Annotated in this window: 196 protein-coding genes, 3 tRNA genes, 1 other RNA gene and 1 pseudogene (2 of these 201 cut by a window edge); 83 read left to right on the top strand and 118 right to left on the bottom strand. The window is 68.6% G+C overall.

Features of this window, described 5'->3' with window-relative positions:
- Positions 1 to 889: the 5' portion of a glycerate kinase gene (locus FV560_RS06765; RefSeq protein ID WP_159620744.1), read on the bottom strand. Its footprint begins 242 nt before the window's first position; only the first 889 of its 1,131 coding nucleotides appear in the window; its start codon is at positions 887 to 889; its stop codon lies beyond the left edge, outside the window.
- 110 nt (positions 890 to 999) lie between these two features.
- On the opposite strand from FV560_RS06765, the gene FV560_RS06760 reads away from it, so the two are divergent.
- Both FV560_RS06760 and FV560_RS06755 read left to right on the top strand, forming a co-directional pair.
- Positions 1,000 to 1,587 (top strand): DUF3043 domain-containing protein, encoded by a 588-nt coding sequence (locus FV560_RS06760; protein ID WP_159620743.1) that lies wholly within the window; start codon positions 1,000 to 1,002, stop codon positions 1,585 to 1,587.
- Positions 1,588 to 1,632: 45 nt separating this feature from the next.
- Entirely contained in the window at positions 1,633 to 2,646 is a 1,014-nt protein-coding gene (locus tag FV560_RS06755; RefSeq protein WP_159620742.1) for an aldo/keto reductase family protein, read from the top strand.
- Positions 2,647 to 2,763: 117 nt separating this feature from the next.
- Here the strand turns inward: FV560_RS06755 and FV560_RS06750 are convergent, their stop codons facing one another.
- Genes FV560_RS06750 through FV560_RS06740 form a run of 3 tightly spaced genes read right to left on the bottom strand, consistent with a single transcriptional unit; the run spans position 2,764 to position 4,602 of the window.
- Positions 2,764 to 3,786 carry a quinone-dependent dihydroorotate dehydrogenase gene (locus tag FV560_RS06750; RefSeq protein WP_159620741.1) on the bottom strand — a complete coding sequence of 341 codons (1,023 nt, stop codon included), beginning with the start codon at positions 3,784 to 3,786 and terminating at the stop codon, positions 2,764 to 2,766.
- Positions 3,787 to 3,802: 16 nt separating this feature from the next.
- Entirely contained in the window at positions 3,803 to 4,243 is a 441-nt protein-coding gene (locus tag FV560_RS06745) for a hypothetical protein (RefSeq protein ID WP_159620740.1), read from the bottom strand.
- A complete protein-coding gene (locus FV560_RS06740) occupies positions 4,240 to 4,602 on the bottom strand; it encodes a hypothetical protein (protein ID WP_159620739.1) in 363 nt (120 codons plus the stop codon). The genes FV560_RS06745 and FV560_RS06740 overlap by 4 nt, the downstream gene beginning before the upstream one ends.
- A 92-nt stretch (positions 4,603 to 4,694) precedes the next feature.
- Here FV560_RS06740 and FV560_RS06735 point away from each other — a divergent pair, with 92 nt between their 5' ends.
- The 4 genes from FV560_RS06735 to FV560_RS06720 all read left to right on the top strand — a co-directional run bounded on the left by FV560_RS06735 (position 4,695) and on the right by FV560_RS06720 (position 10,538).
- Positions 4,695 to 6,176: a leucyl aminopeptidase gene (locus tag FV560_RS06735; protein WP_159620738.1), complete on the top strand. Its 1,482-nt coding sequence runs from the start codon at positions 4,695 to 4,697 to the stop codon at positions 6,174 to 6,176.
- A gap of 115 nt (positions 6,177 to 6,291) precedes the next feature.
- Positions 6,292 to 7,689 (top strand): dihydrolipoyl dehydrogenase, encoded by a 1,398-nt coding sequence (lpdA, locus tag FV560_RS06730; protein WP_235019967.1) that lies wholly within the window; start codon positions 6,292 to 6,294, stop codon positions 7,687 to 7,689.
- Positions 7,690 to 7,721: 32 nt separating this feature from the next.
- Positions 7,722 to 9,530, top strand: coding sequence for a 2-oxoglutarate dehydrogenase, E2 component, dihydrolipoamide succinyltransferase (sucB, locus tag FV560_RS06725; protein WP_159620736.1), 1,809 nt, complete (start codon positions 7,722 to 7,724; stop codon positions 9,528 to 9,530).
- A 93-nt stretch (positions 9,531 to 9,623) separates the two neighbouring features.
- Positions 9,624 to 10,538 carry a TIGR01777 family oxidoreductase gene (locus tag FV560_RS06720; protein WP_235019966.1) on the top strand — a complete coding sequence of 305 codons (915 nt, stop codon included), beginning with the start codon at positions 9,624 to 9,626 and terminating at the stop codon, positions 10,536 to 10,538.
- Between the two features lie 74 nt (positions 10,539 to 10,612).
- Here the strand turns inward: FV560_RS06720 and FV560_RS06715 are convergent, their stop codons facing one another.
- The gene (locus FV560_RS06715; RefSeq protein ID WP_159620735.1) at positions 10,613 to 11,989 is read right to left on the bottom strand and encodes a protein kinase domain-containing protein; all 1,377 of its coding nucleotides are present in this window, start codon (positions 11,987 to 11,989) and stop codon (positions 10,613 to 10,615) included.
- Positions 11,990 to 12,104: 115 nt separating this feature from the next.
- Here FV560_RS06715 and lipB point away from each other — a divergent pair, with 115 nt between their 5' ends.
- The 3 genes from lipB to FV560_RS06700 all read left to right on the top strand — a co-directional run bounded on the left by lipB (position 12,105) and on the right by FV560_RS06700 (position 14,693).
- A complete protein-coding gene (lipB, locus tag FV560_RS06710) occupies positions 12,105 to 12,809 on the top strand; it encodes a lipoyl(octanoyl) transferase LipB (protein WP_159620734.1) in 705 nt (234 codons plus the stop codon).
- Positions 12,810 to 12,843: 34 nt separating this feature from the next.
- Positions 12,844 to 13,845: a lipoyl synthase gene (gene lipA / locus FV560_RS06705; protein ID WP_200837558.1), complete on the top strand. Its 1,002-nt coding sequence runs from the start codon at positions 12,844 to 12,846 to the stop codon at positions 13,843 to 13,845.
- A 131-nt stretch (positions 13,846 to 13,976) separates the two neighbouring features.
- Positions 13,977 to 14,693: a DUF4191 domain-containing protein gene (locus FV560_RS06700; protein WP_159620732.1), complete on the top strand. Its 717-nt coding sequence runs from the start codon at positions 13,977 to 13,979 to the stop codon at positions 14,691 to 14,693.
- A gap of 65 nt (positions 14,694 to 14,758) precedes the next feature.
- Here FV560_RS06700 and FV560_RS06695 read toward each other — a convergent pair whose 3' ends face one another.
- Positions 14,759 to 15,112 carry an RDD family protein gene (locus FV560_RS06695; protein WP_159620731.1) on the bottom strand — a complete coding sequence of 118 codons (354 nt, stop codon included), beginning with the start codon at positions 15,110 to 15,112 and terminating at the stop codon, positions 14,759 to 14,761.
- Positions 15,113 to 15,289: 177 nt separating this feature from the next.
- Between FV560_RS06695 and glnA (FV560_RS06690) the strand changes: the two genes are divergently transcribed.
- Positions 15,290 to 16,714 (top strand): type I glutamate--ammonia ligase, encoded by a 1,425-nt coding sequence (gene glnA, locus FV560_RS06690; protein ID WP_159620730.1) that lies wholly within the window; start codon positions 15,290 to 15,292, stop codon positions 16,712 to 16,714.
- Between the two features lie 187 nt (positions 16,715 to 16,901).
- Here the strand turns inward: glnA (FV560_RS06690) and FV560_RS06685 are convergent, their stop codons facing one another.
- The 4 genes from FV560_RS06685 to FV560_RS06670 form a co-directional block, all read right to left on the bottom strand.
- Positions 16,902 to 17,714, bottom strand: coding sequence for an SDR family NAD(P)-dependent oxidoreductase (locus FV560_RS06685; RefSeq protein WP_159620729.1), 813 nt, complete (start codon positions 17,712 to 17,714; stop codon positions 16,902 to 16,904).
- Between the two features lie 130 nt (positions 17,715 to 17,844).
- Positions 17,845 to 18,183: an ArsR/SmtB family transcription factor gene (locus tag FV560_RS06680; RefSeq protein ID WP_159620728.1), complete on the bottom strand. Its 339-nt coding sequence runs from the start codon at positions 18,181 to 18,183 to the stop codon at positions 17,845 to 17,847.
- Positions 18,180 to 18,629, bottom strand: a complete 450-nt coding sequence (locus FV560_RS06675; RefSeq protein ID WP_159620727.1) for an SRPBCC domain-containing protein — start codon at positions 18,627 to 18,629, stop codon at positions 18,180 to 18,182. Before FV560_RS06675 ends, FV560_RS06680 begins: the two co-directional genes overlap by 4 nt.
- Positions 18,630 to 18,787: 158 nt before the next feature.
- The gene (locus FV560_RS06670) at positions 18,788 to 19,861 is read right to left on the bottom strand and encodes a DMT family transporter (protein ID WP_159620726.1); all 1,074 of its coding nucleotides are present in this window, start codon (positions 19,859 to 19,861) and stop codon (positions 18,788 to 18,790) included.
- Positions 19,862 to 19,939: 78 nt separating this feature from the next.
- On the opposite strand from FV560_RS06670, the gene FV560_RS06665 reads away from it, so the two are divergent.
- Complete coding sequence (locus tag FV560_RS06665; RefSeq protein WP_159620725.1) at positions 19,940 to 20,830, top strand: LysR family transcriptional regulator; 891 nt, start codon at positions 19,940 to 19,942, stop codon at positions 20,828 to 20,830.
- Positions 20,831 to 20,895: 65 nt separating this feature from the next.
- Here FV560_RS06665 and FV560_RS06660 read toward each other — a convergent pair whose 3' ends face one another.
- The 4 genes from FV560_RS06660 to FV560_RS06645 all read right to left on the bottom strand — a co-directional run bounded on the left by FV560_RS06660 (position 20,896) and on the right by FV560_RS06645 (position 30,162).
- A complete protein-coding gene (locus tag FV560_RS06660) occupies positions 20,896 to 23,418 on the bottom strand; it encodes a polysaccharide lyase family 8 super-sandwich domain-containing protein (RefSeq protein WP_159620724.1) in 2,523 nt (840 codons plus the stop codon).
- 86 nt (positions 23,419 to 23,504) lie between these two features.
- Entirely contained in the window at positions 23,505 to 26,549 is a 3,045-nt protein-coding gene (locus FV560_RS06655) for a bifunctional [glutamine synthetase] adenylyltransferase/[glutamine synthetase]-adenylyl-L-tyrosine phosphorylase (protein WP_159620723.1), read from the bottom strand.
- A gap of 52 nt (positions 26,550 to 26,601) precedes the next feature.
- Positions 26,602 to 27,936, bottom strand: a complete 1,335-nt coding sequence (glnA, locus tag FV560_RS06650; protein ID WP_159620722.1) for a type I glutamate--ammonia ligase — start codon at positions 27,934 to 27,936, stop codon at positions 26,602 to 26,604.
- 144 nt (positions 27,937 to 28,080) lie between these two features.
- Positions 28,081 to 30,162 carry an NAD(+) synthase gene (locus FV560_RS06645; RefSeq protein ID WP_159620721.1) on the bottom strand — a complete coding sequence of 694 codons (2,082 nt, stop codon included), beginning with the start codon at positions 30,160 to 30,162 and terminating at the stop codon, positions 28,081 to 28,083.
- 52 nt (positions 30,163 to 30,214) lie between these two features.
- Here FV560_RS06645 and panB point away from each other — a divergent pair, with 52 nt between their 5' ends.
- The gene (gene panB, locus FV560_RS06640; protein ID WP_159620720.1) at positions 30,215 to 31,069 is read left to right on the top strand and encodes a 3-methyl-2-oxobutanoate hydroxymethyltransferase; all 855 of its coding nucleotides are present in this window, start codon (positions 30,215 to 30,217) and stop codon (positions 31,067 to 31,069) included.
- A 5-nt stretch (positions 31,070 to 31,074) separates the two neighbouring features.
- Here panB and FV560_RS06635 read toward each other — a convergent pair whose 3' ends face one another.
- Both FV560_RS06635 and FV560_RS06630 read right to left on the bottom strand, forming a co-directional pair.
- A complete protein-coding gene (locus FV560_RS06635) occupies positions 31,075 to 31,827 on the bottom strand; it encodes an N-acetylmuramoyl-L-alanine amidase family protein (RefSeq protein ID WP_159620719.1) in 753 nt (250 codons plus the stop codon).
- Positions 31,828 to 31,935: 108 nt separating this feature from the next.
- Positions 31,936 to 32,151, bottom strand: a complete 216-nt coding sequence (locus FV560_RS06630; protein WP_159620718.1) for a hypothetical protein — start codon at positions 32,149 to 32,151, stop codon at positions 31,936 to 31,938.
- A gap of 123 nt (positions 32,152 to 32,274) precedes the next feature.
- Between FV560_RS06630 and ppgK the strand changes: the two genes are divergently transcribed.
- The 3 genes from ppgK to FV560_RS06615 all read left to right on the top strand — a co-directional run bounded on the left by ppgK (position 32,275) and on the right by FV560_RS06615 (position 34,416).
- A complete protein-coding gene (ppgK, locus tag FV560_RS06625; RefSeq protein ID WP_159620717.1) occupies positions 32,275 to 33,063 on the top strand; it encodes a polyphosphate--glucose phosphotransferase in 789 nt (262 codons plus the stop codon).
- Positions 33,064 to 33,097: 34 nt separating this feature from the next.
- An RNA gene (gene rnpB, locus FV560_RS06620) (RNase P RNA component class A) lies at positions 33,098 to 33,465 on the top strand.
- Between the two features lie 168 nt (positions 33,466 to 33,633).
- A complete protein-coding gene (locus tag FV560_RS06615; protein WP_159620716.1) occupies positions 33,634 to 34,416 on the top strand; it encodes a YaaA family protein in 783 nt (260 codons plus the stop codon).
- A 16-nt stretch (positions 34,417 to 34,432) separates the two neighbouring features.
- Here FV560_RS06615 and FV560_RS06610 read toward each other — a convergent pair whose 3' ends face one another.
- The 4 genes from FV560_RS06610 to FV560_RS06595 are packed head-to-tail and all read right to left on the bottom strand — an operon-like array spanning position 34,433 to position 37,726.
- Complete coding sequence (locus FV560_RS06610) at positions 34,433 to 35,176, bottom strand: DUF1353 domain-containing protein (protein ID WP_159620715.1); 744 nt, start codon at positions 35,174 to 35,176, stop codon at positions 34,433 to 34,435.
- Between the two features lie 2 nt (positions 35,177 to 35,178).
- Positions 35,179 to 35,844 carry a histidine phosphatase family protein gene (locus FV560_RS06605; RefSeq protein ID WP_159620714.1) on the bottom strand — a complete coding sequence of 222 codons (666 nt, stop codon included), beginning with the start codon at positions 35,842 to 35,844 and terminating at the stop codon, positions 35,179 to 35,181.
- Complete coding sequence (locus tag FV560_RS06600; protein ID WP_159620713.1) at positions 35,841 to 36,572, bottom strand: zinc ribbon domain-containing protein; 732 nt, start codon at positions 36,570 to 36,572, stop codon at positions 35,841 to 35,843. Before FV560_RS06600 ends, FV560_RS06605 begins: the two co-directional genes overlap by 4 nt.
- A complete protein-coding gene (locus FV560_RS06595) occupies positions 36,569 to 37,726 on the bottom strand; it encodes a Nif3-like dinuclear metal center hexameric protein (RefSeq protein ID WP_159620712.1) in 1,158 nt (385 codons plus the stop codon). Before FV560_RS06595 ends, FV560_RS06600 begins: the two co-directional genes overlap by 4 nt.
- Before the next feature lie 254 nt (positions 37,727 to 37,980).
- Here FV560_RS06595 and FV560_RS06590 point away from each other — a divergent pair, with 254 nt between their 5' ends.
- The 3 genes from FV560_RS06590 to FV560_RS06580 are packed head-to-tail and all read left to right on the top strand — an operon-like array spanning position 37,981 to position 42,616.
- Positions 37,981 to 38,964 carry a 3-oxoacyl-ACP synthase III gene (locus tag FV560_RS06590; protein WP_235019965.1) on the top strand — a complete coding sequence of 328 codons (984 nt, stop codon included), beginning with the start codon at positions 37,981 to 37,983 and terminating at the stop codon, positions 38,962 to 38,964.
- Complete coding sequence (locus FV560_RS06585) at positions 38,961 to 41,645, top strand: alpha/beta fold hydrolase (RefSeq protein WP_235019964.1); 2,685 nt, start codon at positions 38,961 to 38,963, stop codon at positions 41,643 to 41,645. Before FV560_RS06590 ends, FV560_RS06585 begins: the two co-directional genes overlap by 4 nt.
- The gene (locus FV560_RS06580) at positions 41,642 to 42,616 is read left to right on the top strand and encodes an NAD-dependent epimerase/dehydratase family protein (RefSeq protein ID WP_159620701.1); all 975 of its coding nucleotides are present in this window, start codon (positions 41,642 to 41,644) and stop codon (positions 42,614 to 42,616) included. The genes FV560_RS06585 and FV560_RS06580 overlap by 4 nt, the downstream gene beginning before the upstream one ends.
- 83 nt (positions 42,617 to 42,699) lie before the next feature.
- On the opposite strand, the gene FV560_RS06575 is transcribed toward FV560_RS06580, so the two are convergent.
- The gene (locus tag FV560_RS06575; RefSeq protein WP_159620699.1) at positions 42,700 to 42,993 is read right to left on the bottom strand and encodes a hypothetical protein; all 294 of its coding nucleotides are present in this window, start codon (positions 42,991 to 42,993) and stop codon (positions 42,700 to 42,702) included.
- On the opposite strand from FV560_RS06575, the gene FV560_RS06570 reads away from it, so the two are divergent.
- Positions 42,986 to 43,261 carry a hypothetical protein gene (locus FV560_RS06570; RefSeq protein WP_159620697.1) on the top strand — a complete coding sequence of 92 codons (276 nt, stop codon included), beginning with the start codon at positions 42,986 to 42,988 and terminating at the stop codon, positions 43,259 to 43,261. The genes FV560_RS06575 and FV560_RS06570 overlap by 8 nt on opposite strands.
- A 34-nt stretch (positions 43,262 to 43,295) precedes the next feature.
- On the opposite strand, the gene FV560_RS06565 is transcribed toward FV560_RS06570, so the two are convergent.
- From FV560_RS06565 to FV560_RS06550, 4 genes are all read right to left on the bottom strand, one after another.
- A tRNA-Val gene (locus FV560_RS06565) sits at positions 43,296 to 43,369 on the bottom strand.
- 48 nt (positions 43,370 to 43,417) lie between these two features.
- Positions 43,418 to 44,203: a glycerophosphodiester phosphodiesterase family protein gene (locus FV560_RS06560; protein WP_159620695.1), complete on the bottom strand. Its 786-nt coding sequence runs from the start codon at positions 44,201 to 44,203 to the stop codon at positions 43,418 to 43,420.
- Positions 44,200 to 44,685 (bottom strand): redoxin domain-containing protein, encoded by a 486-nt coding sequence (locus FV560_RS06555; RefSeq protein ID WP_200837557.1) that lies wholly within the window; start codon positions 44,683 to 44,685, stop codon positions 44,200 to 44,202. The genes FV560_RS06560 and FV560_RS06555 overlap by 4 nt, the downstream gene beginning before the upstream one ends.
- Complete coding sequence (locus FV560_RS06550; protein WP_235019963.1) at positions 44,682 to 45,110, bottom strand: DUF3052 domain-containing protein; 429 nt, start codon at positions 45,108 to 45,110, stop codon at positions 44,682 to 44,684. Before FV560_RS06550 ends, FV560_RS06555 begins: the two co-directional genes overlap by 4 nt.
- A gap of 281 nt (positions 45,111 to 45,391) precedes the next feature.
- On the opposite strand from FV560_RS06550, the gene aceE reads away from it, so the two are divergent.
- On the top strand, positions 45,392 to 48,151 hold the full coding sequence (gene aceE, locus FV560_RS06545) for a pyruvate dehydrogenase (acetyl-transferring), homodimeric type (protein WP_159620691.1): 2,760 nt from the start codon (positions 45,392 to 45,394) through the stop codon (positions 48,149 to 48,151).
- Between the two features lie 100 nt (positions 48,152 to 48,251).
- On the opposite strand, the gene FV560_RS06540 is transcribed toward aceE, so the two are convergent.
- The gene (locus FV560_RS06540; protein ID WP_159620689.1) at positions 48,252 to 48,935 is read right to left on the bottom strand and encodes a hypothetical protein; all 684 of its coding nucleotides are present in this window, start codon (positions 48,933 to 48,935) and stop codon (positions 48,252 to 48,254) included.
- Between the two features lie 119 nt (positions 48,936 to 49,054).
- On the opposite strand from FV560_RS06540, the gene FV560_RS06535 reads away from it, so the two are divergent.
- From FV560_RS06535 to FV560_RS06515, 5 genes are all read left to right on the top strand, one after another.
- Positions 49,055 to 50,230 (top strand): PucR family transcriptional regulator, encoded by a 1,176-nt coding sequence (locus tag FV560_RS06535; protein ID WP_159620687.1) that lies wholly within the window; start codon positions 49,055 to 49,057, stop codon positions 50,228 to 50,230.
- An 88-nt stretch (positions 50,231 to 50,318) separates the two neighbouring features.
- A complete protein-coding gene (locus tag FV560_RS06530; RefSeq protein ID WP_338049695.1) occupies positions 50,319 to 51,290 on the top strand; it encodes an ACP S-malonyltransferase in 972 nt (323 codons plus the stop codon).
- Complete coding sequence (locus FV560_RS06525) at positions 51,290 to 52,348, top strand: beta-ketoacyl-ACP synthase III (RefSeq protein ID WP_159620683.1); 1,059 nt, start codon at positions 51,290 to 51,292, stop codon at positions 52,346 to 52,348. Before FV560_RS06530 ends, FV560_RS06525 begins: the two co-directional genes overlap by 1 nt.
- A gap of 116 nt (positions 52,349 to 52,464) precedes the next feature.
- Complete coding sequence (locus FV560_RS06520) at positions 52,465 to 52,713, top strand: acyl carrier protein (RefSeq protein WP_159620681.1); 249 nt, start codon at positions 52,465 to 52,467, stop codon at positions 52,711 to 52,713.
- Positions 52,714 to 52,811: 98 nt separating this feature from the next.
- A complete protein-coding gene (locus FV560_RS06515; protein ID WP_159620679.1) occupies positions 52,812 to 54,056 on the top strand; it encodes a beta-ketoacyl-[acyl-carrier-protein] synthase family protein in 1,245 nt (414 codons plus the stop codon).
- A gap of 114 nt (positions 54,057 to 54,170) precedes the next feature.
- Here the strand turns inward: FV560_RS06515 and FV560_RS06510 are convergent, their stop codons facing one another.
- From FV560_RS06510 to FV560_RS06490, 5 genes are all read right to left on the bottom strand, one after another.
- Complete coding sequence (locus FV560_RS06510; RefSeq protein WP_159620677.1) at positions 54,171 to 54,671, bottom strand: DUF3145 domain-containing protein; 501 nt, start codon at positions 54,669 to 54,671, stop codon at positions 54,171 to 54,173.
- Positions 54,672 to 54,811: 140 nt separating this feature from the next.
- On the bottom strand, positions 54,812 to 55,297 hold the full coding sequence (gene def / locus FV560_RS06505; RefSeq protein ID WP_159620674.1) for a peptide deformylase: 486 nt from the start codon (positions 55,295 to 55,297) through the stop codon (positions 54,812 to 54,814).
- Between the two features lie 102 nt (positions 55,298 to 55,399).
- A complete protein-coding gene (locus tag FV560_RS06500) occupies positions 55,400 to 56,983 on the bottom strand; it encodes a hypothetical protein (protein ID WP_159620672.1) in 1,584 nt (527 codons plus the stop codon).
- A 138-nt stretch (positions 56,984 to 57,121) separates the two neighbouring features.
- Positions 57,122 to 58,660, bottom strand: a complete 1,539-nt coding sequence (locus FV560_RS06495) for an alpha-N-arabinofuranosidase (RefSeq protein WP_159620670.1) — start codon at positions 58,658 to 58,660, stop codon at positions 57,122 to 57,124.
- Positions 58,661 to 58,798: 138 nt separating this feature from the next.
- The gene (locus FV560_RS06490; RefSeq protein WP_200837556.1) at positions 58,799 to 62,311 is read right to left on the bottom strand and encodes a methylmalonyl-CoA mutase family protein; all 3,513 of its coding nucleotides are present in this window, start codon (positions 62,309 to 62,311) and stop codon (positions 58,799 to 58,801) included.
- A gap of 143 nt (positions 62,312 to 62,454) precedes the next feature.
- Between FV560_RS06490 and FV560_RS06485 the strand changes: the two genes are divergently transcribed.
- Positions 62,455 to 63,486 carry a 6-phosphofructokinase gene (locus tag FV560_RS06485; RefSeq protein ID WP_159620668.1) on the top strand — a complete coding sequence of 344 codons (1,032 nt, stop codon included), beginning with the start codon at positions 62,455 to 62,457 and terminating at the stop codon, positions 63,484 to 63,486.
- 287 nt (positions 63,487 to 63,773) lie between these two features.
- Here the strand turns inward: FV560_RS06485 and FV560_RS06480 are convergent.
- Both FV560_RS06480 and FV560_RS06475 read right to left on the bottom strand, forming a co-directional pair.
- A tRNA-Asn gene (locus tag FV560_RS06480) sits at positions 63,774 to 63,846 on the bottom strand.
- Between the two features lie 123 nt (positions 63,847 to 63,969).
- Positions 63,970 to 64,467 carry a hypothetical protein gene (locus FV560_RS06475; protein ID WP_159620666.1) on the bottom strand — a complete coding sequence of 166 codons (498 nt, stop codon included), beginning with the start codon at positions 64,465 to 64,467 and terminating at the stop codon, positions 63,970 to 63,972.
- Positions 64,468 to 64,512: 45 nt separating this feature from the next.
- Here FV560_RS06475 and FV560_RS06470 point away from each other — a divergent pair.
- Positions 64,513 to 64,586, top strand: a tRNA-Ile gene (locus FV560_RS06470).
- Here the strand turns inward: FV560_RS06470 and FV560_RS06465 are convergent.
- The 7 genes from FV560_RS06465 to FV560_RS06435 form a co-directional block, all read right to left on the bottom strand.
- Complete coding sequence (locus tag FV560_RS06465) at positions 64,568 to 65,788, bottom strand: glycosyltransferase (protein WP_235019962.1); 1,221 nt, start codon at positions 65,786 to 65,788, stop codon at positions 64,568 to 64,570. The genes FV560_RS06470 and FV560_RS06465 overlap by 19 nt on opposite strands.
- A gap of 86 nt (positions 65,789 to 65,874) precedes the next feature.
- A complete protein-coding gene (locus FV560_RS06460) occupies positions 65,875 to 66,930 on the bottom strand; it encodes a DUF4352 domain-containing protein (protein WP_159620664.1) in 1,056 nt (351 codons plus the stop codon).
- Between the two features lie 104 nt (positions 66,931 to 67,034).
- A complete protein-coding gene (dnaG, locus tag FV560_RS06455; RefSeq protein WP_159620662.1) occupies positions 67,035 to 69,008 on the bottom strand; it encodes a DNA primase in 1,974 nt (657 codons plus the stop codon).
- 163 nt (positions 69,009 to 69,171) lie between these two features.
- On the bottom strand, positions 69,172 to 70,461 hold the full coding sequence (locus tag FV560_RS06450) for a deoxyguanosinetriphosphate triphosphohydrolase (protein WP_200837555.1): 1,290 nt from the start codon (positions 70,459 to 70,461) through the stop codon (positions 69,172 to 69,174).
- Positions 70,462 to 70,498: 37 nt separating this feature from the next.
- Positions 70,499 to 71,692 carry a tRNA dihydrouridine synthase DusB gene (gene dusB, locus FV560_RS06445; protein WP_275401891.1) on the bottom strand — a complete coding sequence of 398 codons (1,194 nt, stop codon included), beginning with the start codon at positions 71,690 to 71,692 and terminating at the stop codon, positions 70,499 to 70,501.
- 58 nt (positions 71,693 to 71,750) lie between these two features.
- On the bottom strand, positions 71,751 to 72,974 hold the full coding sequence (locus tag FV560_RS06440) for a YibE/F family protein (RefSeq protein ID WP_159620660.1): 1,224 nt from the start codon (positions 72,972 to 72,974) through the stop codon (positions 71,751 to 71,753).
- A gap of 6 nt (positions 72,975 to 72,980) precedes the next feature.
- Complete coding sequence (locus FV560_RS06435; protein ID WP_159620658.1) at positions 72,981 to 74,369, bottom strand: glycine--tRNA ligase; 1,389 nt, start codon at positions 74,367 to 74,369, stop codon at positions 72,981 to 72,983.
- 179 nt (positions 74,370 to 74,548) lie between these two features.
- Between FV560_RS06435 and FV560_RS06430 the strand changes: the two genes are divergently transcribed.
- From FV560_RS06430 to FV560_RS06405, 6 genes are read left to right on the top strand one after another with little or no spacing between them, the layout of a single operon-like run.
- Positions 74,549 to 75,502 (top strand): metal ABC transporter substrate-binding protein, encoded by a 954-nt coding sequence (locus tag FV560_RS06430; protein WP_159620656.1) that lies wholly within the window; start codon positions 74,549 to 74,551, stop codon positions 75,500 to 75,502.
- Positions 75,499 to 76,296, top strand: coding sequence for a metal ABC transporter ATP-binding protein (locus FV560_RS06425; RefSeq protein WP_235019961.1), 798 nt, complete (start codon positions 75,499 to 75,501; stop codon positions 76,294 to 76,296). The genes FV560_RS06430 and FV560_RS06425 overlap by 4 nt, the downstream gene beginning before the upstream one ends.
- Positions 76,293 to 77,201, top strand: coding sequence for a metal ABC transporter permease (locus FV560_RS06420; protein ID WP_159620654.1), 909 nt, complete (start codon positions 76,293 to 76,295; stop codon positions 77,199 to 77,201). Before FV560_RS06425 ends, FV560_RS06420 begins: the two co-directional genes overlap by 4 nt.
- A 15-nt stretch (positions 77,202 to 77,216) precedes the next feature.
- Entirely contained in the window at positions 77,217 to 77,621 is a 405-nt protein-coding gene (locus tag FV560_RS06415; protein WP_159620652.1) for a Fur family transcriptional regulator, read from the top strand.
- Positions 77,622 to 77,660: 39 nt separating this feature from the next.
- Positions 77,661 to 78,233, top strand: a complete 573-nt coding sequence (locus tag FV560_RS06410; protein WP_159620650.1) for a DedA family protein — start codon at positions 77,661 to 77,663, stop codon at positions 78,231 to 78,233.
- A 9-nt stretch (positions 78,234 to 78,242) separates the two neighbouring features.
- Positions 78,243 to 78,674, top strand: coding sequence for a hypothetical protein (locus FV560_RS06405; RefSeq protein ID WP_159620648.1), 432 nt, complete (start codon positions 78,243 to 78,245; stop codon positions 78,672 to 78,674).
- Between the two features lie 85 nt (positions 78,675 to 78,759).
- Here FV560_RS06405 and FV560_RS06400 read toward each other — a convergent pair whose 3' ends face one another.
- Together FV560_RS06400 and recO are read right to left on the bottom strand one after the other, a co-directional pair.
- Entirely contained in the window at positions 78,760 to 79,557 is a 798-nt protein-coding gene (locus FV560_RS06400; protein ID WP_159620646.1) for an isoprenyl transferase, read from the bottom strand.
- The gene (recO, locus tag FV560_RS06395) at positions 79,557 to 80,288 is read right to left on the bottom strand and encodes a DNA repair protein RecO (protein ID WP_159620644.1); all 732 of its coding nucleotides are present in this window, start codon (positions 80,286 to 80,288) and stop codon (positions 79,557 to 79,559) included. Before recO ends, FV560_RS06400 begins: the two co-directional genes overlap by 1 nt.
- A 207-nt stretch (positions 80,289 to 80,495) precedes the next feature.
- On the opposite strand from recO, the gene FV560_RS06390 reads away from it, so the two are divergent.
- Complete coding sequence (locus FV560_RS06390; protein WP_159620642.1) at positions 80,496 to 81,884, top strand: HNH endonuclease signature motif containing protein; 1,389 nt, start codon at positions 80,496 to 80,498, stop codon at positions 81,882 to 81,884.
- Between the two features lie 159 nt (positions 81,885 to 82,043).
- On the opposite strand, the gene leuA is transcribed toward FV560_RS06390, so the two are convergent.
- The 18 genes from leuA to hrcA form a co-directional block, all read right to left on the bottom strand.
- On the bottom strand, positions 82,044 to 83,771 hold the full coding sequence (gene leuA / locus FV560_RS06385; RefSeq protein WP_235019960.1) for a 2-isopropylmalate synthase: 1,728 nt from the start codon (positions 83,769 to 83,771) through the stop codon (positions 82,044 to 82,046).
- Between the two features lie 175 nt (positions 83,772 to 83,946).
- Positions 83,947 to 85,641, bottom strand: coding sequence for an FHA domain-containing protein (locus FV560_RS06380; protein ID WP_159620640.1), 1,695 nt, complete (start codon positions 85,639 to 85,641; stop codon positions 83,947 to 83,949).
- A gap of 15 nt (positions 85,642 to 85,656) precedes the next feature.
- The gene (locus tag FV560_RS06375; RefSeq protein ID WP_159620638.1) at positions 85,657 to 86,973 is read right to left on the bottom strand and encodes a nickel-dependent putative hexonate epimerase; all 1,317 of its coding nucleotides are present in this window, start codon (positions 86,971 to 86,973) and stop codon (positions 85,657 to 85,659) included.
- A 67-nt stretch (positions 86,974 to 87,040) separates the two neighbouring features.
- Positions 87,041 to 89,362, bottom strand: coding sequence for a transglutaminase-like domain-containing protein (locus tag FV560_RS06370; protein ID WP_159620636.1), 2,322 nt, complete (start codon positions 89,360 to 89,362; stop codon positions 87,041 to 87,043).
- On the bottom strand, positions 89,359 to 90,630 hold the full coding sequence (locus tag FV560_RS06365; RefSeq protein ID WP_235019959.1) for a DUF58 domain-containing protein: 1,272 nt from the start codon (positions 90,628 to 90,630) through the stop codon (positions 89,359 to 89,361). Before FV560_RS06365 ends, FV560_RS06370 begins: the two co-directional genes overlap by 4 nt.
- Positions 90,627 to 91,628, bottom strand: coding sequence for an AAA family ATPase (locus tag FV560_RS06360; protein WP_159620634.1), 1,002 nt, complete (start codon positions 91,626 to 91,628; stop codon positions 90,627 to 90,629). The genes FV560_RS06365 and FV560_RS06360 overlap by 4 nt, the downstream gene beginning before the upstream one ends.
- A gap of 14 nt (positions 91,629 to 91,642) precedes the next feature.
- Positions 91,643 to 97,645, bottom strand: a complete 6,003-nt coding sequence (locus FV560_RS06355; RefSeq protein ID WP_159620632.1) for an Ig-like domain-containing protein — start codon at positions 97,643 to 97,645, stop codon at positions 91,643 to 91,645.
- A 196-nt stretch (positions 97,646 to 97,841) separates the two neighbouring features.
- Complete coding sequence (locus tag FV560_RS06350; protein ID WP_159620630.1) at positions 97,842 to 98,564, bottom strand: FHA domain-containing protein; 723 nt, start codon at positions 98,562 to 98,564, stop codon at positions 97,842 to 97,844.
- 18 nt (positions 98,565 to 98,582) lie between these two features.
- Positions 98,583 to 100,085, bottom strand: a complete 1,503-nt coding sequence (locus FV560_RS06345; protein ID WP_159620628.1) for a serine/threonine-protein kinase — start codon at positions 100,083 to 100,085, stop codon at positions 98,583 to 98,585.
- Positions 100,082 to 101,539, bottom strand: a complete 1,458-nt coding sequence (locus FV560_RS06340; RefSeq protein WP_159620626.1) for an FHA domain-containing protein — start codon at positions 101,537 to 101,539, stop codon at positions 100,082 to 100,084. The genes FV560_RS06345 and FV560_RS06340 overlap by 4 nt, the downstream gene beginning before the upstream one ends.
- On the bottom strand, positions 101,530 to 102,384 hold the full coding sequence (locus tag FV560_RS06335) for a PP2C family protein-serine/threonine phosphatase (RefSeq protein ID WP_159620624.1): 855 nt from the start codon (positions 102,382 to 102,384) through the stop codon (positions 101,530 to 101,532). Before FV560_RS06335 ends, FV560_RS06340 begins: the two co-directional genes overlap by 10 nt.
- 117 nt (positions 102,385 to 102,501) lie before the next feature.
- Positions 102,502 to 104,001: an alpha/beta hydrolase family protein gene (locus FV560_RS06330; protein WP_235019958.1), complete on the bottom strand. Its 1,500-nt coding sequence runs from the start codon at positions 103,999 to 104,001 to the stop codon at positions 102,502 to 102,504.
- A 23-nt stretch (positions 104,002 to 104,024) separates the two neighbouring features.
- Complete coding sequence (gene era / locus FV560_RS06325) at positions 104,025 to 104,969, bottom strand: GTPase Era (protein WP_235019957.1); 945 nt, start codon at positions 104,967 to 104,969, stop codon at positions 104,025 to 104,027.
- Positions 104,962 to 105,432, bottom strand: coding sequence for an rRNA maturation RNase YbeY (ybeY, locus tag FV560_RS06320; RefSeq protein WP_159620622.1), 471 nt, complete (start codon positions 105,430 to 105,432; stop codon positions 104,962 to 104,964). The genes era and ybeY overlap by 8 nt, the downstream gene beginning before the upstream one ends.
- Positions 105,429 to 106,484 carry a PhoH family protein gene (locus FV560_RS06315; RefSeq protein WP_159620620.1) on the bottom strand — a complete coding sequence of 352 codons (1,056 nt, stop codon included), beginning with the start codon at positions 106,482 to 106,484 and terminating at the stop codon, positions 105,429 to 105,431. The genes ybeY and FV560_RS06315 overlap by 4 nt, the downstream gene beginning before the upstream one ends.
- Before the next feature lie 90 nt (positions 106,485 to 106,574).
- Positions 106,575 to 107,345 carry a 16S rRNA (uracil(1498)-N(3))-methyltransferase gene (locus FV560_RS06310; protein ID WP_159620618.1) on the bottom strand — a complete coding sequence of 257 codons (771 nt, stop codon included), beginning with the start codon at positions 107,343 to 107,345 and terminating at the stop codon, positions 106,575 to 106,577.
- A complete protein-coding gene (dnaJ, locus tag FV560_RS06305; RefSeq protein WP_159620616.1) occupies positions 107,342 to 108,472 on the bottom strand; it encodes a molecular chaperone DnaJ in 1,131 nt (376 codons plus the stop codon). Before dnaJ ends, FV560_RS06310 begins: the two co-directional genes overlap by 4 nt.
- Before the next feature lie 31 nt (positions 108,473 to 108,503).
- Positions 108,504 to 109,553 carry a heat-inducible transcriptional repressor HrcA gene (gene hrcA, locus FV560_RS06300; RefSeq protein WP_159620614.1) on the bottom strand — a complete coding sequence of 350 codons (1,050 nt, stop codon included), beginning with the start codon at positions 109,551 to 109,553 and terminating at the stop codon, positions 108,504 to 108,506.
- A gap of 116 nt (positions 109,554 to 109,669) precedes the next feature.
- Here hrcA and FV560_RS06295 point away from each other — a divergent pair, with 116 nt between their 5' ends.
- Both FV560_RS06295 and FV560_RS20080 read left to right on the top strand, forming a co-directional pair.
- Positions 109,670 to 110,518 (top strand): DUF3097 domain-containing protein, encoded by an 849-nt coding sequence (locus FV560_RS06295; RefSeq protein WP_159620869.1) that lies wholly within the window; start codon positions 109,670 to 109,672, stop codon positions 110,516 to 110,518.
- A 270-nt stretch (positions 110,519 to 110,788) separates the two neighbouring features.
- Complete coding sequence (locus FV560_RS20080) at positions 110,789 to 111,121, top strand: hypothetical protein (RefSeq protein ID WP_200837554.1); 333 nt, start codon at positions 110,789 to 110,791, stop codon at positions 111,119 to 111,121.
- Positions 111,122 to 111,212: 91 nt separating this feature from the next.
- Here FV560_RS20080 and FV560_RS06285 read toward each other — a convergent pair whose 3' ends face one another.
- From FV560_RS06285 to lepA, 4 genes are all read right to left on the bottom strand, one after another.
- Positions 111,213 to 112,166 (bottom strand): hypothetical protein, encoded by a 954-nt coding sequence (locus FV560_RS06285; protein WP_159620612.1) that lies wholly within the window; start codon positions 112,164 to 112,166, stop codon positions 111,213 to 111,215.
- 89 nt (positions 112,167 to 112,255) lie between these two features.
- Entirely contained in the window at positions 112,256 to 113,239 is a 984-nt protein-coding gene (locus FV560_RS06280) for a DUF2189 domain-containing protein (protein ID WP_159620610.1), read from the bottom strand.
- Positions 113,240 to 113,445: 206 nt separating this feature from the next.
- Positions 113,446 to 114,780, bottom strand: coding sequence for a radical SAM family heme chaperone HemW (hemW, locus tag FV560_RS06275; protein WP_159620608.1), 1,335 nt, complete (start codon positions 114,778 to 114,780; stop codon positions 113,446 to 113,448).
- Between the two features lie 4 nt (positions 114,781 to 114,784).
- Positions 114,785 to 116,650 (bottom strand): translation elongation factor 4, encoded by a 1,866-nt coding sequence (gene lepA / locus FV560_RS06270; RefSeq protein ID WP_159620606.1) that lies wholly within the window; start codon positions 116,648 to 116,650, stop codon positions 114,785 to 114,787.
- An 82-nt stretch (positions 116,651 to 116,732) separates the two neighbouring features.
- Between lepA and FV560_RS06265 the strand changes: the two genes are divergently transcribed.
- Positions 116,733 to 117,389, top strand: a complete 657-nt coding sequence (locus FV560_RS06265; RefSeq protein ID WP_159620604.1) for a hypothetical protein — start codon at positions 116,733 to 116,735, stop codon at positions 117,387 to 117,389.
- Between the two features lie 37 nt (positions 117,390 to 117,426).
- Here the strand turns inward: FV560_RS06265 and FV560_RS06260 are convergent, their stop codons facing one another.
- Genes FV560_RS06260 through FV560_RS06250 form a run of 3 tightly spaced genes read right to left on the bottom strand, consistent with a single transcriptional unit; the run spans position 117,427 to position 120,835 of the window.
- Complete coding sequence (locus tag FV560_RS06260; protein WP_159620602.1) at positions 117,427 to 118,269, bottom strand: transglutaminase family protein; 843 nt, start codon at positions 118,267 to 118,269, stop codon at positions 117,427 to 117,429.
- Complete coding sequence (locus tag FV560_RS06255) at positions 118,266 to 119,198, bottom strand: alpha-E domain-containing protein (RefSeq protein WP_159620600.1); 933 nt, start codon at positions 119,196 to 119,198, stop codon at positions 118,266 to 118,268. Before FV560_RS06255 ends, FV560_RS06260 begins: the two co-directional genes overlap by 4 nt.
- Positions 119,192 to 120,835, bottom strand: a complete 1,644-nt coding sequence (locus tag FV560_RS06250; protein WP_159620598.1) for a circularly permuted type 2 ATP-grasp protein — start codon at positions 120,833 to 120,835, stop codon at positions 119,192 to 119,194. Before FV560_RS06250 ends, FV560_RS06255 begins: the two co-directional genes overlap by 7 nt.
- Positions 120,836 to 120,923: 88 nt before the next feature.
- On the opposite strand from FV560_RS06250, the gene FV560_RS06245 reads away from it, so the two are divergent.
- Positions 120,924 to 121,493 (top strand): type II toxin-antitoxin system PemK/MazF family toxin, encoded by a 570-nt coding sequence (locus tag FV560_RS06245; protein WP_200837553.1) that lies wholly within the window; start codon positions 120,924 to 120,926, stop codon positions 121,491 to 121,493.
- A gap of 179 nt (positions 121,494 to 121,672) precedes the next feature.
- Positions 121,673 to 121,933 (top strand): 30S ribosomal protein S20, encoded by a 261-nt coding sequence (gene rpsT, locus FV560_RS06240; protein ID WP_159620594.1) that lies wholly within the window; start codon positions 121,673 to 121,675, stop codon positions 121,931 to 121,933.
- 186 nt (positions 121,934 to 122,119) lie between these two features.
- Here rpsT and FV560_RS06235 read toward each other — a convergent pair whose 3' ends face one another.
- The 4 genes from FV560_RS06235 to FV560_RS06220 all read right to left on the bottom strand — a co-directional run bounded on the left by FV560_RS06235 (position 122,120) and on the right by FV560_RS06220 (position 126,755).
- Positions 122,120 to 123,238: a glycosyltransferase family 4 protein gene (locus tag FV560_RS06235; RefSeq protein WP_159620592.1), complete on the bottom strand. Its 1,119-nt coding sequence runs from the start codon at positions 123,236 to 123,238 to the stop codon at positions 122,120 to 122,122.
- Positions 123,239 to 123,478: 240 nt separating this feature from the next.
- A complete protein-coding gene (gene holA / locus FV560_RS06230) occupies positions 123,479 to 124,483 on the bottom strand; it encodes a DNA polymerase III subunit delta (protein ID WP_159620590.1) in 1,005 nt (334 codons plus the stop codon).
- A gap of 44 nt (positions 124,484 to 124,527) precedes the next feature.
- Entirely contained in the window at positions 124,528 to 125,967 is a 1,440-nt protein-coding gene (locus tag FV560_RS06225; RefSeq protein WP_159620588.1) for a ComEC/Rec2 family competence protein, read from the bottom strand.
- Entirely contained in the window at positions 125,964 to 126,755 is a 792-nt protein-coding gene (locus FV560_RS06220; protein ID WP_159620586.1) for a helix-hairpin-helix domain-containing protein, read from the bottom strand. Before FV560_RS06220 ends, FV560_RS06225 begins: the two co-directional genes overlap by 4 nt.
- A gap of 146 nt (positions 126,756 to 126,901) precedes the next feature.
- On the opposite strand from FV560_RS06220, the gene FV560_RS06215 reads away from it, so the two are divergent.
- The gene (locus tag FV560_RS06215) at positions 126,902 to 128,668 is read left to right on the top strand and encodes a helicase HerA-like domain-containing protein (protein WP_159620584.1); all 1,767 of its coding nucleotides are present in this window, start codon (positions 126,902 to 126,904) and stop codon (positions 128,666 to 128,668) included.
- Positions 128,669 to 128,778: 110 nt separating this feature from the next.
- Here FV560_RS06215 and leuS read toward each other — a convergent pair whose 3' ends face one another.
- A complete protein-coding gene (gene leuS / locus FV560_RS06210) occupies positions 128,779 to 131,271 on the bottom strand; it encodes a leucine--tRNA ligase (protein WP_159620582.1) in 2,493 nt (830 codons plus the stop codon).
- Between the two features lie 330 nt (positions 131,272 to 131,601).
- On the opposite strand from leuS, the gene FV560_RS06205 reads away from it, so the two are divergent.
- Positions 131,602 to 132,063, top strand: coding sequence for a Dps family protein (locus tag FV560_RS06205; RefSeq protein WP_159620580.1), 462 nt, complete (start codon positions 131,602 to 131,604; stop codon positions 132,061 to 132,063).
- A gap of 79 nt (positions 132,064 to 132,142) precedes the next feature.
- Here the strand turns inward: FV560_RS06205 and FV560_RS06200 are convergent, their stop codons facing one another.
- From FV560_RS06200 to uxaC, 5 genes are all read right to left on the bottom strand, one after another.
- Complete coding sequence (locus FV560_RS06200; RefSeq protein ID WP_159620578.1) at positions 132,143 to 132,706, bottom strand: CE1759 family FMN reductase; 564 nt, start codon at positions 132,704 to 132,706, stop codon at positions 132,143 to 132,145.
- Positions 132,703 to 133,200, bottom strand: a complete 498-nt coding sequence (locus FV560_RS06195) for a MarR family winged helix-turn-helix transcriptional regulator (protein WP_159620576.1) — start codon at positions 133,198 to 133,200, stop codon at positions 132,703 to 132,705. The genes FV560_RS06200 and FV560_RS06195 overlap by 4 nt, the downstream gene beginning before the upstream one ends.
- Positions 133,197 to 134,333 carry an LLM class flavin-dependent oxidoreductase gene (locus tag FV560_RS06190; protein ID WP_159620868.1) on the bottom strand — a complete coding sequence of 379 codons (1,137 nt, stop codon included), beginning with the start codon at positions 134,331 to 134,333 and terminating at the stop codon, positions 133,197 to 133,199. The genes FV560_RS06195 and FV560_RS06190 overlap by 4 nt, the downstream gene beginning before the upstream one ends.
- Before the next feature lie 186 nt (positions 134,334 to 134,519).
- Positions 134,520 to 135,911, bottom strand: coding sequence for a mannitol dehydrogenase family protein (locus FV560_RS06185; RefSeq protein ID WP_159620574.1), 1,392 nt, complete (start codon positions 135,909 to 135,911; stop codon positions 134,520 to 134,522).
- Entirely contained in the window at positions 135,911 to 137,353 is a 1,443-nt protein-coding gene (uxaC, locus tag FV560_RS06180) for a glucuronate isomerase (RefSeq protein ID WP_159620572.1), read from the bottom strand. Before uxaC ends, FV560_RS06185 begins: the two co-directional genes overlap by 1 nt.
- An 80-nt stretch (positions 137,354 to 137,433) precedes the next feature.
- On the opposite strand from uxaC, the gene FV560_RS06175 reads away from it, so the two are divergent.
- Both FV560_RS06175 and FV560_RS06170 read left to right on the top strand, forming a co-directional pair.
- Positions 137,434 to 138,261, top strand: a complete 828-nt coding sequence (locus FV560_RS06175; RefSeq protein WP_159620569.1) for a helix-turn-helix domain-containing protein — start codon at positions 137,434 to 137,436, stop codon at positions 138,259 to 138,261.
- A 5-nt stretch (positions 138,262 to 138,266) separates the two neighbouring features.
- Positions 138,267 to 138,662 carry a VOC family protein gene (locus FV560_RS06170; RefSeq protein WP_159620567.1) on the top strand — a complete coding sequence of 132 codons (396 nt, stop codon included), beginning with the start codon at positions 138,267 to 138,269 and terminating at the stop codon, positions 138,660 to 138,662.
- 52 nt (positions 138,663 to 138,714) lie between these two features.
- On the opposite strand, the gene FV560_RS06165 is transcribed toward FV560_RS06170, so the two are convergent.
- Together FV560_RS06165 and FV560_RS06160 are read right to left on the bottom strand one after the other, a co-directional pair.
- Positions 138,715 to 139,230, bottom strand: coding sequence for a GNAT family N-acetyltransferase (locus FV560_RS06165; protein WP_159620565.1), 516 nt, complete (start codon positions 139,228 to 139,230; stop codon positions 138,715 to 138,717).
- Between the two features lie 184 nt (positions 139,231 to 139,414).
- Positions 139,415 to 140,422 carry a LacI family DNA-binding transcriptional regulator gene (locus tag FV560_RS06160; protein WP_159620563.1) on the bottom strand — a complete coding sequence of 336 codons (1,008 nt, stop codon included), beginning with the start codon at positions 140,420 to 140,422 and terminating at the stop codon, positions 139,415 to 139,417.
- A 77-nt stretch (positions 140,423 to 140,499) separates the two neighbouring features.
- Here FV560_RS06160 and FV560_RS06155 point away from each other — a divergent pair, with 77 nt between their 5' ends.
- The 7 genes from FV560_RS06155 to FV560_RS06125 all read left to right on the top strand — a co-directional run bounded on the left by FV560_RS06155 (position 140,500) and on the right by FV560_RS06125 (position 148,383).
- Positions 140,500 to 141,324, top strand: a complete 825-nt coding sequence (locus FV560_RS06155) for a sugar phosphate isomerase/epimerase family protein (protein WP_159620561.1) — start codon at positions 140,500 to 140,502, stop codon at positions 141,322 to 141,324.
- 29 nt (positions 141,325 to 141,353) lie between these two features.
- The gene (locus FV560_RS06150) at positions 141,354 to 142,391 is read left to right on the top strand and encodes a Gfo/Idh/MocA family protein (protein WP_200837552.1); all 1,038 of its coding nucleotides are present in this window, start codon (positions 141,354 to 141,356) and stop codon (positions 142,389 to 142,391) included.
- Between the two features lie 76 nt (positions 142,392 to 142,467).
- On the top strand, positions 142,468 to 143,901 hold the full coding sequence (gndA, locus tag FV560_RS06145; protein ID WP_159620559.1) for an NADP-dependent phosphogluconate dehydrogenase: 1,434 nt from the start codon (positions 142,468 to 142,470) through the stop codon (positions 143,899 to 143,901).
- Between the two features lie 3 nt (positions 143,902 to 143,904).
- Positions 143,905 to 144,840, top strand: coding sequence for an ATP-dependent sacrificial sulfur transferase LarE (gene larE, locus FV560_RS06140; RefSeq protein ID WP_159620557.1), 936 nt, complete (start codon positions 143,905 to 143,907; stop codon positions 144,838 to 144,840).
- Positions 144,841 to 144,887: 47 nt separating this feature from the next.
- Positions 144,888 to 145,604 carry a nickel pincer cofactor biosynthesis protein LarB gene (gene larB, locus FV560_RS06135; RefSeq protein ID WP_275401890.1) on the top strand — a complete coding sequence of 239 codons (717 nt, stop codon included), beginning with the start codon at positions 144,888 to 144,890 and terminating at the stop codon, positions 145,602 to 145,604.
- A 242-nt stretch (positions 145,605 to 145,846) separates the two neighbouring features.
- On the top strand, positions 145,847 to 147,298 hold the full coding sequence (locus FV560_RS06130) for a hemolysin family protein (protein ID WP_159620555.1): 1,452 nt from the start codon (positions 145,847 to 145,849) through the stop codon (positions 147,296 to 147,298).
- Positions 147,295 to 148,383 (top strand): hemolysin family protein, encoded by a 1,089-nt coding sequence (locus FV560_RS06125; RefSeq protein WP_159620545.1) that lies wholly within the window; start codon positions 147,295 to 147,297, stop codon positions 148,381 to 148,383. The genes FV560_RS06130 and FV560_RS06125 overlap by 4 nt, the downstream gene beginning before the upstream one ends.
- 2 nt (positions 148,384 to 148,385) lie before the next feature.
- Here the strand turns inward: FV560_RS06125 and FV560_RS06120 are convergent, their stop codons facing one another.
- The 7 genes from FV560_RS06120 to ku all read right to left on the bottom strand — a co-directional run bounded on the left by FV560_RS06120 (position 148,386) and on the right by ku (position 158,480).
- Entirely contained in the window at positions 148,386 to 149,075 is a 690-nt protein-coding gene (locus tag FV560_RS06120) for a vitamin K epoxide reductase family protein (RefSeq protein ID WP_159620534.1), read from the bottom strand.
- A gap of 23 nt (positions 149,076 to 149,098) precedes the next feature.
- Positions 149,099 to 150,817, bottom strand: coding sequence for a metallophosphoesterase family protein (locus FV560_RS06115; protein WP_159620532.1), 1,719 nt, complete (start codon positions 150,815 to 150,817; stop codon positions 149,099 to 149,101).
- Positions 150,818 to 150,861: 44 nt separating this feature from the next.
- Positions 150,862 to 152,469: a hypothetical protein gene (locus FV560_RS06110; RefSeq protein WP_159620530.1), complete on the bottom strand. Its 1,608-nt coding sequence runs from the start codon at positions 152,467 to 152,469 to the stop codon at positions 150,862 to 150,864.
- Between the two features lie 145 nt (positions 152,470 to 152,614).
- A complete protein-coding gene (locus FV560_RS06105; RefSeq protein ID WP_159620528.1) occupies positions 152,615 to 153,361 on the bottom strand; it encodes a hypothetical protein in 747 nt (248 codons plus the stop codon).
- A gap of 127 nt (positions 153,362 to 153,488) precedes the next feature.
- Positions 153,489 to 155,309, bottom strand: a complete 1,821-nt coding sequence (locus tag FV560_RS06100) for an ABC transporter ATP-binding protein (RefSeq protein ID WP_159620526.1) — start codon at positions 155,307 to 155,309, stop codon at positions 153,489 to 153,491.
- Entirely contained in the window at positions 155,309 to 157,198 is a 1,890-nt protein-coding gene (locus tag FV560_RS06095) for an ABC transporter ATP-binding protein (protein WP_159620524.1), read from the bottom strand. Before FV560_RS06095 ends, FV560_RS06100 begins: the two co-directional genes overlap by 1 nt.
- A 370-nt stretch (positions 157,199 to 157,568) precedes the next feature.
- Positions 157,569 to 158,480, bottom strand: a complete 912-nt coding sequence (gene ku / locus FV560_RS06090; RefSeq protein WP_159620521.1) for a non-homologous end joining protein Ku — start codon at positions 158,478 to 158,480, stop codon at positions 157,569 to 157,571.
- 107 nt (positions 158,481 to 158,587) lie between these two features.
- On the opposite strand from ku, the gene FV560_RS06085 reads away from it, so the two are divergent.
- Positions 158,588 to 161,218: an ATP-dependent DNA ligase gene (locus FV560_RS06085; protein WP_159620519.1), complete on the top strand. Its 2,631-nt coding sequence runs from the start codon at positions 158,588 to 158,590 to the stop codon at positions 161,216 to 161,218.
- A 61-nt stretch (positions 161,219 to 161,279) separates the two neighbouring features.
- On the opposite strand, the gene FV560_RS06080 is transcribed toward FV560_RS06085, so the two are convergent.
- The gene (locus FV560_RS06080) at positions 161,280 to 162,851 is read right to left on the bottom strand and encodes an MFS transporter (RefSeq protein ID WP_159620517.1); all 1,572 of its coding nucleotides are present in this window, start codon (positions 162,849 to 162,851) and stop codon (positions 161,280 to 161,282) included.
- Positions 162,852 to 162,942: 91 nt separating this feature from the next.
- Between FV560_RS06080 and FV560_RS06075 the strand changes: the two genes are divergently transcribed.
- Entirely contained in the window at positions 162,943 to 163,782 is an 840-nt protein-coding gene (locus tag FV560_RS06075; RefSeq protein ID WP_159620515.1) for a LysR substrate-binding domain-containing protein, read from the top strand.
- Between the two features lie 21 nt (positions 163,783 to 163,803).
- Here the strand turns inward: FV560_RS06075 and FV560_RS06070 are convergent, their stop codons facing one another.
- Positions 163,804 to 164,358, bottom strand: coding sequence for a hypothetical protein (locus tag FV560_RS06070; protein WP_159620513.1), 555 nt, complete (start codon positions 164,356 to 164,358; stop codon positions 163,804 to 163,806).
- Positions 164,359 to 164,496: 138 nt separating this feature from the next.
- Here FV560_RS06070 and FV560_RS06065 point away from each other — a divergent pair, with 138 nt between their 5' ends.
- A complete protein-coding gene (locus FV560_RS06065; RefSeq protein ID WP_159620511.1) occupies positions 164,497 to 164,985 on the top strand; it encodes an SRPBCC domain-containing protein in 489 nt (162 codons plus the stop codon).
- Here FV560_RS06065 and FV560_RS06060 read toward each other — a convergent pair.
- A complete protein-coding gene (locus tag FV560_RS06060; protein WP_159620865.1) occupies positions 164,967 to 166,796 on the bottom strand; it encodes a phosphoenolpyruvate carboxykinase (GTP) in 1,830 nt (609 codons plus the stop codon). The two genes, FV560_RS06065 and FV560_RS06060, sit on opposite strands and share 19 nt — an antisense overlap.
- Positions 166,797 to 167,053: 257 nt before the next feature.
- Here FV560_RS06060 and FV560_RS06055 point away from each other — a divergent pair, with 257 nt between their 5' ends.
- Entirely contained in the window at positions 167,054 to 168,544 is a 1,491-nt protein-coding gene (locus FV560_RS06055; RefSeq protein ID WP_159620864.1) for a helix-turn-helix domain-containing protein, read from the top strand.
- Between the two features lie 240 nt (positions 168,545 to 168,784).
- Positions 168,785 to 169,663 (top strand): DUF559 domain-containing protein, encoded by an 879-nt coding sequence (locus FV560_RS06050; protein ID WP_159620509.1) that lies wholly within the window; start codon positions 168,785 to 168,787, stop codon positions 169,661 to 169,663.
- 71 nt (positions 169,664 to 169,734) lie between these two features.
- On the opposite strand, the gene FV560_RS06045 is transcribed toward FV560_RS06050, so the two are convergent.
- On the bottom strand, positions 169,735 to 170,130 hold the full coding sequence (locus tag FV560_RS06045; protein WP_235019955.1) for a QcrA and Rieske domain-containing protein: 396 nt from the start codon (positions 170,128 to 170,130) through the stop codon (positions 169,735 to 169,737).
- Positions 170,131 to 170,184: 54 nt separating this feature from the next.
- A complete protein-coding gene (locus tag FV560_RS06040; RefSeq protein WP_159620505.1) occupies positions 170,185 to 170,787 on the bottom strand; it encodes a TetR/AcrR family transcriptional regulator in 603 nt (200 codons plus the stop codon).
- 82 nt (positions 170,788 to 170,869) lie between these two features.
- On the opposite strand from FV560_RS06040, the gene FV560_RS06035 reads away from it, so the two are divergent.
- Positions 170,870 to 171,556: a DUF899 domain-containing protein gene (locus tag FV560_RS06035; RefSeq protein WP_159620503.1), complete on the top strand. Its 687-nt coding sequence runs from the start codon at positions 170,870 to 170,872 to the stop codon at positions 171,554 to 171,556.
- Positions 171,557 to 171,751: 195 nt separating this feature from the next.
- Here the strand turns inward: FV560_RS06035 and FV560_RS06030 are convergent, their stop codons facing one another.
- Positions 171,752 to 172,150: an FtsX-like permease family protein gene (locus FV560_RS06030; RefSeq protein WP_159620501.1), complete on the bottom strand. Its 399-nt coding sequence runs from the start codon at positions 172,148 to 172,150 to the stop codon at positions 171,752 to 171,754.
- Positions 172,151 to 172,283: 133 nt separating this feature from the next.
- Entirely contained in the window at positions 172,284 to 173,450 is a 1,167-nt protein-coding gene (locus tag FV560_RS06025) for a Gfo/Idh/MocA family protein (RefSeq protein ID WP_159620499.1), read from the bottom strand.
- A gap of 138 nt (positions 173,451 to 173,588) precedes the next feature.
- Between FV560_RS06025 and FV560_RS20315 the strand changes: the two genes are divergently transcribed.
- The gene (locus FV560_RS20315) at positions 173,589 to 174,149 is read left to right on the top strand and encodes a YbjQ family protein (RefSeq protein ID WP_159620497.1); all 561 of its coding nucleotides are present in this window, start codon (positions 173,589 to 173,591) and stop codon (positions 174,147 to 174,149) included.
- A 53-nt stretch (positions 174,150 to 174,202) separates the two neighbouring features.
- On the opposite strand, the gene FV560_RS06015 is transcribed toward FV560_RS20315, so the two are convergent.
- The 3 genes from FV560_RS06015 to FV560_RS06005 are packed head-to-tail and all read right to left on the bottom strand — an operon-like array spanning position 174,203 to position 177,047.
- Entirely contained in the window at positions 174,203 to 175,591 is a 1,389-nt protein-coding gene (locus FV560_RS06015) for a mycothione reductase (RefSeq protein WP_159620495.1), read from the bottom strand.
- A gap of 59 nt (positions 175,592 to 175,650) precedes the next feature.
- Complete coding sequence (locus FV560_RS06010) at positions 175,651 to 176,637, bottom strand: pirin family protein (protein WP_159620493.1); 987 nt, start codon at positions 176,635 to 176,637, stop codon at positions 175,651 to 175,653.
- Positions 176,634 to 177,047, bottom strand: coding sequence for a DUF488 domain-containing protein (locus FV560_RS06005; protein WP_159620491.1), 414 nt, complete (start codon positions 177,045 to 177,047; stop codon positions 176,634 to 176,636). Before FV560_RS06005 ends, FV560_RS06010 begins: the two co-directional genes overlap by 4 nt.
- A gap of 185 nt (positions 177,048 to 177,232) precedes the next feature.
- Between FV560_RS06005 and FV560_RS06000 the strand changes: the two genes are divergently transcribed.
- Positions 177,233 to 177,532, top strand: a complete 300-nt coding sequence (locus FV560_RS06000; RefSeq protein WP_159620489.1) for a DUF1540 domain-containing protein — start codon at positions 177,233 to 177,235, stop codon at positions 177,530 to 177,532.
- A gap of 157 nt (positions 177,533 to 177,689) precedes the next feature.
- Here FV560_RS06000 and FV560_RS05995 read toward each other — a convergent pair whose 3' ends face one another.
- The gene (locus tag FV560_RS05995; RefSeq protein WP_159620487.1) at positions 177,690 to 177,827 is read right to left on the bottom strand and encodes a hypothetical protein; all 138 of its coding nucleotides are present in this window, start codon (positions 177,825 to 177,827) and stop codon (positions 177,690 to 177,692) included.
- A gap of 231 nt (positions 177,828 to 178,058) precedes the next feature.
- On the opposite strand from FV560_RS05995, the gene FV560_RS05990 reads away from it, so the two are divergent.
- Positions 178,059 to 182,525 (top strand): lamin tail domain-containing protein, encoded by a 4,467-nt coding sequence (locus FV560_RS05990; RefSeq protein ID WP_159620485.1) that lies wholly within the window; start codon positions 178,059 to 178,061, stop codon positions 182,523 to 182,525.
- Between the two features lie 152 nt (positions 182,526 to 182,677).
- Here FV560_RS05990 and FV560_RS05985 read toward each other — a convergent pair whose 3' ends face one another.
- From FV560_RS05985 to FV560_RS05970, 4 genes are all read right to left on the bottom strand, one after another.
- Positions 182,678 to 183,598 (bottom strand): exodeoxyribonuclease III, encoded by a 921-nt coding sequence (locus FV560_RS05985; protein WP_159620483.1) that lies wholly within the window; start codon positions 183,596 to 183,598, stop codon positions 182,678 to 182,680.
- Positions 183,599 to 183,748: 150 nt separating this feature from the next.
- Entirely contained in the window at positions 183,749 to 185,182 is a 1,434-nt protein-coding gene (locus FV560_RS05980) for a glucose-6-phosphate dehydrogenase (protein ID WP_159620481.1), read from the bottom strand.
- Complete coding sequence (locus FV560_RS05975; RefSeq protein ID WP_275401889.1) at positions 185,179 to 187,005, bottom strand: glycoside hydrolase family 15 protein; 1,827 nt, start codon at positions 187,003 to 187,005, stop codon at positions 185,179 to 185,181. Before FV560_RS05975 ends, FV560_RS05980 begins: the two co-directional genes overlap by 4 nt.
- Positions 187,006 to 187,034: 29 nt before the next feature.
- Positions 187,035 to 187,451 (bottom strand): nitroreductase/quinone reductase family protein, encoded by a 417-nt coding sequence (locus tag FV560_RS05970; protein ID WP_159620477.1) that lies wholly within the window; start codon positions 187,449 to 187,451, stop codon positions 187,035 to 187,037.
- 58 nt (positions 187,452 to 187,509) lie between these two features.
- On the opposite strand from FV560_RS05970, the gene FV560_RS05965 reads away from it, so the two are divergent.
- Positions 187,510 to 188,262, top strand: a complete 753-nt coding sequence (locus FV560_RS05965; protein WP_159620475.1) for a M23 family metallopeptidase — start codon at positions 187,510 to 187,512, stop codon at positions 188,260 to 188,262.
- Between the two features lie 85 nt (positions 188,263 to 188,347).
- On the opposite strand, the gene FV560_RS05960 is transcribed toward FV560_RS05965, so the two are convergent.
- The 6 genes from FV560_RS05960 to FV560_RS05935 all read right to left on the bottom strand — a co-directional run bounded on the left by FV560_RS05960 (position 188,348) and on the right by FV560_RS05935 (position 194,649).
- Complete coding sequence (locus tag FV560_RS05960) at positions 188,348 to 189,199, bottom strand: ABC transporter ATP-binding protein (protein ID WP_159620473.1); 852 nt, start codon at positions 189,197 to 189,199, stop codon at positions 188,348 to 188,350.
- Positions 189,196 to 190,215, bottom strand: coding sequence for a FecCD family ABC transporter permease (locus tag FV560_RS05955; RefSeq protein ID WP_235019986.1), 1,020 nt, complete (start codon positions 190,213 to 190,215; stop codon positions 189,196 to 189,198). Before FV560_RS05955 ends, FV560_RS05960 begins: the two co-directional genes overlap by 4 nt.
- Positions 190,216 to 190,310: 95 nt before the next feature.
- Complete coding sequence (locus FV560_RS05950; RefSeq protein ID WP_235019954.1) at positions 190,311 to 191,288, bottom strand: FecCD family ABC transporter permease; 978 nt, start codon at positions 191,286 to 191,288, stop codon at positions 190,311 to 190,313.
- Between the two features lie 101 nt (positions 191,289 to 191,389).
- A complete protein-coding gene (locus FV560_RS05945; protein ID WP_159620471.1) occupies positions 191,390 to 192,457 on the bottom strand; it encodes an iron-siderophore ABC transporter substrate-binding protein in 1,068 nt (355 codons plus the stop codon).
- A 150-nt stretch (positions 192,458 to 192,607) separates the two neighbouring features.
- The gene (locus FV560_RS05940) at positions 192,608 to 193,558 is read right to left on the bottom strand and encodes an NAD(P)-dependent alcohol dehydrogenase (RefSeq protein WP_159620469.1); all 951 of its coding nucleotides are present in this window, start codon (positions 193,556 to 193,558) and stop codon (positions 192,608 to 192,610) included.
- An 80-nt stretch (positions 193,559 to 193,638) separates the two neighbouring features.
- On the bottom strand, positions 193,639 to 194,649 hold the full coding sequence (locus tag FV560_RS05935; RefSeq protein ID WP_159620467.1) for a LacI family DNA-binding transcriptional regulator: 1,011 nt from the start codon (positions 194,647 to 194,649) through the stop codon (positions 193,639 to 193,641).
- A 134-nt stretch (positions 194,650 to 194,783) separates the two neighbouring features.
- On the opposite strand from FV560_RS05935, the gene FV560_RS05930 reads away from it, so the two are divergent.
- From FV560_RS05930 to FV560_RS05915, 4 genes are all read left to right on the top strand, one after another.
- Positions 194,784 to 196,169 carry an ABC transporter substrate-binding protein gene (locus FV560_RS05930; protein ID WP_159620465.1) on the top strand — a complete coding sequence of 462 codons (1,386 nt, stop codon included), beginning with the start codon at positions 194,784 to 194,786 and terminating at the stop codon, positions 196,167 to 196,169.
- A gap of 78 nt (positions 196,170 to 196,247) precedes the next feature.
- Positions 196,248 to 197,126, top strand: a complete 879-nt coding sequence (locus tag FV560_RS05925; RefSeq protein ID WP_159620463.1) for a carbohydrate ABC transporter permease — start codon at positions 196,248 to 196,250, stop codon at positions 197,124 to 197,126.
- A gap of 4 nt (positions 197,127 to 197,130) precedes the next feature.
- Positions 197,131 to 198,000, top strand: coding sequence for a carbohydrate ABC transporter permease (locus FV560_RS05920; protein WP_159620461.1), 870 nt, complete (start codon positions 197,131 to 197,133; stop codon positions 197,998 to 198,000).
- A 4-nt stretch (positions 198,001 to 198,004) separates the two neighbouring features.
- Positions 198,005 to 200,152 carry a glycoside hydrolase family 2 protein gene (locus FV560_RS05915; protein WP_159620459.1) on the top strand — a complete coding sequence of 716 codons (2,148 nt, stop codon included), beginning with the start codon at positions 198,005 to 198,007 and terminating at the stop codon, positions 200,150 to 200,152.
- A 144-nt stretch (positions 200,153 to 200,296) separates the two neighbouring features.
- Here FV560_RS05915 and FV560_RS05910 read toward each other — a convergent pair whose 3' ends face one another.
- Positions 200,297 to 201,904, bottom strand: coding sequence for an HNH endonuclease signature motif containing protein (locus tag FV560_RS05910; protein WP_159620457.1), 1,608 nt, complete (start codon positions 201,902 to 201,904; stop codon positions 200,297 to 200,299).
- 491 nt (positions 201,905 to 202,395) lie between these two features.
- Here FV560_RS05910 and FV560_RS05905 point away from each other — a divergent pair, with 491 nt between their 5' ends.
- From FV560_RS05905 to FV560_RS05865, 9 genes are all read left to right on the top strand, one after another.
- The gene (locus FV560_RS05905) at positions 202,396 to 203,919 is read left to right on the top strand and encodes a family 43 glycosylhydrolase (RefSeq protein ID WP_159620455.1); all 1,524 of its coding nucleotides are present in this window, start codon (positions 202,396 to 202,398) and stop codon (positions 203,917 to 203,919) included.
- 19 nt (positions 203,920 to 203,938) lie between these two features.
- The gene (locus tag FV560_RS05900; RefSeq protein WP_159620453.1) at positions 203,939 to 205,282 is read left to right on the top strand and encodes an ABC transporter substrate-binding protein; all 1,344 of its coding nucleotides are present in this window, start codon (positions 203,939 to 203,941) and stop codon (positions 205,280 to 205,282) included.
- Between the two features lie 49 nt (positions 205,283 to 205,331).
- Positions 205,332 to 206,213 (top strand): carbohydrate ABC transporter permease, encoded by an 882-nt coding sequence (locus FV560_RS05895; protein WP_159620451.1) that lies wholly within the window; start codon positions 205,332 to 205,334, stop codon positions 206,211 to 206,213.
- Positions 206,210 to 207,055: a carbohydrate ABC transporter permease gene (locus FV560_RS05890; protein WP_159620449.1), complete on the top strand. Its 846-nt coding sequence runs from the start codon at positions 206,210 to 206,212 to the stop codon at positions 207,053 to 207,055. The genes FV560_RS05895 and FV560_RS05890 overlap by 4 nt, the downstream gene beginning before the upstream one ends.
- Positions 207,052 to 208,074, top strand: coding sequence for a LacI family DNA-binding transcriptional regulator (locus tag FV560_RS05885; protein ID WP_159620447.1), 1,023 nt, complete (start codon positions 207,052 to 207,054; stop codon positions 208,072 to 208,074). Before FV560_RS05890 ends, FV560_RS05885 begins: the two co-directional genes overlap by 4 nt.
- A gap of 195 nt (positions 208,075 to 208,269) precedes the next feature.
- Positions 208,270 to 209,370 carry an S-(hydroxymethyl)mycothiol dehydrogenase gene (locus FV560_RS05880; protein WP_159620446.1) on the top strand — a complete coding sequence of 367 codons (1,101 nt, stop codon included), beginning with the start codon at positions 208,270 to 208,272 and terminating at the stop codon, positions 209,368 to 209,370.
- Positions 209,370 to 209,981 carry an MBL fold metallo-hydrolase gene (locus FV560_RS05875; protein WP_159620444.1) on the top strand — a complete coding sequence of 204 codons (612 nt, stop codon included), beginning with the start codon at positions 209,370 to 209,372 and terminating at the stop codon, positions 209,979 to 209,981. Before FV560_RS05880 ends, FV560_RS05875 begins: the two co-directional genes overlap by 1 nt.
- Before the next feature lie 82 nt (positions 209,982 to 210,063).
- Positions 210,064 to 210,507, top strand: coding sequence for a CidA/LrgA family protein (locus FV560_RS05870; RefSeq protein ID WP_159620442.1), 444 nt, complete (start codon positions 210,064 to 210,066; stop codon positions 210,505 to 210,507).
- 20 nt (positions 210,508 to 210,527) lie between these two features.
- Positions 210,528 to 211,193, top strand: a complete 666-nt coding sequence (locus tag FV560_RS05865; protein WP_159620440.1) for an LrgB family protein — start codon at positions 210,528 to 210,530, stop codon at positions 211,191 to 211,193.
- 16 nt (positions 211,194 to 211,209) lie between these two features.
- On the opposite strand, the gene FV560_RS05860 is transcribed toward FV560_RS05865, so the two are convergent.
- Complete coding sequence (locus FV560_RS05860; protein ID WP_159620438.1) at positions 211,210 to 211,827, bottom strand: DUF6318 family protein; 618 nt, start codon at positions 211,825 to 211,827, stop codon at positions 211,210 to 211,212.
- Between the two features lie 157 nt (positions 211,828 to 211,984).
- Here FV560_RS05860 and FV560_RS05855 point away from each other — a divergent pair, with 157 nt between their 5' ends.
- The 6 genes from FV560_RS05855 (at position 211,985) to FV560_RS05830 (ending at position 218,306) form a co-directional block, all read left to right on the top strand.
- Entirely contained in the window at positions 211,985 to 212,965 is a 981-nt protein-coding gene (locus FV560_RS05855) for a LacI family DNA-binding transcriptional regulator (RefSeq protein WP_235019953.1), read from the top strand.
- Between the two features lie 344 nt (positions 212,966 to 213,309).
- Positions 213,310 to 214,614 (top strand): ABC transporter substrate-binding protein, encoded by a 1,305-nt coding sequence (locus tag FV560_RS05850; protein WP_159620434.1) that lies wholly within the window; start codon positions 213,310 to 213,312, stop codon positions 214,612 to 214,614.
- 257 nt (positions 214,615 to 214,871) lie between these two features.
- The gene (locus tag FV560_RS05845) at positions 214,872 to 215,657 is read left to right on the top strand and encodes a carbohydrate ABC transporter permease (protein ID WP_200837551.1); all 786 of its coding nucleotides are present in this window, start codon (positions 214,872 to 214,874) and stop codon (positions 215,655 to 215,657) included.
- The gene (locus FV560_RS05840) at positions 215,657 to 216,529 is read left to right on the top strand and encodes a carbohydrate ABC transporter permease (RefSeq protein WP_200837550.1); all 873 of its coding nucleotides are present in this window, start codon (positions 215,657 to 215,659) and stop codon (positions 216,527 to 216,529) included. The genes FV560_RS05845 and FV560_RS05840 overlap by 1 nt, the downstream gene beginning before the upstream one ends.
- 47 nt (positions 216,530 to 216,576) lie before the next feature.
- Positions 216,577 to 217,401 (top strand): SDR family oxidoreductase, encoded by an 825-nt coding sequence (locus FV560_RS05835; RefSeq protein WP_159620430.1) that lies wholly within the window; start codon positions 216,577 to 216,579, stop codon positions 217,399 to 217,401.
- Positions 217,398 to 218,306, top strand: coding sequence for a dihydrodipicolinate synthase family protein (locus tag FV560_RS05830; RefSeq protein WP_159620428.1), 909 nt, complete (start codon positions 217,398 to 217,400; stop codon positions 218,304 to 218,306). The genes FV560_RS05835 and FV560_RS05830 overlap by 4 nt, the downstream gene beginning before the upstream one ends.
- A 46-nt stretch (positions 218,307 to 218,352) precedes the next feature.
- Here the strand turns inward: FV560_RS05830 and FV560_RS05825 are convergent, their stop codons facing one another.
- Genes FV560_RS05825 through FV560_RS05800 form a run of 6 tightly spaced genes read right to left on the bottom strand, consistent with a single transcriptional unit; the run spans position 218,353 to position 224,670 of the window.
- Positions 218,353 to 219,339 (bottom strand): class I mannose-6-phosphate isomerase, encoded by a 987-nt coding sequence (locus tag FV560_RS05825; RefSeq protein ID WP_159620426.1) that lies wholly within the window; start codon positions 219,337 to 219,339, stop codon positions 218,353 to 218,355.
- A complete protein-coding gene (locus FV560_RS05820) occupies positions 219,336 to 220,541 on the bottom strand; it encodes an ADP-dependent glucokinase/phosphofructokinase (protein ID WP_159620424.1) in 1,206 nt (401 codons plus the stop codon). Before FV560_RS05820 ends, FV560_RS05825 begins: the two co-directional genes overlap by 4 nt.
- Before the next feature lie 3 nt (positions 220,542 to 220,544).
- Complete coding sequence (locus FV560_RS05815) at positions 220,545 to 221,435, bottom strand: ketose-bisphosphate aldolase (RefSeq protein WP_159620422.1); 891 nt, start codon at positions 221,433 to 221,435, stop codon at positions 220,545 to 220,547.
- 34 nt (positions 221,436 to 221,469) lie between these two features.
- Positions 221,470 to 222,366: a carbohydrate ABC transporter permease gene (locus tag FV560_RS05810; protein WP_159620420.1), complete on the bottom strand. Its 897-nt coding sequence runs from the start codon at positions 222,364 to 222,366 to the stop codon at positions 221,470 to 221,472.
- Positions 222,363 to 223,331 (bottom strand): carbohydrate ABC transporter permease, encoded by a 969-nt coding sequence (locus FV560_RS05805; protein WP_159620418.1) that lies wholly within the window; start codon positions 223,329 to 223,331, stop codon positions 222,363 to 222,365. The genes FV560_RS05810 and FV560_RS05805 overlap by 4 nt, the downstream gene beginning before the upstream one ends.
- Before the next feature lie 58 nt (positions 223,332 to 223,389).
- Positions 223,390 to 224,670: an ABC transporter substrate-binding protein gene (locus tag FV560_RS05800; RefSeq protein ID WP_159620416.1), complete on the bottom strand. Its 1,281-nt coding sequence runs from the start codon at positions 224,668 to 224,670 to the stop codon at positions 223,390 to 223,392.
- A gap of 368 nt (positions 224,671 to 225,038) precedes the next feature.
- Here FV560_RS05800 and FV560_RS05795 point away from each other — a divergent pair, with 368 nt between their 5' ends.
- Complete coding sequence (locus tag FV560_RS05795; RefSeq protein WP_159620414.1) at positions 225,039 to 225,854, top strand: DeoR/GlpR family DNA-binding transcription regulator; 816 nt, start codon at positions 225,039 to 225,041, stop codon at positions 225,852 to 225,854.
- Positions 225,855 to 225,981: 127 nt separating this feature from the next.
- Here the strand turns inward: FV560_RS05795 and FV560_RS05790 are convergent, their stop codons facing one another.
- The 3 genes and pseudogenes from FV560_RS05790 to FV560_RS05780 all read right to left on the bottom strand — a co-directional run bounded on the left by FV560_RS05790 (position 225,982) and on the right by FV560_RS05780 (position 228,702).
- On the bottom strand, positions 225,982 to 226,560 hold the full coding sequence (locus tag FV560_RS05790) for a hypothetical protein (RefSeq protein ID WP_159620412.1): 579 nt from the start codon (positions 226,558 to 226,560) through the stop codon (positions 225,982 to 225,984).
- Positions 226,561 to 226,817: 257 nt separating this feature from the next.
- Positions 226,818 to 227,234, bottom strand: a pseudogene (locus FV560_RS05785) (DUF6318 family protein); the annotation flags it as partial.
- A 271-nt stretch (positions 227,235 to 227,505) separates the two neighbouring features.
- Positions 227,506 to 228,702, bottom strand: a complete 1,197-nt coding sequence (locus FV560_RS05780; RefSeq protein WP_159620408.1) for an MFS transporter — start codon at positions 228,700 to 228,702, stop codon at positions 227,506 to 227,508.
- A gap of 83 nt (positions 228,703 to 228,785) precedes the next feature.
- Here FV560_RS05780 and FV560_RS05775 point away from each other — a divergent pair, with 83 nt between their 5' ends.
- The 3 genes in view from FV560_RS05775 to FV560_RS05765 are tightly spaced (at most 26 nt apart) and all read left to right on the top strand, a layout consistent with a single transcriptional unit that may run on beyond the window.
- Entirely contained in the window at positions 228,786 to 230,369 is a 1,584-nt protein-coding gene (locus FV560_RS05775; protein ID WP_159620406.1) for a BCCT family transporter, read from the top strand.
- A gap of 26 nt (positions 230,370 to 230,395) precedes the next feature.
- Positions 230,396 to 230,650 (top strand): FitA-like ribbon-helix-helix domain-containing protein, encoded by a 255-nt coding sequence (locus FV560_RS20655; protein WP_420853349.1) that lies wholly within the window; start codon positions 230,396 to 230,398, stop codon positions 230,648 to 230,650.
- Positions 230,647 to 230,686, top strand: partial view of a type II toxin-antitoxin system VapC family toxin gene (locus FV560_RS05765; RefSeq protein WP_159620402.1) — the 5' end (the start) only. 389 nt of this gene lie beyond the right edge of the window; 40 of the gene's 429 nt are visible here — the first part of the coding sequence; the start codon lies at positions 230,647 to 230,649; its stop codon lies off the right edge, out of view. The genes FV560_RS20655 and FV560_RS05765 overlap by 4 nt, the downstream gene beginning before the upstream one ends.

Genomic DNA, 230,686 nt, shown 5'->3' with positions numbered 1-230,686 from the left:
GCATCGCGGTGCCGTCGAGTGTGGTGCAGCCCGTCACCACCAGGTCGGCCTCGCCCGCGAGCTCGGGCAACGCGGCTTCGGCTGCCACCACTTCCGCGCCGGGCAGGATCCGACCGCCGAGTACGGCAAGGGCGAATGCGGCACCACCCCCGGCCCCGGTACCTGGATCGCGGGTGGGCCGCACCACCGGCCGGGGGCGAGAGGTGAGGGTGGGTGCGGACCCGCCATCAGGCCGTGAGCGGCTGAGCACCTGGTCGACGACTTCGCCGACACGACGTTCGGCTTCCTGTGCGACGGCGGGCCCTACTCCGGGGAACTGCGCCAGCGCCGCGCCCGCCCCGTGCAACCCCAGCAGCGGCCGGTCGGTGGCCGCGGCGACGTCGATCTGCACGTGCCTGAGCCGTTGGCGCAATGTCTCGACAGCGGCGAGGCCCCCGGGCACCCCGAGCAGCACCCCCAGCCGGCGCAGCAGCCCGATGCCTCCGTCGTGCACCGCGGACTCGCCCAGGCCCACGACCACACGCGCCGCCCCCGTCTCCATGGCTGCCACCACCAGGTCCGCCACCGGCTCGGTCGTCCCCTCACGCACGAGCCGCGCCGCCGCTCGGGTTCCTGCCTCGTCCCAGCCCAGCGCAGCGCTCGTCTCCACATACGCCGTGCCTCCCGCGCGGCCGGGGACATGCAGTAGCGCGGCCGGCACCTGCTCGTCCGGGTCCGACACGCCCGCCCGCACGACCACCGGCACGAGCTCACCGCCACGAGCATGGCGCACCGACTCGACGAGCTCGGCCGCACCATCGCTCATCGGGCGTTCCACGACGTCGTGGCCGGCCTCAACCCAGGCGTGCGCCAGCCCTCGCGTCGCGTCGACGGCGGAGACCAGGCCCATGCGGCCAGGGCAGATGAGTACACGCACTCCCCCAGTCTGTCAGGCACCGCACGGAGCCGGGCGCACCTGCGCGGTCCGGAAGACCGGACGACCTCGACTAGGCTGCCGATGTGTTCGGACGCAAGAAGAATGAGGACCTCACGCCCACGGTCGAGGACGAGACCCCTGCCGGAAAGGGGCGTCCCACACCACGCCGACGTGACGCCGAGGCACGCAACAAGCGTCCACTCGTCCCGACCGATCGCAAGGCCGCACGGCGGGAGCAGCGCGCGAAGTACGCCGAGGCACGCGAACGTATGAACCAGGCGATGGTCACCGGCGATGACCAGCACATGCCTGCCCAGCACCGAGGTCCGGTGCGCCGGTTCTTGCGCGACTACGTCGACGCGCGCTGGAACCTGGGCGAGCTCTTTCTCCCGATCGCGGCCCTGATCGTGCTCATCATGCTCGGTGCCAGCTTCATCCCTGCTCTCGGGAACGTCGCCCTGCTCGCGTTCTACTCGCTCTACATCATCGTCTTCATCGCCCTGGCCGACGCGATCATCCTCGCCGTCCGCCTGCGTCGGAAGGTCCGCGCCAAGTACGGTCAGGAGCGAGTGGGCCGCGGCGTGATCCTCTACGTGATCATGCGTGCCTTCCAACTGCGCCGCACGCGCCTTCCGAAGCCGCAGATCAAGCGGGGCGAGTTCCCGTCCTGAGGCCGCACCCGCGGTTGGCACGCTCGGGAAGCATAGGATCGAGCCATGCACTTCCGACACCTCGGCCGTTCCGGCCTGAAGATCAGCGAGATCACCTACGGCAACTGGATCACGCACGGCTCGCAGGTGGAGAACGACACCGCCACTGCCTGCGTGCGAGCGGCACTCGACGCCGGGATCACCTCCTTCGACACCGCCGACGTCTACGCCAACACCAAGGCGGAGGAGGTTCTGGGCGCGGCACTCGCGCACGAACGCCGCGAGAGCCTGGAGATCTTCACCAAGGTCTACTTCCCCACCGGTCCCATGGGCCCGAACGACACCGGCCTGTCCCGCAAGCACATCATGGAGTCGATCAACGGCTCATTGCGGCGCCTGGGTACTGACTACGTCGACCTGTACCAAGCGCACCGGTACGACTACGCCACGCCGCTGGAAGAGACGATGCAGGCATTCGCCGACGTCGTCCGTGCCGGGAAGGCGCTGTATATCGGAGTCAGTGAGTGGACTGCCGACCAACTGCGCGCCGGACACGCGTTGGCGAAGGAGCTCGGGATCAGTCTGATCTCCAGTCAGCCGCAGTACTCCATGGTCTGGCGTGTGATCGAGGACGAGGTGGTCCCCACCTCGTCCGAGCTGGGCATCTCCCAGATCGTGTGGTCGCCGGTGGCACAGGGCGTCCTGACCGGCAAGTATCTGCCCGGCCAGTCAGCGCCCGACGGGTCACGCGCGGCCGACACCAAGGGCGGCGCGAAGATGATCGAGGGACTGCTCGAACGCGAGGACCTCTTGCGCCGGGTCCAGGACTTGCGCCCTGTGGCGCAGGACCTGGACCTGACCATGGCTCAGCTCGCTGTCGCCTGGGTGCTGCAGAACGACAATGTCGCCGCCGCTCTCATCGGTGCCTCCCGGCCCGAGCAGGTGGCTGAGAACGTCGCGGCCGCCGGCGTGCGGATCCCGGCGGAGCTGATGAGGCGGATCGATGAGATCCTCGCCGACAGCGTGGTCCGCGATCCGCGGCAGACGGAGAAGTCCTCGCCGAAGGAGCGCCTCTGCTGAACAGTGATGCGGGTCCACGAGCGGGCTCGCTCCTGGGCAGGTCTGTCCCGTCCATGGGTCGGACCTGCCCCCGCCCCTTCCCAGGCCGCTGCCCCGGGCCGTGCTGTGGGACCCGCCTCAGACCGGGGCCTGCCGGTTGACATGGCCCGGCCAGCCAGGGCCGGAGTAGATGAAGCTGGTGTACGCCTGCACCAGAGTCGCTCCTGCGTGCAGGTAATCAGCCACATCTGCTGGGTTGGAGATGCCCCCCACACCGATCACCACCGGTTCTGGCCCGAGTATGGCCCGCACCCGGCCGACGACTTCCAGTCCGCGGGAACGCAACGGTGGTCCGGACATCCCGCCGGCGCCGTGGTCGTGGTCGATCGTCGTGTTCACGGCGACGACCCCGGCCAGCTGCAACTCGACCGCGAGCCGGGCGACCGCGTCCACGTCCGCGTCGGCCAGGTCCGGCGCGATCTTGACCAGGACCGGAACTTCCCGCGCTGCTGCTGCGACAGCCGCGTCACGCACCGACGCGAGGATGGGACGTAGAGCCTCGGTCTGCTGCAGGTCGCGCAGCCCCGGGGTGTTCGGTGAGGACACGTTCACCACCACGTAGTCGACGTACGGCGCCAGCGCCCGCGCGCTGGTGACGTAGTCAGCGACCGCATCCCGGGCCGGCGTGACCTTCGACTTGCCGATATTGGCACCGATGACCATGCGACGACCGTGGGCGGTCCGTCGCACACGCGCCAGCCGCCGGGCCGCCGCATGGGCACCGGCGTTGTTGAAACCCATCCGGTTCACCAGTGCTCGCTCACTCACCAACCGGAACAGTCGCGGCGGCGGGTTTCCGGGCTGTGCATGCGCAGTGACGGTTCCGACTTCGACGAATGCGAACCCGAGGGCGTCGAGGCCGGCGGCCATGGTGGCGTTCTTGTCGAAGCCGGCCGCTGCCCCGAGCACACCACCGATCTCTCGCCCGAACACCTTCCGCGACGGCGCCCGACCAGGTCTGCCGATCGTGGCACGCAACGTCTCCCGCAGCGGTCCGACGGCGCCGGCGCACCGGATCAGCACACTGGCCACTCGATGAGCTGCCTCGGGCTCGATCCGGGTGAACACCTGCGAGAAGAGCACGCTGTAAGGACTGGCCACAACCTCACCCTAGTGGTCAGCCGTGAGCGATCCGCGCCGGTGAGGACCGCCACATCCAGAACAGTCCGAGAAGCGGCAGCACGGCAGGGACATACCCGTAGCCGGCCCCGAAATGGGACCAGACACTGGCATGCGGAAACAGGTCTGGGCGGATCAGGCTCAACGTCCCGACCGCCAGAACTCCGGCAAGTTCGAACGACACCGTCACCCACGCGACGCGCCGCATCCGGCGCCCATTGTGAGCCATGGCGACGGTCGCCCCGAGATACACCACGGCCGCGACTGCCGAGAGCGTGTAGGCCAGGGGCGCTTCGGCGGCGTCGCGGATCAGCTGCACGGCAGCCCGAGCAGTGGCTGAGATCGCGAAGATCCCATAGGCGAAGATCAGCACCCGCCCCGCACCGTAGGCCGGCCGGCGGGTGTCCTCGGCGCCGGTGGTCTCGGACTGCTGGCTCACCCTGTACCTCCTGTCGCCCAGATCTGATTCACCCGCAGTTGCAGGGCGATCAGAGTCAGACAGGCCGCGATGAGTACCACCGAGCTCCACCGCGACCGCTCCGCGACCGCGACGACGGCGGCCGCCGGAAGCAGCAGCGCCGTCGTGATCAGGTACCCCCACAACAACACTCCATCCACGGTATGGCCGCGCGCGATCAGCACTGCGGCGATCACCATCTGCACCACGATCGCGAACTCGATCCCGGCGCCAACGAGGAGCTGACGCAGGATCACCGCCTCGTCGCGCACGGTTCGCACCGCGGCCCACAGTCCGAGCAGCACAGCTGCACCGACAAGTACGGCGATGACGATGGACACGGGTGCAGGGTAGTCCGTCCGTGCTGGTGAGCGCCGATTCCGACCGATGGACGGACCGGTCAGCGCCCGCACCGGTCCAGGCCTCGCATACGATGCATGGCGTGACGGATCTGACACTCACCAGCAAGAACCCGGAACGACTGAGCACCGACGTCCTCGTCGTGGGCGTTGCCGACGAGGACGGCAAGCCCCGGATCGAGGGGGCGCAGGCCCTGAGCCGAACGACCCGCAGTTCGCTCGAACGGGCGATCACGCTTCTCGGCGTGACGGGCCGTGCGGGTGAGGTGACGAAGATCCCGGCGGGCGGTGAAGTGAGGGCAGATCTTCTCGTCCTCACGGGAACCGGAGCGCCGGCGCCAGACGATCAGGTCGCACGCGAGCGGCTGCGCCGGGCTGCCGGTGCAGCCCTGGCGGAGCTCGGCGGATCGACCCGGGTGAGCATCGCGCTCCCGGTCGCTGATACTGGCGACCTGCAGGCGGTCGCCGAGGGCGCGCTGCTCGGCTGCTATCGGATGGCGAACACCCGGGACGCTCAGCCCGCCGCCCTGGAGATCCAGTTCGTCGCCTCGTCCAGCGGCAAGGCCGCACGCGCCGCCCTCGACCGCGCCCGCACTGTCGCCGAGGCCGTGCACGGCACCCGGGACCTGGTCAACCTCTCCCCCAATGTCCTCTACCCGGAGTCATTCGCCGCCCGGGCGCGCGACCTTGCCAAGGGCACGAAGGTGAAGGTCAGCGTGCTCGACGAGAGGGCGCTCTCCGACGGTGGCTATGGCGGCCTGCTCGGGGTGGGCAAGGGCTCAGCCCGCGGCCCCAGACTGGTACGCCTGGAATATCGTCCGTCTCGTACGCGCCGGCATGTCGCGCTCGTGGGCAAGGGCATCACCTTCGACTCCGGAGGTCTCTCGCTCAAGCCTGCCAAAGGCATGGAGGCGATGAAGAACGACATGGCGGGTGCAGCTGCTGTCCTTCATACGGTGCTCGCCGTAGCTCGCTTGGGGCTACCCATCGCCGTCACCGGATGGTTGGCACTGGCCGAGAACATGCCCTCGGGGTCGGCACAGCGCCCCTCCGACGTGATCACGATCCGTGGCGGGAAGACTGTCGAGGTGCTCAACACCGATGCCGAAGGGCGCTTGGTCATGGCCGATGCGCTCGTCGCGGCGACCGAGGAAGGGCCCGACGCCGTCATCGACATCGCCACCCTCACCGGAGCGCAGATGGTCGCTCTCGGCAACCAGGTCAGTGCCGTGATGGGCAATGACGACGTGCGCGAGCAGGTACTGAGCGCTGCTGACCGGGCCGGCGAGCAGTTCTGGCCCATGCCGTTGCCGGAGGAACTGCGCGCCTCCATGAACACCCCGATGGCCGACATCGCGAACATGGGCGAACGCTACGGCGGCATGCTGGTCGCCGGCCTGTTCCTGCAGGAGTTCGTGGGCGAGACGCCCTGGGCGCATCTCGACATCGCCGGCCCTGCTTTCAACGACTCCTCGCCACGTCACTACGTCCCCAAGGGCGGAACGGGAGTGGGTGTGCGAACGCTCGTGGAGCTCCTCACCGCCGCCAGCGCGTGAGGAGCCCCACATCCGCGTCCGCACGCTCCGGTTGGGGCCAGGGGCCGTCAGTGCCAAGATGGACGTGCCCACCGCCCCCGGTCCCGGTGGGGCTGTCGGCGACGAGGAGGTGGACGTGACCACATCGCAGAAGCCGTGGGACGTCGTCGTCCTGGGCGCCGGCAGCGGCGGCTATGCCGCAGCGCTCCGCTCTGCCCAGCTCGGCCTCACGGTGGCACTGGTGGAGCGAGACGAATTGGGTGGTACCTGCCTGCACCGCGGGTGCATCCCGACCAAGGCGATGTTGCACGCGGCCGAGGTCGCCGATCAGGTGCGGGAGGCGGCCAGGATCGGCCTACGGCTGACGTTCGACGGGGTCGATCCGGTCGCACTGCTCGAGCACTCCGACCGGATCGTGGGCCGTCTGCACCGTGGCCTGCAGGGGCTGATCCGGGCCAGCGGGATCGAGGTGGTCCGTGGCCACGGGCGCCTGAGTGCATCGGATACGGTCCGCGTCACGGCTCCCGACGGCGTCACGAGCGACGTCATCGGCCGCCACCTCGTGCTCGCCACCGGTTCCCGTAGCCGCCTGCCCGCGGCCTTTGAACGCAGTGAGCGGATCCTCACCTCCGACGAGGCACTGCGTCGCACCGAGATCCCCCGCCGGGCCGTGGTGGTCGGTGGTGGCGTGATCGGCGTGGAGTTCGCCAGTCTGTGGCGTTCGCTCGGTGCAGAGGTGACCATCGTGGAGGCGCTGGACCGGCTTCTGCCCGGAGAGGACCCGACGATCTCGGCGGGTCTGATGCGGGCGTTGCGCAACCGGGGCATCCACCTGCGAACCGATGCGCAGGTTCGCTCTGCCGATGACTCCGGCGACGAGGTCACGGTTCGTCTGGCCGACGGTGAGGTTCTTGACGCCGACGTCGTGCTAGTGGCGGTGGGCCGCCGGCCCGTGACCGAGGATCTGGGTCTGGCCGAGGTCGGAGTCGAACTCGACGAGGGCTGGATCCGGACGGACCCGCAGCTGCACACCGGCATCGGATCCATCTACGCCGTCGGCGATCTCGTCCGGGGCCCTCAGCTCGCGCATCGCGGCTTCGGGCACGGGATCGCAGTCGCCGAACGAATCGCGGGCCAGCATCCGCTACCCCTACCGGATGAGCAGATCCCGCGGGTGACCTACAGCGACCCGGAGGTCGCATCGGTCGGCCTGACCGAGCCCGCCGCCAGGGAGCGGTTCGGCGCAGATGGCGTCGAGACTGTCGAGTATCCCCTCACCGGGAACGGGAAGAGCCAGATCCTGGGTACGTCCGGAATGGTGAAGCTGGTACGGCAGACTGGAGGACCGATCGTCGGTGTGCACCTGCTCGGAAGCCGCGTGGGGGAGCAGATCGGCGAGGCACAACTCTGGGTTGGCTGGGAGGCATACCCTCAAGACATCACCCCGTTCATTCACGCACACCCCACACAGAACGAGGCGCTGGGCGAGGCCGCACTGGCCCTGGCCGGTCAGCCGTTGCACGCTCACTCGTGAGAAGACCCTTCGAGAAGGAGACTGAAGAGGCCATGTCCCAATCCGTACAGATGCCCGCCCTCGGTGAGAGTGTCACCGAAGGCACAGTCACCCAGTGGCTGAAGTCCGTGGGTGACACGGTGGAGGTGGACGAGCCCCTGCTCGAGGTCTCCACCGATAAGGTCGACACCGAAGTTCCCTCCCCTGTCGCCGGTGTCCTTGAGAAGATCCTGGTCGATGAGGACGAGACGGTCGAGGTGGGTGCCGACCTCGCCGTGATCGGTTCCGGTGAGGGCGGCGATGGGTCCACCGGCGCCGCCGAGGAGTCATCGGCCGCGGAGGCTGCGCAGGAGCCTGCCGAGGAGCCCGCACAGAGCGCTCCGGACGAGCAGGCACCAGCACCGCAGGAATCCGCTGAGGCGAGCCCGGCCGAGGAGTCCGCACCCGAACCCCAGTCCACGCCGGCTGCAGCGTCCAGCGACGACTCCGGCGACCGGACTGCAGTCACGCTGCCCGCCCTCGGTGAGAGTGTCACCGAAGGCACGGTCACCCAGTGGCTGAAGTCCGTGGGTGACACGGTGGAGGTGGACGAACCTCTGCTCGAGGTCTCCACCGACAAGGTCGACACCGAAGTCCCTTCCCCCGTCGCGGGTACGGTGCTCGAGGTGCTGGTCTCCGAGGACGAGACCGTCGAGGTGGGTGGCACGCTCGCCTACGTGGGTTCGGGTTCCGCGCCTGCCACCTCCGCGGAGAAGGCGGAGTCCACCGAGAAGGAGGAGAAGCCGGAACCGGCAGCTCAGCCTGCATCGGAGGAGAAGCCTGCCCCCGAGAAGCCGGCAGCACCGGAATCAGCGCCGGCGCCCGCCCCGCAGCCCCAGGAGAAGCCGCAGGAGAAGCCCGCCGCCCCGGCAGCCGGCGAGTCCGGTGACTCATCCTCGACGCTTCCCTACGTCACCCCGCTGGTGCGCAAGCTGGCGGCGGACAAGGGCGTGGACCTGAGCAGCGTCTCGGGCACCGGCGTCGGCGGTCGCGTACGTAAGCAGGACGTCCTCGATGCCGCGGAGAAGGCGGCTGCTCCGGCGCCCGCCGACGCGGCGCCCGCTGCACCTTCGACGTCGTCGGCTCCGGCCGTCGAGGTCTCCCCGTTGCGGGGGACGACCGAGAAGATGTCCCGGCTGCGCAAGATCGTCGCCCAGCGCATGGTGGAGTCGCTGCAGACGTCAGCACAGCTCACCACGGTCGTCGAGGTGGACGTCACCAAGGTGGCGCGACTGCGTGCGCGCGCCAAGGAGGAGTTCGCATCCCGCGAGGGTGTGAAGCTGACCTTCCTGCCGTTCTTCACCCTCGCCGCGACCGAAGCGCTCAAGCAGTTCCCGAAGCTCAATGCGAGCATCGACGGTGACGAGGTCGTCTATCACGGCAGCGAGAACGTCGGGATCGCCGTCGACACCGAGCGGGGCCTGGTGGTGCCCGTCATCAAGGACGCCGGGGATCTGAACATCGCCGGTATCGCGCGCAAGATCTCCGACCTGGCGTCCCGCACGCGGGCCAACAAGGCCACACCGGACGAGCTGGGCGGTGGCACATTCACCATCACCAACACCGGATCTGGCGGAGCCCTGTTCGACACCCCGATCCTCCTGCAGCCGCAGGTGGGCATCCTGGGTGTGGGCACCATTGTCAAGCGTCCGGTCGTCGTGGCCGACGCCGACGGCGCCGAGGTGATCGCGATCCGCTCGATGGTGTATCTGGCGCTCTCCTACGATCACCGGCTGGTCGACGGGGCCGACGCCGCACGCTTCCTCACGGCCATGAAGACTCGCCTCGAAGAGGGCAAGTTCGAGGCGGCGCTCGGGTTGTGACCGGTGCACCTGCACCACTGCTGAACCACTGATCAGGGTGCCCGCGGTCACGGCCGCGGGTACCCTGCATCTATCTCCGCACAGGGAGGCAACGTGGCAGTCGTTCTCATGGCCGGATCCTCCGGTTTCCTTGGCTCGTCGCTGACCGAGCGGCTCCGTTCGCAGGGCCACGAGGTGCGCCGCCTGGTTCGCCGGTCGAGCCTCGCACCGGATGAGCTCAGCTGGGACCCTGCGGCCGGCCGGCTCGAGTTGTCCGCCCTTGAGGACGTCACCCACGTCGTCAATCTCGCTGGCGCCGGAGTGGGCGACAAGCGCTGGACACGAGCTCGCAAGCAAGCGATCCTCAGTTCCCGGGTAGCGTCCACGGCACTGCTCGCCTCGCGGATCGGCGCTTTCGAGGAAAGTCGCATCACGCTGGTCAACGCTTCTGCCGTCGGCTATTACGGTGATCGCGGCGACGAGGAACTCACAGAACAGGTACCGGCTGGTGACGGCTTTCTCGCCGGAGTGTGCCGCGCCTGGGAGCACGCCGCCGAACCGGCACGCGCGGCCGGCCACCGGGTGGTGCACCTTCGCACGGGAATCGTGCTCGATCCGACCGGTGGCGCACTGGCGCGGATGCTGCCGCTGATCCGCCTCGGCTTGGCCGGTCCGCTCGGCTCAGGTCGGCAGTGGTGGCCATGGATCACCCAGGAGGATGTGCTCGGCGCGACGGCGCATCTGCTGTTCAGGACGGATGTGGCCGGGCCCGTGAACATCGTCGGTCCGCAACCTCAGCGCAACCGTCACGTCATCGCCGCGCTAGCCACGGCAGCACATCGACCATCGGTACTTCCGGTGCCGACGTTTGCCCTCCGGATCGCGTTGGGCGAGTTCGCCACTGAACTCACCGCCTCGCAGCGCGTGGTTCCGCGCGCGCTGGAGGACTCCGGCTACACCTTCGCATGGCCCGAGCTCGCGCCGGCAGCCGAACACCTGATCTCAGCCGCTGATCGGGACCGCGCCTGAGCTCACCGAGATCGCTGGACGGCGGCGGGCGGGCGCCGGCGGGCGGGCGCCGGCCGGCGGCTGTTCAGGCATCCCTATCTCGCGCACGCCTGCACTGTCGCCACCCGCCAGTCGTGCTCGACCAGTCCCATCTCCACCGCAGTGCAGCGGCCCTCCACCGGCTCGATGATCGAGAGCGTGCCGTCAGGTCCGTGACGTTCGTGGGTGGTCTGCGCCAGCATCATCTGTGCTCGCGCCCCGTCCGGTCCCACGTCGAGGATCTCGATTCCAGACGCTGTGCTCGTCAGGCCGTCGATCTCCACGTCCGCCTCGTGCAGAGCAGCCAGCAGTGCCGCATCCGCCGCGGCGGCGTCGGATCCGGGCACTGTCAGGGTCGCCAACAGGTCATGGTCGCGCGCCTGTAGGGCCTCGTCCCGCAGTGCGGTCAGTTCCACCACCCGAGCTATCAGATCCTGTTCGCGGACCATCGCCGGCCGGGGACCTGTTCGAGGCAGTGGTCCGGGACCGGTGTGCAGTTCGGCCATCACCACAGCGGTCAGGAGCACGATCGCTGCCGCGATCGTCAGAACTGGCCGCCATCGCCGTCGGCGATGACGAGCGACACGCCTGCGATGGGTGGGAGCAAGCGCCGTAGCGGTACGGGCAGCGTGGTTGCGCAACGTCGCGGCCGCGAGGATCCTCGGCTCGGCCGGCTGGATCGGCGTGTCGTAACTCCGCAACCGGTCGGCCGCATCCTGTGCGACGGGTCGCTGTGCCGGATCTTCCACGAGCAGGTCGGCCAGGACGTCCAGCACCTGCGATCGTTCGCCTTCGGCAGCCGCGTGCACAGCCACGGCCGCTGCCCCGTACACATCGGCCGGAGCCCCGGGCGGCGCCCCGCCGCTGACCTCGGGCGCTCGGAACCCAGGAGTGCCGCGCTCCCGTTCCGGAAGCGCACAGACATCGACGAGAACGGGGTGGGCCCCGTCAACGGGAGCTGATCGGTCGCCGTCCGGCAGTGTGGGATGAGGCCGGTGCTGGCTGCCACACGTGGGCGCTAGCAGCACGTTCGACGGCGCGATGTCCCCGTGCACGATGCCGGCTGCGTGCAGCCCGGCCAGGGTACGCAGGAGCCGGGCTGCCAGGCTGAGACACTCCGGCGCCGTCAAGCCATCACGGGCGGTCCGCAGCGTGCCCACGGTGGGCCCGTCGACATACTCCGAGGCGAGGGCGACATCACCGTGCGGCATGTCGACGGACGCCACCGCCCGTGCCACCCCTCCCTCCGGAAGCCGGCGCAATGCCTCCCATCGCCTCCGGAGCCGGCTACGCTCTGCGGCGCAGGAGGGTTGTATCACCCGGAGCACGACCATCCGGCCGGCGGCGTCCTCGGCCTTCCAGAGCCCCTCGTGGCCACCAGCGCCCGCCAGCCCTGTCACGTCGTACCCGGGCACCTTCACGTGCTTGACCATGGGGGGCAGCACATCATGACGACGCCCGATCGTGCAGAAGTTATCCACAGGTCATATTCCGGACGGCAGCCCGCCGTGACGCAACAGCACCGACGACACGCCTACAGTGGTCTGCATGCACACCTACCGGTGGGATCTGGGAACGCGGCTCATCCCCTACCGTGAGGCGTGGCAGTACCAGCGCGATGTTCACGAGAACGTGGTCGGCGGTGGCGAGGATGAGTTGATCCTCCTCGAGCACGAGCCGGTCTACACGGCTGGGCGCCGGACCGCTTCCTGGGACCGCCCTGGCCCCGACGTCGAGGTCGTGGATGTCGATCGTGGCGGCCGGATCACCTGGCATGGACCGGGACAGCTTGTCGTCTATCCGATCGTGCGACTTGCCGCGCCGATCGATGTCGTGGCCTACGTGCGAGCCCTGGAGCAGGCGGTCATCGATTCGCTCACGCAGTGGGGGGTCCGTGGCGATCGCGTCGAGGGCCGGTCGGGTGTGTGGGTGCTGGGCGAGGACGGGGAGCAGGATCGCAAGGTCGCTGCTATCGGGGTGCGGGTCGCCCGGGGCGTGAGCATGCACGGCGTCGCACTCAACGTCTGCCCGGATCTGAGCGCGTACGGCTCGATCGTCCCGTGCGGGATCACCGATGCGGGGGTGACGTCCATCACCGAGCTGACCGGGTCGCCGTTGAGCGTCGCTGCGTGCGGGGACGTGCTCGAACCGAACCTGCGGCGCCGACTGGCGCCACTGCAGGATCGCCCCCGCGTCGGCGCGGGTGAGGGTGACGCACACGTGGCGGAGCCCAGCGAGGCCGTGCACGCATAGGCTGACCAGATCACAGGCGAGGAAGGGAGAACCGGTGGCGATCGCCCCGGAAGGACGACGAATGCTCCGCGTGGAGGCACGCAACGCCGCCGTCCCCATCGAGAAGAAGCCGTCGTGGATCAAGACCCGCGCGATCATGGGTCCCGAGTACACCGAGTTGCAGTCGCTCGTGAAACGCGAGGGCCTGCACACGGTGTGCCAGGAGGCCGGCTGCCCGAACATCTTCGAATGCTGGGAGGACCGTGAGGCGACGTTCCTCATCGGGGGTGACCAGTGCACCCGGCGCTGCGACTTCTGCCAGATCGATACCGGCAAGCCCGCCGCCTTCGACGCCGACGAACCTCGCCGCGTGGCGGCGTCGGTCCAGGCCATGGGTCTGCGCTATTCGACGGTCACCGGTGTGGCGCGCGACGATCTCGCCGACGGCGGAGCCTGGCTCTACGCCGAGACTGTCCGCCAGATCCACCAGGTCAATCCGGGTACGGGCGTCGAGCTGCTCATCCCGGACTTCAATGCCGAACCCGGGCAACTGGCCGAGGTGTTCTCCTCCCGGCCCGAGGTGCTGGCCCACAATCTGGAGACGGTGCCACGCATCTTCAAACGGATCCGCCCCGGATTCCGCTACGAACGCTCGCTGAGCGTGCTCACGGCCGCCCGCGAGGACGGCCTGGTCACCAAGTCCAATCTCATCCTCGGCATGGGTGAGACCTTGGACGAGGCTGCCGACGCCCTGCAGGACCTGCACGACGCAGGTTGCGATCTGGTGACCATCACCCAGTACCTGCGCCCGAGTCCACGGCACCACCCGGTGGACCGGTGGGTTCGCCCGGAAGAGTTCGTCCAGTTGTCCGAGGAGGCCGAACGGATCGGATTCGCCGGCGTCATGGCCGGGCCGCTGGTGCGCTCCTCGTACCGCGCCGGCCGGCTGTGGGCGCAGGCGAAGGCTCGTCGCGGCGAGCAGGTGCCGGAGGCGTTGGCTCACCTGACCGAGCCGGGCAGCGCCCGCCAGGAGGCCGCCTCCTTGCTCGACCGCTGAGGGTCCACTCCCCCGGCGACGGCGACCCTCACCACCCCAGGTCACGGCCCAGGTGGTCAGGGCATCAGGCGATAGACGCCGTCGTGGTCCGGCCGGGAGCGGGCGCTACGGCCGGTAGGCTGTCAGGCATCATGGCCAAGAACACCTCAGCGGACGCGGACGCGACAAAGAAGCCCAAGAAGAAGCGCTGGTATCACCAGATCTGGGAAGTCTTCCAGATGGTCCGGCGTGCTCAGCCCTTGATCGTGCTCTGGCTGCTGCTGGTGTTCGTCGGCGTGGTGGCCGTGGGTGTGGCCGCCGGCCTGCTCTTCGACCAGGTCCTCTACTTCTCCCTGCTGTCGGTACCGTTCGGTGCGCTGGCGGCGATGTTCATACTGGCCCGCCGTGCCGAGACCGTGGCCTACGCGCGCATCGAGGGTGAGCCAGGGGCCGTCTCGGCGGCGCTCGGCACCATCCGGCGAGGCTGGAACATTCAGGAGGAGCCGGTGGCGGTCGACCCGCGCACGCAGGACATGGTGTTCCGCGCCGTCGGACGACCCGGTGTGGTGCTGATCTCCGAGGGCCCGGCCCACCGTGTGCCGAAGTTGCTCGAAGCTGAGCGCAAGCGGGTCTCCCGGGTGATCCCGAATGTCCCGATCATCCTGGTGCAGTGCGGCAGCGGCGAGGGTCAGATCCCGCTGACCAAGATCGCGAACAAGGTGCGGCGCCAGAAGGCGACCCTGACGCGCAACGAGGTCGCTGAGGTCTCCAAGCGCCTCCGGGCGCTGCGTTCCAACGCCCTGCCCATCCCGAAGGGTGTCGACCCGCGCCGGGCGCGGCCCGATCGCAAGGGCATGCGCGGACGCTGACGCCTCGTCAGAGGCGACCCCGGTCCCAGCGGAGAACGCATCAAGATCGCAGGAGCTCCGACTGATCAGTTCCTGCTGATGATCGTTCCAGCCGCCCGGTCGTGCACTGCCCGGCCGTCCGGTCCGGTGACCACGGCCGGGATCACCAGGCACAGCAGCACCGTACGCACCAGCGCCCGCAACGGACCCGCCGGGTCTCCACTGCCTGCCCGCACCCGCAGGCCGAGGAGTCGGTGGCCGATGGAAGATCCCAGCGTTCCCACCAGGAGGAACGTCATGGCGGCGAAGACCCCGACAGTCGCCAACGGGTGGTAGTCGAAGAAGCCTGCACTGATCGCCGAGGCGATCAGCCAGTCGATCGCGAGGGCACCGACTCTCCGGCCCCAGTGGGTCTCGCGTGGTTGGTCCGCAGTGGTCACCGGGTCAGCGTACGTGGGCTGCGTCGTCCACGCGGTCGTCCAGATGCAGGACTGTCCCGCAGCACTGAGGCCGTACCCTTTAACATGGCCGACACATTGCGGTCATGGTGGAGAAACGCCCGCCGCCTACCGTGATGGCGTTGACCGGACGAGTGTCCCACCATCAAGGAGCAATGGATGTTCAGTAGTGCCGAGGAGGCCATCGCCTTCACCAAGGAGCAGGACGTCAAGTTCGTTGACGTCCGCTTTTGCGACCTGCCGGGGGTGATGCAGCACTTCAACATCCCGGTGGAAGCGTTCAACGAGGACGCTTTCAAGGACGGCCTGATGTTCGACGGCTCGTCGATCCGCGGTTTCCAGGCGATCCACGAATCCGACATGAAGCTCGTGCCGGACGTGACCAGCGCATTCATCGACCCGTTCCGCAAGCAGAAGACGTTGGTGGTGAACTTCTCCATCGTCGACCCGTTCACGGATGAGCCGTACTCGCGCGACCCCCGCAACATCGCCGCCAAGGCCGAGGCCTACCTCGCCTCGACCGGTATCGCCGACACCGTGTTCTTCGGCCCGGAGGCTGAGTTCTACGTCTTCGATGACGTGCGATTCCAGACAACGCAGCACTCGTCGTTCTACTACATCGACTCCAACGAGGCTGCCTGGAACACCGGCCGTGAGGAAGAAGGCGGCAACCTGGGGTACAAGACCCGGTACAAGGGCGGCTACTTCCCCGTCTCCCCCAACGACCAGTTCGCTGATCTGCGCGATGCGATGGTGACGCAGCTGCAAGAGGTCGGGCTCGAGGTCGAGCGGGCGCACCACGAGGTGGGCACCGCCGGTCAGCAGGAGATCAACTACAAGTTCAACACCCTGCGCTCGGCCGCCGACGATCTGATGAAGTTCAAGTACATCATCAAGAACGTGGCCTGGGAGGCCGGAAAGTCCGCCACCTTCATGCCGAAGCCGCTCTTCGGCGACAACGGTTCGGGCATGCACTCCCACCAGTCGCTGTGGAAGAACGGCGAGCCGCTGTTCTATGACGAGCGCGGCTACGGCGGACTCTCGGACCTCGCACGCTGGTACATCGGCGGTCTGCTCGCGCACGCTCCGTCGCTGCTGGCGTTCACGAACCCGTCGCTGAACTCCTTCCACCGTCTGGTGCCGGGCTTCGAGGCTCCGGTCAACCTCGTCTACTCGGCCCGGAACCGTTCTGCCTGCATCCGCATTCCGGTCACCGGAACCTCGCCGAAGGCCAAGCGCGTGGAGTTCCGCGTGCCGGATCCCTCGTCGAACCCGTACCTGGCGTTCTCCGCGATGCTGATGGCCGGGATCGACGGCATCAAGAACCGTATCGAGCCGCCGGAGCCGGTCGACAAGGACCTCTACGAGCTCCCGCCGGAGGAGCACGCACAGATCGCACAGGTGCCGGACTCCCTCACGGGCGTGCTCGACGCTCTCGAGGCCGATCACGACTACCTCACCGAGGGTGACGTGTTCACGCCGGACCTCATCGAGACGTGGATCGACTACAAGCGCACCAACGAGGTCGACGCGGTGCGTCTGCGGCCGCACCCGCACGAGTTCGAGTTGTACTACGACCTGTGATCTGAGGGTTCGCACCCTCTGTCAGTAATGGTCGAGAACGGCCCCTGGCCTGGGAGAACGTCTTTCGACGTCCTCCAGCGTCAGGGGCCGTTTCTCGTTGCTCTGCCTCAGTGCTCCCCCGCCCAGGTCGATCGCACCGTCGCCGTTGCGATCCGGCACCAGTTGTGTCCGGGCACAAGGTGCAGGCTCAGTCGACGAGTGCACCCGCCGACAGGTTGGCGACAGTTCCGGTCATCGCACCAGCGCGGTCGGAGGCCAGGAATGCTGCGGTCTCGGCGACCTCGGCGAGGGTGGGCAGCCGTTGCAAGAGCGTGCTCTGCGCCAGCCCGACCTCGAGGAACTCCTGGACCGAGGACAGCCCGGCCGCTGCTGCGGATTGCTTGAACAGGTCCGTGGTGTAGGAGCCCGCTGCCGGCGCATCGACGACGGCGTGGGGACGGATGGTGACGACCCTGATGTTGCTGGATGCCAACTCCGCGGCCAGGAGCCGCGAGAAGGCCTCCTTGCCCGCCGCGCTGACGCCGTGCCCCAGGATGCCGCCCACGGCCAACTTGGCGCCGGGCTCGGACAGGTTCAGGATCACACCGGGACGCTCGTGCCCCATATGGCGGGACACCGCCTTGCTGGTGAGGAACAGCGTCCGCAGGAAGGCATTGACCGGCCGCATGAACTCCTCCAGCGAGAGGTCCGCCAGCATCGTTCCCTGGTCGTGGATCACGCTCACCGCGTTGAGAGCGATGTCGATGCCGCCGGCCGCCCTCGCGACAGCATCGGCGTGCTCGTTGATGGCTTCCTCATCGAATGCATCGAGTTGCGCGGTCTCGACGGTTGCGCCAGTGGCGGCGATGTCACGGGCCACGGCGTCGAGCTTCGGCTGCGTTCGACCGGCGAGGAAGACTCTTGCGCCTTCCCGGGCGAATGTCCGTGCGATGGTGCCGCCGATGGCGCCCCCACCACCGTAGATCACAGCGTTCTTGTTCGCGAGCAGCTTCCCGTTCATGCATGTCCTCCGGTAGGTGAGTGGTGTTTCGAGTGGGTGCGGTCGACCGCACGTCCGCATGTCGACGCATGTCGACCGATGTCGACATGCGGCTGAGGAGACTTGCCGGATCCCCTCCGGCAACTGGTGGTCAGCCCTCCTGCTGCCGCTGGATCTGTTCCGCGAGGCGCTTGATCCGGTTGAGCCGGGAATCCCAGGTCTCGCCGACGGCGTTCAGTTGCCGCACCGCACGGGCGAACTGCCCCGCGTCGAGCTCGTACCGGCGCTCACGCCCCATCGAGGTCGCTTGCACGAGGCCGGCACGATCCAGGACGCCCAGGTGCTTGGCAACCGCTTGGCGCGAGATCGGGAGACGGTCACTGAGGCTGGTCGGCGTACCGACTCCGTCCACGAGCAACAGATCAAGCAGCCGACGACGGGTCGGGTCGCCGATCGCCGACCAGAGCTCGTCGTCCACGATCGCGGTCACCGCGGCACCACCGACGGTGCGTAGTTCCGCAGTCTGGGCAGGAACAAGTCCCAGCCGCGCTCGTGATCGTGGAACGCCTCCTCGAGCACCGCGGCTTCCCAGCCCTTCTCCCGCCAGCCGGTCTCGGTCAGCCGCAGGATCGTGCCGTCACCGGACGGTTCGAGTTCGATCGTGACCAGGAGTGAGTTGTCCGCGTCAGGATCCTGACCATCGGGAGCGACCCATCGGAACGCGAACCTCCGGGGCGGATCGACATCGACCACCTTGATCGGGGCCACCTTGTCGCGGTCACCCCAGACCAGTTCGCCCATCTCACCGGGCACCGGGTCGAACGATGCGTCGTCGGGCCACCACATCTTGATGTGCTCGGGACGACTCACCACATCGAACACGATCTCCGGTGCCGCCTCGATGCGGATCTCACGCTCCAACGTTCCGAATTCCACGACAACCTCCACTAAGCAACCTTTGGTTGCGCATAACTGTAGAAGGCATCGCGACGGTGCGCAACCCTTTGTTGCGCGAAGACGGTTCCCTCGATCGCCTGGCGCCGCACTACCGGGCCCGCAACTCCGGTGGGAGGCGTCCTGCGTTTCAACTGTGGTCAGACTCCCCCGGATCTTTGTGGGTCCGGGGACTCGCACGTCCTGCGGTCTGCGGGGTCCTGTCCTCCTGGGTAGCGGCGTGAAGCTCCGGTGTGTTCAGCGCCGGGACTGACGCCGCCGGGTCGGGTCGGCCGAGAACCGTGGTCTCTGACGTTCCTGAGCCTGCTCAGGAGTCCGTTCGCTAGGGCGACGGCGATGACGACGATGACCGCTCCAAGGAGTTGGAGCGGCGTCGGATGCTCGGCGAGGGTGATGGCGGAGAGGCCGAGCGCGAGCACCGGCTGGATCAGGAGCAGTGCTGCGGTCGTGACAGGTTCGAGTCGAATGCTGCCGTGGTGGATCAGCAGCCATGCGACGACCTGCCCGAGCACCGCGAGGACGACCAGCAGCACCCAGGAGCGAGCACTGATGCCCGCCAGACGGAGTCCGCCGGAGACGAGAGCGATGATCATAGTTGTCCCGGCGGCTGAGGCGGTCGCCCATGCCAGCGGCTGGATCATGCGCCCCGGTTCCCGCTTGGTGGCGCGACGAGTGAGGAACAGGTAGATCCCGTATCCGAGCCCGGCCAGTAGCCCCAGGAGCGTGCCGGTGACGGCTTGTCCGCGTGGAGTGGCGGTGCCCCAAAGGCCACCGACCAAGCTGATCCCGAGCAGCATCAACGGCAGCGCCCAGAGGAATCGCACCGTGACTCGTTCCCGGTCGACGACGAGCGCGAGCAATGGCAGCACGATCACCTGCACGTTGATCAGCACGGTGCTGATGCCCGCGCCGACCTCATAGATCGCCGCGGTCCAGGCCGCGTAATCGACCCCCAGCGCGACCCCGGCCGCGATTGCCCCGCCGACACCACGCCACGACAATCGGCCACGCCGAGCGCGCTCGCCCAGCGCCAGGGGCACGAGCACGACGACGGCGATCGCGCAGCGCAGCATCGCGGTGGTCGCAGCATCCACGCCCGCGAGTTTCACCAGGATCGCCGACACCGACAGGCACAGAGCTCCGGCGAGCACCGACGACGATGCGAGCAGCCGAGAGCGAGCATGATCGGAACAGGCGGGTTCACGGGTCTCCATGACTGGACGGTATGCACCCGATACCAATTAGCACTACTTCTCTTATCTACTTGATAGTGATAAGCCTGGCGTATGAATATGGACTGGAATCGACTACGCGTCCTGGATGCGGTCGCCCGTACCGGTTCGGTGACGCGAGCAGCAGAGCTGTTGCATATGACCGGCCCGGCAGTGTCGCAGCAGCTGCGCCGGATCGACGCCGAAGCGGGCATCCGCGTGGTCGCTCCCGACGGGCGTGGTGTCCGGCTCACGCGTGAGGGGCGGGTCCTGGCCGGCTACGCCGCGCAGGTCGCAGCGCTGATGGTGCGGGCCGAGAACGATCTGCATCAGGGCGATGAACTGGTCGGCCGCATCTGCATTGGCGCGCTCGCCTCCATCCTCCGCACCTCCCTCGCGGAGGAGCTGGCCGAGTTCGAACGCCTCCACCCTCGTGTGGAGCTGCGCGTCGAAGATGGCGAGACGGCGTGGCATCTCGACCGACTGGCCGATGGCCACCTGGATCTGGTGCTCGCCGAATCCTGGAGCCCGTCGCCGGTGAGACTTCCCGCCGGAGTCTCTGCCCGGCCACTGGCCAGAGAGTCCGCGTGGATCGCCCTGCCCGAGCACCATCGGTTGCATGAGAGAACGCAGCTCGACCTCACCGATCTGGCGACAGAGATCTGGTGCACGTGCGCCCGTGGCTCCGACGAACACCGATCACTCACGCAGATCGCCCGGATGAGCGGTATCGAGCTCGACATCCGGCATTTCGTCGCCGACCACCATACTCAGCTAGCGCTCGTCCGAGCGGGCCTCGCCGTCGCCTGCGTTCCCACTGCGACGCCGCAGCCCGAAGCCCCAGGCGTCGTCTACCGCAGACTGGACCCAGAGATGCATCGCGACATCCTGCTGCTGACCAGCGACCGAACCCCGCCGCGCCCCGTCGAAGCGCTCATCGCACAACTCACCGCCACCGTGCCTCGCGAATAGACTGGAACTGCGCGAATAAGGCCTGAGCCACGAGTGCGGCTGCCCTCTCGGCTCAGGCCACGGTGTCAGGTCAGCGTGACAGTGAAGCTCTTGCCGTAGGCGTGATGCGTCTCGGCGGTGACCATGGTCCCGCCTGGTACGCGACTGACCGTGACGCCGTCATCGGCCGACTCCAGAGTCAGCGGACGGCCGCGGACAGTCACGGAGACCGTCTCGCGGTGCATCGTCGGGTCGGAGACGGAGAGCTCGACAACCCCGTCGCGCCGTCGCGCGATGACAGATGCGGGGCCGTCGATCGACAGTCGCTCTGCCTGCTGGGTGCCGTCGGCGAACACGTTCGCGGCCACTACCCCGAGGCCGGTGTGCTTGACGGCTTGCACGCGCGGATTGTTGCGGATCACGGAGAGCTCGCCTGGGTATGCAGCCATCGTGTCGTCGTCGGCGTTCGGTACCAGGGCATAGGCAAGCGATGCGGGTCCGGCACCGGCAGGGTGTTCCACGCTGAGGCCGAATACCTGCTTGGTCACCTGGGTGTTGGGGTTGGAGAGCCGGATGGCCCGCCTACTGCGCGTGACTCGGTCGAGCGTTACGTCCACGTCCTGATCGTCCAGCAGGACGTACCCGACGGCGGCACCGCGGGTCGCGTTGAGATAGCGCACCCAGGCGAGGGGTGCTTCTCCCGTGCCCGACCATGCGGTGCCGTCGCGCTGCGCGCCGGTGATCTGGACATCGTCGCCGCTTCCGGCGATCCGGGAGTCGAGTGTGGTCACAGCGTCGCGCCCGGAGAGGCCGTCGATCCCTGCCGCGAGTGCGATGATCTCGTCGTCGAACATGAACCAGGACTTGGTGGCGCTCGCGTTCTGGTAGACGACGAAGTCCTCCGGGAGGATGCCCTCCTGTTTGTCCCGGTAGCCGACGTCGTCGGAGAGCACCATACCGACCGCGCCGAGCGTGCCCAGCGTGGCGCCGCCGGAATGAACGTTCGTCCCGCGTGGGAAGTAGACGTAGGTGTTCTGGGATTCCGAGGAGGAGTAGAACTCGAGCGGGTGGTCCGGGTTCTCGTACCAGCGCTCCCCGTAGAGATCGGGAATGCTGCGGCGCTCCTCCACCGGGGCGGTCACCCCCGCGAGGCGGTACGGCGAGACGGTCGTGTAGTAGTCGACGCCGTAACACTCCGACTGGTCCAGGCCGGCGAGATAGAGGTAATAGGCACCGTCTCCCTGGAACCAGGGCAGCAGGTTCTCCCCATTCATGTACTCGTACTTGCTGATCCGGTCCGAGTTGCGCGCCAGGGCGAAGGCGTACCCGGGGCGGCGGTGCACCGTCCGGTCCATCGCATCGAAGGCGACGTTGCGTTCGTCCGCGTTCAGGTCGGCAGCCACGATCTCGGCGTCGCCGACGATCTCCGCGAACCGCGCGATACTGACGGGGGAAGCGAATCGGCTCGCGTCGATCTTCTCGGGCGAGGCGCCGTCGAGATGCTTGACGTAGGCCTCCAGTTCGCGGGCATCACCGCTGGGTGCGTAACCGGACAGATCCACGATGGCCTCGGCGATCACCCGAACGTCGGTGTACCCGGTGGTGGTCCGGGACACCGCACGCCCCTTGACCACCTCCATCATCCACCCCTCGTAGATCAGCGGCGCGAACCCGTTCCGGACCCACCCGATGACGACCTCCACCAGGTCGGCGGTGCTGGCCTGGGACGCTCCGTCGAGGATCTTGACGGTCTGCACCACCCGGGTGAGCAGGCCCTTGCCGTAGGAGCCCGTGTACGCGACCGAGTGGTGCTGGATGAAGGATCCGTCCGCGTAGTAGCCGTCGGTCACGCCGTGCTGCAGGTTGTACGGGTCGATCGTGGCGAAGACCGTGGCCTGGTCTGCGATGGCCTTGGTGATACGCGCCTCGTCACCGATCAGCGCACCCTGGAGGATCCGATTGGTGGTGATGTCGGCGAGATTCGCGCCGGTGTGGAAACGGGAGTCGAGGTCCACGTCACCGTCGACGCCGGCGCGCAGGTAGGCATCCATCGTGGTCACGTAGGTGGCCACCAAGTCGGGCCGGTGGGCGGCGACCTCGTCGGCGAGCAGCACGAAGGCACGGGTCACATCTGTCGGGAATCCGATCTCCCAGTTGAACCAGTTGCCGTAGTAGCCGGCGTCATGATCGGCGAGGTAGTGCTCGTGCAACCAGGCGAGCCCGTCGATCACCTGGCGTTGGATGGCGACATCGTCCACCAGGCCAGAACCTGGCGTGCGAGTCGCCAAGGCGATCTCGTAGAGAGAGGTGGTGGTGCGGCGCAGGTTGGTGTCGTTCGAGCCGAGCGGCCGGCCGGCGAACAGCTCGCCGACGCCGGCGTCGGCCATGTCCGCCAGCCGGCTCCGGGCCGTGGATTCGATGGCCGCCACTCTGGGTGACACCTCGGGGCGCGTGTTCGAGGAGGCGGTGCCGGCCAGCATCGCGACTGTGTTGGCAAGCAGGCGGTCGCGGTTGGCGGGCGTCTCGGCGTGTGCGAGCAGCGGGGCGCCGACGGTCAGCAGACCTGCGGCGGGAATCATGGACAGGACGTGACGGCGGGTGAGCTGCATCGGTGCGGATCCCTGAGTAGGTCGAGCGGCGCGGTGGGCCCTTCGCATTCAATCAGGTCCGGTCCGAAAACCCAAGGGCGGATTGCTCACCCGTAGAACACGCGCTCCATCACCGTCCGCGCACGACGTGCGGCGCGCAGCCAGTCCTGCTCCAGGTCGACCGCGTGTCCCGGCTCGTAGCCGAGTAGCCGGGAGACCGACGACAGCGCTTGACGCTCCTCGGGCAGCACATCCACCCGCTGGCCGCGGGTGCGGCCGGTGGCGAGCACGATCGCGTTGCGCAACCGTGTCGCCAACTCCCAGGCCTCGATGAGGCGGTCCGCATCCGCTCCCGCGAGCAGGCCCGCATCCCGTGCGGCGAGCAAGGTCTCGCGCGTGCCGGTCACGCGTAGATCCTGGTGCTGACCAGCGTGCTGCAGCTGCAGCAGCTGAGCGGTCCACTCCACGTCCGAGAGCCCCCCGCGGCCGAGCTTGAGGTGGTGGGTGGCCGGCACGCCACGCGGGAGCCGCTCGGACTCCACTCGTGCCTTGATACGCCGGAGCTCGCGCAGTTCGGCGGCCTCGACACCGCGGTCGGGGTACCGGTGGGGGTCGATGAGCGCGGTGAACCGCTCGGCGAGCCCCTCGTCGCCGCAGGCGGGCCGGGCCCGCAGCAACGCCTGCCGCTCCCAGCCCAGCGCCCAGCGTTGGTAGTACTCGGCGTAGGAGTCGAGGGTGCGCACCATCGGGCCCTGTTTGCCCTCCGGGCGCAGGGCCGCGTCCACCTGCAACTGCGGCTCACTGCTCATGGTGCCCAGCAGCGAGGCGATGGATCCCGCCACCTCGAGGGCCCACTCGTTCGCGAGCTGCGGATCGGCGCCGGGATCAGGATCGTGGACGAACATGACGTCAGCGTCGCTGGCGTAACCGATCTCCTCGCCGCCCAGACGTCCCATCGCCACCACCAGGAACGCCGACGGCGCCGCCTGGAGGCCGCGTGCGGTATTCGCCTCGGACATCGCTACGCGCAGCGCGCCGTGCAGGGCCATGTCGGCAGCAGGGGCGATGACCTCACGGCAGGTGGTCACCGGGACGCTCTCCAGGACGTCCCGGATGGCGCCACGGGTCAGCTCGCGGCGCCGCAGGTACCGGATCGCCGCCGCCGCCGACTTCGGATCGTGCCGGCGGACGAGCATCGCATCCATGTGCGTGGCGAGCACCCCGGGCGATCGAGGCGTCAGGTCCTCGTCCTCGTCGAGCCATGCGATCGCGTCGGTGAGTTGCGCGAGATTATCGGCCACGTAGGTCGACGCCGAGAGCAGATGCGCCAACCGGTCGGCTGCGGCACCGGAGTCACGCAGCAGCTTCAGGTACCAGTAGGTGCTCCCGAGGGTGTCGGAGAGCTTGCGGAACGCGAGCAGGGCACCGTCGGGGTCGCTGCCCTCGGCGAACCAGCCGAGCATCACCGGAAGCAGCTGGCGCTGGATGGCTGCTCGCCGGGACACACCCTCGGTGAGCGCTTTGATGTGCCGGGTGGCGCCGTCGGGGTCGCGGTAGCCGATCGCGCGCAGGCGGGCGCTCGCCGCGTCTGCGGTGAGGGAGACGTCGTCGGCGGACAGTCGCGCGGTGGCCGGAAGGAGGGGCCGATAGAACAGTTCCTCGTGCAGCCGGCGCACGTTCCGCCTGGTTGCCCGCCAGCGACTCTCCAGTCCGTCGTTGCCGTCCACCGGAATCCGGGCCGCACGCGCCAGCCGCCGTAGCTCGTCGCTACTGCTGGGCATCAAATGGGTGCGGCGCAGCCTGCCCAGCTGCACCCGGTGCTCGAGCACCCGCAGGAACCGGTAGCAGCTCGCCAACTCGGCAGCGTGGTCCCGGCCGACGTATCCGGCTGCCGAGAGTGCCGCCAGGGCTTCGAGCGTGTTCGCCGACCGGATCGTCTCGTCAACACGGCCGTGGACGAGCTGCAGGAGCTGAACGGTGAACTCGACGTCCCGCAACCCGCCGCGCCCGAGTTTGATCTGGCGCTCGGCCTCGGCGATAGGGACGTGTGCCTCCACTCGCCGCCGCATCGCCTGCGCGTCCTCAACGAAGTTGTCCCGCGCGACGGCGTCCCACACCAAGGGCCTGGTCGCCGCCAGGTAGGCGGCGCTCAGGCTGGCGTCCCCGGCGACATGCCTGGCTTTGAGGAGTGCTTGGAACTCCCAGGTCTTGGCCCAGCGCTCGTAGTAGGTCAGGTGCGATTCGAGGGTACGCACCAGCGGCCCGTTCTTACCCTCTGGCCGCAACGCGGCGTCGACCTCCCACAGGGCGGGTTCCCGGGAGGGCATCGAGCACATCCGTGCCATCGCGGCAGCGAGCTTCGAACCGCTGCGCAGGGCATCGCTCTCGTCTGCTCCCTCAGCAGGTTCGGCGACGTAGATGACATCCACATCGGAGATGTAGTTGAGTTCCTTCCCGCCGGTCTTGCCCATCCCCAGCACGGCGAGACGCACCTCGCGCGCATGATCGGCCATCTCCGCCCGTCCCAGCGCCAGCGCGGCCTCAAGTGCTGCGGAGGCCAGGTGCGCCAGCGTGGCCGAGACGGCGGGCAGCAGGGTCTCCGGATCGTCGGCGGTGAGATCCTCCGTTGCCACCGCGAGCAGGATCCGGCGATATGTCCGCCGCATCTCGTCGAGGGCGCCCTCGGAAGCGCTGACGCTCGCCACGGGAACATCGGCCGCGGGGTCGGCCGAAACCGCCTCCAGCATCAGGCGCCGCACCTGCTCGCCGGCCGCACCGACACCGATATCGCGGTAGCGGGCGGAGGCGACGATCGCGACGTCCTCGGGGTGGGAGACCAGCCAGTCCCCCAGCGCCTGAGATGCCCCGAGTACGGCGATCACCCGCTCCCGCTCGGGGCCGTCGGCAGCGAAGATCCGTCGCAGGAACGCTCCGTCGACTCCGTCGGCCTCCCCGAGCCGCACCAACGCCAGGAGTCCACGGTCCGGGTCGGCTGCACGGCCGAGCGCACCGGTCAACGCCGCCTGGCCCGCGACATCGCATTCGTCGTACACCTGGGCAAGGAAGGATGAACGAAACAACTCGGCGTCCCGGTCGGCCTCGTCGAAACCGGCGCGCGCGAGCAGCCCGGTCAGCGACACCGCCCGGCTCATCGTGACTGCCCTTCCGATCGTGGTGAAACCTGCTGCGTGGCGATCACGAGCCTCAGATCAGGCCGATGCGGGCCAACTCGTACGGGGTCACCTGCGCACGGTAGTCGGTCCATTCCTGGCGCTTGTTCGCGAGGAAGTGGGTGAAGACCTGCTCCCCGAGCGTCTCGGCCACCAGCTCCGATCGCTCCATCACGGCCACCGCCTCGTTCAGGCTGCCCGGCAAGGGGTCGATCCCCAGGGCACGGCGCTCGGTGTCTGAGAGCTCCCACACGTTGTCCTCGGCCTCCTCGGGCATCTGGTACCCCTCCTGCACACCTTTCAGTCCCGCCCGGAGCATGACGGCGAATGCCAGGTACGGGTTGGCGGCGGCGTCGAGACCGCGGTACTCCACCCGTGCAGACTGTCCCTTGTTCGGCTTGTACATCGGCACCCGCACCAGCGCGGACCGGTTGTTGTGGCCCCAGCAGCGGTAACTCGGTGCTTCCTGGCCGCCCCAGAGGCGCTTGTAGGAGTTGACGAACTGGTTCGTCACCGCGGTGATCTCGGCGGCGTGGTGGAGCAGCCCAGCGATGAAGGCACGGCCCGTGGTGGACAGTTGATACTCGCCCCCCGGTTCGTAGAACGCATTCGTGTCGCCTTCGAACAGCGACAGGTGGGTGTGCATACCCGAACCGGGCTGCCCTGCGAGCGGCTTGGGCATGAAGGAGGCCGTGAAGCCCTGCTCGATGGAGACCTCCTTGACCACGGAGCGGAAGGTCATGATGTTGTCTGCTGTGCTGAGGGCGTCGGCATAGCGCAGGTCGATCTCGTTCTGGCCGGGGCCGGTCTCGTGGTGGGAGAACTCGACCGAGATTCCCATCGACTCCAGCAGCGTGATCGCGGCGCGGCGGAAGTCGTGCCCTTGCCCCCGTGCGACGTGGTCGAAGTAGCCAGCGTTGTCGATGGGGATGAGCGGATCGGTCTCGTTCTCCAGTGCCTTGAAGAGGTAGAACTCGATCTCGGGGTGGGTGTAGAAGGTGAAACCGGCATCCGCGGCCTCGGCCAGCGCACGCTTGAGCACGTTGCGGGGGTCGGCCGGGGAGGATTCGCCGTCGGGGGTGAGGATGTCGCAGAACATCCGTGCCGTCCCGTGCTTGCCGCCACGCCAGGGCAGGATCTGGAACGTGCTCGGGTCTGGCCGAAGGATCAGGTCCGACTCCGAGACCCGGGACAGTCCCTCGATGGAGGATCCATCGAAACCGATCCCTTCGATGAACGCCCCCTCGAGCTCGGCCGGGGCGATCGCCACCGACTTGAGTACACCGAGCACATCAGTGAACCAGAGCCGGATGAACCGGACGTCCCGCTCCTCGATGGCCCGGAGCACGTACTCCTGCTGCTTGTCCATGCGACTGCTCCCGATCGTCTGGCTTTCGGACCGCCCCGACGCCGTCGCGTCCAGGTAGGCCCATCATGTCAGGTTCGTGCGATCGATCCGACCGGTGGCACCGCCCGCCTCATCCGGGCCGGCCGTCTCGACGGCGGTGCCTGGTCATGGCTCACGGCCGTCCTCGGTCTGGGGGACGTGCTCGAGCTCAGCAAGCCAGGCGACGGCATTGCCGTCGGAGGGCGCCCGCCATTCCCCACGCGGCGACAGGGCTCCCCCGGCCATCACCTTCGGGCCGTTCGGCACGGCACTACGTTTGAACTGACTGAAACCGAAGAACCGCCGGACGAACACCGCGAGCCACCGCCGGATTTCGGTGAGCCCGTAGCCGTACCTTTCCTCGGCGGGGAAGCCCGGAGGCCACGACCCTGTGCTGGGGTCGGACCATGCGTGGTGCGCAAGGAACGCGATCTTGCGAGGGCCGAATCCGTGCCTGAGGACGTAGTAGAGGCTGAAATCGTGCAAAGCGTAGGGCCCGATGGTGTCCTCGGTACTCTGCACGTCGCCGTCTTCACCGGTGGGCACCAGTTCGGGGGTGATGCGCGTGTCGAGTACCGACTGCAGCACCTGCGCGGTGGCGGCGGGGAACTCCTCGGAGGCGATCACCCAGCGGATGAGGTGCTGGATCAAAGTCTTCGGCACGCCGATGTTCACTGCGTAGTGGGACATCTGGTCGCCGACCCCGTAGGTGCACCATCCGAGTGCCATCTCCGAGAGATCGCCGGTACCGACGACGATTCCACCCTCGGCATTGGCGATCCGGAACAGGTAGTCGGTGCGCAGGCCGGCCTGGACGTTCTCGAAAGTGACGTCGTAGACCGGCTCTCCGCCGGCGAACGGGTGACCGATCTTCTCCAGCATCTCGCGGGCTGCCGGGCGGATATCGATCTCGGCGAACGTCACGCCGAGCGCCTCCCCCAGCGCCCATGCGTTGGAGCGCGTGTGGTCACTGGTAGCGAAGCCGGGCAATGTGTACCCGAGGATGTCCCTGCGCGGACGTCCGAGCCGGTCCATGGCTTGTGCGGCGACGAGGAGAGCGTGGGTGGAATCCAGCCCTCCGGACACCCCGATCACGAGCTTTGGGCTACCGATCGAGCGCATGCGTTGCTCGAGCGCAGCGACCTGGATGTTGAACGCCTCGTAGCAGTCCTGTGCGAGCCGGTCTGCATCGTCGGGGACGAAGGGGAACCGGTCGACAGATCGCCGTAGCCCGATGTCCCCCTCAGGTGGGTTGAGCCGGAACCGAACCGTACGCAGCGCCCCGGTGCGTTCGGCGTGGGTGCGCCGGTTGTCATCGAAGGACCCCTGGCGCAGTCGTTCCTGCCGGAGCAGGTCCAGATCGATATCCGCGACAGCGCGCTGCGCCGTCTCACTGAACCGAGGAGACTTGGTGAGCAGACGTCCGGCCTCATAGATCATGGTCTGCCCGTCCCAGGCGAGGTCGTTGCTGGACTCTCCGCGCCCTGCCGCGGCGTACAGGTAGGCAGCCAGGTATCGCGCCGAGGCGGACTGGGTCATCAGGTGCCGGTCGGCGGCACGTCCCACGGTGATCGGGCTGCCGGAGAGGTTCGCGAGCACTGTCGCACCGGCCAGCGCGGCCTCGGCACTCGGCGGCACGGGCACCCACACGTCCTCGCAGACCTCCACGTGCAACACCAGCCCCGGCAGATCCTCCGCCTCGAACAGCAGGTCGGGTCCGAACGGCACCCGATGGCCATCCACCAGGCACTCCTGCCCGCGTTGATCGTCCCCTGGGGCGAAGTGCCGTCGTTCGTAGAACTCCCGGTAGTTCGGCAGCAGCGACTTCGGGGCCACCCCGAGCACCCGGCCACGGTGAATCACCACGGCAGCGTTGTACAGCCGGTTACGGTGACGGACCGGAGCACCCACGACGAGGACCGGCAGCAGTCCGGCGCTGGCCGTCACCAACCTGCCCAGCGCCGCGTCGGTCGCATGAAGCACGGGGTCAGCCAGGAAGAGGTCCTCGATGCTGTACCCAGTGAGGCAGAGTTCGGGAAAGACCGCGACCGCCACACCGTCCTCATGGCAGGCCTGCGCCTGCGTCAGGATCGCATCCACATTGCGGTGAGGATCGCCGAGGGTGACCTCGATCGTGCACGTGGCCACGCGAGCGAAGCCGTGACCGTAGGACGAGCCGAACGACGGGGCGAGGGTGCCAGCACTCATGAGGTCAGTCTGTCAGGCCCGGGCGTTCCCATCCGGCCGATACGCTGGGACCATGGATGAGTCCACTGGTGCCCCGCTCCCATCAGCGCTTCCCGCGGTGGGAGAGGACAAACGAGTACGGATCCACCACCTGGCCGCGGCGAAGGCCGCGGGCGAGCGGCTCACCATGCTCACCGCCTACGACGCCCCGACGGCGCGGATCTTCGACGCCGCCGGTATCGACATGCTGCTGGTGGGCGACTCCATCGGCGACAACATGCTCGCCCTGGACAGCACGATCCCGGTGACGGTGGACGAGCTCGTCCCGGCCGTCCGAGCCGTGGCCCGGTCCACCCGTCGTGCCATGGTGGTGGCCGATCTGCCGTTCGGCTCCTACGAGGCCGGCCCCCAGCAGGCCCTCGCCAGTGCGGTGCGCATGCTGAAGGAAGCCGGAGCGCACGCAGTGAAGTTCGAGGGCGGGGTGCGGGTGGCCGAGCATGTCCGCCTGCTCGCCGGCGCCGGGATTCCCGTGGTCGGGCACATCGGCTTCACCCCGCAGTCGGAGAACATGCTGGGTGGCAAGCGCGTGCAGGGGCGCGGCGACGACGGTGCCGAACGGCTCTGCGAGGACGCAGTCGCACTGCAGGATGCCGGGGCCGTGGCAGTGGTGCTGGAGATGGTTCCGGCACCGGTGGCAGCACGCGTCTCCGAGATCCTGCATATCCCGACGATTGGCATCGGCGCGGGCCCTCACTGCGACGGGCAGGTGCTCGTCTGGCTCGATATGGCCGGGATGGGCGACTGGTCCCCACGGTTCGCCAAGCAGTTCGCTCAGCTGGGTGCGGCGTTGCAGCAGGCGGCCTCGGACTACGCCTCAGAGGTGCGTTCCGGATCCTTCCCGGCGCCGCAGCACTCCTACGACGCCTAGGCCGGTCAGTCCCGGGCGTCCAGCCAGGTAGTCACGCCGTCGACGAGAGCCTCGGCGTAGGCCTGCCGGCCCTCCTCGCTCTCCATCCGAGCGGCGTCCTCGGCGTTGCGCATCTCCCCGAGCTCGAGCAGGACCGCAGGTCGCCGGGCGAAGTTCAAGGTGGCGAGATCATCGCGCTCGACCACGCTATCTGCGTCGCCCTCGCTCGGGGTGAATCCGCCATCCACGAGAGCTTGCACCATGGTGTCCGCAAGCGTTCGGCTGGGCTCGGCCTGGGATTCCGACAGCGGCGGGGCGGCCACCACGGCGTAGAAGCCGGCGTCGTCGGGGTCGGTCGAGGAGTTGGCGTGCAGCGAGAGCAGCAGTTCGACGTCGTTGTCCTCTGCGAAGGTCCCGCGCCGGTCCACGCACGGTCCGACGCCCTCGTCATCGCTGCGGGTGAGGAGCACGATTGCACCCTGGCGGCGAAGTTCATCGGCCATCACGGTGGCGACGTCCAACGTGAACTCGTGTTCGCTGTAGCCCGAGGTCGTTGTGTTGCCGACGGTGTCGCACGCGCTGCGTCCGCCGCGCCCGTCCGGCACCCGCTGCGCCAGATCGGAGCGGTCCTCGGGCCGAGCGTCGCTGTGGCCGGGATCGATGGCGATGCGGACGCCAACGAGCGGGCGCTCGCCCAGTCCGCCTCCGACGGGCTTACCAGCCGAGGAGTCTGAGTGATCGGCCACGGCGGCTGGTGCGATGGCGAAAGTGCCGGCCATGGCCAGCACACAAGCTCCGGCGACTCGGCGTATCGAGTGCGGCACTGCTTCTCCGTTCGCTCTCCGGTATCGACCCATCATGTCAGGCTGTGGTGACCGACCGCCAGGTCAGTCGTCGTCGGGGTCGTCCTCCCACTTGCGTTCGGCCTCTTCCCAGGCCTCGTTCCGGGCGCGTACCCGTTCAAGAGCCTGGGCGGCTTCCGCAGCAGTCGCATACGGACCGATCCGACTGGTCCAGTCGCTCACCTTCCCGTGCTCGACCTCACCTGTTTCAACATTGTAGTAGTAGGCCTCGTCCGATTCACCACGTGCTCCACTGGGCATGTCGGGCACCTCCTTCCACGATGCGAGTCTCCCACGCCGAGTGGCGCCTGCGCCTCTACACTTCACGCGTGGACCGGAGCTGATCCGGCCGCCAGCCTGCCCAGCTCCGGACGAAAGCGCACCATGACCAAAGAATCGCACGACGCCCTGACCGAAACACCGGACGAACGGATCGGCTTCGGCATCGATATCGGCGGCTCGGGCATCAAGGGTGCACCGGTGGACCTGCAGACCGGCAAGCTGCTCGCCAAGAAGTACCGCCTCCCCACACCGGAGGAGTCCAGCCCCGAGGCAGTGGCGGAGGTCCTCACCGGGGTGGTGGAGCACTTCGACCTACCGGCGGGTGCCCATATCGGTGTGACATTCCCCGGTGTCATCAAGAACGGCGTGGCGCAGACCGCAGCGAACGTCGACAAGCGCTGGATCGGAACCGACGTGGCAGAGGTCACGCGCACGGCGACCGGTCACTCGGCGTTCGTTGTCAACGACGCCGACGCCGCCGGTTACGCCGAGGCCGTGTACGGCGCTGCAGCGGGGCAGCAGGGCAGCGTGCTCGTGCTGACGCTGGGTACCGGCATCGGCAGTGCGCTGATCCACAACGGTGAGCTCGTGCCCAACTTCGAGCTCGGGCATCTCGAGCTGGACGGCTTCGACGCGGAGAAGCGGGCGGCGTCCTCGGTCAAGGACCGCGAAGGGCTGACGTACCCGCAGTGGGCCGAACGGCTGCAGCGCTACTTCTCCCACGTGGAGTTCCTTTTCTCCCCCGACCTGATCGTCGTCGGCGGTGGCGTGTCGAAGGACCACAAGGAGTTCCTCCCGCTGCTGAGCCTGAACACGCCGATCATCCCGGCGAAGCTGCGCAACAAGGCGGGCATCGTCGGCGCGGCAGCGCTGGCCGCCGAGAACGACTGACCGGGCGAGCCCGGCGGGTAGGCTGGGGTGTGGATGAGTCGGCCAGGCGGTCGCGTCGCGGGGAAACTCGCGCCGAGGAACGTCCGGGCTCCACAGGGCAGGGTGGTGGGTAACACCCACCCGGGGTAACCCGCGGGACAGTGCCACAGAAATCAGACCGCCGTCCGGTTAGCCGGGCGGTAAGGGTGAAACGGTGGTGTAAGAGACCACCAGCGTGCCGGGTGACCGGTGCGGCTCGGTAAACCCCACCCGGAGCAAGACCAGACAGGGAGTGTTCGAGGGCGGCCCGCCCGAGCTCCCGGGTAGGTCGCTGGAGGCGTGCGGCAACGTACGTCGTAGATGGATGGCCGCCACCGAGGCAAGTCCTCGGGACAGAACCCGGCGTACCGGCCGGCTCATCCCTCACTCCGGGCGGCGAGCCTACGCGCTCAAGACCATCGCGAACGCTGAGTTGTTCGGCGAATGCTGTTCAAACGCCGAAGAACTCAGCGTTCGGGCACCGGGAAGGGTCGGTCTCACCACGCAGGCGACGTACCAGCCGACCGCTGCACACGTCATAGGCTGCCGGGCGTGCTGATCCTACTGCCGCCCTCCGAGGGCAAGACGCCCCCTGCTCGTGGACGACCGGTCGACCTCGACACGTTGACCCGACCAGATCTCAGGGATGCGCGCACCCGGGCGCTACGGGAGCTGGCGGCGCTCAGCAGCGCACCGGACGCCGTCGAGAGATTGGGGGTGGGTGCCTCCCTCGCAGCGGAGGTGGCGCGGAACGTGGACCTGACAACGGCGCCCGCCGCGCAGGCGGCCACGGTCTACACCGGTGTGCTCTACGAAGCGGCCGGGCTCGCCCACCTGACCGGCACCGCACGCCGTCGGGCGAACGCCTCGGTGCGGATCATCTCGGCGCTGTGGGGTGTGCTCTCCCCCGCCGACCGGATCCCGGCCTACCGGTTGTCGATGTCCGCGGGGCTGCCCGGGATCGGGTCACTCGCGCCGTACTGGGCGCGCGCATTGGGCGAGCACCTGACACAGACTCATCCGGGCGTGGTGATCGACTGCCGGTCGAGTGCATATGTTCCGGCGTGGCGTCCGCCGTCCGGGACTGCCTGGCTCACTGTCCGGGTGGTGGCCGAGCAGGATGGCGTGCGGACCGTGGTCTCCCATCACGCCAAGCACACCCGCGGGATGCTCACGCGTCACCTGCTCACCCGGTCCGGCACTCCCCCACGGACGGTGGCCGAGGTCCTCCGCGCCAGCGAGGAGCTGGTGGGCACGGTTCTTCAGGAAGTCTCGATTCACTCTGCGACCGGCGCGGGGCCGGACACGCTGGAACTCGTCGTGGCTCAGGTATGACGTCGGCCGTGATCCCCTATGCCGACTGCGGTCCGGTGCCTGCCCCAGGACCGGTGACGACCCGCTCGACGAGGCGGTAGAGGCCGAACAGGGCCGCGATCGCCAGCGTCACGTGTAGCAAGAACGCCAGCGCCACGCCGGTGATGATGCCGGCGCGGGCGAATCTGCCCCAGGTCAGGGCAAGGACTGAGGGCACGACGATCGCGGCGACGCCACCACCGAGCAGCTCGGCACCCAGGCTGCGCTGGCCCATCCACGGCAGAACCGACCAGAGGTCAAGCAGGTCACCGGTGGCGATGAGCCCGATCAGGGTGACGGCACCGATCAGTGCCAGGACCGCGCCACGCCAGCGCCAGCGTCGCTGCGGCATCGTCCACATCGTCGCGATGCTCACCGCCGCCCACATCAGCCAGCTGCGTACCACGGGTGTGCCCAGTTCGCGCAGCGCCACCCGGAAGATCCGGTCCGCTTCGACCCGGTCGATCGGCGGGCCCTCGTAATCTCCCTCGATGACGATCGCGTCGTGCAGGACGGCAGCGGCCGAATAGCGCCCACTGCGCGGAACCAGCCAGGTGAACATCCAGGGCACAGACGCGAAGTCGGTGCGGAACTGTTCCAGGTCGGAAGGTACGACGAACGGCTCGTCGTAGTCGTCGCTGCGGTAGCCGATGCGGCGTAGCAAGGTGAAATCACGCCCGTCGACGCTGCGGACCTCCAGCCGGAGCGGCCCCCCGTCATCAACGTCGAAGAAGTGCCCCATCCTCACTCCTCGCCGGGGAGTCCGACGCCGAGAAGCTGAGTGAAGGTGTCCGCCTGGCGGCGCAGCACGGTTGTCGAAGCCGGCAGCAGCCGGAAGCGCCACCACGCACCGGGCGGAGCGAGCAGAGCCCGGCCCACCATGGCTCGAATGCTGACGGCGTGCGCCACAACCACCACGGTGCTGCCTGCGTACTGCTGGTGCAGGTCAGAGAGCATCTCCTCGGTGCGGACACCGACCGCTGCAGTGGACTCCCCGCCCCCGGGCGCCGGGATGGTGCCGTCGGTATGCCAGAGGGCGCGCTCGCCGGGCCACCTGGCGTCGATCTCTGCGGGGCGCAGACCCTCCCAGTCTCCGAAGTCGCACTCACGGGCGCGGTCCTCGATCGTCGGCGCCAGTCCGAGCATGTCACCGACGACGGCCGCGGTCTCCTGGGTGCGGACCATCGGGGAAGTGAGCACTGCGGACGGCGTGGGCAAGTCATCGAAGAGGCTCCGGCCGATGCGGTACGTCAGACGTGCAGCGGCATGCGCCTGCCGGCGCCCGATGTCGGTGAGCGAAGGCCCTGGCACCCCTGAGCCGGAGTAGGCCCCATGCGGTGTGAGTGGTGTTTCCCCGTGGCGCACGAGAACGACGGTGACGGCGTCACTACCGGCGGCGGCACCGCTCATGAGAGCCGGACGAGGATGTAGCCGTAGTCCTCGCTGCGGATCACTTCATCCGGCCCGGCGGCCGTGATTGCGGCCCGCTCGGTGAGGCTCAGCGTCAGCTGGACGCCCACGGTCGATTCGCCCTGGATGGCAACAACGCCGAGCCCTCCGGTCTGGGACCGCACTCGGTCGTAGAGCGACATCAGTCCGGCATCGATTCCGTCGGCAGCGACCTCACGGCGCCTGGTGACGTCGGCGATCTCACTGTCGAGCCGTTCGAACTCCCGGTCGCGCTCGGCCTCGGCCTCCGCGACCTGTGCGCTGATGGCGGCGAGCTGCTCATCGATCGCGGCCGCGTCCTTCTCAGCCGCTTCGAGCCGCTCCATCACTTCCAGCTCGACCTCTTCCAGTGCACCCTGACGTCTGGCGAGGGACTCGATCTCGCTGCTGAGTGCCTGCAGATCCTTCGGCGAGCCTGCTCCGGATTCGAGCCGCTTCCGGTCGCGTGCCGCGCGGATCTCCACCTGCTCCACATCGGCCTCGGCCTTGCGCAGCTCGCGGCGTACGTCCGAGACCAGCGTGTCGGTAGCGGTCTTGGCCCGCCCGAGGTCCTCGGCGCGTCCCTCCAGTTCGGCGAGCGTGGCCAGGGTGGGGTGGGACTTGCGCTGGTGGGCGAGCTTGGCGAGTTGGGTGTCGAGCGCTTGGACGTCCAGCAGGCGTCGCTGGTCGGCGGCAGGGGCAGTGGTCACAGGGTTCCTCCGGTCTCGGCTCCGCCCAGCCTAGTGGTCCACGGGTCGCTCACGCGGGTGCTGACGATCGTCTCCACCCGGCCACCGGAATCACCGGCGAGGGCCCGGGCGGCCACGGGCAGCCACGGCCACTCGGTGGCCCAGTGCGCTGCGTCGATCAGGGCGGGTGCCCTGTCCTCCTCTCGCGCTTCCCCGGCCCGGTGGTGGCGGAGATCGGCGGTCAGGTACACATCCGCCCTAGCCGCGCGGGCCGCCTCGAGGTAGGAGTCCCCAGCGCCGCCGCACACGCCGACGGTGGTGATGGTGGCGTCGAGGTTGCCGCTGACTCGGATACCGCCCGCGGTTGCCGGCAGGCGTTCGGCCACGACTGCCGCGAGTTCGCGTAGCGTCGTCGGTTCCTCCAGATACCCCACGCGTCCCGCGCCCACGTGCGACGACGGTGCATGCGTGGCGAGAAAGGAGTACGCCGGCTCTTCGTACGGGTGAGCGTCGCGCAGTGCGGCCGTGACGGCGTCCCGCCGGCCGGGTGGCACCACCATCTCCAGACGGCGCTCGGTGACACGTTCGTGGGTGCCGACCGCGCCGATGGCCGGCTCTGCGCCGTCCTGCGGGGTGAACTCGCCGGTTCCGGTGACCGACCAGGCGCAGCCGGTGTAGTCCCCGACCGCGCCGGCACCGGCCTCCGCCAGTGCCACTCGGAGAGGTTCGGCCTCGGGCTCCGGTACGTACACCACGAGTACGTCCAGCGCCCGCCCCGGGGCCGGCACCAGCGGCCGGGTCTCCGCCAGGTCCAGCAGAGCGGCGAGAGCGTCGTTGACGCCCCCGGCGGCGATGTCGGCGTTGGTATGGGCGACATACAGGCCGATGCCCTCGGAGATGAGCCGGTGGATGACCCGCCCCTTCGGGGTGGTGGCGGCCACCGAGTTCACCGGTCGCAGGAGCAGCGGATGATGGGTGACCAGCAGGTCCGCACCGGCTGCGGCGGCCTCGGCGACGACCTCCTCGGTGGGGTCGACGGCGAACAGCACGCGCTCGACGGGCGCCTGTGGTTCCCCTACAACGAGGCCGACGGCGTCCCACGACTCCGCCGTGGCCGGCGGGTAGCGGCGCTCCAGCAGCTCGATCACGTCACTCAGGTGCAGCGGTGCGTCCATTCGTTGAACCTACCCCGAGGTGCGGACAGTCTCGCCCGATCGTGGCGAACACAGGTGGTCGATCTACGCTCGGAACACACGTGCGCTGGTGCACGTTGCCCCACTAGCGCACGATGAACGTACATTCACTCCGATGTCGCCGGTACTCTGGTCGGCTCGGCCCGATCGTGCGCACGTCACGGCAGAAGCCGATACCAGCTGCAGACAGGAAGAATGTGCACGGAAACAACACCGCCCGATTCACGAGAGCGGCTATGCTCTCGGTCACCTCGGGACTGCCGGGCACGGTGACCACCTCGGCGCACATCCAGGAGCGATTGGCCGACGTTCTGGACCGGCTCCGACTGCCCCGCAACCTCCTCGAGCGGGTGGCCGGGGTGCTGGAGCGCCGCACCTGGACCGGCGACGAGGACGTGCACTCCGGGACGATCGGCGCCGCCAACCGCGCGCTCACACAGGCGGAGGTCAAGCCCGAGGAGATCGATCTCCTGATCAACACCTCGGTCTCGCGACCGCACCTCGAGCCCTCGGTGGCGGCTCGGCTGCATCACGGACTCGGACTGCCGTCCTCCGCGCTCAACTTCGACGTGACGAACGCCTGCCTCGGCTTCGTCAATGGCATGAGCCTCGCGGCGAGCATGGTCGAAACCGGGCAGGTCCGTCACGCCCTCGTCGTCGCCGGCGAGAACGTCGACGACGTGCATGCGGCCACCATCGAGCGGCTCCTGAGTGCGAACCCGAGCCGGGACGAACTCATGCAGGAGTTCGCGACCCTCACGTTGGGCTCGGGTGCGGCCGCCACGGTCATCGGCGCGGCGGAGGACCATCCCAGGAGCCATCGGCTACTCGGCGGCGTCACGCGCGCGGCCACACAGTTCCACGACCTGTGCGTGGGAAGCGCTGACGGCATGTTCACCGACGCCGCCGGCCTGCTCAAAGGCGGCCTGGACCTCGTCGTCTCTGCCTGGCACGAGGCCGAACCGGAGTGGCGCTGGTCACAGGCCGACCGCTTCGTGACCCATCAGGTCTCCCGCGCCCACACCGATGCCATCACCGAGGCCATCGATCTGGATCCTGCCAAGGTGCCGACCACCTTCCCCACCCTCGGCAACGTCGGCCCGGCCTCGCTACCGATCACCCTGGCTGCCGAGCAGGACTCCCTCGACCCGGGCGATCGCGTCCTGCTCATGGGCGTCGGTTCCGGCCTGAACACGGCGCTCATGGAGATCGTCTGGTGACCGATGCCGGCATCCCTGCCTCACTGACCACTCTGCCCGGACTGGATCCCGCATGGAGCCGGGTGGTGCAGGTTCCCGGCGCGGCAACCGACACGGGCACCCGCAGCACACCCGCGCTGCGATCCTGGCACGTGCTCGATACCGGGCCCGTACTCGACGACGGCGGCCATGAGATCGCCGGAACCGTGCTGGCCGTGCACGGCAACCCCACCTGGTCCTATCTCTGGCGGCACCTGCTGACGGCGAGCCTCGCCCAGGCTGAAGCCGGCGGCCCGGCCTGGCGCATCATCGCAGTCGACCAGCTCGAGATGGGCTTCTCCGAGCGCACCGACGTGGTCCGCGATCTCCCGCAACGGATCGCCGACCTCGGCGCGCTCACCGACGCTCTCGACCTCGGGCCCGTCGTCACCCTTGGTCACGACTGGGGCGGCGTGATCAGCCTCGGCTGGGCGCTGGCACACCCGGACCAGCTCGCCGGCATCGCACTGCTCAACACGGCCGTCCACCAGGGCCCGGGGCCGATCCCGGCACCGCTGCGGCTGGCCGGCACCACGGGTGTCCTCACTGCGGCAACGCGCAAGACCACCGCGTTCCTGGAGACCACCCTTGCGCTCGCACACCCGCCCCTGACGGCGCCGATCCGGGCCGCCTACCGGGCGCCCTACCGCAGTGCCACTCGGCGCCGCGGGATCGCTGACTTCGTGGCCGACATTCCGGCCGGCGAGGAGCACTCCAGCACGCCGGCCCTGGCCGCGATCGCCGAGGGAGTGCGGGGTGTGCGCGTTCCCGCGCTGCTCGTGTGGGGCCCGCGTGATCCGATCTTCAGCGACCGCTATCTCGACGATCTCGCCGACCGACTGCCGCACGCCCGCGTACACCGGTTCGAGGGTGCCGGTCACCTGGTGGCCGAGGACGCCCCGTACGCCTCCGCGGTTCTCGACTGGCTGCCCACCCCCGGTGCGACGCCGACGGAGAGCGACGCCGCACCCGCTGACCACAGCAGCCACACGCCCAAAGCAGAACCAGCCTTTCGCCCCCTCGGCGCCGCTCTCGAGGAGCGCTCGAATGATCACGACATCGCCGTCGTCGACATGGCGGGAACGTCGCCGGTGCGGGTGAGCTGGCGGCTCCTGGCTCGCAACGTGGAACGCCTCGCGGCGGGCCTGCTCGGCGCCGGGGTGCAACCAGGCGATCGCATCAGCTTGCTCGTCCCTCCCGGACCGGACCTCACGGCGAGCGTGTACGCGTGCCTGCGGATCGGGGCCGTCGTGGTGGTCGCCGACGCCGGCCTGGGGGTGGCCGGGCTGTCCCGCGCCGTGCGCGGAGCGCAGGCCGACGTCGTGATCGGGCAACGTCAGGGACTCACGGCCGCGCGCACACTCGGCTGGCCCGGCCGCCGGATCTCGGTGGACACCCTTCCCGCGGCCGTGGCAGCAGCGCTGGGCGTGACCGCCTCGCTCCCCGCACTGATGCGTGACGGCGAACGCCACCTCGCCGAGGGGATGCAGCTTCCACCGCACCCCGGGCCCGAAGAAGACGCCGCCGTGCTCTTCACCTCCGGGTCCACCGGACCCGCCAAGGGTGTGCGCTACACCCACGCCCAGCTCGCGGCGGTCCGGGACGTGCTGACCGCCGAGCTCGGCCTGACGCCCGAGACCGGCCTCGTGACCGGGTTCGCACCGTTCGCGCTACTCGGCCCAGCCCTCGGGACGCGCTCGGCCACGCCGGACATGGACGTCTCAGCGCCGCGCACGCTCACCGCCCGTGCCGTGGCTGACGCCGTGGCGGCCTCCGGCGCCAGGACCGTGTTCCTCTCCCCGGCCGCAGTACTCAACGTCGCCCGGACCGCCCACGAGCTCTCGGCAGCCGATCGCGAGGCGCTGGGCGGCGTCACCCAGTTCCTCTCCACCGGCGCGCCGGTCAGTGCTGTCGTGCTGGGCTCCGTGGCCGAGCTCATGCCCGCCGCCGTGGCGCACACCCCGTACGGGATGACCGAGTGCCTCCTCGTCACCGACATCACGTTGCCGGACATCCTCCGCGTCGCCGACGCCCACGACGCCGGTGTCTGCGTGGGTAGGCCGGTGCACGCTGCCCGGGTGCGGATCAGCGCTCTCGATTCCGGTGGCACAGCGGTGGGAGCACCGGTGCGGGACCCCGGCGTGCTCGGGGAGGTCCTGGTGAGTGCACCGCACCTCAAGGACGGCTACGACCGTCTCTGGCTCACGGACCTCGCCGCCATCCGCGGCACCCCGGACGACGGCGGCCGGTGGCACCGCACGGGCGATGTCGGCCATCTCGACGACGCAGGCCGGCTGTGGATCGAGGGACGGCTCGCGCATGTCCTCACGACGACGTCCGGCCCGCTCGCCCCGGTCGGACCCGAGCAGCAGGTGGAGCGTGCCGAGGACGTGCGGCGGGCGGCGATCGTCGGCGTCGGGCCGGCAGGGATCCAGCAGGCCGTCGCGGTGGTGGAGACGAACAGTCGGGCGCGGCGCGCCGGCCTGGCCACGGCCGAGGTGACCGAGCAGGTGCGCGCTGCGTGCGCCACTCCCCTGGCCGCCGTGCTGGCGGTCCCGGAGCTGCCGACCGACGTGCGGCACAACTCGAAGATCGACCGCGGCGCCCTGGCCGCCTGGGCGGATCGGCTGCTTGCGGGCGAACGTGTGCGGGCTCCCCGATGAAGGTCCTGGTCACCGGTGCGAGCGGATTCCTGGGCCGCGCGGTCGCGGTGCGGATCGCCGGCGCCGGTCACGCGGTCACCACGCTGCAGCGTCGTCCTAGCGGGGCGCCCGGGGTCAGCGACATCCGCGGAAGCGTCACGGATGCGGCGCTGGTGCGCCGCGCCGTCGACGGTCAGGACGCGGTGGTGCACCTCGCGGCGAAAGTGTCGCTGGCGGGCGATCCAGCCGAGTTCACGCGCGTCAACATCGAGGGCACCCGAGCACTGCTGCGGGCGGCCCGTGCGGCCGGGGTGCGGCGCTTCGTGCAGGTCTCCTCGCCGTCGGTGGCGCACGTGGGCCGTTCCCTGGTGGCGGCCGGCGCCGAACCCGCCGACCCCGAGCACACGCTCGGGCACTACGCCCGGACGAAGGCTGCCGCCGAGTTGCTCGCCCTCTCCTACGACTCACCCGGTCTGGCGGTCCTCGCCGTACGACCGCACCTCGTGTGGGGGCCCGGCGATCCCCAGCTCGTCGCGCGGATCGTCGATCGTGCCCGGCGAGGCCGGCTCCCGCTGCTGGATGAGGGTGCGGCACTGATCGATTCCACCTATATCGACAATGCCGCCGATGCGATGCTCGCAGCAGTGGAGCGCGCCGAGGCTGCCCGCGGCCGCGCCTACGTGGTCACCAACGGTGAACCGCGTCCCGTGGCAGAGTTACTCGGCGGGATGTGTCGCGCGGCGGGGGTGCCTGCTCCCTCGTGGCGGGTACCCGGCAGACTGGCTCGTATCGCAGGCGGCGCCGTGGAGCAGATTTGGGCATTGCGACCCGGACAGGACGAGCCCCCGATGACCCGGTTCCTCGCAGAGCAACTCTCCACTGCGCACTGGTTCGACCAGCGCGGCACGCGCCAGGCGCTGGCGTGGCAGCCCCGGGTGAGCATCGCCGACGGTATGGCCCGGTTGGCGCAGTCCTACCGCGACGAAGGATAGGGCTCGCGTCAGGCTGAGGTCTCGTGGGCCGGTAATCGCCGGAGAGAAGGTCGCGTGGCGAACGAGCCTTTGCACATGCCCGACTACGTAGGACGCTGTCTCGCCGCGGACGCTGCGGAGTCAGCGGCTTCTGCGGCGTCGTGTGTGGTCTTGGTGAGCGCCATGATTGGTGTCGCGACGTTGTTCTCGATCCCCGCCGCGATCTCGTCCACCTTGCTGCCGACGGCACCTACAGCGGAACGTCGTACATCACTGACCTGCCGGAAACGCAGAGCGAAACTACCCGTTTCACGGTCCAGATGAATCCGCAGCAACTCTTCGTCTGTGAGTACGCGCGTGGACCGGGCCCGGCCGACCGTGGCGACGGCCATGGCCATGGCCGTCGCAGTGTGGCGGCATCGTTGGACGGACCTCTACTCGGACAAACGGATTCGCCTCGGCTACGCCCTCCTCCACGATGCCTACTTCAAACTGGGATCGGTCGTGTCTTTGCTCGCCCCGTCTTGGATGCGGGCCACTGACCTCCTGGTGGCGGGAAGGCTCAACCAGTTCCGTCATCATGCTGTTCTAGCAGCAAGCCGGACCAACGGCATCGTGATCAACGAAGCAGAAGGGCAGCAACCCGACTCGCCGGACCGTTCGTAGCCCCATCTTCCATGTATTAGCACGTCTGAAATTGTGGGCCCAGAGGGACTCGAACCCCCGACATCCGCGGTGTAAACGCGACGCTCTAACCAACTGAGCTATAGGCCCTGGCGAGGGGCAAGGATAGCAAGCGACACGGCTGGCACGCACCGCCCATCACTTCGATCCCGCCTCGTCACTGCCCGGTCCGCCCGGCACAGGCCACTGGCCACGTTCGCGGAGCACCTCACGCAGTACGTCGATGCGGTCCGAGACGATGCCGTCCACCCCGCGATCCAGCAGCGTCCGGATCGTCGCGGGGTCATCGATCGTCCACACGTGCACCTGCATGTGCTGGTGGTGCGCGCGGCGTACGAACGCCTCCGTGGCGATCTCTATCCCCCGCCAACGCTTGGGTACCTGCAGCGCGACCGCACCGGCACGCGCGGAGGCCCGCGAGCGTCCGAGCAGCATCGCGACCACCTCGCGCGGCGATGCCGACGTGGCCATCTCCGGTGCCAGCCGCCGCACTCGCCGCATCCGGGGATCATTGAACGACGCGACGACCACCCGGTCCTCCACGCCGTGTCGGCGCACGGCCTCGATCGCCGGCTCCACCACGTCATCGGACTTCACGTCGAGATTGACCCACAGGTGCCCGAACTCCTCCAGCAGCTCAGCCAGGGTCGGGATCGACTCACCACCGCTCAGGGTCGCCGCACGCAGGTCCGCCGCCGACAGCTCCGCCACGGCGATGCTCTCTCCCGTCACCCGGCCCAGGTCCGGGTCATGGACCACGAACGGCACACCGTCGCGGCTGGCACGCACATCGGTCTCGATGTAGGTGTACCCCAGCTCGACGGCATTGCGCACCGCCGTCAGGGTGTTCTCGATACCGGCGTTCGCAGGCAGACCCGCCCCGCCCCGGTGAGCCAGCGCCAGCGGCCCTCCTGGGAGTCTCATGCCGCCGCTCGCAGGGCTCTAACCGCCGTCAGATAGTCCTCGACGCTGCGCGCCTGGCCACGAGGGCTGGTGACGGTCCAGGCCAGGGTGCCCTCGCCGTCGATCAGCACACTCACCCGATCTGCGGCTCCGTCGGCCCCGTTGAACGCGCCATACGCCCGGGCGATCACTCCGTGCGGCCAGAAGTCCGAGACCAAGGTGAAGGGCAGTTGCTCCACTTCAGCCCACGCCCGCAACACCATCATCGAGTCGCAGGTCACGACCACCAGCCGTGTACCGGCGGCCGTGAGTTCCTGGTGCGCGTCCCGCAGCGCAGCCACCTCGCTGCCGCACACACGTGTGAAGGCGAACGGGATGAACACCAGCAGCACCGGTGCGCCGCGCAGCGCCTCCAGTGACACCGGCGTGCCATGGGTGTCCGGGGCCGTGAATCCTGGCGCCGGGCGGCCCACGTGCAGACTGCTCCCGAGGGAGGTGGTCACCGACCCCGCCCGCGGGTGGTGAGCCGGAAACCTGACCAGTTCTCCCCTGCCGAGATCGTGCTCGTCGAGTGCAGACCGGCGGTCCGCGCTGCTTCGTCGACCTCCGGCGGGCGCACGTGCCCTGGCCGTCCGGGCTTGGGGGTGAAGACCCAGATCAACCCGCCATCTTCAAGGGTCGTCATGGAGTCGGTCATCAGATCGGTGAGGTCGTGGACGTCACCGTCGTCTTCCCGCCACCACAGAATGGCGGCGTCGGTGACGTCATCGAAGTCCTCGTCCGCGAGCTCCTGCCCGGTGACCTGCTCGAGCTCCGCGCGCAGTTCCTCGTCGACATCCTCGTCGTACCCGAACTCCTGGATGACCTGTCCTTGCTTCACCCCGAACCGGGAACCCTGCTGGTCCTCGGTGCTCGCGGTCCCTGCCACGTTCGCCTCTCCTTCGCCGACCCCGCCCGGATGGCGGAGATATGAGACAACCGAACCGCACAAGCACACCTGAGCGCAACCGAACGCTCCGCCGCCGGGGATATCCGCCCCTCTGCCGACGCCCCTCGGTGCGGTGTCGGGGATGTCACACCTGCCGACGATGGCGTGCCTATGCCAAGGCATGACAATAGGATCGTCAGCGCAGTCCCTTGTGGTGTCCACACACCACGCAAGGATGATCGCCGAGCGCCGTGACCCGGTGCGGAGAGAAGAGAAGAGTCGTGACCTCACGCAACGAAGCCGGACCTCTGATCAATGGCCTGCTCAGCCAGGTTCCGGACATCGACCCGGACGAGACCGGCGAGTGGCTGGAGTCCCTCGACGGCCTGATCGAGGCCCGGGGTGGCCCGCGGGCCCGGTACATCCTGCTGAACATGCTCAAGCATGCGCGCGAGCGTGACGTCGCCGTCCCCTCGGCGATCACCACGCCCTACGTCAACACCATCGGTGTGCACGACGAGCCGTATTTCCCTGGCGATGAAGCCGTCGAGCGTCGCTACCGCTCCTACCTGCGCTGGAACTCCGCCGTGATGGTGACGCGAGCACAGCGACCCGGGGTCGCCGTCGGTGGCCACATCTCCTCCTACGCCTCGGTCTCCACGCTCTACGAGGTGGGTCTGAATCACTTCTTCCGTGGCAAGGACCACCCCGGTGGCGGCGACCAGATCTACTTCCAGGGCCACGCGGCGCCCGGGATGTACGCCCGCGCCTACCTCGAGGGACGTCTCACCGAGGATCAGCTCGACTCCTTCCGCCAGGAGCTCTCCCGCCCTGGTGGGGGCCTGCCGTCCTATCCGCACCCGCGGAACATGCCCGACTTCTGGGAGTTCCCCACGGTGTCGATGGGTCTGGGGCCGGCGAGCGCCATCTACCAGGCCTGGGTCAACCGCTACATGCACTTCCGCGGCATCAAGGACACCTCCGAGCAGCGGGTGTGGGCCTTCCTCGGCGACGGTGAGATGGACGAGCCGGAGTCACGCGGCATGCTGCAGCTGGCCGCCCAGCAGAACCTGGACAACCTCACCTTCGTGGTCAACTGCAACCTGCAGCGGCTCGACGGTCCGGTACGCGGCAACGGCAAGATCATCCAGGAGCTCGAAGGCTTCTTCCGCGGCGCCGGCTGGAACGTCATCAAGGTCGTCTGGGGTCGCGAGTGGGACGCCCTGCTCGAAGCCGACAAGGACCGTGCCCTGGTCAACCTCATGAACAACACCCCGGACGGTGACTTCCAGACGTACCGGGCCGAGGACGGCGCGTTCATCCGCGAGCACTTCTTCGGGCGCGATCCGCGCACCAAGGCACTCGTGGCGAACATGAGCGATGACGACATCTGGGCGATGAAGCGCGGCGGGCACGACTACCGCAAGCTGTTCGCCGCCTACAACGCCGCCGTCAACCACACCGGCGCTCCCACCGTGATCCTCGCGCACACCGTCAAGGGCTACGGCCTGGGCTCCTCCTTCGCGGGCCGCAACGCCACGCACCAGATGAAGAAGCTCAAGGAGAACGACCTCAAGGGCCTACGGGATTCGCTGCGCCTGCCGATCTCCGACGAGGCCATCGAGGCCGACCCGTACCTGCCGCCCTATTACCACCCCGGCATGGACGCCCCGGAGATCGAGTACATGATGGACCGGCGCAAGAAGCTGGGCGGATTCCTGCCCGAGCGTCGCTCCAAGTACACCGAGGTCACGCTCCCGGCAGACAAGGCCTACCAGCGCCTGGCCAAGGGCTCCGGACAGCAGGAGGCAGCCACGACGATGGCCCTCGTGCAGCTGTTCAAGGAGCTGTTGCGGGACAAGGAGTTCGGTCACCGGATCGTGCCGATCATCCCGGACGAGGCACGCACCTTCGGCCTGGACGCGATCTTCCCGAGCCTGAAGATCTTCAACACCAACGGCCAGAACTACCTCTCGGTCGACCGCGAGTTGCTCCTGAGCTACAAGGAGGACGAGACCGGCGGTCTGCTGCACACCGGCATCAACGAAGCCGGTTCGGCCGCTGCCTTCCAGGCCGTCGGCACCTCCTACGCCACGCACGGCGAGCCGATGGTGCCGTTCTACTTCTACTACTCGATGTTCGGGTTCCAGCGCACCGGCGACCAGTTCTGGGCCGCCGGTGACCAGCTCACCCGCGGCTTCCTGATCGGTGCCACCGCCGGCCGGACCACGCTGACCGGTGAGGGCCTGCAGCACGCTGACGGGCACTCCCCCGTGCTCGCCGCCACGAACACCGCGGTCGTCCAGTACGACCCGGCCTACGGTTACGAGATCCGCCACATCGTCAAGGACGGCCTGGAAAGGATGTATGGAACCGACGCCACGTCTGATTCTGGCCGCGATCCGAACGTCATGTACTACCTCACGGTGTACAACGAGCCGATGATCCAGCCCGCCGAGCCGGAGGACGTCGACGTCGAGGGCATCCTCCAGGGCATCCACCGCCTCGAGGCTCCCACCGACGGCGATGGTCCCGTCGTGCAGCTGCTCGCCTCGGGCGTGGCCGTGCCGTGGGCACTCGAGGCGCGCCAGATCCTCGCCGAGGACTGGGGCGTGCGCGCCGCCGTGTGGTCGGTGACCAGCTGGGGCGAGCTGCGCAAGGACGGCTTGGCGGCCGACCGCGAGGCGTTCGTCAACCCCTCAGGTGAGCAGCGCGAGGCGTACGTGACCGCGAAGCTCAAGGATGCCGGCGGCCCGTTCGTGGGCACCTCCGACTACGACTTCCAGGTACCGGACCTCATCCGCACCTGGGTCCCAGGTGACTACTGGACGCTCGGTGCGGACGGCTTCGGCTTCTCCGACACCCGTCCGGCCGTCCGTCGTCACTTCCTCATCGATACTCAGTCGATCGTCACCCGCGCACTGCAGGCGCTCGCCCAGCGCGGTGAGGTGGACGCCGGCGCCCCGGCGCAGGCAGTGGAGAAGTACCAGCTGCTCGACGTCAACGCCGGCACCACCGGCACCGCAGGCGGAGACGCCTGAGGTCGCATCCCCAACAGCGCACCACCACGACGGCGGAGCCCACCTGCATCACGGTGGGCTCCGCCGTCGTGTATCGAGCTTTGGCAGAGACGGTGCGGTCTCAGTCCGCCGTGCTCGCGTCGGATTCTGCCCGCGCCACGAACGGCTCCAACTCGGCAACGATACGTGGCGTGTCGTGGTGAGTACTCAGCTCGGCCAGGTCCCGCAGGTGTCGGCGCGCATCGGTGACCCGCCCCGCTTCCAGGGCTGCTTCGACGATCTGGCGCCCCGCCTCGGGTGACTGCTCAGCCGGGGACCAGTGCCCGACGCCCAGCCCGAGCGCCTCGGCGGGCAGATGGGCGGCGCGCAGCATCTTGATTCCCTCGATGAGCGCCAGTCCGGATGTCTCGCGCTCGCAGGCGGCACCGAGCCGCCGCATGGCGCCTTCCTTGTCGTCCTCGAGGGACAGGCGGGCCAGCTCGATCAGTGGATACCAGCCGCGGGGGCGCCCGGCCAGTTCCTCCGCCAGGGCCCAGTGCGCCGTGTCCGCCTCCCGGGAACTGGTCACCGGAGCGACATCAGCGGTCAGCGGGTCCGGGTGCTCGACCTCGGCAGCACGTCGTCGCACGATCTCAGCGAGGGTAGAGAATGCCTCGACATCGTTCGGGTCCTCCTCGAGCCGCGCCCGCAGTCCCGCCTCGGCCTCGGCGTCCGGCGGTGGCGGCGCCGATGTGACCCGTGCCTGCGCCTGAGGACGGCTCGGAGCAGGGCGGAAGGCGTCTCGTAGGCGCTTGATCAAGGACATACGTCCAGCGTATCCGAGCACCTCGTGGCCCACCCGCGCTCCGGGGGCAGCCGTACCCATCGCGCCGGCGGCCCATCGTTTTGTGGGATTCCCACAATCGCAGAGGGTACCCTCGGCGCATGACGAGTGCGCGGGGTGACTCCTCGACCCCGGAGATGGTGCGCAGGCTGCGCGGCGGGACGGATCTGCTCACCGCCGCCGCCATGCGGCGCCTGGACGCCGAACTGCCCTGGTACCGAGCGCTGCCTGCCGAGGATCGCTCGTGGATCGGGCTGGTCGCCCAATCCGGGATCGCCAGTTTCATCACCTGGTACGAGAATCCGGGCCGCGGCTCCTACAACGCCGCCGAGATCTTCCGCGCCGCTCCACCCGAGCTGACCCGTTCGATCTCCTTGCAGCACACACTGCAGCTGGTGCGGATCGTCGTCGAGATCGTGGAAGGGCACACCGAGGAGTTGGCGGCCCCCGGTCAGCAGGCCACGTTGCGGGAGGCGGTGCTGCTGTACTCGCGCGAGGTCGCATTCTCCGCTGCCGAGGTCTACGCCCGCGCGGCCGAGAGCCGTGGCGCGTGGGACGCACGCCTGGAAGCACTCGTCGTCGATTCGCTGCTGCGGGGCGATCCCGACGATTCGCTGCACTCGCGCGTGGCCGCGCTCGGATGGGCGGGCCGTGGCAGCACACTGGTGATGGCCGGAACAGCGGAGGAGACGCTGGACGAGGTCGGTGCCGCCGAGCTGCGCCGTGCCGCCCGGCGAACCGCTCAGGACGCGCTGGTGGGGATCCAGGGCAATCGCCTCGTGGTCGTGCTCGGCGGCGAGGGCAACCTGCGTGAGCAGGCGCACGCCCTGCTGGACAGGTTCGGACCGGGACCGGTCGTGATCGGCCCGGAGGTGCCCGAGCTTGCGGATGCGGGGCGTTCCGCGCGCGCGGCCCTCTCGGCGCTGGACGCCGTCCGTGCCTGGCCGAGCGCCCCACGCCCGGTGCTCGCCGACGAGCTGTTGCCCGAGCGTGTCCTCACCGGCGACCGGGATGCCCGCCGCACATTATTGGCCGAGGTGTACACGCCGTTGCAGGCCGTCGGCGGACCGTTGTTGCAGACCTTGAGCGTGTACCTGAACGAGGGGCGTTCCCTGGAGGCGACCGCCCGTCAGCTGTATGTGCACCCGAACACCGTGCGCTACCGACTGCGGCGGATCGCGACGGTCACCGGATGGGACCCCGTCGATGCGCGGGAGGGATTCGTCCTGCAGATCGCGATCGCCGTCGGGAAGCTCGCCGAGGGTGTGGCCTTGTGACGCACGCTCGATTTGTAGGATGTACACAAACGCCCCGAAACAACCTGGTGCAATCCGTCGTGCCCGGATCACCACCGACGACGGAAAGGTGAGAACGGTGATCGCACTACTCAGTCCAGGACAAGGAGCGCAGGCTCCCGGCATGCTCGCCCCATGGCTCGAGGTGCCCGGCACGGACGACCTGCTCAGCGCCTGTGCCGAGGCCGCCGGGCTCGATCTGCGCACACTCGGCACAGGCGCCGATGCGGAGACGATCAAGGACACGGCCGTGGCACAGCCGCTGATCGTGTCCGCCTCGCTGCTGAGCCTGCACGCCCTACAGGCGGCACTGCTCACCCGCGAGGCCTCTCTGGCCGGCACCTCGGACTGGGTGGACATCGCCGCCGGGCATTCCGTCGGCGAGTTCGCCGCTGCCGTCGCGGCCGGGGTCCTGATCCCCACCGAAGCGCTCCACCTCGTCGGCGTGCGCGGAGCAGCCATGGCCGAGGCGGCTGCACGCGCGGAGACCGGGATGAGTGCCGTCGTCGGTGGGCAGCCGGCGGAGGTGGAGGCGGCCCTGGCCGCCCACGATCTCGTCGGCGCGAACGTCAACGGCGGTGGGCAGGTGGTGGCAGCCGGGTTGCTGACGGACCTGCGAGCCCTCGAGGCCGATCCGCCGGCGCGAGCCCGGGTGATCCCGCTCGCAGTTGCCGGCGCCTTCCACACCTCCTACATGTCCCCCGCCGTCCAGGCGGTCCAGGCAGTCGCCGATGGCCTCTCCCCTGCCGACCCGTCCCTGCGACTGCTCAGCAACGCGGCCGGCAACACGATCGCCTCCGGCAGCGAGGCGCTCGCCGCACTCGTGGCACAGATCTCCTCACCTGTGCGCTGGGACCTGTGCCAGGAGGCCATGGTGACGGCGGAGGTCACCGCCGCTGTCGAGCTCGCCCCGGCGGGTGTGCTCACGGGCCTGGCTCGCCGCAACATGCGTGGGGTGGAGACCGTCGCGTTGAAGTCGCCCGACGACCTCGATGCCGCAGTCGACCTGATCATCCGCACCCGCTCCACGAGGGAGTCCTGATGTCCAAGCCCACACTCGCCCAGCGCCCGACGGTCGCCGGCAGCCGCCTGCTCTCCGTCGGCGGGGTCCGCGGCGAGAATCTCGTCCCGAATGACGACATCGTCGGTCCGATCAACTCCTCGGACGAGTGGATCCGCCAGCGCACGGGAATCCGCAGCCGGGCACGCGCGAACGGTGACACGACCGTCAAGGATCTGGCCGTCGGCGCCGCACAGGACGTCCTGGCCAAGGCATCGCTGACCGGGAGCGACATCGGCGCAGTACTCGTCTCGACGGTGACGCACTTCGAGCAGACACCCTCGCTCGCGGCGATGGTGGCGGACGCGATCGGTGCCACCCCCGCGGCGGCGTATGACATCTCCGCTGCCTGTGCCGGCTACTGCTACGGCATCGCCCAGGCGGACGCGATGGTCCGCTCCGGTGCCGCCGAGCACGTGCTCGTCATCGGCGTGGAGAAGATGAGCGATTTCATCGACCCCACCGACCGGTCGATCTCCTTCCTGCTCGGAGACGGTGCCGGTGCGGCGGTCGTCGGACCGTCGGACACCCCCGGGATCGCACCCACGGTCTGGGGCAGTGACGGCGGACAGGCCGGCGCGATCTACCAGACGCACTCGTGGCTGGACTACCGGCGGGCCGAGCTCGGTGAGCCTGTCCCGACCGACACGCCGGAGCTGGCCGAGGAGGTCAGCCAGATCACCTCCCCCACGCTGCGCCAGCAGGGCCCGACCGTGTTCAAGTGGGTGATCTCCTCGATGCCGGAGATCGCCCGGCGCGCGGTCGCAGCAGCTGGTCTGGAGCTCTCCGACATCGATGTCTTCATCCCGCACCAGGCCAATATGCGCATCACCGACCAGCTGTTGAAGCTGATCGACTTCCGCGAGGACGTCGTGGTCGGCCGTGATATTGCCGACACCGGCAACACCTCGGCAGCATCGGTCCCGCTTGCCACCGAACGCCTGCTCCGCGAGGGGCAGGCCCACAGCGGCGACATCGCGCTCCAGATCGGCTTCGGAGCCGGCCTGGTCTACGCCGCGCAGGTCGTCATCCTCCCCTGAGCGCGTCTCACACCATGCCCTGACCGACGAGGACCCCGCGCGCCGAATGGCGATGCAGGCTCACTGTCGGCAACACTGGACCCGACTCACGTCGAACACCAAGAAACGGAGAACCCATGGCGAACAGCAACGAGGAGATCCTCGCCGGTCTGGCGGAGATCGTGAACGAGGAGACCGGACTGGCTACGGACGCTGTCCAGGCCGACAAGTCGTTCACCGACGACCTCGACATCGACTCGCTGTCGATGATGACGATCGTCACCCTGGCCGAGGAGAAGTTCGAGGTACGCATCCCGGACGAAGAGGTCAAGAACCTCACCACCGTGGGTGACGCGGTCGCGTTCATCGCCCAGGCCCAGGCCTGAGGTCACGCCGCCCATCCGGCGCCGCCGGGCGCGTCACCTCGTCGGTGACGCGCCCGGCTGCGAACACTCACCCCCAACTTTCCTGACGGAGACTAGCCATGACTGACCAGCCGAATGTCGTCGTCACCGGACTCGGTACCACCAATCCTCTCGGTGGCGACGTCGAGAGCACGTGGGCCGGAGCCCTCGCGGGCCGGTCCGGGGTCCGCACCCTCACTGACGACTGGGTCAGTCGATACGACCTGCCCGTGACTTTCGCCGGCCAGCTGGCCGTTCCGGCCGAGGACGTGCTGGCACGCCCCGAGATGCGGCGGATGGACCCCAGCGCGCAGTTCGCCATGATCGCTGCCCGTGAGGCATGGGCCGACGCCGGCGCTCCGGAGATCGACGGTGAACGCCTCGGTGCCGTGGTGGCCTCAGGTATCGGCGGCGTCACGACCCTGGTCAATGCGTGGGACACCATCAAGGAGAAGGGCGTCCGGCGCGTCCTCCCGCTGACCGTGCCGATGTTGATGCCCAACTCTCCCGCCGCCTACGTCTCCATCGAGGTCGGCGCGAAAGCCGGCTCCCACACCCCGGTCTCAGCCTGCGCCTCCGGTGCGGAGGCGATCGGCTATGCCCTGGAGATGATCCGCACCGGGCGTGCCGACATGGTCGTGGCCGGTGGCACCGAGGCCGCCACCCATCCACTCCCGATCGCGTCATTCGCGAAGATGCAGGCGCTGTCCACCCGCAACGACGATCCGGCGGGCGCATCACGGCCCTACGACGTGGATCGCGACGGATTCGTCCTCGGTGAGGGTGCCGCCGTCGTGGTGCTCGAACGGGAGGATCACGCGCTCGCCCGTGGAGCGACCATCTACGCTCGCATCGCCGGTGTCGGTATGAGTGCCGACGCCTACGACGTCGCCCCTCCCGACCCCTCCGGTGCCGGTCAATCGCGTGCGCTGCGCCTGGCGCTGGAGAACGCCGGGATCACCCCGGCCGACCTGGTGCACGTGAATGCCCACGCCACCTCGACACCCGCCGGTGACGGCGTCGAGGCTGCGGCGATCCGCGCCACGCTGGGCGATGACGCCGACCACATCGCCGTCTCGGCGACGAAGTCGATGACCGGCCATCTCCTCGGTGGTGCCGGCGCACTGGAGTCCCTGTTCACGATCCTCGCCGTACGCGACCGGAAGGCCCCGCCGACGATCAACGTGGCCAACCCGGAGCCCGGCCTGCCGATCGACCTCGTCCGCGACGCCCCACGCGATTTGCCGTCCGGGCAGATCGCCGCGGTGAACAACGCCTTCGGGTTCGGCGGGCACAACGTTGCCCTGGTGGTGACGAACGCCTGAGCATCGCCGCACAACCACGACGGCGGCCGGTCACCCTGGGTGACCGGCCGCCGTCGTGCGTGCCGAGAGCTCAGCCAAACGTCAACTGGCAGTCAGCCCACAGTTAGCCCACAGTTAGCCCACACGGTGCAACCAGCGCACCGGAACGCCCGCGCCCGCGTAGCGGAACGGCTCCAGCTCATCGTCCCAGGCCTGCCCGAGGGCGAGCTCCAGCTCACGGGACATCCGCGACGGATCGCCTGCGTGCTCCATCGCCGCACGCACCCTGTCCTCGGGGATGACGTTGTTGCCGTGTGCATCGACCTGCGTGTGGAAGATTCCCAGCTCGGGTGTGTGGGACCATCGGCCGCCGTCGACGCCCCGGCTCGGCTCCTCAGTCACCTCATATCGCAGGTGAGTCCACCCACGCAGGGCCGAGGCCAGACGAGCGCCAGTACCGGCAGGTCCCATCCAGGACGTCTCAGCCCGGTACATTCCGGGTGCTGCGGGTTGTACGGTCCAATCGAAGGACGTCCGGCCCTCCAGCACCGAGCCTGCCGCCCATTCGACATGCGGGCAGAGTGCACGGGGCGCCGAGTGCACGAAAAATACGCCGCGGGTGATCACACCTGACATGCCGTTCCCTCCTGTGTGTGGTCGAGATGCGTCTTCCCCAACGTCCTCGGCCCTGCACAGTCGTGAGCGACTCACGGCTTTCGTGCCCCATCATGCCTCATGACAGGCCATTCGTGCACCCCCACCCCACTCCCGGGGTGTCAGAAGCGGACGCGGACCTCCCGCATCGCCTCCCGCCGCACCTCGGCATCGAGCCGGGAGAGGTAGAGCCGTCCGTCCAGATGGTCGCATTCGTGCTGCAGACAGCGCGCCATCAGTCCCTCCCCCTCGACCTGGACGAGCCGGCCCTCCAGATCGGTGCCCTCGACGCGTGCGTAGGTGGCTCGCTGGGTCGGGTAGAACAGCCCGGGAACTGACAGGCAGCCCTCGTCACCATCCTGGATCTCGTCGGAGATCTCGACCAGTTGTGGGTTCAGCACATAGCCGAGGTCACCCTCGATGTTCCAGGAGAAGGCACGCAGGTCGACTCCGATCTGGTTCGCCGCCAGCCCCGCGCGCCCGTCCCGGTCCACCGTCTCCAGCAGATCGGTCACGAGCCCGCGGATCCGGTCGTCGATGCGCTCGATCGGGGCACAGCGGGTGCGCAGCACCGGATCCCCGACCACGCGGATGTCACGAATGGCCATGGCGCACCATCCTGCCACGAGCAGACCGGCACCTCGCGGACCACCCGGGCGGCGCTGATCCGCGTGGGCGCCTCACCAGGGTCGCGCCCACGCGGGAGCACGTCAGAAGTCAGCCAGGTCCCAGGCGTAGGTGGGGACCTCGCCAGTGAAATCGAGCCACGGCTCCCACAGGACGCCGCCCGGCTCGCGCGGGGCATCCATCACGGCCCAGCCCGTGTAGGTCTCCCCCGGGCTCATGTCCGAGGGCGCCTGCTGTGATTCGTCCAAGCAGAACAGCCCGGCGAAGGCGCTGATATCAGCGATCTTGTTGCCCCCGGTGTCGAGGAGACCGAGCTCGAAAGCGCTGAAGCTCCACGTGCCTTCCGAGTAGTCCGCGAGCTCGGGCAACGTGGTGAACTCGAACTCCATCGCCACGTACTCGCCCTCAGCCTCGGCGCAGATGAAGGAGTTCGGATCCGGCTCCCAATTGCGTTCCACCTGCAGCAACCGGACCTCGACGATCGGCGTCCCACTGTCAGTCACGAACGCCGGGTCGGACGGGCTCAGCAGCTCGTAGTCACCGGTCAGGGCACCAGACCCACCGCCATCGTCACTGGGCTCATCGGTCGGCTCATCGGTCGGCTCATCGGTGGTGGGCTCGTCGGTGGGCTCACTGGTGGTCGGGTTATCGGTCGGTTCGCTCGTGCTGGTCGGCTCGACCACAGGCTCCGGCTCGTCCTCGCCACCGAAGATCAGGTTCAGTGCCAGCGCAATACCGCCGATCACGACGACGGCGATCAGCACCACAACACCGATGATCAGACCCGTACGGCTCTTCTTCTGGCCAGGACCGCCCGGCGGCGGACCGCCGGGACCTGGCGCTGGCGTACCAGCGGGCCCCTGACCCCACGGCCCACTGCTGCCGGGAGCGGGCGCAGCAGCATAAGACGCGGCATACGGCTGGCCCGCGCCACCGGCCGGTGCGTACTGCCCGGGAGGCGGCGTCTGAGGCTGGCTCGGGTCGAATCCGCCCGGACCTGGCTGGGAGGAACTGCTGAACTGACCGGAACCGTGCACCTGACCCTGCTGCCCGAACTGCCCCTGCGGATATGGCTGCGAAGCGCCACCTTGCCCCGGTGCGAATCCCTCGTAGCCGGCGCCGGTGACCGAGCCGGGCTCGCCCGCGCTGCCGGCTTGGCCCGGTGTACCGGCGCCACCGTAACCCGGTGCGCCCGACTGCGGTGCCGACGCCGGGAACTGTTCGGTCGGCTGGGCCAGGTGTTCAGTTGGCTGGGCCAACTGCTCGGTCGGCTGGGCCAACTGCTCGGCGGCCGGTTCGGCGGCGGTGTCAGCATCCGAGGTGCGCTGCGCGTCGTGGGCCGCTGGACTGCCCCCTTCCGGCACCGATGCCTGGTCACCCTCCACCGGTTGAGGCTCCACCGGCTGGGGAACCTCTGGTTGCGGCTCCTCCGGAGCAAAGGGCGACGAGGCGGAAGCGGGCGGCACAGGTGGCTGCTGCTCTGCCCCGGCCGCAGGCGCTACGGGGCCACCAGCGTCACCGGGAGCGGAAGGGACGCCGTCGGGAACCCAGAACTGCCAGCCCTGCGGAGCAGGCGGCCACGTCGGGTCCGGTTGCCAGCCCTCGGGCGGCTCCCATCCCGGCGGCGGCGTCGGCCACCCGGGCGGCGGGTTGAATCGGTGTCCCATCACAGCTCCCTGGTCAGTTCCCTCGGACAGCGATCATCCTAGAGAACAACCTGTCCGCGCGCTGCACCCGCCCATGGACAGGACTGCCCACCCGGCCATGCGACCGGGCGGGCCGTCCTTCGACAGTCCGCCCGGGCGTCAGTCGACGGCGATGCTCACAGTCACGAAGGAGTGCGCGGGCAGCTCCACGCGCAGACCGCCCTCGTCGGCTCGCAGGCCCTCGTGCACCTGTGGCGCCACCGCGGCGGGCGCCTCGGGCGTGTTGTGCTCGGCCAGGGTCGGGGCGGTCAGGATCCGGCTCTCGACGGTGCCCACTGTGCACCCACGCAGATCGAGGTGAACCGCAGCAGGCTCGGCAGCGTCCAGGTTCGACAGCGAGACCAGCACCTTCCCGTCCTTGCGGCTGGCGGAGACCGAGACCGTCGCCAGGGTCTCCTCATCTACGGCACGCTGCGGCAGGCCTCCCGGAACGTCGACGCGGAGGCTCTCAGCATCCTGATGACCGGAGTTCATCTCGAAGACGTGATAGGTCGGGGTGAGCACGAGCGCGCCGGAGTCGGGATCGGTGAGGATCATCGCCTGCAGCACGTTGACCGTCTGGGCGATGTTCGCCATCACCAGCCGGTCAGCGTGGCGGTGGAAGATGTCGAAGTGGGTGCTCGCCACCAGCGCGTCACGCATGGTGTTCTGCTGGTAGAGGAAACCCGGGTTCGTGCCCGGCTCGACGTTCCACCAGGTGCCCCACTCATCCAGTACCAGGCCGACCTTCTTGTCCGGGTCGTAGTTGTCCATCACGGTGGAGTGGCGCCGCAGCAGATCGTCGGCGAAGGCGGCCTTGACCATCGTGGCGTAGTAGTCGTCCTCGCCGAACTCCAGGGCACTGCCCTTGTCGTGCCAGGGGCCCACCACGGAGTAGTAGTGCACCGAGATGGCCTGGTAGATCCCACGCGGGTCCTTGCCGCACCCGCCGAGCTCGTTCAGCGCCTTCATCAGGGTCTCGGTCCACACGTAGTCATCGGAGTTCGCGCCCGCCGCGATCCGGTAGAGGGTGTTGTCGCCATGGTCGCGGCAGTACGTCGCGTACCGTCGCGCTTCCTCCGCGTAGTGCTGGGCGGACATATTGCCACCGCAGCCCCAGGCCTCGTTGCCGATGCCCCAGAAAGGAACCCGCCAGGGCTCCTCGCGCCCGTTCTGCTTGCGCAGGCGCACCATCGGCGAGTCGCCGTCCCGGGTGAGGTACTCGACCCAGTCGGCCATCTCCCGCACCGTCCCGGACCCGACGTTGCCGTTGATGTAGGGATCGGCGCCGAGCATCTCGCACAGGTCCATGAACTCGTGGGTGCCGAAGTGGTTGTTCTCCTCGACGTTGCCCCAGTGGGTGTTGACCATGGCGGGGCGCTCGTCCTTCGGGCCGATGCCGTCCATCCAGTGGTACTCGTCGGCGAAGCACCCCCCGGGCCAGCGCAGGTTCGGGATCTTCAGCGCCCGGAGCGCCTCCACCACGTCGCGCCGGATGCCGCGCTCGTTCGGGATGTCGCTGTCCTCACCGACGTAGAAGCCGCCGTAGATGCAGCGGCCCAGGTGTTCAGCGAAGTGCCCGTACACATGGCGGCTGATCACCGGACCCGGGACGTCGGCGTTGATGATGGCGCGCGTGACAGGGACCTCGGTGGTCATGGAGAACTCCAGTGTGCTCGGGAATGGCGACGTTTTAACGTTATTGCAGCGTAGCCGCGAGACCGTCCCGTCACCAGCACCACACGCCTGCACCGCACCTGTGGCACGCCCGCGGGCCTGGCCCCGCGAATGCGCCTCCTACATCGCGCGGCGGTACTGCCCACCGACCTCGTACAGGGCATGGGTGATCTGACCGAGGGTGTGCGACCCGACGGCGCCGAGGAGTTCCGCGAACACGTTCCCACCGCTGCGTGCGACGTGCTGCAATCGCTTCAGCGCGTCCGGAGAGATGGGGTTGCGCGCCTCCTGCCAACGTCGGACGGACTCGACCTGCGCGTCCTTCTCCGGCGCGCCGGCACGCACCAGCATCGCGTCGCCGCCGCGTTGTGCCTCGCCCGGGGGCCGGAAGGTGTTGACCCCCACGATGGGCAGCGATCCATCATGCTTGCCCTGCTCGTAGCGCATCGATTCGTCCTGGATGCGCCCACGCTGATACCCGGTCTCCATCGCGGCCAGTACTCCCCCGCGCCTGTTGATGGCGTCGAACTCCTCATACACGGCCGCCTCGACGAGGTCGGTCAGCTCGGTCATCACGAAGCTGCCCTGCCACGGATTCTCGCAACGGCTCAACCCCAGCTCTTGCTGCAGGATCAGCTGGATCGCCACCGCACGTCGCACGCTTTCCTCGGTCGGCGTCGTCACGGCCTCGTCGTAGGCGTTGGTGTGCAGACTGTTGCAAGCGTCGAACTGTGCGTACAGCGCCTGCAACGTGGTCCGGATGTCGTTGAACTCCACCTCCTGGGCGTGCAGCGAACGTCCGGAGGTCTGGATGTGGTACTTCAGCAGCTGCGAACGCGGTGCAGCCCCGTATCGGTCCCGCAGGGCTCGCGCCCAGATCCGGCGGGCCACCCGCCCGATCACCGCGTACTCGGGGTCCATGCCGTTGGAGAAGAAGAACGACAGGTGCGGGGCGACGTCGTCGACCTTCAAGCCCCGGGCGAGGTAGTACTCGAGCAGGGTGAATCCGTTGGCCAGCGTGAACGCGAGCTGAGTCACCGGGTTCGCCCCCGCCTCGGCGATGTGATAGCCGGACACCGACACCGTGTAGAAGTTGCGCACCCCCTCGGTGACCGCGAACTCCTGCACATCGCCCATCATCCGCAGCGCGAAGTCGATACCGAAGATGCAGGTGTTCTGCGCCTGGTCCTCCTTCAGGATGTCCGCCTGCACCGTGCCACGGACCGTCGCCAGCGTCTCGGACCGGATCCTGCGATACGTCTCGGCTTCGACCAGGTCGGCTCCGTCCACCCCCAGCAACCCGAGACCGAGTCCATCGTGCCCGGCCGGCAACTCGTCCCGGTAGCGCGGCGCCTGCGGGCCGAGCATGGCAGCGATCCGGGCCTGGGCTGTCTCCCAACGCCCGGGATCGGCGCGCAGGTACTTCTCAACCTGCTGATCGATGGCGGTGCGGAAGAACATCGCGAGGATGGTCGGGGCTGGTCCGTTGATCGTCATCGAGACCGACGTCCCCGGCGCGCACAGATCGAATCCGGAGTACAGCCGCTTCATGTCGTCCAGCGTCGGCACGCTCACTCCGGAGTTGCCCACCTTGCCGTAGATGTCCGGCCGCGTCGCCGGATCCTCCCCATAGAGGGTGACCGAGTCGAACGCCGTCGACAACCGTGCGACCTCCTCACCGCGACGGAGATAGTGGAACCTGCGGTTGGTCTGCTCCGGGGTCCCCTCCCCGGCGAACATGCGGGTCGGATGCTCCTCGCTGTGCCGGTACGGATAGACCCCCGCAGTGTAGGGGAACGCACCGGGGGTGTTCTCCGTGTGCAGGAAACGCAACAGGTCACCAGCGCTGTCGAAGTGCGGTGCGGCCACACGCGGCACCGGCGTGCCGCTGAGGGTAGCCGTGCGATTCTCGACGGCGATCTCCCGTCCGCGCACCGAGTAGCGTCCCGTAGCACCCGTCAGGGAGCTGGCTCGTTCGGGCCATCGGCGTAGCAGGTCCAGTGAATCCTCGCTCAGTTCGCCGAGTGCCTGGTGGTAGGCCGCGCGCAGCTGCTCGTGAGTGCTGTCGGCACCGGGCTCGGCGGTACCGGCGATGGGGTACCAGAGCTCGGGCAGCTCGCTCTCCCCCACTGCTGCGAGGGCCCGGTGCAGTGCCTGCACCCGGTCCGCGCTCCGGCACTCGTCCTCGATGCGGGACCGGGTGCCGAGCGCGTGCTCAGCGATCTCGGCCAGGTACCGGCTCCGGTCTGCTGGGATGATCCCGTCCACCCCGAGCACCGGAGCGTCGGCTGCGGGCCCACCGGCCGCGTCGGGGTCTGCGCACCGCTGGGCGGAAGGTCGCGGCGTCCAGCGCCCGCCGAGTCGTGCACACAGAGCCTCGAAGGCGGCGTCCACGCCCGGGTCGCGGAATCGACTGGCGACCGTGGGGTACACCGGGATCTCGGCATCCGTCAGATCGAAGGCGAGCCGGTTGCGCCGCCACTGCTTGCGCACGTCCCGCAACGCATCTTCTGCTCCTCGCCGGTCGGCCTTGTTGAGGATCACCAGGTCCGCCAGGTCGAGCATCTCGATCTTCTCGAGCTGGCTGGCCGCGCCGTAGTCGCTGGTCATGACGTAAACGGGAACGTCCACCAGGCCGGCCACCGAACCGTCCGACTGGCCGATCCCTGCGGTCTCCAGCAGGACCAGATCGAATCCGACGGCTTGCAGGGCCCGGATGCTGCTCCCGACCACGGCGCTGAGAGAGGCGTCACGGCGCCGGGTGGCGAGCGAGCGGACGAAGACGCGCTCCGAGCCCGCACTGTTCAGCCGGATCCTGTCGCCCAGGAGGGCTCCCCCGGTTCGGCGGCGGGTTGGATCGACGGCGAGGACGGCGATCCGCCGCTGATGGTCGCCGCCGAGGAAGCGGATCAGGAGCTCATCGATCACCGAGGACTTCCCCGCGCCGCCGGTGCCGGTCACCCCGACCACCGGAGCCAGCACCTCGGCCCGGTCAGCGGACCGGAGAAGGTGAGAGACGCCGTCATCAGCTGCCTTGCCGTTCTCGGAGGCAGGGCCGCTCTCGATCGCCGGGCCGTTCTCGATCGCGCTGAGCAGGCGGGCCACGGACTGCTCGTCCTCGGGCGCTGGGAGACGAGTCGGTACGACAGGGTCCTGCTGCCTCGCTGTCGCGCGGTCGAGCAGATCCTCGATCATGCCGTCGAGGCCGAGTTCGAGGGCGTCGTCGGGGTGATAGATCCGCTCGACTCCCGCGCGATGCAGCGTCGCCATCTCGTCGCTGGTGATCGTGCCACCACCACCCCCGAAGACGCTGATGTGCCCAGCTCCGCGGCTGGCCAGGCTCTGCACCAGGTAGGTGAAGTACTCCATATGGCCGCCCTGATAGGACGAGACAGCCACGCCGTCCGCCCCCTCCTGCACCGCCGCGCGGACGACGTCCACCACAGAACGGTTGTGCCCGAGGTGGATGACCTCGGCGCCACGATCCTGCAGAAGGCGCCGGATGAGGGTGATCGCGGCATCGTGCCCGTCGAAGATGCTGGCGGCTGTGACAAAGCGCAACGGCCGCTCGGCAATCGGATCCTGCGACGTGGCCGTCACCCGGGCGTCGTCCATCATTCGGGGCTCTGACATGGCACCCTCCTCCGCCCGGGCGCCCTCGCACCGGGCTCCTCGATCGTAAGCCGCGGTTGCGCCATCTGCCCGACATACCGGCGACACTCCACCGTCACCGACCTGCCCCTACGCTGGCAGGGTTATCCAGCCAGGAGGTGGACATGAAGATCGGCATCCTGACCAGCGGCGGCGACTGCCCGGGCCTGAACGCCGTGATCCGCGGGGCGGTACTGCATGGCGTCAAGACCCATCACGACACCTTCGTCGGGTTCCGGCACGGGTGGAAGGGCGTCCTGACCAACGACGCCATCGCACTGGACCGCACCGATGTGCGGGGCCTGGCCGGAGAGGGTGGCACGATCCTCGGCTCCTCCCGGACCAACCCGCTCGACGGCCCGGACGCGGGGGTGGCAACCGTGGCGACCACGCTGCAGCGCCGCGAGCTCGACGCACTGGTCGTGATCGGCGGCGAGGGCAGCCTGGCCGGTGCCAAGCGCCTCGCCGACGAGGGACTGCCGATCGTCGGCGTCCCGAAAACCATCGACAACGATCTGCGGGGCACCGACTACACCTTCGGTTTCGACACCGCGGTCTCGATCGCCACGGACGCGATGGACCGGCTGCGCACCACCGGCGAGTCGCATCACCGCTGCATGGTCGCCGAGGTGATGGGGCGCCACGTGGGCTGGATCGCCCTGCACTCCGGTGTGGCCGTCGGAGCGCACGCCGTCCTCATCCCCGAGCAGCGCGTCGGCATGCCGGAGGTCTGCGCGTGGGTGCAGGACGTGCACGAGCGCGGCCGATCCCCGCTGGTGGTCGTCGCCGAGGGATTCATCCCGGCCGAGCGTGATGACGTCCTCGCGGAGAACGGGACCGACGCCGCCGGACGGCCCCGCCTCGGTGGAGTGGGCGCCCTGGTGACCGCCGAGATCGAGCAGCGCACCGGGATCGAGACCCGGAACACGATCCTCGGGCACGTGCAACGCGGTGGGAATCCCACCGGCTTCGACCGCGTGCTCGCGACCCGGTTCGGGATGGCGGCAGTGGATCTCGCGCACGAGGGCCGCTGGGGTCAGATGGTCTCGATCCGCGGAACAGAGATCGAACGCGTCGATCTCAGCGAGGCTCTCGCCGGACTCAAGACCGTCCCGCAGCACCGCTGGGACGAGGCGCGGGCGCTGTTCGGGAGGTGATGTGCGCCGCGTGACGTGCCATGCGCCCGGCGACCGCCTGTCCACCGTCCGTCCGCGGGCCGTCCAGGGGCCACCCAGGGGCCACCCAGGGGCCACCCAGGGGCCACCCAGGGGCCACCCAGGGGCCGAACTTTCGGCCCCCGAGTGCTTCAGGGGCCGAAAGTTCGGCCCCTGAAGGGGCGTGGCAGCGTGCAATAGCGGCTCCGGAGCCCGACACACCGGGAGAGAGCACCCGTGGTGGGCGGACGACAAGGGCCCCGCGGCCTGGTGGTCGCGGGGCCCTGCTGCTCCCTCAGTTGGACTCGAACCAACAACCGTCCGATTAACAGTCGGATGCTCTGCCAATTGAGCTATGAGGGATCGCGCAGACAATACTAACCCACGGGGGCCGGTGCTCTGACCGCGTCGCGGCCCGCGCTGGATGTGACCTGCGCCGGATGCTCAGGTGGAGGTCGAGAGGCGGCGGCTGCCGGTCACTCGGCCTCAGTCGAGCCCTACAGCGATACGTACCCGGGACTCGAGCGCCTCGGCGCGTTCCTGTACATCCGCCGGCGGACGGCGTGCCCCGGAGATGGTCACCTGGGAGAACAGGCTGCCGTCGGCATTGCGCCGGATCGCTCCGCGCAGATGACCTCCCCCGGGCAACGACACGGTCTCGAGCAACACCAGCGAGTGGTCCACACGCTCCTTGATCGAGTACACCAACTCACGTGTCCGTGATCCGTCACCGACATCCAGGTCGGTGGCCGGAGCGCCGTCCACCCAGGTGACCGTGACCGTCCCGGTCTCGCTGTCCCACCCGGCCGCGTCCACGTCCGACCACAGCCGGTCCAGATGGATCTCCTCGTCTTCCCATGTGATCAAGCCCACCGTCGTCACGACCAGGCCACCACCCCCGGTCAGATCCCCGGTCCCGAGGACGCGGGTGCCCGTACCGATCCGGCGGCGAACGGGGTCCGGCAGCTGGCGACGTCGGCTCATGCCTACGACGGTAACTCCTTCCGGACCCACTAGGCTTGCCGAGCCGCCCCAGTAGCTCAGCCGGTCAGAGCAGCGGACTCATAATCCGTCGGTCGTGGGTTCAAGCCCCACCTGGGGCACCCCTGCGACCGAGGACGGACTCGTACACGGCGAGCGATCCCTCGGCCATCCGGCCCCAGGTGTGCTCTTCAGCGTGAGCACGGCCGGCCGCACCCATACGTTCCCTGGCGGCCGGGTCCGCAAGCAGTCCGCCGACGACGTCCGCCCAGTCACGCGGGTCTCGGGAGTCGAGGATCCGTCCGGTCTCGTCGTCACGGACAGCCTCCACGAGCCCGCCGGAGGCAGCCACCACGACGGGAACCCCGCTTGCAGCCGCCTCCAGAGCCGTCAGCCCGTACGTCTCGGAGTGTGACGGGTTGAGCACGAGTGTTGCCTCCCGCATAAGTGCGGCGAGCTCGGACCGGTCCTGCGGTTCCAGGAACCGCACCCGATCCTCCAGCCCGCGTTCGGCAACGAGCGTGTGCAAGGAGGCCACGTAGTCGTCGTAGCCGGCCGTCGCACCACCACAGATGACCAGATCGGGTCGAGTGTCCCTATCGAGCAGGGCGAGGGTCTTGATCGCCAGCTCGACCCCCTTGAGCGGCTCGAGTCGCGCCGCGACCAGCAGGTAGCCCGGGCCACTGCCCCGTGATCGCCCCACCTCAGGGCGAGGGGTCATCGGATGGAACTGCTCGGTATCGACTCCAGGGGGCACCACGTGCACCCGGTCGGCGGCCGCACCGAGTCGCTCGATGATCGTGCGTCGCTCCGCTGCGCTGACCGCGAGCAGCGCGTCAGCCCGCTCTGCCAGGTGAGCCTCCGCGGCCAATCGCCCGGGCGACTCCGGCCGCTCCCCCTCGGTCAGGTCGGTATGCGCCGGGGCCGCGATGCTGTGGAAGGACTGCACCAGTGGCACGCCCCATCGTGCGACCGCGGGCTCGGCCGCCAGGCCCGAGTACCAGTGATGTGCGTGCACCACGTCATAGCGCGGGCCCGCGGCCAGAGCGGCAGCGAAAGCCGGGACGAAGGCCTCGTGCTCGCGCTTGGGCCGGACCTCACGAGGGCCGGCGGTGACCACCCGCAACTGCACACCAGGATCGAGTTCGCGCACCTCCGGTTCGTGCGGATCGGTCCGGCGAGTGATGACGTCGACGGCGCAACCGTGCCGGGCCAACTCCTTGGCGAGCTCACGGATCACCACATTCATCCCACCGACGTCGCCGGCACCCGGCCGCGCACCCGGGGAGGTGTGCAGGCTGAGCAGCGCGATCCGAGGCAACACTCGGGCAGCGTACTGAATCACGCGTGATCTACCCCGCGCCGCCCGCCGAATGGGACCACGCCGGGCGGCGCGCAGGTCCGGATCTGTCAGTTCAGGGCGTAGTAGGCGACTTCATTCGCGTCATTCGGGACACCGATGGCGAAGACACCATCCTGCCCATCTGAGGTCGGCACCTCGAAGATGTACGTCCCTGAGACCTGCTCCCCCGGATCAACGGGATCGAGGAAGAAGGCATCGTCGGGGGCGACCGCCTGGGAACCGTCGTACTGCTGCTGATCGATGTCGAAGTACGCCATCTGCAACTCGTCGAACACCTCGAGGGTCTCGTCGCTGTTGTTCGTCACCGTGGCGTAGATGTAGACGTACTGCGTGCCGGCCGGCGGATCATCGCTGCCGTCGGCCACGATCTCCTCAGTCTCGTCCCACACCGGGTCGTGCACCGACACGGTCCAGACACCCACCGTGGCCTCGTCACCGAGCGCGAGCAGGTCGCCCGAGGACGTCGGCTCCGGATCCGTCGTGGGATCCTCTGTCGGCTCCTGCGTCGGTTCCTCCGTGGGCTCAGCGGTCGTGGGTTCCGCAGTCGTCGGCTCCGCCGTCGGAGTCGGGTCCGGATCGTCCCCGCCCATGATCTGGCTGATGCCGAAGATCAGGCCACCTATCACGACGATCCCGACCACCACCGCCACGATCGCGATCACAGTCTTGTTCGACGACCCCGAGGGCGGCGGCCCTCCCGGCCCGCCATAGCCCGCCTGACCATAGGGACCCTGGCCCGGAGGCGCCCCGAATCCAGGCTGCTGCGGTGGCTGGCCGGACTGAGGGTGCGGCTGGCCGTAGCCGGGCTGCACAGGCTGACCGTAGCCGGGCTGCGGCTGCTGAGCAGGCTGACCGTAGCCGGGCTGCGGCTGCTGAGGTGGTTGGCCCGGTTGGGGCGGCTGGCCAGGCTGCGAGGGTTGCTGACCGTAGCCGCCTCCGGTCTGGCCTGGACCCGGTTGCCACGGTCCTGGACCACCTGCAGGCGGATTCGGCCCGCCCTGACCATAGGGCTGAGCGGGAGGCTGGGGAGGAGCACCATCGGGCCCAGGCTGCGAGCCGCCGGAGTACTGGCCGTAGGGACCGGGAGGGTTCTGGTCACTCATGCAGCCAGGCTATCGTCCGTGCGGCAAGCGTCGCACACCGCCCTCCGGGCAGCCCCTACCCACACCCGGGCGACGTTCTGCCCCTCGGAACCAAGCCAGTAGTGTCAGCTGACGTCCTGCAACCGACGCCGACGCTCCTCGACCGCCAGCAACTCGCTGAAGGCCTCGGCATAAGCAGCATCCGCCGGGTCCATGCGCTGCAGCCGCCCTTTGGCATCCGCGATCTGCCGGGTGAGCCCCATCCGCAACAGCGCCACGAGCACGCCGCGCGCGTACTGTCCCAACGCCTCCGGGCGGTCCTCCGGCAGTGCGGCCACAGCGAGTTCGGTCACCAGCATGCTCACCGGACCACCGGCCGCCTCCCGCACCTCCTCGGCCCAGCGTGCCGCCGCGTGCTCGCTGCCCTGCGTGCCTGCACCGTCGGCAGCCAAACCTCCTGCGAGCTCACCGAACCGGCGAACACCGCCGACCGCCCGGATGGCATCGTGCACCGCCCGATGCGCCGGGGCAACGAAGGTGTCCGCCCCGAGATCGTCGAAGCCCGCCTCCAGTGCGTGCTGCGGCAGCTGGATCACCACCTCCAGCACCTGCCGCTCGAGTCTGGCCACGGGATCGGAACGGTCCACGGGCGGGTGACCTGCGCCGTCGGACGTGGGCCGGCCGCGATCGTGAGCCGGCGGATGCTGCTGACCCCCGCCACCCTGGGCCGGAGCCCGAGATGCCTGCTGGACGGCGTAGCGGACGGTCGGTTCGTCCAGGCCCAGCCACCCGGCGAGTTCACGCACGTAGCCTGCGCGCAGCACACGGTCACGGATCCGTGCCACGACGGGAGCCCCGACCCGCAGACCGGTCGATCGGCCTTCCACCGTGTCCAGATCCACCTGGCGCAGCACCGAGCGGATCGCGAACTCGAACAGCGGCTCACGTGCACTCACGAGCCCCCGCACCGCCTCATCGCCGCGATGCTGGCGAAGCTCACATGGGTCCACACCGCTGGGTTCGACGGCCACGAATGTCTGGGTGGCGAACTGCTGGTCCTGGTCGAACGCCCGCAACGCTGCCTTCTGCCCTGCCTCGTCACCGTCGAAGGTGAAGATGACCTCACCGCCCAGGGCCGCCCCGGAGGCGAGCATCAGGCCGGCCGTGGAGCCCGCGGTATCGCCCAGCATGCGCCGCACGATCTTGATGTGCTCGGTACCGAAGGAGGTACCGCAAGTCGCGACGGCGGTCGGCACCCCGGCCAAGTGCATCGCCATCACGTCGGTGTACCCCTCGACGACGACCACCTGCTTGCGTTTGCCGATCTCCCGTTTCGCCAGGTCGATCCCGTAGAGCACCTGGGACTTCTTGTAGATCGTGGTCTCAGGGGTGTTGAGGTACTTCGGCCCCGGGTCGTCCTCGTAGAGCTTGCGCGCACCGAACCCGACGACGTCGCCGGCCAGGTCCCGGATCGGCCACACCAGACGGCCACGGAAGCGGTCGTAGCTGCCGCGGTTGCCCTGAGAGAGCAGGCCGGACGCCGTCAGTTCGGCCTCGGTGAAGTGCTTGCCCCGCAGATGGCGGGCCAGATTGTCCCACCCGCGCGGCGCGTAGCCGACACCGAAGTGTTCGGCCGCAGCCCGATCGAAGCCCCGCTCGGCGAGGAACTCCCGTCCGGTCTTCGCCTCCTCGGAGAGGAGCTGGGTCGCGTAGAACTCGGCCGCCACCCGGTGCGCTTCGATCAGCCGTTGACGGCGCCCCGGTTCTTCTCGCGGGCGTCTCGGTCCGCCGTCGTCCTCGTAGCGCAGCTGCACACCCACCCGGGCGGCGAGGTGCTCGACAGCGTCGGTGAAGGGCAGGTGATCGATCTTCTGCACGAACGAGATGACGTCGCCACCCTCGTCGCATCCGAAGCAATGCCACAGGCCGAGCTGGGGGCGCACGTGGAAGGACGGGGTGCGCTCGTCGTGGAACGGGCACAGACCCTTCATCGAACCCACACCGGCGCTGCGGAGCGTGACGTGCTGGCCGACGATCTCCTCGATCTTCGCGCGCTCACGCACGGCCGCGATGTCCTCGCGGCGGATCAGACCAGCCATGAGGTGAGTGTAGGTCGTCCTCGGAAGCCGGCACGCACGTGAGCAACCTGGTTGGGGATCCAGCTACCGGCAACACCCGTCGCAGTACCGGCCACCGGGCCACTCACCAGGGTGCTCGCAGGGCTCGTTGATCGACCGATCGCTGCGTCAGCCACAGAACGCATCACAATGCAGTGCCAACGTCCGGTCCGCACATGCGCGCGTGCCACTCGAGGGCCGAGAGATCGGTGAGCGAGGCCACCTGGTCAACCACGACGCGCAACCGGATGTCGTCATCATCGGCATCGGCGAAGTCCTCGGCGAACATCTCCGCCAGCGCGATCTCGGCCCGGTCGTAGAGCACGGCGACCAGGTCGGTGAGGATCAGCCGCTGCCGCTGATACAGCATGTCCTCCTCCCGCGGGGCCATGACGTAGGTCGCTGCGATGCCCTTGAGGATGCTGATCTCGGCGAGCACCGCATCGGGGATCACCACATCGGCGTCGTAGCGCACCAGCGGCCCGTGGCCGAACTGAGCCCGGGTGGCGCGCCCGGCCGCGTCACAGAAGCGGCCGATGAGCTGACTCGTCATGTCCTTCAGGCGTGCCTGCCCGCGTCGGGTGCCGTCATAACGGGTCACCCAGTAGTCCAGCGCAGAGAGCGCATCGATGGCGGCGTCGAGGTCGGCATCACTCACAGGCGGGTCGTACCAGTCGCGCACTTGAGTGAGCACCCGGTCGCGTTCGACCTCCTGCGTGAGGATGCTCAGATCCACGCGGCCGGAGAACACGGCGTCCTCGACGTCATGGACGGAATAGGAGACATCGTCGGCGAGGTCCATCACCTGGGCCTCGATGCAGCGCCGCAGCGGCGGCGCACCCTGACGGAGCCAGTCGAAGACCGGCTGGTCGTCCTCATAGACCCCGAACTTGCGGGTGGTGCTGCCGTCGGCGCGTACCGGCCCCTGACCGGCCCGCCACGGATACTTGGTGGCAGCGTCGAGGCTGGCGCGCGTCAGGTTCAAACCCACCCCGGCGCCGTCGGGGGTGAACGTCTTGGGCTCGAGTCGCGTGAGCAGGCGCAGAGTCTGGGCGTTCCCCTCGAACCCGCCGATGGCCGAGGCCACCTGGTCGAGCGCGGTCTCACCGTTGTGGCCGAACGGTGGGTGACCGAGATCGTGCGCCAGGCATGCAGTGTCGACGACGTCCGGGTCACACCCCAGGGACTTGCCCAGTTCCCGGCCGACCTGCGCGACTTCGAGCGAGTGGGTCAGGCGCGTCCGCGCGAAGTCGTCGGTCCCGGGTCCCAGCACCTGGGTCTTCGCCCCCAGACGGCGCAATGCGGACGAGTGCACGATCCGTGCCCGGTCCCGTTCGAAGGGAGTGCGGTGCGCGGACTTCGGCGGTTCGGCAAACCACCGTTCGACGTCCTCCGGCCCGTACTCGCCGGGCGCGGCAATGTTCTCGTGGCGCACAGGCTCCACCCTAGTCAGTTCACCACCAGCAGTTCGCTCAGCCGCCCGAGACCGAGGACTCGGCCTGCGCGATCATCTTCCGCAATGCCTCGTCCATCTCGCGGCTGGTCAGCCATCCCTCCGGTACGTGCGGCGTCTTCGGGGTGCCGGCCCGGCCGCGGGGTCCCTCGGCTCCCTCCCCTGGATACGGTTGATCGAGATCGAGTTCCGCGAGCCGCTCGTCCAGCTCGACCAGGGTGCTCACCAGACCGAGTGCTGCCCTCGCCTGACCTCCGACGACGTAGCCCTTCAGGTACCAGGACATGTGCTTGCGCAACTCGCGCAGGGCCTTGAGCTCGTCACCGAAGTGCTCCACCATCAGCTCCGCATGGCGGCGGATCACCCCGGCCACCTCGGCCAGGCCCGGCCGGACCCGCAGATCGGAACCGCTGAAGGCAGCCACCAGGTCGGTGAAAAGCCAGGGGCGCCCCTGGCACCCACGCCCGACGACCACCCCGTCGCAGCCGGTCTGCTCCACCATCGTCAGCGCGTCCTCAGCCGACCAGATGTCGCCGTTACCCAGGACGGGGATGTCGGTGACCGTCTCCTTCAGACGCGCGATCGCCTCCCAGTGCGCAGTCCCGGAGTAGTAGTCCGCGGCGGTTCGCGCGTGCAGGGCCACGGAGGCGGCACCGGCGTCCTGGGCGCGCAGTCCGGCGTCGAGGTAGGTCAGATGGTCGGCGTCGATCCCCATTCGCATCTTCACCGTGACCGGGATCGCGGTGCCGGCCGCTTCCTCGCAGGCGGCGGTGACGATCGCGGAGAACAACTCACTCTTCCACGGCAGTACCGCTCCCCCGCCCTTGCGGGTGACTTTCGGCACCGGGCACCCGAAGTTGAGGTCAATGTGGTCGGCACGTTCCTCGGTCACGAGCATCCGGACGGCGAGGCGCACTGTGGCCGGATCCACGCCGTACAACTGGACGCTGTGTACTCGCTCGCCGGCATCGCGGGAGATGATCCGCATCGATTCCGGCGTGCGTTCCACCAGCGCCCGGGAGGTGACCATCTCCGCGACGTACAGTCCCGCGGGTGCCGGGCTGGCCGCCGTCTCGGGTGCGAGCACGTCCGGCAAGCCGGCGGCGCCCGCCTCGCGGCACAGCTGGCGGAAGGGCGCGTTGGTCACCCCCGCCATGGGGGCCAGTACCACGGGGGTCCCGACGGCGATCGGTCCGATCTGCAGAGCACTCACCTGAGCATTCTCTCAGGTGAGCGGCCTGCGGACGCTGAGTGGTGCGGCGTTCGCCCGGTCAGGCGCCGGGAACCGGGTCGGATCCCGGCCGAGGTGCGGGTGACCGATCGGGCTGAGGAGCATCGCCGGCCGCGCCGGTTGCGGTGCTCGGCGCCGTCCGGACCAGGGCCGCGGCGAGGGCGGTGGTGGCCGGGATCGCGAGCACCAGTCCGATCGAGGAGACCAGCGTGCGCACGACCTCCTCGGCGATCTCCCCCGCCGTCAGGGTGCTGCCCAGCGGGCGGTCGTAGAGCATGACGATCAGCAGCGTCGGCAGCGCAGTGCCGACATAGGCGAAGGCGAGCGTATACACCGTCGAGGCGATGTGGTCCCGGCCGATACGCATGGCACGCCGGAACACCCGCACCCGGGAGTCCGTGGGCGAAGCCGCATGGAGTTCCCACACCGCAGAGGCCTGAGTGATGGTGACGTCGTTGAGCGCACCGAGACCGGCGATCACGATCCCGCACAGCAGGAGATCACGCAGGCCAACCCCGGGCAGCATCGCGTTCAGCATGATCGACGTCTCCGAACCCACGCCGCTGAGCTCGGCTGCCGCCGTGGCCCACCCGGCGAGCGCGGTCGTGATCGCCAGACCAGCGAAGGTGCCCAGGAGGGCAGTCGTGGTGCGGATCGAGACGCCGTGCGCGAGGTAGACCGCCACGAACATCATGGCGCTGGCGCCGACCAGAGTGACCAGCAACGGCGATTCCCCGCTCATCAGCGCCGGCACCAGGAAGACGACGACGACCGCCATGGAGAGCAACAGACCGAGGATCGCCATAAGTCCTCGTACGCGCGCAACGGCGAGCACGAGCAGTCCGTAGACGACGGCGAGGAGAATGAGCGGCGTCCCTCGTACGAAGTCGACGAAGACGTAGGGACTGCCCGAACCCAGCGCACTCGCGGTGAAGAAGACCCGGATGTGGTCGCCGGTGTCGATGCCGGCGGCGTAGATCTCAGGTGCGACCTGCACCGGCACCACGTCACCACTGCCGTCGTGCAGCTCCGCCCGGATCTCCTGGCCGACCTCTCCGGTCACCTCCACCACGGTGGCATCGGCGAAGTTCGGACCGTCGACCGGGTTGGGCTGCGATCCGACAGGTGTCTGACCGCTGGGCCACAGTAGCGCGAGACCGATCAGCGTGCCGATCAGCAGCGGAAGCGTGATCGCCAGCAGGATGCGCCGCGCTCGCCGGGCTTCCCGCCCGCCGAGCGCGACCGGCCCGTGGTGGTGGCCCACGGAAGGTCAGGCCCCGATGAGGCGTGCCGCCAGGTAGGACTCGACCTGGTCCAACGCCACCCGTTCCTGCGCCATCGTGTCGCGCTCACGCACGGTGACGGCCTGGTCCTCCGCGGTGTCGAAGTCGACGGTGATGCACAGCGGGGTACCGATCTCGTCGTGGCGGCGGTAGCGGCGCCCGATCGCACCCGCGTCGTCGAAGTCGATGTTCCAGTTCTTGCGCAACTGCGCGGCGAGGTTGCGTGCCGTCGGAGTGAGTTGCTCATTGCGCGAAAGCGGCAGCACCGCAGCCTTGACGGGAGCGAGGCGATGATCCAGGCGCAGCACGGTGCGCTTGTCCACCCCACCCTTGGCATTCGGCGCCTCGTCCTCGGCGTAGGCCTCGACGAGGAAGGCCATCAGCGACCGCGTCAGACCGGCGGCCGGCTCGATCACGTACGGCGTGTACCGCTCGTTCGTCGCTGGATCGAGGTAGCTCAGATCCTTGCCGGAGTGCTTGCTGTGTGTGGACAGGTCGAAGTCGGTGCGGTTGGCGATGCCCTCGAGCTCACCCCACTCGCTGCCGGTGAACCCGAAGCGGTACTCGATGTCGACCGTGCGCTTGGAGTAGTGCGACAGCTTCTCGGACGGGTGCTCGTAATGGCGCAGGTTGTCGCGATCGATCCCGAGCTCGGTGTACCAGTCGGTGCGAGCGTCGATCCAGTACTGGTGCCACTCTTCGTCGCTTCCCGGCGCGACGAAGAACTCCATCTCCATCTGCTCGAATTCGCGGGTGCGGAAGATGAAGTTGCCGGGCGTGATCTCGTTCCGGAAGGACTTGCCGATCTGGCCGATGCCGAAGGGCACCTTCATCCGGGATGTGCGCTGGACGTTGTCGAAGTTCACGAAGATGCCCTGCGCCGTCTCCGGTCGCAGGTAGTGCAGCCCCGACTCGTCTTCGGTGACACCGAGATAGGTCTTGAGCAGGCCGTTGAACATCTTCGGTTCGGTCCACTGGCCGCGGGTTCCGCAGTTGGCGCAGGCGACCTCGTCCAGCCCGCCCTGGGGGGCCCGGCCCTTCTTCTCCTCGAACTCCTCGAGCAGGTGGTCCTCGCGGTAGCGCTTGTGGCAGCTCAGGCACTCCACCAGCGGGTCCACGAATGCCTGGATGTGACCCGATGCCTCCCACACCTTCGACGGAAGGATGACCGAGGAGTCCAGTCCGACGATGTCATCCCGGCTCGAGACCATCGCCCGCCACCACTGCCGCTTGATGTTCTCCTTCAGCTCCACACCCAGCGGCCCGTAGTCCCACGCCGACCGCGTACCGCCGTAGATCTCCCCGGAGGGGAAGACGAAACCTCGGCGCTTGGCGAGGTTGACGACGGCATCGAGACGAGAGGGCTCTTTGGCCACGGTTTCACTCCTGGGTCGGCGGGCCTCACGCCGCAGGTGGTGCTGGGCGTGACTCCCGCACAGGCTACCGGCCCCGGGCACGCCGGCGTCGACACCTCCCGCCCTGCGGTGGTGGTGAAGACTGTGGGCCTCGCCACGGTGCTTTGACACCCCACACCGGCAGAGTGAGAATCGTTTGCATGAGACGCCGCACCCTCCCCGTCGTGGCCACCATCGGCGTGCTCGCGCTCACCGCGTGCTCAGCCACGGGCGACGATGCCGCCCGGGACGAACCGGGCGAAGACTCCGTGCGTGTCGTCGCGTCGTTCTATCCTCTCCAGTTCGTCGCTGAACAGGTCGCGGGTGAGCGTGCGGCGGTCCAGAACCTCACCCCGGCCGGCGCTGAACCGCACGACCTCGAACTGAGCCCGATCGACGTCCTGGATCTGGAGGACGCCGACCTCGTGCTCACCCTCTCCGGATTCCAGCCCGCGCTGGACGATGCACTCGCCGAGGTCAGCGGACCCGTTGTCCTCGACACCGCCGAGGAGGCCGAGCACGAGCACGCCGAGCCCGAGGACGGTGCCGACGATGGGCACTCCGGTGAGGAGCACGCGGAGGACGAGCACGATCACGCCGACGGCGACCCGCACTTCTGGCTCGACCCGACCCGCCTGGCGCACGTGGCTGACGAGGCCGCCGACGCGCTCACCAAGCTTGACCCGGACGGCGAGGACACCTACCGCACCAACGCGGACGCGCTCACAGCGCAGCTCACCACTCTCGATACCGAGTTCGCCACAGGGCTGACCGAGTGTGAGCAGGACGTCATCGTCGTCAGCCATGAGGCGTTCGGCTACCTGACCGACCGCTATGGGCTGACCCAGGTCGGGCTCGCCGGCATCGACCCAGAGGCCGAGCCCTCCCCCGCGCGCCTGCAGGAGATCCGCGACGTCGTCGAGCACGAAGGCGTCGGGACGATCTTCACCGAGTCACTCGTGAACCCGGACGTCGCCGAGGCGCTTGCCGGCGAACTCGGCATCGACGTGGCCCTGCTCGACCCCCTCGAGGGACTCACTGATCCCTCCGAGGACTACCTGACCGTGATGCGCCAGAACCTGCAGACACTGCGCGAGTCGCTGGGGTGCGCGTGACTGGGGACGTGCCGGCGCCGGACAGCGGCACCGTGATCGCCGCGACAGGTCTCGAGGTCGACTACGGCCGCGGTCGCGTGCTGCGCGGCGTCGACCTGCACGTCAGCGCCGGGGAGAGCCTCGCACTGTTGGGCGCGAACGGATCCGGCAAGTCGACGACGATGCGTGCGCTTCTCGGAATGGCGCCGCTGACCGCCGGTGACGTCCGGCTGTTCGGTGCCCCCGTCCGAGACTCCGGAGCAGTGCCGTGGCACCGCATCGGCTACGTCCCGCAACACCGGCCCGCCCCGACGGGACTGCCGGCCACGGCCGTGGAGGTCGTGCTCACGGGACTGTTGCAACGCCGTCGACTCTGGTTGCCCCGCGGAGCCCGCGGGCACGCGTTGGAGGCGCTGGACGCCGTCGGGATGGCAGACCGGGCCGACAGGGCGATGCACGAACTGTCCGGTGGCCAGCAGCAGCGCGTGAGCATCGCCCGCGCCCTGGTGCGCACCCCTGACCTCCTGGTGCTGGACGAACCGGTCGCCGGTGTCGACACCCCCACCCAGCAGGCCTTCGCGCGGGTGCTGACCGAACTGCACGCGAACGGCACCACGGTGGTGGTGGTGCTGCACGAGATCGGCGAACTACGCAGCCTGCTCCAGCGCGCAGTCGTGCTCCGGCACGGTCGGGTGGTGCACGACGGAGCACTACCGGAGCCCGCGCCCGATCACGCCGGACCCGAGCACGAGCACGTCCATGCCGACCACGGCGAGCCGCCCACCGAACCCACGCTGCAACGGAGCCTGCCATGATCGACTGGTTCGCTCAGATCGGCGATGCGCTCACGAGCCCGTTGCTGCAGCGCGCCCTCATCGCCGCCCTGATCGTCGGGGCGACGGCCCCGGTCGTTGGCACCTACCTCGTGCAACGCCGGCTGTCCCTGCTCGGGGACGGTGTCGGGCACGTGGCACTGACCGGTGTGGCGATGGGATGGCTCGTCGGTAGCTGGACTCACGCCGAACCCAACGACGCCTACGCAGTGGTGGGGGCCGTCGTCGCCGCCATCATCGGCGCGGTACTGATCGAGGCGGTCTCCGCACGAGGCCGCACCAGTGGAGACGTGGCACTCGCCCTGCTGTTCTACGGGGGCATCGCCGGCGGCGTGGTGATCATCAGCCTGGCAGGTGGGACGAATGCCAACCTGATGGCCTACCTGTTCGGTTCTCTCTCGACGGTCTCGACCGGCGACCTGGTGACGACGGCCATCATGTCGGGCCTGATCCTCGTCGTCGGGATCGGACTACGGACGGCGCTGTTCGCCGTCAGCCACGACCCGGAGTTCGCTCGTTCGTCCGGCCTTCCGGTGCGTGTGCTCACCATCCTGATCGCGATCGTCGCCGCCTTGACCGTGACGGTCTCGATGCGTGTGGTGGGGCTCTTACTGGTCAGTGCGCTGATGATCGTGCCGGTCGCGATCGCCCAGCAACTGACGTCGTCCTTCCGGCGCACCATGTCGGCGGCCATGGTCATCGGCGCCCTCGTCTGCGTGGGCGGACTGCTGATCACCTTCACCGAACCTCTCGCCCCAGGGGCCACGATCGTGGTTCTGGCCGTGACCGTTTACGCTGGGGTGGCCACAGTACGGGCGGTCGTGCGACCGCGACGGGTGCGTGCCGCCGATCCGCACCCGGATGTGGCCGATGACGTACATCTCTGACGGGAGGATCCTGCGATGCAGCGCATGACACGCCAGCGCGCGGCCGTGAGCGACCTGCTCGCCGGGACCGATGACTTCCGCAGCGCCCAGCAACTGCACGAGATGCTCAAGGACCGTGGCGAGGGCATCGGCCTGGCCACCGTGTACCGGACCGTTCAGGTGATGGCGGACAACGGCGACCTGGATGTGCTGCGCAACGCCGATGGCGAGTCGCTCTACCGGCAGTGCGCCTCTCGCGGTCACCATCACCACCTGGTGTGCCGACGCTGCGGTGCGACCGTCGAGCTGGACGCGGCCAGCGTCGAGAAGTGGGCCGCGACCGTCGGTGCCCAGCACGGGTTCACCGCGGTCGAGCACACCGCCGAACTGTTCGGGTTGTGCGCCGAGTGCACGGCGAGGCAGCAGAGCGAGGATTCATGATCACGGTGGCGTGCGCCATCGGCCGGTGGTGAGGAACGCGTGCCTGAGTTCCTGACCGGGATTCCGTTCGCGGTGGTGCTGGCGTCCTTGTCGGCCGGAGCATGGTTGCGCGGCCAGCTGCTCTACTGGATCGGACGGATCCCGACCGACCAAGCGCTTCGTCGTACACACCCCGGCCACGGGTGGCGCAAACGCGTCCACGACTGGCTCGCCGGCGGCGGCGCCGACGCCGGGATCGTTGCCATCCGGCGCTGGGGGCTGGTCGCCGTTCCGTTGTGCTACGTCACCGTGGGCTTTCAATCGATGGTGCAGGCGGCGGCCGGCGTATTGCGGATCACCTGGTGGAAGTACGCGCTGGCGCAGATCCCGGGCGCGCTGGCCTGGGGGACCATCTACTCCACGATCGGATTCGCCGTGTGGGAGGCCGCGCTGGCTGCCGCCGCGGGTTCACCCGTGGGGATCGGGGTCATCGTGGTGCTCGTGGCTGCAGGCGTGACGGCCATCGTCCTGGTGCGACGGCGCCGGGAGCGGCAGCCTGCAACTCTTGCAGCCGGTGACCAAGCGGGGTCGGAGCTGAACACCTCCCTCGCCCCTCGGCGCGAACACACGTAGTCTGCCTTCATGGGGCGAGGATTGAGGCGTACCGGAACCACCGCGATGGCCGCCGCCGCTCTACTCGGGGTCACGGCATGCACCTCCGCAGGTCCGTCCGGGAGTGCCGGGTCTTGTGCGGGTCCCGTACTCGAGGCCGAGCCGGAGCGCGTGCGCGCAGGCCAGGAGGTGACCGTCTCCGGGCGGTGGTTCTTCCTCGGGTGCGCCGACAGCTTCCGCAACGGCACGCCGTCAGAGACTCAGGAGCCCATCACCGACATCACTGTGACGGTACTTCTCGACGGCCGGACTGTCGCTGAGGAGGAGACGGGCGCATCGGGAGAGGACGACTCGTTCTCCGTCACGCTCGCGCTACCGGCGGACCTTCCACCCGGCACCGCGGTGGTCGCTACTGATGTCGCCCACGCTCCCGAGGCGGAGTTCAGCATCGAATCCGAATGACGGTCTCGCGTCACCAGCCCGGCCGTGTGGCCGCGGACGAAGCGATGACGTGTCTGGTCGTCATTCGCGCGAGAACCACCCTGCGTCAGTTGGGACGGTCCGCAGCGGGAGCGTCAACCGCTCCCCCGTATCGCCGGTCGCGGCTGGCGTAGGTCTGGGCCGCCGCCCACAGGTCTCGGCGATCGCAGTCCGGCCACGGCTTGTCGATGAAGACCATCTCCGCATAGGCGGACTGCCACAGCAGGAAGTTCGACGTGCGCTGCTCACCGGAGGTGCGCATCAGCAGGTCCACGTCCGGCATATCGGGTTCATCGAGGTAGCGCGCGACGGTCTTCTCGGTGATCCGCTCGGGATCGAGCCGTCCAGCGGCAACCTCCCGGCCGATGGCGCGGGCCGCGTCCGCGATCTCGGCGCGGCCACCGTAGTTCACGCACATCGTCAGGGTGCAGGTGGTGTTGCCTGCCGTCAGCCGTTCGGCCTCCTCAAGCTCGTTGATCACCGAGCGCCACAGCTTAGGACGGCGGCCGGCCCACCGGACCCGCACTCCCCAGTCGTTCATCTGGTCTCGGCGGCGGCGCAGCACATCCCGGTTGAATCCCATCAGGAAGCGCACCTCGGCCGGGGAACGCTTCCAGTTCTCGGTGGAGAAGGCGTAGGCACTGATGTGACTGATACCCAGTTCGATCGCACCGGCGACCACATCCAGCAGCACTGCCTCGCCGGCGGCGTGGCCCTCGTTCCGGGAGAGTCCGCGGGCGTTGGCCCAGCGGCCGTTGCCATCCATCACGATGGCGACGTGCCGGGGCACCAGCTCCGGGCGAATCCGAGGCGGGCGGACACCGGCGGAGTGCTCGGGTGGGGGCATCGGGTGACCGGACGCCATCAGGCGCGCTCCACGTGCCGCAACGAACGCAACTGCCGCTCCAGGTGCCACTGGGTATACACCGCCACCAGGCCAGATGCCTCCCGTCGGTGCTTCTCCTCGCTCGCCTCGGCGCTCACCCACTCCCCTGCCAGCAACGCGCCCAGCAGTGCGAAGGTCTCAGGCGCGGGAGAGGCGGCTCCGGGTGGCCGGCATCCCATGCAGACCGCGCCACCCACGGGAGCCGAGAAGGCGCGGTGCGGCCCGGATTCACCACACCGTGCACACTCGGTGAACGAGGGCGCCCATCCCCCGACGGCGAGGGCGCGCAACAGGTAGGAGTCCAGGACCAGCGTGGCCGGGTGTCGCCGATCGGCCAGCGCCCGCAGCGCACCCGCCAGGAGCAGGTACTGCTGCGTCGCCGGCTCGCCGGGCACCTCGGTCAGCCGATCAGCGGTCTCCGCCATCGCGGTGGCCGTGGTGAACAGACTGTAGTCGGAGCCGAGGGCGCGCCCGTGCGGCGCAAGGGTGTCCACCTGGGTGATGACGTCGAGCGAACGACCGGCGTACAGCTGCACGTCGATCACCGCGAACGGTTCGAGCCGGGCTCCGAACTTGGAGGACGTGCGCCGCACCCCCTTGGCCACTGCCCGCACCTGCCCGTAATTGCGTGTGAGCAGCGTGACGATCCGGTCGGCTTCACCCAACTTGTGGGTGCGCAGCACGATCGCCTCGTCCCGGTAGAGCTTCACGCGGCCATTGTCTCCCACGACGGCGCAGAGAACGATCTCCCGCGCCGCGAGATGCGTTCCCGATGCACCTCTGTCCACAACCCCCATCACGAGAAATCGTTGCTATTCTGCCGAAAACCCTTGCCTCGTTCGAACTTCTGTTCTAGGCTGAATGCAGGTCCAGGCGGACGGAAACCAAGCCCGAACGAGTCGTCGCAGGGGGTGAGCATGACAGTCATCGACGGTACGCAGCAGGCCGCGGACCAGTCCGGTGTGGAGGCGACGCTCGCCCAGATCAGCACCGAGTTGGATCGGCTGCTGGAGGCGGACCTCCACCAGCTGGACTCCTCGAGGTTGCGGGGCGTCGTCGAGCACGTCGAACAGGTCCAGCGCCGGGTAGAGGCCGTCACCAACCGGGTGATGAGGACCGTCGAGGCTGACGGCGTCTGGTCGCTGCACGGCCATCGCAGCCTGACCACGTGGTGGGCCGATGCGACCGGACGGCGCAAGGCACCGACCGCCGCACGGCTACGGACCGCACAGCGACTCGCCGCCCACCTCCCCCTCGCCGAGGCCGCAGCATCATCCGGGGAGATCAGCATCGACCACGCGACCCTGCTGGCCCGGGAGGCGACGAGGAACCCCGTGCTCATCGAGCACCTCGCGGACACCCACACGGGTGAGGCGTTCCTGGTGCAGCAGGCCAAGCTTCTGCCACCGGACTCCTTCGCGCGGGTGCTGGCGGCGTGGACGATCCGGGCCGACCCAGAAGGGGCCGACCGGAACTGGCGCGAACAGAGCACCGCGGAGCACGTGCATCTGTCATCCACCCTCGACGGGTACCAGCTGGACGGATGGCTGACGACGCAGAGCGGCCAGACCCTCGCCCACGCGCTGGATGCCATCATCGGCACGCCAGCCGAGGACGATGACCGGACCCGCTCCCAGCACCAGGGTGCCGCGATGGTCACGATGGCCCGCCACGCCCTCGACTCCGGTTCGTTCCAGCCGCACGCCCGCGTGCGTCCCACACTGTTGGTGCATGTACCAGGTGAGACGCTTCACCTCCTGACCGAGACCCCGCCCGCGCGCCCGGGCCATCCTGACCAGATCGATCCTCGCCTTCCCTACGGCGTGCTCCGTGGTGCCGAGCCCGCGACCCTCGGTGACGGGTCGCCGATCACGTTCGCCCAGCTCGCCACACACGCATGCGGTGGCGAGTTCACCCGCGTGGTGCTCGACCCGGCGGGTCAGCCGCTCGATGTGGGCCGCAGCCGCCGCCTGCACACTCCCGCGCAGACCAGGGCGATCTGGGCGCGAGACAGGCACTGTCAGTTCCCTGGATGCGATGCACCACCAGGATGGGGCGAGATCCACCACAGCACCTGGTGGTCACGCGGAGGCACCACCGATGTCGAGCACGGCATCTTGCTGTGCTGGCACCATCATGCCTACGTCCATCAGCGCGACATCACGATCCGGCGACATGCCGATCACTGGCACTTCACGCGACCCGGTGGGCACCCGCTCGGGTATCGGCGCCTGCCCGCCTGCGAGATCCTGGCACGCCCGCGCGCTGGTCACGACGATGACACGATCGCCGGTCCCGACGGGTAGCGCACGAGGGCGCCACCAGAACCGGATGGGTTCAGGTGGCGCCCTCGGCCGGGAGAGATGCCGCAGACCGGGTCACAGTCGGTCGGCACCTCTCTCGGGCCTGACCGCATCCGCGTGGTGGCAGGCGGTCAGGAGCGTTGTTGCGCGAGTCTGGCGAACTCAGCGCACCGCGCGATTGACGGCGGAGACGATCGCCTTGAGCGACGCCGTCGTGATCGACGGATCGATGCCGACGCCCCAGATCACCTGGTCGGCCACGTCGCACTCGACGTAGGCGACCGCTGATGCGTCGCCCCCCTCGGAGAGCGCATGCTCGGCGTAGTCCAGCACGGACACCTTGACACCGAGCTGCGCCAGAGCCGCTGTGAAAGCTGCTACCGGGCCGTTCCCACGCGCCTGGACGGTGCTCTCCTCGTCGCCGTCGACGATAGTGGCAGTGAGCACATCGTCGCTGCCGTCTCCGGCCGACGAGACCTGGGTGGCACGCAACGTGAAGCGACCCCACGGCGTCAGACCCCCGTGCTCACCTGCCGGCAGGTACTCGTCGGAGAAGATCTCCCACAGCCGCTCCGCGCTCATCTCCCCACCGAAGGAGTCGGTGTGCTTCTGCACGCTCTGGGAGAACTCGATCTGCAACCGTCGCGGCAGGTCCAGGTTCCGGGTGCTCTGCAGCAGGTAGGCCACCCCGCCCTTGCCGGACTGGGAGTTCACCCGGATGACGGCCTCGTAGTTTCGGCCCACATCTTCCGGGTCGACAGGCAGGTAGGGCACGTTCCACGGCACCTCGGTGTCGTCACCGGACGCGGCGACGCGCTCGTTGCGGACCGTGAAGCCCTTCTTGATCGCGTCCTGGTGCGAGCCCGAGAACGCGGTGTACACCAGATCACCGCCGTAGGGGTGCCGCGGGTGCACGTCCATCTGGGTGCAGTACTCGACAGTGCGGCGGATCCCGTCGATGTCGGAGAAGTCGATACCGGGGTCGATGCCCTGGCTGTAGAGGTTCATACCCAGTGTCACCAGGTCGACGTTCCCGGTGCGCTCACCCTGCCCGAACAGGCACCCTTCAATCCTGTCGGCACCGGCCATCACCGCCAGCTCCGCCGCGGCGACAGCGGTTCCCCGGTCATTGTGCGGGTGCACCGAGATGGCGACATGCTCTCGCCTGCTCAGGTGGCGGCTCATCCATTCGATCTGATCGGCATAGACGTTCGGGGTCGCACGTTCCACCGTCGCCGGCAGGTTGAGGATGATCTCCCGTCCCTCCTCGGGCGCCCACACGTCCATCACGCCCTCGCAGACCTCCAGTGCGAAGTCCAGCTCGGTGTCGATGAAGATCTCGGGCGAATACTCGTATCCCAGCTCCGTGTCCGGGCCGAGGATCTTCTCGCCGTAGTCGATCACGTGCTGAGTGCCGGCGGTCGCCAGCTCCTTGGTCGCTGCGCGGTCGTTGCGGAAGACGATCTCTCGGAACACCGGCGCCGTGGCGTTGTACATGTGCACCGTCGCGCGGGGAGCTCCCTCGAGCGACTGCACAGTCCGTTCGATCAGTTCGCGCCTCGCCTGCGTCAGCACGGAGATCGTGACGTCCTCGGGGATCGCTTCATCGGTGATGATGCTGCGGACGAAGTCGAAATCGGTCTGTGACGCCGAAGGGAAGCCGACCTCGATCTCCTTGTAGCCCATCGCGACGAGCAGATCGAACATCCGCCGCTTGCGTGGGGCGTCCATGGGTTCGATGAGCGCCTGGTTACCGTCCCGCAGGTCCGTCGACAGCCACCGGGGTGGGGCGGTGATGGTGCGGCTGGGCCAGGCACGATCCGGCAGGTCGACGCCGACGAACGGGTGGTACTTGCCGACCGGCATGCCGTAGGTGGTGCGTTGAGTCATGGATTCATCCTTCGTCGCTGTGCTTCTCAGTGCTGTGGTTCGGGTGAGGCCGGGCACCACTGCACTCCGCGACGAGGATCCGGCCTAGTGGGCCTCGCCGCGGCAGCGAAGGAGGAGGCTGACGCTGATGCGCATGTCAGGACAGTACCACGCCAGGAAGAGCACGCGGTGCGCCTCAACTACTCGTCTGTGTGCGCGCCCCTGGCGCGCGATCCTCGGCGACGTGCAGTGCAGTGGCGCCGATCCGCACCGTCTCACCGGGAGCAACCGGTGCCTCCTCCCAGGCCGTCAGGCGGCGCTGCTGCCCGGTGGCACTGACGAGGATGGTGCCGTTCGTCGACGCCCGGTCGGTCACCCACGCGCGCGGACCGGAGATCCGGATCTGGAGGTGAGTCTTCGAGACCGCTCCGTCGTCCAGCGTGACGAGCGCTGCCACCTGCTCCCGCTCCCGAGGCGCCGGTGCCCGGCCGACGAGGCTCACACCTTCACTGCCGATGACGCGACCGTCGTCGGTATGGAACCGCATCCGACCCGGTTGTTGCCGGGCCATCGCGAGGCGGGTCTCCTCGTTGTCCGGTTCTCCGTGCTCTTCCGACATGGCTTCGCCGGGCTGTGCGGTTGTCGCCCACGGGCTGTCCGGCACCACCGCGGGCGCAGCACTCGGAGGATGCACCGGCTCGTGGTGGCTGGGCGCCGAATCCGCCTGATCGGGCTCCGACCACGTCCGGGTGTGCGGGTCCGGCTGAAGGGTCGCCTCAGGCGGGGCAGGTGGAACAGGTGAGTCAGGTGGAACCGGCGGGGCAGGTGGAACAGGCGGCGCCCACGGTGCCTCGTTCGAGGCCGGCATCGATCCGGCGTCAGGCACTCCCTCCGGCGATCCCGGTTGAGGTGGGGTATCACGCCGCGGAGCACCCAGCACTGTCTCGTCGTGAGCAGAACCACCGGCCGGTGGTTCGCCTACCACCGGTCCCGCACTCGCGAGGCCCGAGGGCGCAGCATGGTCCGGAACAGCCGGAGCCGCACTTCCCGGGCGGGGTGGAACGGGAGCATGCACCGTCGGCCGCGCATACGGACTCTGACCACTGGGAGACGCTGAGGTGCCGGCAGCGTGAGGACCGGCAGTTTGAGCCCCACCAGCGTCAGGACCAGCAGCAGGACCAGCGCTTCCCGCCATCGGCGTCGCCACGCCGTGCTCCACACCCGGTGGGCGTGGTGGAACCTCCGGCACCCCGCCCGGAGCGGCAGAGGCTCCATCCCTACCTGTCGGTTCAGCACCCTGCGACCGAACCGCTGTGCTCGCGAGCAGGCCGCCAGTCAGCACGAACACGGCCGAGAGTGCGCACACCAGCGTCACTCCCCCGCGCACGAATGTCGCTTCGGCGGGGGCGAGCGGAACGTCCTCGATGACGCCGATCAGCACGAGAACGGTGAACGCCGTCGCCGCGACCGCCAGCACCAACCGGAGCACGTACGGGAGAGCCCACACCCGCCCGGACCCGGGTCCGCCGTCCTGGGGTCGCAGCGCGGACCATGCGCGGAGCGCCCCGACGAGGGCCCACCCTGTCACGGTGACATACACGCACATGATCAGACCCGCGAGTGCGGCCACACCTCCCCCGACCGTCATGGCCAGGCTCGCTGCGCCGTCGGCGGACATGCCCATCCCCACCAGAACCAGCGCCCCGCACGCGAGGAGGACCGCGAACAGACCCGCGATCGTCCGGCGCCAGCCGGCATAGGCACGCGTCAGCAGCTCCAGGGCCTCTCCTCGGGTCCGGCGCAGCGTCCACGTGTCCGGCCACCGCGGGCGGTCGGCCGGGGGATCCATGAACCCCTTGGCGTCAGCGTTCAGTGAGAAGAGCCCGGGCACGTACGTCCTCGCCTTCTAGGGATGCAGCTCGTGGGTGGCGCGTGCGGCGAGGCGGTCCGCCGTGGACCACAGACCGGCCGAGGGCGTGGAGATGAAGAAGACCTGCTCCCCGTCGTCCATCGTGTTCCACCCGTCCCGCATCACCTCCGGATCGTACCGGCGCAACGCCTCCTCCATGTCGAGATAGCCGTAGCCGACCGATTCCACCTCCTCGCGGCTCAACCCGCCGGGAGCGTAGGTGATGCGGAAGCGCCCTTCGGCGCTGCCGTGCACCAGGTGCGCCGTGGCGTGCGGGATCTCCTGCATGTCGGCCTCGGTGGCGTACTTCTCCAGGACCTCCGCCTTGCTGAGGTAGCCGTACTTGCGGATGAGGGCATCCACCTCGGGCTGCTCTCCGAAGCGCTCCACACCGGGGGCGATGATGAGCAGCTCACCGCCGTCGGCCATCGCCATCCGGGTACGGTAGACCGCCTTGTTCGCCACCCAGGTGGCATGGAACTCGTCCGCCTGCATCACCGCCACGATCTTGTGCACGGGCTCGTCGAAGGTGGTGATGTTCTGCGCCATACTCGCCCGTGCGGCCGCGTAGTAGGTGTCGAGGTCGTCCCCGACGAAGACGCCGGTGTGCACCAGCTGGCCCGCATCGTCGTAGTTCATCACCACTTGCAGATAGACATCGGGCAGATGGCCGAGGAACTCCTCCTCGGCCCAGTTGAAGCAGGCGCGCACAGGAGTCAGCAGGTTCCCGAGGTTGTTCTCGATGCCGTAGACGGCCGAGGCCATGTGGGCCGCGCCGAGCGTGCGCTTGCCGCCCAGACCGATGAAGTAGTTCTTGTTGTGGTTGGCGAAGCCGAGCACCTCGTGCGGGACCACGTGCCCGATATGGACGATCAGGTCCCACTCCTCGCTGACCGTCATCGTGTTGAGGTCGATCGGCATCTCCCAGTCGACGGCACCTCCCGTCTTCTCGGCCACCACCTCGGCGGGCACTGTACCGACGTGCGTCACTCCGCCCTTCCAGTCATGGGCGTGGATGCGCTCGTGCGGGATCGAACCGAACATCCACCGGTTCACCTCCTCGGTGTGCGGCACGTGCTGCCCCAGGGTGGGGATCACATGCACCTCCACACCCCGAGCATCCAGACGGCGGTACAGGTGCTCGGTCATCCACCCCACCCCGGCGTGAGCCCGGGTGATGTCCGGTGGCAGCAGCAGCACGCGCCGATAGGTCCCGATGCCGAGCCGCTGCGCCGCCTCCTCCACGAGCCGGTCGCACAACTGCTCGACCGTCTTCCGGTCGATCGCCTGATCCTCATGCTGGAACCACACCATGGCCGACAGGCTAGCCCGGCCAGAGAGCCCCGGTGGCACTGATGCCGTCAGTTGCCGTAGAGACCGATCACGCCCGACGGCGCAGCGACCTCCACGAGAACGCCGCCCGTAGCCGCGCCTTCCAGCCCACGCTGTGGCGCACCCGCTGCACGGTGCGGCGCACGTGGCCCCAGTAGTGGTGCACGTGCTCCTCAGCCGGATCCGACGGGGCGAACACGGCTTCATCGGCCCGGTCAGCGAGCAGCAGCACACCCGACTCCGGGAACTGACCCGCCATCGCCTGAGCCGATTCGCGCCGGGTGCGCCCGGGAGGCACGATGACGCCCAGGTCGAGGACCTGATCCTGCACCTCGTCCCAGCCCCCGGCGACACGCTGATGGGCCGTGCCCTTGCTGCGCCGACGGGACCGGCGGATGGCCTTGATCACGGCGAGCAGCAGCAACGGCACCCCGAACACGAGGACCGGGAGCGTCGAGGCTCCGGCCACCCATACCCAGGGGTTGGGCACACTGCCCTTGTCCATCCCCTCCGAGTCGACGTCGGCGTCGTCCCGGTCCTGTGGCGGCACATCCGGACGGTCCTGCGGCGGCGGTGGGGGCTGCAGCACCTGCGGCTGCGGCTTGTCGACCGGGTCCGGCTCCTCCACCTGCGGAATCTGGTCCTCGGGGGGTGTGGGGAAGAACGGAACCCATCCGACGCCGTCGAAGGGCACTTCGACCCATGCGACCACGTCGTCTCCTGTGAGGGTGACCGTGCCCGCGTCCTCGACGTCGAATCCGACGACGACGCGCGCTGGATAGCCGAGTGAGCGCACCATCAACGCCATCACGGCGGCGTACTGTTCCTCGTCCCCCACGAGTTCGTCGGCTTCCAGCATCTGCGCCAGACGCGCGGCACCATGACCGGCACGGGAGGGAACCTCACCCTCGAGACCGTGCGAGAAGAACCCGCCGTTGCGCAGTGCTTCGGCGACGGCCTCGATCTGGGCGTAGGGCGAGTCCGCGCCATCGGAGTAGCGCCCGGCGAGACTTCCGACCGTATCGGGCACACCGCGCGGTTCCGGGAGCTGCAACGAGGTGACGCGCAACTCGGTCACATCGGCCGGTTCCTCCTGGGCCGCAGGATCGGCGACCACCTCGAAGACGTCCCCCTCGGTGAGGCCCGCCGTCACCAGGCCGGTGTCGGTGACAGTGTTGTAGTAGAGGCTCTCAGTCAGCTCCGGTGAACCGGGACCGGTGAACGTGACATCAGCGGTCCCGCCCGCGTTCAGCACCCACACGTCCTGGTAGGTGCCGACACTGACGTCGAGCGTGTACGCCTGGGGCGGTATCTCCACCTCGATCCGATCCCCGATGCGGCGGAACACCCCGGTCCCCGGAGTGGCCGCGCCCGTCACATTCCAGACGGTGCCGTCGTAGGTGTCGAGCGCGGCCAGGCGGAGCTGAGCCCCGCCCTCGGGCAGCCCGGTGACGGTGAAGAGGTCCTCCGCGCTGAGATCGTCGGCATAGGTACGGAATCCGGCCAACGGGCTGGGAAGGTCCTGCGGGTCCGGAGGCGGTTCCACATAGTCCCGCAGGACCACGCGCGGGTTCTGCGGCGCGACGGCCATCGACGCACCGGTTCCTCCGAGTGCTGCCACGGCGAGCACGATCACGATCGCGAGCACGCGGTGCAGCTCCAGCCGCCCTGACCGCCAGGAGACCCAGGTGAGTGCCCCCACCACAGCGACCACGCCGATCACACCTGCGAGCACGGGCACGTGGGTGCCGAAGAGGATGGCCGCCACGAGTACGAGCGCGGGCACCAGCAGGGTGAGCCAGAACCAGCGTGCGCGTAGCGAGAGCGTCACCGCGACCAGTGACCCGAGGAAGGCCAGCAGGTAGGGCAACAGCAGCACGGCCCCGTAGGTGCCCAGTGGTGGGGTCACCGTGAGGACCTGCTTCCACACGGTCACGATGCCCACGCCCATCAGCTGCCAGGTGGTGGGGGTCGGTAGCACGCCGGCCAGAGCCGTTCCCGGGGCAGCCGCAGCCCCACAGACGAAGAACACCACGACCGCGACCGAGGTGAGCGTCAGAACACCGTGCCGGTAGACGGCACCGAGCACCGCAACGGTTGACCCGAGCACCAGGCCGGTCGCCACCGTGATGTAGAAGCCGCCGGTCAGGTAGACCGAGTACAGCGGGAGCAGCGCGAGCAACAGCAGCAGCACCGGTACGAAAGTGTTGACGATCCGGGCCGGACTCCACCACGAGATGAACCGGCGGATCAGGCTGCCCGAACCAGCGCCACCGCTGGCGCGGGATCCGGCATCACGGACAGCACGACGTTCTCGTCTGGGAGAGCGCATGCGCGTGGATTCCTGGGCGCGGCCGCCGTTCGCCGTCATCGTTGCAGCCTCCGGAACCCCCGCGGAAGATCCTCGAGGCGACCGAGTTCGAGTACCGTGACCGCACCGAGCCGGTGCGCGGAGATCTCCGCACCGGTCCGGCACTGCACGGCCAGTGCCCGCACACCGACGGGAAGCACGGCTCCTGCGGCGCGGATCTGATCCGGGCCTACGGCCGAACCGCACACGAGGACGGCGACCGTGGCACCGGCGACCTCACGCGTGACCAGCCGCGCGAGGTCGGAGAGGCGCCCGGGGCGGCGCACGGTGTCCAGGCGCGTGAGCGTGTCGAGCAGATCACGCGCACTCGTGTGACTGAGCGTGCCCAGCTGGGTCATCGACGTCAACTCGGACTCGGAGCGGATGGTGTGCAGACCGAGCGATCCGACCACGCTGACAGCGAGTTCGAACTCGTCCGCGTCTGCATAGTCGTGGCCATGGACCGACAGCGCCGTGACCAGGTGTGTGCGGCGGGACTCCTCGAACTGGCGCACCATGAGGGTGCCTACACGGGCGGAGGACCGCCAGTGCACGTACCGGCGGTCGTCACCGGGCACGTACTCGCGCAAGGCGTGGAACTGCAGGTCCGAGCTGGTGATCTCGCGCGAGGCGTGCCCATCCAGGTCGTGCAACGCACCGGCAGAGGCCGGACCCAGCGGAACGGTGCGCGGGTGCACGTACAGCTCCTCCGGCTCCGTCCACTGCACCGAACGCTTGATGAGCCCGAACGGGTCGCCGCGCACCGACCGCACCGGGCCGACCACGAGCACGGCACGCCGCTCGGTCGGGATCGCGAACAGCTCGTCGTGCTCGCCGCCGGCACGTAAGGCCGGCAGCGCGAACCGGGCGAGGTTCGGGCCGACGGGGAGCTCCATCCGTGCCGGCATCACCGGGCCGGAACTGGTGTTGCGCACCTCGATGCCACCCATTGCACGCTGCCCGGCGACCACGCGCCCGTCTCGCAGCCGCAACGTGATGGCGTACGGGTGCCGGCCGATGGCGAAGAACCCGCAGACGACGAAGGTGGCCACCAGTGCGGCCCCGAGCACCACCAGCTCGAGCCAGCCCAGCACGGCGCCGGCGATCCAGGCGCCGATGCCGAGCACCAGGCACAGCCAGGCAGCAAGCGTGACCCAGGTGAAGATCGAGCTCGTGCGGCGCATCGAGCCGCGCAGGCTCTCGACGGCGCGCGTGATCGAACGGGTGCTCCAGCCGCGCCGGGTGCCCGGTGCCGCGACGCGCCGGGAGTCCGTAGCGGGCGATGTCATGAGGCTCCGGCTGCCCCTCGCTGGGTGGGAGGTGCGACCTCGGAGACGATCCGGGCGATCACGGCCCCCGGGTCGGCACCCTCGAACTCGGCCTCAGCGTCCAGGATGATCCGGTGGGCGAGAACGGGCTCGGCCAGGGTCTTGATGTCGTCCGGGATCACGTAGTGGCGCCCGTGGGCGGCTGCCCAGACCTTGGAGCAGCGCACCAGTGCCAGGGCACCACGCACGGACGAACCGAGGGCAGCCTCCGGGGCGTTGCGGGTGGCCTCCACGATGGTGGTGACGTAGGCGAGGATCGCCGGGTCCACGTGGACGGCGGAGGCCAGGTTCGCCATCTCCGTCACGGCCGCCGCGGCGATCACCGGGCTCAGCGTGCTCGCACGGTCCTTGACGGCGGAGCCCGCCAGGATCCGGACCGTGGCGTCCGAGTCGGGGTACCCGAGCGAGGTCCGCATGAGGAACCGGTCGAGCTGAGCCTCCGGCAACTTGTAGGTGCCGGCCTGCTCGACCGGGTTCTGGGTGGCGATCACCACGAACGGCTGCGGGACGGGGTGCGGCTCACCGTCCACAGTCACGCGGCCCTCTTCCATGACCTCCAGCAGAGCGGACTGCGTCTTCGGCGAGGCGCGGTTGATCTCGTCCGCGAGCACCACCGAGGCGAAGATCGGGCCGGGGTGGAAGGCGAACTTCTGGGTGTCCTGCTCGTAGATCGTCACGCCGGTCACGTCCGAAGGCAGCAGGTCCGGAGTGAACTGGATCCGGCTGTGACTGGCCTGCACCGTGGCCGCGAGGGCCCGCGCCAGGGACGTCTTGCCCGTTCCCGGGTAGTCCTCCAGCAGCACATGCCCACCGGAGAGCAGGCAGGTGAACGTCAGCCGCACCACGTGCGACTTGCCGAGCACAGCAGCCGAGACGTTGGCGACCAACCGCTCGAAGGTGTCCGAGAACCAGGCGGCCTGGTCGGCCGTCATGGGGGTGGCGGTGGCTGTGGCGGTCATGTGTGTCCTCGTTCTCAACTGTTGGGCCAGATGATGCTGTCTTCGAGCCGCCCACTCGGGCCCTGGATCACCACAGTGACCCGCTCCCCTGGACTGCCGCGGTACGTGGTGGAGTTGTATCGCCCGTCACCGCCGAGCGTTGCGTTGTAACTACGCCAGGAGCCATTCCCAGGCTCATTCGACGCATAGAAGGTGATCGAGTAGGAGCCAGGATCGAGGTCGCTGTAGTTGAAGTCGAGGAAGGCACACGAGGAATGCGTGCACCCGTCCTGACCGACAGCGTTGCGTCCGTGCAGCATCGTGACTGAGGCAGAAGGCGGCGGTGGCGGCGGCGTCGGATCAGACTCAGCACGGCGCTCTCGCTGGACCACATCGCTGACCTGACCGTGGTTGTTCACCACACGCACACGGATCCGGTACTCCTCCTCCCAGTTGCCTGAACGAGAAATGGAGTCAGAGGGGCTCGCCGTCCTCCAGCCACTCCACGAACCGTCATTCCAGATCCGGTACTCACTACGCACGATCGTCGCGCCGTTGCCCCCTGGGGCATCCCATTCGAACGTCACCTCACGCAGATTGGCTGAGGAACTGACACTCGGCGTCCCCGGAGGGCCGTACGTGCTGAACTGGGCCGAAGGGTCACTCCACGGGCCGCAGTAGGTGTTGCAGGCACGCACCTCGATCCGGTAGTTCGTCCCGTCCTGCGGAACGGTGATCTGGTTGCCGCTCGGCAGTGACTGCACCGAGCCCCCGTTCAGCCGGTACTGGTAGCCCGAGATCTGCTGGCCATTGTTGCTCGGTGCCGTGTAGCTCACGGTCGCCGTGTTGTCGTCACCCGTCGGTGACGCACTCACTCCGCCGGTCTTGCCCGGCGCGCCGAAGGAGCGCACCTCCTGTGAGGCCGGGGAGACCTCCGACTCACCGGAGCGGTTGATCGCGACGAGCGTGAAGTAGTAGTCGTGCGCGTTCTCGACCTGCACCTCGCGCGAGGTCTGGTTCGCTCCTGGGGTGAAGGTCTGCGCCAGGGCATCGTCCTGGTACATCCGCAACTCGTAGGACGAGATCGGATCGCCGTTCGCATCCGGGGCAGACCACGAGACCTGCAAGCGCCCACCGGCGGAGTCGTCGATGCGCGACGCGTTCGGCGCCTGCGGCCGCAGCGGCGGGCCCGAGGGGTGCTCGGGAACCGACCACTCACTCCACAACCCGGGCTCCGGGGCGTCGTTGATGGCCCGTACCCGGAAGGTGTAGTTCTGCCCGTTCGTCAGGCCCGTCCAGGTCATCTCGGTGCCCGAGATGGACTGCTGACCGGCACCGTCGGAGGGAGAGATCTGCACGTCATAGGTCGAGATCGGTGTGCCCTCGTTCACCGGCTCGGACCAGTCCAGCGTCAACTCGCCGTCGCCGAACTCCACCGTCGGCGCCGCAGGCGCCTCGGGTCGCACGTCCGGTGTGGCCTCGGCGGAGGCGGCACTCTCCGGGGAGTCGCCCACCTCGTTGGTGGCCAGCACCGTGAAGGTGTACGTGGTGCCGTTCGTCAGACCCGTGATCGTGCAGGTGGTCGTCGGGCACGCCTGTGACCCGCCGCTGTGGCTCACTGTGTACCCGCTGATGGGCGCGCCATTGTCCTGGGGCGCCGTCCAGCTCAGCGTCACCTCGCGGTTGGCCACCTCCTCGACCAACGGGATCGTCGGAGCCTCCGGCACACCCAGCACGGCCGCCGTGATCTGCCCTTCGACGGCGCGGCTCGTCTCCCCGGTGGCGTCCACCACCGTGTATGTCACGCTCATCCGGCCCACGAAGTCCGCACCCGGGGTGACGGTCACCTGGTTGCCGCTGACCGAGGCTGACCCGTCACCGTCGGTCACGACAGTCCCGATGATCTCCCGGGCCTCCCCGGGGAACGGGTTGGAATCGTTCGTCAACACATCCACGGTGACCGACTCGCCCTGATGCACCTCGCCCAGATCGTCCGGGTTGGTGGATATCAACGGCCGGTTGCTGGCTGTGGAACGCAGCTCGATCGTCGCCTGCACCGGCTCGGAGTCGCCATCGGTCACCTCGATCACGAGGTCCTGAGTCGATCCCGCGGGCGTGTCCTGGTCTGCGGAGACGGTCAGGATGTACCCGTCCAGCGACGCCTGGAATCCCGGTGCTTCCTCGGCGATCCGGTACAGCAGGTCGGTCGAGCGCCCATCCGGGTCCTCGGCCAGGCGCGCGATGTCGAGCGAGACCTCTTCGCCGCCCTGCTCGGCCGCGAGCGACCCGTTACGCATGCGTGGCGGTTGGTTGTCGGTGGAGATCACCAGGATGTCGAGCGTGACCACCGAGGTGAGGATGTCGTCGTCATTGATGTCGAGGGCATCGGTCACCTCGAACGTGAGCGTGGCCGGACCGGCGTAGTTGTCGTCGGAGGTGTATTGGAGGGTGTCGCCGTCCACCACCGGGTTCGAACCGTCGGAATTGGTGGCCCGCACCGAGCTGGTGTCGGCCAGCTGGACCGGCTGACCGCTGAACGCCACCACGTACTCGTTGATCTCGATCGTCTCGGTGACGCCGGTCTCGACCTCGATCACCTCGGTGTCGGGCCGCAGCACCGGGCCGGTGTCCTCGGTACCAGGCACGTCGATGAACGCGTACGAGACCAGTCCGTCGGAGTCGGTGACCCGGTAGGTCACCACCTGCCGCGTCGGAGTGAGGGTGATCTGCACGCCCTTGCCATCCGGGGAGGTCGCCGTCTCCTGGTCGTCCGGGATGTCGACCGTGAGTGCCTCGACGTTGCCGTCCGGGTCGGAGTCGTTCTCGAGGACGTCGACCGTGACCACCTCCCGGTCGAGGATCGCCGACGGGGGTACCACGTCGTCGATCGCCACCGGGGGCTGCAGCGGGCTGTCGGGATCGACCGTCACCGTCAGCAACCCGCTGGCCGTCCCGCCGTGCAGGTCGGTCACGTGATACGTGAGGAGGTAGTCCCCTGCGGCCTCCGGCGAGGTCAGCGTGACCTCGCCGTCGCGCACCTGCGGTTCGGTGCCGGCGTGTTCGGTGAACGCCGGGTCATCGAAGGCGAGCTGGTCGCCGTCGGGGTCGGTGTCGTTCGCCAGCACGTCCACCGAGATCGGCCGGCCCGGGGGCACCCTGATCTCGTCGTTGACCACGACGGGATCGCGATTGACCCCGGGTGGCGGGATCACGCCGATGGTCACCTCAGCGGAAGCGATCGCACCCAAGCGATCACGAACCGAATACGTGAACTCGTCGGTGCCGGCCGAGTCCGTGAATGCCTGGTAGTCGATGTAGGTGGCACCGACCTCCACCACGCGCCCGAGCGCCGGCGGAGTGTCGACGCCGAGCAGTTGGACCGAGTCACCGTCAGGGTCGATGCCGTAGGTCTCGATCGGGATGCGGATGCGCTCCCCGGAGAAGGCGCGCGTCTCCACATCCCGTGGTTCCGGTGCGCCGTTGGCGTCGTCCGCGCGCGCCTGCACGTAGAGGCGGATCGTGGCCGAGTCCTCCCGGCCGTACTCGTCGACGATCCGGTAGACCGCCGTCAGTGTGCCGGCTTCGTCCGGGGCCTGGAAACGCACCACATCGCCTGCGGTGAACATCACCCCCGCCTCCGGTGCCTCCGCGATCTCGGGGTCCAGTGAGAACTCGAAGCCGTTCGGATGGGAGTCGTTGCCAAGCACCGGGATGGTGACATGATCACCGGCGCGCACGCGGACCTCGTCGGGCACCGCGATCGGTGCCCGGGTACCGGTCTCGGCATCCAGCGGCAGCACGAGCACCTCACCCTGAGCCGACCGCGTGCCGTTGGAGACGGTGTAGTCGATGGTCACCGGTGATTGGAGGGTGCGATCGGAGGTGATCCGCAGCACCCGGTGCTCGAGGATCGAGACGCGCAACCCGTAGCCCTCGGGTACATCGATCTGCTGGATCGCCAGTACTCCCCCGGCGGGGTCCTCGTCGTTGGCGAGAGCGTCCACCAGCACCGTGCCCGCCGGCGGCAGATAGGCAGTGTCGGTCGCGGCGACCGGGTCGAGATTCTCGGGCGCACGCACCGACACGCGCACCAGACCCGTGGCGGACAGGCCGTCATCATCGGCCACGACGTAGACCACGTAGTAGTCGCCCGGCGAGGACGCTGTGAAGCTGAAGGTGTTCGAGCTGGCGTTCTGCCGCACCTCGGCACCGTCGGACGACTGGACGTTCGCCAGTCGCAGCGGCCGGTTGTTGGGATCGAGGTCGTTCGCGATCGGGTCGACCTCGATGGTCTGATCCACGAAGGCCGTCTCGTAGTCGAAGACCGCCGTCGGCGGCTGGGCTGCCGCGGGAAGGATGTCGATGTCGATCACCACCTCGGCGGTGGCGAACCCGTCGCTGACCTCCATCCGGACCTGCCGCTGCCCGGTCGAGACACCGGGGTCGACGATGGAGACGAGACCGTTCGGGTTGGACTGCACCTGCAGACCGGCATCGTCGAGGGTGCGCGTGACATAGACGGCGTCACCGTCCGGGTCCAGCACATCGTTGAGCACGTTCACCTCGACCGACTGCCCCGAGGCGATTTCCGCTGTGATCTCGGTCAGCTGCGCCGGCGGATTGTTCTCCGATGCCGGTATCACCTCCAGATCGACCGTCGCAGTGTCGGTCCCCCCGCGACCGTCATTCGCGGTGTACTGGAAGCTGGTGATGCCACTGGCCCCGGGAGCGACCCGCACCTGCAGGGCACGGCCGCCGAGCACGGTCTCCACCTGACCGAACGCCTCCGGGATCTGGTCCTCCGGGGATGCGGTGAGCAGGTCGCCGTCAGCATCGGAGTCGTTGTGCAGCACCGGGAGCACGGCGATCCGGCCGGCGCGCACGCCGAAGGAGTCCGGGATAGCCACCGGTGGCCGGTTCTCGGCCTCCCGGTCGAGTTCGACCTCGCGCTGCTCGAGATCCTGAGACTCCTCTTCCTCCGTCTCGTCCTCGTCCGTCGGCGGGATGGAGGTCTCCCAGTTGTCGACCAGGATCAGGGCGTCCTCGACCATCCAGGAGTTGCCCGAGGCCAACTCGTTCAGCACCACATAGGACCGGTTGACGCGGAACACCAGCTCTCCGCCGGTGGCGGAGGGAACCTCGAGCGACTCCGGTGGTTGATCACCGCACTGGCGCAGGTACCCGGCCGGGAGCGCGGCCCAGGCACTGTGGACGCAGCCGGCCACCTGCACCGGTTGCGCCGGCTGGCCGGCCGAGGGCGAGCGGGTCACCTGGGGCTCGCTCCCGTCCAGCGGCACGGTGACGAGCGCATCGCTGGTCGCGATCGCCACGACGTCCCCGTCGCGGCTGGGCGCCTGCAGCCGCGCCGAGGCGCCATCGACCTCCAACCCGGTCAGATCGAGCGGATCCTCGCCCGGCCGCACCAGGGTCAGGGCCTGAGATTCGGTATCGAAAGTCAAGGCGACAGGTTCGGACCCGACAACGGTCAACTGCGTCGTCGCATCATCGAAAAGGGCCGCATCGACCTCGGTGATCTCAGGTTCGAGACGATCCTGCGGGCTGAACGTCAGCAGTTCCCCATCAGCGGTATCGAGGCCGTAGGCGGTGCCATCGTCGGCAATCGCCTGCGCGGCTCCCTCCCCGAGGACTGCTTGCGGCTCCTCGGTCGACTCGGTGAGCACATCGAGCTCGTCGAGCCCGAGCACGCGCCACTCACCGGTCTCCTCCACGAGCACTCCGACGGCGTTATCCCCCAGCTGGACGTCCGATCCGGTCGGCAGCGGTACCGCACTCCCCCGTACGGCCACCGACACCGGATCCACCCGTTGCAGCGTCTGGCCGGCCCGGTCACGGATCAGCACGACATCCTCGCGCTGGAGCAGGTCCACGTCCTGACTCAGCGCGGCGAGAGACGCATCGATCTCCCCGACGGGATAGTTCAGCCGGCCCACCAGGATCGACTCGTTGTTCGAGACCCACACACCGCCGTCATTGAGATCGACGTCGGCCGTGGCGACCCCCTCGTAGTTCAGGCTCAACGCCACCACGGTGCCCAGGACCAGCGACAGAACCGTCGCACTGGCGACGCTGCGCCTACTCGGGCGCGTCCGAGTCCTCAGCTTCACGCGATTGCCCGCCCCTCGATTACCTGCACTGTGCCACCGCACAGTCTAAGGTGACGATCGCCCTCCGATGAGGGGGACAACTCCCCATGCACACCCTGCCCTACGCTGGTCAGTCCTCAGCCTCTCCACCGGCCTCGGCGGCGACCTTCTCGGCGTTCGCCTCCAGCAGTTCCAGATCTGCCGCGACCACGAGGCGCGAGGCGACAGCATGCTCGACCAGCCGGGCCCGCCTGTTCACGGCGAGTTGTCCCGGTGCCCCCCGCAGACCCCGCACGCCGAACCTGGCCAGCTTCTCGCACACGTTGTCGAGCTTGCGGTTGAAGCGAGTGATCGCCCATCCCAGACGCGCGGCCGCTTGAGCGGACGTCGGGATGGATGCAGTCGAGCCACGCCCGCGGAGCACGGGCTCGGCCAGAGAGATGATGAGCAACTTCTGCGAGTCGGTCAGGCTCACCGGTCCGATCGTGGTCTCACCGACCTGGGTGGACCCGGGCGAGGCGGCCTCGAAGCTCGGCGAATCGCCCACGATGCCCAGCTCGTAGGTCGTCGGGCCGGCGGTGAACAGCACCGAGGTGTGCGCGAACACCAGCGGCAATCGTGCCCCGGGAGCGAGCCACGCCTGCATGTTGCCGTCCGAGTCGGCGACCGTGGCCGAGATGCGGCTTCCGACATTCTCCAGCCACCACAGGTCCTCATGCTGGGCGATGGTCAGGAACCGGCGGTGCAGGTACGGGTTGTCATCGATCTCCAGATCGCCTTCACGCCCGATCTGGAAGGTCTGCCCGTCCGATACGTCGAACCACTCCCCGCAGAACTCCACCTGGATGTTCATCCCCTGGTTCCTTCCGACTCACACACACTCTTCCGGGTTGTCCGACTCCGGCGATACCGCCCGGGAGTCCGGATCGATGCTGATCACCATGACGCACACCCGCTCCCCGTCGTCGCTGAGGGTCACCTCAGTCGCGTTCCCGACCGTACGGTACTCCCCTTCCGTGACACCCTCGGTCACCTGATAGGCGAACTCCAGGTCGCCCTCGTGCACGGGAGCCGCCCAGGAGACCCGGATCTCCTCGCCGTCGCGCTCCAGCGCCAGGTCCTCGGGAGCGGGCGGCTCCTGGGCCACGGTGACGGTCGGCGGCACATAGGTCGGTCCCGACGGATCGTCCGGCCCGGGGTCGTCGGCGCGCAGGGCGCTGTAGGTGACCACTGTCACAGTGCCGGCCACCACGAGCGCTGCCGCACCCGCCACGAGGGCCGTCCGCCAGCCTCGGCGGGGAGCCTCCTCCTGCTGCTCCGGGGCGGGGGGCGAGCCCCAGGCACCCGGCGACGGCGGAGCGTGCGCCGGGACTGCCGGCGTCACCCCACGTAGCCGTGTGGCCGCGTCGTCCTGCGCTCGTGCAGGCACCGTACTGATGGAACGCACGCGGGTGCGGTCGCCGTCGTCCGGTTCGGACGGCCCCTCCATCCAGGACGTGTCCGGCACGTCAAGGGCCGTCGGGGTCAGGTGCAGTTCCTGCTCGACCTGGTGAATCGCGCGTGCCAGCTCGGCGGCGGACCCGAATCTCCGGGACGGATCCTTCGCCATTCCCCGGGCCAGCACCGCCTCGAGCGAGGGTGGGACGTCGTCGCGGCCGATGGGCGGCACCGGGTCACGTTCGATCCGGGTGATGAGGTCCAGCGCCGTGTTCGGGCGGCCCGGCAGCTCGAACGGAGAGCGCCCGGCGAGCAGGGTGTAGACAGTGGCGGCAAGGGCGTACACGTCCGCTGCAACCCCACGGGGAGCGTCCTCGGCAAAGAACTCCGGCGCCGCCCACGGGATCGACATGCCGGCCTGGTCGCCGTCGGCCGCTGCCGGGGTCCCGGTCGCGACGGAGATGCCGAAGTCGGTCAGCGCGGGCCACCCGTAGGCCGTCGTGAGCACGTTGGCCGGCTTGATGTCACGGTGCAGGATGCCCGCCCGGTGAGCGGTCTCCACCGCACCGGCGAGCCGGACAGCGATCCTCAGGCACTCGGCCACGCCCAGACGCTCGTTGCGATAGCGCACGGAGAGGTTGGGGCGCGGGCAGTACTCCATCACCAGGTACGGACGACCGTCCGCCGTGGTGTCGGCGTGGAAGATCGTCACGATCGACGGATGGGTGGACAGCTGAGCCATCAGGTTGGCCTCGGCGGTGAACTGCTCCCGACCTTCCGCCGTCACCGCGCTGGCGAGCAGAGCCTTGACCGCGACCTCACGCGCCGGCATGAGCTGGCGGTAGAGGAAGACATCGGCGAACCCGCCGCTGCCCAGCAGACGTTCATAGGTATAGCCCGGGATCTGCGGCGGTTCGGAGGGTGGCCGGCGGGTCACGGTGCCGGAGTCTCGATGGTGCCTGTCACGCCGTCACCCAGGTCGACGGTCGTCCCTGCCCGCACGGGCACGGCCTCACCGGCGTGCAACCGCCGCGGGGCGCTGCCGGGGAGCACGACGATCGTGCCGTTGGTGGAGTTCAGGTCGGTCACCAGCAGGTGGTCGCCCTCGCGGCGCAGCTCCACATGGGTGCGGGAGATGTCCTGCTGCGGACTGGGGACGGTCACCAGCCGCGGCTCGACCCTGGCTGCGAACCGGCTCGACTCGGGCGCCCTTCCGATCAGCACCGGGCGGTCGAGCGGGACGCGGATCCCCGTCGAGAGCAACAGCACGGACTCCGGCTGCTGCGACGTTGCCGGCTCGCCGGAGCGCGCGGCCGATTCGCCAGGCGCCCCGGTCACTGTCGCGTCCCGCATGGCCGCGACGTCGGAGACCAGGACGGTCGACCCGTCATGATCGCCCTCCCACGCACCATCAGCGGCTGGTGCCGGTGGTGCTGCGGGTCCGGTCTCTCCCCCACGGCGCGGAACCTTGATCGTGTGCTCGTCGACGTCGTCGTCGGCGCTGGCGGTGGCGCTGGCTTCACCCGGTGCTGTGAAGGGTGCTGGTGGCGGACTCGGCTGGGATGAGCGCACCGACCACGGCAACGAGTCGATGATGCCTGACTCGGCCGGGAGCTCCGGCGACGGCTCGATCCCGGGGTGCATAGTCGCCTCCGACACCGGTCCGGGCTCGGACGGGCCGGCATCGGCCGCACTGGCGTCAGCCGGGCTGGAGTCGGTCGCACTGGAGTAGGTGGCACTGGAATCGGCGACCGCGGGCTCGCTCTCCTCCGGCTCGGCCGGTACCCCGGGCTCCGGCGCCGCCTCGGGATCCGAACCCGGTTCTGAGCCCGATTCTCGGTCGGCGGGCGCGTCGGTGGCCGGCTCGGGGTTTCCCCCGACCGGTGTGGCCACGTCCGAGGACGCCGCCTGCGACTCCAGCGCTGGCGACGGTCCGGAAGTCTCGTCGAGTGCTCCCCACGTGAGGGCGTCCGCCCGGACGACTCCACCGACCAGCGGGAACGAGTGCTCATCGGCCGAGCTGACGTCGTCGCCGGCCAGGATCGTCACCGAGGACGGCGCGGCGGACACCACGGCTTCACGCCACGTACTCATCCCCTCGGCACGCAGTGCCTGGTCCCCCGCGATGACGACCGCGCCTCCACGCACCAGCACGCGCAGCTCGGACCCGGCCCGCTGCACCAGTGCGAAGTCCGCCAGCCCGGTGATCCCCCCACCGGCCAGGGTCTCCAGCCACTCCCCGATCCCGGAGCCGCCAGCCATGGACTGCCAGAGCGCGATGACGTCCTCCTCGGCATAGGACGGATGCAGCAGGGCACTCCCGGAGGCCGTCACGACCGCCGTCCATGTGCCGGTGCGATAGCGCGCCGTCTGCTCATCGATCATGGCCATCGTGCTTCGCCCCTCCCACCGGTACGTCGTTCTCCTCGGGGCACCGTATCGGCGACGTCACCCTCGTCGCCCTCGGAGGCGGGCCGGGGCGCGGTCGCCATCACGTCGGCTCCCGCCGTGTCGACCACGATCACCGAGACATTGTCCCGCGCACCGCCCGTGATCGCTGCCGCGATCAGGCGGTCGACAGCATCCTGGGCCGAATCCACCTCCCGCAGCACGGCGCCGATCTCGGCGTCGCCGAGCTCGTCGGTCAGGCCGTCGCTGCACAGCAGCAACCGGTCCCGTGAGCCTGCCCGCAGCCGCCAGAAGTCGGCATCGACATCCGGCCCGGTGTCGACGGCACGCGTGATGACATTCCGCTGCGGATGACGCCGGGCGTCCTCTGGCCCCAGCGCCCCGGCATCCACCATCTCCTGGACGACGGAGTGGTCGACGCTCACCTGCGCCAGCTCGCCCTCACTGAGCCGGTAGATACGCGAATCCCCGACGTTGAACACGAGCCAGAACGGTTGCGACTCGTGCACGGTCAGCACCGCCCCTGCCACCGTGCTTCCTGCGGTCACCGGGCGTCCCTGCGGATCGTGCTCACCGGCCCCCCGGATCGTGCGCTGGGCCGTGCGGATCGCCGCTTGGATCTCTTCGGGCAGTACCTCACGGTCAGGATCGCACCGGCCCGCCAGCTCCTCGAACGCCGTCACCACGGCTCGCGAGGCGAGTTCGCCGTGGACGTGCCCACCCATGCCGTCAGCGACGACGAATACCGGCGGCGTGGCCAGAACGGCGTCCTCGTTCACCGCACGCCGACCACCCGTGTCCGTGCCGACACCCCATGCGACCTGCACCCGAACGCCTCATCCCTTCCTCCACCTGGACGCCGGGCCCAGGCCGTGGAGACGATCCTAAAGGCTCCTCGGCCCGCCACCGGCACACCGAGACCGGCCTCGGACCCGGTGGCAGTGTCAGAACAAGGTGGGGAACACGCCCCAGTAGGCCGAGATCAACAGCAACGACGTCGCACCCACGTGCGTGGTCCACCAGATCGTCGCGTGCCCGAGGGCCAGTTTGCCCCCGCCCAGCGTGCGCCAGGCGTTGACCGCGGCATCGACCGAACGGACCCCGACCGCGACCGCGAGAATGCCGAGGGCGTGCAATGCCACCCAGCCACCGTTGACCACGACGTCATCTGTCCGGTAGTTCAGGGCGAGGTCGGCGACATAGGCGACATAGGCGACGAAGACGACGATCACGGCGACGGCACTCATCCCGGTGGCCGCGGTGTATCTGGCCAGCGGAGGCGGTAGCCGCCGCGGTTCTCGACGGCGCAGGACAGTCACGACCCGGCCACCGAACCAGACCAGCGGACCGACAGCCAGCAGCACCCCACTCGCGAACAGCGTCCACACGAGCATGTCCCCGTTCGCGTACCACCGCGGATGGTCCACCGGGGCCGCTCGGAACTGCTGCTCCGGCTGGGCACCGGCGACATGCGGGGCTGCCTCGGCGGTCTCCGGCAGGCCGAGGACCCACCGCGCCAGCACGTCGAGGAATCCGTCCACGAGCTCGCCGTCGACACGCAGACCGTGGTTGGCGCCATCGAAATAGCGCACCGTGAGCGCCTCGTTGCCAACCTCGGCAATCGCGTCCTCCAGCACCAGCGGGCCCTGCACGATCGGCATCGAGGCGTCGGCGGTGCCATAGACCATCAGGACCGGCTGATGGAGCTGACGCAGCCACGGCACAGCGTCGAAGTCGGCGTACTCGAACCCTCCCCCGGGCGGCTGCGCACCGATTCCGCGCGGGATCGCCCGCAGCAAGGCGTCCGGAACTCCGACGTTGCGCAGATACTGGTCGGCGGCGAAGGCGATCTGCTCGCGCGGTGGGACGACCGGAGCGGAGACGAGAGCCACGAACGCCACATGAGGTTCGATGACGGCAGCCACTGGAGCGATCCATGCACCCTCACTCTCCCCATAGACACCGACACGGCTCGGGTCGACCCCGTCACGGTCCCGCAGGAACCGCCACGAGACGAGGTAGTCCTGCGCCATCGCGGGATAGTTCCGGCTGGCGGTGGTGTAGGTATCGAGCCGCTTGGCCGGGACGAGCACGTAGACACCGGCACTGGCCATGGCATCGGCCTGCTCGGTGAAGTTCGTGTGCGAGCCCGTCCCCGCGCCGTGCATGAACACCACTCCGGGTCGCAGATCAGGCGCGCCAACCGGCGAGGTGAGCGTGGCCAGCACCTCGGCACCATCGAGCATGATCTCGACCACCTCGCGGGAGACCTGATAGGTCCCGACCGGATCGGTGACGGCGTCGGAGCCGATCTCCGCCTCCGCGGTCTCCGGGACGATCATCTGGTCGAGGGGTTGCGGGGTCCACCGTGGCCCCGAGAGCGAGCCGATCAGCCCGAAACCGATGACGATGGCGAGCACCACCACCAGCTTGCGGTACTTCACCCTCTCACTCTAGCCAGCACGACTCAGAACCCGAGACGCTGCAGCTTCTTCGGGTCCCGCTGCCAGTCCTTGGCCACCTTCACGTGCAGATCAAGGTAGACGGCGGCACCGAGCAGGGCTTCGATACCGCTGCGGGCACGGGTTCCCACCTCCCGCAGCCGCGCGCCCTTGGTGCCGATCACGATGCCCTTCTGCGACTCCCGCTCGACGAACAGATTCACCCGCACGTCCAGGAGCGGGCGTCCGTCCTTGGAGCGGTGCTCGCGTTCGACGATCTCCTCGACCACCACCGCCAGTGAATGCGGCAACTCGTCCCGCACACCTTCAAGGGCGGCCTCGCGGACAAGTTCAGCCACCATCACCTGCTCAGGCTCGTCGGTCAGCTCCCCGCCCGGGTACAGCGGCGGTGAGACCGGCATATGGGAGCGAAGCACCTCGATCAGTTCAGTCACCTGGTAGCCGGTCATCGCCGCGACCGGGATCACGTCCGCCCACTGACCGAGTTCGGAGACCGCGAGCAGGTGCTCGGCCAACCGCCCCTTCGACACCAGGTCGGCTTTCGTGACGACCGCCACGACCGGGGTACGGGTCTCGGCGAGCTTGGCGGCGATGAAGCGGTCCCCTGGTCCGACCTTCTGGTCAGCGGGCAGGCAGAAGGCAATCGCGTCCACCTCCGCCAGCGTTCCGGTCACGAGCTCGTTGAGGCGCTCCCCGAGCAGTGTGCGAGGACGATGGAGCCCGGGGGTGTCGACGAGGATCAGCTGGAGGTCCTCCCGGTGCACGATGCCCCGGATCGCGTGCCGAGTAGTCTGCGGCCGCCCCGAGGTGATCGCCACCTTGTGGCCCACAATCGCGTTCGTCAGGGTCGACTTTCCAGCGTTCGGGCGACCCACCACACAGACGAAACCGGCACGGTGATCGGGTGGGACGCCGTCGGGCATCGCCATCACGGGTGGGTTCTCAGACATCGCTGCCACCTGATTCCCGCGTGGCCAGGAAGGTGAGCAGGAGTTGACGTTGCAAACCGAACATCTCCTTCTCCTCCTCCGGCTCCGCGTGGTCGAATCCGAGCAGGTGCAGGATGCCGTGCGTGGTCAGCAGGAGCATCTCCTCCTCGGCCGAGTGCCCCGCTGTCATGGCCTGCGCGTGCGCGACCTCCGGGCAGACGACGATCGAGCCGAGGATGCCCTCGCTGAGGACCCCCTCGACTCCAGGCCTCAACTCGTCCATCGGGAACGAGAGCACATCCGTGGGGCCCTCTTCATCCATCCACTGCACGTGCAGCTCGCTCATCACCTGGGTGTCGACGAAGCGGATCTCCAGCTCGGCCTGCGGGTGCACGTGCATCGCATCGAGCACGTGACGCGCGAGCGCGGCGAACTCCGTCTCGTCCAGGCGGTCCCCGGACTCGTTGGTGATCTCCACACTCATCGGTGCTCCTTGTCTGAGCGCTGCGGTCCTCGCAGCTGCTCGGGGCGAGCCGGCCGCGCGCCCGGGCGGGTCTCGAACCGCGAGTACGCGTCGATGATGTCGGCCACCAGCCGGTGGCGCACCACATCGGCGCTGGTCAGGCGGCAGAACGTGACATCGTCGATCTCGGTCAGGATGTCCTGCACCACCCGGAGTCCCGACTCCGCACCGCCGGGCAGGTCCACCTGCGTGACATCACCGGTGACGACGATCTTCGAGCCGAAACCCAGCCGGGTCAGGAACATCTTCATCTGCTCGGCCGAGGTGTTCTGCGCCTCGTCCAGGATGATGAAGGCATCGTTGAGCGTCCTGCCGCGCATATACGCCAGCGGCGCCACCTCGATCGTTCCCGCGGCCATCAGTCGCGGGATGGACTCCGGATCCACCATGTCGTGCAAGGCGTCGTACAAGGGCCGCAGGTAGGGGTCGATCTTGTCGTTCAGCGACCCAGGCAGGAACCCCAGCCGCTCCCCGGCCTCGACGGCCGGGCGGGTGAGCACGATCCGGTTGACCTGCTTGGCCTGCAGCGCCTGCACTGCCTTCGCCATGGCCAGGTAGGTCTTGCCCGTCCCGGCAGGTCCGATACCGAACACGAGGGTGTTCCGGTCGATCGCCTCGACGTACTCCTTCTGCCCCAGCGTCTTGGGCCGGATCGTGCGCCCCCGGCTGGAGAGGATGTTCATCGTGAGCACCTGCGCAGGGCGCTCGGCCGCAGGATTGGTGAGGATGGTGATCGCTCGTTCGACTGCATCAGCGGTCAGTGGCTGCGACGAGGAGGCGATCTCGCTCAACTCGTCGACGAGACGCTCGGCCAGCGCGACATCGCCGGGCCTACCGGTCAGCGTGACCACATTGCCGCGCACATGCACATCGACCTTCGGGAAACCCGATTCGATGGCTTTGAGCACCTCATCGCGCTGCCCCAGCAGCGCCACCATCGGCACGTGGTCAGGAATGGTCACCTGGTGCTGGATGCTGCCGTCGGGTGCGGCGGAAGAACTGGTCTCGGTCATGGGCGGGGCGCAGTGCCCGGATTCCCCTCGTGGATCGGATGGAGCAGAACACGATCGTACCCAGTGCGGCCATCGGTGGCGCAGCGGATATTACGTCCACCGGCCCAACCGCTCGGCCAGCAGGGCGACCGCGACCGGACCGGCCGTCGAGGTACGGAGCACATGCGGGCCCAGCCGCACACTCTGCGCACCAGCGGCGACGAGGGAGTCGACCTCGAACTCGGTCAGGCCACCCTCAGGTCCGACGACGACGAGCACCTCAGGTGCCTCGGTACCGACCTCCGCACTGGTGATCGGCACGCCGGCTTCTTCGTGCAGCACCAGCACAGCGCTTCCCGAGGCCACCTTCTCGGCGACCTCATCGATCAGCTGCGCCCCGACGATCAATCCCCTGACCTGCGGAATCCAGGATCGGCGGGCCTGCTTCGCCGCCGCGAGCACCACCTGCTGCCAGCGAGCCTCGCCCTTGGCCGCCTTCGGACCGCGCCATTGCGAGACGGACCGCTCCGCCTGCCACGGCTGGACCGCGTCGACGCCGACTTCCGTACCGGCCTCCACTGCCAGTTCGTCGCGACCGCCCTTGGCGAGCGCCTGCACCAGTACCAGCGCCGGACGGGACGCCGGCTCCACTGTGACCTCGTCCGCCACGGCATCCAAACCCGCCTCGTGACCGGTGGTGACGTTCGTCACCGTGGCGCGCACTCGGCGCCCAGCCCCATCGACGACGTCGATCAGCTCACCGGCACGCACACGCCGGACAGTGGCGGCATGCCGGCCTTCCGCACCGGTAACCGCGACGGCCTCACCCGGTGAGACGCCGTCGAGATTCTCCTCCGGGACGACGAAGACGGGCCGGCTCACCGGCCGTGCAGCTTCTCACGCAGCCGGGAGAAAACGCCGTTGCCCGCCGGCGACAGACGCGCCTCGGGACGTTCCTCGCCGCGCAGGCCCGCCAGCTCGCGCAGCAGCGTTTCCTGGGAGTCATCCAGCTTGGTCGGCACGGTCACCTGGACGTGCACGTGCAGATCCCCGCGCCCGCCACCGTTGAGATGCCCGATGCCCAGGCCCTTGAGCGTGACGATCTCGTCCGGCTGTGTGCCGGGCCGGATATCCAGCTCGCGGACGCCGTCGAGCGTCTCCAGCTCCAGGACGGTCCCCAGTGCGGCCGCGGTCATCGGCAGCTCAGTGGTGCAGTGCAGGTCATCGCCGCGGCGGGTGAACAGCGGGTGCCGCTTCTCCCGGACCTCGACGTACAGATCCCCGGGAGGGCCACCGGCCGGGCCGACCTCGCCCTGGCCGGTCAGCTTGATCCGGGTGCCGTCGTCGACACCGGCGGGCACGTTCACACGCACGGTGCGGCGCGTGCGTACTCGCCCTTCCCCGGCGCACTCGGTGCACGGGTCGGTGATGATGGTGCCGAAACCGGAGCAGTTGGCACACGCTGAGGTGGTCATGACCTGACCGAGGAACGAGCGGGCCATGCGCTGCACGGAGCCGCGTCCGTGACAGACCTCACAGGTGGTCGGACTCGTCCCGGGACGGCAGCACGAACCCTGACAGGTGGTGCAGATGACGGCGGTCTCGACCTCGATGTCCTTGCTCACGCCGAATGCGGCCTCGGACAGCTCCAGCGAGATCCGCAGCAGCGCATCCTGACCCCGGCGCGTCCGCGAGGCGGGTCCACGACCGGCGCCTCCCCCACCTGCTGCCGCCTGGAAGAAGGTCTCGAAGATGTCCGAGAATCCGAACCCGGCACCTGCGCCGCCACCGCCGCCGCCGGCACCCGGGTACTGGCCCATGTCGTACATCTGCCGCTTCTCGGCGTTGGAGAGCACCTCGTGCGCGGCAGCGATCTCCTTGAACTTGTCCGCATTGTCCGCACCGGCGACATCCGGGTGATGCTGCCGTGCCAGTTTGCGGTAGGCGCGCTTGATCTCCTCGGTGGAGGCGTCGCGGGAGACTCCGAGGGTCGCGTAGTAGTCGGTCACGTGTTGCCTTCTTGGGTCGCGGGTGTGGGCGTCAGCCGCCGAGGAAGCGGGAGAGGTAGCGTGCGACCGCCCGGACGGCGGCCATGGTGGTCGGGTAGTCCATGCGCGTCGGACCGAGGATTCCGAGCTGACCGACCGACGCAGCGCCCTCGCCACCGTAACCGCTGGCGACGATGGATGCTTCCTGCAGGTTCTCATAGTGCGTCTCGCGGCCGATCCGTACCGCAAGCGAGTGATCGGTGCCCTGAGACTGCTCGGCGTCCTCGGCAGCCATCTCGCTGAGCAGACGCAGCAGCACCACGTGCTCTTCGAGGGCCTCCAGGACCGGCCCGATCGTGCGGGTGAAGTCCAGATCTGCGCGCGCGAGGTTGGCCGTACCGGCCATCACGATCCGCTCCTCGGCGTCTTCGGACAGGGTGTCGGTGATCGTGGCGAGCACCGCGGTCACCAACGCGCGGTCCGCGGGCGGGAACGCCTCCTCGACGCCGGTCAGCACCGACCGGAGCCTGGCGGCGTTGCGCCCTGCCACCTCGGCGTTCAGCCGGGCCCGCAGCTCGGCGACCATCGTCTCGTCAAGGTCCTGCGCGGCCTCCACCGTGCGCTGCTCCACACGTCCGTTCGCAGTGATGATCACCACGAGCAGATGCCGTGCATCGGTGGGGATCAGCTCGACGTGCCGCAGTGCCGAACGCCGCAGAGACGGGTACTGGACGACAGCAACCTGCTGGGTCAGGTGCGCGAGCAGCCGCACGGTCCGCTCCAGCACGTCGTCCAGGTCGACCGCACCCTCGAGCAGCTCGGCGATGGCTCGCCGCTCCACCTCCGACAACGGCTTGATGACCGAGATCTGGTCGACGAACAGCCGGTACCCCTTGTCTGTCGGGATACGGCCGGCCGAAGTATGCGGCTGGGCGATGTAGCCGTACTCCTCCAGGGCGGCCATGTCGTTGCGGATCGTGGCCGGGGAGACGTCGAGGTTGTGGCGGTCCACGAGGTTGCGCGAGCCGACGGGTTCCCGGCTACGCACGTAGTCCTGCACGATCGCCCGCAGCACCTGCAGCTGTCGCTCCGAGCTCGACATTCCACCTCCCTGGACCAGCACTCGACGTCGATGAGTGCCAATTCTACGTGCTGCTGCTCCCGGCCCGCGTGCCGCTCGGCCAGCCGCGCTCATGCGCACCATAGGCTCCTCGGGTGATGAACGATCGTTACGGCACCGACGTCCTCAGCAGCAACCCGCATCAGCGGACCCGTCCGGCCGCCGTCGAGACGCCGGCCACGCCCGGACTCGTCGTCGAGGACGTCGAGACCGGCTGGGTCGGCGCCGTCACGGGAGTGGAGAAGAGCGGCGGGCAGCACGTCGTCGTGCTGGAGGACCGGCGAGGACGTACCCGGACCTTCCCACTCGGCGCGGGCTTCTGGGTCGACGGCTCACCCGTGCGCCTCGTGGCCGACCGTCCGGCGCCGGCAAAGGTGGCTCCGACCAGGACGGCCTCCGGCTCACTGGCCGTGGCCGGGGCGAGGGCGCGTGTGGCACGCGGCTCGCGGATCTGGGTGGAAGGTCGTCACGACGCCGAGCTCGTGGAGAAGGTCTGGGGAGACGACCTGCGGATCGAGGGAGTCGTGGTGGAGCTCCTGGACGGCGTGGACAACCTGGACGAACGTCTCACCGAGTTCGGGCCGGAGTCCGGCCGGCGGGTGGGGGTGCTGGTCGACCACCTCGTGGCGGGAAGCAAGGAGTCCCGGGTGGCCGCTGAGGTGACACGACGATTCGGTGCACAGAATGTGCTGATCGTCGGCCACCCCTATGTGGACGTCTGGCAGGCCGTCAAGCCGGCACGGCTCGGGCTGGACGCGTGGCCGCACGTGCCCCGCGGCACCGACATCAAGGTCGGCACGCTCACGGCGCTCGGCTGGCCCGCCGCGGACCAGGCCGATATCGCACGCGGGTGGAAACGGATCCTCGGGACTGTCCGTGACTACCGCGATCTCGAGCCGAGCCTGCTCGGACGGGTCGAGGAGCTTGTCGACTTCGTGACGGCGTAGCGGCCCGCCACCGCATGTGAACCGCTACTGCGCCTTCTGAGGGCGGCTACGGCGGTGGCTACGGGATCGGCCAGGGGGTACCCACTGGGCAGTCGTTCCGACTACGGTCCCGGCTCCCCGTACGGTCCTGGCCCTGGCGGTTCGTCCGGCCCGGTCTCCGGGGGCTGCGCGGGAGTGCACACCACCGCTAGAGTCCGGCGTGAAGCAGGCCAGACCCCCGGCACCATCACCGGATCGGTCCGGTGCCGTCCAGCAAGCGAGGGAGACCCCATGAGCTACCCCCCACCCACCTACGGAGCTCCCGGCGGGTACGGCGGCTACGGAGGCTACAGCGGTGTGCAGGAGCACCCCCAGGGCACGATGATCCTGATCTTCGGACTCGTCGGCATCTTCTTCGCCCCGCTGGCGATCGCCGCGTGGGTCATGGGCAGCAAGGCCCTCAAGGAGATCGACGCCTCCGGCATCCAGTACAGCAATCGCTCGAACGTCTCGACCGGCAAAATCATCGGGATGATCGTGACGATCCTGGCGATCATCGGTCTGGTGATCGGAGTCTTTGCGTTCATCGCGTTCATGACGGCGCTCGGTTCCACCGGCTACTGATCACCGGCGACAGCACTCAGGCAGAACGAGCAGAACGAGCGACGGCGGTTGGTGCTGAGCACCAACCGCCGTCGTACATCTACGAGGGAGATCAGCTGGTCTGTACCCTGCCGACGTTCTGGTGGTACAGCCACGAGACGGCCAGCACCACCACGGGAGCAGAGACCAACGTACCGACACCGCACAGCAGCGAACCGATCGCGTTCGCGACCATTCCCAGCAGCAGCACGAGGATCGTCTGGGCCGGCGTGGCCAGGGCCATCTTGACCGACGAGGTGATCGCGTCGACCACGCCCTGCTTCTTGTCCAGGGCGAAGTACACGGCGTACACGCCGAAGAACAGCACGGCGAGCGGCAGGACGAAGGTCCAGGACAGCAGCGATGACGCCAGACCCAGCGCGATGGCGACCAGGCCCACCTGGACCGGGTTCGGGATCTTGAAGAAGTCCGCCACGCTCACGCTCTCACCGCGGACGGTCCGCAGCGCCGCGTTCGCCACACCGGCCGCGGCGAAGATCCCCACGACGAAGGCGACGAGCACCATCAGGATGGTGCCGAAGACGCCGGCGGAGGCGAAGGCCATGGCTTGCGCCTCGCCGCCGATCCCGCTGCCGAAGACACCGATGGCCGAGAGCAGCGCAACCCAGATCACGGTGACGACGACGACGATCGCCGCCCAGGCGAGCTGACCGAGGACGAACGTGCTCCAGTTGGCCTTGAACGCTTCCCAGCCCCACTTGAAACCATCGGTGGCCTGCGGCTCGGTCGGTACCGGAGCGTACTGCCCCTGCGGGGCGCCGCCGGGCTGAGCCTGACCGGGGTGCTGAGCGTAGCCAGGCTGTTGCGGCGGCGGGGGCGTCGCACCTCCCGGCTGCTGACCGTACCCGGGCTGCTGCGGCGGCGGAGGCGTCCCGGCGCCGGGCGGCGGGGGTGGCGCCTGGGGCGGTTGCCCCGGTGTGGCGCCGGACTGATCCGGCTGGCCGTACGTCGGCTGGTCCGGCTGGTGGGGCTCGCCGGGAGTCCCCGGCTGTTGTTGGTCACTCATCGTTCACTCTCGCTTCTGATCGGCGATCGGGACCTGACATGGTCACAGAGTCAGGAACCCGCGGTTTCGTACATGGCGGTGGACGTTGCTCAGGCCTTCGGTGCTATCGGCTGACCGCTGAACGAGCGATAGGCGTAGGCAGTCGCCACCGCTCCCATCGGTGCGGCGATGAGGGTACCGAGCCCGCACGTGATCACCGAGGCTGCTGCTAGCACGATGAACAGCAGGACCAGTAGCAGGGTCGGGCCGAGGTTCTGCTGGACCAGTTGCACCGAGGTCTTGATCCCGTCCACCCAGGAGATGCCGCGGTCGATGATGCTCGACATCGTGAACAGCACGAAGATCGAGGCGACAAGGGCCAGCAGCGGACCCACACCGGGAACCATCTGCAGGATCGCGTTGGCGGCGCCCCACACCACGGCCCAGATCAGGGCGTTCTGCATGTTCGGGATCTGGAACACGTCACCGAAACTCGGCTTGTTGCCCGCTGTCTCGCGCAGCGCAGCGTTCTGCGCCAGAGCCTGGACCAAGCCCATCACCAGAGCGGACACGATGGCCGAAACGAAGCCCATCGCGGTGAACGACTGACTGGTGGCCACATTGAAACTGCCGTTGGCCGCGTCGAACACTGCCAGCGCACTCGGGTTCAGCAGACCCACCAGGATCACCACGATGGCCACCAGGACCATGCCCAGGATCCACACCACCGGGTTCCGGATCACGGTCTTCCAGGCGTATCCAAACGCGCCACCGAAGTCGAATTGAGCCGGAGCCGGCTGGCCGTACGAGCCGTATCCAGTCGGGTTCACCCCCGGCGCCTGCGGCGGGCCGCCATAACCAGGTCCAGGCGCACCGTACTGCCCGTCCGGACCGGGGCCGGGCGCGGCAGGGGGCTGGAAACCGCCCTGCTCCGGTGAGGGGTAGCCGCTCGGCGGCGGGACGGCGGCCCCGTAGGACGGCTGACCTGGCGGAGGCGGCGGGGTCCCTGGCTGCTGTGGCTGACCGTACGGCTGCCCGCTGTTCGGCTGCTGCGCGGGATCCTGCGGCCCCTGCTCCGGTGGTTGCTGGCTCATCTCTCCCCAAGTCCTTCAGGTACAGCCGCCACGGTGACGGCGACCACACGCTATCGGTTCCCGCCCGCTCGTGACTATCGACAGTCCATGGTCGTGTCGGATCGCCGAGCGCGCACCAGGGCGTCTCCCGCTGTTCCGTGGCTGGCCACGAAGCATGGGGAGGGTGCCGGCCCCCGGGTCTGTAGCCACCGCCGGCCGGGCACCCCTCAGGTCAGGCGCCGCACCACCGTGTCCGCCAGCAGGCGCCCCCGCAACGTCAGCACGGCCCGGCCCCGTTGCGCCGGTGCAGCCTCCAGCAGCCCCTCCTCGACCAGCTGCGGCAACCGGTCCGCGAGCGTCGCACCGACGTCGAGTCCGTCCGCGAGCCGGATGCCCAGCAGGATCCGCTCGGTCTCCCGGTCCTCTCCGCTGAGCACCTCAGATCCGTCGACAGGCAGGTTCCCGGCTGCGACGGCCGCGGCGTAGGGGCGCGGATGCTTGACATTCCACCAGCGCTGGCCCGCTACGTGCGAGTGCGCCCCGGGTCCGATGCCCCACCAGTCGTCCGAGCGCCAATAGGCGATGTTGTGCCGACACCGGTCGGCCGGCGTCCGGGCGAAGTTGGAGATCTCGTACCAGTCGTAGCCGGCGTCGGCGAGCATTGTCGCGGCGAGCTCGTACTTGTCGGCCTCATCGTCCGGATCGGGCATCGGCAACTCGCCACGGCGCACCTGGGCGGCCATCTTGGTCCCCTGCTCGACCACCAGCGCGTACGCCGAGACGTGGTCGGGTGAGAGTGCGAGCACCGCCTCCAGAGACCGTTGCCACTGCGCCAACGTCTCCCCCGGCGCGCCGTAGATGAGGTCGAGACTGACCGACAGCCCCGCATCCCGCGCCCAACCCACCACGGCAGGAATGCGCTCCGGATCGTGTGTGCGCTCCAGCGTGGCCAGCACCTCCGGTACGGCGGACTGCATCCCGAAGGACACCCGGGTGAAGCCGGCCGCCGCCAGTGCCGCCAGGTCCGCGGCATCCACCGAGTCCGGGTTCGCCTCCGTCGTCACCTCGGCATCGGCGGCCAGTCCCCAGGTGTCATCGACAGCGTCCAGCATGGCCGCCAGGTCCGCCGCCGGCAGCAACGTCGGCGTGCCGCCACCGACGAATACCGTGCGTACCTCACGCCGCGCCATCCCGGCGGACCGGAGCGCCTCGTCGGCCAGGGCGATCTCCCCGACGGCGGTGGCAGCGTAGTCCGACCGGTTCGCGCCCGAGCCGAGCTCGGCCGCGGTGTAGGTGTTGAAGTCGCAGTAGCCGCACCGCACCGTGCAGAACGGCACGTGTAGGTAGACCCCGAAGTCGGGACCGTACTCGGCACCGGAGCCCGCGCGGTATGGGCTCTCGTGCGGGCCGTCATGCGGGCCCACGCGCCGACCTTCCTCCCGCGGCGGGTGCTGCGGGAGGAATCCGTCCACGGCCACGCCGGGGGTCGCCGTCGGCGGGGCGCCCAGGGTGAGCGGCACGCCACCTGGTGCCGGAACACCCGGGCGAGGGGACGCCGTCATCGGCTCACTTCTTCGATTCCTTGCCCCCCGCACCATCGGAGGAGAGCGCAGCGATGAAGGCCTCCTGCGGAACATCCACCCGGCCGATGGACTTCATCCGCTTCTTCCCCTCCTTCTGCTTCTCGAGCAGCTTGCGCTTACGGGAGATGTCACCGCCGTAGCACTTGGCGAGCACGTCCTTACGAATCGCACGCACGGTCTCGCGGGCGATGATGCGGGATCCGACAGCGGCCTGGATCGGAACCTCGAACTGCTGCCGGGGGATGAGCTCCTTGAGCTTGGCGGTCATCATCACGCCGTAGGAGTAGGCCTTGTCCCGGTGCACGATCGCCGAGAACGCGTCCACCTGCTCGCCCTGCAGGAGGATGTCCACCTTCACCAGGTTCGCCTCCTGATCCCCGGCGACGTCGTAGTCGAAGGAGGCGTACCCGCGGGTGCGGGATTTGAGCTGGTCGAAGAAGTCGAAGATGATCTCGGCCAGCGGCAGCGTGTAGCGCAGCTCCACGCGGGACTCGGACAGGTAGTCCATCCCGTCCATCTGCCCGCGACGGTTCTGCGCGAGTTCCATGACGGCGCCCACGAACTCACTCGGCGTGAGGATCGTGGCCTTGACGATCGGTTCACGCACCGAGGAGATCTTGCCCGCCGGGAACTCGCTCGGGTTGGTGACCACGTGCTCAGTGCCGTCCTCCATCGTGACGTCGTAGATCACGCTGGGTGCAGTGGAGATGAGGTCGAGGTTGTACTCGCGTTCCAGCCGCTCGCGCACGATCTCCACGTGCAGCAGACCCAGGTAGCCCACCCGGAAGCCGAACCCGAGCGCCACCGAGGTCTCCGGCTCGTACACCAGCGCGGCGTCGTTGAGCTTGAACTTGTCCAGGGCATCCCGCAGCACCGGGTAGTCGGAACCGTCGATCGGGTACAGCCCGGAGTAAACCATCGGCTGCGGCTCCTGGTACCCGCCGAGCGCGTGCTCGGCCGGCTTGGCCGCATTGGTCACGGTGTCACCGACCTTGGACTGGCGCACGTCCTTCACACCGGTGATGAGGTAACCCACCTCCCCCACGCCGAGTCCCTTCGTGGCCTGCGGCTCGGGTACGGAGGCGCCGATCTCGAGCAGTTCGTGGGTGGCGCGCGTGCTCATCATGACGATCTTCTCCCGCGGGGAGAGCTGACCATCGATCACCCGCACGTACGTGACCACACCCCGGTAGGTGTCATAGACCGAGTCGAAGATCATCGCCCGTGCCGGTGCGTCCGCGTCGCCGACCGGAGCCGGGATCTGCTCCACGATGGTGTCCAAAAGCTCAGTCACACCGTCGCCCGTCTTGCCCGAGACCCTGAGGCAGTCCTCCGGCTCGCCGCCGATGAGCGAGGCGAGTTCCTCCGCGAAGCGCTCCGGTTGCGCCGCGGGCAGGTCGATCTTGTTCAGCACCGGGATGATCGCGAGGTCGTTCTCCAAGGCCAGATAGAGGTTCGCCAGCGTCTGAGCCTCGATCCCCTGGGCCGCATCGACCAGCAGGATCGCGCCTTCGCAGGCGGCCAGGGAGCGGGAGACCTCGTAGGAGAAGTCGACGTGCCCGGGGGTGTCGATCATGTTGAGCGCGTACGCCTGCTCACCGACCTGCCACGGCATCCGCACAGCCTGGGACTTGATGGTGATGCCGCGCTCGCGTTCGATGTCCATCCGGTCCAGGTACTGCGCCCGCATCGCGCGGTCGGTCACCACACCGGTCAGCTGCAACATCCGGTCGGCGAGCGTGGACTTGCCGTGGTCGATGTGCGCGATGATGCAGAAGTTGCGCAGCAGCTCCGGCGCGGTGGCGCTGGGCGTGATCTGTGCGGCGGCAGCCGGCGTCACGATGGGCACGTGTGGTTCTACCTCGATCGGGTCGGGGGTGGGAGACTCTGCCGTTCATCGTCCCACACGCGGCATGCGCAATGATGGTGGGGTGAGCGCGGTACCGGAGTCCATCGATGCCCTTGCACGCGGTGTGGGGCGGGTGATGCGGCTGCCCACGCTGGTACTGGTCACGCTCGCCTCGCTCGCATCCGGCGTTGCCCTGGTGCTGGCCGTGGTGAACGTCCTCACCGCACCCTCCCTCGGCGTGGGAGAGATCGTCGTCCTGGCCGTGGCCGTGCTGTTCGCGGCACCTGTGGTCACGTTCGCGATCCGCCGACGGCGGTGGTTGCGCCTGAGTGCGTCCTCCACCGGACCCGTGGTCACCACGGAGCTCCTCAGCCCGGACGATCTGGCCGACCGGGTGGAAGAGGAGATGCGTGGACAGCCCGGAGCCGAGGACGTGCGGGTGGTGCTCGACGCGTTCACCGAGAGCCAACTGCCGGCCGGATATGGTCAGCGCCGTGGAGCGGGCCGGTTCGTCGGCCGGTTCCTGGGCTCGGGCAGGCTGGGTCTGGCGGGGTACGCCCTCACACGCGTGGAGAAGGCACAACGTGCGCTCCTGGTCGCGGCCGGCGGACCGGTGCGTGCGCCCTACCTGAAGGACGACCTGCGGCTGAGTGCACTGGCGCTCGTGGGGACTCTGCTCGCGATCCCGCTCGCCTCCCTGCTGGCGATCATCCTCGCCCTGGTGCTGCTGACTGCCTGAGGCGGAACCTGAGACCTCAGAGGGTGACGCACGGCCTTCAGGCCTCCTGGATCATCGTCACCTCCACCTCCTGGGTGGATCGGCCACCGCCCGCATACACGCCACGGATCGGGGTCACGTCCGGGTACTCCCGGCCGCGCCCGACCATCACGTGGTGCTCGGCCACACTGATGAGGTTCGTCGGATCGAAGCCCACCCACTCCCCGCACCAGTACTCCACCCAGGCGTGCGACTCACCCGTGACCGGCTCCCCGATCTGCGCGGTGGAGGTCTGCGGGTGCAGATAGCCGGAGACGTACCGGGTCGGGATGCCCAGGCGCCGCAGCGCCCCTGCCACCAGGTGCGCCAGATCCTGGCAGACGCCCTTGCGCGCCGCCCACGCCTCCGCTGCCCGGGTATGCACGCCGGTGACTCCGGGGACGTACTCCATCAGTTCCCGCACCGCCGTGGCGACGGCGATCGCGGCGTCGGCGGGCTCAAGGTCGCCGGCGGCCGAGCGTGCCAACTGCACGAGGTCGCGGGCTGGTTCGGTCGTGGGGGTGACGGCGAGATACTCGCTCATCCGGTCCTGCACCTCCGGCGAGCGCAAGGTGCTCCATCCGGTTGGGCTGGACGAACGCACCGGGGCCGAGACCTCGACGCGGGACTCGGCCACCACCTCCAGCCGGTCGTGTGCGCCGAGCATCTCGAACGCCGTGACCGACGAGCCCCAGTAGTCGCGGTACTCGGAGGAATACGTCGACGGAGTGGCCTGCACACTGGCTTCGAGCACGACCTGGCCGGGCAGCGTGGCCGGGCGCATACGCACCTCGTTGTAGGAGGCGGTGACGGTCCGCACGTACTCGAAGGTGGTCCGGTGGACGATGTGCAGGCGGCTCACAGTCGGTCTCCGATCCAGTCATCGGCCACACCGGAGGGGAAGTAGCGCAGCCGGATCGCATCGCTGGCATCCGAGCACCCCTCCTGTACGGCCACCATCTCCTCGGTGAGCGAGCTCAGCAGGCTCAGCAACGGCTGGTACTCCAGGCGGGAACGCACCCGCCCGAGCACCTTGCGTGCATCCTCCTCACGCAGGCCACGCCCGTCGATGGGCGCGAGTCTGGTCAGGCACCGTTCAGCCTGTTCGAGTGAGAACAGCACCGAACGCGGGAACAGCCGGTCGAGCAGCAGGAACTCAGCAGCGAGGGTCTCCGAGTCACGGCCCCGATAGGTACGCAGGAAGGCCTCGTGTGCACCGCACGAACGCAGCAGTGTCATCCAGCCGGGGCCGGCACCGCCAGCGAGGGTACGGCTGGTGACGAGCCGGGCGGTCATGTCCGCGCGCTCGATACTGCGCCCGAGCAGGAGGAACTGCAGCGTCTCGTCCCGGCGGGTGGCGGCGTCGGTGATGCCGCCGACGATGGCCGCGCGCTCACGTACCCAGGCGAAGTACTCGTGCGGGCTGGAGGAACGGATCCGGGAGGGCAGCGCATTCCAGGTGGTGTTGAGGCACTCCCACAGCTCCGAGGAGAGAACCTCCCGCGCGCGCCGGGCGTTCTCGCGGGAGGCGGCGAGCGCTCCCGCGATCGAGCCCGGAGCATGGCGGTCGTAGGCGAGGACGTCCAGCACTGTGGTGCGCGTCGCCTCGGTCTCCTCCGATGGTGGCGTGGCCCCCATGACCGCGAGCAGTGCCCGGCACGCCGCCTCCTCCTCCAGGTAGGGGTCCTCGAGCAGATACTGCAGGTGCGCGTCCAGGATGCGGGCCGTGTCGTCGGCCCGCTCGACGTAGCGCCCGATCCAGAACAGTGACTCGGCGATCCGGCTCAGCATGACGACCTCCAGGCGGGGAAGCGCCGGGTCGGCGGTTCGGGTGGCTCACCCGAGCTCGGCGTCTGCTGCTGTTGCTGGTTCTGCTCCCGCATCTCGGTGTCCGTGGGGTTGGCATCCTGCTGCACTCCGGCCGGGGTGTCGCCGTCGGCCGACGAGGGCGCTGGGGGTCCACCCTCGGTGGTGAGGGGTGGCCTGGCACCGCGACGCATCTCACCGAGCACCCAGGTGTCCTTGGACCCGCCGCCCTGCGAGGAGTTGACCACCAACTGCCCCTCGGCGAGTGCCACCCGGGTGAGTCCGCCGGGCAGCACCCAGACGTCGTCACCGTCGTTGACCGCGAACGGACGCAGGTCCACATGGCGGGGCCGGAGCGCATCCCCGGCGAGGGTGGGCACCGTGGAGAGCTGAACGACGGGCTGGGCGATCCATCCACGTGGATCGGCCCGCAGGTGCGCCCGAGCGAGGTCGAGCTCCTCACGGGAGGCGGCCGGACCGATGATGATTCCCTTGCCGCCGGAGCCGTCCACGGGCTTGACCACGAGTTCGTCGAGCCGGTCGAGTACCTCGTTCAGCGACTCCGGCTCCTCGAGGCGCCAGGTGTCCACATTGTTCAGCAGCGGCTCCTCACCCAGGTAATAGCGGATGAGGTCGGGCAGGTAGGTGTAGGTGAGCTTGTCATCGGCCACCCCGTTGCCCACGGCGTTGGCGATGGTCACCGAGCCGGCTCGCGCGGCGCTCAGCAGCCCGGGGCAGCCGAGCAGGGAGTCGGGCCGGAAGACCACGGGGTCGATGAAGTCGTCGTCGACACGGCGGTAGATGACGTCCACTCGGCGGCGGCCCTCGGTGGTGCGCATGTACACCTTGCCACCGGCACAGAACAGGTCGCGCCCTTCGACCAGCTCCACTCCCATCAGCCGGGCGAGCAGGGAGTGCTCGAAATAGGCCGAGTTGTACACCCCGGGGGTGAGCACCACGACGACCGGCTCGTCCACTCCGCTCGGCGCGGCAGCGTGCAATGCCTGGAGCAGCCTGCGCGGGTAGTCGGCTACGGGGCGGATACGCATCCGGGCAAAGAGTTCGGGAAAGGACTGGGCCATGGCACGGCGGTTGGACAGCACGTAACTCACGCCGCTGGGGACGCGCACATTGTCCTCGAGCACCCGCCATCCACCGGCACTGTCACGGATGACGTCGATGCCGCCGACGTGCACCCGGACGCCGTTCGGCGGCTCGATCCCGCGGGCGGCACGGGCGAAGTGGGCCGAGGAGACCACCAAGGAGCGGGGAAGCACGCCGTCGGCGATCGCCTGCTGCGGACCGTAGGCGTCGGCGAGCAGCGCCTCCAGCGCGCGCACCCGCTGGGCGATTCCCGGTGCCAGGACGCCCCACTCATCGGCGTCGATGACGCGGGGCACCGAGTCGAGCGGGAACGGGCGTTCCTCCCCGCCGACGTCGAAGGTGACCCCCTGCGCCAGGTACGAGCGTGCGAGGGCGTCTGCTCTCACCCGCAACTCGTCGGCGTTGAGGCGCCCCATGGTTCGGTGCACATGCTGGTAGGGCGCCCGCACGGTGTGGCCGGGCTCGATCATCTCGTCCCAGGCCACACCCTCGGGGTAGCCGTCGAAGAGGTCTGCCATGGCCTCGACGCTACTGCCCCGATGTGTCCGACGCGTGTCGAACGGTACCGGCGCGCCGGGGACTGAGTACCCGCTACCGTGGTGCGTCATGAGCGTGCTGAGCCGGTTTGTCCGCGCCGCGGCCGGGGTCGCCGTGGACGTCCTGCGTACCCAGTCCCGCAAGGGACGGTCCTCGTCGTCTCAGCATGGCCGGCCCGTGCCGACGGCGCCCGCAGAGGGCACACCCGAGCAGGTTGCCCGCCAGGACGGTGTGCGTGAGTACTCCGGTCGCCTGCCCGAGCTGATCTACGATCCTCGCGCCGATGGTGAGGCTGATCCCGGTGAGGTGGTCTGGGCGTGGGTGCCCTACGAGGACGACCCGAACCAGGGAAAGGACCGCCCGGTTCTGATCATCGCCGAACATGACGGGGGTCTGATCGGCCTGCAGCTGACGTCGAAGGACCACGACCGCGACGCCGAGCAGGAGGCTCGGTGGGGGCGGTACTGGGTCGACGTGGGAAGCGGCGGCTGGGACTCCCAGCGTCGTCCGTCCGAGGCCCGGCTCGACCGCGTGCTGTGGCTCGCCGAGGATGCGGTGCGGCGCGAGGGCGCCGCCCTCGATCGGTCCCGCTTTGCCGACGTGATGGCGGCGCTACGTGCGTACCGTCGCGGCGCTTGATGGGTCCACGGGCTGCTAGACTGGGCGGCTGGCGCCACCGCTAGGCCACCCGGTCTGCGCGCGGCAGCCGCCCATCGACCACGCACAGGGCATCCCCACGCCCCGGTCCCAGGTCATGGGACGCCCTCTACGACGTCAATGAGAGTTTCGCGCCAGCGAACACACGAGAGAGTCAAAACGTGGCAAACATCAAGTCCCAGATCAAGCGGATCCGCACCAACGAGAAGGCCCGCTTGCGCAACAAGGCCTACAAGTCCGAACTGAAGACGCAGGTGCGCAGGGTGCGCGAGGCGATCGCTTCCGGCGACAAGGAGTCGGCCGAGACCGCTCTGCGCACGGCCACCCGCAAGCTGGACAAGGCCGTCAGCAAGGGCGTCATCCACAAGAACCAGGCCTCCAACCGCAAGTCGGCCCTGGCTCAGCAGGTCGCCTCCCTGTGAGGTACACCCTCTGAACGACGGGCTGAGAACGACCGCCTGGGCGAGAGCGCCTGAGCGAAGTGGTTCACCCACGGCCCTGCATGACGGCGCCGCTCCCCTGCCGGGGGTGCGGCGCCGTCGTCGTGAAAGAAGGTCGTGAGAGTCCGGCAGGCAGGCTGCCCTCACCCGTCGGCGAATCCTGAGCAGTCAGCGGATCGTGACCGGCTCGGCCACGTGCTCATAGTGCTCGACCAGCTGAGCACACAGGGCGCGCCAGCTGCGCGGCAGGATCGCCCGACGGCCGGCCTCACCCATGCGGGCCCGCATCCCGGGATCGCGGACCAACGCACCCACGGCACCGACGAGGGCCGCCTGATCGTGCGGCGGCACCAGGAACCCGGACTCGCCCGCGGCGACAAGATCGATGGGTCCTCCGGCGGCCGGCGCCACCACTGGTAGGCCGGAGGCCATGGCCTCTTGCAGTGTCTGCCCGAAGGTCTCCGAGGTGCCGGTGTGCGTGAAGACATCGAGAGCTGCATAGGCGGTTGCCAGCTCCTCCCCCTCCAGGCGTCCGAGCATCACGGCGTCGGTACCGGACAGCTCGCGTTCGAGCACCCCGCGATCGGGGCCGTCGCCGACCACGACGAGCCGCGCGCCGTGCATGCGTGCCAGCGGCGCCAGCTCGGTGACGTTCTTCTCCGGGGCGAGCCGGCCGACGTAGCCGACCAGAGTCTGACCCTGTGGCGCCAACCGCTCGCGCAGCGCCCGCCCTGCCTCGCTCGTGCGGCGATTCGGGTGGTAGAGCACCGAGTCCACGCCCCGGCCCCACCAGTCCGTGCGTTCCACACCCACGGCCGCGAGATCGTCCAGGGAGGCCCGGGACGGGGCGAGGGTGAGGTCGGCGGAGGAGTGCACGCGGCGAATCCACCGCCACGCTGCATGATGGGTCAGGGACAGGCCGTAGGAGCGGGTGTAGCGGGCGACATCGGTCTGAAAGATCGCGACCGACCCGATCCCGTGCCGCCGGGCCAATGCCAGCGCCTGGGCACCGATCCCGAACGGTGCCGCGGCATGCAGCACGTCCGGGCCGAACTCGAGGACGGCGCGGGTCAGGCGCCTGCTGGGCACCCCGGCGCGGAACCCGCGATAGTCGAGGGCCGGCACCGGGAAGACCGGGAAGCCGGCGTACTCCCGCGGTGCTGGTCCCGGACAGACCACGATCGCCTGGTGCCCCTGCTCGGCCAGATGGTCGAGCACCCGGAGCACTGACGTGGTCACGCCATTGAGACTGGGAAGGAAGGACTCGGTCACGACAGCGACTCGCACGGCTTTCAGCCTGTCGTGAACATGTGAACACAGCGCAGCGGGCATCCGACGCCCGGGTGAACCTTGATCGTTGTCGTGGACCGACGGCGCGAAGACATACGATCCAGTTCAGCGGCCGCGCCGGCCGTGCGGTATCGGGGATGCCCCTCTCCAGACCCGGAAGATGCGATCAGTGAGTTCCCGGGTTCGCGGGTTCCCTGGTTCGCGGCTGCGCCGTTGGCGACCGCTCCGTGCGCAGCCTCAGCCCTCGCGGGCTGAGGCGACGATGAGCACGGCACGCTCGACGGCGTAGCGAGCGTCTCGCGACTCCCCCTTCACCTGCGCGTCCGCATCCGCAACGGCGGTGATCGCACGGGCCAGTCCTTCGGGCGTCCACCCCCGCAGTTCTCGGCGGGCACGGTCGACCTGCCATGGCGGCAAGCCGAGATCAGCGGCCGACCCGCGCCCGCGGGTGGCGGCCACCTTCGCAAGAGTCCGCAGTTTCATGGCGAGGACGGCCACCAACGGGACCGGGTCCACCCCGGTTTCGAGGGCATGGCGAAGCAGCGTGATCGCCTGCGTCTGCTCACCGGCCACTGCGGCGTCGGCCACCCGGAAGCCGGTCGCCTCCACGCGTCCGCCGTAGTAGCGCTCGACCACATCCGGGGTGATCGTGCCGGTGGTGTCGGAGATCAGCTGGGAGCACCCGGCGGCCAGCTCTCGCAGATCGGAGCCGAGCGCCTCGACCAGGGCCTGCACCGCCGCGGAGGTGGCCCGGCGGCCCGCGGCGCTGAACTCGGCGGCAGCGAAGTCGGCCTTCTCCCCGTCTCGCTTGATCTGGTCGCAGGTCACGACGGGATATCCGGCCTTGCCGATCGTGTCCAGGAGCTTCTTTCCCCGAGTGCCCTTCTCGTGCCGGATCACCAGGGTGACGTCCTCGATCGTGGAGCCGGCCGCGGCGACGTGGGCCAGTGCGTCCTCGATGAAGGCGTCCGAGGCGGACTCGGTGCCCTCGACGATCAGGTGCCGGTGCTCGCCGAACAGCGACGGGCTCGTCAGCACCTCGAGCTGGCCACGTTCGTAGGCACCGGCTTCCAGCACCGTCACCTCGGCCTCCGGGTCGTGCTCTCGCACCAGCGCGGTCAGGCGTGCGACGGTGCGGTCGACGAGGAGTCCTTCACCGCCCCGGACGAGCACCACCGGCGCGAGCGGCACGTCCCGCCAGGAGGGTCCGGCGGCGGGGCGGGAGCGACGAGCTGGAGGCACAGGTACAGCCTGCCACCACGCGGTGACAACGCCGAATCGAGGCGCTAGGGCAGCACGGGCAGTGATGCACCGGGCAGGCCTGCCCAGCCATGAGCGACTGCGGCGATCCACGCGGTGCACCACGAGGCGGCGTGGACAAGCAGGTCAGTAGCTGCGGGGGCTACTGGCCCGAGCAGCGCCACCGCCAGACCGAGGATGGTCGCCGGGGCCACCACCGGTGCCGCCATGAGATTCGCGGGGACCGCATAGAGCGGGATCGCCGGTTCCAGGAGCAGCAGCACCGGGGTGCAGGCGATCTGCGCGGCAACGGGAACGGCCAGACCCATCGCGAGTGGAGCCGGCAGCCACCGGCCCAGCCACGCTGCCAGCGCTCGGCTGCCGACGAGCAGCCCACCGGTCGCCAGGACGGACAGGGCGAAACCGTAGGAACGTGCCATCCAGGGGTCCACGCCGAGGAGCAGGACCACAGCGCTCGCCAACGCCGGTAGCGCGGCGCGCGGCCGCCGAAGCCACAGACCCAGCAACAGCACTCCACCCATCACAGCCGACCGCAGCACGCTGCCGTCCGGGTGCACGAGCGCCACGAACGCCACCAGGACCAGGCCGCCGACGACCGCCTGGAGGTTCCGCGGTGCCCACCACAGGAGCGTGAGCACGAGTCCCAGGACGAGTGCGACATGAGCCCCCGACACTGCGGTCAGATGGGTCAGGCTCGTGCGGCGCATCGCCTCCTGCAAGGCCGGCGGCATGGCCCGGTCGTCTCCGACCGCGATCCCCGGGACGAGCCCACGGGAGGCCGGTGGCAATGGCGCGCTGGCGCTGACCAGCCCGGCACGAAGGTCGGCCACGATCGCCCGCCACCCCTGCGGCGGGTCCCGGGCGCCGGGTCCTTCGGGCATCACCAGCATCGCCCGGCTGTCTCCCGGGTCTGTCGCGGACAGGCGAGCGTTCACCCGCACCATGGCACCGGTGGCGGCCTCGCTCCAACGGTCGTCGGCGAGAACCAGCACGGGCAACGCAGTGCCGGGATGCGTCCCGACTCCAAGCAGCGTCGCCTCGATCCGTACACCCGTCCCCTGAGTCAGCTCCACCGGGTCACCGGTCAGTCGTAACCGGACGGTCTCGGTCACACCGTCCAGTGCCCGGACCTGCTCCGCGCGCTGCTCGACCCGTGGCGCCACCGTCGCCAGGACGGCTGCGGCGAGCAACACGCTCAGCACGGCCGTGGCGTGCACTGAGCGCACCGGTACCCGGCGGTGGCGCCCCCGGGATCGCCGGCGATCCCGGGGGCGATGACCGTCGTGCCGGTAGAGATCCCGGCGCAGACACCGCAGCAGGCCCAGCGCCACGACCAGGAGCGAGAGCACGACCAGCCACACCGCGGTGCCCGGTAGACCCACGCCGGCACCGCACCCGGCCCACACCAGGCACCCGCCGGGAACGAGTCGCCAATCTCGCCGCGCCCCCACCGGTTGCGACGTCATAGGACCGCCTCGTCCCGCAACCGCTCCAGCGTGGCCGGGCCGATCCCGGACACCTGGAGCAGGTCCTCGACGCTCTCGAAGGGGCCATGCTCAGTACGCCACGCGACAATCTCGGATGCGAGCGCTGGGCCGATACCCGTCAATTGCTCCAGCGTCGGCGCATCGGCGCTGTTCAGGTCGACCAGCGGCTCCGAACCCTCCGCGGCGCCAGTTCCGGGCGCCGGCCGGGCAGCCTCGCCTTCGTGGGGCAGATACACCTGCTGCCCATCCTCGACCGGGGCCGCGAGGTTGACGGCATCCAGATCCGCGTCCGGGACCGCCCCTCCGGCGGCCTCGATCACATCAGCCACTCGTGTGCCCTCCGGCACGGTCACGACACCCGGCTCCACGACGGCACCGGCGACATGCACGACCACCACCGCTGCGGCGCTTCCGTCGCTGTCATCTCCGGCGTCAGTCGAGGGCTCATCCGCTGCGGGCTCCGGGGAGGGAAGGGGCACGGCAACCGGTTCTGGGCCCATCGTGCGTGCCATCAGCACCACTACGACGACCAGTGCCACGACGAGCACGATGATCGCCACGCGCGCGGCCATGGTGACTGGCATCTCCGTGGCGGCACCGGCGGCCCGTCTCTGTCGCCGGTCACTTCGCCGGTCGCTGCGCCGCCCCTCGACAGCGACGCCGGGAACGTCCTCGAACTCGATTCCACCCTGCAGGTCCGCCGGCGCCGCGCCGTAGGCAGCCACCACCGCACGCCGCAGGCGCTCGCGGGGCTCACGTGCTTCCACGGCGGCGACGCTAACCGGAAGGGACCTACGCGGGCCGGCCAGGACGAGGGGGTTGTGGATGCCACCTCCGAACCGCAGGGGCTGTGGACACGTCAGCTCCGCCGTCGGGGGCTCGCGGACGAGCAGCTTCTTCTAGGCTGACCGTCATGAGCGAGAACACCGCGGACCTGGCAGCCTTGCGAGCCGCCGCAGCGCAGGCCGAGGCCGAGGCGGCCCAGGCACGGGCTGAGGCTGCCAGGGCGGCACTCGAAGCGGCTGAGGCGGCCGCTCGAGATCAGGCGAGGACTCCCGCCGATCGCGCGGCGGCGACGTCAGAGCCTTCCGAACCATCGGAGGTGTCGGAGCACGCGGCGAGCATCGCCGCCGGGTACAGGCCAGAGGTCCCGTGGCTGCCACTGGGAGCGCTCGTCGAGAACGACGAAGCCCTGGCGGGCGTTCCGATCGGGATCCCTCTGCGTTCGCTCAACCGGCACGGCCTGGTCGCCGGCGCCACCGGTACGGGCAAGACCCGCACCCTGCAGCTGATGGCCGAGGGGCTCAGCGAGGCCGGTGTCCCCGTCTTCGTCACCGACATCAAGGGCGACCTGTCCGGACTGGCCGTCCCCGGCGAGGCCGGCGACCGGCTCCTCGAACGCACCACCAGCATCGGGCAGGACTGGACGCCCGCCGGCTATCCGGTGGAGTTCTACAGCCTCGGCGGCGTCGGCCACGGGGTCCCGATCCGGACGACCATCACCGACTTCGGTCCGCTACTGCTGGCCAAAGTGCTGGACCTGAACGAGACGCAGGAGTCCGCCCTGACCCTGATCGTGCACTGGGCCGACAGCCAAGGCCTGGCGTTGCTCGACCTCAAGGACCTGCGGTCGGTGGTCTCCTACCTCACCAGCGACGAAGGCAAGGACGAGCTCAAGGACATCGGCGGCATCGCCACCTCCACGGCCGGGGTGATCCTGCGCGAGCTCTCCGCCCTGGAAGCCCAGGGCGCTGACGTGTTCTTCGGCGAGCCGGCGTTCGACACCGCAGACCTGCTGCGTTCTGCTGCGGACGGGCGCGGCGTCATTTCCGCGTTGGAGCTGCCCGACCTCCAGGATCGCCCGGCCGTCTTCTCCACCTTCCTGATGTGGTTGCTCGCCGACCTGTTCGGTGGGTTACCCGAAGTCGGCGACCCGGAGAAGCCGAAACTCGTGTTCTTCTTCGACGAGGCACACCTGCTGTTCAAGGGCGCCTCGGACGCGTTCACCGACCAGGTGATCCAGACGGTGCGGCTGATCCGGTCCAAGGGGGTGGGCATCTTCTTCGTGACCCAGACCCCCACCGATGTGCCCGACGAGGTGCTCGCCCAGCTCGGCAGCCGGGTCCAGCACGCACTGCGGGCGCACACCCCGAACGACGCCAAGGATCTACGGGCCTCCGTGCGCACCTACCCCACGAGCGAGTACGACCTGGAGGAGCTCCTCACGAGCCTGGGCACGGGCGAGGCGGTCGTCACCGCGCTTGGCGAGGACGGGGCACCGACGCCCGTGGCGTGGACGCGCCTGCGGGCGCCGCGGGCCGCGATGGATCCGGCTCCCGAGGCGCAGATCGAGCAGATCGTCACCGCCTCCGCGGGTTCGGCGCGCTATGGCACCGCCGTCGACCGGGAGTCGGCTTTCGAGATGCTGGCCGCCCGGATCGCGGCCGAGGACGTGGCGGCCCAGGAGGCAGCGCAGGCGGCCGCACGGGCTGAGGAACTCGAGGAGATGGAGGCCCGGCTCCGCAAGGAGGCCGAGGCGGCCCGCAAGGCCGAGGAACGCCGGGCGCAGGAGACGGCCCGGGCGGGACGGTCGGTGCTGACCTCCGTGCTACGAACCGCGGGCACCACCTTGGCGCGCGAGGTCACCCGGTCGCTCTTCGGCACGCGGCGGCGCCGCTGAGAGCCACTGCTCGCTGCCCCAGCAGGGACGAGCGCTGAGTTGTTCGGCGTTCAGTCGCTCGATGCCGAACAACTCAGCGTTCGCGGCGCCCTCGGGGCACGCGCCTCAGATCATGCCGGGACGATGTTGACAAGCTTGGGTGCGCGCACGATCACCTTGCGCACCTGGGCACCGTTCAAGGCGCGCTGCACGCCTGGGTCGGCGAGCGCGGCGGCCTGCAGGTCGGCCTCGGAGATGTCCGGGGAGACCTCGAGTCGCCCACGCACTTTGCCCTTGACCTGGACCACGCAGGTGACGACATCCTCCACGAGCAGCGACTCGTCCACCTCAGGCCAGCCGGCGCGTGCCACGGTCGGGGCGTGGCCCAGCCGCTCCCACATGTCCTCGGCCGTGTACGGGGCGACCAGCGAGAGCAGGATGGCCACCGCCTCCACGGCTTCCCGCACGGCCGGATCGGCCCCGCCACAACCGGAGTCGATGGCTTTGCGGGTGGCGTTGACCAGCTCCATCGTGCGAGCCACTACCACGTTGAACCGGTGCGACTCGATCAGGCCCGCCGCCTCGTGCAGGGTCCTGTGAGTCACCTTCCGCAGGGCGGTATCGCCCTGGTCCGCGGGGGTCCCGACGGCGGAGGTCACGTCTCCCGCCAGGCGCCACGCCCGCTGCAGGAACCGTAGCGACCCGGCCGGGGACATGTCCGCCCAGTCGATGTCGTCCTCCGGCGGGCCGGCGAATACCAACGTCAGGCGCACCGCGTCGACGCCGAACTCTGCCAGCTGCTCCCCCAGGCTCACGCCGTTGCCCAGGGATTTGCTCATCTTCTTGCCCTCGTTGATCACCACGCCCTGGTTCAGCTGCGCGGCGAAGGGCTCGCGCACCTCCAGCAGGCCCATATCGGCCAGCACCTTGGCGAAGAACCGGGCATACAGCAGATGCAGCACGGCGTGCTCGACACCGCCGACGTAGATGTCTGCAGGCATCCAGGCATTCGTCAGCTCGGGATCGAACACCTGGGTGCCATCGTTCGGTGAGCAGTAGCGCAGGAAGTACCAGGACGAGTCGACGAAGGTGTCCATGGTGTCGGTGTCGCGCTTCGCCGCAGCACCACAGCGCGGGCAGTCGACGTTCACCCAGTCGGTGGCCGTCGCCAACGGGGAGACGCCTTTCGGCTTCAGGTCGGCACCGCGCATGTCCGGCAGCGTCACCGGGAGCTGGTCCTCCGGCACCGGAACCGCACCGCACGACTCACAGTGGATGATCGGGATCGGGCAGCCCCAGTAGCGCTGCCGGCTCAGCAGCCAGTCGCGCAGCCGGAAGTTCACGGCGCGGGTGCCGGTGCCCTCGGACTCCAGTCGATCGACGATCGTGGCGATCCCGGCCTGCTTGTCGGTGAGCCCGTCCAGCACTCCCGAGCTGACGTAGGAACCGTCACCGGTGGTGGCCACACCGGAGGTCTCCGGGTTCTCCTCACCGGTGTCGATCACCCGGCGCACCGGCAGTCCCATGGCGCGGGCGAAGTCGAGGTCGCGCTGGTCGTGCGCGGGTACCGCCATGATCGCCCCGGTGCCGTAGTCGGCCAGCACGTAGTCGGAGGCCCACACCGGCACCTGCTCCCCGCTGACCGGGTTCGTCGCGGTGACGCCCAGGTCCACACCGGTCTTGGGTCGCTCGGTGGACATGCGGTCGATGTCGGAGGCCTTGCGGGTCTGCGCCAGATACGCCTCGAAGGCCTCACGTCGCTCGGGAGCGACGATCTCGGCGGCCAGCCCGGCGTCGGCGGCGACGACCATGAAGGTGGCGCCGTAAAGGGTGTCCGGGCGGGTGGTGTAGACAGTCACGACCCGGTCGGATCGGTCCGCCAGGTGCAGCGTGAAATCGACGTGGGCGCCCTCGGAGCGTCCGATCCAGTTCCGCTGTGCGGTGACCACGCGATCCGGCCAGGTCGATGCCAGGCCGTCCAGGTCGTCGAGCAGTTCCTGGGCGTAGTCGGTGATCTTGAAGTACCACTGGTTCAGCTCACGCTTGGTCACCTCGGCACCGCACCGCTCACACCGCCCGTCCACGACCTGTTCGTTGGCCAGCACGGTCTGGTCGTTCGGGCACCAGTTGACCGGCGAGTACTTCTGATAGGCCAGCCCGCGCTCGGCGAACTTCAGAAACAGCCACTGCGTCCACCGGTAGTACTCCGGGTCGGAGGTGTGCAACCGTCGGGACCAGTCGAAACTGATGCCGAACTTCTTGAACGAGGCCGCCTGGGTGTCGATATTGCCGTAGGTGTAGGTGGCCGGGTGCTCATCATTGCGGATCGCGGCATTCTCGGCCGGCAGGCCGAAGGAGTCCCAACCCATCGGGTTCATCACCTCGAACCCGCGCAGCCACCAGTACCGGGCGATGACGTCGTGCAGGGCTGTCACCTCGGCGTGCCCCATATGCAGGTCCCCGCTCGGGTACGGGAACATCGTGAGGGCGTACCGCTTCTGCTTCTCGCCGGTGCGCACCGCCTCGTCGTCGGCACGGAAGGGCTGGAGCTCCTCCCACACCGGCAACCACTTCGCCTCCATGGCGTGCGCGTCGTAGGTGGTCTCGATCTGCTCGGTGCTCATTCGCCTCGTCTCCCGGGTGAGTCCTGCCCTGTGGCATCGGCACAAAAAAGCCCCTCTCACAGAGGGGCAGCCGCGACGGTGTGTGATCTACCGACGCGGCTCGATAAGGAGCAGGACCAACTGCATACGCCCATGGTAGCGCCCCTGCGCCGGTGGACGGCTGCGCACCTCACGGGCCAGTTGTCAGTACAGCCAGCGCCCGCCGGGGTCATCACTGCCAATCGTGCGGCTCCCCGCGCGGACTGCGGCCGGCCGACCTAGCATGAAGACGAGGGAGACCTCTCGTCGCGGCGAGACCGCGACGGGTTCCGACCGAAGGGAAGGACACACGTGAGCACACACGCCACCCGCCCGAAGGCACCGGACGTCGTCATCGATCGACTGCAAGCCGCCCTTGTCGACCTGATCGACCTCGCCCTGCAGGGCAAGCAGGCGCATTGGAACCTGCATGGCCCCCACTTCCGGTCCATCCACCTCCAGCTCGACGAGGTGATCGCGGACCTGCGGGGATGGTCCGACGAGGTCGCCGAGCGCCTGGCTACCCTCGGCACCGCACCGGACGGCCGTGCCGCGACCATCGCTGACTCCTCGCACGTGCCTGCTGTGGACGCCGGGCAGATCGGCACCGACAAGGTGATCAAGATCTTCGATGACCGGCTCCAGGCCACCAGTGAGCGGATCAAGTCCGGGCTGGCGGACCTGGAGGTGGACCTCCTCAGCCAGGACCTGCTGATCGGGGTGGCCACGGGCCTGGAGAAGCACGCCTGGATGTTCCGCTCAGCGGAGGGCTGAGGTCCGCACCGAGCAACCTTCGCAGCACCGCCCGGGCCGCAACATGCAGTCCGGGCGGTCGTGCCTCAGGCGCCGGGGCCTACGCGCGCTGGCCGACCGCGACCGCCTGCGCGAGTCGGGCCGCCTCACGGCCCGCCCGCTCGACGCGAGCCGCCAGCTCCACACCCGGCGCGCCGGCGACGGCGAAGTCGTCCTTGGCGGCGTACACGGCCGTGGGCACCACCAGGGCACCGAAATAGGCGAACAGTGGCCGCATCGCCTGGTCGATCATCAGCTGGTGGCGGGTGCTGCCACCGGTCGCGGCGAGCACCACCGGCTTACCGCGCATCGACGTCGGTTCCACCAGGTCCCAGAACCCCTTGAACAGACCGGCGTACGTGCCGCGGAACACCGGAGTGCCTGCGATCACCAGGTCCGCCTGCTCCACTGCACGCAACGCCTCATCCAGCGCACCTGAGGGCAGACCGATCACGGTGGCGTCCGCGATGTCGGTGGCCACGTCCCGCACGTCGACGGTCCGTGTGGTCACGTTCGCGCTGGCGGCGACCTCCCGCACCAGCGCGTCCGTCAGCGCACGGGTGGTGGAGGGGAATCCCACCCCGCCGTTGACCGCGACCACGGACAGGGTCTCGGACTCAGTCATCGTTCTTCCTCCTTCTGTGATCCTGCACGCCTGGTCTCGCCTGCGTGCCGGGCATCGTCAGGGCCGGTCTCGGGGTCCTGCAGCTTCGCGCACAACCGTCGCAGCTCGACCTGCTCATCCTCGGTGAGCACGGCGTCCAGCCGGGAGCTGATGGAACGCACGTGCCGCCGTCCGACGCGCCGCTGCAGTTCAGCCCCACGGTCGGTGAGCGCAACAATCACACCCCGGCCGTCGCCGTCGGCGATCCGGCGTTCCAGAACACCGTCAGACGCGAGGCGATCCACCATGCGCGACAGACTCGGCTGGCTCATCAGCAGGTGCGGAACCAGGTCGCGCATCCGGGCCGCTCCCCCGCACCGGGCGAGTGTGAACAGCACGTCGTACTCGCGGGATGTGAGCGGCGCGAAGTCCTTGGCCTCCTCGAAGTGACGCATCAGGTGCACCTGAGCCCGGAAGAGTGCCTCCCACGCGGGGGCTGCGGTCCGCGCACTCATCGCGGGATCGCACTCCCGGACATCGGGTCCACAGCGAACTTCGGCGTGAGGTCGACCGGTCCTCCGTTGGCCTCCACGCGGGCGGCATGGGTGGGCCCGTCCGGCACGTGAGCGGGGCGGTTCATCGCGAGCTCCTTGCGCAGCACCGGCACCACCTCGCCGCCGAGCAGGTCGAGCTGCTCCAGCACGGTCTTCAGCGGCAAACCCGCGTGGTCCATCAGGAACAGCTGACGCTGGTAGTGACCGAAGCTCTCGGTGAAGGTGAGCGTCTTGTCGATCACTTCCTGCGGGCTGCCCACGGTCAGCGGGGTCGCCTCGGTGAACTCCTCCAGGCTCGGCCCGTGCCCGTAGACCGGCGCGTTGTCGAAGTATGGCCGGAACTCGTTGACGGCGTCCTGGGAGTTCTTGCGCATGAACACCTGGCCGCCGAGTCCCACGATCGCCTGGTCGGCACTGCCGTGGCCGTGGTGCTCGAACCGCTGCCGGTACAACCCGATCAGCTGCTGGAAGTGCTCCTTCGGCCAGAAGATGTGGTTGGCGAAGAAGCCGTCGCCGTAGAAGGCAGCCAGTTCGGCCACTTGCGGCGTACGGATCGATCCGTGCCAGACGAAGGGGGCGACGCCGTCCAGTGGACGCGGGGTGGCCGTAAATCCCTGCAGCGGGCTACGGAAGCGGCCCTCCCAGTCGACCTGCTCCTCATCCCACAGCTTGCGCAGCAGCTGGTAGTTCTCGATCGTCAGCGGCAGACCCTGGCGTGGGTCCTGTCCGAACCACGGGTACACGGGGCCGTGGTTGCCACGCCCGAGCATGAGGTCCACCCGGCCCTGCGCGACGTGCTGAAGGAACGCATAGTCCTCGGCGATCTTCACCGGGTCGTTCGTGGTGATGAGGGTGGTCGAGGTCGACAGGATGATGCGCTCGGTCTGCGCGGCCACGTAACCGAGCAGCGTGGTCGGTGAGCTGGGGATGAACGGCGGGTTGTGGTGCTCACCGGTCGCGAACACGTCGAGGCCGACGTCCTCGGCATGCTTGGCAATCGTCAGGATCGCCTTGATGCGCTCGTGCTCGGTGGGTGTGCGACCTGTCGTGGGGTCGGTGGTGACGTCCCCGACGGTGAAGATGCCGAACTGCATGGTCTGCCTCTCGTCTGCTCCCGTGGTTCTCACGGCCGGTAGTTTCATGCATTTGCATGAACTTCTGAGAGGGTCAACACAGTGGGTGCGCAGGTATTCCCAGACGACGAGAACAAGGGTGACCGCGATGTCATCGATCTCGTGGATCGCGACGGGTGAGGTCGCCGGAGTCTGCGGCGACTCTGGTCAGGCAGTGATCGCCTGGGCCTGCTCGACTACGGCACTCACGAGCTCAGCGTCCTGCCCCAGCCCGGGTTGCAGAGTCTCCAGCACTGCAGGCACGACCTCGGCGATCGGCCCAGCGCCGGCGGCCTCCTGAGCCGGTCCGGCACCCGGATCGTGCACGGGAGCCCCGATACCGCGCAGGTGCAGCACCCAGCCCGCTAACGTCGTGGCGCAGCCGACGGGGACCCGGCCGGCGGCACGTTCGGCTTTCAGCGTCGGCAAGGTGCGCACCGGCAGCTTCTGGGAACCGTCGTGGGCGATCTGGGCGGTGAGGTGACGCACGCGCGGGTTCTCGTAGCGCGCGATGAGCGCATCCCGGTATGCCTGCACCTCCTCGCGCGGCAGGCTCAGGTTGCGTTCGGCCTCGTCCCAGTACTGGTCCACCCACGCCCGGCACTGCGGGTCGGCGATGGCGGCGTCGATGGTCTCGTGGCCCCGGGCGCTGCCCACGTAGGCGAGCTGGGAGTGGGAACCGTTCAGCAACCACAGCTTGCGGCGCTCGTGCGGGGCGACGTCGTCGACGATCTGCGCGCCGGCGTCCTCCCATCGGGGGCGACCGCCGGGAAATCTGCCGGAGATGACCCACTCGGAGAACGGCTCGGTCGGAACCGGGGCGGCGTCGGTGTAGCCGAGCCGGTCAGCCGCCAGGGCGCGGTCGTCGTCGGTGGTGGCCGGGGTGATCCGGTCCACCATCGAGGTGGCGAAGTCCACGTGCTGCTCGATCCACGGCACGAGCGACTCGTCGATCGCTGCCGCGCCGTCGATCACGAGGGTGCGGGCGACATCCCCGTTGTCCGGCAAGTTGTCGCACGGCAGGATCGTGATCGCCGTCGCCCCGGCCGCACGCCGGGCCAGCAAACCGGCCACCAACCGCATCGGCGCCGAGGTCACCGGTGCCTTCGGGTCCTTGCGCAGGGCGGCCACATCGGCCGCCACATCCTCGGCAGCCAGGTCCAGGTTCCCGACGGCGTCCCTGCGGTACCCGTGTTCGGTCACCGTGAGCGTCACGATCACCACGGCCGGGTCGCGCAGGTAGGCCAGGTAGGCCTCGTGGTCGGCGGCCGGGTGCACGGCCACGATCGAGGAGATGACCTCGACCTCATCGCCGTCCGGCCCCTTCGTGATGAGGGTGTAGAGCCCGTCCTGCGGGGCCAGTGCGTCGGCCTGGTCGGGCCGGCGGCCGGTGAACGCGGCGATCCCCCATCCCTCGGCGTCGGGCGCGTGGTGGGTGTACCAGGCCTGGTGGGCACGGTGGAAGTTGCCCACTCCCAGGTGCACGATCCGCACGGGAGCGCTGGCGGCGGGCAGGCCGTCGAGGCCTCGGGCGAGACGCAGTGTCGTGGGACGTGTCATCAGGACTGCCCTCCTAGCTTGAACACCCTGCGCGGGTTGGTGACCACGAGATCGTGGATGGCTTCGAAGGCCTCGTCCTCGGGCAGCCGGTGCTCGACCACCAGCTCCGAGAGGTAGCCGGCGTCGAGCCGGCGGCTCATATCGTGCCGGGCCGGGATGGAGCAGAACGCCCGGGTGTCGTCGATGAAGCCGGACGTGCGGGAAAACCCGGCCGTCTCGGTCACGGTGGAGCGGAACCTGCGGATCGCCTCCGGAGCGTCGATGAACCACCAGGGCACACCGACGTACACCGAGGGGTAGAACCCGGCCAGCGGGGCGAGTTCGCGGGAGTACACGGTCTCGTCGATGGTGAACAGCACCAGCGTGAAGTTCGGGTGGGTGCCGTAGGCGTTCAGCAGCGGACGCAGCGCGTCGGTGTACTCCACCGCGATCGGGATGTCGCAGCCGACGTCGGGCCCGTACTCCTGCCAGGTGGGTGTGTGGTGGTTGCGGCGCACCCCCGGGTGGATGGTCATGACCAGGCCGTCCTCGCAGGACATCCTGGCCATCTCGGTGAGCATGTGGCGCCGCAAGGCAGTCGTCTCGTCCTCAGTGGCGGCGCCGGCGCGGGCCGCGGCGAAGATCCGGCTTGCCTCCGGCTCGTCGAGGATCACGGTCACGGCGTCGATCACGCCGTGATCGGCCGAGACGGCTCCACGGGAGACGAAGTAGCGTCGGCGGTCCTCCAGCGCAGCGATGTACCCGGAGTAGGTACTGGTGTCGATACCCGAGACTTCACCGAGCCGGTCCACATCCGCCGTCCAGGTCGGCAGCGCCGGGTCGAGGTACTTGTCCGGGCGGAAGGTCGGGACGACGCGAGAGGTGAAGGTCGTATCGGCGGCAAGCGTTGCGTGCTCGTCGAGGGTGTCGCACGGGTCGTCGGTCGTGGCGAGCACCTCGATCCCGAAGGCGTCCATGAGGGCACGCGGCCGGAAGTCCGGTTCGGCAAGCTTCGCGGCGATCTGGTCGTAGATGGCGTCCGCGGTCTCGGCACTGGGCCGCACAGTCACGCCGAAGATGCCGGCCAGCTCCTCCTCGAGCCAGTACCGCACCGGGGTACCGCGGTAGGCGGACCAGTGCGTGCACAGTGCACGGAACGCCGAGCGAGCGGCAGCGTCGTCGAAGCCGTCGCCTGGCTCGCGGCCCACACCCAGGTCGCTGAGAGGGACCCCGTGGGCGTGCAGCATCCGGTTGATGTAGTGGTCCGGGGTGATCAGCAGCGAGGTCGGGTCCCGGAACGGGGTGTCCTCGCTGATCCAGCTCGGCGGCACATGCCCGTGCGGGGAGATGATCGGCAGGTCCCGCACCGACTCGTACAAGCGGCGGGAGATCTCCCGCCGGCTGGGGTCGGCGGGCAGCAGGCGGTCTGGGTGGAGCTCAAGCGGTGGCGTTGTCGTGGACACGCCGCTACGAAACCGGTTCCCGGCGCTGTACAGCAACCCGTTGCCACGAGTTGCCCGGCGGCGACGGCTATCGTCGGAGCATGGGTGAGCGAGACTCCGCGGCCGGCGCGGCACAGTCGCTCGGCGTCGCGCGAACCGCGTGGTTCGACCTGGCCCTTCCCCCTGATGCCGTGCATTTCGGCGTCCCCAGCCTCACTGCCACGATCGTCCTCGCTTTCGATCGACCGACCGATGTCGGGTGGGCTGACGAGGCCGGTCATGGCGAGTTTCGGGTCCTGGTGGCTGGGCTGCACACACGCCCCTCGCTGGTGCGGACACATGGTCGCCAGCACGGGATGCAACTGGCTCTCTCGCCGTGGGGAGTCAGGACGCTGCTCGGCGTACCGCTCGCCACGATCACCCGGCACATCCTCGAGCTCGGCGATCTTCCCGCCGCCCCCTTGCACCGCCTCGTCACTGCCGTGCTGGACGCTCCGGACCACGCACGTCCTGCCATGCTCCGCCGTGGATTGGTGGAGACCGCGGGTGGCCTCGACCGCACCCGATCAACCCGCCCGCGGCCGGAGGTGGTCGAGGCGTGGCGGCTGATCCGGACCAGCCGCGGCACCGAGTCCATCGACGCGATCGCCCGGGCCGTCGGCTGGTCACGGCGCCACCTGAGCGCACAGTTCGGCGGCGAGTTCGGCCTGCGCCCGAAGGAAGCGGCCCGGATCGCCCGGTTCGAGACCGCCCGGGCACTCGCTCACGAGGGCCTGGACCTCGCTACCGTCGCTGCCACCGCCGGATACGCCGACCAGTCGCACCTCACACGCGACTGGACCGCCACGACCGGCCGCGCACCGGCGCGCTCGCTGCGCACCGAGTTCCCGAATGTTCAAGACCTCACCCGAGCTGGTGGCGCACAGTGAGTGCCATGAACACACTTCACACCTGCTTTCGTGCCCGAGATGCCCGCACCCTGATCGCCTTCCTCGAGGCGATCGGTTTCGAACGCGCCCTCGTCGTCGACGGACCGGACCAGACGGTCGAACATGCTCAGCTCACCTGGCGGGGAACCGGCGGCGTCATGCTCGGCAGCATCCGCGGGGACGGCAGCGTCCTCGACCAGACTGCCGGACATGCGGCCGCCTACCTGGTCACGGAACACGACCATGACGTCGATGGCTGGTTCGCACGTGCCGTGGCCGCCGGCGGCCGGCCCGAGCAGGAACCGGCCGACCAGGACTTCGGCGGCCGCAGCGCCTCTGTGCTCGACCCCGAAGGGAACTTCTGGAGCTGCGGGTCCTACGCGGGCGAGAGACCGCACTGACGCGAGAGACCCAGGCAGGTCGTCGGCCCACGTGCATCACACGCGGTGAGCCTCACCCCGCCAGGGAGCGGACCCGCCGACGCTCCACCAACACCCCCAAGGGTCGCTCATCACGTACCTCGGTGCCGTCCTCGATCCAGCCGTGCCGCTCGTAGAAACGGGCGGCACGCTCGTTCCCGGTCAGCACCAGGAGGTAGGCGCGCCGGTATCCCGCCTCACGGAGCACGTTCTCGGCGGCCCGGATGAGCGCGTGACCCACCCCGGTGGACCAGTGTTCGGGGTGGGCATACAGCGCGTAGAGCTCGCCTGCACCCGTCCAGGCCTCGTCACGGGCCGCTCCGGCCACCGCCCAGCCAACCACCGAGCCGCGCTCGTCCACGGCAACCAGCTCCGCGTCGCAGGTGCGCGACTCCCAGGCCGCATCCCGGCGCTCGGCCTCACGTTCCGGGTCCTGCCGGTCGAGCATCTCCTGCGGCACCAGACCGGTGTAGGCGGCACGCCAGCCCGCCACCCGCAGTTCGCTGATGGCCCGAACATCCGAGCGAACGGCGTGTCGTACCTCGACCATCGCACAAGAGTACGAGGTGACCACGCGACGCGCCCTGACAGCCAGCCCGATCCAGGCGTTCACCGGACACCCCGGCCGTTGGAATCCCGTTGCGGCATTCGAAGCCCGTCACAACCCCCGGAGCGGGATTCGAATGCCGCACCGGGATTCGAACGCGCTGGGTGGGCCTGCCACCTGCGAGCGCTCAGTCCCGCGCCGGGCCGGTCGATTCCCGCACGATCAGCCGCGTGGGCAGCCGGATGGGATCGGTCGCCCGGGACCGGGCGCCCGCGGCGAGTGCGATCGCGTTCGACGCCCCGGTCTCCCCCAGCGCCCGCAGCGGCGCCGCCACGGTCGTCAGCGCCGGAGTCACCAGCTCCCCGACCGGAGTGTTGTCGAATCCGACGACGCTGACATCCTCCGGAACCCGCACCCCGGACGCAGTCAGCCGCCGGACGATGCCGATCGCGACCATGTCGTTGTAGGCGACCACAGCGCTGGTGCGGTGGTCGTCCCAGTCGACGACCGCCGTCTGACCACCTGCGACCGTCGGGGCGACCGGCCCGACCCGGCGTAACCGGATTCCCAGGTGCTCGGTGGCCAACCGCAACCCGCGCCAGCGCATCCCATCCGCCCACGATGCTTCCGGGCCGGCCACATAGGTGATCTGCCGGTGACCGAGCTCGGCGAGATGCTCGGTGATCCGCCGCATCGCCGGTTCGAAGTCCACGAGCACCGACGGGACCCCCGGCACCTCCCGGTTGAGCACCACGAGTGGTTCAACCTTGGCGATCTGCCGGATGGCGGCGTCGGACATCCGCGAGCTCGTCAGCACGATCGCATCGACCGATCCCTGCGCGCGATCGACCATCGCACGTTCCTTCTCGGCCGACTCCTCCGTCTCAGCCAGCAGCAGGGTGTACCCGTCGCGTTCGCACGCCCGGCCCGCCCCACGCACCACCTCCGCGAACACCGGGTTGGTCACATCGGCCAGCACCAGCGCGAGCATGCCTGTGCGCGTCGTCGTCAGCGCACGAGCCTGGGGGTTGGCGCGATACCCCAGTTCGGCCGCGACGGCCCGGATCCGCTCGGCGGTCTCCGCGCGCACTCTGCCCGGTCGCGAGAACGCCCGGGAGACGGTCGAGGGCGCGACCCCGGCCGCGGCTGCGACGTCGTAGATGGTCGTCTGCCGTCGCTCGCCCTCACTGACCACTGGCCCACCGTAGGCGGCGGCAACAACAAGTGGCAACCGCTTGCCGCCGCCGTCTCACGGCCAGTTGCCTGGATGGCATGTGGACTCTCTCCGGATTCGTCGACGAGATCGATCCCGACTTCGACACCCAGGTGGAGGTCGCCACCGCGCTCGGGCTCACGCACATCGAGTTCCGCAGCGCCTGGGGCACCAACGTCCTGGCCCTCAGCGACGCTCAACTGGCGCGGGTGGCGGACACCCTGGCCGACGCCGGCCTGAAGGTCTCCGCCATCGGCTCCCCGATCGGCAAGATCGGCATCGGCGACGACTTCGGCCAGCACCTGGACGCGATGAAGCACGCCGCCGACGTCGCCCACCGTCTCAAGGCGCCGTACGTCCGGCTCTTCTCGTTCTTCCTCAACGGTGCCGAGCCGGCAACGGTACGTAGCGAGGTGCTGCGCCGGATGGATGCGCTCGCGACCGTGGGCGCCGCCGAGGGTCTGGTGCTGCTGCACGAGAACGAGAAGGAGATCTACGGCGACATCCCCTCCCGGTGCCACGACATCGTCACCACCGTCGACAACGACCACCTGCGTCTGGCCTGGGACGCGGCGAACTTCGTCCAGTGCGGTGTGCGCCCATTCACCGACGGCTACGAACTCCTGCGCCCGCACACCGCCTACGTCCAGATCAAGGACGCGCTGCTCGCGGACGGCACCGTTGTCCCCGCCGGCCAGGGGGATGGTGAGGTGGCCGAGACCATGCGCGCCCTGGCGGCCGATGGCTTCGACGGGTTCTTCTCCCTCGAACCGCACCTGAGCGCGGTGGGAACCTTCGGTGGTTTCTCCGGCCCGGAGCTGTTCACTGAGGCACACCGCGCGTTCACGTCGCTGCTGGACGCCGAGGGCATCGCCTACGCGTGAGCACACGAGCACACCAGACAATGGGCACCGTGACACCCTCCGGTACTCCTCATCCCACGGCCGCCATCGTCGGCTGCGGGGACATCTCCCCCCTCCACGCCGAGGCACTGACCGCCCTGCAGATCCCCGTGGTCGGGGTGTGCGACGTCTCCCCCGTCCGGGCGCAGGCACTCGCGCAACGACTGGGCACTCAGGCCTACACCAGCGCCCAGGAGCTGCTCGCACAAGCCCGCCCGAGTGTGGTGCACGTCTGCACCCCGCACGCCGAGCATGTGCCCGTTGCCCTGGAGGCCCTCGACGGCGGAGCGCACCTGCTGCTGGAGAAGCCCGTTGCCGAGTCGGTCCCCCAGGCGCAGCGCCTCGTCGAGGCCGCCGATGCGGCCCAGCGCCGCGGCGTGCGCTCGGGCGTGGTCTACCAGAACCGGTACAACCCACCCAACCGGCGCCTGCACGAACTGATCACCTCCGGAGCGCTCGGCGCCGTGTACGGGGCGAGAGCCGCCGTCAGCTGGCATCGCACACCCGAGTACTACGCAGCCAGGCCCTGGCGGGGAACGTGGGCCCAGGCCGGCGGCGGGGTGCTGATGAACCAGGCGATCCACACTCTCGATCTGTTGCTGTGGCTGCTCGGTCCAGCCACGTCTGTCACCGGCCGCGCGGCCACACACCTGCTGGGTGAGGCGATCGAGGTGGAGGACACCGCCGAGATGCTGCTCACCCACGCCGGTGGCGTGCGGTCGGTGCTGCACGCCACGAACACCTACCCGCTGAACGCCCCGGTCACGCTGGAGGTGCATGCCGAGCTGGGCTCCGCCGTCATGGCCGGTGATCTGACCGTGCAGTGGACCGACGGACGCAGCGAGAACGTCACGGCACAGCGCGCCGGTTCCGGACGCAGCTACTGGGGAGACTCCCACCGGCTGCTCATCGAGGACTTCTACGCCCGGCTGGGTGATCGCGACCCGTTCTGGATCGGGATCGACGACGGCGCCGCCACCGTGGCCGCCATCGCGCAGGTCTACGACGCCTCCCCCGATCTGCGCGGCCGGGCACCGATCTCAGGGTGAGACGGGCCAGCACCCTGGCCGCTGACCTGGCACGATCGGCACCGAGCCCGCAACCATCGACAAAGGATCGCAACAGATGACCTCCTCCGCTCACGTCGGCGTCGTCGGCCTGGCCGTCATGGGACGCAACCTCGCCCGGAACTTCGCCAACAACGGCTACACGGTGGCGCTGTACAACCGCACCACCGCCCGCACCGACGACCTGATGGCCGCGCATGGCAAGGACGGAGACTTCGTCCCCTCCACCACCATTGAAGAGTTCGTGGCCAGCCTGGAGCGGCCCCGTCGCATCGTGATCATGGTGCAGGCCGGCGCCGGTACCGACGCCACGATCGAGGCCCTGCTGCCGCACCTCGAGGAAGGCGACATCGTGGTGGACGGTGGGAACGCCCACTACGAGGACACCCGCAAGCGCGAGGAAGCACTGCGTGAGAAGGGCCTGCACTTCTTCGGTGTCGGCATCTCCGGTGGTGAGGAGGGCGCCCTGAACGGGCCTTCGATCATGCCCGGTGGCTCCAAGGAAGGGTACGAGGCGATCGGCCCCCTGCTGGAGACCATCGCCGCCTCCTACGACGGAACACCCTGTTGCACCTACATCGGCCCCGACGGTGCCGGTCACTTCGTGAAGATGGTGCACAACGGTATTGAGTACGCTGATATGGAGTTCATCGCCGAGGCGTACGACGTCCTCCGTGCCGGTGGCCTGAGCGTGCCGGAGATCTCCGACGTGTTCCGCGAGTGGAACACCGGTGACCTGGACTCCTACCTGATCGAGATCACCTCGGAGGTGCTCGATCAGACCGACGCCACCACCAGCAAGGCACTGGTGGACGTGATCGCCGACTCTGCCGGGCAGAAGGGCACGGGCCGGTGGACCGTGCAGATCGCTCTCGAGCTGGGCGTGCCGGTGAACACGATCGCCGAGTCGGTCTTCGCCCGCTCGGTCTCCGGTCATCTGGACTTGCGTGCCGCCGGCCGTGAGCACCTGAGCGGCCCGGCCCACTCGTTCACCCCGGAGGACAAGGCCACGCTGATCGAGGACGTGCGCCAGGCGCTGTGGAGCGCGAAGGTGGTGGCCTACGCGCAGGGTCTGCACTTGATCCGGTCTGCGAGCGAGCAGTACGGCTGGAACATTGACGTTGCAGCTGTGGCAACGATCTGGCGCGCGGGGTGCATCATCCGTGCCCGCCTGCTGGAGCGGATCCGCTCCGAGTACGCCGCCGGCCAGCTTCCCACGCTGCTCGCCGCCCCGAGCATCGCCGCCGGGTTGGCGGACGCCTCCGACGGTACTCGCCGGGTCCTCGCCCGGGCGTTCGAGGCCGGGGTGCCGGTACCCGGGTTCGCGGCCGCCGTCTCCTACTACGACGCTGTCCGGGCCGAGCGGTTGCCGGCCGCCCTGATCCAGGGGCAGCGGGACTTCTTCGGTGCGCACACCTATCAGCGGGTGGACGCCGAAGGCACCTTCCACACCGAGTGGTCCGCCGACCGCTCCGAGACCAAGCTGGACTGACGTATGACCGCTCCAGGAACCACCCCGACGGCGGACGGCGCGAGCATCGCCTCAGCGGCGTCAACGGCCTTCGCCGACGCCATCGCGGGTGGGCACCTGGATGCGGATGCCCTCCAGGTAGCCGACCACGTTCGTGCCGGCGTCCGGGGTCAAGGCCCCCTCGGGGTGGCCTACTCCGGCGGCGTCGACTCGGCGACGTTGTTGGCCCTGGCCGTGCACGAGCTGGGACCGGGGCAGGTGGTGGCGGTGCTCGGCGTCTCCCCCAGCCTGGCCGCCGAGGAACGGCTCGCGGCGCACGACGTCGCCGGGCACATCGGCGCCCGGGTGATCGAGGTCCACACCCGCGAGGGCGAGAATCCCGCGTACCAACGCAATGGCCTGGACCGCTGCTTCCACTGCAAGGACGAGCTGTTCAGCCGGATCTCCGATGAGGTGGTCACCGCACACGGACTCGGTGCCGTGGCCTACGGGGAGAACGCCGACGACGCCACTCGCCCCGACCGGCCGGGTTCGCAGGCCGCGACGAACCACCGGATCCTGCGTCCGCTCGCCGACGCCGGTGCCTCGAAGGCACAGGTGCGGGCGATCGCGCGGGCGTTCGCCCTGCCGTGTGCGGAGAAGCCCGCTGCTCCGTGCCTGGCTTCGCGCATCCCGCACCATCAGAGCGTCACGCCCGAGAAGTTGCGCCAGGTGGAGCGGGTCGAGGCGGGCCTGCGCGCGCTCGGATTCAGCGACTGCCGCGTACGACACCACGGCGAGGTCGCACGGATCGAGCTGGTGGAAGGCGAGCTCGAACGAGCCTGGGCCCCCGAGATGCGGGCCGAGGTGCACCTGCTGGCACGGGACAGTGGATTCGCATTCGCCGCCGTGGACGTGCGCGGCCTGCAATCCGGGGCGTTCTCGCTCACTCTGCTCGGCACGGAGCATGCGGCATCGTGAGCACAGACCCACCAGCTGCACCTGCTATACCCGCCTCACTGGCCGCCGTGTCCGCGTTCGCGAATCTGGACCAGGACCGGATGGCGCGCCGCGGCTACCCCGAGGCCGTCTACTGCGCCGGGAAGACTCCGGACCAGGTGCACGCCATCGCCGCCCGCATCGGAGCCGGCGCGGGCGCCGCCAGCGCAGCTCGCGGTGGAACCACCACCCTCTTCACCCGGGCGAACCGCGACCACGCCGCTTCCGTCCTGGCCGCACTTCCCGATGCGGCCGACTACCCCGACGCCGGCCTGCTGGCGTGGCCACCGCACCCACCCGACCCGACCGGTGGCATGGTGCTGGTGGTCACGGCCGGAACGTCCGATCTAGCGGTCGCACGCGAAGCGGAACTCACCGCGGGCTATCTGGGACGACGCACCGATCTCATCGCCGACGTGGGGGTCGCGGGTCTGCACCGGATCCTGGCGCGGCTGCCCGAGCTCCGGGCCGCCGATGTGATCGTCGTCGCAGCCGGCATGGACGGCGCCCTGCCCAGCGTCGTGGCCGGGCTCGTGGAGGTGCCCGTGGTGGCCTTGCCGACCTCGGTGGGCTACGGGGCCGCTTTCGACGGCCTGGCACCGCTGCTGACCATGCTCAACGCATGCGCTCCTGGCGTCGCGGTGGTCAATATCGACAACGGTTATGGTGCCGGCCATCTGGCCGCACAGATCGCTCGTCACCCGCGGCCGGACACCACCGACGCTTCAGCGATCCACAGCCCGTGACCGGCGAGCGCTCACTCCACGTGAACAACCCGCTAGAATCTCCCGCATCCCTGCACCGTGCAGGGCTCAGACAGGATGGAGACCATGGCCGCCACCGGCGACTATGACAGTACCGGCTCTTCCACGACGGACTCAGCATCGGAGTCCGACTCATTGGAGGGTCATAGACCCTGGCCCAGCGGCGTCCTGACGCCCGGGCATCCCTCGCGTTCGTTCACGGGCCACCTTGAGCAGGTACACCCGTGACCGAGATCCTCTTCCTCATTCTGGCAATGGCGCTGGTGGCGGCATGCGGCGCATTCGTCGCTGCCGAGTTCGCGTTCGTCACCGTCAACCGGGCCCAGGTGGAGGCCGACTCCGCTGCCGGTGACCGCGGCGCCACCCGGGTACTGGGCGCCCTGCGCACCCTGTCCACCCAGCTCTCCAGTGCCCAGCTGGGCATCACGGTCACCAATCTCGGGATCGGCTACCTGGCGGAACCATCCATCGCTCGGCTCCTGCAGGGACCGCTGGGCTCAGCCGGTCTCAGTGACACGGCCACCCGGTCGGTCTCACTGACGATAGCGATGCTGCTGGCGACGGCCGTGACCATGATCGTCGGGGAACTCATCCCGAAGAACCTCGCGATCGCTCAACCGCTGCGCACCGCCAAGGCGGTCGTGCGTTTCCAGCGCGGATTCACCTGGGTCAACACCTGGCCGATCCGATTCTTCAACGGCACTGCCAACCGGATCCTGCGACTGATGGGTATCGAACCTCAGGAGGAGCTGGCCTCGGCCCGGTCTGCTGAGGAACTCTCGGCGCTTGTGCGGCACTCGGCTCGCGAAGGGGTGCTGCCCGAGGACACCGCCGAGCTGGTCGAGCGCTCACTCGCCTTCGGTGACCGGCGTGCACGCGATGCGATGACCCCGCTCTCGCAGGTCGTCAGCATGCGCCCGGACGACTCGCTGACGGATCTGATCTCCGCTGCCAAGGCGTCGGGGCACTCCCGCTTCCCGGTGATCGAGATGGTTCAGGACAACGGGCACACCGACTCCCGGGTCGTGGGACTTGCCCACGTCCGCGGAGCCCTCTCGGTACCCTTCGACAGTCGAGACGACGTTCCGGTCTCTCAGGTCCTGACCGAAGCGACCCTCGTGCCCGACTCCCTCGAACTCGACACTCTGATGGACGATCTACGCGCCGGAGGGCTGCAGATGGCCGTCCTGATCGACGAGTTCGGCTCCCCCGCCGGCCTGGTCACACTGGAGGACCTCGTCGAGGAGATCGTCGGCGAGGTCCGCGACGAGCACGACGAAGACGAACCGGAGCCCGTGGCTGAGGATGACGGCTCCTGGACCATCCCTGGGCTCATGCGAGTGGACGAGGTCAGCGAGCTGATCGACGCTATCCTGCCCGAGGACGAGGCCTACGACACTGTCGGTGGCCTGCTCGCAGATGAGCTGGAGCGCTTGCCCGAACCCGGTGACCAGATCGAGCTGACGGTCGACCGGGACGACGAGCCCGGCCGGGTGCAGGTGCTCTTCGAGGTGGTCAGCCTGGACGGGCACCGGGTGGAGCGGGTGCGCGTCACCCTGACGCCGATCGATCCGGACGCAGAGGACGCCGAACCCTGCACCGAAGAAGCGGAGTCGGCCGAGGATGACGGCGAACACGTGGATCAGCGGTCCGAGCGGACGGGGGTGGACCGATGAGCGACGGCGCGACAATCGTTCTCACGGTGGTGCTGCTGGCCCTCAATGCGTTCTTCGTGGGCTCTGAGTTCGCCCTGGTCTCCGCACGCCGGACCAAGATCGAGCCGGCGGCGAAAGAGGGCAAGCGGGTTGCCCGCATCACCCTGTGGGCAATGGAGCGAGTCTCGCTGATGATGGCCGGCGCTCAGCTGGGCATCACCATCTGCTCGCTGCTGCTCCTGCAGGTCAGTGAACCCGTGATCGCCCATGCGATCGAAGGGCCCCTGCTGGGGATCGGCGTGGGCGAGGCACTCGTGCACCCCATCGCGTTCGCGGTGGCCTTCGCACTCATCACGTTCCTGCACGTGGTGCTGGGCGAGATGGTTCCGAAGAACATCGCCCTCGCCGGGCCCGAACGCACGGCGATGGTGCTGGGTCCGTTGCTGGCCGGCCTGGTACGGGTGCTTTATCCGATGCTCTGGCTGCTGAACCAGATCGCCAATCTCGCGCTACGGCTGATGCGGATCGAGCCCAAGGACGAAGTGGCCAGCGCATTCACCCGGGACGAGGTGGCTGGGCTGGTTGCGGAATCCCGCAGTGGCGGCCTGCTCGAACTCAACGACGAACGCCTGTTGATGGGAGCGTTGCAGTTCGCCGATCGCCAGGTCTCCAGCGTGCTGCTGCCGGTGCATACTGTGCGCACGATGCCCGAGGGCATCACCCCGGCCGGCGCGGAAGCGGTGTCCGCCGGGGGGTTCTCCCGCTTCCCGGTCAAGCGCGCCGACGGCAGCCTCTCCGGGTACGTCCACATCAAGGATCTGCTGGAGACTGACCCGCTACGCCGCGACCGGCCGATCGAATCGGACTCGATCCGGACGATGCCCGTGGTGGCCGCCTCCGACTCGCTGCGCACCGCACTGGTGACCATGCAGTCCGGCGGGGCGCACCTGGCCGAGGTACGAGACGGGCAGACCACCCTCGGTGTCGTGGCCCTGGAGGATGTGCTCGAAGAACTGGTCGGGGTCATCCGCGACGACTCCCGGCGTCCGGCGGCCGTTCGACATCATGGCGTGCGACCCGGAATGCGCCAGCCGCGTCAGGCCTGACGTCAGAACACCAACAGCCAAGCCTCTCCCAGGCCGAAGGCGGCGGCCGCGATCACCGCCAGGTACCAGATCACCGTCAGTAGCCAGCGGTTCGGCACCACGAAGTCGCGCAGGCCTGCAGGCACCGGTAGCGCCCCGTTCTGCATGCAGCGCGCCACGGTGTGCACGAAGAACGGGATCACCACGAGCCAGACCACCAGGCAGTAGGGGCACAGGGCCCCGATCTGGGTGATCGCCTGGTACTGCAGCCAGGTGACGAAGCCGATCCCGAAGGTGGCGCCGGCAAGGAGACCGCGCCAGTACCACCGCGGAAGGCGGGCACGTCCGAACAGCATCATGCCCGTAGCCAGCACCACGGGGAAGGCGGCCATCCCGATGATGGTGTTGGGGATCCCGAACGCGCTCGACTGCCAGCTGCCGAGGAACATCCCGCAGCCGATCAACGGGTTCAGGTCGCAGGCCGGCACGTAGTCCGGGTCGGCGGTGATGCGCAGGTAGTCGAGCATGAGTTCGATCGCAGCCAGCAGACCCAGCACCCCGGTGATCACCGCGAGAACGGCGTACTCGCGTCCCGACCCGCCCGCGGCCACGTGCGAATCGACAGCCTCGGCCGCCTGCCCGTCCTCCACCAATGAGTCGTGCTGGTCGTGCTCGTCGTCTGCGCTCCGCTCGGCGGAGTTCTGCGTGCTCACTCCCCCAGTATGTGCCATCATCCTCACTCCTGGTCGACGTCCACGTCCGCGTACTCCGGCGGCAGCTCGGGCCACGCACGCCACTCGGAGATCTCGGCGCTGGTGTCGGTCCCGATCGTCAGCAGCCGGTAGTGGGTCATCAGCCCGGTGTCGGTGTCGAACCGCAGCACCGTCATCACCGCCGGGTTGTTGAGCGGGCCGATCGTTGGCGTGCCGTGCCCGGCACCGGCGGAGCTGGCGGAGAGGTACTGCACTCCCCAGCCGAGTGGGCGCGGACCGAGCTGGCGATGCAGATGGCCGGAGATCGTTGCTGCCGCGCAGCCCGCCTCGGCCGCCTGCCGGCCCGCATAGGGGCTGTGCACGAGCAGCACATCGATGCCCTGGCCCTGCTCAGCGAGGTCGCAGGCCGTCCGCGCGAGCCGGTTCCCCATCGCGTTGATGGTCTCCTCGCGTTGCGGCCGGGTCGGGGCGCCGAGGGAAGTCAGGGTGGGGTCGGTATCGCCGAGGATCCGTAGGCCCGCGACCTCGACGGCGTCACCCTGCAGTGCGATCCAGCCGTTCGCCTCCTCCTGCGCCGTGGTGGTGCGGGAGTCGTGGTTGCCGTCGGCCACCACGACCGGGACTCCTTCCGGAATCCCTGCAGCGAAGGCGTTGATGCAGTACGACTCCACGGATGTGCCGCCCATCACGGTGTCGCCGGCGTTGAGCACCAGGTCCGATTCCGAGGCGGTGACCGCCGCACCGATGACGTCCGCCATCCCGATGTTGCAGTGCAGGTCGCTCACCAGCAGCGCCGTGGTCACGGCTGACTCATCTGCGGGTTCCGGGGCGGCTGCCTCAGTCTCGGCGCTGGCGGGCTCACCGTCGCCAGGATCGGCGATCTCGGGCGTCGGCCCTCCTGGGTCATCCTGGCCGTCTGGGTCGTCGGAACTGCCTGTGCTGTCTGTGCTGTCGGTACTGTCATCGCTGCCTGGGCTCGCCACGTCGACCGGGTCGGGTGCGAGCGGGTGCGGGTCGGCTGCATAGGCCGCGAGCAGATTCTCCCGCGCCGCGGCGTAGAAGCTGGTGTTGTCATCAATCGCCTCGACGACGTAGGTGCCGTAGTGGTCCACCAGCGTGGCGAGCCGACCGGTGATACGCGCGTCTTCGAGCGGCGTCCCGGCGAGGATCGTCGAGGTGCGGCCCACCCCGCCGGAGGTACGTGTCAGCTCGATCACCGGCACGGACACCAGGACCGCGGTGAGAGTCACACTCAGTGCCGGCACTCCCGTCCGTGACCAGGCGCTGCGCACGGCATCGCGCAGCACCCCGTGCGCGGCCAGCCGTCCCAGAGCCACCGTCACCAGCAGCACGCTCAAGAACAACACCGAGCGTCCGACGGCGTCCGTCACCAGGCCTTGGACGGCGTCATCGATCGCGGCCTCGGGATTGGCGAGGAACTGGGTGTAGCTCTCGAGGTCGGCTGTCAGTCCCGCCACCGGGCTCGCGCCCGGAGCTGTCAGCTCAGCAGGGATCTCCTTGACGATGACGTCCGCACCCAGGTTCAGCGGGAGTGGTGAGTCGATGATCAGCGCGCCGAGCGGACCCATGTCCACCCGGACCTCGCCATTGAGGCGCACCGAGTACTGCGCGGCGTGGGGGCCGAGCGAGCCGGTGTAGGTCGCCGTGAGTACGCCGATGAGCACGCTGACCAGGGCGGCGACGAGGACGGCTATCGAGGCACGGATGGTGCGGCGGGTCATGGGGCGCAGCCGGTGCCACCATCCGACGCGCCGCTCGGGCTCTGTCACTGGTAGCTCACGAACTCGGGCATGGGTTCCACGGCCATGACCTCGGCCGAGTTCATGCGCGGGTCGTCCTCGTCGTAGAACACCTTCCACCCCCAGTGGATCCCTGCCGGCGCACCGGCGCGCACGCTCTGCCAGGTGTCCTGCTTCTGCTCGGGCGTACCGAATCCATCGGCATGGATGACGATCTCCACCTCCGGCCGGGACGTGAGCAGGTCGGACCGGTCGGTCACCATGCTGGTGCGGAACTGATGGATCATCACGATCTTCTGGGGCAGGCGCTGCTCACGGACGTAGTCGGCCACGTACGTGATCACGTCGTTCACCTCGGCTGCGGACACCGAACCGATACGCTCCCCTGGCAGTTCATCAGCGGTGATGCGCCACTCCGGATCGAGTGCGATACCCACGTGGGGGTAGTCAAGCAGCTCCTCGTACTGCTGGACCTGCTCCAGGAAGGTCGCCCGTCCCGGCTGGAAGTCCAGCACCACGTACTGACCTGCCTCGGCGGCCGCCTCGACCAGCGGCACGAAGCCCTCCGCGGGCCACTCCTGCGAGTAGTTCCCGTCGCCTCCCGCGGCCACCGTCGCCACGGTGACGATGATCTCCAACGTCGGGACCACGACGTCCTCGGTGTGCGCCTGGTAGGCGCTGGCAAGCTGTGCCGCGCGGTCGATCGTCTCTGAGGTTCCTTGCTCCCCGAGAGCGCCGAGCACCTCGGTGTGCGGGCTCCCATACAGCCCGACGTACCTGGCGCTGTCGAAGGCGAGCTGGCCGCCACCGGGCAACTGCGTGCCCGAGAGCGCCGTCTCCGCCTGCCACTGGAACGTCTCCGGATCGCCGAAGCTGGTACCCAGTCCGACGACGGCCTCCGTGTCACCGACGTCGGCCAGCTGCGCCGCCGAGGCCCGCGGATCACCTTCGAGGACGGTGACCGTGGCACCGGCCGCTCGTGCAGTGCCGACGGCTGCCAGCTGTTCCGGTGCCCCATCGGCAAGTAGCTGAATCCCCTCGACGGGCTCACCGGTGAGCAGCGCGGGCATGTGCCCCGCAGCATCGGCAACCCCGGCGGGGCCGGAGACCACGGCACCTCGCGCCAGATCCGCGAGTGAGTGGACATCAGCGCCGCTCCCGGCGGGAGCGTCCGTGAGATCGATACCAAGCAATTCGCCGGCGGCACTCGTCTCCGCAGGAACGGGCTGGACGTTCATGCTGGTCAGATCGATCCCGGTGAGGTCGACCTCGCCGACGGGTAGCAATGTCGTGGCGGACAGCCGGAGCAGCTCCTCGCCGACGCCGGGGTTATCCTCGCCTGTAAGGAGGACCGGCGCTCCCAGCGCGACCGCAAGCGAGGCCGCCCGCGCGATCGCGGCCTCGTCATCGGCCGGGGCGAGCAGCACCGCCTGGGCCTGCGTGAACAACTCGCGACTGGCGGTCAGTGCCAGCGGAACAGCCTCATCGCCTGTGACCAGCGTGCTCGCGCTCCCAGGCAACTGGGCAACGGCAGCGGGCTGCGGATCCGGCGGAGGTGAACTGGGACCGGAGTCGATCTCCATCGAGCCGGTACACCCGGCCAGAGCGGCCGCGAGAGCCACGCTCGCAACCACGGCGGCAAGTCTGCGCAACTGTTCCCCCCGGCATGGGTCAAGGTCCGCCCGTGGCGGCGCGAACCTCTCACAGTCTACGTCGTCGTCACCTCGACGACGCCATCTCAGAGCGCACCGGGGCGTCCCGTCCCGAACTGGCTCCGACTCACTGGCCGGATGTCTCCTCGGCGTCCTGGTCGCCGTGGTGCCGGTCCTTCCTGCGGGAGTCGCCGTTCGGGGACCCGCCACTGCGAGGCTCACCACGCTGAGAGTCCGGGCCCGCAGCCCCGCCCTCACGCTCCTTGGCTCGTTCGGCGGCCTCCCGCGCCACCTGGGTCCGTGCCTCCTCGGCCGCTTCCTCACGCTGACGCCGTGCGCGGTCGGTCTCCTTGTTCTTGGCAACCGTGCCACGCAGTGCGCGGACCTCCTTGCGGGAACGGCGCCACCGCAGTAGCAGCAGGATGAGCACGGTGGCGACGGCTGCCGATCCGAGCGCCCCGGTATAGGTGGCACCGGTGAACGAGGGAGCTCCGATCTGCATGTCGATCTTGGCGTCCAGCGCGGCGGTCGTGCTCGCCACGTCGATCGCGATGGTCAGCACGAGCGGAAGGGTCAGGAGTAGGGCGACGCCACCGATGATGAGGCGGGTGCGCCACGGGCGATGCCACCGGACAGCGATGAAGCCGATCGCGACGGGCACGAGGGTGAAGACGGCCCCGCAGAGCAAGCCCACGAGCACCCCCGCACTCGCCACTCCCCCGACCCACCCGGTCACCACCGCCGCCCACCAGCCCGGCAACAGCGCACTGCCGAGCACGAAGAGCACGATCGCGAGCAGGACGGCGCCGCTGACCGTCGTGACGGTCCGGATCCACGCCGGTGGGGCACCCGAGGCAGGCTTCGCTTCGCTCATGGTCCCATCCTGGCAGCAACTGCGCGTCGCGTCTCAGGGGAGATCACCGCGGACCGGAATTGCTCGTCGATCTGGCTGTGGGTGGCCCGGACCCGCAGCCAGATCGACGAGCGCGAGCAGCGGTGCGTCACACCAGGGAGTCCTGCCACGCTTGATGGAGAGCCGCGTACCGTCCGGTACCACCGATGAGGTCCTCGGGCGCACCATCCTCGACCACGCGCCCCTCGCTCATCACCAGCACCCGGTCGGCGATCGCCACTGTCGACAAGCGGTGGGCGATGATGATCGCCGTCCGGTCGGCCAGCAGCGTCTGCAACCCTCGCTGTACGAGTCGCTCACCGGGGATGTCCAGCGAGCTGGTCGCCTCGTCCAGGATGAGGACGGCAGGGTCGGCGAGGAACGCCCGGGCGAACGAGATCAGCTGCCGTTGCCCGGCACTGACGCGGCCACCGCGCTTGTTGACGTCGGAGTCGTAGCCCTCGGGCAGCGCGGTGATGAAGTCATGCGCACCCACCGCCCGGGCTGCCGCCTCGATCGCTGCATCGTCGGCGTCGGGGCGGGCCAGGGCGATGTTGTCACGCACCGTGCCCGAGAACAGGTACGCCTCCTGCGTCACCATCACCACCGCTCGCCGGAGATCCCGCATCGTCACCTCCCGCAGGTCCACGCCGTCGAGCAACAGGCGGCCACCGGTGACGTCGTAGAAGCGAGACACCAGCTTCGCCACCGTCGACTTGCCGGCCCCGGTCTGCCCCACCAACGCCACCGTTTGCCCGGCCGGGACGTCCAGGTCCAGGTCGGGCAGCACGACGCTGTCTTTCCCGTAGCCGAAGCGCACGTGCTCGAAGCGGAGGTGACCGGACGCCGTCGGGAGCGGAACGGGCCGTTCAGCCTGACGTACAGTCGGGACCTCCTCCAGCAGCCCGGAGATCTTCTCCAGCGCTGCCGCGGCGGACTGGAAGGAGTTGTAGAACATCGCCATCTGCCCCACAGGCTGGAAGAACCGCTTCGTGTAGAGCAGGGTCGCGATCAGCACGCCGACCTCGAGCTGTCCGTCCAGCACCCGGAAGGCGCCGAACGCCATGGCTACCGCCACGGTCACATTGCCCGTGAGCTGCAGGGCCGGATCGTAGATGCCGTTCAGGCCCATCGTGCGCGCGTTGTTGTGCCGGTACTCCTCGGTGAGATCCGCGTAGGTCCGGTTGTTGGCGTCCTCCCGGCGGAAGGCGTGGACCGCACGGATCCCGGTCATCGTCTCGACGAAGTTGACGATCAGCCGGGCCGAGGCGACACGCGAGATCCGGTACAGCACCTGAGAACGCTTCTGGAACCAGCGGGTGATCAGCCACACCGGGATCACGGCCACCAGCAGCACCAGACCCGCCTGCCAGTCCAGGAGGAACAGCGAGATCCCCACGAACATCATGTAGAGGAAACCCGACGCCAGCGAGGTGATACCCGAGTCGAGCAGCTCCTTGAGCGCGTCCAGGTCAGCGGTCTGCCGGGAGATGATACGCCCCGAGGTGTAGGACTCGTGGAACTCCAGACTCAACCGCTGCGTCTGACGGAACACGCGCTGACGCAGGTCCAGCAGGATCGACTGACTCACCCGAGCCGCGAGGCGGATGTAGCCAGCGGTGGCCGCACCAGCCACCAGGGCGGTGACGACATACACGGCCCCCGTCAGCACCGCCGGGCCCCAGGAACCGTCCTGGGCTGCTGGGATCCCGACGTCGATGGCACGTGCGATCAGCGCCGGGCCAGCGGCCTTCGCCGCCTGCGCAGCGACCACCAGGACGACCGTGAGGACGAACAGCCGCTTGAGCGGAGCGAGCAGACTGCCCAGCAAGCGCAACGATCGCCTGCGCACGAGGCGGGAGTCGGCCCGGTCGAGGTGGCTGTTCTCCTCGTCGGTGACCCCGCGCGGGGTGACCGGAACGGCGCGCATCAGAACCCCACCTCCGCAGAGCGCGTGCTCGGAGGCACCGCCGCGTCCTCCGGCCCAGCGCTGACCGGATCGACGAGACTGGAGATGACGAACCGGTAGTGCTCGTGCGTGGCCAGCAGGTCGGTGTGGGTCCCCACCGCGCTGATACGCCCGTCCTGGAGCACGGCCACCCGATCGGCGAGGGCCACCGTCGAGGGTCGGTGCGCCACCACGAGCGTCGTGGTGCCGGCCAGTTCCTGGCGCAGTTGCGCCGTCACCGCCTCCTCCGTGGCCACGTCCAGCGCAGAGAGCGGGTCGTCGAGCACCAGCACGCGGGGCCGGGCTGCCACCGCACGGGCGAGCGCGAGCCGCTGCCGCTGACCGCCGGAGAGGCTCAGGCCTTCCTCCCCGATGGTGGTGTCGACGCCGCGGGGAAGAGCATGGGCGAACTGGGCTTGCGCCACGGTGAGCGCGCGCTGCAGGTCCTCCTCGCCGTCATGTCCCTGCGGTGCGCCGAGGAGGACATTCTCGCGAACGGTCGCCGAGAACAGTGTGGAATCCTCGAACGCGATCGAGACGATCTCACGCAGGTGGTGGCGCGAGTAGTCGCGCACGTCGACACCGTCGATGCGCACGGTACCGGCAGTGACGTCGAACAGACGGGGCACGAGCGAGATGAGGGTCGACTTGCCGGAGCCGGTGAGGCCGACGAGTGCCATCGTCTCCCCCGGGCGGATCTCGAGATCGATCCCGTCGAGGACTTCGGTGCGTGGACGTTCGCGCGGCCGGTCCGGGTCTCGCCAGGTCTGGTCCGGTGTCGGCTCATCCGGGTAGGAGAAGTGGACACCGTCGAACTGAACCTGCCCGCGCACCTCGTCCGGGCGCCGGGGGTGCTCGGGGTCGGCGACCGTGTTCGGGCTGTCGAGCACCTCGAAGTAGCGGTCGACGGCCGTCTTGGCGTAGAGGGTCATCGAGACCAGGTGCCCAAGCTGTTCGACCGGCCCCGCCACCACGACGGCGGTGGCGAAGAACGCGACCAGGTCACCGACGCTGATCTGCCCTTCGATGGCCAGCCACACACCGGCGAGCAGGCACAGCCCCAGCATCACCTCCGAGATCGCGGTGATGGCAAAGGTGAAGGCGCCGAGGGTACGGGCCTTGTTCATCTCGGTCCGGCGCAGCTGGTCTGCCTGCACGGAGAAGTTCTGGTACGCCTCACGGCCGCGCCCGAAGGCCTTCAGGACCCGGATCCCGTGGACCGACTCCTCCACCGTGGTGGCGAGGTCACCGGCCTGGTCCTGGCTGAGCCGGGAGATGCGCCGGAATCGGGAGGAGAACCGGTAGGAGAACCAGATCACCGGCAGTGCACCGGCCAGGTAGGCGATGCCGAGCCAGCCCCCACCGTGGACCATCAGGCCGATACCGACGGCGATCGTGGACGTGTTGACCACGAGCATCACCAGACCGAAGGACAGCCACCGTCGCAGCATGCCCAGGTCCGACATCGAGCGGGAGAGCAGCTGCCCACCGGGCCACTGGTCGTGGAACGCGCTCGGCAGGTCCTGCAGGTGGCGGAACAGGGCGAGCCTCATGCTCGCCTCCACCTTGGTTCCCGGGATGAGGATGAAGGCACGGCGGGCGGCGATCAGCCCGGCCTCCAGCACACCGAGGCCCAGGACCAGAGCGATCGCCTGCCAGATGCCGGTGCGGTCGGAGCTTCCGACGGCACCCATCAGCGGGCCGTCGACGGCCCAGCGCAGGGCCTGCGGGATCCCGAGGGCACACAGGCTCGCACCCAGCGCGCAGAGCATCCCGGCGACGAAACGCGGGATGGCCGGCCGGAAGAACGGATAGAGCCGGGCGAGCGTCGCCACGACTGCGGTGCTCGGTGGCAGCGCACTCGGCTCCATCGGTGTGGAACCGGGGCGGGCGGAAGACGAGGCGCCTGCGGTGGCGCCTCCTGCGGAATCCGCGGTCTCGGTTGCCGTGTGGCCGGCCGAGTGGGAAGGCGAGTCGGTTGAGGTGTCGGTCCTGTTGGTGGATGGGTCGGTGCGTTGCCGGCCGGGATGGTCAGACGGCATGAGCGGAGTGGGCCTCCTCGAGGTCGTCGTCGAACGCCCGGCATCGGCCGCGTCAGCCTGTACCTGTACCCGTGAGCGCCGGTCCCCCACCTCGGAGAACGCTGTCCATCTTACTCCTGGGTTCGGCCCAGCAGGAGGAGCAACGCCAGGGACTGCGACGGCGGGCTCGCCCACGGTGCCTCAGACGGGAGCGGCTCTCCTAGGCGCTCTTGGACCGCCGTCGGGATGTGCGCGCAGGCTTGCTCGGCTCGCCGGAACCGGAATCCTCGTCAGCATCGGTGGCCTCTGCGGCACCGTCAGCACTGTCTGCATCATCGGCTGCGCCTTGCCTCCCACGCGAACCGCGGCTCGCCTCGACGCTGCGCCGGAGGGCCTCCATCAGGTCGAGCACCTCCCCCGATTCCTCCTCCACGGTCTCCTCGGCCGTGTATCCCTCGCCCTTCTCGAGCTTGGCGTCGATGAGCGAGCGGAGCTGGATCTGGTATTCGTCCTCATGCTCGGCGGGCACGAAGTCCTTCTCGTAGGCGGCCACCAGCGCCGCCGACATCTCGAGCTCCCTGGCGCTGACCTTCACGTCGCCCTCCAGCGACTCGAACTCGGGGGCCCGGACCTCGTCTGCCCACAGCAGGGTCTGCAGCATCAGCACTTCGCCGCGCACGCGCAGCGCAGCGAGCCGCGTCTTCTGGCGCAGCGTGAACGAGACGATCGCGGTGCGGTCGGACTCCTCGAGCGTGCGGCGCAGCAGCACGTAGGACTTCGCGGAGTTGGAACTGGGCGCGAGGTAGTAGGACGAGTCGAGCATGACGGGTTCGACCTGGTCGGAAGGGACGAACTCCAGCACGTCGATCTCGCGGCTACGTTCGGCCGGCAGGGTCGCGAAGTCTTCACCGGTGAGTACCACGGTCTGCTCATCGTCGACGTACGCCTTGTCGATGTGCTCATACGGCACGATCTCGCCGCACTGCTCGCACTTGCGCTGGTACCGGATGCGTCCGCCGTCGGCGTCGTGGACCTGGTGCAGCTTGACGTCGTGACTCTCGGTGGCGCTGTAGACCGAGACAGGGACGTTGACCAGCCCGAAGGTGACCGACCCCTTCCAGATCGCCCTCATGCTCGCTCCTTCCGTTCCCACACCAGTACACACGCCCCAGTCGCCGCCCGCGAGCCCGGAGTGCCCTCGTGCCACCGTAGGAGACCTCGATGCGTCACGATAGCCCCATGGCCCGCACCGAGACGATCGCCCAGGTCGACGGCCGTCGCCTGCGCCTGACCAACCTCGGCAAGGTTCTGTACCCGGCCACCGGCACCACCAAGGCGGAGGTGATCGGGTACTACTCCGAGATCGCCGCCGTGATGGTCCCGCACTGCGCGGGACGACCCGCAACGCGCAAACGGTGGGTCAACGGCGTCGGCACCGCCGCCGACCCGGGCCAGGTGTTCTTCACCAAGAACCTCGACTCGGGGACACCTGACTGGGTGGCACGGGCGGATCTGGCCCACTCCGATCACACCAATACCTATCCGCTGGTCAACGATCGCCCGACCTTGGTGTGGCTGGCGCAGATGGCCGCATTGGAGATCCACGTGCCCCAGTGGCGCTTCGACTCCTCCGGCCGGCCCCGCCATCCCGACCGGATCGTGTTCGACCTCGACCCGGGGCCGGGCGTCACCCTCCCCGAGGTGGCCGAGGTGGCGCGGTGGATCCGCGATGTGCTCGCCGGTCTGGGATGGGACTGTGTGCCCGTCACCAGCGGCTCGAAGGGGATCCACCTGTACGCCCCACTGGACGGCGGTCACGACGCCGAGCAGATCCGGGGGCTGGCCCGTGAGCTCGCGGTGAGCCTGGAGGCGGACCATCCGGACGCCGTCACCGCGCAGATGGCGAAGGTGGCCCGGCCGGGCAAGGTATTCATCGACTGGAGCCAGAACCACCCGAACAAGACGACGGTGGCGCCCTACTCGCTGCGGGGGCGTGAGCACCCGACTGTCGCTGTGCCACGCACCTGGGCCGAGCTCGAGGACCCGGGGTTGCGGCAGCTGGAGATGGCGGAGGTGCTCGAGCGGGTCGCCGGCCAGACCGGTGAGACCGCTGACCCGATGGCAGCGCTCGAACGTCGGGCACATGCCATCAACACCACCGGCACGAGCGACCTTGCGGGAGATGCACTCACCAGTTACCGCGCCATGCGCGATCCGGCCCGTACGCCCGAACCGGTACCCGATGTCTCACCACTGCCCGGTGGGGAGCGGGTGTTCGTCATCCAGGAACACCACGCCAGCCGTCTGCACTGGGACTTGCGGCTGGCCGATGATGGCGTGCTGGTCAGTTGGGCGGTGCCGAAAGGGATGCCGACGGACCCGACGCGGCAGCACCTGGCGGTCCAGACCGAGGACCATCCGATGGAGTACCTGACCTTCTCGGGAACGATCCCGCGCGGGGAGTACGGCGCTGGGGAGATGACCATCTGGGACACCGGGACCTACGAGGTGCTCAAGTGGCGCGTGGGCGCTGAGCTGATCGTCGCTCTCACGGGGTTGCCGGACGGTGGATTGGCCTCCAGTACCGGGCAGACGTCGACCTTCGCGCTGATCCACACCGGTTCCCGGGCCGAGACGCCGGAGGAAAGGCGGCATTGGCTCCTACACCTGATGACCGGCCGGACGCACGCTGGCCGGTCGGAGGATCCGGCGGGGCGCGCCGCTGTACCGGTCGCTGCCGGGATCTCGACGCCGGTTGCGGAGCCGGACATGGGGCCGGACATGGGGCCGGACATGGGGCCGGACTCAGCGCCGAACTCAGGGCCGGGGGATCGGTCGCGCGCTCTGCCCACCCCGGTGCGACGCGGACCGCGTGCAGCTACACGTGCTGGTGATCGGCCGCCGGAGGGCCGGCCTCCTGCACCCATGCTCGCCTCCCCGGGCTCCCCCACCGACGTGGGTCCCGACTGGGCGATGGAGATGAAGTGGGATGGGCAGCGATGCATCGCGCGCGTAGCGGGCGGGACCGTGCGGCTGTGGGCTCGCAGCGGCCGGGACATCACTGCCTCCTACCCGGAGCTGGCCGAGCTCGCCGACGCCGTCAACGGCGATGCCGTGCTGGACGGTGAGGTCGTCGCGCTCACCAAGGACGGCAGGCCGTCCTTCGAACTACTCCAACCGCGGATGCAGGTCTCCCGGGAGTCGGAGGCACGATCTCTCGCCGCCCGTCGGCCGGTGCACCTCATGCTCTTCGACGTGCTCGAGGTGGCCGGGGTGCCCGTGACCGACGAGCCGTACCGGCACCGTCGGGAGATCCTCTCCGATCTGGTGCGGCCCAGCACCCGGATCCAGGTACCGCCTGCTTTCGAAGGCGATCTGGACGCGGCGATGCAGGCCAGCCGCACCTGGGGCTTGGAAGGCGTGGTGGCCAAGCGACCCGACGGGCGGTACCTGCCGGGGCGCCGCTCGAGCGGGTGGGTCAAGCTCAAGCACACCGAGTCCGTGGAGGTCGTCGTGGGCGGATGGCGCCCCGGTCAGGGCGGGCGGGCAGGTTCCGTCGGGGGTTTGCTGCTCGGTGTGCCGACGGCGGAGGGCGGCTGGCGCTATGTGGGACGAGTGGGCACGGGCTTCAGTGAGAAGGAGGCGCGGGCGTGGGTGGAGAGGTTCGCTCCCCTGGAGATCGGTGAGCCGCCCTTCGACGACGTCCCCGCACTCGACGCCCGCGGGGCGCACTGGCTGCGCCCGGAGCAGGTAGCCGAGGTGGAGTTCGGCGAGTGGTCGGCTGCCGGTCGGCTGCGCCATCCCCGGTGGCGAGGGTGGCGCAGCGATCTCACCGTCGCCGATCTGCGTGCCCTCGACGGCGAACGCTGAGCTCCTCGGCGTCTGAGCCGGCGATGCCGAACAACTCAGCGCTCGGCGGGAAGGGAGTGGATCAGGCGACGTGTGCCAGACCGGAGCGCGGCTCGAAGTCCAACCGCACTCCCGGCGCGTGCCAGCGCCCGGCGTGCAGATCCGCACGACGCAGCACGGGCCGCAGGTGGCCGCGGCGCGCGAGGATGGTTCCCACCACCACGGCACCGAGAAGCGGACCGGTCGCACAGGCGGCCAGTCCCCAGTGGGCGCCGCCAAGCTCGATGACCGCGCCGATGATGAGACCGGAGGCAGCTTGCGCTCCCATGTTGATGAGGACGTACAGGGAGAGCACCCGGCCACGCATCGCCGGGTCAGCATTGGTCTGCACCATCGTGTTGCTGCGGGTGAGGTACAGCAGGCAGGTCATGCCCATCAAGTACAGCACTACGAGGAACAGCCACACACTTCCGACCGCGGCTGCCACCAACTGCAACGAGCCGAGAACCACCGCACCGAGCACCAAGGTACGTAGGCGCAGCCGCCGGGCACGCCCGGCGAGCATCGCACCGGTGATCGCGCCGAGGGCGAGTGTGGAGGTGAGAAGCCCGTAGCCACTCGCGCCGATCTGGACGACCTCGTCGGCGTAGGCGGCGAGCACCGTGGCCATATTGACCCCGGTGAGCGCCACGAACCCGACAAGAACGCAGGTCCACAGGATCTCGGGCCGGTGCCGCACGTGGTGCAGCCCCGCACGCAGCTGCCCCTTCGCACGGGCCACCCGGGGCGCCGGGTACATCTGCGAACGGCGCATCGAGAAGATGAACCAGGCTGCCACGCCGCAGGCGATCGAGTTGGCGATGAACGCCCAGCCATTGCCGACCAAGGCGATCAGGCCGGCGGCGAAGGCCGGTCCGATGAGCGCACCCAGCTGGAACACAGAGGTGTTGAGGCTGATCGCGCGGCGCAGGTGCTCCGGACCGGCGATCTCATGCAGGAATGCTTGACGCGCGGGATTGTCCACGACGATCGTCATGCCGCCGGCGAACGCGGCCAGCAGCACGTGCCACACCTGGACCACGCCGATCACTGTGAGCACACCGAGCACCAGGGTGAACAACCCGAACAGGGACTGGGTGATCGTGAGGATCCGGCGCCGGTCGTACCGGTCGGCCAGCACCCCGCCGAAAAGACCGAAGAGCAGCATCGGGGCGAACTGGAGGGCCACGGTGAGGCCGACCAGGGCGGCGGAACCGCTGAGCTCGAGCACCAACCAGTCCTGCACCACACGCGCCGCCCAACCGCAGGTGCTCGTCAGGGCCATGGAACCGACGTAGAAACGGTAGTTGCGCACCCGCAGGGCGGCGAGCACGGACGACGGCTTGCGACTGGGCCGTACCCGAGGCGTCTCGGGTCGCTGATGAGGCTGGGCCGGCTCGCTCTGGCGGGTACGGGCCGTCGGCGGGTCGAGCACGTTGGCGGCGTCGGTGGGGCTGGCGGCGTCGGTGGGGCTGGCGGAGTCGGCGGGTGGGGTGGCTGTCGGGGCTGAGTGAGCCGAGCGCACGGAAAGTTCCTCGAGAACGAAGGGGGTGAGCAGATCAGGTCTCGCCCAGATCAGGGCGACCAGTTCTACGGTACGGAGAGTCGCCGTCATTAATCCAACGCATACAGCCTATAAGAGCCATTGCGCTCATCAATAGCCGGTCCTATCGTGGTCGAATCATTGACCAATCGAGAAGGTCCCCGTGTTCGAACCCGCCCAGCTCCGCACCTTCCTCACCCTGAGCGAGACGCTCAGCTTCACCCGCACTGCACAGCGGCTCGGGATCAGCCAACCCACGGTCAGTCAGCATGTCGCGCGCCTGGAGAAGGCGGCGAACCGGCGACTCGTCCTGCGGGACACCCACGAGGTCTCATTGACCGACAACGGGCACGCGATGGCCGGCTTCGCCAGAACCATCCTGGCTGCGCACGATCAGGCGACGGCGTACTTCACAGGGTCGGCGATGACCGGGCGACTGCGGTTCGGTGCCGCCGACGACCTCGCCCTGACCCAACTGCCCCGCATCCTGCGCGAGTTCCGCCAGCTGCACCCGAAGATCACGATGGAGCTGACCGTGGCACAGTCACTGGTCCTCCACCGGCGGTTGCTGGCCGGGCACCTGGACCTAGTGTTCATCAAGCAGCTCCCCGACGAGACCACGGGGCGGCTCGTCCGCCGGGACCGGCTCGCCTGGGTGGGGCTCGAGAGTACCGCCCTCGACGCCGGGGACATCGTGCCCCTGATCACCTATCCCAACCCGAGCCCGTCCCGGAACACGGCGACCGGCGTGCTCGAGCGGGCCGGTCGCACCTGGCGGGTCACGTGCACCACCCGCGAGATCCACGGCGTGCTCGCGGCAGTGCGGGCGGGGCTGGGTGTGACCGTGATGGCGCAGAGTCTCGTCCCTGCGGACCTGGTGATCATGCCCGCGTCGTCCGGGCTGCCCGAACTCGGGGACATCGACATGACACTGGTGGACAACCCACGCGCCGCACGCGAACCGGTGGAAGCGCTCAGCTCAGCGATCCTGGGCCGTCACTGATCCCTCGCACGTGAGTGCCGATCAGTCGTCAGTGTCCTTCTCTCGTGCGGCGGCCACAGCCTCCCGCTCCGTGGCCGACTGCACCACGTGATCGATCAGCAACCGGCCCAACACCAGGACGGCGAAGGCCAGCGCCCCATACAGCACCAGGTCGCTGAGTCCGTAAAGCACAAGCCCGAAACCGCCGTAGCGCAACTGGGAGAAGTCGGCGATCGCCGAGAACACGCCGGTGAATGCGAGCCCGCCGGCGAGCAGGATCACGGCGATGAACGCCGTCTTGGCCGTGGACCTGATCGTGGAGGTGGAGAACGTGGTGTCGAACAGGCCCGGGCCCGAGGCGCGTGCTGGGTACGGCATCGCCGTCCCGGGCTCACCGTGCGCACCGGGTGTTCCTGGCGCCACTGGCTGTGGCTGCCCGTAGGCCGCCTGGGCACCATCAGCTGGGTACCCGTAGCTGGGCTGAGCCCCTTCTGCTGAGTAGCCGTAGGCAGGTTGCCCGGGGGCATAGCCACCCTGGCCCGCCTGACCGTACCCGTTGGCCTGGTGCCCGTATCCGTCCGGTGACTGCTGGCTCACGGCCGACCTCCCTCTGTCGTCGACCCCACCCTAGTGCGCCCTACACCCGGCACTGGGGTGAGCACCCGGAGAACGTTCCGGCAGGTGGGCCGGCGACTGGACCAGCACGTCCGCTCACGATCAGAGAGGATGGGGGGTATGGATGCCACTGGATATCTCCGCGACGACGACGCCGGACTGGAGTTGATGTTCGAGCGCGCACTGGACGAACCGATCGATGACGTCTGGTCCTGCTTCGCCACACCCGAGGGCACAGCGGCCTGGATCGGGACCTGGTCAGGCGACGACGTCACCGAGGGCAGCATCGTCACATTCACGATGAACGCCGAGGAGAGCGCCGAGCCCGAGCAGGTCACCGTCATCGACTGCCAGGCGCCGCACAGGCTGCTGATCGAGCTGGCAAGCGAGGCCGGGACCTGGCGGCTGCGCGTCGATCTGCAGGAGGTCGACGGTCGCACGCAGATCGTCTTCGCTCACCTGCTGGAGCAGGGCGAGGAGATCCGCATGATCGGGCCCGGCTGGGACTACTACCTGGACCGCCTGGTCGCGGCCCGCACCGGCGCACCCATGCCGGACTGGTCCGACTACTGGCCGGCGCTGACCGAGCACTACCTCGAACTGGGCTGAGCCGCCTGCGCTGCCAACGCGGCTCGTAGCCGGGCCAGTTCCTCCCACAGCACTGTCGGCACCGCGGCGCCCATACTCGTGAAGTAGTCAGCAATCCCGTCGGCCTCGCTCGTCCAGCCCGCTGCGTCGACGCGCAGCAGCTCCCGCAGATCGTCCGGGTCGAGGGCGAGCCCGTCGAGGTTCAGCTCCTCCGGTTCAGGCAGGGTCCCGACGGCGCAGGCTCGCCCTGGAACCTGACCCTCACCCTGGCGTAGCAACCAGTCGAGCACGCGGATGTTCTCGGCGAACCCGGGCCAGAGGAACCGGCCGTCGGATCCCTTGCGGAACCAGTTCACCGCGGCCACAGCCGGCGGGTGCGTCAGCGAGTCGCCGACCCGCAGCCAATGAGCCCAGTAGTCGGCCATGTGGTACCCGCAGAAGGGAAGCATGGCGAAGGGGTCACGTCGCAGCTCGCCGACAGTGCCCTCAGCAGCGGCGGTGCGCTCGGAGGCGATGGTCGCGCCGTAGAACACCCCCTGGCGCCAGTCGCGCGCGAGCGCGGCCAGCGGAACATTGCTGGCGCGCCGGCCCCCGAAGAGGATCAGGTCCACCGGCACCCCGTCGCCGTCCTCCCAATCGGGGTCGATGAGCGGGCACTGCGCGGCTGCGACGGTGAAACGGGCGTTGGGGTGGGCGGCCGTGCGGCCCGTCTCGGCGGCAATCTCCGGAGTCCAGTCCCGTCCCTGCCAGTCGGTCAGGTGCGCTGGCGGCATGTCGGTGAGCCCTTCCCACCAGACGTCGCCGTCGTCGGTGAGGGCGACGTTCGTGAAGATGACGTTCCTCGTCAGGGTGCGTACCGCCGTCGGATTGGTGGACTCCCCCGTGCCGGGGGCGACGCCGAAGAACCCCGCCTCGGGGTTGATCGCCCACAGCCGCCCGTCCGTGCCGGGCCGCATCCAGACGATGTCGTCACCCAACGTGGAGACCGTCCACTCGGGAAGCACCGAACGCAGCATCGCGAGGTTGGTCTTGCCGCAGGCGGAGGGGAACGCTGCGGCCACGTGGTAGTGACGGCCGTCGGCGTGGGTGAGCCGGATCAGGAGCATGTGCTCGGCGAGCCAGCCTTCGTCGCGAGCGATGGCCGAGGCGATGCGCAGCGCATAGCATTTCTTTCCCAGAAGCGCGTTCCCGCCGTAGCCCGAACCGAAAGACCAGATCTCCCGGCCCTCGGGGAAGTGGGTGATGTACTTGGTCTCGCTACACGGCCAGGGCACGTCTTGGATCCGCGTGCCACCGGAGGCGACCAGCGGCATCCCGACCGAGTGCACGGCAGGAACCCAGCGGGCACCCGCGGCGATCTCCCGCATCGCGGGTGCTCCCATCCGGGTCATGATGCGCATGCTCGCGACGACGTAGGGCGAGTCGGTGATCTCGATGCCCACCTGGGAGAGGCGACCACCGACGGGCCCCATCGAGAAGGGAACCACGTAGAGCGTGCGCCCGCGCATGCATCCGGTGAACACCTCGTTCAGGGTGTCGCGCATCTGGCTGGGCTCGGCCCAGTTGTTCGTGGGTCCGGCATCCTCCTCGCGTGCCGAGCAGATGAAGGTGGCCGATTCCACGCGGGCGACATCCCGCGGATCGGAGCGGGCGAGGAAGCTGTCCGGGCGCAGGTCCGGATTCAGCGGGACGAGTGTCCCGGCGTCGACCATCTGCCGCGTCAAGCGGGCGTGCTCAGCATCGGAGCCGTTGCACCAGACCACGGTGTCGGGCTGAGTCAGTGCCGCGACGTCGGCCACGAACCGTTCGGCCGCAGCGAGTCCGCGGGGCATGGACTCCCCCGGTTCCCGTGGCGGTGTCGGCAGGGCCGCGTCGTCGACGGGCCGGAGTGCGTGGGGAGATGGTGGGGCGTCCAGGGTGCTGGTCATGCTGTTCCTCTCATATCCGCTCGTTCGCGCCTGTATGGCTACTGTGTCGCGAGAATCGCCCGAATGATCACGTCTAGGTCATGCAACTTTCGTGGTTCTTGCACTATCGTCAAGTCATGGTGGATCGACGCAGTTCTTCCCAGAACGGGGGCCGGGCGGCGATGCCTGGGCGAGCGACCTCGCAGGCAACAGGCCGTGGCGACCGTGACAGCAATACCGGACTCGACCCGCTGATACTCGGCAAGCGCATCCGCCATGCCCGCACTAGGGCCGGGCTCACCCTGGCTCAACTCGCCGAGCGCTCAGGATCGACGCCGAGCCAGCTCTCCCATATTGAGAACGGGCGCCGGGAGCCGCGGCTGACGTTGCTCACCACGATCGCGACGGCGCTCGACGTGCCCACCTCCGATCTGCTCGATCACGGCCCGCCACCGGACCGTCGTGCCGAGTTGGAGATCGCTCTTGAGCACGCCCAGGCGGGATCACTGTTCGCGCGCCTGGGGCTGCCTCATGTGCGAGCCAGCAGATCGTTGCCGCTGCCGGTGCTCGAACAGCTCGTGGGCCTGCACCAGGAGATCGCGCGCCGGGAAGCCCAGGCGATCGCGACACCGGAGGAGGCCCGACGGGCCCACACCGAACTGCGCGAGTGGATGCGCGGACGCGACAACTACCTCCCCGAGATCGAGGAGGTCGGCGAGCAGACGGTGCGGGCGGCCGGGTACACGGTGGGCGCCCTGACGCACTCGACGGTGGCACAGATGGCGCGCACCCTCGGCTTCGAGATCGTGCACACGCCCGACCTGCCTCACTCCACGCGGACGGTCACCGACCTGGAGAACGGTCGGATCTATCTGCCGCCGGCGTCGATCCCGGGCGGTCACGGGCTCCGATCCCTCGCGCTGCAGGCGATCGCGCACCGGGTCCTCGGTCACACCCAGCCCGTGAGCTACGCGGACTTCCTGCGACAGCGCCTGGAGATCACCTACTTCGCCGCAACCTGCCTGATTCCGCGTTCGGCGGCCCTGGAGCATCTGGAGCCGCGCAAACGCAGCAAGGACATCGCGATCGAGGACTTCCGGGATGCCTTCGGGGTCACGCACGAGGCGGCGGCCATGCGATTCACGAACCTGGGCACCTCGCACCTGCAGATCCCGGTGCACTTCCTTCGGGCCGGCGAGGACGGCACCCTCGTGAAGGGGTACGAGAACGACGGCGTGGGCCTTCCCGCAGATGTGACCGGCGCTATCGAAGGACAGTACGTGTGCCGGCATTGGGCGGCGCGCGCCGCCTTCGAACGTCGCACCCGAACCACCGAGTTCCACCAGTACACCGACACCCCGAACGGAACGTTCTGGTGCTCAACTCAGACCGGCAGCACCGAGTCCGGGGAGTTCTCGATCACCGTCGGCGTGCCGTTCTCTGAAGCGAAGTGGTTCCGTGGGCGCGAGACCCGCCGCCGGGCCGCCTCGACCTGCCCGGACGAGGCCTGCTGCCGGCGCCCGGACGCCGCACTCACCGATCGCTGGAAGGAGGCGTCCTGGCCGAGCGCGGTCGCTCACTCCCAGGTATTCGCTCCGCTACCCGCTGGCCGGTTCCCCGGCGTGGATGACGCCGAGGTCTACGCCTTCCTGGAGGCCAACGCCCCCGAGTGAAATCAATCGTCGATGTGGCTACTGCCCCACCCGCCCTGGCGAAATCCCACGTCGATCTGGCTACTCCTCCCCCGCCCTACTCGAAATTGCACGTCGAATTGGTTGCTCCGGCAGCAACCAATTCGACGTGCAATTTCGAGTAGGGAAAGAGTCTCCACAGGCGACGCGCGATGTCGTCGTGTCCACAACCCGGTCGCACTCGCGATACACGCCTCCTGGCCGAGGAGACATCGTCGCCGCGTGGACTTCGACCCTCGGCGCGCCTTCCCGGACACGCTCGGCACCTTCACGCCACCGATGGCGGCAGCGGCCGGAGTGAGTCGCGCAGTGCTTCGGTACAAACTCGCCACGGAGGAATGGGTTCGGCTCTGCGGCAGCTCCATCGTTCGATGCGAGGATCGGGATTCATTACTGCACCGCGCGATCGGGGCCGTGCTCACCTGGCCACAGGCGATCCTCTGCCTGCGCACCGCGGCACTCCTGCACGGCCTGCCCGTGATAGACGACGGCGTCGCCCATGTCCTCATGCCGGACACGCGCAAACCGCGACTCAACCTCAGACCGAGCACCTATCGTCACGGTCGCCAAGCGATCCGTCTGCATGGAGTTCCCACCACCGACCTTCACACGACGATCGTCGACTGCCTGGCTCGCCTACCCGACGACGAGGCGTGGAGCCTGCTCGCCTGGGTCCGAACCCGCGAGCTGATCGGACCTGACGACCTCAGCGAACGTGTGCTGCATCGATTCGGCATGACGGGAGTGGTCCGGCTGCGGGAACTGGCGGAAGGTGCGGCGACAGGAGCGCTCAGCGTGGGTGAGCAGCGGCTGCATGACGTGCTCCACGATGCCGGGATCACCGGGTGGCTGGCCGACGTCCCGATCCGGTCCGAGGGACGGATCCTCGCACGCGCGGACATTCTCTTCCCTGACGCGCGGCTGGTGGTGGAGTTCGACGGCGAGCAGTACCACACTCCCGCCGGGGATGAGGAGCGCGATCGCCTGCTCCGCCAGGCCGGGTACCGGGTGCTGCACCTGACGTGGGAGGACGTCACCGTCTTTCCCTGGAAGGTGGTTGCCGAGATCCGAGCTGCGCTAGCTGAGCGCCTGGCGTCCTGAGAGCAACCAATTCGACGTGTGATTTCGGTGGGGGTGGGACGAACCGTAGCCACATCGACGTGTGGCTTCGGTCAGGCGGTGACGACGTTGCCGTCCTCGATCGCGACGGCGACCTCGGGTAGCGGCTCCTCAGCGGGCCCATCGGTTGCCTCGCCTGTGCTCTGGTCGAAGCGCGAACCGTGGCACGGGCAGTAGAGTTCACCGTCCTCGGGACGCACCGAACAGCCCTGATGGGTGCAGATCGCCGAGAACGCGTGCACCTGATCCTCCGCGGAACGTACGACCATGATCTCCACGCCATCCGCCGTCGTGACCGCCTTCGCCTCCCCGACAGCGACCTCGGTGAGCGATATCAACACCGTTCCGGCGCTCACCTCCCCCGCATCTGGTGCCGGCTGAGAGCAGGCCGCAAGCGTCAGCGCAGCGACCCCGGATCCGGTAGCCATGAGGACCTGACGGCGGTTCACGCAGCAGCTCATGGGCCTGAGAGTACCCGAGCGCTGCCGGTGCTGATGGGAGCGTCAGCTGTGGGCGCTGACTCCGTCGATCGCGGCCCGTACCGTCTGGTCGGCCAGGTGGCGCAGCTCGAGGTCCGAGCGACCACGCAACGGACCGGCGATGGCGAGTTGGGCGAACCCGTGGACGGCCGACCAGCAGGGCCATTCCGCCCCGAGGCGTGTCTGCGGGGTCAGGAGCCGGGCCTCGACCATCCCATCGAGAGCCTCGGTGAGCAGAGCGAACGGAGGCGGCACCCGGGAAGGCGACCGGTCGCCGTCACCAGGTTCGGTGAAGAACGCGGCGAACCAGCCCGGTTCGGCAAGCGCGAACTCGATGTAGCCCATCCCGACCGCGTAGAGCCGGTCCCAGGCTCGCCCCTCCTGGGAGGGCCAGTGCCTCAGAATCGTCTCGGCCATGCGGTCGTGCACGGCGGACGAGATCGCTGCGAGCAGGGCGTTCCGGCTACCGAAGTGCCGGTAGGCGGCACTCGGCGTCACGCCGACTGCGCGTGTCGCCTCCCGCAGCGAGAGAGCCTCCGGCCCCCCAGTGCGGACCAGGGCGAGTCCTGCCTCCAGTAGTTCGGCACGGAGGTTGCCGTGGTGATATGTCGCCTCGTCCGTTGCCACCTCTTGCCCCCTCTCGCCCGCATGTCTACAGTGTCAACATAGCCGATGTTCACGGTGTTCACATCTGAGGGAGATGAGAGTGATGACCACGATCGCCCGCCCACCGGTGGTCTCTTCGGACGAATGGCGCGCAGCACTCGCTGATCTGCGGGCGCGGGAGAAGGCAGCGACCCGCGAGCTCGATGTGATCGCGGCGCAACGGAGGCGAATGCCGATGGTGAAGCTGCCTGAGTACACGCTGGACAGCGCCGACGGCCCGGTCCGGCTCGCCGACATCTTCGACGGGAAGTCCCAGCTGATCACCTACCACCACATGTGGAACCCGGGCGCAGAGTGGCAGTGCCCCGGCTGCACGGGGTTCACCTCACAATTCACCCGTCTGGAGTTCCTGGAGAGTTACGACGCGCGGTTCGTCGTCGTCACCCAGGGCCCGATCGAGGAGGCGCTCTCCTACGCCGAGAAGGTCGGCAACCGGATGACCTGGTACTCCACTGCCGAGAGCGACTTCGGCGCGGACATGGACGCTCCCGCCGGGGGTGGTTTCGCCGTCAACGTGTTCCTACGCGACGGCGAGGACGTCTACCGCACCTGGCACACCAACGGGCGCGGCACCGAGCAGCTCACGCACACGTTCCCGCTCATCGATCTACTGCCCTACGGACGGCAGGAGGAGTGGCAGGACTCCCCCGACGGATGGCCCCAGCGCCCCACCTACTCCGGCTGGCCCGGGTCGAAGGAGATCGCCGCAGCCTACGGGCGTCAGGGCTGAGCTCCGCGGCTCCCGGGCCCGAGCACGGGACCCGTGACCGCATCGACATGGATATGACCATCTGCGGCAGCATGGCTCCACAGACCGACGCATCCGTGTCGCTCCGGTCACTCGACGTCGGAGGCACGGGCGAGCGGCCCGGCTGAACCGGTCGCCGTGGGCGCGCGGGCCCTCCTCCGCACGCGCCTACGGCAGTCAGGAGGCCGCGCGGCGGATTACCGGCAGCCGGGATCGGGTGAACAGCCAGCCGCCGATGATGGCGAGGGCGGGGATTGCGACGAGACCCAGCGCGATTGTCGGCCAAGGAATAATCGTGCGCCAGTCATCTCCGTAGCCGAAGTTCTCAGCGGCCCACCAACCCAGCACGTAGCTCAGTGCGATGCCTGTCACGACCCCGGTGACGGTTCCGATGATGGCGATCACCCCCGCCTGGCCGGCCGTGACCCGCCTGCGGAACTTCGGGCTGGCACCCACGGCCGCGAGGGTGGCCAGATCTGCGCGACAGTCGGCGAGCGCCAGTCCGACGCTCAGGCCCGTCGCGGTTACCGAGTAACCCCGCATCGACACGCCAAGCCGCTGGTAGGTGCCACTCACTGTCGCCACCAGCGCGCGAGACCGACAACACCTGGCACCCACCAGGCGCCGCCGCGCCAGTAGGTGCCACCTTCCGTCGCCACTCGCGCCCCCAACCGACGACATGTGGCACCTACCGCGGGGCCCGGCGGGCTCAGCTCCGCTCGGGGAACTTCCCCTCGTCCCGGATCCGGGCGTTCAGCTCGGCCAGATACTCCGACTCGTCGAAGTCCAGCGGCACCTCACGGCCCAACCACGCCGAGAGGTGGATCGCGTTGGCCAGCCGGACTCCATTCATGCCGTCCGAACCTGGTGCCAGGAGGGGCTCGCCGTCATTGATGTGCGCCGCGAAGTTGCGGATCACCTCAGCGTGCTGCGATCCCCAGGCCGAGTCGAAGGTGATCGTCTCAGTCTTCTGCTTCTCGTCCAAGCGCAACTCGCCCTGGAACATCCGCCGCACGTCTTCCGGCGCGACGCTGTCGCTGATGGCCCGTTCGTCCTCGGTGAGCCGGGTGACGGTGGCCGTGGCCGAACCGTCGACGACGATCTTGCCCTTGTCGCCGAGGATCTCGAACCGATCGGTTCCGATGAGGTCGTGGGTGGCGGTGATGAACACCCCGGTAGCGCCATCGCCATAGTCCACGACGGCAGTCACCTCATCCTCGACGGCGATGTCCCGGCGGAACCCGAAGGCCGCTTTCGCGAACACCGACTGCGGCACTCCGCAGATCCACTGCCACAGGTCGAGCTGGTGCGGGGCCTGGTTCACCAGCACCCCGCCACCCTCGCCGCCCCAAGTGGCCCGCCACGCACTCTGCTCGTAGTAGCCCTGGGGTCGCCACCAGGTGGTGATGATCCAGTTGGACCGGCGGATCGTGCCGATCTCGCCGGCGTCGACGATCTCCTTGATGCGCCGGTACAGCGGATTGGTGCGCTGGTTGAACATGATCGCGAAGGTCTGCTCAGGTTTGGTGGAGGCGAACTCGTTCAGCTCGCGCACCTGGGAGGTGTAGACCCCGGCCGGTTTCTCCACCAGCACGTGCAGGCCCGCGTCCAGTGCCGCGATCGCAACCTCCGGGTGGAGGTAGTGCGGAATGGTCGTGATGACGGCATCGACGGCGCCGCTGCTCAGCAGGCTCGGGTAATCCTCGAAGAGGGTCACCCCGGGATGCGCTTCCTCGGCAGCCGCGCGCCTACCGGCCTCATGGTCTACGACGGCGCCGAGCGATGCTCCGGCGATCTCCCCCGCCGCCAGCATGCGGGCGTACACCGACCCCTGCGCGCCGTATCCGATGATTCCGATCCGGACTTCGCCCGTCACCTGATCTCCCTTGTTCGACTGCTTCGCAGCCTAGGATCCCCCGACGGCGTCCGGTCACCTGTTGCCGCTGGTTGCCGTGGCCGATGGATGGGCCGATCTGCCCTCGTACGTAGGCGGGGTAGGTGCCAGGATGGCGTCATGATCGTTGTGACCACGAACGAGATCCCCGGGTACCGGATCGACGCCGTCATGGGCGAGGTCATGGGACTGACCGTGCGGGCAGCCAACATCGGGCAGAACTTCGTCGCCGGCTTCCGCTCCATCGGCGGTGGAGAGGTGACCGAGTACACCCAGCTCGTCTACGAGTCGCGCCAGGAGGTGATGAACCGGATGGTCTCCGAGGCACAGCGGCGCGGTGCGAACGCCGTGATCGGGATGCGTTTCGACACCGGCGATATCGCGCAGTCGTTCTCCGAGGTGTGCGCCTACGGCACGGCCGTATACGCCCTGCCGATCGGCGAGGACGAGGAGGGGCACACGAAGCAGTCGGCGCAGGTCGCGGCCCGAGGTGGAGTCGAGTCAGCCCCCACCGGGGAGGGTCCTTCGACGCCACCGCCGGCCGCCGGGTACGGCGCGCAGGCACCTGTCGCGCCCGCATCCGCCTACGGCCAGCGGCCTCCTCCAGGCCAGCAGACCCCACCGGCGTACGGCCAGAAGCCGCCTCCGCCAGCACCGTACGGTCAGAGCCCGTACCAGTAGGGCCGCGCCCGGCGTGCCGCTGGCATGCCTGGACGGCACGCCCAGGCGCTCCCTCAGTCGAGCTGCAGCAGCGCGTTCTCCACCACTTCCGGCATCGCCGGGTGGATCCAGTACTGACCGCGTGCGATCTCTCGCACGTCCTGCTCGAAACTCATCGCCTGGATGAGTGGCTGGATCACGGTCGGCGCCTGCGGGCCGATGATGTGGGCACCGAGCAACCGGCCGGTGCCCTTCTCCGCGACCAGCTTCGCGAACCCGGTGGTGTCCTCCATCGCCCAGCCGTAGGCGATGTCGGCATACGCCTGGCGCGCCACGGAGATCTCGATCCCCTGCGCGAGCGCGTGCTTCTCCGTCATTCCCACGGATGCGACCTGCGGGGAGGAGAACACCGCGTGCGGGACGTACCGATGATCGGCAGCACGCGGGCTCTCGGGGTGGAGCACATTGTGCTGGACGATCCGGGCCTCGTGGTTGGCCACGTGCTTGAGAGCCCACGGGGAGCAGATGTCTCCGAGCGCCCACACACCGTCGACCGTGGTGCGCTGGTACTCATCGACGACCAGCAGGCCCGCCGGATTCATCGCCAGGCCGCCCGCCGGGGCGTCGAGCAGGTCGGTGTTCGGTACCCGCCCCACGGCCAGCAGCAGCTCACCCGTCTCCAAGGTGGAATCGCCCTCCGGCCCGGCGAGTTCGAGCCGTAGGGCACCGCCGTGCTGATCGACCCGGCGCACCGTGGTGTTCAACCGCAGGTCCCACTTCTGATCAGCCAACTCGGTGAACCGTGCCGAGACCTCCTCGTCCTCGCCGCGCAGCAACGCGCCAGACCGGTTGATCACGGTGACCGCCACACCCAGTGAGGAGAAGACATGCGCGAGCTCGGTCGCTACATATCCACCTCCGACCACGGTCAGGTGCCGCGGAAGCTCCTCGAGCCGCATGATCGAGTCAGAGGTGTGGAATCGGACGTCGGCGAGTCCGGGAATCTCGGGGACGTACGGTCGTCCACCCGCGGCGACCACGACCTGGTCGGCCGTCAGGGAGAGAGAAGGGCCGCCGTCGTTGGGCTCGATCTGCACCTGCCGCTCCGCTGTGAACCGTGCGGTGCCCTCGTAGACGGTGACGTGTGCGTTGTCCGGGTGGGTCGTGCGGTAGTCCCGCCCGCCCGAGGCGATCGGATCGATCCGCCCGAAGATCCGGTCACGGATGTCGGGCCAGCGCACCTGGTCCAGCGTCTCGTCCACTCCCAGCCGGGACGAGGAGGCAGGTGTCGCTGCGACATCGGCGGTGTGCACGAACATCTTGGTCGGGATGCAGCCGACGTTCAGGCAGGTACCGCCGAAGGTGCCACGTTCGACGATCGCGACCGACCGGTCGCGAAATTCCTCACTGAGGATCGAGTTGCCCGATCCGGTTCCGATCAGCAACAGATCGACATGCGGCACGGCAGAGTCCTTCCGGGGAGTGAGCGGGATGGTTCCAGCCTATGGTCAGCGAGCGGCCGTCAGTCACGGCGGCGGCCGGCGCGTGGCCGGATCCGGACGGGCGGAAGCGTCGGCGCCGGTAACGCCGGTGCCGGATCCTCCGGGAGGTCGAACCGGGGATGATCCGGACCGCCGCTCTCAGCGCCGATCTCGGTCTGCCACGCACTGCGAAACGCGACGATCTCGTCGTGGTCACGCCCTACGAAGTTCCACCACATCACGATTTCTTCACCGAACGGCGGGCCACCGAAGACCACGACCCGTGCGCCCTCACCGCCAGCCTCGAGCACCAGCGACTCCTCGCGGGCTTCCCGGAATCCCAGGTGGCCCGTCGGCAGCACCGTGCCGCCCATCGTGACCGCACCGGTATCGACGAGCACCCCGAGCTCGAAGCCCGGCTGGTCCACCAGTACGCGGGTGCCGGGCTCGAGCCGGACCTCGGCCCCTAGCAGCGGCGTCGCCGTGGCGATCGGCGCCGAATCCCCGAAGGCGCTGCCGAGGAACACCTGCGCCGTGTACCCCTCACCCTGCACCACGGGAGGCTCATACCGGGCGAATCCGCGATCGCCGAACCGCGCGTCCTGCGGGAGCGCGACCCACATCTGCACCCCGTGCAGCACCGTGGTCTCCCCGGTCGACCGCTCGGAGTGGCTGATCCCGGCACCCGCGGTCATCAGACTCAACGCCCCCGGCCCGATCCGGGCCTCGTGCCCGGCGCTGTCGCGATGCTCGATCCGCCCGGAGAACAACCAGCTGACCGTTGCCAGCCCGGTGTGCGGGTGGGGCGGTACGTCCATCCCTCCGGTGACCGAGACGTCATCGGGTCCGTAGTGGTCGAGGAAGCACCACGCGCCGATCAGCGACAGCGCCCGCTGCGGCAAGGTGCGCCGCACGGTCATCGCACGCGGCCCACCGAGTGGCACGTCTCGCGGTTCGAGCACCTGGATCCCCGGCCCTGACCGGCCGGCGCAGACGACTTCCTCCGGCCTCGCCTCGACGTTGCTCATGACTCCTCCGCTGGGGTGGGCACGTTCCGCGGGTTCGCGGGTTCGGCGCCGCGGTGCAGCCGCACCGGTTCATTCAGGATCTCAGCCAGCACGACGGCGTGGGACAACTCAGTCTCCCGGGTCGCCGTCACCAGGGTCACCGCGCCCTCGCGCTGCAGCCGTCGCAGCTGGTGCAGGCTCTCGCTCGCCTCACCCGACTCCAGCTCGCCGTGATACCGCTGGGCGAACTCCGCGAACCGGTCCGGCGTGTGGCCATACCATCGGCGCAGTTCGTTACTGGGTGCGACTTCTGGCAGCCAGGTGCCGGTGCGGGGGTCCTCTCGCCTGATACCACGCGGCCAGAGGCGGTCCACCAGCACCCGCACCCCGTCGTCGGGGTCGACTGGGTCGTAGACGCGAGCGATACGCATGCCCTCATTCTGCCCGCCGGCACCGACGGTCGCGCGCGAGGGCACCAGTTCCCACTGATCGACCGCGAAATACCTGACGATGATCATTCATTAATGACTTCCCGAATGCGGACAGCTTTGCACTATCGGCAATACGCGAACGGGTCTATTCTTGATTCACATCGGCCCCATAGGAGGTATGTCGAATGAGTACACTCGCAGAATTGCCCACCGTTGCCGAATGCTCGGTGGAAGGCTGTTCCTACAACGACCACTCACACTGCCACGCCGCCGCGGTCACGATCGCCGGCTCGCCGGGTGAGGCGCACTGCGCGACCTTCATCCCGCTCAGTTCCAAGGGCGGCCTCGACAAGGTCGTCTCGCACGTGGGCGCGTGCCAACGTTCGGATTGCACACACAACTCCTCGCTGGAATGCACCGCTTCGTCAGTGCGCGTCGGCGCCGGAGCAGATGAAGCGGACTGCCTCACGTATTCCCCGCGGTGACCGCGTCACCGTTGGAGCAGATTCATCGCTGGGTGGCAGCCGGCGGCGGATACCGCACGCACTTGGTACGCGAGGGTATCGCCGTCGACCTCACCACCTGCGACGGCGGTGAGGTCGTGGAGACTGTGACCGTTCCCCACGCCGCTCACCAGCGCCTTCAGGAGATGGTCCGGCCTACGCGCAACTGACCGGCGGCTGACGACACCCGGCCGTCGAAGCTGAGCCGGACGCCGTCGATGATCTCCTCCGGCAGTTGGCGCGTCACCCGCACCGCCTCGGGCTCAAACTCGGCCATCGGGCCACTAGCCACCGCCATGCGCTACCCGCGGGTTACGCCCGTGGTCGAACCGACACGGATGCGTCGCGCCGTGCTCCACCGTGCCCCGCAGGGCACCATCCCGGTCGCTACGGTCACGCGGCCCTGCCGGTACCGCACTGGTCACCTGGACGTCCCCTCCTGGTCAACTGCCGTTCGCCTGACCTCCCTAGCCTGCGTGGGTCCCGTCCCCGAACCGAAGGCTTCCCTGTGGCCCGCAGACCAGCTCGACTCGTCGCCGCCCTCACCGCATGCTCTCTCGCCGCGTTCGGCATCGCCGTCGCCACCCCCGCCGCAGCCGCCGAGCGTGACGCGCTCTTCGTCTCCGAGGTGGTCCCGAACAACGCCGGCTACGACCACTTCGAGTGGTTCGAGTTGCACAACCCCGGTACCTCCGCCGTCGACCTGAGCGACTACCAGCTCGCCTACATCTACGGCGACTCCCCCGACACCAGCGGCGATGCGCCACTCGCGCTAGAGGGTGAGACGCAGATCGGAGCCGGCGAGACGCTGGTGGTGTGGCTGCGGTACACGAACAGCTCCGGCACCGTGAACTCCTTCGACTACACCGACGCCGACTTCCGCGCACACACCGGGCTCGCCGACGACGCCCCACTCGCCCACGCCACCGGTCAGCCCGGGATGGCCAATGGCGGCGGCCGCGGCATCCGCGTGAGCGGAGCGAGCGAGACCACCTGGTCCTACTACATCGAGGGCCTCGGCAACGACGTGAGCGCGACGTTCCGGCTGCCCGCCACCACTGAGGAATCCTCCTACCCGGTGCTGGCCTCGGGCGTGACCCCGACACCGGGCAGCATCGACGCCGAGCAGCTCGTGCCCGCCGACCCCGCGCCGGACCCGGACCCCGAGCCGTCCCCGGAACCGGATCCGGACCTCGTGACTGCCCCGCTGCAGATCACCGAGGTGACCCCGGACTCCACGAACGTCGGTAGCGCCGACGGCTACGAGTTCATCGAGGTGTACAACGCCACCTCCGAACCGGTCGACTTCTCCGACTACGCCCTGACCTACCTGTACCCGCAGGACTTCACCACCAACACCAATGAGGCGCACTGGCCCAGCGTGCCGCGCGATGTGGTGATCGACCCGGCCGACACCCTGGTGCTGTGGATCAAGAACGGCCAGAACGACGATCTCGGTGACGACGAGTTCAACGCCCACTACGGCTCCGACCTCACCCTCGGTGAGGATCTGGTGGAGATCTTCCAGGGTGGAATGGCCAACGGCTCCTCCCGCGGGCTGGCGATCCGCACCAACACCGGCTTCGGCGTCAACCGGGCGTACTACAACATGACCGAGGCGGATGACACCTCACCCGATCAGGGCATCCGCTACACGGTCTCCGAGGACCTGCAGCTGCAGACCCTGCTGGACACCGCCCCGGCCACACCCGGCCGCGTCCAGGCCGACCAGATCCCCGACGGCCTCATGGTGGTCCCCGAGGACACCACCGACCCTGAGATCGAGGACCTCACCCCCGCCGAGATCGACCCGGCGCAGGACTTCACCCTCGAGTTCGAGATCACCGACGATGTCCAGGTCCGCACCGCGACGCTGAACCTGACGAACGACGTCGACGCCGAGGCAGGCGCCCCGGCCCGAGAGTTCAGCCTCACGCACGCCGGAGACAACCTGTACCGGACAAGCATCTCGGCGGCCGACCTGACCGGGAAGTCCAACTACACCTACAGCCTCACGGCCACCGACGGAACCAACACCGTGACCACCGAGTCCGTGGAGGTCCCGGTGGCGGGCGCGTCCACCGATCCGCTGCGGCTCAATGTCGCCGATGGGCAGTTCGTCTCCGGCACCACCAGCGTCTCCGCCGCCGGCGAGAACTACCCACCGACCCTCGACCTCGCGATCGACGGCACCTCCGTGGACACTGAAGCCAGCCTGGAGCGGGCACCGCAGTTCGTCTTCGAGGTCTCCCAGACCGACTTCTACTTCCGCAACGGTGTGCGCATCGGCGAGGACGTGCTGTACATCTTCGACGAGGGCACCTACGCCGACACCGTCACCATGTCCACCCCGGTACCGCTGGAGTACGTGACCCAGGGCGAGGACCTCACGGTCAGCATCTGGGCGGGCACCAAGGCCGCACCGGAGATCGACGAGAACGAGAACAACGACGACTTCGTCATCTCCGGGATGCGCCTGCTCCTGCCGGATGGACGCACGCTCACCCCGGCCGGCTACGACGACCCGAGCCGGACGATCGCGATGGGCGACTCCAGCGGCAAGCTCGACTTCTACGACGCGGTCTTCACGCTCCCCGACGACGCCTACACCGCGCTGGCCCACACCTGGGATACAACCGCGGTCGCCGACGGCGAGCACGAGGTGAGTGCGACCGATGGCGAGCACCAGGCGAGTGCCACGGTGGTGGTGGACAACACCGCACCGCAGGTGACGCCGTCCGTGGATGACGGCCAGACCTACCAGGGTGAGATCGTCCTCGACGCCGAGATCAGCGACGGCTCCGGATCCGGAATTGAGACCGCCACTGCCGAGCTCAATGGTGAGGAGATCGACCTGCCGCACACCACGTCATCGGTGGAGCTGGCCACGGGCGAACACGAGCTGGTCATCACCGCCACCGACGCCCTCGGCAACACCACCGAGTCGGCCACCACCTTCCTGGTGCCCGACGAGTTCCCGGGTGCGGCCGCGACCGGACCCACCGACGGCGCCGAGGTGCAGCCGGGCGATGTCACCCTGACCGCGTCAGTCTCCGACCCGACCGGTGACCCGCTGGACGTGGAGTTCCGGCAGGGCTACCGCTACGAGTTGGGCGACGAGGAGATCACCGCCACCCAGGGCACCACACAGGACGCGGCGACTCTGGAGCGTGAGGGCACCCTCCTCACGGCGGCCGACCTGGCCACCGATGCCGGACTGGAGCCAGTCGTCTCCGGCTCGGCCTTCCCGTTCACTCAGTTCGACGTGCAGGTGCCAGCCGAGGCTGGGGAACAGGCCGACGTACGCGTGGCCTGGGAGGGCACGGCGGACGCCGATGCCCAGGTGATCCTGTACGCCCTGGCCGCCGACGGCGGAGCCTGGGTCGAGGTGGACCGTCACCTGACCACGGGCGATGGCGAGCAGATCAGCCTGGGCGGAACGGTCGCCGTCGGTGATCATGCTTCCGATGGGGTGGTGACGGTGCTGGTGCAGCACTCCGAGGGCTTCGCCGGCGTCGACCAGACCCCGCGTGAGGACCTCGAGCCGTACCACCCGGACGACACCCCTCGCAGCGAGTACGACTTCACGATCGGCTGGGAGTCGGATACGCAGTACTACAACGAGGAGTTCTACGACCACCAGGTAGCCATCCACGACTACCTGCTCGAGCGCCGCGAGGAACTCAACCTGCAGTACGTGATCCACACCGGCGACATCGTCGACGACTTCGACCAGCCCTACCAGTGGGAGAACGCCGACCCGCAGTACGCCCGGTTCGACGAGGCGGGTCTGCCGTACGGCGTCCTCGCTGGTAACCACGACGTGGGCAACCAGCTGGCCGACTACAGCCAGTACTCACAGTGGTTCGGTGCCGACCGCTACGAGGGCAACCCGTGGTATGGCGAGTCATTCCAGGACAACCGCGGCCACTACGACCTCATCAGCGCCGGCGGGATCGACTTCCTCATGCTCTACATGGGGTGGGACCCGGGCGACGATGACATCGCGTGGATGAACGAGGTGCTCGCCGCTCACCCCGAGCGGGTGGCGGTGGTGAACCTGCACGAATTCATGCTCACCACCGGCGGTCTCGGACCGATCCCGCAGCGGATCATGGACGAGGTGGTGGCCACCAATCCGAACGTGCGGATGGTGACCTCCGGCCACTATCACGATGCGTTCCTCCGGGTGGATGGCTTCGACGACGACGGCGATGGCGTCGATGACCGGCTGGTGCACTCGATGCTGTTCGACTATCAGGGTCTGCCCGAGGGCGGCCTGGGCTACCTGCGTCTGCTCCACTTCGACAATGAGTCCGAGCAGATGAAGGTGCGCACGTTCAGCCCTTCCGAGGACCGGTACAACTCCGATGAACCGAGCCTGCTCGGCCCTGAGGAGGACCCGTACCTGTACCAGGACTTCTCGATCTCCTATGCCGATCTGCGGATCACTCCGCAGGACCGGGAGCTCGTGACGGACTCCTTCACGGCCGAGGTGCTCGGCGAGACGGTGATCGCCTCGTTCGAGGATGTTGCCACGGGGATGTCCGGTGCGGGTGCGGCGGACGGGCAGCGATCGCTGGCCCGGATGCCGGTGCCGAACCCGGACGGGTCGGTCACGCTCTCGGCCACGTGGACCCTGACCGAGCCGGGCGAATATGGCTGGTTCGTGCAGTCCGCCGACCCGAACGGCGCCGTCACCACTTCGGAGGTGATGACGTTCGTGGTCGCCGGTGAGGCCTCCGATGGGTCGGATGGTGGATCCGACGCTGGTTCGGACGGTGGATCCGATGGGGCGGGATCGGACGGTGCGGGCTCCGACGATGCAGGCAGTGGGTCTGACGGTTCCGGTTCCGGCGGCGATCTCGCCGACACTGGTTCCGACGGGCTGCTGGCGCTGGTCTTCGGCGCCGGGCTCATGCTGCTGCTCGGTGCAGCGCTGAGGGTGCGCAAGGCCCGCCTGACCGGGCGCTGACCGACCGTGTGGGGGCTGTTGCGGTCGCGACCAGCAGGATCGGTGACCGCAACAGCCCCGGCACTGCCAGCGCGACCGCGGCCCCTCCCGGGACGAAACTGACAGGCTGGGACCACTCCGTGCCAGATGTGGCACGTACTGGCCTCAGCCCGTCAGTTTCGTCCCGCGGCGTAGTCGACGACCACTGGCGCGTGATCGCTGAGCCGCACCCCGCGATGGTCACGGTCCACCTCGGCGGTCACTGCCCGGCGGGCGAGGCCGGGCGTCGCCAGGTGATAGTCGATCCGCCATCCGGTGTCCCGCTCGTACGCCCGGCCCAGCCAGCTCCACCAGGAGTACGGGCCCTCGGTGTGCGGATGCAGGTGACGGACCACGTCCACCAACGTACGAGGGCTCAGCTGGCGGTCGAGCCAGGCTCGCTCCTCCGGCAGGAAGCCCTCCGCCTGCTGCGAGCGACGCCAGTTCGCCACATCCAGGCGGGTATGAGCGATGTTGAGATCACCGGTGAGGAGGAACTCCCGGCCGCGGGCTCGGGCGGCCTTGCGCGACCGGGCGAGCTGGCGGGCGAAGCCGCCGAGGAAGTGCATCTTGCGTTCGTACTTGGCTCCGCCGTCGGGAGCCTCCCGCATCCGGCCGGCCTGTTGTAGATGTGCCGGAAGACCGCCCTTGGGCAGGTAGAGCGTGGCCACGGTGAGCGGTTCGTCGGCGAGGTCGACCTCGAGGTAACGGCCCTCGGTGGCGTACCGCGCGATGCCCCGGGCCAGGGTGCCGGGATCGTCGCCCGCCGCCCAGGAGCGCCCTGCGTCCGGGGCATGGACCAGCACCTCGGCGCCCCAGGTGCGGACGGCTGCCGGAGCGCGCCGGGTGAGGATCGCGACACCGTTGCGCCCCGGGATGCTGCCGGGATCGTAGGCGGCGTGATAGCCCCCGAAGGCGTGCTCAGGCAGATCCCCGACGGCGCAGCGCACCTCCTGCAGGGTGAGCACGTCGCAGTCCCGGGAAGCCATCCACTCCCCGAAGCCGCGGCGGTGGGTGGCACGAATGCCGTTGATGTTGACCGACGCGATACGCACGGCCCCAGGGTACGCAGTCGCCCCTCCCTGAAATTGCTCGTCGATCTGGCGACCAGATCGACGAGCAATTTCGGGAGAGGCCGCCAGATCGACGAGCAATTTCAGGAGGACGGGGGTGGCGGCCGTCCAGTCAGGCGGGTGCGCTGTGCGCTACTCCAGCGCGGGGCCCCAGGAGGACGGAACGGCCGTGCCGGCCGGGTACTCCTCCATCGGCACCTCTCCCCCGGCCCAGGCGGCCAGCACGTCGTCGCAGATGCGCCAGCACTCTTCGGCCGCATCGCCACGGACGGTGAGCATCGGGTTCCCGTCGAGGATCCCGGCGAGCACCTCACCGTAGGCCTCCAGCTCCGCCTCACGCAGTGTGGTCGCGAACACGCTCTGCTCGAGCGCGAGCGGGTCGGAGGTGGTGTTGGTGGTGATCCGCAACTCCATCACGTCCGGGCTGAGCCCGATCACCAGCCGGTCCTTCGGGTCCGGGCCGTGCAACCCGTCCGGCAGGTGTCGTACATCGGCGAAGGTGATGACCACGTGCTTGCGGGTGACCCCGAGCGCCTTGCCCGAGCGCAACGTGATGGGCACGCCCGCCCAGCGAGGATTGGCCACCTCGACCGTCAGCTGCGCGAGCGTCTCCGTCTCGCGCCCAGGATCCACCCCCTCCTCGTCGGCGTAGGCCGGCACCTGCCGTTCGCCAACCGTCCCGGCCGTGTACCGCGCCCGCCGGCTCGCCGTCTCAGGACTGCCGCCCCACAACCGGGTCGCCCGCAGTACCGCGGCCGTCGCATCGCGCAAGTCCCGGTCGGTGATCCGCGCCGGCGGTTCCATCGTCACCAGCGCCAGCACCTGCAGCAGGTGCGACTGGATCATGTCCCGCAGCGCACCCGCATGGTCGTAGTACCCCGCCCGGCCCTCCAGGGCGAGCGACTCGTCGTAGGCGATCTCGATGGAGTCGATGTGCTCGGCGCTCCACACCGCCTGGAACAGCCGGTTCGCAAACCGCAGCGCGATCAGGTCCAGCACCGTGGACTTGCCGAGGAAGTGATCCACACGGTGCACCTGCTGCTCCGGCACGAGCGTGGCGACCAACTCGTTCAGATTCCGGGCGCTCGCCTCATCCCGCCCGAACGGCTTCTCCATCGCCAGATGCGTGCGCTCGGGCAGCTCCACCTCCTGCAGCGCCTCGCACACCTTCTCCGTCACCGCAGGCGGGAGGGCGAAATACAGCACGAGGTGACCTGCGGCGTCGGGGGTGGCCAGGTGGGCACGGCGCCCACCGGTGCGCGCCCCCACAAAGCACCCTGCGGCCAGACCGAGCACCGTGCGCAACGCCTCCGGATCGGAGACGTCAGCGCGAACGTACGCGGCGCCGTCGGCGATCCTGCGAGCCACGGGTGCCGGTGCACCCCCGGCGGTCAGGGTGCGCTCAAGCAACGCACCGAACTCGGCATCGCTCATCTCCACCCGATCCGAGCCCACAATCCGCAACTCTCGGTCCGGTTCGCGCTCGAGCAACGACCCGATCCCCGGCAGCAGCAGACGTTCGGTCAGGTCGCCAGAGGCGCCGAGGATCACCAGGGTGCAGCTCAACGAGGGCTCCGATCGGTAGGGGCGACGTCTTCGAGGGCGTCGGCGGCGCGCACAAGCGCCAGGTGGGAGAAGGCCTGCGGGAAGTTTCCCATCTGCCGCTGACCGTCCGGGTCATACTCTTCGGCGAGCAGCCCCAGATCGGTCCTGCAGTCGACGAGCCGATCCATCAGTGCGGTCGCGTCCTCGATCCGGCCGCTGAGGGCATACTGCTCGACCAGCCAGAATGAGCACGCCAGGAACGGGTATTCGTCGCCGCTCAAACCGTCGGTGCCGTTGGTGCGGTAGCGCAGCAGCAGCCCGTCATGCATGAGCTCGACCTCCATCTGCGCCACCGACATCAGCATCCGCGGGTCGTCGTAGGGGACGAACCCGGTCTGCGGGATCTGCAGCAGCGAGGCGTCGACCTCGTCGGTGTCATAGTGCTGCACGAACCCGCCGGTCACCGGATGCACGCCGCGGGTGAGGATCTCGGTGCGCAGCTCGTCGCGCAGCCGAGCCCACTCCTCCACCGGCCCGGGGAGCCCGAAGTCGGAGACGGCCCGCACGCCCCGGTCCAGCGCTGCCCACACCATCACCCGGGAATGGGTGAAGTAGTGCGGGTCGCCGCGCATCTCCCACAGGCCCTGGTCCTTGCGGTCGACGTGCCGGGCGGCGAAATCGATCATCGCCCGCTGCAGCGACCAGGAGAACTCGTCCTCATCGACGCCGGCGCGTCGCAACTTGTCGAGGGCGATGATCACCTCACCGACGACGTCCGCCTGGAACTGCGTGACGGCACCGTTGCCGATGCGCACCGGTCGGGAGTCGAGGTGGCCGGGCAGGTGGTCGAGAATGCGTTCGGGGAGTTGGCGCTCACCGGCGATGCCGTACATGATCTGCAGATCGTCGGGGTCTCCGGCCACGGCCCGCAGCAGCCAGTCGCGCCAGTGGTGGGCGATCCCAGTGCGTCCGTGCGCGAGCAACGCCTCCAGCGTGAGGGCGGAATCGCGCAGCCAGCAGTACCGGTAGTCCCAGTTGCGCTCGCCACCCGGATCCTCCGGCAGGGACGTGGTGGGAGCCGCGACGATGCCACCGGTCTCCACGTGGGTCAGCGCCCGCAGCACCAGCAACGAGCGTTCGACGGCGTCCGACCAGCGCCCGTGCACGCTCGCCTTGCCGACCCACTCCCGCCAGTAGGTACGTGTCTCCTCCAGTGCCGCAGGCACGTCCAGCGGGTCTGGTTCGGGCCGGTAGGAGGCCGACCATGTCAGGTCCCACACCACCTCCTCCCGCTCGGTCAGGGTGAAGGATCCTTCGTGACGGCGCCCGGCCGCCGTCAGAGCGGGCCCGCGGAGTAGATAGGCGTCCGGGCCGGCGATCGCGACCAGTGCAGCACCGTCCTCGTCCTGCCCCTCTCCTTCTCGCCGAACCCACGGCAACGAGGCGGCATACTCGGGCCGCAGTCGCAGGTCGTGCACGATCGTCACCTCGCCGGCGGTGCACCGAGCCGAGCGCACGATATCTGCCCGGTCACCGTCGATCGGCATGAACTCGACGATCTCGCACTCCCCCGTGGGAGTGGTCCAGGAGCTGCGGAGCACGAAGGTGCCCGGTTCGTAGGACCGTCCGGTGAGCGTGCCCTGTGACGGTGCCATCAGCCAGCGGCCATGATCGGGGGTGCCGAGGATGGCGGCGAACACCGAGTCGGAGTCAAAACGCGGCAGGCAAAGCCAGTCGATACTGCCGTCGGTGGAGGTCAGAGCTGCGGTGTGCAGGTCAGCCAGGAGTGCGTAGTCACCGATCGAAGAGCTCACCCGTCCAGACAACCATGCCCGCGCGGCCACCACAATCGGTTGGTGCCCGCCGGGCCCGATCAGTCCAGGCCGGAGAACCGGAAGATCGGGAAGACGCGACCCTCGGACGTCTTCTCGTACTCGGCGAATCCGGGCGAGAAGGCCTTGAACCGCTCCCACATGGCCGCTCGCGCGGGCTCCTCCAGTTCGCTGACGGCGGCGGTCAGCGCGCGAATCGGCTCGCCCGGCACCTCGATCTGCACATGCTGGGCGCGGCGCAAGCCGTACACCCAGGCCGGATGCTTCGGGGAGCCTGCTGCTGAGGCCACGACGTGCCAGCCGTTGTCCAGGTGGATCGAGGCCAGCGGCACCACTCGCTCGGTCCCGTCCTTCTTCGGCACGTGCACGAGTACGAGCGACCTGCCGAATCGCATCGGCTCGTTGACCTCGCCGTTGTTGGCCCGGAAGGTGTCGATGATCTGCTGGTTGACGTCCATGATCAGCGCAACGGCGGGTGCGGGCCTGACATTCCTCCCAGGAGGTAGCGTCTGCTTCGTGCCCCCACGCGATGCCCTGCACGATGCGATCGTCGTCGACTTCCCGTTGCGCGGCTCCGGCTGGACGGCGGTGACCACACCCGCCGAGCGGATCCCCAGCCACGGCACCGATCTGCTGGGTCAGCGGTTCGCCTACGACTTCGTGCAGGTGGACCACCGTCCGGGCTTCCACGCTCATCCGGCGCCCACCTGGCGGATGCTGCTCAGCGGAGCGCCGACCCGGGAGTTCTACGGCTGGGGGCAGCCGATCCATGCGCCGTGCGACGCCGAGGTGATCCGGGTGGTCGATGGCGTGCGCGAGCGCGGGTGGGTGCATCCGGCCCGGGAATCCGCCCGGGCGATGCACACCGCGGCCACCTTCAGGCCGGAGAACGTGACACAGATGGCGGCTGTGCTCGGCAACCATGTGGTCCTGCGGGCCGCCGACCACCGCGGCGGTCCGGTGTTCGTCGGTCTGGGGCATCTCCAGCGGCACAGTGCGCAGGTGCGGTCCGGTCAGCAGGTGCGGGCCGGTGAGTTCCTGGGCCGTGTGGGGCACAGCGGCAACTCCACGATGCCGCATCTGCACCTGCAGCTGATGGACTCGGCGGACCTACGGGTGGCTCGCGGGCTGCCGTGTGCCTTCGCGTCCTACGACGTGGTCGAGCGGCCCGACGAGGGGCGCACGATCATCACACCCGTCACTGATGGGATCCCGAAGCGGTTCGAACGCCTCATCGGGCGCGGGCCGGCAGGCGTGGGCCGGGCCTGAACCCCTACCCAGCAGCGCGACCTGTCCATCCCAGCAGCGCCAGCGCTGAGTTGCTCGGCGTCTCGGCTCGAGATTGCCGAGCAAGTCAGCGTTCGGCGAGGTGGGAGATGGGTACGTCGGGGCGGGGTGCAGCGGAGCGCCCGGAGTGGTGACGCCCCTTCGGAACCATCAGCGGTGTCCCCGAGACCGGGTCCACGATGACCTGGCTCGCCAACCCGAACACGGCCTCCACCAGGGCAGGAGTGAGTACCTCCGACGGCGTCCCGGCCGCGTGTAGGGCGCCCTCACCCAAGGCGATGAGGTGGTCGGAGTAGCGGGCGGCGAGGTTCAGATCGTGCAGCACCATCACGATCGTGGTGCCGCGGGCAGTGTTGAGGTCGGTGAGCAGGTCCAGCACCTCGACCTGGTGACTGACATCGAGGAACGTCGTCGGCTCGTCCAGCAGCAACACGTCGGTGCGCTGGGCCAACGCCATGGCGATCCACACCCGCTGGCGCTGACCGCCGGAGAGCTCGTCCACGGGCCGGTCGGCCAGCTCGACGGTGTCGGTGACGGTGAGCGCGTCTGCGACCGCTTCGTTGTCGGCGCTGGTCCACCGGCTCAGGATCCGCTGGTGCGGGTGCCTTCCACGCCCGACCAGATCAGCCACGGTGATCCCCTCCGGGGCGATCGGTGACTGCGGCAGCAGCCCGAGCTGCCGGGCCAGCTCCTTGGCGGGCATGCGGTGCACGGCCTTCCCGTCGAGCAGTACCTGCCCGCCACGGGGGCTGAGTAGCCGGCTCATCGAACGCAGCAGCGTGGACTTCCCGCACGCGTTCGCACCGACGATCGCAGTGATCTTCCCGGGAGGGATCGCGAGGTCGAGCCCGTCGATCACCATCCGTTCGTGGTATCCGACCGTCAGGTTCTCCACGGTGAGCGCGCGGTCGCGGGTCACAGCACACCTCCGGTGCGGTTGGTGCGGATGATCAGATAGACCAGGTAGGGGGCACCGAGCACGCCGGTGACGACGCCCACCGGGAACTTGGTGCCGAAGGCGAACTGCGCCGCCAGGTCGGCCACCAGCACCAGCAGGGAACCCACGAGTGCGGCCGGGATGAGCATCGATCCGCGCGGCCCCACGATCCGGGCGGCAATGGGACCGGAGAGAAAGGCGACGAAGGCTATCGGGCCGGCGGCCGCCGTCGCGAACGTGATCAGGCCGACGGCCGCGAGGATGGCCACGATGCGGGTGCGTTCGGTGCGCACCCCGAGGGCGGCGGCGGTGTCGTCGCCGAGTTGCAGCGCCCCGAGGTTGCGTACCTGGGCCAGCAGCAGCGGGCCGAGCACCACCATCGCCAGCGCGAGCGGGAGCGCATCCTTCCAGGAGGCCCCGTTCAGGCTCCCGGAGAGCCACCGCATGGCCTCCTGCAGTTCCCACTGCGGCGCCTTGTCGAGGGCGTAGTAGGTGACGCTGTTCAGCATCGCGGCCACTCCGATGCCGACCAGCACGAGCCGCGTGCCGGCCACACCGCCGCGATAGGCGAGCAGGTAGACGGCCATGGCGACCGCCACACCCGCCAGGACCGCCACCACCGAGACTGCGAATCCACCGAGGGAGAAGAACACGATCGCCACGGCAGCTGCGGCACCGGCCCCGGAGGTGATGCCGATGACGTCCGGACTGGCGAGCGGGTTGCGCAGCATGGTCTGGAAGGTCACGCCACCGAGCCCGAAGCAGGCGCCGGTGAGCACGGCCACGCAGGCACGCGGCAGACGCAGCGTGCCGACGGTGAAGCTCGCGCCGGGCACGTCGTGGCCGGCGATCACCGCGAGGACATCCGCGGGCGGATAGAACGTGCGCCCCACCATCAGCGAGGTCGCGAAGAGTGCCACCACGAGTGCGGCGAGCACGGCGATCACGATCCGCCGACGGCGTAGCCTCGCCGTCCGAGCCGAGGTCACCGTGGTCACGGCTGCTCTGAGATCCGGTGTGCGGAGCGGAGTGAGCTCGCCGGCCCGATGGGGTGAACTCTCGGCGCTCTCGTGCGGGCGGGTGCGGACGATACTCACAGGGCACGCACCTTGTGTCGGCGCACGATCGCGATGAATACCGGTGCACCGATGATCGCGGTGATGATCGCGACGTCGATCTCCTCGGGGCGGGCGACGACCCGGCCGAGCACATCCGCAGCAGTGAGCAAGATGCCGCCGCCGAGTGCGCTCAGAGGCAGCAGCCAGCGGTGGTCGGGACCGGCCACGAGGCGACAGACGTGCGGGACGACCAGTCCGACGAAGGCGATCGGCCCGGTGACGGCAGTCACGGCACCTGCCAGCACCACCGCACCGAACGCTGCGATGGCCCGGGTGCGACCCACCCGCTCCCCCAGTCCGGCGGCCAGCTCGTCGCCGAGAGCGAGGGTGTTCAGCCCCTTCGCCATGAGCAGGCAGATGGCGAACCCGACCGCGAGGAACGGGCCCACGGTGCTGATCGATGCCGCTGTTGCGCCACCGACGCCGCCGATCTGCCAGGACACTGCTCCTTCGGCGATGTCTTGGCGAGGCAGCACGACGGCGGTGACGAAGGATGACAGCGCGGCCGCAGTGGCTGCTCCGGCGAGCGCCAGCTTCAGGGGCGTGGCTCCGTCACGCCCGAGGGAGCCGACGATGTAGACGAACGTGGCCGTGGCGCCGGCTCCGATGATCGCGACGAGGATGTAGGACGTCGCCGAGGCCAGACCGAACCAGGCGAGGCCGATCACCACCGCGAGCGAGGCGCCGGTGGTGACGCCCAGGATGCCGGGATCGGCGAGCGGGTTGCGGGTGACACCTTGCATCACAGCCCCGGAGACCGCGAGCCCGGCACCGGCGATCACCGCCATCCAGGTGCGCGGGATCCGGCGGGCGACAGCGCCGTGATCGAACCCGTCGGTCGAACCCGCGAGTGCGGCGAGGATGTCGTCCAGGCCCACCTCACGCGACCCGAACGAGACGGACACGACCATGATCACCAGCAGCGCCACCGTCAGGGTCAGCAGGGCGAGCACGCGCACCCGCCGCGAGCGCTGCAGCGTGAGAGCAGCGTTCGCGGCGGGTGCGGTGGAGGTGGCGCTGGTGATCGGGACTCCTCAGCCGGTCTCGGGCGTGGTCAGCCGTTCGCGGCGGCGTCAGCCAGCAGCTCGACGTACTGCTCGACCAGATCCGATTCGAGCACCTGCAAGGGCGTGGGGTTCGCGGCGGTGCCCAGCGGGGCGTCGCCGGGAAGGTTCACGACCGCGTCGTTGGCCACGGCAGGCAACTGGGACAGCAGCGGGTCGGCTTCGAGAGCGTCGATGAGCTCCTGGCCGCCGTAGGTGACGAAAATGTCGACGTCGTTGAAGATGTCGGCCTGCTCGGTGCTGACGCTGCCGTTCCACACCGTGGGGTCGGTGGAGACCTCGACGAGGCTGGCCGGGATCGTCATGCCCAGATCCTCGAAGAACTGGGTGCGGGTGTCGTAGGCGTTGTAGAAGCTGATCTCGCTCAGGTCCGAGGGATCGACGTGGGTGACCATCATCGCGGTGGCACCCTCGAGCTCGGGGTGCTCGGCGACGGCGGCCTCGATCTTGTCCTCGATCTCGGTGACCAGCCCCTCACCCTCCTCGGCCATGCCCAGGCCGGTGGCGTTCACGCGGACGATCTCGCGCCACGGCGTACCCCACGCGGACTCCGGGTAGGCCACGACCGGCGCGATCTCGGTGAGCGTGTCGTAGTCGTCCTGAGACAGGCCCGAGTAGGCGGCGAGAATCACATCGGGGTCGGAATCGGCAACGGCCTCGAAGTCGATGCCGTCGGTCTCGTCGTAGAGCACCGGCATGTCTGCACCCAGGTCGTCCAGCTTGGACTCGACCCACGGGTGCACGCCGTTGCCGTCATCGTCACCCCAGGCGGTGATCGGCATACCCACCGGGACGATGCCCAGGGCGAGCGCCACCTCGTGATTGGCCCAGCCGATCGCGGCGACCCGCTCGGGCTGCTCCTCGATGGTGGTGGTGCCGAGGGCGTGCTCGATGGTGACCGTGCTCCAGTCGCTCTCGGAGCCGGAGCCCTCCGTCGCGTCAGCGGACTCCGTGGCGTCGGTGTTTTCGGAGGAGTCGGCAGGGGCGGAGCAGCCGGCCAGGCCGAGTGCGGCGAAGGCGGCGACCGCGACGGCAGCGCGGCGAGTCGTGCGGAACATGGGGTCCTTCCGGCAAGAGGGTGCGGAACTGGCACTCCAGGTGAGGCGTGCCTAACCAACCTAGCGAGACCAGGCCCCTTTATGCAAAACGCACCGCGCCTATTTCGTCACACCCCGGAGAAGGCGATCCGGGCACGTTCGAGCACCCCCTCAGGGCGTGACGACGACCTTCCCCAGTGCGCGCCCCTCGCCGGAATACCGGAGCGCTTCGGGGACTTCCGGCAGAGAGACTGTCCGATCGATGTGCACGGTCAGGGCTCCGGAGAGGACGCGGTCCGCGACCGGGCGGAACTCGTCCGGACCACCGGTGGCCATCGCCATCCCGATCGATCGGTGGGTCACGGCGCCAAGCAGGCCACCCCAGATCACGGCACCGAGTACCGCGGGCACCGAACCGCCGACACACTGATAGGACCCGCCGCGGGCCACTGCTCGGGATCGGGCCAGGATCGAGCGGTGAGCCACCATGTCGAGCACCACGTCGTAGCGACCCGAACGGGTGTAGTCCTGCGTCCGGTAGTCGATGACTACATCGACACCCAGGGATCGCATGAACTCGCCCTTCGCCGCATTGTCCACCCCCGTCACGTGCGCTCCGGCCTCCTTCGCGAGCTGAATGGCGAACATCCCCGAGCCGCCACCCGCTCCGTTGATCAGCACGCGCATTCCCCGCTCCACACGCGCAGTACCGATGGCGGCGATCACCCCGGCCTGCGGGATCGAGGCCGCCTGGGCAAAGGTGAGCCCATCGGGTATGGGGGTCAGCACCCGTTCCGGCGCCACAGCGAACTCGGCGAAACCGCCCTTGAGCATGAGGTTGTCGCCATAGACACGATCTCCGGGCCGAAGATCCTGGACCCCGGGGCCGACCGCCTCGACCTCGCCCGCGATATCCGAGCCCAGCACCGAACGGGCCGGTCGCCGTAGGCCGCCGATTCTCGAGTACAGCGGTTTGCCACGAAGAGTCTCGTAATCGGACAGGTTCACCGAGGTGGCACGCACTCGCACGAGCACCTGACCGTGCGCCGGTTCGGGACGGGGCAGGTCCACCAAGCGCAGCACCTCCGGTGGGCCGTACCGGTCATAAACGACGGCTCGCACGGTGATTGCTCCTGGTATGGGCGGCTGGACCGCGAACAGTCTATCCGTCGGCGCGGCAGGCAAGCCGTGCGGCGCCCGAGCTAGCCGCCCGTGCTCTCGCGGACCTGCAGCCGGTGCGGGACAACCACTTCACGCGCGGCCGCCTCCGGATCCTCGATCCGGGCCACCAGCCGGGCCACCGCCTCGTGGGCGATGAACGGGATGTCCAGCGCGACCGTGCTCAGGGACGGGCGCGCGTACCGGCCCTCGTCCACGTCGTCGATGCCGATCACTGCGACATCCTCGGGCACCCGAAGACCGGCGTCGAAGACCGCGCGCATCGCCCCGATCGCGAGCAGGTCGGAGTAGCAGAAGAGCGCGTCCGGTCGCTCGTCCAGGGCGAGGAGATCCTGCGCTGCCGCGTAGCCGCCGGCCCGGGTATAGCTGCCCGCTGCATGGATGAGCGACGCGTCCACCGCGATCCCGGCCTCCTCCAGCGCCGCCTGGTACCCCGCCGAGCGCAGCTGAGGCGTGGCGTACTCCTCCTGCGGCTGGGCACCGATCGCGGCGATACGCCGCCGTCCTACCTTCAGCAGATGCCCGACGGCGTCCCGCGCAGCCGCGTAGTTGTCGATCGCCACGTGGTCGAACCGGCCGTCGAACTCATGCTCGCCCAGTAGCACCAGCGGGGCGCCGGTCTCCCCTTTCATCTCCAGCAGCTCGGACTTGGTCACCAGCGGACTGAACAGGACGCCGTCGAAGAGCATGGTCCGCCCACCCCCGGTGAGCAGCTCGCGCTCGCGCTCGTGGTCGTGCCCGGTCTGGTCGATCATCACCCGGTAGCCATGTGTGGCGGCAGCGTCGATCACCTCCCGCGCGAGCTCGCTGAAGTAGGGCACGGCGATCTCGGGGACGATCAGCGCCAGCACCCCGGTGCGCCCCGTCCGCAGTGTGCGCGCCACCGGGTTCGGTCGGTAGTCGAGTTCGGCGATTGCCCGCTCCACCCGTTCGCGCATCCGGGCGCTGACATGCTCGTAGCCGGCCACCACGTTGGAGACCGTCCGGACCGAGACCTGCGCCCGTTCGGCCACGTCCCGCAGCGTCGTCGCCATCACACCCGCCCTTCGTTGTCCGATCGTGACCACCCTATCGTTTGCAACGTGTGCACATCTCGTCGTACGCTTTTGCATACGTTGGCAAACACGTCGCCCGTCGCCGCCGTCGGGCCCATCCACAAGGGAGTGTCATGCGCCATCCACATCTCAACGCCCGACGACGGACCGCCGTCATCGGGATCGCTGCTGCGACCGCCCTCGGCCTCGCCGCGTGCGGTCCGGAGATCACCTCCGACGAGGGGCCCACCACCGGCCCCGGCTCCTCCGAGCCGCCCGCAGAGAACCAGCTCGTCGCGCCGGACTCCCCCGAAGGCGAGATCACCATCTGGGACCGCTCGGGCGACCTGTTCGAGGTCTTCGAGGCGGCCATCCCCGCCTTCAACGAGCGCTACCCGGACATCGTGGTGCACCACGAGGCCGTCGACATCGACGCCAAGTTGCAGAACACCCTGATCACCGGGACCGAGGTACCGGACGGGGTCTTCCTGGACGACGCCCGGGTGGCCGGGTACGCCGACTTCCTCTGGAACTTGGACGGTGTGCTCGAGCCCTATCTCGGCGAGATCGCCGAGTACAAGGTAGACGTGAACTCCACCACCGAGGGGATCTTCGGCGTCCCGTTCGACTCCAACCCCGGTCTGCTTTACTACAACGCCGCCGCGCTCGAGGACGCCGGGGTCGACGCGACCACGATCGAGACCTACGACGATCTGCTCGCTGCCGCACGCGACTACGCCGACGCCGTACCCGGCTCAGCACCCATCCACCTGGAGCAGTCCCCGTTCCTGGCCCAACTCCAACTCGAAATGTTCGCCAGCCAGCTCGGCACCTCGATTGCTGACGCCGACGGCGAGCTCCGCCTGGACTCCCCCGAGTACGAACAGATCCTCACCTTCCTCGACACCGTGCAGTCCGAGGGGCTGGGCACTCGAGCCGAGTACCTGGACCCGACCGACATCGCCGAACTGGAGAACGGCAACCAGGTGTTCTACCCCTGGGCGATCTGGTTCGACTTCGCGCCGCAACAGCTGCTCCCGGAGACCTCCGGGGACTGGCGCGCCATGCCGTTGCCCGCCTGGGAGGACGGCGGCGCCCGCAGCGGGGTGATGGGCGGGTCCTCCTTCGTCCTGCCCAGCGAGAGTGAGAACGCCGACCTGGCATGGCTGTTCTACGAGTTCCTCATGTTCGACGAGGCCGGGTACACGTCTGTGTGGGGTCCGAGCGAGGTCTACCCGGACGGGTTGAACACTTCCATCCCCAGTTACGCCCCGGCCGCCGACCCGAGCGAGCCGCTGTTCGCCCCGGTGGAAGCACTCGGCGGGCAGGACCTGTGGGCCGTGGCCACCGAGGCGGGCGAGCAGATCCCCGGCACTGTGCCGACGCCGTCCTGGTGGGCCGGCGCTGTGGAGTACCTGGGCAACGACCTGCAGCGCATGTATGACGACGACCTGTCACCCCAGGAGGTGCTCGCCTCCTCGAGTGAGGCGATCCAGACCAACCTGATCGACCGTCAGTAACCCACCACCGCACCCGACGGCGCCCCACCAGGGTGTGGGACGCCGTCGGGCCAATCCGGCACAGAGAGGACAGTAGCCATGGCGGCACTGACGGCCGCGCGCACCCGACGGCGGCTCGCACCGTACGTGTTCGTGCTCCCCTTCGTGGCGATCTTCGCCGCGTTCAGCGTGTACCCGCTCTTCTTCACCGCCCGGCTGAGCTTCACCAGCTGGCGCGGCAGCGGAGCCGCGGAGTGGGTGGGGTGGGAAAACTACACCTACCTGCTCACGAGCTCGGCATTCTGGAGCTCGCTGGCGAACTCGGGGATCCTGTGGGTGCTGATCATTCCCGCCCAGCTGGTGATCGCCCTGCTCGCCGCCGTGCTGCTGAACTCGGCCCGGATCCGGCTGCGCGGCTTCTTCCGGGTGGCTTTCATCGTGCCGTTCGTGACACCGCTGGTGGCGGTCGCGCAGATCTGGGTGGTGGTCTTCGACACCCAGTACGGGGCGGTGAACGGGGCGCTCAACCTGCTCGGGTTGCCCGACATCGGCTGGCTCACCACCACGGTCTGGGCGAAGCCCACCCTGGCGCTGCTGTTCATCTGGAAGACCACCGGTTTCATCATCATCATCCTGCTCTCCGGGCTGCAGTCGATCGACGGCACGCTCTATGAAGCCGCGTCGATCGATGGCGCGTCCCGGCGTCGCCAGCTCACTGCGATCACTGCTCCCCTGCTGCGGCGCACGATCATGTTCGCGGTGGTGCTGCAGACGCTAGCGGTGTTCCAGATGTTCGCCGAACCGTTCGTGGTGACCCAGGGCGGGCCGTACTCCTCCACCACCACTGCCGGCTACTACCTCTACAACCACATCACCCGAGCCGACCTGGGCACCGGGGCCGCGAACTCGTTCCTCCTGGTGCTGCTGGTGATGGTGCTGTCGCTGGTGTTCGTGCGGTTGTTGCGAGCGAAGGACTGATTCGATGACTTCCACTCTCGCGCCCCGGCGCCGCGAGCGCCCCGCCGTCGGCTCCTACCTGTTCCTGATCGTGCTCACGCTCGCCTTCCTCGCCCCGGTGGTGTGGGCGCTGCTCTCGGCATTCAAACCCGCGCCGTCGATCATCAGCGCCCCGCTGACGTTCGACCCGAGCACGTTCACGCTGGCGAACTTCACCGCCATGTTCGAGGACGTGCCGATCGGCCGCGGCTTCTTCAATACCGGCATTGTGCTGGTCACCAAGGGCACGATCACGTTGTTCTTCGCACCTTTGGCCGCCTATGCCTTCGCGAAGTACTCGTTCGTGGGCAAGAATCTCATCTTCGGTGCGGTGCTGATCACCCTGATGCTGCCCACGATCGTGCTGATCGTGCCGCTGCTGCTGGAGATGAAGCTGCTCGGCTGGGTGAACACCTATCAGGCGCTCATTTTGCCCGGTGCGGTGGACGCCTTCGCGATCTTCTGGATGCGGCAGGTAATCGCCGCAGTGCCAGACGAGCTGTTGGACGCCGCCCGGGTCGACGGGTGCGGGGAGTTCGGGATCTTCACCCGGATCGTGCTGCCTGTGATCCGCCCGGGCCTGGCCGGGCTCGCAGTGCTGACCATCATGAACATCTACAACGACTTCGTCTGGCCGGTGATCGTGGCGTCCTCGGAGCGGATGGCCACCCTGCAGGTGGTGCTGTCCACTCTTGCGCAGAACATCACCGGCAACCGGATCGGCGCCGACTACGCCACCGTCACCGGGGAGCTGCTCGCCGCGAGCTCCGTCGCACTCGTGCCCCTGCTGGTGCTCTTCATCGCCCTGCAGCGGCACTTCATCAACGGCATCCTCGCCGGCAGCGTGAAGGGCTGACCCCATGAAGACAGCGACCACCAAGACACCGGCCACACCTGCCCCCACCACTGCGGGGAGCGACACGACCGACGTGCCATACCCGAGCTACCCCCGGCCGGACCGGGATCGCTCCGCACGGTGGCAGTCCCTGGACGGCGCCTGGGACTTCACCTGGGCCGAGGGGCAGGCCACCATCACCGTCCCGTTCGCGTGGGAGACCCCCGCATCCGGGATCGGGCGCACCTGGCTCGAGCACAGCACCTACCGGCGCTCGGTCACGGTGCCGGCCGACTGGTCCGGGGCGCGGACCGTGCTGTGTTTCGGCGGGGTGCACCACCACGCCCGGATCCTGATCGACGGGGCGCTTGTGGCCGAGCACACCGGCGGGTATATCTCGTTCGAGGTGGACGTCACCGAGCATGTGGCCCCCGGCACGACGGTGGAGCTCACCGTCGAGGTGCACGCACCGGCCGACAAGCGCGCCATCGCGCACGGTAAGCAGCGGTCGATCCCCCGCGACGATTACGACGGCGTGTGCTTCACTCCCACCTCCGGAATCTGGCAGAGCGTGTGGCTGGAGGCCCGCGGGCGCACTTACGCCGACCAGGTCACGCTCCGCGGCGACTCCCGCACCGGCATCGACGTGACGGTGCAGCTGGCCGGGGACGCACCGTCGGGCACGGGCGTGGCGGTGACCGTGCTGGGCACGGGCGAATCGCTACGGCTGGTGACGGACGCCGTCGGGCACGCGCAGGGGCGGATCGAGATCGAACGTCCGCGGGAGTGGTCCCCACAGGACCCGCATCTGTATCGCGTGCAGGTGGTCACCGATCCCGACGGCGCAGCAGCGGACCGTGTGGTGCTCACCACCGGGCTGCGCACCATCGAGACCCGTGGGGAGCATCTGTTCCTGAACGGGGAACGGATCGCCGTGCGCGGGGTGCTGGACCAGGGGTACTGGCCCAGTAGCGGGCTCACCGCCCCGGACGAAGCAGCACTGCTGCGCGATCTGGACCTGGCGCGCGAGCTCGGGTACACCCTGGTGCGCAAGCACCTCAAGCTCGAGGACCCACGCTGGCTACACCACGCCGACGAGCTGGGGATGCTGATCTGGGCCGAACCCGCGTGCCCGAGCCGGTACTCCGCCGAGGCCGTGTCGGCGTTCGAGGCGCAGATCGAGCCGATGGTCATCCGCGACGGTAACCACCCCTCGATCGTCATCTGGGGACTGTACAACGAGGAGTGGGGGCTGGACTGGGACATCCCCGGCAGCACCGATCGCGCCGCCGCCGCGGAGCGTGCCTACGACCTGCTCGCGGCACTGGACCGGAGCCGCCCGATCGTGGAGAACTCCGGGTGGGCGCATGTGAAGACCGACCTGGTGGACTGGCACTACTACGAGCCGGATCCGGGTGCCTGGGCGGACGCGATGGCAGCGTTCGCAACTGGTGCGCGGGACAACTTCCCGGTGCGGCTCGGCCCGGACTTCGTGGTGGACAAGTCCTTCTACGCCTCCGCTGACGTACCGCGGGACCTGCCGATCTTGAACAGCGAGTACGGCGAGGGGTTCACCAGCCTGGAGCGGGCGTGGCACCTGCGCTGGCAGACCCAGGAGATGCGCCGGCACGACCGGTTCTCCGGGTACGTCTACACCGAGCTCACCGATGTGGAGCACGAGATGGCCGGGCTGCTCGACGCGTGGCGGAATCCGAAGGACTGGGGCGGGCTCTGCCCGGCCGACGTGAACGCCGATACGGTGCTGATCGTGGACCTCGTGCCGTTGCGTGCCGGTGCCGATATCGAGGTCCCGACGGCGGACCTCACCCTGGGTGTGCGGGTATCCCAGCACGGGTCAGCGCCGGTGACCGGGCGGGTGTGTGCAGCGTGGGCACCGGCCGGCCGGCCGACACGCGTGCCCGATGGGAGCGGCCCTGAATCCGGACTCGGTGCGCACGGGGCGATCGATGCTCAGGCAGTGGAACGGACCGTGCCGGTGACCGCGGTGCCATTCGTGGTGACCGATGCGGTGTCGGTGACCGTGCTCCCGCCCGGTGGACCAGCTCGACTGCTGCTCTGGCTCGAGGACACTTCCGGGCTGGAGGTGGCCCGCACGTTCGTCGACGCCGCTGAGGTGGAGGAACTGAACCGGCGCGGTGCGAGGGAGGGCTGAGCCTCTACGCCACCCCGGCGAACGGCTGCCCAGACCGTCAGCCCACGGCGCGGTGTACGCGATCACCGACCGAGCGGCGAGGGTGGTCGTGCCGGCGGTGGTGATCTCGCCGACGCGCGCTCATGTCACCGCGCGACTCCCCGGTCACTCTCGTGAGATGGCTGGCCTGTCCGGCGGATCTGACAGTTCTGGTGAGATAGCTGGTCTCTCGCAGGGTGGCGGGTGGTGGTAGGTGATGGGTCGCCCACCCTGCTTGGTGAAGTGCCAGTGGTTCTGATGTCTGGTGATGGTGATGTCGCGTTGGTGGACCAGCCGGTGGTGGTACCAGCAGAGCAGGATGCCGTGGTGGGTGTTGGTGTGGCCGCCTCGGGACCACCAGATGCTGTGGTGGATCTCCCCGATGCCGGGTGGTGCGGTGCACCCCGGGTGCTGGCAGGACTGGTCGCGTGCCCAGATCGCTCTGGTCTGGGCAGCAGTGTGCAGGCGCTGAGCACGGCCGACATCGAGAATCTGGCCGTCGGGGTGGAGGATAACCCTGGTGAACTCGGCATCACAGGTCAGGTGGGCGAGTGCGGTGTGGCTGATCGGGGTGCCGTCGGCCAGGGTGGCGGGTTCGGCACCGGTCAGGTGCTGCGGGTCAATGGTTGAGCTGATCACTGGTGCGGTCGGGTCGGCCGGGCACCCGGGAGCATGACCGGTCGTGTCGCCCAGTCCGGGAAGTGCGGGGGCGGTCCCGCGCGGTCCCGGCTCAACCGGCTCGCACCCGCCGGTGCTGTCCGCTGCGCCCGCGTGGGTTGCGCCGCCCGCACCAGTGTGGTGGTGGCAGGTGCAGCGGGGGCGATGGTGATCTGGAACTGGGACCGGTGTGGTGGTCAGCCGGTGCAACGTGTCGGCGGGGACGTGGACGAGGAGGTGGGGGCGGACCCGTGCTGAGGGTTGGAACTCACCGGTGTCGAGGACGTACCGGGCCATCGTGACCAGGGCGTGGGCGTTGCGCTGGGACGGGGTGCGGTCATCATCAGCTGATGGCACCCCGGTGACCGCGGCGAAGGCCTGCTCCACGATCTGGCCGTTGGTGTGGTCCAGCCATCCGTCGAGGCGGCGTCCTGCGGTGGTGGCAGAGACGAAGAAGTGCTCCTTGCCGGAGTCTTCACGCCAGTTCCGGTCGGCGGCGTCGGGGTCGGCCCGGATCGCCCAGGTCTTGACTAACCGAGTGAAGGAGTCCGCGTCCAGCACCCGCGCCTGCTCTAGGAGGAACTGCTCCCCGACTTCGGCGTCGGCCAGGCGTTCGCGCAGGGCGTCTGTGGTGGTGGCGTGCCGGGCCAGTGCGGCAGCGTGATCACTACTGATGACCCCCGCAGCGAGGGCCGTCTCGGTGGCCGGTAGGTGGTCACGCAGGGTGCGGGACAGGTGCACCTGGCTCCGTGCCTTCCCGCCGTGGGTGCTGGTGGCATTCGACCACCAGGACGCCATCGTCCGCGCACCACTGACCGCCCAGGTTCCGTCGGCTTCGACCGAGGACATAGTCGCGGTGGTGAGGGCGTCCAGGCGTCGCCGGGTCTGCTCCAGCTCGCTGACGACGTCGGGCAGCACCGCTGAGGGCACCTGGCGCAGATCGATGGCGAGCACGTCATCGAGTAGGGCGCTCACGACGGCGAGCTGCCCGGGGGCATCACCGTCGGTCAGATGTTGCCCCAGGGCTTCTCGGACGGTGTCGGCGGGGTTGGTGCCCATGTGGGTTGTGCTGCTCATTCCCGCCTCCTCACGGTTCCCGATACTGGGTGCTCTGCCTACTCCACAGTTTAGAACGTACGTTCGTAGTCGTCAAGAGTATTCGTTGGTATTGCAACGAAAAACCTGGTTGAGGGTTGTGGACGACGGCACATCGGGGATGCGCCTGTGGGTGAGGCGCCTCGGGAGCGTGCCTCGACCCTGCGGCGGGGCCACATCGGGCGCCTCGTTGTGGATAGGAGGCGACGAGGAGGGCGGGGAACCAGGTGACCTCGCCTGCCGCGCCCTCACTGTTCACAGCCCTCGACGGCCGGTTGCCATCGCAGCTGAACAGATTCGACCAGATGGGCCGGTGACCGGATGGGCCGCCGCCGAATGACGAGCGGCAGGCCGGTCAGCCATGCAGTTCGCCCACCTCTTGCCGAGCACCACCCGTCCCTGCTACGGTCTGCTCAAGCGTTTGATCATGAAGATCAAGCGATTGATCACCGCATCGAGCAGAGAGGCTTCGTGTGTCGAACCCCTTCTTCCGCCCAGACCGCGCCTGGGTCGGAGACGTCATCCCCGTCGAACGCGACGGCGAGTTCCGGCTGTACTACCTGCACGAGACCCGCCGCTCCCCCGCCGAAGGGATGCCCTGGCACCTGGTCACCACCCGGGACCTCGCGAACTACACCGAGCACGGCGAGGCCATCCCGTCCGGCGGTCCGGACGCCCCGGACTTCAATGTCTACACCGGCAGCGTCGTCACCGATCACGCCGGCACCGACCACCTCTTCTACACCGGCCAGAATCCCAGTCGGCTCGGACCGGACGGCCGCCCGCTGCAGCTCGTGATGCACGCCATCAGCACTGACGGTCAGCGCACCTGGGCCAAGTGCAGCGAGGACACCTTCGGTGCGACAGCGGGCTACGAGAGCGGCGACTGGCGCGATCCGTTCGTCTTCCGGGACGAGGACAACGGCCAGTGGCGCATGATCGTCACGGCCCGCCACATCGACGGTCCCGACCGTCGCCGCGGTGTACTCGCCCAGCTCACCTCAACCGACCTGAGCACGTGGCACCCGACCACCCCACTGTGGGACCCGGGCCGCCACATCGCCCACGAGTGCCCGGACGTCTTCCGCTGGGGCGATTGGTGGTACCTGGTCTACTCCGAGTTCTCGGACTCCTTCGCCACGAAGTACCGGATGGCGCGCAGCCTGGACGGCCCCTGGCTCGCCCCTGCACACGACTCCCTCGACGGCCGCGCCTTCTACGCCGCCAAGTCCGCCGCACGGGACGGGCGCCGCTTCTTCTTCGGGTGGATCGCCACCCGCGAAGGAGCCCACGACGACGGCCCCTGGGAATGGGCAGGAACGCTCGCTGTGCTGGAAGCGCATCAAGGCGCCGACGGCACCCTCACCTTCGCCCCACCGGCCGAGGTATCGGCCGCCTTCGGCACCGATCACCCGGTCGGCCTCGGCACCGCGGCTGATCTCGGTGCTGCAGTCGACCCCGACTCCACAGCGGTCTGGGCGACCGTGGGTCGCCTGGACGGCTACCAAGCCGTGCTGACCTCGGCGCCCCTGCCGGCGACGTGCCGGATCCGGCTCGATCTCGACATCCCGGAAGCGGAAACCCTCGCCACCGGCGAGTGCGGCGTCCTCCTGCGCGCCAGTGCCGACGGCGACCAGGCACACGTCCTCCGGCTCGAACCAGGCCGCGGCCGAATGGTCGTCGACCGCTGGCCCCGCCGGACCACCGGAACGGAGCAGTGGCAGATCTCCGGCGACGTACCGCACGCGATCGAGCTCGAACGCCCCTGCACTCTGGCTCCGGGACGCCACACGCTGGAGATCATCCTGGACGAGGACATCTGCATGGCGACCCTGGACCGCGAGGTGACCGTCAGCACCAGGATGTACCGGTCCTGGGGTGACCATCTCGGCATCTTCGCGGCCGACTGCACGGTGACGGTGACCGATCTGCAGGTCACAACGGCAAGCCCTGTTCCCGCATCTCACGAACACCCCCTCTCCCCCGCCCATCCCTGATCGATCAAAGGAGACGACCATGAACCGAATCCGAGGCGCGGCCTTCGCCGCTACTACCGCCGCCGCCCTGCTGCTCGCCGGATGCTCTGGCGGCGGTCCCGGCGAAACCGACCCCACCAACGTCAACCCCGAGGGTGAGATCGAGGCCCGGGAGATCTCCTGGCTGCTCTCCCGCCCGGCCGACGGCGGCGTGATCACCACGATAGAGCAGATCGCCGCCGACTACGCCGCCGAGCACCCGGGATTCTCACTCAACCTCATCTCCACCCCGGACCGGCCCTCCTACATCCAGCGGTTGGAGACCCTCGCGGCAGCGAACGAGCTACCTGAACTTTTCGATATCGACGCCACCCCGTTCGCGGCCACGCTGGCCGAGCAGGGCCGGATGATGGATGCCGAGGCGCTGCTGACCGACCTGGGTCTGTATGAGGACTACCGGCCGGCGGCCCTGAACTATCAGCGTTTCGACGACGGCTCGCTGCACATGATCCCGTTCGAGTTCCAGGTGGAGCTGTTCTGGTACAACACGGCGCTCTTGGATGGGGCCGGGGTGCAGGTGCCTGAGACGCTCGACGACTTCCCGCAGCTGTGCCGCGGTCTGCGCGAGGCCGGTATCACCCCGATCGCACTGGACGGGCAGGACCAGTGGCCGCTCGAGCGGTACATGGCCTACTACCCGTTCCGTACCTCCGGCAACGATTTCGTGCGCGACCTCAAGCGAGGCGAAGCTCAGCTGGACAGCGAGGACGGGCGGGCCGCCGTCGAGTGGATGGCCTCACTCGGAGAGGCGGAGTGCTTCGGTGAGGGCTTCTCCTCCACCGGGTACGCAGACGCGCAGGCCGCCTTCACCTCGGGCCGCGCCGCCGTCTACAACATCGGCACCTGGGAGCTGGCGAACCTCGCCACGGAGAACCTGAACGCCGAGGTGCGTGACGACGTCGACTACTTCACCCTCCCCAGTACTCCGGGAGCGGTGACGGGCGCGGACGAGTACGTCTCGCCGTCGGGAATCGGCATGGCCGTGAACGCGGCCACCTACGACCCACTGGTGCGCGACTTCCTCGCCTTTGCCCTGGAGCGTTACCCCGCCTTGTACGCCGAGACCGGGGCGCTGTCCCCCACCACCACAGTGGAGACCACCATCCCGGACAACGCCACGGAACTGTACGAGCGTGCCGTCGCCGAAGCCGACTCCGTCGGTGAGCTCAGCGCCATGCCGTGGGACACCCAGCTGGACCCCACCTCGAACTCCCGGTTGCAGCAGGAGCTCACCCTGCTCGTGCAGGGCGAGATCACCCCCGAGGAGTTCATCGCCACCATGGATACCACCATCGCCGAGCACGGCACCGCTGCCTTCGAGTGATTGACTCCGCCGGAGCTGCGCGCCCCGGCGGGTTCGGTAAGGACACCTCATGCTTCCGCACCGTTCGAGAACCGCTGTTCTCGTCTTCCTGCTGCCGCCACTGCTGCTGTACGGCATCGCGGTACTCGTGCCGATCGTGCAGTCGCTGGTACTGAGCTTCTTCAGCTGGGACGGCATCACCGCGATGGAGTTCGTGGGCCTGGACAACTACGTCCGGATGCTCACCCGGGACGACATCTTTTGGACCGCCTTCGTCAACTCCCTCGGCTACCTGGCCATCTGCCTGATCCTGCAGCTGGGCGGTGCCCTCGTGGTGGCCAGCCTGCTGATCGGGCTGCGCCGCGGGCGTGAGCTGGTCAAGACGCTGTACCTGCTGCCCGCGGTCATCTCCACGGTGGCGATCGCATTCCTGTTCCAGCGGATGTACGCCCTGGAACCAGTGGGTTTGTTCAACCAGGCCCTGGCCGCGATCGGGCTGGACGGGCTGCAACGGGCCTGGCTCTCCGATGTCGGCACCGTCCTGGCGGCGGTCTCCATCCCCGAGGGGTGGCGGTTCACGGGCCTGTACATGCTGATCATCTACGCCGCACTGATCGCCGTACCCGCGGAGCTCGAGGAGGCTGCTCGTCTGGATGGAGCGAGCCGGTGGCAGTTGTTCACCAAGATCCGCTTCCCCTACATCCGCCCGGTGTGGATCACCACCACGATCATGGCCACCACGTATGCGCTGCGCGGCTTCGACATCCCGTACCTGCTCACCAATGGCGGCCCCGGGCAGGCCTCGGAGCTGGTGACCACCTACATGTACAAAACGGCGTTCAGCCACACCGACTACGGGTATGCGAGCACGATCTCGGTGTTCATCGTGATCGAGTGCCTGGTGGCGGTCGGGCTGATCATCATGCTGCTGCGCCGGAGGGCTGACGCATGAGTGCTCGCAGGCAACGACTCGACGTGCATCGCGCACTGAACACTGTGGCGGTCGCGCTCATCGTGATCGTGCAGGTCTACCCGCTGGCGTGGCTGTTCCTCACCGCGCTGCGCACCGAGCAGGACTTCGCCTCCAGCAACCCGTTCTCCCTGCCCGGAGAGGTGACGCTGGACAACTTCGCGCGGGCGTTCGAGACCGGCAACCTCGGGCTGAACATCCTGAACAGCCTCGCGGTGACCATGGGCGCCAACGTGCTGATCGTGCTGCTCGGGATGATGGCGGCCTACGCTCTGGAGGTGCTCGGCTTCCGGCTGCGGGGCGCCGTCCGGGCGATCTTCCTGGTGGGGATCATCGTGCCGGTGCAGATCGCACTGGTGCCGTTGTTCATCGACTACGCCTCGGTGGGGCTGCTGGACACGCACGCCTCGATGATCGTGCCGCTGGCCGGGTTCGCGCTGCCGATGTCGATCTACCTGTTCTCCGCCTTCTACCACTACATCCCCGGCGAGACCTATGAGGCGGCCTCGCTCGACGGTGCCGGTCCGTACCGGATCTTCGGCCAGATCACATTCCCGCTCTCGCTGAACACGATCGTCACGATCGTGCTGGTGAACAGCATCTTCATCTGGAACGACTTCATCTTCGCGAACACGTTCGTGCTCTCCGATGGGCTCAAGACCATTCCCCTGGGCCTGCAGAACTACATTGGTGCGATGGGCAACGTGGACTGGACGGCGACCTTCGCTGCCGTCTGCGTGACGATCACGCCGCTGATGCTGGTGTTCCTGGTGCTGAACAAGGCGATGATCCAGGGTTTGGAGAGCGGGGCGGCGAAGGGATGAGTCCAGTGAACGAGGGCCGACGGCGTCCGGTCACCTTGAAAGAGGTCGCTGCCAAGGCCGGGGTGTCCGTCTCGGCAGTGTCCCTGGTGGCGAACGAGAAGAAGAACGCCCGGATCGGGGAGGCCACCCGGGCGCGGGTACTGCAGGCGATCGAGGATCTCGGATACCGGCCGAACGCGCTGGCCAAGAATCTGGTGCACGGCCAGTCACGCTTCATCGGGCTCGTCGCCGACGCCATCGCCTCCACCCCATTCGCCGGCCAGATCATCCACGGCGCCCAGGTGGAGGCGTGGCGGCGCGGCTACGTGCTGCTCGTGGCCAACAGTGAGGGCAACGCCGAGGCCGAGAACCAGGCGATCTCCATGCTGCTCGAGCACAAGGTGCACGGCATCCTCTACTCCACGTGGTATCACCGGCAGATCGAGCTGCCGGTCGGCCTCAGCGAAGCCGAGACGGTACTCGTGAACTGTTTCGCCGACGACGGGCCGCTGGCGGTGGTCCCTGATGAGTTCGACGGCGGCCGGGCGGCGGCGCAGCTGCTGATCGACGCCGGCCACGAGCGCATCGCGTTCATCAACACTGTGACTCCCTCCCCGGCACGCGAGGGCCGGCTGGCCGGATACCGGGCAGCGCTCGCCGACGCAGGGATCGCGGTAGACCCGGCGCTGGTGCTCGATGCCGACTCCGCCCAGGAAGGCGGGTACGCCAGCGTCGAGGCTGTACTCGCCAGCGGTGCCACGGGCGTCTGCTGTCACAACGACCGGGTAGCGATGGGCCTCTACGACGGCCTACGAGAGCGTGGCCTGCGGATCCCGGCCGACCTCTCCGTCGTCGGGTTCGACAACCAGGAGATCATCGCCGCGCACCTGCGCCCGGGTTTGAGCACGGTGGCCCTGCCGCACTACGAGCTCGGTGTGGCCGGGGTGCGTGCTCTCCTCGACGGCGGACCTGAGGCGTCCGAGCGGCTCACCATCGCGTGCCCACCGGTCGTGCGCGAGTCGGTCCGCTCACTCGCCTGACACCCACCACCCGATCGCACACCCACCACCCAGACCGCCGACCCACGGACCCAACGTCCAGGCAACAACACAGGCTGAACCTTGGGTCCGGTCACGGAAGGTCGGTCGGGGCCGGTGAGAGCGGAGCGCGATGCGTATCCCGGTGGCCGCACGACCGTTAGGCTCGCCCCGAAGAGCCACGTCGCAGGAGGCAGCATGCAGCAAGTCAAGGCAGTGATCGCACGGAGCAAGGCCGCTCCGGTCGAGCTGGTCACCATCAACGTTCCCGATCCCGGCCCGGGTGAAGCCGTGGTCGCGATCAAGGCGTGCGGTGTGTGCCACACGGACCTGCACTACCGCGAGGGCGGGATCAACGACGAGTTCCCGTTCCTGCTCGGGCACGAGGCGGCCGGTGTGGTGGAGGCGGTCGGCGAGGGTGTCACCTCGGTGGCTCCCGGTGACTTCGTGGTGCTGAACTGGCGCGCGGTGTGCGGGCAGTGCCGGGCCTGCAACCGCGGTCAGGCGCAGTACTGCTTCGCCACGCACAACGCCACCCAGAGGATGACCCTCGAGGACGGCACCGAGTTGAGCCCAGCACTGGGTATCGGGGCCTTCGCAGAGAAGACGCTCGTGGCGGCGGGCCAGTGCACGAAGGTCGATCCGTCGGCGCGGCCGGCGGCGGTCGGGCTACTCGGCTGCGGCGTGATGGCCGGGATCGGCGCGGCGATCAACACCGGCGCCGTCACCCGAGGCACGTCGGTCGCCGTGATCGGTTGCGGTGGCGTGGGTGCCGCCGCGATCGCCGGATCCGCGCTCGCCGGCGCCAGCCCGATCATCGCGGTCGACATCGACGACTCCAAGCTCGAGAAGGCGACGTCGCTCGGCGCCACCCACACGGTCAACTCCTCCCAGGAGGACCCGGTGGAGGCCATCAAGCGCATCAGCGCCGCGACCTACCCCGGTGCTGAGGGTGCGGACGTGGTGATCGAGGCGGTCGGGCGCCCGGAGACCTGGAAGCAGGCTTTCTACGCGCGTGATCTGGCCGGCACGGTGGTGTTGGTGGGCGTTCCCACCCCGGACATGCAGGTCCCCGACATCCCGCTTCTTGACGTCTTCGGCCGCGGTGGCGCGCTCAAGTCCAGCTGGTACGGCGACTGCCTGCCGAGCCGCGACTTCCCGATGCTCGTCGACCTCTACCAGCAGGGGCGGCTTGATCTGGACGCCTTCGTCACCGAGGAGATCGGCATCGACGGTGTGGAGGCCGCGTTCGAGAAGATGCACCATGGTGACGTGCTGCGTTCGGTGGTGGTGCTCTGATGGCCGCGCGCGTGGACCACGCCGTCACGAGCGGCACGTTCAGCCTCGATGGTGGCACGTTCGAGGTCGACAACAACGTCTGGGTGGTCGGGGACGACACCGAGTGCGTGGTGATCGACGCCCCGCACTCGGTCGAGGACATCCTGGCCGTGGTGGGTGAGCGGACGGTCACGGCGATCGTGTGCACCCACGCCCACGACGATCACGTGCGCGTGGCACCTGACCTGGCCGAACGGACCGGAGCGCCGATCTGGCTGCACCCGGACGACGAGCCGCTGTGGGAACTCACCCAGGCCTCCCACCGGTGGGACGACAACCTGGCCGACGGTCAGGAGATCACGGTCGCGGGCACCACATTGCAGGTGCTGCACACCCCGGGTCACGCACCCGGGGGTGTGTGCCTGTACGCGCCGGAGCTCGGCTGTGTCTTCACCGGCGACACGCTCTTCAACGGTGGGCCGGGCGCCACGGGCCGGTCCTTCTCGGACCTGCCCACGCTCGAGGCCTCGATCCGGGCGAAGCTGTTCGCCCTGCCGGAGGAGACGGTGGTGCACACCGGTCACGGGGAGGACACGACCATCGGCGCGGAGGCGGAGAACCTGGGCCGGTGAGGCCGCCGTCCCGGAAGGCAGTCCCGTTCCCCGTACCGGCCCACACACGACGGCGTCCCTCACCCTGCGCCGAGACGTCACCGTGAGTGGCGGCTCACCTGAGCCGCCCCCTGGACGCCGGTGGCGCACCCTCGGCGCCTGGGTGCTGGGACTGGTGGTGCTCGCCACCTGCCTGCTGGTGGGAGAGGTGCTGGTCGCCGTCAGTGGGCTACGCCTTCCGGGCACGGTGGTGGGCCTGATCCTGGCGGTGGGGGCGCTCGCGCTGGTGCACCGCGGCACACAGACCGCGGCCCGGGTGGTGCGGGAGTCGACCCTCACAGTTGCGCGGCCGGCGAACCGGCACCTGCAGCTGTTCTTCCTGCCTGCGGCGGTCGGGATCACCAGCAGTGTCGCGCGGGTGGCTGAGCATCTGCTGCCGATCGGACTCGCGCTGGTGTCGACCTTCCTCGTCCTGCTGATCGGGATCGGCCTGCTCGCCCAGCGGCTGCTGCGGGGACCGGACGGCACGCGGGGGGCGGGCCAGTGACGGTAGCGGTGGAGATGGTCGTGTGGACCGGAGGCACGGTGCTTGCCTACCTGGCCGCACTGTGGCTGTATCGCCGCTGCGGTCGCCAACCGCTCCTCTCCCCCGTGGTGACCGCCACGCTGGTGCTGACCCTGATCCTGGAACTGACCGGCACGGCGTACCCGGACTATCTCGCCGCCGTGCTGCCGCTGACGATCGGCCTGGCGCTGGCAACGGTTGCGCTGGCGGTGCCGCTACACACGGCGAGTAGCGCGCTGCTGCCGTTGTGGCGGCGGCTGCTGGTGTTGTTCGGGTGCGCTGCAGCGCTGGCGATCACGCTCGCTACCGTGCCCCTCACTGTCGCCGGAACCCCGGACGCTGTCTGGGCCTCAGCCCTCCCGCTGTCGGTGACCACCCCGGTCACGGTGGAGATCTCGGCTCTCATCGGTGGCGACCCCTCGCTCTCGGCCGGGTTGGCGATCTGCTCCGGAATCCTCGGCGCGGTGTTGGCTCCGCGGCTGCTGACCCTCGTCGGTGTGCACGACCTGCGTGCCCGGGGAATCGCCATCGGCGTCACCTCCCACGGGATCGGCACCTCGCGGGTGTTGCTGGACGAGCCGGAGACGGGGGCGTGGTCGAGCGCCGCGATGGTGGTGCACGCCTTGGTGATGACGGCCGCGGCGCCCTTGGTGGCACGCCTGCTGTAAGTAGCCCGAGACTGCCTCACACCTGCCCGGCTTCATGAAGCCGCCATCCCTGCGCAGTCCACTCCAGCGCGAGCCCGAAACCCATGGCGTACTCCGGATCGGTTCGCACCGGGCCGGTAACGTCGAAGACCGTGCTAGGCCCCACGAGGACGTCGAGAATGACGATGTAGCGGACCTCGCCGGTTGACGGATCGTACTCCACGCTGCCGCTGCGCGCCGTCGTCTCGAACCAATCGCTGACCACCATCGAGCCGTCGGCCTCCAAACTTGCGACCGTTTCACGGAGGGTGTCGCAGAACTCGCAGGTGGGCGTGCACCACCGGTCGAGCTCAGCCATCCCCCCACCGGCCCAGGCGTACAGCATCAAGCCCGCCACATAATGGGCGGCGGCTTCGGCCCCGTCGAGGGACTCCTGCGACATCGCCTCCGGTGGCTGCGGTTCCTCAATGATCGGAATCTCCGCGTCCGGCGCGTTCGCCGATTGGCTCCCCTCGTCGGCAGCATGATCGATGGCACCGGCGTCTGCTCCACGAGTAGTAGGCGCGACATCCGGTTCGTTCGAGCACGCGGTCAGCGTCAGTAGCGCGACGATCAGGACTCCCAGGGCCCGGCACCGGGCGGCGTCGATTGGCATGCTCCCAGCGTGGCAAGCAACGTTCGTCTCTGCAGAGGGCCTGTGGACAACCGTCGCCGCACCGTCGCCAGACAGCGCCACACTTGCCGGCCACGGATCGAAATCGATTGCAGTCGAGATGGCGCCAGACTGCTGAATCGCATATCGTACGACGGTGGTGACCATCTACGACGTCGCAGAACGGGCCGCGGTGTCGCCGGCCACTGTCTCCCGGGTTCTGAACGGAAAATCTGTCAAGGCCGAGCTCGCGGCACGTGTGCTGGAGGCTGCCGATACGCTGGCCTACGTACCGAACCGGACCGCTCGGACGCTACGTCGCCGCCACTCCGAAGTGATCGCCCTGATCATTCCCGACGTCGAAAACCCTCTATTCACAGCACTGGCTCGCGGCGTCGAAGACGTCGCCCGCGAAGCGGGCTACTCCCTCGTTCTGTGCAATAGCGACGATGACCTCGCGAAAGAACGTGAATACCTCGACATTGCGATCTCTGGGGACATGGCAGGGGTCATCATCGTCCCCGCGGCTGGCGAGAGTAACGTGGATCTTCTGCTCGCCAAGGGCCGCGCTGTGGTTGCGGTCGACCGACCCGTCGCCCACGGCAACGTGGACACCGTCGTCTTCGACAACGCTCGTGCCGGCCACGATGCAACGACGGTGCTGTGGGAGGCCGGATATCGCAGAATCGCGTGCATCACAGGGCCAAACGACGTGCGCCCAGCGGTCGATCGCGCCATGGGATGGCAGGCGGCGATGCTGGGGTTCGACTCGACCTTCCCCGCGGTCACGTATCTCCGGCACGGAGATTTCCGAACTCGCGGCGGACAGGAGATGATGCTCGATCTGTTGCAGATGGACGAACCACCAGACGCCGTTGTTGCCGCGAACAACCTCATCGGCGTCGGCGCGATCAACGCCATGGCGCAAGCGGGCACTCTGCCGCCAACAACAGGTATTGCCGTCGTCGGAGGCTTACCTTATGCACTTCCTTTCGGTCACCCAATACCGGTCGTACATCTGCCCACGCGTCATATCGGCATGAGCGCTGCGCGCATCCTCCTCGACCGCCTGAGCGGTTCCCAGTCTCCCGTCAGCACGGTCGTGCTACGTGGCGAGCTCACACCCCCCACTCCGGCGTAGCAGCGACACCACGCCGGCGAACGAACCCGCCAGCGACCCTCCCAACCGCGCTCCGATCGGACGGGCAAACCCTCGCGCCTTGTGTCAGCAATCGATTTCTGTATACTCGTGCCGACGGACACGTTCCATGGAGACGAGGCCAGTCCGGACGGGTACGACAGCCGCCGTCACCCCTACCCACGGCGGCTGGGTTCGACATCCGGCCGAGTCCCACGACGAACCGACCGCACGAGTTGGCTCTCCCGCCAACGAAGCACCACAGACCACTCATCAAGGGCGCGTCGCAGCGTCCGTGGGGGTGGTCACCGTCACCTGCACGAACCGATTTCGCGAAGGAGCGAGCGATGCATACGACACGAAGGACCTGGATCACGGCCCTGGCAGCAGCGGTCACCGGAGGATTGGTGCTCTCGGCCTGCTCCGGGGGCGATGCGGACGCCGAAGGCGGCGACTCCTCCGGACCGACCACGCTCACAATCGCCAACTGGCAGTTCAATGACACGGAGAAGGGCCGCACCCTCTGGGCCGCGATCGAGGACTACTCCGGCCCGGACGAGAACATCACGCTGGAGAACGTCGGCTCGGCGTTCGGCAACTATGCCGACCGTCTCAACACGATGCTCGGTGCCGGTGAAGGACCCGACGTGATGATCATGCTCGAGGCCCAGGCCCACGAGCTGGCAGATGCCGGACTGCTCGAGCCCCTCGATGACATCGCCGAGGAGATGGGCGATTCCCTCAACGGCACCAACGAGTCGGGCGTCATCCTGGATCAGCAGTACGGCTTCAACTGGGAACGCCCGACGTACAACACGATGATCTACAACCAGGACGTGCTGGACGCGGTCGGGGCAGAGGTACCGACGACCTATGACGAGTTCATCGACGTCTCTGAGACGATCCGCGACTCCCAGGACGCCTTCGACCTTCCCCAGGAGGTCTTCGGCTTCGCGGGCCGCCACCAGACCAACGAGCTCAACGGCTGGATTCTGGAGATGGCCAACTGGATCTACGGGCACGGCGGCGAGCTGAGTGACGGCTCCGAGCTCACGATCGCCAGTGACGCCAACGTCGCGGCGGTTCAGGCACATCTCGATCTGTTCGCATCCGGAGTTCCCCCGCTCGGTGACGACGCCTCCACCTTCCGCGCGAAGTTCGGTCAGGGCCAGATCGGGATGTCCTTCGAGAACTCCGGTGTCGCCACCACGATGGCGACCGACCCGGACAACGTGATCGACGGCACCAACCTCGGCGCCGCGCCGCTGCCGCTGCCGAACCCGGGTGGTCACTCGCAGCTCCTGATCACTGTGAACGCTGACAGTGAGAACGTCGAGGCCGCGAAGGACTTCATCCGCTGGTTCCTCACCGATGAGGCTCAGGAGGCCATCCGACTCGGACACGGTGCCAGCGCGCTGGCCACTGACGTCCCGCTCGACCCGGAGTTCGCCGAGGCCAACCCCTGGGCCGAGCAGTTCATCGAGAGCGCGTCGGACTCGCGGTCCACACTCGTGGCCGGCTTCGAGCTGGACAGCGTGATGATCTGGCGTGAGTTCCTCACTGCGGTCGAGGAACTGCGCATCAACGGCGGCGACATCCGCGAGTCGCTCGAGCAGGTGCAGGAAACAGTCGAGGCCGAGCTCGGCCGCTGAGGCTCACGCTCGGCATCCAGCCACCAACAGGAAGGCACCCCATGACAGCGGAACCCGCGAGCAGGACGACGTCGCGGTTTCGGCCCACAGGGTCCACCGGCGCCCCCCACTCCGGGGGGCGCCGGCCCCCAGGGGCTTCACCTCGCCCTCGATCGTTCCTTCGCCGCCTGCGTGACCAGTTCGGCATCTACCTCTTCCTGCTGCCGGCTGTCGCCTATCTGTGCGTCTTCACTGTCTATGCACTGATTCGCGGAGTCATGCTGAGTGTGACCGCCACCCGCCTGGTCAATCCGGACGGTGGCCGTTACGTCGGCGCTGAGAACTTCCAGTACCTGATCGCCAGTGACCCGTTCTGGCATTCGGTCGTGACGACGCTTCTCTACACGGGGTTCACCGTCATCGCCGTCGTGCTCCTGGGCACCGCAGCCGCGGTTGCGCTCGACGCCCGATTCTTCGGACGGTCCGTCGTCCGGGCCATCGCCACCATCCCGTGGGCGATTCCGACAATCGCCGCCTCGCTGATCTTCGCCTGGATCTACAACGACCAGCAGGGCATTCTCGGCCAGGGAACCCGTGCCCTCGGGCTGGGACAGCCCGGATGGCTCACCGATCCGGACTGGGGCCTGTTCTCGGTCACGGTGGCAACGGTGTGGAAGGCGTTCCCGCTGGCCATGCTGGTGATGCTGGCGGCGCTGCAGAGCGTCCCCCACGAGCTCAAGGAGGCCGCCTGGATCGACGGTGCCACCCGCTGGCAGACGTTCCGGGCAGTCACACTGCCTCACCTCGCTCCCACGATCCGGGTCCTCACACTGCTGATGACCATCTGGTCGATCCGCCGCTTCGAGATCATCTACGTGATGACCGGGGGCGGTCCGATCGACGCCACCAACACACTCGTCGTCAGCATCTACAACACCGCCTTCGCTGACCAGCACCTGGGCCGGGCTGCCGCGATCGGAGTACTCGCCCTCGGACTGTCCCTGACCGTGACGATGATCTACTTCGTCGTCGAACGGCGTCGTGAAAGGAAGGGCGAGAGCTGATGACCGCCACCACGCCCACCCGTATGCGCCCCACCGGTGCACACGCCATCTCTGCCGGACGCACGCTCGGCCGCATCCTGGCGATCGGCCTGCTCGTGGTCTTCGCCGGTTTCCCCGTCTACTGGATGATCAACACCTCGCTCAGCACCAATGCAGACCTCTACGGGACCGGCCAGACATTCTTGCTCGATCTGACCAACGTGACCGGCTGGTGGCCGATGATCGAAGGGGTGCCGCTATTGCTTTGGCTGCGCAACTCCGCCGTGATCGCCAGCGGGACGGCACTGCTGAGCCTGTTCCTCGCGCTGTCAGCCGCCTACGCTCTCAGCCGGTTCCGGTTCTACGGCCGCGGCATCGTGGGCTTCCTCTTCTTCTCCACCCAGATGCTCCCGGAAGCCCTCATCATCGTGCCCCTGTACGCACTGTTCGCCGGCTACGGGCTCTTGAACAACCACGGCGGCCTCATCCTGGCCAATGTCGCGTTCGTCATGCCGGTCGCCGTGTTCATCCTCAAAGGCGCGATCGACAAGGTGCCGCACGAGATCGAGGAGGCCGCGCGAATCGACGGCTGCTCCCGCGGGCGCATCCTCCTGAGCATCGTTCTCCCGCTGGTCCTTCCGAGCATTGCCGCGGCAGCGATCATCGTGTTCTTCGACGGTTGGAACGAGTTCCTGTTCGCGAACACGTTCATCTCGAACGCCGACCTGTGGCCGGCAACGGTCGGCCTGTCCTCCTTCCTCGGCGAGTTCTTCACCCCGATGAATCAGGTCATGCTCTGCGCGATGCTGTTCGCTCTTCCCGCGATCGCCTTCTTCCTGTGGGCCCAGCGAGGAATCGTGGCCGGGCTCACCTCTGGATCGGTGAAGGGCTGACGCCAGCCTCCGGCAACCGAAGAATCACCTCGACCCGAAAGGACATCATGGAAGACCTCTTTTCCGTCAAGGACCGCGTGGTGCTCGTCACTGGCGGTATGGGACAAATCGGCGCGGAGTTCGTCAAGGAGTTTCACCGCCGCGGAGCCCGCGTCGCAGTTGCCTCCCGCACCACCTCGCAGGAACGTCTGGAGTCGGCTTTCCCCGAAGAGCATGCTTCCGGCCGTCTCCTGGGCGTCGCGATGGATATCACCTCCAAGGAGAGTGTGAATCTGGCGCTCGACGAGATCGAGGGTGAGTGGGATGTGCCAGACGTCGTGATCAACAACGCCGGTCTCGACACCCAGCCCAGCGCACCGCCAGAGGTCTCCGGACCGTTCGAGGACTTCCCTGTCGAAGTCTTCCGCGAGGTGGTCGACACGAACCTCGTCGGCACGTTCCTCGTGATGCAAGCGGCAGGCGCCCGGATGCGCAAGGCGGACAAGGGCGGCTCGATCATCAACGTGGGTTCGATCTACGGCATGCTCTCCCCCGTTCAGGACATCTATGCCTACAAGGAGGAACTCACCGGTGTGCCGTTCATCAAGCCTGTGGCCTACTCGGCCGCGAAGTCGGGTCTGTACAACCTGACCCGCTACGCAGCCACCTACTGGGGGCGCCACGGTATCCGGGTCAACACGCTCACCCCCTCGGGAGTGCGTCGCGACACGCAGGACGCGCAGTTCCAGGCCAACTACACCGCGCGCATGCCGCTCGGGCGGATGGCGGAGGCGAACGAGTTCAACGGTGCCGTCGTGTTCATGGCTTCTGACGCGTCGCAATACATGACCGGCGCCAACCTCATCGTCGACGGCGGATGGACCGCATGGTGACCCGACCCGATCTCGGTGTGGTGATGGCCGCCATCGTCACGCCGATGGGTCCGGACGAATCGGTCAACACCGACGCCCTGGCACATCTCGTCGACCACTATGTGGATCGGGGTGTCGAGGGAATCTACTGCAACGGCTCCTCCGGCGAGGGGCTCCTGCTCTCTCCCGAGGAACGCGCTGAGGTCACCCGCACTGCCGTCGCTGCCGCGGCCGGACGGGTACCGGTCATCGCGCACATCGGCACCCTCCGGACGCAGGAGGCGGTCGAGCTGGGCCGGGCCGCACTGGGTGACGGTGCCACGGCGGTCTCGATGATCCCGCCCATTTACTATCCCTATCCGGCGCAGGCGATCATCGATCACTACCGGGCGGTCATGGACGCCGTCGATCTGCCGATGATCCTCTACAACGTCCCAGCGCTCACCGGGCACGAGTTCACCGAGCACTCTGCCGGTGCCCTGCTGAGCGACCCTCGTGTCGCAGGGGTGAAGCAGACAGCGCACAACATGTACACGCTCGAGCAGATGCGTGCCACCTATCCCGACAAGATCTACTTCAACGGGTTCGACGAGGTGTTCCTCTCGGCCTTGGCGGCCGGGGCGCGGGGCACCATCGGGACAACGGTCGGCCTTCAGCCTCGCCAGTTCCTCACTCTTCGTGACAAGTTCAACGCAGGCGATCTGGACGGCGCACGGACGATCCAGTCGCGCATCAACGCCGTGGTACGTGAGATCGTCGACGTTGGCGTCTTCCCGGCTGCGAAGTACCTCGCGGGACGCGGGATCGGGGATATGGGCCCGTGCCGCCGCCCGCTTCCCCGGCTTTCAAGCGATGACCTGGCCCGGCTCGACGCGCTCGCTGAGCTGATCGACCACCAGGACGAATTGACCCGCCAGGAAGCCTGACGGTGGGCGGGGACACACCACCCGCCCACCGCAAGTATTCGTCAGCTCACGGTGCCGGTGGCCGGCAGATCAGCACCTCGCCGTCCCCAGTCAACGTCAGTTCCCCCGCGGCGTGCGGCGCCACCGCGGTGGCGCCCTGACGAAGCGCGGTCGTCCCAGAGGCATCCGTCACCTCGATCTGCCCGTCCAGCACGATCACGACGGCGAAGCCCGCCTCCACCTGCACCTCACTCTGGACGCGTTCGCGCCCCAGGCGAAAGTACGGGTCGGCCGCGGCCGGGAACACCGACGGCCCGTAGCCGGCCGGGCGCACGAGCTCAGCCATCTCCTGCGGTGTGCGGGCACGACGTTCCATCGCCTGCAGTGCCAGGTCGTACCCGATCCCGAGATGACCGTCCTTCGGCCCGTCGATCGGGTAGCCCTTCCATTCGAGCATCAGCGAGAAGTCCTCCGGCTCCTGCAGCTCCACCAGGAACAATCCGCCCCCGATGGCGTGCAGCACCCCGGCGGGGACCAGCACGACATCGCCGGGATTCACCTGCACCTCGTGCATGAGTCCCAGGATCTCCTCGGCATCCTGGCGCTCCAGGACGCCGGCGAGCTCGTCGGCGGTGAGGTCCTGCTTCAGGCCCAGGTGCAGGCTGCCGCCCGTGAGTAGGAACCACGCCTCGGTCTTCCCGTGTGGTGCGGCGAAGTGCGCCTTGGCGAACGCCCGGTCGGGGTGGGCGTGCACCGGCAGCCGCTCCCCCGCATCCAGCAGCTTGACCAGCACCATCGCGTCCGCTCCGTAGGCGGCCACGTGGTCCGGACCGAGCCACCACTCGGGCTCGGACTCGATGGCGTCCTTCAGCAGCCGCCCGTCGGGTAGTCGCGTCAGTCCCACCGGCGCCTCGCCGTAGACGCAGGTCATCGAGCCGACCCAGTCCTCGGGTTCGTACTCGCCGACCCCGGCCTCGCCGCGCAGGTCCGCGAGGCTGCGTCCGCCTCGGTAGAAGCGCTCGGGTGGGCGGTTGGCAGCAACCTCGACGATCACGCGTTCACTCCTTCGCTGTGTCGCTCGCCTGCGTACGCCGCGAGCAGGCCGCCGACGAAGGTGTCGCCGAGGCCGATGGTGGTGGGGGTGTCGGTGCGCAGCTCGAGCGCGGGCACGCACGTGACGTCGTCGGCCTGCTCCAGCTGATGGGCTACGACGGCGGAGCCTGCCTGCACGGGAAGGGTCGCCGTCCGTTCGTGGTCGGCTCGGGTGGCGCCGTCGCCGACAAGGTAGCGCGTCCCCGCGGCCACGACACCCGCCTGCAAGGCTGGGCGCAGCTGCTGTGCCCGCGGCCCGAGGGCGGCGGCCCAGTGCTGGGTGTGCACCACGAGGGTGCGTGCGCCGATCTGTGTCTGCGCCTCCCGCAGGGCTCCCTCGACGGCAGCCGCGTCGTGCAGATCAACGGTCCGGCCTAGGTGGCCGAACAGCTCATCCTCGTTCATGCTGATGACGTCAGCGAGCTCGGCCATGGCGGCGAGCACCTGCTGGCCCAGGGCGGGCACGTGCTGGCCGGCATCCTCGAAGAAGACGAGTCCGCCGTCGGGCATCTGATCGATGACGCGGGCGATGCGCCGCAGGCGGTCTGCTACCAGGCCGGCATCCTGCATGCTGTTCAGGCCGGTCACCAGCAGCACGTTCAACGAGGGCGCGACCTGCTCGATCTCGTCGCTGAGCACCAGATCCCGGTTAGGCGGGTCGTTGACGTAGATGAGGCGGTTCGCCTTCGGTGCCGTCACGTCCAGCCGGTCGGTGCGCACCCGCGCCCCCTGGCGGAACTGCACGATCACATGCGGGTCGAGGGAGTCCTCACTCGCACTGCTCAGGCAGTGCACGCCAGCGGGGAGCAGGTCGCGCATGATGTCGTTGGTGCTGACAAGGTGCACCATGCTGGGGATCCCGAGGGTCTGCATGACCAGTGCGGCGCGGATACCGGTACCGCCGAGGGTCCAGCGGTGGTCGAATCTGGCCGGGAACGTCTCCAGCACGGAGGCGGAGGCCACGAATCGCTCCCCGCCGTGCCCGGCGCGAGCGAAGGCGAGGATGGAGATCACCAGACTGCGTTCGTCGGTGATCTCGATGGCGGTGTCGAGTTCGTCGTCGGTGATGCCGTGCTCAACCGCGAGGCGGGTGAGCACGGCATCGTCCCAGGTGATCTCGACGTCGACGTTGCCGCCGAATCCGAGAAGAACCTCCGGCGTCATGTCTCAGACCCGCGCCTGCACGCCGCTGATTCCCGGCACGCTGGAGGCCTGGCCATCGGCGCCGAAGAGCCGGATCTTGTGGGCGGCGACCTCCTTCATCGCCTCGATGCAGCGGGGCTGGATGGCGTTGGGTTCGCGCACCTTCGGATCCGCCAGCACGGCGCGCATCTCGTTGTGGTAGGCGACCTTGATGTCACTGGAGATGTTGATCTTGTTGATGCCGAGCTTGGCGGCCTGGCCGATCTCGGCGTCCGGGTTGCCCGAGCCACCGTGCAGGACGAGCGGGATCTGCACAGCCGCCTTGATCTCGCGCAGCAGGTCGATCTTGATCTCCGGGGTGACCTCGGGCGGGAACAGCCCGTGGGAGGTGCCGATGGCCACGGCGAGGCTGTCCACACCGGTCTGGCGGATGAACTCCACCGCTTCCTCCGGGGTGGTGTAGATGATTTCCTTGGCGCCTGCCTCGCCGTAGCTGTCGGCGGCGCCGATCGTGCCGAGCTCGGCCTCCACACTCACACCGACAGCGTGCGCGGTCTCGACGACCTTCTTGGTGATCCGAACGTTCTCCTCGAAGGAGTCCATCGACCGGTCGATCATGACCGAGGTGAATCCGACCTGGATGGCGGTGAGCATCTGCTCGTAGCTGGCGCCGTGGTCCCAGTGGATGGCGACCGGGATACTCGAGCGGTGCGCCCGCTCCCGGATGGCTGCCACGGCGTCGCGGCCGAAGTGGGCGAGCTCGTCGGGGTGGATCGCTGCGATCAAGGGGGCCTGCTCGGCCTCACTGATCTCCATGACCCCGTTGAACATGGCGTAGTCGCTGACGTTGAACGCCGGAACGGCGTAGTTCCCCTCGTGGGCTGCGGTCAGCAGAACGTTTCCGGTGGTGAGCACACTTTCTCCTTGTGGTGGTGGTGAATTCGATCGGTCAGTTCTTGACCGCGCCCGAGGTCAGGCCGCTCATGAAGAAGCGCTGGAAGAACAGGAACAGGGCGAGAACGGGAATGGAGCCGAGAATGCTCATCGCCATGATCTCGTTCCACTGGAACGAGTGCTGGCCCATGAGCAACTGCAGTCCGATCGGCACGGTCCGCATGGATTCGCTGCTGGTCAGGGTGAGAGCGAACAGGTACTCGTTCCAGGCGATCATGAACGTGTACACGCCCACGGAGACGATCCCGGGCACCGAGACCGGTACCAGCACTCGCCAGAGTGCGGTCATCGAGCTGCCGCCGTCCACGCGGACCGCTTCGTCCAACTCCCGTGGGAGGGAATTCATGTAGCTGGTCATCATGATGATCGCGTACGGCAGGGTGAACAGCATGTACGTGAAGATCAGACCGGGATAGGTGTCGTACATCTTCAGGGCGACGATGATCCCGAAGTAGGGAATCAGCACGGTGATCGGCGGCACGGCCTGCACGCTGATGATGAGGAGCTTCAGCGGGTGCTTCATCCGGAACGTGAACCGGCTGAACGCATAGGCCGCATGGATCGCCACCACGAGTGTGAGGATCGTGACGCAGATCGCCACCACATAGCTGTTGATGAAGAACCGCAGCCGGCTCGGGTCGCTCAGGATCGCCAGGTAGGCGTCGAAGCTGAAGGACTCCGTGAGCAACCTGGGTGGGAACTCGAAGATCTCGCGGTTGGACTTGAACGAGCTGGAGAGCATCCACAGCACCGGCAGGCCGGCGAACCCTGCTCCGGCGAGCAGACCGATCCAGATGAAGATGCGTGCCGGGATGTCGCGAGCCGAATTCTTCGGGTTCTGCTGGTACTTCGGGTTCTTGGGCGTCGGTGCCTTGGTGGCGACAGCGGTCATGACTCCCTCGCCTTCTCGTGCCGCACGTAGAAGAACGCGAGCACCATCGAGACGAGCAGAACAAGGACGGCGCTGGCGGAGGCGAGGCCGAACTCGTAGTCGTCGAAGGCCAGTTTGTAGGTGTAGGTGGAGAGCATCTCGGTGGAGCTGAGCGGTCCGCCCCCGGTGGTCATCCAGATGAGCGCGAATTGCTGCGCGGAGGTCCAGATCATGTCGAGCAGCAGCAGGCTGACGATGATCTGCCGCAGCTGCGGCAGGGTCACGTGGAAGAACTGCTGCACCGGGGAGGCGCCGTCCACACGGGCGGCTTCGTACAGATCACCGGGAATGCCCTGCAGCCCCGCGAGCAGGCTGACCATGAAGAACGGGTAGCCGGCCCAGATGTTGATGACTGTGACGGTGCCGAGCGCGAGCCGCGGGTCGGCGAGCCATTCCACATCGGTCGAGAGCAGGTAGTTGATCACACCGCTGGGTGCGAGCAGCATCCGCCACAGCACGGCGATCACGGCCACGGTGAACAGCCATGGCATCACGTAGATCGCGCGGAGCACGGCCCGGCTGGTGACCGAGACGCGCTTGCTGTTGAGCAGCATCGCGAAGGTGAGCCCGAGGATCATGTGCGCCACCACGCTCACCACGGTGAACACCACGGTGTTGCGCAGCGCGATGTGGAAGGTCGGGTCGGTGGCAATCTCGATGAGGTTCGCCGGCCCCACGAACTCGGGGTCGGGGTTGGTCACCACGTTGTCCATGAAGGCGTAACCGATCACCAGCACGATCGGCAGCACCATCAGGACGGCGAGCAGGATCAGTGTGGGTGAGAGGAACGCCAGGGGTTCGAGGGCGCGGCCGAGGTGCGAACGCCGCCGAGGCGCCGATGCTGCAGAGGTTCCCGACGGCGGAGGGTCGCCCGGGCCTTCCGGCCTCGCTGTCGAGGCGGGTTCTGATGCGAGGGGTGTGATCATGGTGGTCCCCGTCCCCCGCCCGCCACGTGTGCGTGGCGGGCGGAGTCTGGGTTGCCTCCTAGAACTCGTCGGACCAGGCGGCCTGGGTCTGGTCGAGCATCTGGGTCACGTCCTGGTCACCGTTGAGGGTGGCCTGGAGCTGCTCGGCGAACGAGCGCATCAGCTGTTCCGCTGCGGGGAGCCCGGAGAACTCGTTGACCGGTGTGGTGTTCTGGTAGATCTCGAAGGCGTCGGCCATCAGCGGGTCGTCCTCGACGAAGTCCGGTACGGCTTCGGTGTTGCCGGGGAATCCGTTGGCGATGGTGGACAGGTCCCCGTTCGTCTCGGTCTCCATCAGGTACTCGATCAGCGCGAATGCCTCTTCGGGGTGCTCGCTGCTCTCCGAGACGCCGATGCCCCACGAGGCGTAGGTCAGACCGGAGTCACCGCTGAATCCCTCCTCGGTGGGGATGGCCGAGACGCTGAAGCTGAGGTCGGGGTTGGTCTCCTGCAGGAGGTTGATGTGCGCGAGCGAGGAGATCATCATCCCGACGCGGCCGTTGGTGAACTCCTCGACCTTGTCCTGCTCCTTCATGGTGAATGAGCCCGGTGCCACGGCGCCGGCGTCCCACAGCTGCTGGACGTACTCGATCGCTGCGGTCATCTCCGGGTTGGTCAGGTCGGGCTGACCGTCAGAGAGCATCGATCCGCCGGAGGACCACACCCAGGGCATCACGTCGTTGAGCACGCCGTTGGGCTGCTCGAGGGAGAGGGGCAGTGCCCAGCCGGTGGTGTCGCCACCGAGCTCGGAGATCGCGACGGCGGCGTCGAGGAACTCCTGACGCGTGGTCGGCGGGGCGTCCACACCGGCCTCGGCGAGCAGGTCGTCGTTGGTGAACAGCGGGTAGATGAAGTTGACCACCGGGATCATGTAGGTGGAGCCATCCACCTGGACCTGGCTGGCGAGCTGGCTGTCGTCGTAGCCGTACTCGCTCATCAGGGCGCTGAGGTCGGCGATCGCACCCTGGTTGGCGAAGTCGTTCACCCAGACCGCGTCCAGGCCCATCACGTCGGGCATCGTTCCGGATGCGGAGCCGGCGAACAGCTGCTCCTGGGTGGAGGCGTAGGGCGCCGAGACGAGATCGACGTTCACGCCGGGGTTCTCCTCCTCGAATCCGGCGATGATCTCGGCGAATGCGCCATCGGGGAGCTCAGGCTCCCACCATTGGGCGAACTCGATGGTGACGTCGCCGTCGGCGCCGCCGCCGCCATCGCTACTGCAGCCTGCGGCCGCGACAAGACTCAGTGCGGCGATGCCGGCCATACCGGCAACCCGCGTGCGTCGAGCACCAGTGCTCATGTCGTACTCCTGTCGTCTTCGTCAGTGCACTTCGCATGGCTTCTGCACCCTTGTGCCGCTCCATGCTGTTTTGTGCTGTGTTCTGCGACCTTAACGCCGGATGAACAGATGCGTCAAGCAGTGGGGCGAATGGCGTCGTCACGAAGCACGTGCGGCACCGGCGACGGTCCGGATCCTGCCGTGAGAGTGCGACTTCATGGCAGCGCCCGCGCGCCGGATGCGAACCGTGACCTCTGGGAGACTGCTCACCTCTGCCGGGCTCCACCGGGCCGAGTGCACCGCAAGACCGGGCACAGATCTGGATCTGATGCGCCGTTTCATGCCGCTTTCTGCGGCGAAGTGACAAGCGTTGTGCTACCAATGGGTGCATGTCATCTGCAGATGTGGACACTCAGGACCGTTCCCGCCACCTGCCGGCCCACCGGCGCGGGGCGTTGACGGATTTCGTGGCCGAGCGTGGTCAGGTGGCCGTCGGGGAGCTCGCCGAGCGGTTCGGTGTGTCGATCGACACCATCCGCCGGGATCTGGATCAGTTGGATGCGGACGGACTGCTGATCCGCACGCATGGGGGTGCGGTGAGCAAGTCGGCGGCGCCGGTGGGCGATCGCAAACTGGATCTTCGGCTGCGGATGCACACCGAGCAGAAGGAGGCGATCGCCGCGATGGCGGCGCGGCTGGTCCAGGACGATTCGGTGATCATGCTCAACGGCGGCACGACGACGCTGGCGGTGATGCGGCATCTGCGCGACAAGCGGGGACTGACGATCGCGACGAACAACCTGCGCATCCCGGCGGAGCTACCGACGGGCATGGAGTGCGAGCTGTACGTCTTCGGCGGGCATGTGCGCACGGTCGCCCAGACGACCACAGGTGCTGTGTCGTTCGCCGTGACGAACCGGCCGGACGAGATCACGGTCCGGGCGGACATCGCGATCATCGGTGTCGGTGCGGTCGCGACGAGTGGGTTCTCGACCAGCAACGTCGGCGACGCGGCGATGATGGCCGAGATGATGGATCACGCCGAGCAGGTGGCGGTGGTGGCGGACTCGTCCAAGTTCTCCAGGCACCTCTTCGCGCAGATCGCCTCCCTGGATCGGGCGACCTACCTGGTGACCGACATCGCTCCCCCGCCACCCATCGCCGCAAGCCTCGAGGAGGCCGGGGTCTCGGTGATCACACCCTGAGCTCGTACACGGGTGCCCGGCGTGGCGTGGTGCGGTCAGAAGATGACGGGAATACTGCCAACGCTTGCGTATTTGGGCCTGCTTGGCAGTATGACCGTCGATTTCATCCCAGCCGGGCCAGGTGAGGTCAGTTCCGATCGGCCTGCGGACCCGGCACCAACCGGGTCCTGACTTCCAGCACCTCGAACGGATCAGACACGCTCGTGGTCTGCGCCGTCCCCGCAATCGGGATCCACGGACCCTGACCAGCGACCTGGAACTCCCCCACCCATGTCGTCGTCAATGACACCCGACGCTCCTCGGCCACCGCACTGTAGGCATGAGCGACCGTGTGATCAGGGAACGGCAACCCCGGATCAGACGTCACCACCGGATCCGACCCATCCCCGAAATCCCAGGCAAACTCCACCGGAGTCGCCCGGACCGCCACGTCAAACCCCAACACCTGCGTCGAGAGCACCTGCGCCTCACCCGAGGTGTACGCAATCGTGTCCAGATTCACCACCGTCCACGACTGCCCCTCCGGCTGCACCCGCACCTGCGCAGGCACCAACGGCAACTCAACAAAATCAGATGCCGACACCGAGATGATCACCGGCTCAGGCGCATCCGGCTGCTCCTCATCCGCATCGACCGGCTCCTCATCAGTCGGCCGATCATCACACGGCACCAAGCCCGCTACCGGCGCCGCATCATCAGTGACCACACACATCCCATCCGGACCATCAATGGACACCGGGACACCGATCTCTACTGCTGGCACAGCCGCGGCACCGTCCAGTTCCGGGATGACCTCCCGAATGTGGCTCTCCTGTTCGCGAGAAGTCCGCGCCCCGACGTCGTAGCCAGACGCTTCCGCATCAACATCAATCAGCGGTGGAGGCGCCTCACCTTCGCTCCCTGGCGAAGTAGTAGCCGAAAGACTGATCGGAAGCGCAAGGGTGAGAGCGAGAGCCGACGCGATCACTCCCCATCACCATCCACCAGGACTCCCAGCACCGACCATTCGCCATCGCGCCACACCATCGAAAGGCTGAAAGCTGGCTTGTCTGTCTGGCCATATGGCTCCCGGGAGCCATCCGAGAGAACCCACTCAGACTCCGCGAACCGAACACCGAACTCGATGTCATAGACCCCATCCTCATATGGGCCTCCTCCGTCGCTGGCGTAAATCTCGACCTCTCCCCCGACCGAGTAGCCCCCATCAGCATGCAACTCAGCCGCACGATCGCGCACGTTGCTACAGAATCCACACCCCTCATCACTGAGCGCGTCCCACTCATCAAAATCACCCGAGGCGTACACGTACGGATACAACTCAACGAAATACTCCGCCGCCGCGATCGCCCCCTCCACCGACTCCTCCCCCATCTCCACCGGACGCTCCGGCGGATCTACCTCCGGCCGCTCGTCGTCGGCTCCTCAGTCGGCTCACCCGAATCCGAAGGCGACGCACTCGTCGAGGTGGGCTCCGCCGTCGGAGTTGGCTCAGTATCGGATGGCGTACACGCCGCCAGCACCACCCCCACACCCAACGCGAGCACAGCACCACGCCACCCGACCCACACGCTCCCCCGAGAAATCATGCGCACGAGACTGCCACAGGTCACCGCAGCGCCGCAGGCCCCTTGTGGATAGTCCACCCACCGGGTCAGGCAATCCCACCCCGCTGCACCGGCGCCGTCTCCGGGGCCCGCAACCACGGCAACGTCGCCGCGAGCGCCACCACCCCGGTGACCGCGAATGCCCAGCCGAATCCTGCCTGATCGGCCACCACGCCGATCAGGATGGGGCCGAGGATCGCCCCGGAGTCCTGCGCCATCTGGAAAGCGGCCAGCACCTTGCTCCCGTTGCGGTCGCTGCCCACGACGTCGGCGAGTGACGCCTGCTGCGCGGGATTGAGCAGACCCGCGCCCACTCCCGAGAACACCGAGACAGCGAGCAGTGCCACCAGCGAGGTCGCCACGCCCATCACACCAAGTCCAAGTGCGGTCATCACCAGCCCCGTCAGCACCACCGGTCGACGCCCGGCCGAATCGGCCCACCGCCCGGAGATCTGTAGCGCACCCGCCGTCCCGACCGACGCACTGGCGAGCGCCGCACCGGCCACCCAGGTGGCGTCGTGCACGGCAACGGCCAACTGCGGTAGCACGGCCACCCGCACCCCGAAGTTGCACCACCCGTTCGCGAACCCAGAGACCAGCGCCGCCCGAAAGGTCCGGTTCGCCCACGCCTGTGCCACCCGCATCGGCGGCCGTTCGGGCTCATCCGGCGCCGGGCGCATCCGCGCTCCCCGCAGCCGCACGGCCACGATCGCCGCCGCGACGAACAGGAACACGGCGTACACCACGAACGGCACCCGGAGCCCCAGCTCGGCCAGGAGCCCGCCGAGCACCGGCCCAAGCATCCCGCCGAGCAGGAACGCCGTCGCGTACGCCGATGAGCACCGGCCCCGGATCTCCGGCGGCGCGAGTCGCACCACCATCGCCATCGCGGAGACCGTGAACATGGTCGATCCGATGCCGCCCACCCCGCGCAGCACCAGCAACTGCACGTAGGACTGGGCGAACGCCGTCGCAAGCGAGCTGAGCGCCACGACCACGAGCCCGGTCAGGTACACCGGCCTCTCACCCAGGCGCGCCACCAGCGCCCCACCAGCGGGAGCGAACACGAGCCGGAAGAAGGCGAATGCGCTCACCACGACCGAGGCGGCGGCCACACCTACGTTGAAGGACCGGGCGTAGGCAGGTAGCACCGGAGACACCAGCCCGAACCCGATCGCGATCACGAACGCGGCGACCACCAGTACCTTGATCTCGGCGGGGATGGCGGGCCTGGTCACGGTCATCGAGTCTAGGCAGCCCACGACGGCGTCTCTCACTTCCCGGGAACCGGTTGCGGTGATCGAGATCTAGGCCACAGTGGTGTGGCATGGCCAGTTCCGAGATCCGCACCGACGTGGCCGGGCGCGACGTCCCCAAGTTGGGCTTCGTGTTCGTGGCCTCCCTGTCCTTCGCGCTGGCGTTCATCGTCTTCGGCCTCATCTTCCCGACGACGCTTCAGGACGGGTTGTCGACCCTGCAGCGCCTCGTGGTCACCACATTCGGTCCGGTCTACGTGGGCACGGTGCTGGTGGTGCTGGTCCTGATGCTGGCCGTCGCGCTCTCCCCCGTCGGCCGGCTCCGGCTGGGCAAACCCGGGCGCCGCCCGGAATTCGGGTGGCCGTCGTGGCTGGCGATGCTGATGAGCGCCGGGGTGGGCCTGAGCTTCCTGTTCTGGGGGACGGCTCAGCCGCTGCTGCATGCAGTGGATCCCCCGCCGGGGACGGCGCAGGCCGGCACCGCAGAGGCCGCTGCCACGGGCCTGCGGTACTCCTTGTTCTTCTGGGGGCCGCACGCCTGGGCGCTGTACGCGGGGGTGGCTGTTCCGGTTGCCTATGCCGCGTTCCGCAAGGACCGCCCAGTGCTGATCAGCTCGGCGCTGTATGCCCTGATGGGTGAGTCCACCCGGCGCTGGCCCGGCAAGGTCATCGACCTGCTCGCGGTGATCGCGATCCTGTTCGGGGTGGCGACCTCGCTGGGCCTGGGTACGCGGGAGCTGAACGAGGGGCTGGCGCAGGCCTTCGGGGTGCCGATCTCCTACGGTGCGAAGGTGGCGATCATCGTCGGGCTCATGACGGTCTCGACGATCTCGGCGATGACGGGCCTGGGCCGTGGGATCCGGTGGCTGAGCCTGGCCAACGGGGTGCTGTGCTCGGCGCTGGTGGTGTTCACGTTCTTCTGGGGGCCCACGAGGGAGCTGATCGGTGCCATCGGCACGACTGTCAGCGGATTCGTGACTCACCTGCCCGGGATGTCCCTGGCCACGGAGACTCCCGGAAACACCTGGGAGGCGGGGTGGACGTTCTTCTTCTGGGCGTGGTGGATCGCCTGGGCGCCATTCGTGGGCACGTTCATCGCCCGGATCTCGCGGGGGCGGACCATCCGCAGCGTGGTGGCCGGGGTGGTGCTGGTGCCGGGATCGATCAGCGCGGTGTGGTTCTCAGTGTTCGGCGGAACCGCCCTGAACCGGGTGGAGTCGGGCTCGGTCGATCCGGGCCTGGTGGACGGGAACGTGAAGTCGGCACTCACGGTGGAGGTATTCGGCACGCTTCCCCTACCCGGGGTCGTTGCCGTCGTGGTGGCGATCGTACTGGCGTTGCTGTTCATCACCTCGGCCGACTCGGCCTCGTTCATGCTGGGCAGCACCACCTCCGGGGGCAGCCTGAAGCCGCCGCGACCGGTGCGGCTGCTGTGGTCCTTCTCTGCGGCGTTCGCTGCCGTGCTGCTGCTCGCCGGCGGCATCTCGGCCCTGCAGGGTGCGGCGGTCGTGGCAGCGGTGCCGTTCACGGTGATCCTGCTGGCGGTGTGCGTCTCATTCGTGCTGATGGTGGTGCGGGACCTGCGCCGACCGGGCGGTCCGTGGCTGGAGTCCTCCAGCGGTCCGTCACCCGGGCAACGGGCTGATCCGCGATGAACTAGAATCTGACTGCAACGCTGTCAATGCTTGCAGAACCGGGAGGCGCGAGGATGGCGACAGTCACGGTGCGGAACCTGCCTGAGCACACGCGTCGGGCGTTGAAGGCACGTGCTGCCCAGCACGATCGATCGATGGAAGCTGAGATCCGGGCCATATTGGAGGATGCGGTCGCGGAACGGACGTTCATCGTCGATTGGATCCACACAGCGCACGAACTCGAGGGTGTCGATCTCACACTGCCTGAACGCCAACAACCGCGCTCGGTTGAACTCACGTGATCGTCGTCGACACCAACGTCCTCTCGGAACCGCTGC

Origin of the sequence: Ruania rhizosphaerae (assembly GCF_009805705.1) — a bacterium.
Lineage (GTDB): Bacteria > Actinomycetota > Actinomycetes > Actinomycetales > Beutenbergiaceae > Ruania > Ruania rhizosphaerae.
This window is presented reverse-complemented; position numbering and strand designations above follow the sequence as displayed.

Coding starts and splice junctions, on each gene's coding strand:
- FV560_RS06495 (WP_159620670.1), bottom strand. CDS start 58,660: ATGACCACCGAGGTCCCTGTCACGCGCGCCATCATCAACGCCGACGTC.
- FV560_RS05805 (WP_159620418.1), bottom strand. CDS start 223,331: ATGATCACACCCCTCGCATCAGAACCCGCCTCGACAGCGAGGCCGGAA.
- FV560_RS06735 (WP_159620738.1), top strand. CDS start 4,695: ATGCATGGCGTGACGGATCTGACACTCACCAGCAAGAACCCGGAACGA.
- FV560_RS06685 (WP_159620729.1), bottom strand. CDS start 17,714: ATGAACGGGAAGCTGCTCGCGAACAAGAACGCTGTGATCTACGGTGGT.
- FV560_RS06215 (WP_159620584.1), top strand. CDS start 126,902: ATGAGCGAGAACACCGCGGACCTGGCAGCCTTGCGAGCCGCCGCAGCG.
- hemW (WP_159620608.1), bottom strand. CDS start 114,780: ATGACGGCGTCCCCTCGCCCGGGTGTTCCGGCACCAGGTGGCGTGCCG.
- FV560_RS05875 (WP_159620444.1), top strand. CDS start 209,370: ATGGCCGCGCGCGTGGACCACGCCGTCACGAGCGGCACGTTCAGCCTC.
- FV560_RS06490 (WP_200837556.1), bottom strand. CDS start 62,311: ATGTCAGAGCCCCGAATGATGGACGACGCCCGGGTGACGGCCACGTCG.
- FV560_RS06370 (WP_159620636.1), bottom strand. CDS start 89,362: ATGACGGCGAACGGCGGCCGCGCCCAGGAATCCACGCGCATGCGCTCT.
- larE (WP_159620557.1), top strand. CDS start 143,905: ATGACCGCTCCAGGAACCACCCCGACGGCGGACGGCGCGAGCATCGCC.
- FV560_RS06635 (WP_159620719.1), bottom strand. CDS start 31,827: ATGGCCGGCACTTTCGCCATCGCACCAGCCGCCGTGGCCGATCACTCA.
- glnA (WP_159620722.1), bottom strand. CDS start 27,936: ATGGACAAGCAGCAGGAGTACGTGCTCCGGGCCATCGAGGAGCGGGAC.
- FV560_RS06525 (WP_159620683.1), top strand. CDS start 51,290: ATGTCCAAGCCCACACTCGCCCAGCGCCCGACGGTCGCCGGCAGCCGC.
- FV560_RS06500 (WP_159620672.1), bottom strand. CDS start 56,983: ATGGGACACCGATTCAACCCGCCGCCCGGGTGGCCGACGCCGCCGCCG.
- FV560_RS06430 (WP_159620656.1), top strand. CDS start 74,549: ATGAGACGCCGCACCCTCCCCGTCGTGGCCACCATCGGCGTGCTCGCG.
- FV560_RS06315 (WP_159620620.1), bottom strand. CDS start 106,484: ATGACCGAGACCAGTTCTTCCGCCGCACCCGACGGCAGCATCCAGCAC.
- FV560_RS06165 (WP_159620565.1), bottom strand. CDS start 139,230: ATGGTCGAGGTACGACACGCCGTTCGCTCGGATGTTCGGGCCATCAGC.
- def (WP_159620674.1), bottom strand. CDS start 55,297: ATGGCCATTCGTGACATCCGCGTGGTCGGGGATCCGGTGCTGCGCACC.
- lipB (WP_159620734.1), top strand. CDS start 12,105: ATGCACACCTACCGGTGGGATCTGGGAACGCGGCTCATCCCCTACCGT.
- FV560_RS06255 (WP_159620600.1), bottom strand. CDS start 119,198: ATGCTGAGCCGGATCGCCGAGTCACTGTTCTGGATCGGGCGCTACGTC.
- FV560_RS05850 (WP_159620434.1), top strand. CDS start 213,310: ATGCATACGACACGAAGGACCTGGATCACGGCCCTGGCAGCAGCGGTC.
- FV560_RS06350 (WP_159620630.1), bottom strand. CDS start 98,564: ATGAACATCCAGGTGGAGTTCTGCGGGGAGTGGTTCGACGTATCGGAC.
- FV560_RS06060 (WP_159620865.1), bottom strand. CDS start 166,796: ATGCCCCGCGGACTCGCTGCGGCCGAACGGTTCGTGGCCGACGTCGCG.
- FV560_RS06185 (WP_159620574.1), bottom strand. CDS start 135,911: ATGACACGTCCCACGACACTGCGTCTCGCCCGAGGCCTCGACGGCCTG.
- FV560_RS06080 (WP_159620517.1), bottom strand. CDS start 162,851: ATGACGGCGACTCTCCGTACCGTAGAACTGGTCGCCCTGATCTGGGCG.
- FV560_RS05920 (WP_159620461.1), top strand. CDS start 197,131: ATGACTTCCACTCTCGCGCCCCGGCGCCGCGAGCGCCCCGCCGTCGGC.
- FV560_RS05970 (WP_159620477.1), bottom strand. CDS start 187,451: ATGGACGTCAACCAGCAGATCATCGACACCTTCCGGGCCAACAACGGC.
- hrcA (WP_159620614.1), bottom strand. CDS start 109,553: ATGTCGAGCTCGGAGCGACAGCTGCAGGTGCTGCGGGCGATCGTGCAG.
- panB (WP_159620720.1), top strand. CDS start 30,215: ATGGATGAGTCCACTGGTGCCCCGCTCCCATCAGCGCTTCCCGCGGTG.
- FV560_RS06645 (WP_159620721.1), bottom strand. CDS start 30,162: ATGAGTGCTGGCACCCTCGCCCCGTCGTTCGGCTCGTCCTACGGTCAC.
- FV560_RS06400 (WP_159620646.1), bottom strand. CDS start 79,557: ATGGCGTCCGGTCACCCGATGCCCCCACCCGAGCACTCCGCCGGTGTC.
- FV560_RS06195 (WP_159620576.1), bottom strand. CDS start 133,200: ATGAGTGCGCGGACCGCAGCCCCCGCGTGGGAGGCACTCTTCCGGGCT.
- FV560_RS06580 (WP_159620701.1), top strand. CDS start 41,642: ATGAAGGTCCTGGTCACCGGTGCGAGCGGATTCCTGGGCCGCGCGGTC.
- FV560_RS06630 (WP_159620718.1), bottom strand. CDS start 32,151: ATGCCCAGTGGAGCACGTGGTGAATCGGACGAGGCCTACTACTACAAT.
- FV560_RS06515 (WP_159620679.1), top strand. CDS start 52,812: ATGACTGACCAGCCGAATGTCGTCGTCACCGGACTCGGTACCACCAAT.
- FV560_RS06755 (WP_159620742.1), top strand. CDS start 1,633: ATGCACTTCCGACACCTCGGCCGTTCCGGCCTGAAGATCAGCGAGATC.
- FV560_RS06595 (WP_159620712.1), bottom strand. CDS start 37,726: ATGGACGCACCGCTGCACCTGAGTGACGTGATCGAGCTGCTGGAGCGC.
- FV560_RS20655 (WP_420853349.1), top strand. CDS start 230,396: ATGCTTGCAGAACCGGGAGGCGCGAGGATGGCGACAGTCACGGTGCGG.
- FV560_RS20315 (WP_159620497.1), top strand. CDS start 173,589: ATGATCGTTGTGACCACGAACGAGATCCCCGGGTACCGGATCGACGCC.
- FV560_RS06105 (WP_159620528.1), bottom strand. CDS start 153,361: ATGAGCGAAGCGAAGCCTGCCTCGGGTGCCCCACCGGCGTGGATCCGG.
- FV560_RS06340 (WP_159620626.1), bottom strand. CDS start 101,539: ATGGCCATGATCGATGAGCAGACGGCGCGCTATCGCACCGGCACATGG.
- FV560_RS06085 (WP_159620519.1), top strand. CDS start 158,588: ATGGCCCGCACCGAGACGATCGCCCAGGTCGACGGCCGTCGCCTGCGC.
- FV560_RS06460 (WP_159620664.1), bottom strand. CDS start 66,930: ATGAGTGACCAGAACCCTCCCGGTCCCTACGGCCAGTACTCCGGCGGC.
- FV560_RS06520 (WP_159620681.1), top strand. CDS start 52,465: ATGGCGAACAGCAACGAGGAGATCCTCGCCGGTCTGGCGGAGATCGTG.
- FV560_RS06125 (WP_159620545.1), top strand. CDS start 147,295: ATGAGCGACGGCGCGACAATCGTTCTCACGGTGGTGCTGCTGGCCCTC.
- FV560_RS06200 (WP_159620578.1), bottom strand. CDS start 132,706: ATGACTGAGTCCGAGACCCTGTCCGTGGTCGCGGTCAACGGCGGGGTG.
- ybeY (WP_159620622.1), bottom strand. CDS start 105,432: ATGAGTGTGGAGATCACCAACGAGTCCGGGGACCGCCTGGACGAGACG.
- FV560_RS06245 (WP_200837553.1), top strand. CDS start 120,924: ATGAGCGTGCTGAGCCGGTTTGTCCGCGCCGCGGCCGGGGTCGCCGTG.
- FV560_RS06570 (WP_159620697.1), top strand. CDS start 42,986: ATGGCCATGGCCGTCGCAGTGTGGCGGCATCGTTGGACGGACCTCTAC.
- FV560_RS06575 (WP_159620699.1), bottom strand. CDS start 42,993: ATGGCCATGGCCGTCGCCACGGTCGGCCGGGCCCGGTCCACGCGCGTA.
- FV560_RS05775 (WP_159620406.1), top strand. CDS start 228,786: ATGGCCAGTTCCGAGATCCGCACCGACGTGGCCGGGCGCGACGTCCCC.
- FV560_RS06175 (WP_159620569.1), top strand. CDS start 137,434: ATGGGTGAGCGAGACTCCGCGGCCGGCGCGGCACAGTCGCTCGGCGTC.
- FV560_RS06250 (WP_159620598.1), bottom strand. CDS start 120,835: ATGGCAGACCTCTTCGACGGCTACCCCGAGGGTGTGGCCTGGGACGAG.
- sucB (WP_159620736.1), top strand. CDS start 7,722: ATGTCCCAATCCGTACAGATGCCCGCCCTCGGTGAGAGTGTCACCGAA.
- ppgK (WP_159620717.1), top strand. CDS start 32,275: ATGACCAAAGAATCGCACGACGCCCTGACCGAAACACCGGACGAACGG.
- era (WP_235019957.1), bottom strand. CDS start 104,969: ATGTCTGAGAACCCACCCGTGATGGCGATGCCCGACGGCGTCCCACCC.
- FV560_RS06390 (WP_159620642.1), top strand. CDS start 80,496: ATGACAGTCATCGACGGTACGCAGCAGGCCGCGGACCAGTCCGGTGTG.
- FV560_RS06420 (WP_159620654.1), top strand. CDS start 76,293: ATGATCGACTGGTTCGCTCAGATCGGCGATGCGCTCACGAGCCCGTTG.
- dnaG (WP_159620662.1), bottom strand. CDS start 69,008: ATGGCTGGTCTGATCCGCCGCGAGGACATCGCGGCCGTGCGTGAGCGC.
- glnA (WP_159620730.1), top strand. CDS start 15,290: ATGTTCAGTAGTGCCGAGGAGGCCATCGCCTTCACCAAGGAGCAGGAC.
- FV560_RS06225 (WP_159620588.1), bottom strand. CDS start 125,967: ATGACGTCGCAACCGGTGGGGGCGCGGCGAGATTGGCGACTCGTTCCC.
- FV560_RS05845 (WP_200837551.1), top strand. CDS start 214,872: ATGCTGAGTGTGACCGCCACCCGCCTGGTCAATCCGGACGGTGGCCGT.
- FV560_RS05880 (WP_159620446.1), top strand. CDS start 208,270: ATGCAGCAAGTCAAGGCAGTGATCGCACGGAGCAAGGCCGCTCCGGTC.
- FV560_RS06510 (WP_159620677.1), bottom strand. CDS start 54,671: ATGTCAGGTGTGATCACCCGCGGCGTATTTTTCGTGCACTCGGCGCCC.
- FV560_RS05995 (WP_159620487.1), bottom strand. CDS start 177,827: ATGGCCGAGTTTGAGCCCGAGGCGGTGCGGGTGACGCGCCAACTGCCG.
- FV560_RS06100 (WP_159620526.1), bottom strand. CDS start 155,309: ATGCGCGCCGTTCCGGTCACCCCGCGCGGGGTCACCGACGAGGAGAAC.
- FV560_RS05800 (WP_159620416.1), bottom strand. CDS start 224,670: ATGAGCACTGGTGCTCGACGCACGCGGGTTGCCGGTATGGCCGGCATC.
- FV560_RS06610 (WP_159620715.1), bottom strand. CDS start 35,176: ATGGGGCACTTCTTCGACGTTGATGACGGGGGGCCGCTCCGGCTGGAG.
- FV560_RS06065 (WP_159620511.1), top strand. CDS start 164,497: ATGGATGCCACTGGATATCTCCGCGACGACGACGCCGGACTGGAGTTG.
- FV560_RS06415 (WP_159620652.1), top strand. CDS start 77,217: ATGCAGCGCATGACACGCCAGCGCGCGGCCGTGAGCGACCTGCTCGCC.
- FV560_RS06535 (WP_159620687.1), top strand. CDS start 49,055: ATGACGAGTGCGCGGGGTGACTCCTCGACCCCGGAGATGGTGCGCAGG.
- FV560_RS06010 (WP_159620493.1), bottom strand. CDS start 176,637: ATGAGCAACGTCGAGGCGAGGCCGGAGGAAGTCGTCTGCGCCGGCCGG.
- FV560_RS05840 (WP_200837550.1), top strand. CDS start 215,657: ATGACCGCCACCACGCCCACCCGTATGCGCCCCACCGGTGCACACGCC.
- FV560_RS05820 (WP_159620424.1), bottom strand. CDS start 220,541: ATGACGCCGGAGGTTCTTCTCGGATTCGGCGGCAACGTCGACGTCGAG.
- leuA (WP_235019960.1), bottom strand. CDS start 83,771: ATGACTCAACGCACCACCTACGGCATGCCGGTCGGCAAGTACCACCCG.
- FV560_RS06605 (WP_159620714.1), bottom strand. CDS start 35,844: ATGAGCGGTGCCGCCGCCGGTAGTGACGCCGTCACCGTCGTTCTCGTG.
- FV560_RS05945 (WP_159620471.1), bottom strand. CDS start 192,457: ATGTTCCGCACGACTCGCCGCGCTGCCGTCGCGGTCGCCGCCTTCGCC.
- FV560_RS06365 (WP_235019959.1), bottom strand. CDS start 90,630: ATGACATCGCCCGCTACGGACTCCCGGCGCGTCGCGGCACCGGGCACC.
- FV560_RS05810 (WP_159620420.1), bottom strand. CDS start 222,366: ATGACCGCTGTCGCCACCAAGGCACCGACGCCCAAGAACCCGAAGTAC.
- FV560_RS06095 (WP_159620524.1), bottom strand. CDS start 157,198: ATGGAGCCGAGTGCGCTGCCACCGAGCACCGCAGTCGTGGCGACGCTC.
- FV560_RS06475 (WP_159620666.1), bottom strand. CDS start 64,467: ATGAGCCGACGTCGCCAGCTGCCGGACCCCGTTCGCCGCCGGATCGGT.
- FV560_RS05925 (WP_159620463.1), top strand. CDS start 196,248: ATGGCGGCACTGACGGCCGCGCGCACCCGACGGCGGCTCGCACCGTAC.
- FV560_RS05910 (WP_159620457.1), bottom strand. CDS start 201,904: ATGAGCAGCACAACCCACATGGGCACCAACCCCGCCGACACCGTCCGA.
- FV560_RS06375 (WP_159620638.1), bottom strand. CDS start 86,973: ATGGTGTGGTTCCAGCATGAGGATCAGGCGATCGACCGGAAGACGGTC.
- FV560_RS06000 (WP_159620489.1), top strand. CDS start 177,233: ATGAGTACACTCGCAGAATTGCCCACCGTTGCCGAATGCTCGGTGGAA.
- FV560_RS06655 (WP_159620723.1), bottom strand. CDS start 26,549: ATGAGCCGGGCGGTGTCGCTGACCGGGCTGCTCGCGCGCGCCGGTTTC.
- FV560_RS06115 (WP_159620532.1), bottom strand. CDS start 150,817: ATGACCCGCCGCACCATCCGTGCCTCGATAGCCGTCCTCGTCGCCGCC.
- FV560_RS06670 (WP_159620726.1), bottom strand. CDS start 19,861: ATGGAGACCCGTGAACCCGCCTGTTCCGATCATGCTCGCTCTCGGCTG.
- FV560_RS06005 (WP_159620491.1), bottom strand. CDS start 177,047: ATGCGTATCGCTCGCGTCTACGACCCAGTCGACCCCGACGACGGGGTG.
- FV560_RS06170 (WP_159620567.1), top strand. CDS start 138,267: ATGAACACACTTCACACCTGCTTTCGTGCCCGAGATGCCCGCACCCTG.
- FV560_RS06405 (WP_159620648.1), top strand. CDS start 78,243: ATGGGGCGAGGATTGAGGCGTACCGGAACCACCGCGATGGCCGCCGCC.
- FV560_RS06560 (WP_159620695.1), bottom strand. CDS start 44,203: ATGAGACTCCCAGGAGGGCCGCTGGCGCTGGCTCACCGGGGCGGGGCG.
- FV560_RS05860 (WP_159620438.1), bottom strand. CDS start 211,827: ATGCCAATCGACGCCGCCCGGTGCCGGGCCCTGGGAGTCCTGATCGTC.
- FV560_RS05835 (WP_159620430.1), top strand. CDS start 216,577: ATGGAAGACCTCTTTTCCGTCAAGGACCGCGTGGTGCTCGTCACTGGC.
- FV560_RS06285 (WP_159620612.1), bottom strand. CDS start 112,166: ATGAGTGACCAACAACAGCCGGGGACTCCCGGCGAGCCCCACCAGCCG.
- ku (WP_159620521.1), bottom strand. CDS start 158,480: ATGAGGGCGATCTGGAAGGGGTCGGTCACCTTCGGGCTGGTCAACGTC.
- FV560_RS05795 (WP_159620414.1), top strand. CDS start 225,039: ATGTCATCTGCAGATGTGGACACTCAGGACCGTTCCCGCCACCTGCCG.
- FV560_RS06590 (WP_235019965.1), top strand. CDS start 37,981: ATGCTCTCGGTCACCTCGGGACTGCCGGGCACGGTGACCACCTCGGCG.
- FV560_RS05935 (WP_159620467.1), bottom strand. CDS start 194,649: ATGGCGACGACGCTGCGGGACGTGGCCGAACGGGCGCAGGTCTCGGTC.
- FV560_RS05900 (WP_159620453.1), top strand. CDS start 203,939: ATGAACCGAATCCGAGGCGCGGCCTTCGCCGCTACTACCGCCGCCGCC.
- FV560_RS05890 (WP_159620449.1), top strand. CDS start 206,210: ATGAGTGCTCGCAGGCAACGACTCGACGTGCATCGCGCACTGAACACT.
- FV560_RS06660 (WP_159620724.1), bottom strand. CDS start 23,418: ATGCAGCTCACCCGCCGTCACGTCCTGTCCATGATTCCCGCCGCAGGT.
- FV560_RS06190 (WP_159620868.1), bottom strand. CDS start 134,333: ATGCAGTTCGGCATCTTCACCGTCGGGGACGTCACCACCGACCCCACG.
- FV560_RS06295 (WP_159620869.1), top strand. CDS start 109,670: ATGAACGATCGTTACGGCACCGACGTCCTCAGCAGCAACCCGCATCAG.
- FV560_RS06035 (WP_159620503.1), top strand. CDS start 170,870: ATGACCACGATCGCCCGCCCACCGGTGGTCTCTTCGGACGAATGGCGC.
- FV560_RS20080 (WP_200837554.1), top strand. CDS start 110,789: ATGAGCTACCCCCCACCCACCTACGGAGCTCCCGGCGGGTACGGCGGC.
- FV560_RS06665 (WP_159620725.1), top strand. CDS start 19,940: ATGGACTGGAATCGACTACGCGTCCTGGATGCGGTCGCCCGTACCGGT.
- FV560_RS06055 (WP_159620864.1), top strand. CDS start 167,054: ATGCCTGGGCGAGCGACCTCGCAGGCAACAGGCCGTGGCGACCGTGAC.
- FV560_RS05885 (WP_159620447.1), top strand. CDS start 207,052: ATGAGTCCAGTGAACGAGGGCCGACGGCGTCCGGTCACCTTGAAAGAG.
- FV560_RS06155 (WP_159620561.1), top strand. CDS start 140,500: ATGTGGACTCTCTCCGGATTCGTCGACGAGATCGATCCCGACTTCGAC.
- FV560_RS05780 (WP_159620408.1), bottom strand. CDS start 228,702: ATGACCGTGACCAGGCCCGCCATCCCCGCCGAGATCAAGGTACTGGTG.
- FV560_RS05895 (WP_159620451.1), top strand. CDS start 205,332: ATGCTTCCGCACCGTTCGAGAACCGCTGTTCTCGTCTTCCTGCTGCCG.
- FV560_RS06280 (WP_159620610.1), bottom strand. CDS start 113,239: ATGAGCCAGCAACCACCGGAGCAGGGGCCGCAGGATCCCGCGCAGCAG.
- FV560_RS06700 (WP_159620732.1), top strand. CDS start 13,977: ATGGCCAAGAACACCTCAGCGGACGCGGACGCGACAAAGAAGCCCAAG.
- FV560_RS05930 (WP_159620465.1), top strand. CDS start 194,784: ATGCGCCATCCACATCTCAACGCCCGACGACGGACCGCCGTCATCGGG.
- FV560_RS06485 (WP_159620668.1), top strand. CDS start 62,455: ATGAAGATCGGCATCCTGACCAGCGGCGGCGACTGCCCGGGCCTGAAC.
- gndA (WP_159620559.1), top strand. CDS start 142,468: ATGACCTCCTCCGCTCACGTCGGCGTCGTCGGCCTGGCCGTCATGGGA.
- FV560_RS06715 (WP_159620735.1), bottom strand. CDS start 11,989: ATGGTCAAGCACGTGAAGGTGCCCGGGTACGACGTGACAGGGCTGGCG.
- FV560_RS06360 (WP_159620634.1), bottom strand. CDS start 91,628: ATGACCGCCACAGCCACCGCCACCCCCATGACGGCCGACCAGGCCGCC.
- FV560_RS05915 (WP_159620459.1), top strand. CDS start 198,005: ATGAAGACAGCGACCACCAAGACACCGGCCACACCTGCCCCCACCACT.
- FV560_RS06540 (WP_159620689.1), bottom strand. CDS start 48,935: ATGTCCTTGATCAAGCGCCTACGAGACGCCTTCCGCCCTGCTCCGAGC.
- leuS (WP_159620582.1), bottom strand. CDS start 131,271: ATGAGCACCGAGCAGATCGAGACCACCTACGACGCGCACGCCATGGAG.